At 45.6% G+C, this 230,686-nt stretch carries 172 protein-coding genes, 4 pseudogenes and 1 riboswitch (2 of these 177 running past the window's edge); of the genes and pseudogenes, 76 read left to right on the forward strand and 100 right to left on the reverse strand.

All coding sequences use genetic code 11. From position 1 onward, the window contains the following. Both MWL85_RS02490 and MWL85_RS02495 read left to right on the forward strand, forming a co-directional pair. Nucleotides 1-142, forward strand: partial view of an N-acetyl-gamma-glutamyl-phosphate reductase gene (locus MWL85_RS02490; protein WP_070707054.1) — the end only. It extends 839 nt beyond the left edge of the window; only the last 142 of its 981 coding nucleotides appear in the window; the start codon falls outside the window, past its left edge; it ends in the stop codon at nucleotides 140-142. Between the two features lie 6 nt (nucleotides 143-148). Next, complete coding sequence (locus MWL85_RS02495) at nucleotides 149-1,042, forward strand: MlaD family protein (RefSeq protein ID WP_244401287.1); 894 nt, start codon at nucleotides 149-151, stop codon at nucleotides 1,040-1,042. Between the two features lie 81 nt (nucleotides 1,043-1,123). Here the strand turns inward: MWL85_RS02495 and MWL85_RS02500 are convergent, their stop codons facing one another. Genes MWL85_RS02500 through MWL85_RS02510 form a run of 3 tightly spaced genes read right to left on the reverse strand, consistent with a single transcriptional unit; the run spans nucleotide 1,124 to nucleotide 4,561 of the window. Next, nucleotides 1,124-3,049 carry an NAD(+) synthase gene (locus MWL85_RS02500; protein WP_244401288.1) on the reverse strand — a complete coding sequence of 642 codons (1,926 nt, stop codon included), beginning with the start codon at nucleotides 3,047-3,049 and terminating at the stop codon, nucleotides 1,124-1,126. A 10-nt stretch (nucleotides 3,050-3,059) separates the two neighbouring features. Further along, a complete protein-coding gene (gene serB / locus MWL85_RS02505; RefSeq protein WP_244401289.1) occupies nucleotides 3,060-3,860 on the reverse strand; it encodes a phosphoserine phosphatase SerB in 801 nt (266 codons plus the stop codon). After that, nucleotides 3,857-4,561 (reverse strand): DUF5715 family protein, encoded by a 705-nt coding sequence (locus tag MWL85_RS02510; protein WP_244401290.1) that lies wholly within the window; start codon nucleotides 4,559-4,561, stop codon nucleotides 3,857-3,859. Before MWL85_RS02510 ends, serB begins: the two co-directional genes overlap by 4 nt. A gap of 501 nt (nucleotides 4,562-5,062) precedes the next feature. Here MWL85_RS02510 and MWL85_RS02515 point away from each other — a divergent pair. The 11 genes and pseudogenes from MWL85_RS02515 to MWL85_RS02560 all read left to right on the forward strand — a co-directional run bounded on the left by MWL85_RS02515 (nucleotide 5,063) and on the right by MWL85_RS02560 (nucleotide 19,694). After that, nucleotides 5,063-7,918, forward strand: a complete 2,856-nt coding sequence (locus MWL85_RS02515; RefSeq protein ID WP_244401291.1) for a TonB-dependent receptor — start codon at nucleotides 5,063-5,065, stop codon at nucleotides 7,916-7,918. Between the two features lie 26 nt (nucleotides 7,919-7,944). Beyond that, nucleotides 7,945-8,913: a metallophosphoesterase gene (locus MWL85_RS02520; RefSeq protein WP_244401292.1), complete on the forward strand. Its 969-nt coding sequence runs from the start codon at nucleotides 7,945-7,947 to the stop codon at nucleotides 8,911-8,913. A 189-nt stretch (nucleotides 8,914-9,102) separates the two neighbouring features. Continuing rightward, nucleotides 9,103-9,579, forward strand: coding sequence for an Hsp20/alpha crystallin family protein (locus MWL85_RS02525; RefSeq protein ID WP_244401293.1), 477 nt, complete (start codon nucleotides 9,103-9,105; stop codon nucleotides 9,577-9,579). 365 nt (nucleotides 9,580-9,944) lie between these two features. Continuing rightward, complete coding sequence (locus tag MWL85_RS02530; RefSeq protein WP_244401294.1) at nucleotides 9,945-10,514, forward strand: RNA polymerase sigma factor; 570 nt, start codon at nucleotides 9,945-9,947, stop codon at nucleotides 10,512-10,514. Further along, nucleotides 10,493-11,623, forward strand: a complete 1,131-nt coding sequence (locus MWL85_RS02535) for a porin family protein (protein ID WP_244401295.1) — start codon at nucleotides 10,493-10,495, stop codon at nucleotides 11,621-11,623. The genes MWL85_RS02530 and MWL85_RS02535 overlap by 22 nt, the downstream gene beginning before the upstream one ends. A gap of 39 nt (nucleotides 11,624-11,662) precedes the next feature. Next, a complete protein-coding gene (locus MWL85_RS02540) occupies nucleotides 11,663-12,316 on the forward strand; it encodes a hypothetical protein (protein ID WP_244401296.1) in 654 nt (217 codons plus the stop codon). A 139-nt stretch (nucleotides 12,317-12,455) separates the two neighbouring features. Further along, nucleotides 12,456-12,618, forward strand: a pseudogene (locus tag MWL85_RS11675) (IS30 family transposase); the annotation flags it as partial. A gap of 55 nt (nucleotides 12,619-12,673) precedes the next feature. Beyond that, on the forward strand, nucleotides 12,674-13,120 hold the full coding sequence (locus MWL85_RS02545; RefSeq protein WP_244401297.1) for a hypothetical protein: 447 nt from the start codon (nucleotides 12,674-12,676) through the stop codon (nucleotides 13,118-13,120). Nucleotides 13,121-14,069: 949 nt separating this feature from the next. Continuing rightward, complete coding sequence (gene mutA, locus MWL85_RS02550) at nucleotides 14,070-15,941, forward strand: methylmalonyl-CoA mutase small subunit (RefSeq protein WP_244401298.1); 1,872 nt, start codon at nucleotides 14,070-14,072, stop codon at nucleotides 15,939-15,941. Nucleotides 15,942-15,962: 21 nt separating this feature from the next. Beyond that, nucleotides 15,963-18,110: a methylmalonyl-CoA mutase gene (scpA, locus tag MWL85_RS02555; RefSeq protein WP_021903276.1), complete on the forward strand. Its 2,148-nt coding sequence runs from the start codon at nucleotides 15,963-15,965 to the stop codon at nucleotides 18,108-18,110. A gap of 369 nt (nucleotides 18,111-18,479) precedes the next feature. Then, nucleotides 18,480-19,694 carry an ISL3 family transposase gene (locus tag MWL85_RS02560; protein WP_244400646.1) on the forward strand — a complete coding sequence of 405 codons (1,215 nt, stop codon included), beginning with the start codon at nucleotides 18,480-18,482 and terminating at the stop codon, nucleotides 19,692-19,694. Nucleotides 19,695-19,856: 162 nt separating this feature from the next. On the opposite strand, the gene MWL85_RS02565 is transcribed toward MWL85_RS02560, so the two are convergent. After that, a complete protein-coding gene (locus tag MWL85_RS02565; protein WP_244401299.1) occupies nucleotides 19,857-21,005 on the reverse strand; it encodes an IS256 family transposase in 1,149 nt (382 codons plus the stop codon). 693 nt (nucleotides 21,006-21,698) lie between these two features. On the opposite strand from MWL85_RS02565, the gene MWL85_RS02570 reads away from it, so the two are divergent. From MWL85_RS02570 to MWL85_RS02660, 19 genes are all read left to right on the forward strand, one after another. Beyond that, nucleotides 21,699-22,607 (forward strand): AbiTii domain-containing protein, encoded by a 909-nt coding sequence (locus MWL85_RS02570; RefSeq protein WP_244401300.1) that lies wholly within the window; start codon nucleotides 21,699-21,701, stop codon nucleotides 22,605-22,607. 72 nt (nucleotides 22,608-22,679) lie between these two features. Continuing rightward, nucleotides 22,680-25,127, forward strand: coding sequence for a type I restriction-modification system subunit M (locus MWL85_RS02575; protein WP_018027848.1), 2,448 nt, complete (start codon nucleotides 22,680-22,682; stop codon nucleotides 25,125-25,127). A 3-nt stretch (nucleotides 25,128-25,130) separates the two neighbouring features. Beyond that, nucleotides 25,131-26,438 (forward strand): restriction endonuclease subunit S, encoded by a 1,308-nt coding sequence (locus MWL85_RS02580; protein ID WP_244401301.1) that lies wholly within the window; start codon nucleotides 25,131-25,133, stop codon nucleotides 26,436-26,438. Continuing rightward, nucleotides 26,435-29,662 carry a type I restriction endonuclease subunit R gene (locus MWL85_RS02585; RefSeq protein ID WP_244401302.1) on the forward strand — a complete coding sequence of 1,076 codons (3,228 nt, stop codon included), beginning with the start codon at nucleotides 26,435-26,437 and terminating at the stop codon, nucleotides 29,660-29,662. Before MWL85_RS02580 ends, MWL85_RS02585 begins: the two co-directional genes overlap by 4 nt. Beyond that, entirely contained in the window at nucleotides 29,652-30,350 is a 699-nt protein-coding gene (locus tag MWL85_RS02590) for a M48 family metallopeptidase (protein ID WP_018027845.1), read from the forward strand. The genes MWL85_RS02585 and MWL85_RS02590 overlap by 11 nt, the downstream gene beginning before the upstream one ends. A 49-nt stretch (nucleotides 30,351-30,399) precedes the next feature. Next, on the forward strand, nucleotides 30,400-31,245 hold the full coding sequence (locus MWL85_RS02595; RefSeq protein ID WP_244401303.1) for a heme exporter protein CcmD: 846 nt from the start codon (nucleotides 30,400-30,402) through the stop codon (nucleotides 31,243-31,245). Between the two features lie 33 nt (nucleotides 31,246-31,278). After that, nucleotides 31,279-31,647, forward strand: a complete 369-nt coding sequence (gene rhuM / locus MWL85_RS02600) for a RhuM family protein (protein ID WP_018027843.1) — start codon at nucleotides 31,279-31,281, stop codon at nucleotides 31,645-31,647. A gap of 48 nt (nucleotides 31,648-31,695) precedes the next feature. Next, on the forward strand, nucleotides 31,696-32,520 hold the full coding sequence (locus MWL85_RS02605; protein ID WP_244401304.1) for a metallophosphoesterase: 825 nt from the start codon (nucleotides 31,696-31,698) through the stop codon (nucleotides 32,518-32,520). Between the two features lie 136 nt (nucleotides 32,521-32,656). After that, nucleotides 32,657-34,042, forward strand: coding sequence for an SGNH/GDSL hydrolase family protein (locus tag MWL85_RS02610; protein ID WP_244401305.1), 1,386 nt, complete (start codon nucleotides 32,657-32,659; stop codon nucleotides 34,040-34,042). 6 nt (nucleotides 34,043-34,048) lie between these two features. Next, nucleotides 34,049-35,284, forward strand: a complete 1,236-nt coding sequence (locus MWL85_RS02615) for a GDSL-type esterase/lipase family protein (RefSeq protein WP_244401306.1) — start codon at nucleotides 34,049-34,051, stop codon at nucleotides 35,282-35,284. Nucleotides 35,285-35,334: 50 nt separating this feature from the next. Beyond that, nucleotides 35,335-36,831: an MBOAT family O-acyltransferase gene (locus tag MWL85_RS02620; protein WP_244401307.1), complete on the forward strand. Its 1,497-nt coding sequence runs from the start codon at nucleotides 35,335-35,337 to the stop codon at nucleotides 36,829-36,831. Between the two features lie 97 nt (nucleotides 36,832-36,928). Further along, on the forward strand, nucleotides 36,929-38,275 hold the full coding sequence (ffh, locus tag MWL85_RS02625) for a signal recognition particle protein (protein WP_021903283.1): 1,347 nt from the start codon (nucleotides 36,929-36,931) through the stop codon (nucleotides 38,273-38,275). Nucleotides 38,276-38,343: 68 nt separating this feature from the next. Next, nucleotides 38,344-39,255 carry a bifunctional methylenetetrahydrofolate dehydrogenase/methenyltetrahydrofolate cyclohydrolase FolD gene (folD, locus tag MWL85_RS02630; RefSeq protein WP_244401308.1) on the forward strand — a complete coding sequence of 304 codons (912 nt, stop codon included), beginning with the start codon at nucleotides 38,344-38,346 and terminating at the stop codon, nucleotides 39,253-39,255. A gap of 132 nt (nucleotides 39,256-39,387) precedes the next feature. Continuing rightward, on the forward strand, nucleotides 39,388-41,478 hold the full coding sequence (locus MWL85_RS02635; RefSeq protein ID WP_244401309.1) for an HD family phosphohydrolase: 2,091 nt from the start codon (nucleotides 39,388-39,390) through the stop codon (nucleotides 41,476-41,478). Next, nucleotides 41,475-42,038: an RNA polymerase sigma factor gene (locus MWL85_RS02640; protein WP_244401310.1), complete on the forward strand. Its 564-nt coding sequence runs from the start codon at nucleotides 41,475-41,477 to the stop codon at nucleotides 42,036-42,038. Before MWL85_RS02635 ends, MWL85_RS02640 begins: the two co-directional genes overlap by 4 nt. Nucleotides 42,039-42,136: 98 nt before the next feature. Then, nucleotides 42,137-42,529: a hypothetical protein gene (locus MWL85_RS02645; RefSeq protein ID WP_018027834.1), complete on the forward strand. Its 393-nt coding sequence runs from the start codon at nucleotides 42,137-42,139 to the stop codon at nucleotides 42,527-42,529. An 11-nt stretch (nucleotides 42,530-42,540) separates the two neighbouring features. Then, complete coding sequence (locus tag MWL85_RS02650; RefSeq protein ID WP_244401311.1) at nucleotides 42,541-43,038, forward strand: hypothetical protein; 498 nt, start codon at nucleotides 42,541-42,543, stop codon at nucleotides 43,036-43,038. Nucleotides 43,039-43,193: 155 nt separating this feature from the next. After that, nucleotides 43,194-43,589: a hypothetical protein gene (locus MWL85_RS02655; RefSeq protein WP_018027832.1), complete on the forward strand. Its 396-nt coding sequence runs from the start codon at nucleotides 43,194-43,196 to the stop codon at nucleotides 43,587-43,589. Nucleotides 43,590-43,769: 180 nt separating this feature from the next. Continuing rightward, entirely contained in the window at nucleotides 43,770-44,234 is a 465-nt protein-coding gene (locus MWL85_RS02660) for a PaaI family thioesterase (RefSeq protein ID WP_244401312.1), read from the forward strand. Between the two features lies 1 nt (nucleotide 44,235). Here the strand turns inward: MWL85_RS02660 and MWL85_RS02665 are convergent, their stop codons facing one another. From MWL85_RS02665 to MWL85_RS02745, 17 genes are all read right to left on the reverse strand, one after another. Next, complete coding sequence (locus MWL85_RS02665; protein WP_244401313.1) at nucleotides 44,236-45,534, reverse strand: cobyrinic acid a,c-diamide synthase CobB; 1,299 nt, start codon at nucleotides 45,532-45,534, stop codon at nucleotides 44,236-44,238. Further along, nucleotides 45,531-47,318 carry a cobalt-precorrin-5B (C(1))-methyltransferase CbiD gene (gene cbiD / locus MWL85_RS02670; RefSeq protein ID WP_244401314.1) on the reverse strand — a complete coding sequence of 596 codons (1,788 nt, stop codon included), beginning with the start codon at nucleotides 47,316-47,318 and terminating at the stop codon, nucleotides 45,531-45,533. Before cbiD ends, MWL85_RS02665 begins: the two co-directional genes overlap by 4 nt. Next, nucleotides 47,315-48,301, reverse strand: coding sequence for an ABC transporter ATP-binding protein (locus MWL85_RS02675; protein WP_244401844.1), 987 nt, complete (start codon nucleotides 48,299-48,301; stop codon nucleotides 47,315-47,317). Before MWL85_RS02675 ends, cbiD begins: the two co-directional genes overlap by 4 nt. Continuing rightward, nucleotides 48,301-49,341: an iron chelate uptake ABC transporter family permease subunit gene (locus tag MWL85_RS02680; protein WP_244401315.1), complete on the reverse strand. Its 1,041-nt coding sequence runs from the start codon at nucleotides 49,339-49,341 to the stop codon at nucleotides 48,301-48,303. Before MWL85_RS02680 ends, MWL85_RS02675 begins: the two co-directional genes overlap by 1 nt. 11 nt (nucleotides 49,342-49,352) lie before the next feature. Further along, nucleotides 49,353-50,471 carry an ABC transporter substrate-binding protein gene (locus MWL85_RS02685; RefSeq protein WP_244401316.1) on the reverse strand — a complete coding sequence of 373 codons (1,119 nt, stop codon included), beginning with the start codon at nucleotides 50,469-50,471 and terminating at the stop codon, nucleotides 49,353-49,355. Continuing rightward, complete coding sequence (locus MWL85_RS02690; protein WP_244401317.1) at nucleotides 50,468-51,154, reverse strand: precorrin-2 C(20)-methyltransferase; 687 nt, start codon at nucleotides 51,152-51,154, stop codon at nucleotides 50,468-50,470. The genes MWL85_RS02685 and MWL85_RS02690 overlap by 4 nt, the downstream gene beginning before the upstream one ends. Next, nucleotides 51,151-52,959, reverse strand: coding sequence for a precorrin-4 C(11)-methyltransferase (cobM, locus tag MWL85_RS02695; protein WP_244401845.1), 1,809 nt, complete (start codon nucleotides 52,957-52,959; stop codon nucleotides 51,151-51,153). The genes MWL85_RS02690 and cobM overlap by 4 nt, the downstream gene beginning before the upstream one ends. Further along, a complete protein-coding gene (gene cbiE, locus MWL85_RS02700; protein ID WP_244401318.1) occupies nucleotides 52,959-54,143 on the reverse strand; it encodes a precorrin-6y C5,15-methyltransferase (decarboxylating) subunit CbiE in 1,185 nt (394 codons plus the stop codon). The genes cobM and cbiE overlap by 1 nt, the downstream gene beginning before the upstream one ends. 12 nt (nucleotides 54,144-54,155) lie before the next feature. Continuing rightward, nucleotides 54,156-55,556 (reverse strand): precorrin-3B C(17)-methyltransferase, encoded by a 1,401-nt coding sequence (gene cobJ / locus MWL85_RS02705; protein ID WP_244401846.1) that lies wholly within the window; start codon nucleotides 55,554-55,556, stop codon nucleotides 54,156-54,158. A gap of 214 nt (nucleotides 55,557-55,770) precedes the next feature. Further along, complete coding sequence (locus tag MWL85_RS02710) at nucleotides 55,771-57,135, reverse strand: DUF4374 domain-containing protein (RefSeq protein WP_244401319.1); 1,365 nt, start codon at nucleotides 57,133-57,135, stop codon at nucleotides 55,771-55,773. 13 nt (nucleotides 57,136-57,148) lie between these two features. Further along, nucleotides 57,149-59,503: a TonB-dependent receptor gene (locus MWL85_RS02715; protein ID WP_244401320.1), complete on the reverse strand. Its 2,355-nt coding sequence runs from the start codon at nucleotides 59,501-59,503 to the stop codon at nucleotides 57,149-57,151. Continuing rightward, a complete protein-coding gene (locus MWL85_RS02720; protein WP_070706505.1) occupies nucleotides 59,496-60,443 on the reverse strand; it encodes a sirohydrochlorin cobaltochelatase in 948 nt (315 codons plus the stop codon). The genes MWL85_RS02715 and MWL85_RS02720 overlap by 8 nt, the downstream gene beginning before the upstream one ends. Before the next feature lie 57 nt (nucleotides 60,444-60,500). Beyond that, a riboswitch (cobalamin riboswitch) is annotated at nucleotides 60,501-60,698 on the reverse strand. Between the two features lie 423 nt (nucleotides 60,699-61,121). Continuing rightward, nucleotides 61,122-62,126, reverse strand: coding sequence for a hypothetical protein (locus MWL85_RS02725; protein ID WP_244401321.1), 1,005 nt, complete (start codon nucleotides 62,124-62,126; stop codon nucleotides 61,122-61,124). A gap of 6 nt (nucleotides 62,127-62,132) precedes the next feature. Further along, on the reverse strand, nucleotides 62,133-63,128 hold the full coding sequence (locus MWL85_RS02730) for a FimB/Mfa2 family fimbrial subunit (protein ID WP_244401322.1): 996 nt from the start codon (nucleotides 63,126-63,128) through the stop codon (nucleotides 62,133-62,135). 12 nt (nucleotides 63,129-63,140) lie between these two features. Further along, nucleotides 63,141-65,798 (reverse strand): fimbria major subunit, encoded by a 2,658-nt coding sequence (locus MWL85_RS02735; RefSeq protein ID WP_244401323.1) that lies wholly within the window; start codon nucleotides 65,796-65,798, stop codon nucleotides 63,141-63,143. A gap of 12 nt (nucleotides 65,799-65,810) precedes the next feature. Continuing rightward, on the reverse strand, nucleotides 65,811-68,789 hold the full coding sequence (locus MWL85_RS02740) for a fimbria major subunit (protein WP_244401324.1): 2,979 nt from the start codon (nucleotides 68,787-68,789) through the stop codon (nucleotides 65,811-65,813). 113 nt (nucleotides 68,790-68,902) lie between these two features. Beyond that, nucleotides 68,903-70,492 carry an Mfa1 family fimbria major subunit gene (locus tag MWL85_RS02745; protein WP_244401325.1) on the reverse strand — a complete coding sequence of 530 codons (1,590 nt, stop codon included), beginning with the start codon at nucleotides 70,490-70,492 and terminating at the stop codon, nucleotides 68,903-68,905. 666 nt (nucleotides 70,493-71,158) lie between these two features. Between MWL85_RS02745 and MWL85_RS02750 the strand changes: the two genes are divergently transcribed. Beyond that, a complete protein-coding gene (locus MWL85_RS02750; RefSeq protein ID WP_244400173.1) occupies nucleotides 71,159-72,208 on the forward strand; it encodes an IS110 family RNA-guided transposase in 1,050 nt (349 codons plus the stop codon). A 940-nt stretch (nucleotides 72,209-73,148) separates the two neighbouring features. Here MWL85_RS02750 and MWL85_RS02755 read toward each other — a convergent pair. Further along, complete coding sequence (locus MWL85_RS02755) at nucleotides 73,149-74,081, reverse strand: IS3 family transposase (protein ID WP_244400171.1); 933 nt, start codon at nucleotides 74,079-74,081, stop codon at nucleotides 73,149-73,151. Between the two features lie 5 nt (nucleotides 74,082-74,086). Next, nucleotides 74,087-74,521, reverse strand: coding sequence for a hypothetical protein (locus MWL85_RS02760; protein WP_244400172.1), 435 nt, complete (start codon nucleotides 74,519-74,521; stop codon nucleotides 74,087-74,089). 542 nt (nucleotides 74,522-75,063) lie between these two features. Between MWL85_RS02760 and MWL85_RS02765 the strand changes: the two genes are divergently transcribed. From MWL85_RS02765 to MWL85_RS02780, 4 genes are all read left to right on the forward strand, one after another. Then, complete coding sequence (locus MWL85_RS02765) at nucleotides 75,064-75,381, forward strand: helix-turn-helix domain-containing protein (protein ID WP_018027811.1); 318 nt, start codon at nucleotides 75,064-75,066, stop codon at nucleotides 75,379-75,381. A 5-nt stretch (nucleotides 75,382-75,386) separates the two neighbouring features. After that, on the forward strand, nucleotides 75,387-76,640 hold the full coding sequence (locus MWL85_RS02770) for a type II toxin-antitoxin system HipA family toxin (protein WP_244401326.1): 1,254 nt from the start codon (nucleotides 75,387-75,389) through the stop codon (nucleotides 76,638-76,640). 144 nt (nucleotides 76,641-76,784) lie between these two features. Then, nucleotides 76,785-77,789 carry a helix-turn-helix transcriptional regulator gene (locus tag MWL85_RS02775; RefSeq protein WP_244401327.1) on the forward strand — a complete coding sequence of 335 codons (1,005 nt, stop codon included), beginning with the start codon at nucleotides 76,785-76,787 and terminating at the stop codon, nucleotides 77,787-77,789. A 194-nt stretch (nucleotides 77,790-77,983) separates the two neighbouring features. Further along, the gene (locus MWL85_RS02780; protein ID WP_244401328.1) at nucleotides 77,984-78,571 is read left to right on the forward strand and encodes a hypothetical protein; all 588 of its coding nucleotides are present in this window, start codon (nucleotides 77,984-77,986) and stop codon (nucleotides 78,569-78,571) included. A gap of 379 nt (nucleotides 78,572-78,950) precedes the next feature. Here the strand turns inward: MWL85_RS02780 and MWL85_RS02785 are convergent, their stop codons facing one another. Then, the gene (locus MWL85_RS02785) at nucleotides 78,951-79,406 is read right to left on the reverse strand and encodes a hypothetical protein (protein ID WP_244401329.1); all 456 of its coding nucleotides are present in this window, start codon (nucleotides 79,404-79,406) and stop codon (nucleotides 78,951-78,953) included. Further along, a complete protein-coding gene (locus MWL85_RS02790; RefSeq protein ID WP_244401330.1) occupies nucleotides 79,396-81,603 on the reverse strand; it encodes a peptidase domain-containing ABC transporter in 2,208 nt (735 codons plus the stop codon). The genes MWL85_RS02785 and MWL85_RS02790 overlap by 11 nt, the downstream gene beginning before the upstream one ends. A 251-nt stretch (nucleotides 81,604-81,854) precedes the next feature. Between MWL85_RS02790 and metK the strand changes: the two genes are divergently transcribed. Further along, nucleotides 81,855-83,138, forward strand: a complete 1,284-nt coding sequence (metK, locus tag MWL85_RS02795) for a methionine adenosyltransferase (RefSeq protein ID WP_021903659.1) — start codon at nucleotides 81,855-81,857, stop codon at nucleotides 83,136-83,138. A gap of 390 nt (nucleotides 83,139-83,528) precedes the next feature. On the opposite strand, the gene dnaJ is transcribed toward metK, so the two are convergent. The 23 genes and pseudogenes from dnaJ to MWL85_RS02915 all read right to left on the reverse strand — a co-directional run bounded on the left by dnaJ (nucleotide 83,529) and on the right by MWL85_RS02915 (nucleotide 108,865). After that, nucleotides 83,529-84,689, reverse strand: coding sequence for a molecular chaperone DnaJ (gene dnaJ, locus MWL85_RS02800; protein ID WP_018028180.1), 1,161 nt, complete (start codon nucleotides 84,687-84,689; stop codon nucleotides 83,529-83,531). Between the two features lie 21 nt (nucleotides 84,690-84,710). Beyond that, the gene (locus tag MWL85_RS02805; protein ID WP_244401331.1) at nucleotides 84,711-85,268 is read right to left on the reverse strand and encodes a nucleotide exchange factor GrpE; all 558 of its coding nucleotides are present in this window, start codon (nucleotides 85,266-85,268) and stop codon (nucleotides 84,711-84,713) included. 65 nt (nucleotides 85,269-85,333) lie between these two features. Then, the gene (locus tag MWL85_RS02810) at nucleotides 85,334-86,449 is read right to left on the reverse strand and encodes an ABC transporter permease (protein WP_244401332.1); all 1,116 of its coding nucleotides are present in this window, start codon (nucleotides 86,447-86,449) and stop codon (nucleotides 85,334-85,336) included. Nucleotides 86,450-86,453: 4 nt separating this feature from the next. Continuing rightward, the gene (locus tag MWL85_RS02815) at nucleotides 86,454-87,578 is read right to left on the reverse strand and encodes an ABC transporter permease (RefSeq protein WP_244401333.1); all 1,125 of its coding nucleotides are present in this window, start codon (nucleotides 87,576-87,578) and stop codon (nucleotides 86,454-86,456) included. Then, nucleotides 87,575-89,283: pseudogene (locus tag MWL85_RS11680) on the reverse strand (ATP-binding cassette domain-containing protein). The gene MWL85_RS02815 and the pseudogene MWL85_RS11680 overlap by 4 nt, the downstream one beginning before the upstream one ends. Nucleotides 89,284-89,292: 9 nt before the next feature. Further along, nucleotides 89,293-90,213 carry an HlyD family secretion protein gene (locus tag MWL85_RS02830; RefSeq protein WP_244401335.1) on the reverse strand — a complete coding sequence of 307 codons (921 nt, stop codon included), beginning with the start codon at nucleotides 90,211-90,213 and terminating at the stop codon, nucleotides 89,293-89,295. After that, the gene (locus MWL85_RS02835) at nucleotides 90,210-91,508 is read right to left on the reverse strand and encodes a TolC family protein (RefSeq protein WP_244401336.1); all 1,299 of its coding nucleotides are present in this window, start codon (nucleotides 91,506-91,508) and stop codon (nucleotides 90,210-90,212) included. Before MWL85_RS02835 ends, MWL85_RS02830 begins: the two co-directional genes overlap by 4 nt. A gap of 3 nt (nucleotides 91,509-91,511) precedes the next feature. Continuing rightward, nucleotides 91,512-92,294, reverse strand: coding sequence for a formate/nitrite transporter family protein (locus tag MWL85_RS02840; RefSeq protein ID WP_244401337.1), 783 nt, complete (start codon nucleotides 92,292-92,294; stop codon nucleotides 91,512-91,514). Between the two features lie 416 nt (nucleotides 92,295-92,710). Further along, a complete protein-coding gene (locus tag MWL85_RS02845; protein ID WP_244401338.1) occupies nucleotides 92,711-93,886 on the reverse strand; it encodes an FtsX-like permease family protein in 1,176 nt (391 codons plus the stop codon). Nucleotides 93,887-93,941: 55 nt separating this feature from the next. After that, on the reverse strand, nucleotides 93,942-94,298 hold the full coding sequence (rbfA, locus tag MWL85_RS02850; RefSeq protein ID WP_018028170.1) for a 30S ribosome-binding factor RbfA: 357 nt from the start codon (nucleotides 94,296-94,298) through the stop codon (nucleotides 93,942-93,944). 15 nt (nucleotides 94,299-94,313) lie between these two features. Beyond that, nucleotides 94,314-94,961 (reverse strand): O-methyltransferase, encoded by a 648-nt coding sequence (locus MWL85_RS02855; protein WP_244401339.1) that lies wholly within the window; start codon nucleotides 94,959-94,961, stop codon nucleotides 94,314-94,316. Continuing rightward, nucleotides 94,958-96,412: a pyruvate kinase gene (gene pyk / locus MWL85_RS02860; protein ID WP_244401340.1), complete on the reverse strand. Its 1,455-nt coding sequence runs from the start codon at nucleotides 96,410-96,412 to the stop codon at nucleotides 94,958-94,960. Before pyk ends, MWL85_RS02855 begins: the two co-directional genes overlap by 4 nt. 41 nt (nucleotides 96,413-96,453) lie before the next feature. Further along, the gene (locus MWL85_RS02865; protein WP_070707008.1) at nucleotides 96,454-96,885 is read right to left on the reverse strand and encodes a type II 3-dehydroquinate dehydratase; all 432 of its coding nucleotides are present in this window, start codon (nucleotides 96,883-96,885) and stop codon (nucleotides 96,454-96,456) included. Between the two features lie 87 nt (nucleotides 96,886-96,972). Then, the gene (locus MWL85_RS02870; RefSeq protein ID WP_244401341.1) at nucleotides 96,973-97,851 is read right to left on the reverse strand and encodes a phosphatidate cytidylyltransferase; all 879 of its coding nucleotides are present in this window, start codon (nucleotides 97,849-97,851) and stop codon (nucleotides 96,973-96,975) included. 12 nt (nucleotides 97,852-97,863) lie between these two features. Continuing rightward, nucleotides 97,864-98,970, reverse strand: a complete 1,107-nt coding sequence (locus MWL85_RS02875; protein WP_244401342.1) for an endonuclease/exonuclease/phosphatase family protein — start codon at nucleotides 98,968-98,970, stop codon at nucleotides 97,864-97,866. A gap of 1 nt (nucleotide 98,971) precedes the next feature. Continuing rightward, on the reverse strand, nucleotides 98,972-99,616 hold the full coding sequence (locus MWL85_RS02880; RefSeq protein ID WP_244401343.1) for a rhomboid family intramembrane serine protease: 645 nt from the start codon (nucleotides 99,614-99,616) through the stop codon (nucleotides 98,972-98,974). After that, a complete protein-coding gene (locus MWL85_RS02885) occupies nucleotides 99,591-100,259 on the reverse strand; it encodes a rhomboid family intramembrane serine protease (RefSeq protein WP_244401344.1) in 669 nt (222 codons plus the stop codon). Before MWL85_RS02885 ends, MWL85_RS02880 begins: the two co-directional genes overlap by 26 nt. A gap of 71 nt (nucleotides 100,260-100,330) precedes the next feature. Continuing rightward, nucleotides 100,331-101,845: a glycoside hydrolase family 10-like protein gene (locus MWL85_RS02890; RefSeq protein WP_244401345.1), complete on the reverse strand. Its 1,515-nt coding sequence runs from the start codon at nucleotides 101,843-101,845 to the stop codon at nucleotides 100,331-100,333. Nucleotides 101,846-101,851: 6 nt separating this feature from the next. After that, nucleotides 101,852-102,700, reverse strand: coding sequence for a pantoate--beta-alanine ligase (panC, locus tag MWL85_RS02895; protein WP_244401346.1), 849 nt, complete (start codon nucleotides 102,698-102,700; stop codon nucleotides 101,852-101,854). Nucleotides 102,701-102,836: 136 nt separating this feature from the next. Then, the gene (lipB, locus tag MWL85_RS02900) at nucleotides 102,837-103,520 is read right to left on the reverse strand and encodes a lipoyl(octanoyl) transferase LipB (protein ID WP_244401347.1); all 684 of its coding nucleotides are present in this window, start codon (nucleotides 103,518-103,520) and stop codon (nucleotides 102,837-102,839) included. 12 nt (nucleotides 103,521-103,532) lie between these two features. Continuing rightward, on the reverse strand, nucleotides 103,533-106,469 hold the full coding sequence (locus MWL85_RS02905; RefSeq protein WP_244401348.1) for a PD-(D/E)XK nuclease family protein: 2,937 nt from the start codon (nucleotides 106,467-106,469) through the stop codon (nucleotides 103,533-103,535). 50 nt (nucleotides 106,470-106,519) lie between these two features. Then, nucleotides 106,520-107,938 (reverse strand): DUF4270 domain-containing protein, encoded by a 1,419-nt coding sequence (locus MWL85_RS02910; RefSeq protein ID WP_244401349.1) that lies wholly within the window; start codon nucleotides 107,936-107,938, stop codon nucleotides 106,520-106,522. Nucleotides 107,939-108,019: 81 nt separating this feature from the next. Then, nucleotides 108,020-108,865, reverse strand: a complete 846-nt coding sequence (locus MWL85_RS02915) for a glycogen/starch synthase (protein WP_244401350.1) — start codon at nucleotides 108,863-108,865, stop codon at nucleotides 108,020-108,022. Nucleotides 108,866-109,466: 601 nt separating this feature from the next. Here MWL85_RS02915 and MWL85_RS02920 point away from each other — a divergent pair. The 8 genes from MWL85_RS02920 to MWL85_RS02955 all read left to right on the forward strand — a co-directional run bounded on the left by MWL85_RS02920 (nucleotide 109,467) and on the right by MWL85_RS02955 (nucleotide 122,375). Then, nucleotides 109,467-110,030 carry an RNA polymerase sigma-70 factor gene (locus tag MWL85_RS02920; protein ID WP_244401847.1) on the forward strand — a complete coding sequence of 188 codons (564 nt, stop codon included), beginning with the start codon at nucleotides 109,467-109,469 and terminating at the stop codon, nucleotides 110,028-110,030. Nucleotides 110,031-110,355: 325 nt separating this feature from the next. Further along, nucleotides 110,356-111,384 (forward strand): FecR family protein, encoded by a 1,029-nt coding sequence (locus MWL85_RS02925; RefSeq protein WP_244401351.1) that lies wholly within the window; start codon nucleotides 110,356-110,358, stop codon nucleotides 111,382-111,384. Between the two features lie 52 nt (nucleotides 111,385-111,436). Beyond that, entirely contained in the window at nucleotides 111,437-114,841 is a 3,405-nt protein-coding gene (locus tag MWL85_RS02930) for a SusC/RagA family TonB-linked outer membrane protein (RefSeq protein WP_244401352.1), read from the forward strand. A 15-nt stretch (nucleotides 114,842-114,856) separates the two neighbouring features. Beyond that, complete coding sequence (locus tag MWL85_RS02935; RefSeq protein WP_244401353.1) at nucleotides 114,857-116,377, forward strand: RagB/SusD family nutrient uptake outer membrane protein; 1,521 nt, start codon at nucleotides 114,857-114,859, stop codon at nucleotides 116,375-116,377. Continuing rightward, nucleotides 116,374-119,526 carry a glycoside hydrolase family 2 TIM barrel-domain containing protein gene (locus MWL85_RS02940; protein ID WP_244401354.1) on the forward strand — a complete coding sequence of 1,051 codons (3,153 nt, stop codon included), beginning with the start codon at nucleotides 116,374-116,376 and terminating at the stop codon, nucleotides 119,524-119,526. Before MWL85_RS02935 ends, MWL85_RS02940 begins: the two co-directional genes overlap by 4 nt. After that, a complete protein-coding gene (locus MWL85_RS02945; RefSeq protein WP_244401355.1) occupies nucleotides 119,513-121,432 on the forward strand; it encodes an MGH1-like glycoside hydrolase domain-containing protein in 1,920 nt (639 codons plus the stop codon). The genes MWL85_RS02940 and MWL85_RS02945 overlap by 14 nt, the downstream gene beginning before the upstream one ends. A gap of 90 nt (nucleotides 121,433-121,522) precedes the next feature. Next, nucleotides 121,523-121,783, forward strand: a complete 261-nt coding sequence (locus MWL85_RS02950) for a LysO family transporter (RefSeq protein WP_262914459.1) — start codon at nucleotides 121,523-121,525, stop codon at nucleotides 121,781-121,783. Next, complete coding sequence (locus tag MWL85_RS02955) at nucleotides 121,773-122,375, forward strand: LysO family transporter (protein ID WP_244401356.1); 603 nt, start codon at nucleotides 121,773-121,775, stop codon at nucleotides 122,373-122,375. The genes MWL85_RS02950 and MWL85_RS02955 overlap by 11 nt, the downstream gene beginning before the upstream one ends. 93 nt (nucleotides 122,376-122,468) lie before the next feature. Here the strand turns inward: MWL85_RS02955 and MWL85_RS02960 are convergent, their stop codons facing one another. From MWL85_RS02960 to cmk, 17 genes and pseudogenes are all read right to left on the reverse strand, one after another. Beyond that, nucleotides 122,469-123,902, reverse strand: coding sequence for an aspartate ammonia-lyase (locus tag MWL85_RS02960; RefSeq protein ID WP_070706886.1), 1,434 nt, complete (start codon nucleotides 123,900-123,902; stop codon nucleotides 122,469-122,471). A 127-nt stretch (nucleotides 123,903-124,029) separates the two neighbouring features. Next, the gene (locus tag MWL85_RS02965) at nucleotides 124,030-125,280 is read right to left on the reverse strand and encodes a DUF1015 domain-containing protein (RefSeq protein ID WP_244401357.1); all 1,251 of its coding nucleotides are present in this window, start codon (nucleotides 125,278-125,280) and stop codon (nucleotides 124,030-124,032) included. Nucleotides 125,281-125,372: 92 nt separating this feature from the next. After that, the gene (locus MWL85_RS02970) at nucleotides 125,373-126,296 is read right to left on the reverse strand and encodes an NAD(P)-dependent oxidoreductase (protein ID WP_070706882.1); all 924 of its coding nucleotides are present in this window, start codon (nucleotides 126,294-126,296) and stop codon (nucleotides 125,373-125,375) included. Nucleotides 126,297-126,406: 110 nt separating this feature from the next. After that, nucleotides 126,407-127,471 (reverse strand): 3-phosphoserine/phosphohydroxythreonine transaminase, encoded by a 1,065-nt coding sequence (serC, locus tag MWL85_RS02975; protein WP_244401358.1) that lies wholly within the window; start codon nucleotides 127,469-127,471, stop codon nucleotides 126,407-126,409. Between the two features lie 169 nt (nucleotides 127,472-127,640). Further along, nucleotides 127,641-128,174 (reverse strand): ribosome maturation factor RimM, encoded by a 534-nt coding sequence (locus tag MWL85_RS02980; protein WP_244401359.1) that lies wholly within the window; start codon nucleotides 128,172-128,174, stop codon nucleotides 127,641-127,643. A gap of 15 nt (nucleotides 128,175-128,189) precedes the next feature. After that, the gene (murA, locus tag MWL85_RS02985; RefSeq protein ID WP_244401360.1) at nucleotides 128,190-129,497 is read right to left on the reverse strand and encodes a UDP-N-acetylglucosamine 1-carboxyvinyltransferase; all 1,308 of its coding nucleotides are present in this window, start codon (nucleotides 129,495-129,497) and stop codon (nucleotides 128,190-128,192) included. A gap of 29 nt (nucleotides 129,498-129,526) precedes the next feature. Next, nucleotides 129,527-130,165, reverse strand: coding sequence for a DUF4290 domain-containing protein (locus tag MWL85_RS02990; protein ID WP_244401361.1), 639 nt, complete (start codon nucleotides 130,163-130,165; stop codon nucleotides 129,527-129,529). A 5-nt stretch (nucleotides 130,166-130,170) separates the two neighbouring features. Beyond that, complete coding sequence (locus MWL85_RS02995; protein ID WP_244401362.1) at nucleotides 130,171-131,511, reverse strand: glucose-6-phosphate isomerase; 1,341 nt, start codon at nucleotides 131,509-131,511, stop codon at nucleotides 130,171-130,173. An 11-nt stretch (nucleotides 131,512-131,522) separates the two neighbouring features. Further along, nucleotides 131,523-132,527, reverse strand: a complete 1,005-nt coding sequence (locus tag MWL85_RS03000; protein ID WP_244401849.1) for an NAD(P)H-dependent glycerol-3-phosphate dehydrogenase — start codon at nucleotides 132,525-132,527, stop codon at nucleotides 131,523-131,525. Then, on the reverse strand, nucleotides 132,520-134,064 hold the full coding sequence (lysS, locus tag MWL85_RS03005; RefSeq protein ID WP_018028147.1) for a lysine--tRNA ligase: 1,545 nt from the start codon (nucleotides 134,062-134,064) through the stop codon (nucleotides 132,520-132,522). The genes MWL85_RS03000 and lysS overlap by 8 nt, the downstream gene beginning before the upstream one ends. Before the next feature lie 142 nt (nucleotides 134,065-134,206). Continuing rightward, on the reverse strand, nucleotides 134,207-134,953 hold the full coding sequence (locus tag MWL85_RS03010) for a cell division protein FtsQ/DivIB (protein WP_244401363.1): 747 nt from the start codon (nucleotides 134,951-134,953) through the stop codon (nucleotides 134,207-134,209). Next, nucleotides 134,950-136,323 carry a UDP-N-acetylmuramate--L-alanine ligase gene (gene murC / locus MWL85_RS03015; protein ID WP_244401364.1) on the reverse strand — a complete coding sequence of 458 codons (1,374 nt, stop codon included), beginning with the start codon at nucleotides 136,321-136,323 and terminating at the stop codon, nucleotides 134,950-134,952. Before murC ends, MWL85_RS03010 begins: the two co-directional genes overlap by 4 nt. Before the next feature lie 2 nt (nucleotides 136,324-136,325). Then, the gene (gene murG / locus MWL85_RS03020) at nucleotides 136,326-137,480 is read right to left on the reverse strand and encodes an undecaprenyldiphospho-muramoylpentapeptide beta-N-acetylglucosaminyltransferase (protein WP_244401365.1); all 1,155 of its coding nucleotides are present in this window, start codon (nucleotides 137,478-137,480) and stop codon (nucleotides 136,326-136,328) included. Beyond that, nucleotides 137,477-138,802, reverse strand: a complete 1,326-nt coding sequence (locus tag MWL85_RS03025; RefSeq protein WP_244401366.1) for an FtsW/RodA/SpoVE family cell cycle protein — start codon at nucleotides 138,800-138,802, stop codon at nucleotides 137,477-137,479. Before MWL85_RS03025 ends, murG begins: the two co-directional genes overlap by 4 nt. A 13-nt stretch (nucleotides 138,803-138,815) precedes the next feature. Continuing rightward, nucleotides 138,816-139,154: a hypothetical protein gene (locus MWL85_RS03030; protein ID WP_070706864.1), complete on the reverse strand. Its 339-nt coding sequence runs from the start codon at nucleotides 139,152-139,154 to the stop codon at nucleotides 138,816-138,818. A gap of 434 nt (nucleotides 139,155-139,588) precedes the next feature. After that, the gene (locus MWL85_RS03035; RefSeq protein WP_244401850.1) at nucleotides 139,589-140,509 is read right to left on the reverse strand and encodes a 4-hydroxy-3-methylbut-2-enyl diphosphate reductase; all 921 of its coding nucleotides are present in this window, start codon (nucleotides 140,507-140,509) and stop codon (nucleotides 139,589-139,591) included. A gap of 84 nt (nucleotides 140,510-140,593) precedes the next feature. Beyond that, nucleotides 140,594-141,193: pseudogene (cmk, locus tag MWL85_RS03040) on the reverse strand ((d)CMP kinase); the annotation flags it as partial. Nucleotides 141,194-141,369: 176 nt separating this feature from the next. On the opposite strand from cmk, the gene MWL85_RS03045 reads away from it, so the two are divergent. From MWL85_RS03045 to upp, 5 genes are read left to right on the forward strand one after another with little or no spacing between them, the layout of a single operon-like run. Continuing rightward, nucleotides 141,370-141,942 carry a DUF5063 domain-containing protein gene (locus MWL85_RS03045; protein ID WP_244401367.1) on the forward strand — a complete coding sequence of 191 codons (573 nt, stop codon included), beginning with the start codon at nucleotides 141,370-141,372 and terminating at the stop codon, nucleotides 141,940-141,942. Next, complete coding sequence (locus tag MWL85_RS03050) at nucleotides 141,926-142,690, forward strand: 3'-5' exonuclease (protein WP_021903877.1); 765 nt, start codon at nucleotides 141,926-141,928, stop codon at nucleotides 142,688-142,690. The genes MWL85_RS03045 and MWL85_RS03050 overlap by 17 nt, the downstream gene beginning before the upstream one ends. Nucleotides 142,691-142,698: 8 nt before the next feature. Further along, nucleotides 142,699-143,883, forward strand: a complete 1,185-nt coding sequence (locus MWL85_RS03055) for a class I SAM-dependent rRNA methyltransferase (protein WP_244401368.1) — start codon at nucleotides 142,699-142,701, stop codon at nucleotides 143,881-143,883. Between the two features lie 3 nt (nucleotides 143,884-143,886). Next, nucleotides 143,887-145,302, forward strand: coding sequence for an MltF family protein (locus MWL85_RS03060; protein ID WP_244401369.1), 1,416 nt, complete (start codon nucleotides 143,887-143,889; stop codon nucleotides 145,300-145,302). An 11-nt stretch (nucleotides 145,303-145,313) separates the two neighbouring features. After that, nucleotides 145,314-145,970, forward strand: coding sequence for a uracil phosphoribosyltransferase (gene upp, locus MWL85_RS03065; protein WP_018028136.1), 657 nt, complete (start codon nucleotides 145,314-145,316; stop codon nucleotides 145,968-145,970). A gap of 258 nt (nucleotides 145,971-146,228) precedes the next feature. Here the strand turns inward: upp and MWL85_RS03070 are convergent, their stop codons facing one another. Continuing rightward, nucleotides 146,229-148,373 carry a M3 family metallopeptidase gene (locus MWL85_RS03070; protein WP_244401370.1) on the reverse strand — a complete coding sequence of 715 codons (2,145 nt, stop codon included), beginning with the start codon at nucleotides 148,371-148,373 and terminating at the stop codon, nucleotides 146,229-146,231. Nucleotides 148,374-148,951: 578 nt separating this feature from the next. Between MWL85_RS03070 and dnaN the strand changes: the two genes are divergently transcribed. From dnaN to MWL85_RS03105, 7 genes are read left to right on the forward strand one after another with little or no spacing between them, the layout of a single operon-like run. Further along, complete coding sequence (dnaN, locus tag MWL85_RS03075; protein ID WP_244401371.1) at nucleotides 148,952-150,082, forward strand: DNA polymerase III subunit beta; 1,131 nt, start codon at nucleotides 148,952-148,954, stop codon at nucleotides 150,080-150,082. An 18-nt stretch (nucleotides 150,083-150,100) separates the two neighbouring features. Next, a complete protein-coding gene (locus MWL85_RS03080) occupies nucleotides 150,101-150,871 on the forward strand; it encodes a 3'-5' exonuclease (RefSeq protein ID WP_070707631.1) in 771 nt (256 codons plus the stop codon). Beyond that, entirely contained in the window at nucleotides 150,868-152,079 is a 1,212-nt protein-coding gene (gene coaBC, locus MWL85_RS03085) for a bifunctional phosphopantothenoylcysteine decarboxylase/phosphopantothenate--cysteine ligase CoaBC (RefSeq protein WP_244401372.1), read from the forward strand. Before MWL85_RS03080 ends, coaBC begins: the two co-directional genes overlap by 4 nt. An 11-nt stretch (nucleotides 152,080-152,090) precedes the next feature. Further along, on the forward strand, nucleotides 152,091-152,987 hold the full coding sequence (locus tag MWL85_RS03090; RefSeq protein WP_244401373.1) for a type IX secretion component PorD family protein: 897 nt from the start codon (nucleotides 152,091-152,093) through the stop codon (nucleotides 152,985-152,987). Then, entirely contained in the window at nucleotides 152,984-154,654 is a 1,671-nt protein-coding gene (gene recN / locus MWL85_RS03095; protein WP_244401374.1) for a DNA repair protein RecN, read from the forward strand. The genes MWL85_RS03090 and recN overlap by 4 nt, the downstream gene beginning before the upstream one ends. 9 nt (nucleotides 154,655-154,663) lie before the next feature. Continuing rightward, nucleotides 154,664-155,446 (forward strand): 23S rRNA (guanosine(2251)-2'-O)-methyltransferase RlmB, encoded by a 783-nt coding sequence (gene rlmB / locus MWL85_RS03100; protein ID WP_018029216.1) that lies wholly within the window; start codon nucleotides 154,664-154,666, stop codon nucleotides 155,444-155,446. 29 nt (nucleotides 155,447-155,475) lie between these two features. Then, nucleotides 155,476-155,856 carry a RidA family protein gene (locus MWL85_RS03105; protein WP_018029215.1) on the forward strand — a complete coding sequence of 127 codons (381 nt, stop codon included), beginning with the start codon at nucleotides 155,476-155,478 and terminating at the stop codon, nucleotides 155,854-155,856. A 249-nt stretch (nucleotides 155,857-156,105) separates the two neighbouring features. On the opposite strand, the gene MWL85_RS03110 is transcribed toward MWL85_RS03105, so the two are convergent. The 8 genes from MWL85_RS03110 to MWL85_RS03145 form a co-directional block, all read right to left on the reverse strand. Continuing rightward, entirely contained in the window at nucleotides 156,106-158,049 is a 1,944-nt protein-coding gene (locus MWL85_RS03110; protein WP_244401375.1) for an LTA synthase family protein, read from the reverse strand. Between the two features lie 350 nt (nucleotides 158,050-158,399). Next, the gene (locus MWL85_RS03115) at nucleotides 158,400-159,425 is read right to left on the reverse strand and encodes a glycosyltransferase family 2 protein (RefSeq protein WP_244401376.1); all 1,026 of its coding nucleotides are present in this window, start codon (nucleotides 159,423-159,425) and stop codon (nucleotides 158,400-158,402) included. Between the two features lie 21 nt (nucleotides 159,426-159,446). Beyond that, a complete protein-coding gene (locus MWL85_RS03120; RefSeq protein ID WP_244401377.1) occupies nucleotides 159,447-160,286 on the reverse strand; it encodes a glycosyltransferase family 2 protein in 840 nt (279 codons plus the stop codon). Nucleotides 160,287-160,362: 76 nt separating this feature from the next. Next, nucleotides 160,363-161,115, reverse strand: a complete 753-nt coding sequence (locus MWL85_RS03125; protein WP_244401378.1) for a UDP-2,3-diacylglucosamine diphosphatase — start codon at nucleotides 161,113-161,115, stop codon at nucleotides 160,363-160,365. Nucleotides 161,116-161,124: 9 nt separating this feature from the next. Further along, nucleotides 161,125-161,445 carry a metal-sulfur cluster assembly factor gene (locus MWL85_RS03130; RefSeq protein WP_026161830.1) on the reverse strand — a complete coding sequence of 107 codons (321 nt, stop codon included), beginning with the start codon at nucleotides 161,443-161,445 and terminating at the stop codon, nucleotides 161,125-161,127. Nucleotides 161,446-161,454: 9 nt separating this feature from the next. Continuing rightward, complete coding sequence (locus MWL85_RS03135; protein WP_244401379.1) at nucleotides 161,455-162,495, reverse strand: S41 family peptidase; 1,041 nt, start codon at nucleotides 162,493-162,495, stop codon at nucleotides 161,455-161,457. Further along, entirely contained in the window at nucleotides 162,495-163,433 is a 939-nt protein-coding gene (locus MWL85_RS03140) for a DUF3316 domain-containing protein (protein ID WP_244401380.1), read from the reverse strand. The genes MWL85_RS03135 and MWL85_RS03140 overlap by 1 nt, the downstream gene beginning before the upstream one ends. Beyond that, nucleotides 163,417-166,134, reverse strand: coding sequence for a DNA gyrase/topoisomerase IV subunit A (locus tag MWL85_RS03145; protein WP_244401381.1), 2,718 nt, complete (start codon nucleotides 166,132-166,134; stop codon nucleotides 163,417-163,419). Before MWL85_RS03145 ends, MWL85_RS03140 begins: the two co-directional genes overlap by 17 nt. A gap of 1,249 nt (nucleotides 166,135-167,383) precedes the next feature. Here MWL85_RS03145 and MWL85_RS03150 point away from each other — a divergent pair. From MWL85_RS03150 to MWL85_RS11615, 3 genes are read left to right on the forward strand one after another with little or no spacing between them, the layout of a single operon-like run. Next, complete coding sequence (locus MWL85_RS03150; protein WP_244401382.1) at nucleotides 167,384-168,220, forward strand: GLPGLI family protein; 837 nt, start codon at nucleotides 167,384-167,386, stop codon at nucleotides 168,218-168,220. An 8-nt stretch (nucleotides 168,221-168,228) separates the two neighbouring features. Further along, entirely contained in the window at nucleotides 168,229-170,847 is a 2,619-nt protein-coding gene (locus MWL85_RS03155) for a carboxypeptidase-like regulatory domain-containing protein (RefSeq protein WP_244401383.1), read from the forward strand. Nucleotides 170,848-170,863: 16 nt separating this feature from the next. Beyond that, nucleotides 170,864-170,956, forward strand: a complete 93-nt coding sequence (locus MWL85_RS11615) for a cysteine peptidase family C39 domain-containing protein (protein WP_353888329.1) — start codon at nucleotides 170,864-170,866, stop codon at nucleotides 170,954-170,956. A 10-nt stretch (nucleotides 170,957-170,966) separates the two neighbouring features. Here the strand turns inward: MWL85_RS11615 and MWL85_RS11620 are convergent, their stop codons facing one another. Continuing rightward, nucleotides 170,967-171,581: a transposase gene (locus tag MWL85_RS11620; RefSeq protein ID WP_353888330.1), complete on the reverse strand. Its 615-nt coding sequence runs from the start codon at nucleotides 171,579-171,581 to the stop codon at nucleotides 170,967-170,969. Between MWL85_RS11620 and alaS the strand changes: the two genes are divergently transcribed. From alaS to ychF, 4 genes are all read left to right on the forward strand, one after another. Next, nucleotides 171,522-174,143, forward strand: coding sequence for an alanine--tRNA ligase (alaS, locus tag MWL85_RS03160; RefSeq protein ID WP_244401384.1), 2,622 nt, complete (start codon nucleotides 171,522-171,524; stop codon nucleotides 174,141-174,143). The two genes, MWL85_RS11620 and alaS, sit on opposite strands and share 60 nt — an antisense overlap. Before the next feature lie 4 nt (nucleotides 174,144-174,147). Beyond that, the gene (locus MWL85_RS03165) at nucleotides 174,148-175,173 is read left to right on the forward strand and encodes a 3-dehydroquinate synthase (RefSeq protein WP_244401385.1); all 1,026 of its coding nucleotides are present in this window, start codon (nucleotides 174,148-174,150) and stop codon (nucleotides 175,171-175,173) included. Between the two features lie 64 nt (nucleotides 175,174-175,237). Beyond that, nucleotides 175,238-177,763: an endopeptidase La gene (gene lon, locus MWL85_RS03170; RefSeq protein WP_244401386.1), complete on the forward strand. Its 2,526-nt coding sequence runs from the start codon at nucleotides 175,238-175,240 to the stop codon at nucleotides 177,761-177,763. 2 nt (nucleotides 177,764-177,765) lie between these two features. Then, nucleotides 177,766-178,869: a redox-regulated ATPase YchF gene (ychF, locus tag MWL85_RS03175; RefSeq protein ID WP_244401387.1), complete on the forward strand. Its 1,104-nt coding sequence runs from the start codon at nucleotides 177,766-177,768 to the stop codon at nucleotides 178,867-178,869. A gap of 80 nt (nucleotides 178,870-178,949) precedes the next feature. Here the strand turns inward: ychF and MWL85_RS03180 are convergent, their stop codons facing one another. From MWL85_RS03180 to MWL85_RS03190, 3 genes are all read right to left on the reverse strand, one after another. Further along, nucleotides 178,950-179,894: a helix-turn-helix domain-containing protein gene (locus tag MWL85_RS03180; protein ID WP_244401388.1), complete on the reverse strand. Its 945-nt coding sequence runs from the start codon at nucleotides 179,892-179,894 to the stop codon at nucleotides 178,950-178,952. A 191-nt stretch (nucleotides 179,895-180,085) separates the two neighbouring features. Further along, nucleotides 180,086-180,793, reverse strand: a complete 708-nt coding sequence (locus MWL85_RS03185) for a porin family protein (RefSeq protein ID WP_244401389.1) — start codon at nucleotides 180,791-180,793, stop codon at nucleotides 180,086-180,088. Then, nucleotides 180,793-182,523, reverse strand: coding sequence for a LysM peptidoglycan-binding domain-containing protein (locus MWL85_RS03190; protein WP_244401390.1), 1,731 nt, complete (start codon nucleotides 182,521-182,523; stop codon nucleotides 180,793-180,795). Before MWL85_RS03190 ends, MWL85_RS03185 begins: the two co-directional genes overlap by 1 nt. Before the next feature lie 631 nt (nucleotides 182,524-183,154). On the opposite strand from MWL85_RS03190, the gene gyrA reads away from it, so the two are divergent. From gyrA to MWL85_RS03210, 4 genes are all read left to right on the forward strand, one after another. Then, nucleotides 183,155-185,737 (forward strand): DNA gyrase subunit A, encoded by a 2,583-nt coding sequence (gyrA, locus tag MWL85_RS03195; protein ID WP_244401391.1) that lies wholly within the window; start codon nucleotides 183,155-183,157, stop codon nucleotides 185,735-185,737. An 87-nt stretch (nucleotides 185,738-185,824) separates the two neighbouring features. After that, the gene (locus MWL85_RS03200; protein ID WP_018029008.1) at nucleotides 185,825-187,054 is read left to right on the forward strand and encodes a tetratricopeptide repeat protein; all 1,230 of its coding nucleotides are present in this window, start codon (nucleotides 185,825-185,827) and stop codon (nucleotides 187,052-187,054) included. A gap of 242 nt (nucleotides 187,055-187,296) precedes the next feature. Continuing rightward, nucleotides 187,297-188,655, forward strand: a complete 1,359-nt coding sequence (locus MWL85_RS03205; protein ID WP_021903844.1) for a PhoH family protein — start codon at nucleotides 187,297-187,299, stop codon at nucleotides 188,653-188,655. Nucleotides 188,656-188,703: 48 nt separating this feature from the next. Continuing rightward, nucleotides 188,704-190,521: a biotin/lipoyl-binding protein gene (locus MWL85_RS03210; RefSeq protein ID WP_244401392.1), complete on the forward strand. Its 1,818-nt coding sequence runs from the start codon at nucleotides 188,704-188,706 to the stop codon at nucleotides 190,519-190,521. A gap of 331 nt (nucleotides 190,522-190,852) precedes the next feature. Here MWL85_RS03210 and MWL85_RS03215 read toward each other — a convergent pair whose 3' ends face one another. The 6 genes from MWL85_RS03215 to dapA all read right to left on the reverse strand — a co-directional run bounded on the left by MWL85_RS03215 (nucleotide 190,853) and on the right by dapA (nucleotide 198,060). Next, nucleotides 190,853-192,508 carry an Rne/Rng family ribonuclease gene (locus MWL85_RS03215; RefSeq protein WP_244401393.1) on the reverse strand — a complete coding sequence of 552 codons (1,656 nt, stop codon included), beginning with the start codon at nucleotides 192,506-192,508 and terminating at the stop codon, nucleotides 190,853-190,855. A 367-nt stretch (nucleotides 192,509-192,875) separates the two neighbouring features. Then, the gene (locus MWL85_RS03220; RefSeq protein WP_018028847.1) at nucleotides 192,876-193,160 is read right to left on the reverse strand and encodes an HU family DNA-binding protein; all 285 of its coding nucleotides are present in this window, start codon (nucleotides 193,158-193,160) and stop codon (nucleotides 192,876-192,878) included. Nucleotides 193,161-193,313: 153 nt separating this feature from the next. Continuing rightward, nucleotides 193,314-195,314: a DUF4954 family protein gene (locus MWL85_RS03225; RefSeq protein WP_244401394.1), complete on the reverse strand. Its 2,001-nt coding sequence runs from the start codon at nucleotides 195,312-195,314 to the stop codon at nucleotides 193,314-193,316. A gap of 27 nt (nucleotides 195,315-195,341) precedes the next feature. Beyond that, nucleotides 195,342-195,866: a nitroreductase family protein gene (locus tag MWL85_RS03230; RefSeq protein ID WP_244401395.1), complete on the reverse strand. Its 525-nt coding sequence runs from the start codon at nucleotides 195,864-195,866 to the stop codon at nucleotides 195,342-195,344. After that, on the reverse strand, nucleotides 195,850-197,103 hold the full coding sequence (locus MWL85_RS03235) for a nucleoside permease (RefSeq protein WP_244401396.1): 1,254 nt from the start codon (nucleotides 197,101-197,103) through the stop codon (nucleotides 195,850-195,852). Before MWL85_RS03235 ends, MWL85_RS03230 begins: the two co-directional genes overlap by 17 nt. A gap of 30 nt (nucleotides 197,104-197,133) precedes the next feature. Then, nucleotides 197,134-198,060 (reverse strand): 4-hydroxy-tetrahydrodipicolinate synthase, encoded by a 927-nt coding sequence (gene dapA / locus MWL85_RS03240; protein ID WP_244401397.1) that lies wholly within the window; start codon nucleotides 198,058-198,060, stop codon nucleotides 197,134-197,136. 661 nt (nucleotides 198,061-198,721) lie between these two features. On the opposite strand from dapA, the gene MWL85_RS03245 reads away from it, so the two are divergent. The 6 genes from MWL85_RS03245 (at nucleotide 198,722) to MWL85_RS03270 (ending at nucleotide 206,136) form a co-directional block, all read left to right on the forward strand. After that, nucleotides 198,722-198,889 (forward strand): 4Fe-4S ferredoxin, encoded by a 168-nt coding sequence (locus MWL85_RS03245; protein WP_018028853.1) that lies wholly within the window; start codon nucleotides 198,722-198,724, stop codon nucleotides 198,887-198,889. 543 nt (nucleotides 198,890-199,432) lie between these two features. Beyond that, nucleotides 199,433-201,481, forward strand: a complete 2,049-nt coding sequence (locus MWL85_RS03250) for a TonB-dependent receptor (protein WP_244401398.1) — start codon at nucleotides 199,433-199,435, stop codon at nucleotides 201,479-201,481. A gap of 6 nt (nucleotides 201,482-201,487) precedes the next feature. Further along, entirely contained in the window at nucleotides 201,488-202,717 is a 1,230-nt protein-coding gene (locus tag MWL85_RS03255) for an MFS transporter (RefSeq protein ID WP_244401399.1), read from the forward strand. Next, nucleotides 202,698-204,062, forward strand: a complete 1,365-nt coding sequence (gene hemN / locus MWL85_RS03260) for an oxygen-independent coproporphyrinogen III oxidase (protein WP_244401400.1) — start codon at nucleotides 202,698-202,700, stop codon at nucleotides 204,060-204,062. The genes MWL85_RS03255 and hemN overlap by 20 nt, the downstream gene beginning before the upstream one ends. Nucleotides 204,063-204,182: 120 nt before the next feature. Next, the gene (locus tag MWL85_RS03265; RefSeq protein ID WP_244401401.1) at nucleotides 204,183-204,368 is read left to right on the forward strand and encodes a hypothetical protein; all 186 of its coding nucleotides are present in this window, start codon (nucleotides 204,183-204,185) and stop codon (nucleotides 204,366-204,368) included. Nucleotides 204,369-204,471: 103 nt separating this feature from the next. Then, complete coding sequence (locus MWL85_RS03270; RefSeq protein ID WP_244401402.1) at nucleotides 204,472-206,136, forward strand: M28 family metallopeptidase; 1,665 nt, start codon at nucleotides 204,472-204,474, stop codon at nucleotides 206,134-206,136. Nucleotides 206,137-206,141: 5 nt separating this feature from the next. Here MWL85_RS03270 and MWL85_RS03275 read toward each other — a convergent pair whose 3' ends face one another. The 14 genes and pseudogenes from MWL85_RS03275 to MWL85_RS03350 all read right to left on the reverse strand — a co-directional run bounded on the left by MWL85_RS03275 (nucleotide 206,142) and on the right by MWL85_RS03350 (nucleotide 226,311). Then, on the reverse strand, nucleotides 206,142-207,155 hold the full coding sequence (locus MWL85_RS03275; protein WP_244401403.1) for an NAD-dependent epimerase/dehydratase family protein: 1,014 nt from the start codon (nucleotides 207,153-207,155) through the stop codon (nucleotides 206,142-206,144). A 4-nt stretch (nucleotides 207,156-207,159) separates the two neighbouring features. After that, a complete protein-coding gene (locus MWL85_RS03280) occupies nucleotides 207,160-207,792 on the reverse strand; it encodes a lipid-A-disaccharide synthase N-terminal domain-containing protein (RefSeq protein WP_244401404.1) in 633 nt (210 codons plus the stop codon). A gap of 14 nt (nucleotides 207,793-207,806) precedes the next feature. Then, the gene (locus tag MWL85_RS03285; protein WP_244401405.1) at nucleotides 207,807-208,544 is read right to left on the reverse strand and encodes a glycosyltransferase family 2 protein; all 738 of its coding nucleotides are present in this window, start codon (nucleotides 208,542-208,544) and stop codon (nucleotides 207,807-207,809) included. A 14-nt stretch (nucleotides 208,545-208,558) separates the two neighbouring features. Further along, the gene (locus tag MWL85_RS03290) at nucleotides 208,559-210,145 is read right to left on the reverse strand and encodes a glycosyltransferase family protein (protein WP_244401406.1); all 1,587 of its coding nucleotides are present in this window, start codon (nucleotides 210,143-210,145) and stop codon (nucleotides 208,559-208,561) included. A 1,262-nt stretch (nucleotides 210,146-211,407) separates the two neighbouring features. Then, nucleotides 211,408-212,922: a fimbria major subunit gene (locus tag MWL85_RS03295; RefSeq protein WP_244401407.1), complete on the reverse strand. Its 1,515-nt coding sequence runs from the start codon at nucleotides 212,920-212,922 to the stop codon at nucleotides 211,408-211,410. A gap of 88 nt (nucleotides 212,923-213,010) precedes the next feature. Continuing rightward, nucleotides 213,011-213,403, reverse strand: a complete 393-nt coding sequence (locus MWL85_RS03300; protein ID WP_018028369.1) for a (deoxy)nucleoside triphosphate pyrophosphohydrolase — start codon at nucleotides 213,401-213,403, stop codon at nucleotides 213,011-213,013. Between the two features lie 2 nt (nucleotides 213,404-213,405). Then, nucleotides 213,406-216,505, reverse strand: a pseudogene (locus MWL85_RS03310) (DUF3427 domain-containing protein). 451 nt (nucleotides 216,506-216,956) lie between these two features. Continuing rightward, a complete protein-coding gene (gene mnmE, locus MWL85_RS03315) occupies nucleotides 216,957-218,369 on the reverse strand; it encodes a tRNA uridine-5-carboxymethylaminomethyl(34) synthesis GTPase MnmE (protein ID WP_244401410.1) in 1,413 nt (470 codons plus the stop codon). Between the two features lie 147 nt (nucleotides 218,370-218,516). After that, nucleotides 218,517-218,771: a type B 50S ribosomal protein L31 gene (locus MWL85_RS03320; protein WP_244401411.1), complete on the reverse strand. Its 255-nt coding sequence runs from the start codon at nucleotides 218,769-218,771 to the stop codon at nucleotides 218,517-218,519. 107 nt (nucleotides 218,772-218,878) lie between these two features. Further along, the gene (locus MWL85_RS11585; RefSeq protein ID WP_317221528.1) at nucleotides 218,879-219,919 is read right to left on the reverse strand and encodes a YqiA/YcfP family alpha/beta fold hydrolase; all 1,041 of its coding nucleotides are present in this window, start codon (nucleotides 219,917-219,919) and stop codon (nucleotides 218,879-218,881) included. Nucleotides 219,920-220,069: 150 nt separating this feature from the next. Then, nucleotides 220,070-223,174: an efflux RND transporter permease subunit gene (locus tag MWL85_RS03335; RefSeq protein WP_244401412.1), complete on the reverse strand. Its 3,105-nt coding sequence runs from the start codon at nucleotides 223,172-223,174 to the stop codon at nucleotides 220,070-220,072. Nucleotides 223,175-223,178: 4 nt separating this feature from the next. After that, on the reverse strand, nucleotides 223,179-224,252 hold the full coding sequence (locus MWL85_RS03340) for an efflux RND transporter periplasmic adaptor subunit (RefSeq protein ID WP_244401413.1): 1,074 nt from the start codon (nucleotides 224,250-224,252) through the stop codon (nucleotides 223,179-223,181). A gap of 15 nt (nucleotides 224,253-224,267) precedes the next feature. Then, a complete protein-coding gene (locus tag MWL85_RS03345; RefSeq protein WP_244401414.1) occupies nucleotides 224,268-225,638 on the reverse strand; it encodes a TolC family protein in 1,371 nt (456 codons plus the stop codon). Between the two features lie 103 nt (nucleotides 225,639-225,741). Then, complete coding sequence (locus MWL85_RS03350; protein WP_244401415.1) at nucleotides 225,742-226,311, reverse strand: TetR/AcrR family transcriptional regulator; 570 nt, start codon at nucleotides 226,309-226,311, stop codon at nucleotides 225,742-225,744. Nucleotides 226,312-227,039: 728 nt separating this feature from the next. On the opposite strand from MWL85_RS03350, the gene MWL85_RS03355 reads away from it, so the two are divergent. Continuing rightward, complete coding sequence (locus MWL85_RS03355; protein ID WP_244401416.1) at nucleotides 227,040-228,260, forward strand: ROK family transcriptional regulator; 1,221 nt, start codon at nucleotides 227,040-227,042, stop codon at nucleotides 228,258-228,260. 84 nt (nucleotides 228,261-228,344) lie between these two features. On the opposite strand, the gene MWL85_RS03360 is transcribed toward MWL85_RS03355, so the two are convergent. Together MWL85_RS03360 and MWL85_RS03365 are read right to left on the reverse strand one after the other, a co-directional pair. After that, nucleotides 228,345-228,947 (reverse strand): thymidine kinase, encoded by a 603-nt coding sequence (locus MWL85_RS03360; RefSeq protein ID WP_244401417.1) that lies wholly within the window; start codon nucleotides 228,945-228,947, stop codon nucleotides 228,345-228,347. Nucleotides 228,948-228,958: 11 nt separating this feature from the next. Continuing rightward, nucleotides 228,959-230,686 carry the 3' portion of an ATP-dependent helicase gene (locus MWL85_RS03365; protein ID WP_244401418.1) on the reverse strand. It continues 579 nt past the right edge of the window, so 1,728 of the gene's 2,307 nt are visible here — the last part of the coding sequence; the start codon falls outside the window, past its right edge; its stop codon occupies nucleotides 228,959-228,961.

Below are 230,686 nucleotides of genomic sequence, written 5' to 3' on the forward strand. Positions count from 1 at the left end.
AAAGCACGGTGATCGGCTCCTGATTGTCAGTACCATGGACAACCTGATGAAGGGAGCTGCTGGCACGGCAATTCACATTATGAATCTGATGCTGGGACTGGTGGAGAGTACAGGTCTTAATATCAAGCCTTTAATATTCTAGTGAGTTATGGAGAAGAGTTTTAATCATAAGCAAAAGGCCACTCTGATAGGGGTCACTACTTTGGCAACTATATTGATGTTTTACTTTGGGTTTAACTTTCTCAAAGGCATCAATGTATTCGAACAGAATAATACCTATTATGCCACTTTCTCTAATCTCCAAGGCGTAGACCGCTCTACTTCGGTCTACCTCAATGGGTATAGAGTGGGTAATGTGCGGAGTATCAAATTTGATTATAAGCACTTTAATGGAAATGTGGTGCAACTCTCCCTTAATTCAGAACTGCAAATCCCCCTCAATACGGTGGCTGTTATCCGTGATAACCCATTGGCAGGTGGTTCTATTCATCTGATGACACCAGCGGAGACTACAGGATATGTAGCCCATGGCGATACGTTAGTGGGTCAGTCGACGGTCGACTTCATGTCAAAGATATCAGATGAGTTATTGCCTAACCTTAATGCTGCTATTCTATCTATTGACAGCCTCAGTGGTAGTGTGAATGGATTAATTAATAGTACGGAGGTTCAGGAGATTATGTCTCAACTCAATGCCTCTACCAAGGCGATTAGCTCAACTACTCGTCGGTTGGATGGTTTGATGTCGGGGACGGTGCCCAGGATACTTGATAGTGTAGAGTCATCGGCAGGCTCGGTGCAAAGTGTCACTGGTAAAATAGAGGAGGCCAATATTGAGCAAACCCTTGCTGACTTCTCTCGCGTGGTATCGGAGTTGAAAGCCGTCTCCGTGCAGCTTAATAGTAAAGAAGGCAGCCTCGGACTGCTCCTCAATGATCAGCAACTGTACCAAAAGCTTGATTCCGCAGTATTGTCGGCCGATAGCTTGCTCCAAGATATTAAGACCAATCCAAAGCGGTACGTCCGCTTCTCCCTGTTTTAATATAGAGCTTTACACATAAAATAAATAGAGCCGATGGGTTGTATGACCCATCGGCTCTATTAGTATATAGTGGTTACGGGGTTAGAACTTGTCGATGGCTTCTAGCCACATCTCTGCCGAGGCATCACTAGGCATACGCCACGTGCCACGAGGAGAGAGGGATACTACACCCACCTTTGGTCCATCTGGCAGGAAGTTGCGCTTGTACTGCTGTGCGAAGAAGCGACGAGCAAAGATCTTCATCCACTCCTTGAGCTGCTCTTTGGTATAGATACCATCAAAGGCCTTCCGAGCAAGATAGAATATCTTGTTGGGGGAGTAGGCATTCTGAAGCATATGGTAGATAAAGAAGTCGTGCACCTCATAAGGCCCGATGATGCTTTCCGTCTGTTGCTTCAATGCTCCCTTGGTGAGTTCCGGACTTACTGGGGTATCAACGATATCTCTCAGCAATTGGGCTAGCTCCTCACTATCGAAGAGCATGGTATCGGCAAAGTGCTGTACCATCATCCTTACCCCTGTCTTAGGGATAGAGCCGTTGATGCTGTACATACTTGCGTGGTCGGCATTGAACGTACACCAGCCGAGTGCCAACTCACTGAGGTCGCCAGTACCGAGTACAAAAGCCCCCTCCATATTGGCAATATCCATCAGCACCTGAGTCCGCTCCCGTGCTTGTGCATTCTCGTAAGTGGTATCTTCCGTAGTGCCGTTGTGCCCAATATTCTTCAGGTGTGCGACAGATGCCTCGCTAATAGAGACTTCCTTCGAGGCAACACCAAGAAGAGAGACCAGTTTTTTAGAGTTTTGATAGGTGCGGTCACTGGTGCCAAGGCCTGGCATCAGTACCCCGATCACATCCTTGCGATCACGGCCTAGCATATCCATTGTACGCACAGCTACGATAAGGGCGAGTGTGCTATCCAAGCCACCACTTACACCAATCACCACCTTTGATCCCTTCAGGTAATTGAGTCGCTGAGCGAGTGCTACCATCTGGATTTGGCACATCTCTTCACAACGCTCAGTAAGGTTGGTTGTAGAAGGCATAAAAGGATTCCTCTCCACCGGACGAGTCATCTCAAAGCTCTTATCCGCCTCCTTGAGTTGGAATGGTACCACACTTAGTTTATCCCCACCTGCATAGACTGAGGCCGCTGTACGGAAAGAGCTATTGATTAGGCGCTCTGTGCGGATGCGCTCTACATCGATATCGCTTACAAGCAACTTTTCTGCTAGCTCGAAGCGCTCCATCTCTGCCACAATCTCTCCATTCTCAGCGATAAAGGCCTTCCCGCTATAGACAAGATCTGTGGAGCTTTCGCCAAAACCGCATGAGCAGTAAACGTAGCCAGTGATTGCCTGACTAGAGAGAGAAGAGACAAGCGACTTGAGGTATTTATTCTTCCCCGCATTCTCGTTGCTCGCCGAGAGGTTGAAGATGAGGTGTGCCCCATTGAGTGCCAAGCGGGTGCCTGGTGTCACGGGCGTCCACATATCCTCGCAAATCTCAATGCCAACCCCTACATCGCCACACTTAAAGATAATGTCGTGCCCAATCGGTACCTCGTGAGTCCCGATAGTCACAGTGGAGTAGGAGAGCTCTAGCGAGCTATCAAACCACCGCTTCTCCTGAAACTCCCGATAGTTGGGCAGATAGGTTTTGGGTATGGCTCCTAGTATCTTCCCCTCTTGGATTGCTACTGCGGCATTGTATAGCTTCTCCTCCGCCCTTAGTGGCATGCCCACGATGATGAGCATCTTAAGGTCCTTGGTGCGTTCCGCCAATTGGCAGATGGCCTTCTCAGCCTGTTCGAGCAAGAAGGGTTGTAAAAATAGGTCTCCACAGGTGTATCCTGTGATAGAGAGTTCAGGGAAAGTGAGCATCTCTACATTTTGTTCCTCTGCACGGCGAATCATCGCCTCGTGACGCTTTACATTGTAGAAGCAGTCTGCTACTTTGACGAATGGCACTGCTGCGGCCACTTTTACGTATCCGTACCTCATATGTTTAGTATTAGTTTGTAAATTCTTTGCATAAAATCTGTTGAACACACTCCATTAGTGGTAGGGGGTGATGGGGCGTGGCGTGTAAAAGTATGCACGACCCCACGTGGGTCATCATCTCTAGGTCGTTATAGCCATCGGCCACTACTACGATATCTTTTGGCAGAATTTGATGCTCCTCTGCCAATTGCCTCAGCACCTCCCACTTGGCCTCGGGCGAGAGTATTGGGCCACTGATGCGACCGGTGACTTGCCCATTATCCAATTCCCATCTAGTGGCAAAGCAGTGCTCAATACCCGTTATCCTTGCAATGTACTCGGCATATTCACTCCACGCACCAGAAATGATTGCGGTTTTGATCCCCTTGATTTTCAGAGAGGCAATCAACTCTTTTGCTCCCTCAGCCAGAGGAAGTAACTGATAGATATTCTCCAAACGCTTCACCCTCGTTCCTTGTAAAAGGGCCACCCTTTTCTCGTAATTGTGACTCCAGTCTTTAACCCCATTAAGTGCCTCCTCGGTGAGCTGTCTTAGCTCCTTTTCCATCTCAGGTGTTACTCCTTGCGTGGCAATGGTGTGTATGAATTCGCCTGCTACTAGCGTGCCATCAAGGTCAAATGCCACCAGCTTAGGTTGGGTAAATGAGGGGTTAACGTATTGGATCAGCACCTCTTCCCTGCGTACACGGTCAATAAGTTCCTTGAGCAGCTGCTTACGGCTTATTGGATCGTGTACATTTTTTATCTCCTGATACCTTTCGTAGTCTGGAGAGATGATTCGGACTAAAGGGTTGGTGCTAATAGGTCTCATCGTACAGTGATATGAAAGCAGGCTTGTTGACGCTCATGCTTGATGTAGCAACGCTCTTGATTGTGATACCTCTTGAGTACCATGGCGAGAAGGTGCTTCAGCTCTTCCTCCGATAGGTCACGTGGGTCATTAGGGTCTACTTTGTCAAACCTTTTCCACGATATATCTACCGTAGTTCCATACCTATGGGTGCTATTTTCGGAAGCATTGCCATTCCCTCGTCGTAGCTTTCGCACATCTTCCTCCGTGCGTGTAACACTCGTGATCACTGGGCGATAGAGTGGAAGTCGGTCCTCCGAAAGCACTCCTACAAAGCTCGACCCAATCTCCTCAAGGAGCTGTGCCATTTCAGGAATCACATAGGGAACGGAGTGTGTCAGCTCCATTATTTTGTAATGATCATTGCTCTGTAGCTCCACGAGTCCCTTCTTATGCTCCAGCTCATTGCGAGTTTGGGCTGGGGTAATCCCTTTTTTCTTGGCTGCTTTGAGCTGTATATCATTGAGGTCATTGAAGTCTCTATTGTAGCTCCCCCTAAAGCGATAGGCCACCCTCCCTTCCATCACCTCCATAGGGTAGGGATCGGCCGGCTCTGGACGTTCCCAGGTCCATGCCATCAATATCCCAGTGATGACCACTAATGGGACAATATATCTATAAAGGTAGGGACGCCAATTAATTGGTCGCTTAGTCTCTTCCATTTTAAGCTAATAGTACTATAAGTATATCTCTACGCAAATCTACTAAACATTAATGAGATAATCACTCCCTTTCAGTTTAGGAGCGAGGGTATGCATCAGCCTAATGCGTCACCCCTGAGTCAATCGCCATCTCTAAACCCTTCATAAATCATCTATGCTAGTGGGGTAAAAGTGGAGATGCAACTAAGCAATCGGCGAGTTGCAACTAAGCATTTGCCGAGTTGCATCTCGCCGATTGTTTAGTTGCATCTCGGCAAGCGCTTTGGTATAGTGTTGAAATCCAGTTGGTTGTGAAAGGTGTGTCTGTGACCCTGTTTTAGCCGATATTTTCGTCTTATTTCGCAGTTTGGAATTCTGGGGGATGGGGTAGTTCTTGAGGATAAGTTACGTGATGATCGCAACAGCATTGTCACATAGACAGAAGGGAATTGTAATCTGGTTATTATACTTTTGCGAAACGAATAGTTGTCACGTTAACAATGTTAAACTAGAAACATTATTATGTTTAGAAAAGAAAGGATGCTATGGTTGTCAATAGTTGCCGGGGCTTTATTATTACCCAGCAATCGAGTGGCTTCGGCAACGCAACCCATAGAACGTTCAGAGAAAGCTCAACCCTCCAAGACCACAGGTAATCTATCGGGTGTTGTACTCGATGAGAATGGAGCATATCTGCCTGGAGCCATATTGACCTTGGATAAGGACAATCGGTACACAGTCTCTACTGCCGATGGCTCGTTTGTCTTCCTAGATGTCCCAGCAGGTTCATATACTCTGACGGTCAAGTATCTAGGCTTTGAGGAGTACAATTCTAAAGTTACCGTACAGAAAGGAAAAAATATCAGTATCAATGTGAAGTTGCGTGAGTCAACATTCACAACTGGTGAGGTGGTGATTGTGGGAGAGCTATTGAAAGGTCAAGCCCGTGCACTCAATACGGAGCGAAGTAATAGCAACATCACCAATATGGTCTCTGCAGACCAGATAGGGAGGTTCCCCGACTCCAATGTTGGTGATGTCTTGAAGCGAATATCAGGCATCACAATGCAAAATGACCAAGGGGAGGCTCGCAATATCGTGATGCGTGGTTTAGCACCACATCTCAATTCGGTGACCCTCAATGGCGGACGCATACCAAGTGCCGAAGGGGATAACCGCAATGTGCAGATGGACTTGATCCCTAGTGATATGATCTCTATGATCGAGGTCAATAAGACTCTACTCCCCGATATGGAGGCCGATGCTATCGGTGGTTCGGTCAACTTAGTTACCAAGACCGCCCCACGACGTCAAAAGTTATCGATCAATATGGGTGGAGGTTACAACGTTATTCGAAATAAACCAACCTTCAATGGAGCCCTCACCTATGGCAATCACTATCTAGATGATAAGCTAGGAATGGTGGTTTCTTTTTCATATCAGAATAAAGACTATGGCTCCGACAATATTGAGGGCGAATGGACTTCCAAAGGTGATGATATCTATATGAAAGACTTTCAGATCCGCAAGTACGATGTACAGCGTGTACGCCGTAGCGGATCTATCAACCTGGATTACAAGTTCAATAACTCAAGTTCAATCTACTTGAAGACCCTCTACAATTGGCGTGATGATAGAGAAAATCGCTTTCGCTACCGTATGACCAAGATGAAGCTAGAGAGTGACGGCACTTATAGCGGACGTATTGATCGCCAGACTAAAGGAGGTATTGACAACTCTCGCAATCGTAATCGCCGATTAGAGGATCAGCGTGTCTACAATATCGCTTTGGGTGGTGAGCATCTATTGGGAAGTAAGGTAGAGATGAACTGGGGAGCCTCCTACTCAAGAGCTTCTGAGCATCGCCCTCACGAGCGCTATATCAATATGCGACAAAAGAAGGTCACTTTTGAGCAAGACCTATCTGATACTCGATACCCAAAGATTTCAGCACAAAATGAGTCTGTGGATAAGTTTGGATTGGATACGCTCTCAGAGTCTGAGCAGATGACCTATGAAAATGAGTGGGGTGCCAAACTCAATTTCCGCTTTCCCCTTTCCGTGATTCCCGAGCAGAAAGGTCGTCTCCGTATTGGTGCCAAGCTTCGCCTCAAGGAAAAGGATCGAGACAATATCTACTACGAATATGAACCAAAGGGTGACTTCCCAGATTTCCCTCAGATGGACTTGGTAGAGTGGAACGATGCTAAGTTTCTTAATAGCAAAGGCTATGTGCCAGGACAATTCCCAAGCAAAGCCTATTTGGGCGGGTTGGATCTCGGTAATTCCCAAAAGTTTGATCGCGAGGCCATACTGAGTGAATACTGGACTGCCAACTACAATGCTAAGGAGAATATCTATGCTGCCTATTTGCGGTGGGACCAAAATATCACCAAGAAGCTAGTGATTATTACTGGGTTGAGAATTGAGCACACAGCGATTGACTACCTAGGGCATACATTGATAGAAGATGAGAAGGGTGAAGATGTCAAAGACAAGAATAGCTATACCAACTTCTTCCCTAATCTGACCCTTAAGTACGAACCCAATAAAAAGACAGTACTGAGAGCTGCCTATTCAACTTCTATTGCTCGACCAAACTACTACTGGTTGGTACCTTATATGAATATCTCAAATGCCGATCACAATATATCGCTCGGCAATTCGGATCTTAAGAGTACCTATGCTCACAATGTGGATCTAATTGCTTCGTACTATCCAGGTAATGTGGCATCGCTATCTGCGGGGCTCTTTTACAAGCATCTGAACGACTTTATCTACACCTATGCGACCAGTAGCTTTACGAATAGTGACTTCGCCAAGCTCTATCCCTCCCGTAGCAATCCAATTCCAGTGGGTGAGGAGTGGGACTACAAGACACACCACAATGGCGAGTCGGTAGATATATATGGCTTTGAGGTCTCGTACAATCGCCAGCTCGACTTCCTGCCCTTGGCCTTCCTACGGCGCCTTTCTCTCTACCTCAATTACACCTATACCCACTCCAAGGCTTCGGGTATTACCAATGAAGAGGGCGAAGAGCGTCAGGGCATGATGTTGCCTGGTTCGGCACCTCATACCGTTAATGCCTCTATCGCTTTCGAGGATAAGCACTTCACGGCACGTCTATCATTCAACTATACCAGTTCGTATGTCGATGAATTGGGTAAAAATGATTTCGAAGATCGTTACTACGGAAGTCAGGCTTTCTTGGACTTCAATGCCAATTACAAGATAAAGCAAAACTTGCAAATCTTCTTCGATGCCAAGAACTTACTCAATACGCCCCTCTATTACTACCAAGGCCAGAAGGATCGGCTAATGCAATTGGAGCTTTACAAGCCAACCTTTAACGCTGGTATCCGTTGGAATCTATAAACATTTACATTCATTATAATAGGACTATGACTTACAAAATAAATAGGATCTTACTAGCCCTTTGGCTACTACTACCGCTAAGTGCCTTTGCACAGATGTCGCCTTCAGAGATAGCTGAGGCGAGTGATGGTGGATTTAATTTCCTGATTATTACCGACCAGGGTCGCAATGGCTATTATGATCAGAAAGCTATTGCACAGAGTATGGGCGAACTGGCTGGCAATGGCGATGCCGAGTTTGTACTCACCCTTGGAGATAACTTTCACTACATTGGGCTGGAGAGCACTTCCGACCCGCTGTGGATGACTAACTTTGAATTGGTCTACGATCACCCCGAGCTCCAGATACCTTGGTACCCCATCATTGGCAATCATGAGCAAAAGGGTAATGTGCAGGCGATGATTGATTATTCTAAGGTTAGCCGTAGGTGGGTGATGCCCGCACGCTATTACTCTCTCTGCTTCACGACTGACGAGGGGGAGAAGGTGGAGCTCTTTATGTTGGATACTTGCCCGCTGATTGATAAGTATCGTAATGATCCAGAGTACCGAAGCGTACAGGGTGAGAGCCGAGAAGAGCAATTGGCTTGGCTGGAAAAGGGCTTAGCCAATAGCACGGCGGATTACAAAATAGTTGCCGGTCATCACCCCGTATATGCGGATACAAAAAAGTCTGAATCAGAGCGATTGGATATGCAGAAGTACGTTCAGCCACTGCTGGAGAAGTATTGGGTAGACCTCTATCTATCAGGACACATACACAATCATCAGCATATTCGCCCTCGTGGTAGCTCTGTTGACTATGTGGTGGTCTCATCGGGTGCTCTTTCACGAAAGGTGAAGCCGATAGAGGGAACGCAGTTTTGTAGCCCTGAGACAGGATTTGCCTTTATATCCATAAAAAGCGGTAAGCTCACCATGTATTTATTGGATAAAGAGGGCAATGAACTGTACCATATATCCCGCACGAAATCACATTCGTTATCTAAGAGGTAGGGGCTAGTAACCTTTGTCGCTCTTTTTTGTCAAAAACCGCATGCTGTCGTGACGAAATAGTCAATTGTCAGGACTAAGTGTCAAATATCTATCTTGGCAAACGCTTTGCACTTACTTAAGTAGCTAGGGCAGGTGGCTCTAGGAAGTGTTTGATAATAAGCATACTAAACTTAAAGGAAGGAAATAGATATGGGACGTACAATTTTTGACTTGATGGATGAGATATTTGCCAATGATATGGTGAGACCAGCTGTGGCAAGTAATAGGCGGAGCACCACTCCTATGTGCAATGTGATGGAGAGCGACAAGGAGTATACCATACAGATAGCAGCTCCTGGACTGACTAAGGAGGATGTGCAGGTAAAGCTTGATGAAGATGAGGCGCTGGTGATTTCGATGCAAAAGAAGGAGGAGCAGAAGGAGGCGAACTCTGCTGAGGCTCCAGAGAGTGAGCATAAGGAGGTTTCAAGGGTTGAGGAAAGCCCCGTGAGATACTTGCGTAGGGAGTTTATGCATCAGAGCTTTGTACAAAGGCTATTGCTTCCCGAGGATGTTGATAAGGAGGGCATCTCGGCCAAGATGGAAAATGGAATGCTAGAAGTGGTGATTCCAAAACTCAAGGAAGAGGAGAAGACTCCTATTGAGCGTGTGATTAACATTGGCTGATAGATGATGTAGAGTAGAATTAGCTGTTGAATAGTTTGTTTGTGAAGTGGCGGTCGTTGGACTTAGATAGTTCTGACGACCGCTTTTTTCTGTGCTTTGATGTATCTTGCACTGAAATAGAGAATGATGCACGAAGTGCCATTCTCGTACATTTGCTTCAAATGTGCTGAGACTTTGCACGAAGGATGAGATGCCAGGCGCTGAGGGTGAGGGTGCTGGGAGCGTACTCATGTACGTGACCGACCCCGAATCCCGAAAGCAACGCAGCAGATCGCTTTCGTGCAAAGTCTCAAATAAATTTGGTAATTGATGCAGTATTTTAGTGATCTCCTTGTTATCACTATAGAGAGACCAAGATAGAATGTATGGATCCAGTAAATAGCGAACAAATAATAGCCTCACTACTCGGTAGTGACCCAGAGAAGGCATTTCAGCAGATCTACGAGCTTTATGCACGTAGGCTTTTGGGCGTTGCCTTTCGGTATGTGGGGGATAGAGAGGTGGCTAAGGATCTATTTCAAGAGGCTATCTGCAAGGCCTATAACGCTAGGAATACCTTTAAGTATCAAAGGGAAGGATCGCTAATAGCGTGGCTGAAGCGTATTATGATTAATGAGTGCATCAATCACCTCAAAAGCTTCTATGTACGCATGGTGGATAGATATGACGAGGAGCAGCAGAGAGCCGAGGAGGTGCCTCAAGATGAAGAGGTGGGGTGGCTAGCCCAGCTAGATAATGACCTCTTGATGGAGATGATCGCGGGGTTGCCTGATGGCTACCGAGTGGTCCTTAATATGTATGTGATAGAGGGGTTTAGTCATAAAGAGATAGCAGCACGATTAGGAATTAAGGAGCGAAGCTCATCATCTCAGTATCATCGTGCTAAGTTGGAACTTAAAAGGAGGATTGAGCAATGGATCAAAGAGCAAGAATAGAACCAAAAGATCAGTGGGAAAAGAAGCTGCGTGAGAAGTTGATGGATTATCAAGCTCCTATCGACCAATTACCCCCATTGCAGCTACCAGTAGAGCGACAACGGAGACCTCTCCTTTGGCTAGTATGGGGCGGGGCGGCTGTAGCTGCAGCGGTCATTCTCTTATTACTACTGCTACACCAGGATAATGAACCTATTGATCAGTTGGTACAGTGTACAGATGGCGAGATCGCTAAGATTGTAGAGCCTATCAAACCTATTGACCACGAGGAGGGTATTACTCAAGTAGATCAATTCGTGCGATACCATAGAGCGGAAAAGGTGGAGTCCACCAACGAGACAATAATACAAGAAAGTACAAGTGATGAGGTGATTACTGACCTGCCTGAAAAGGAGGTGCACGAGGAACCCGTGGAGGCGGAGAAGGAGGTGGAGAGAGAGCAAGAACCGCCTCTGGAGGAAGTGAGACCTTATGGAAAGTCGATAACTGTAGCACCTAAGGAGCAGCGACCCATCAGGCTATCTGTGAATCTAAGTGGCGCCTCCATCAGTAGCGGTGGAGTGGGGGATAATGCTACTCGGTACAGCTTAGTGAGTGTCACAGATAGTCGCTACTTCGAGCCCATCAAAGAGCAATTCTTTACTAAAGAACTGGCCCCAATAGAACTGGCGGTAACGGCTATTCTTCCACTCTCAAAAAGGTGGAGCCTAGAGAGTGGTGTGCAGTATGCTTATAGGCACCTTAATGTGACCTCCAACTTAGGTTCTGAATTCATTGCAAAGATTCATGCAGTAGGTGTCCCCCTGAATCTGCAATATTATTTTGCTGATCTAGGTCGATGGAAGTGCTACGGAAGTGCTGGAGCCAGTGGTATGTTCCCAGTCTCGGTAGCATACAAAGGCAACGGAGTTAAGAAGCTCAAGCAGAACTTTTATCTCGATACCCACCTCTCAGTAGGAGCAGAGTATAGCATCACCAATTCGATGTCCCTTTATGGTGCGATAGGCGGTGGATATGATGTGATACCTTTGGATAAAGAGTTTTTTAGCTCTGCCAACTCGCGGTGGCACCTCAAGATGAGTGCTGGACTTCGGTTTGAAATAAAGTAATATACAATTTGGTGTAATCATTTAAATAGTCATTTAATCATGAACAAAAAGAGATTTTATCTTATCGGTGCAGTCCTGCTATTGGGCTTAGGACTGACTAGTTGCTTGAAACCTTCCGACACCCCAGAGCTACACTTCACACGTGAAAACCTAGGGTCGGCCAAGGTCAATGGCAAGGAGTTTGAGCATACGGTCTATCTTGCCAACCTTCCTTATCGCCAGAATAACCCTTACTTCTATTACAGTGAGAAGCATAAGGTGGGGTACTTCCCAATTTACCTCTCACCGAAGGGTGGTGATGTCCGGACACCTACTCAGTATGGCGTTATCCTATATCTCGACCTTAGTAAGGGAGTACCTGAGCTGAATAAGCCTTATGAGTTTAAGCCAACTAGTTTGGTGAATTCATTATCGCCCAATCAGGAGCTGTTTTCGCTCTTTATTAAGGAGCGAGCTAAGCTACTGCCAGAAGGAGCTCAGGGTATAGCTGTGGTGTATCGTAGAGGAATCATCGAAAGGAGTACTGCCGAAGGTAGTATCACCTTTACCAGCTTTGATACAAAGAAGGGTACTTGTACTGCTACCTATCAGCTCAAAACCACTTCTCAAGATAAGTGTGGAGAGCTCAACTTCACACATGGTATGATCAATACAAAGATTTATACTGATAGAAAAGTAGAACCAAAGAAGTAACCTCCTCTTGCAGGAGCTAGTATAATCTCAAGTGTATTCATTTTGTGGGTAGCTCGTCTGTTGCTTAGGCAACGGGCGAGCTTTTTCATGCTTCTATCAACTAAGGAATAGCGGAATATACTAAACTTCTTATTCTGCGTACTCAAATAAACTACTGAGACAATACCTGAAAAAGAATGAGGACTTCAAAGATTTTACCAATAAGCAAGTACTTAATTATGTACAGAAAATCAACTCAAGATCAAGAAAAAAAACACCAGTACAAGACCCCAATGGCTATCTGGTTGGAAAATAATAAGTAAATTGCACTAGTGATTTGAATCTACGATACTGCTGAGCAGTTTAAAGAAGGTTACGATGCAGCAAGAAAGTAAAGTTCACTTGAGTAGGAACATTTTTAGTAAAGTAATAAAGCATTTCAAAGCGTATGCTTCGTATGCGGAGATTGCTCTAATTCTCCTGTTGCTTATAATTCACATTTGTGTTATTAAGCTATACAGACCTTATGTCTATGCCAATTTTGAAATTAAGGAAGGTCTTTCTTTCGTAAATAACTATCCAAGTTTTTCTTCTGTACTGTTGGGGTATCTCGTATTTAAAATCTATTATTCGGGAGACTCAAAGGCTTTGGGAATTTTTGGATTTAGATGGAAGTATTTTTTACTGGTAGGTATTTTGCTTGGAAATTATTTGTTTGAAGGGTTGGATATGATGTTAGGCAAGGGAGATTGGTATGATATGATTGCAATAACACTTGGGGGCATTTTTGTTTTCCCATTTGTGTATTTAAAAAATAGTAGATAATTAGAGACTGTTGCACGAAGGCGATCTGCTGCGTTGCTTTCGGGATTCGGGCTCGGTCACGTACGTGAGTACGCTCCCTTCGGCCTCATCCTCAGCGCCTTGCATTTCATCCTTCGTGCAAAGTCTCAGCGCATTTGAGGCAAATGCGCGTGAATGGCACTTCGTGCAACATTCTCTAATAACAATCCAACATTATCGAGTCGACCTTTTTCAATGTATTTCCAAATGTATCGTGTAAATTATGATGACCTCCCCTCGTGAGAGGTCAGACGGATCCTAGCCCCTCAGTCGGAGGGGCGTTAGCCCCGAACGACTAGGGGAATACGAAGCCATCCCGCCCCTCCCCCTTACGACCCCTTGTGGGTCGGACAAATCCGGCGTATAGGTCAAAAATGTTGGTGAGAATCACATAGTCAAGTCGTTTTTTCAACTACACAACCAAGATTATCTTCTTTGATTACTGATATATCCTGCTCATTATCATTGTGTTATATTGTATCTCCACGGTCACTTGGACGATATCCCCTATGCCTCAAAAACCCAAAAACAGCCGTTCAAATCTTTCAATCTCCTGAGATGCCCTTTGCGAAAGGCTTCTTAAAGGGTCTCACCAACACTTTTGACCTATAAGCCACAAATCCTTGCTATAGCCTATAGGGTAGATCGGGTTCATGCACCTAGTCTCTTATTGGATTAGACTGGAATGCACCCCTGTTCTGCCGTTGAAGTTTTGGGAATACTGGAAGTTTATGGAAGAAAATATTGAATTACTTGCTTTTTCGGTTTATTTTATGTTACTTTGTAATTGAAAAATTAGGGATAATAATACCCATTTGCTCTTGGGAGTGTTATTGCTATCCTTGAGCGTCAACCCAAATGGCGTAAACCCTAGTAGTTATAATATTGGTAGACGACTAAAAGCCTACAAAATGCACATCGTTCGATGATTATGAAAGAAAAGAGAGAGAAGCTATTTAGCGAATTTCCTCCAGTCTCAAATGAAGAGTGGATGGAGGTGGTCACTAGAGACCTTAAGGGAGCTCCCTTCGAGAAGAAGCTAGTTTGGCGTACGAAGGAGGGCTTTAACGTTCAGCCATTTTATAGGGCTGAGGATATTGAGCATCTTCCTACCAAGGATGTATTGCCTGGTCAGTTCCCTTATGTAAGGGGTACTAAGGCCGATAATAATTGGCTCGTAAGGCAGGATATCGCTGTACAAGGAGATATCAAGCAGCTGAATACCAATATCAAGTGTGTGATGGAGCGTGGTGCGAATAGTCTTGGCCTCCACTTTGTTGATGAGTGCGTCAATGCAGCTACCATCCAAGAGATGCTTGCGGGGATCGACCTTGATAAGCTGGAGATTAACCTCTATGCTCGTCGTGACCTGACTGTGCAACTTATTGAAGCAACGAAGGAGGCACTTAAGGCTCTTGGGGCAGATCTTGGTAAGGTAAGAGGTTCATTTGGCTTCAATCCATTTAGGCATACTTTGGGTGCTGGCGTACGTTGGTCGGAGTGGGTAGAGACATCTGTGGAGGTTCTGAAGGCAGCAGAGCCATTGACACAGTTTACATGTCTTTCTTTCCAGAGTGTCGACCTCGTGAATGCTGGGGCCTATATTTACCAAGAGATTGGCTACGCTTTGGCAGCTGGTGCAGATATGCTCGCCAAGGTGAGTGAAAAGAGTGGTAAGAGCATTAGCGAAGTAGCTGAGCGTATCCGCTTTGAGATGGGTATTGGCTCTAACTACTTTATGGAGATAGCTAAGTTTAGAGCTATTCGCTGGCTCTGGGCTTTGATTGTTCGTAGCAATGACGAAAAGGCTACCGAAAGGGCTACTAAGGCGGTAGTTCATGCTGAGACCAGTAGGTGGAATAAGACGATTTACGATGCTTATGTTAACCTCCTTCGTTCAATGACTGAGACGATGAGTGCTACTATTGCGGGTGTTCACTCCGTGACGGTGAATCCTTTTGATAAGCACTACAATCCTAAGGGTAGTGACTTCTCACGTCGTATCGCTCGTAATCAGCAATTGCTGCTTAAGGAGGAGAGCCACTTTGATAAGGTGGTAGACCCTGCTGGAGGTTCCTATTATATTGAGCACCTCACGCAAGCTATTGCTGAGCAAGGCTGGAAGCTATTCTTGGAGGTTGAGGAGCAAGGTGGTTTTGCTAAGCTTGCCAATGAGGGTAAGGTGCAGGAGGCGGTGAATGCTTCTAACGAGGCACGCCACAAGGCTGTGGCAACTCGTAGAGAGAACCTCTTGGGTACCAATATATTCCCTAACTTTACCGAGACTGCTACCGAGGAGACAAGAGTTATTGACAATAGCAAGGTAGAGGGTAAAGAGATTACAGCCCTTGATAAGCGCCGTGGTGCTTCCGACTTTGAGGAGCTAAGACTTGCTACCGAAGCAAGTGGCAAGACTCCAAAGGTATTTATGCTTACCATCGGTAATCTAGCAATGAGGTTGGCTCGCTCTCAATTTAGCTCCAACTTCTTTGGAGTAGCTGGGTACAAGCTGATCGACAATCTAGGGTTCAAGACAGTGCAAGAGGGTGTGGATGCAGCTCGCAAGGCAGGGGCTGACATCGTGGTACTCTGCTCAAGTGATGATGAGTATGCTGAGTATGGACCTCAAGCTCTTGAGGCTTTGAAGGGCGAAATGCCTCTAGTGATTGCTGGAGCTCCTGCCTGCATGGAAGAGCTTCAGGCAAAGGGTATTGAGCATTTTGTACACGTCAAGGCCAATGTGCTGGAGACGATGCAGAAGTTCAACGAACTGATGGGCATCAAACCAAGAAGTAGCAAGTAAGAGGAAAGGGAAATAAAAGATATGAAACCAAATTATAAAGATATAGATATCCTCAAAGGAGGATGGTCACAGCCCAGTGTCGCAGAGTTTAATAAAGCCAATCATATTGATTACGACTGGACTACTCCTGAGCTGATCAATGTAAAGGGAGCCTATACAAAGGAAGACTTGGAAGGGATGGAGCACCTGCACTATGCTGCTGGTGTAGTACCTAATCTTCGTGGCCCTTATAGCACGATGTACGCGATGCGTCCTTGGACAATTCGTCAGTATGCGGGATTCTCTACTGCTGAGGAGTCCAATGCTTTTTATCGTCGTAACCTTGCATCTGGTCAGAAGGGCCTTTCTGTAGCCTTTGACCTTCCAACTCACCGTGGCTATAATGCCGATAACGAGCGTGTAGAGGGTGATGTTGGTAAGGCCGGAGTTTCTATTTGCTCTATTGAGGATATGAAGGTGCTTTTCGATGGTATTCCATTGAATAAGATGTCGGTATCTATGACGATGAATGGAGCCGTGCTTCCTATCCTAGCTTTTTATATCGTTGCTGGTCTAGAGCAAGGCGCTAAGCAGGAGGAGATGGCAGGTACTATTCAGAATGATATCCTGAAGGAGTTCATGGTGCGTAATACCTACATCTATCCACCAGAGTTTAGTATGCGTATCATTGCCGATATCTTTGAGTACACCTCTCAGAATATGCCTAAGTTCAACTCTATCTCTATCTCTGGTTACCACATGCAGGAGGCCGGTGCAACAGCAGATATCGAGATGGCATATACTCTAGCCGATGGACTTGAGTATGTGAGAGCTGGTATCAAGGCGGGTATGGATATTGATAAGTTTGCTCCACGTCTGTCATTCTTCTGGGCGATTGGTATGAATCACTTTATGGAGATTGCCAAGATGAGGGCGGCTCGTATGCTTTGGGCTAAAATCACCAAGAGCCTTGGAGCAAAGAATCCTAAGTCTATGGCTCTTCGTACTCACTGCCAGACCTCTGGTTGGAGCTTGACAGAGCAAGACCCATTCAACAACGTTGGTCGTACTTGTATTGAGGCGATGGGTGCTGCACTTGGGCATACTCAGTCACTCCATACCAACGCTCTTGACGAGGCAATTGCACTTCCAACCGACTTCTCTGCTCGTATCGCACGTAATACTCAGATCTATATCCAAAATGAGACTGAGGTATGTCGTGAAGTAGACCCATGGGCAGGCTCATACTATGTGGAGAGTCTTACCGATGAGTTGGTACACAAGGCTTGGGAGCATATCCAGGAGATTGAGAGCTTGGGTGGTATGGCTAAGGCAATCGAGAGCGGTTTGCCAAAGATGCGTATTGAGGAGGCCGCTGCTCGTACACAGGCACGTATTGACTCTCGCAATCAGGTGATTATCGGTGTGAATAAGTATCGCCTTGAGAAGGAAGATCCTATCGATATCCTCGAGGTGGATAATACCGCCGTTCGTACACAACAGGTAGAGCGTCTGCAGGAGCTTCGTGGTGAGCGCGACGAAGAGGCTGTGAAGAAGGCACTGGCCGATATCACAGAGGCGGTTCGTACTAAGACTGGTAACCTACTTGAACTAGCTGTGAAAGCGGCTCAGGCAAGGGCTTCACTAGGAGAGATTTCCGACGCTTGCGAGGAGGTCGTAGGGCGTTATAAAGCAATTATTCGTACTATTTCAGGCGTGTACTCATCAGAAACAAATAATGATCCAGACTTCCAGGAGGCAACTCGCCTTGTGGAGCAGTTTGCAAAGAAAGAAGGACGTCAGCCACGTATTATGATTGCCAAAATGGGCCAGGATGGTCACGATCGTGGTGCTAAGGTGGTGGCTACTGGATATGCCGATGTGGGCTTCGACGTAGATATGGGTCCTCTATTCCAGACCCCAGCAGAGTCTGCAAGGCAGGCTGTGGAGAACGACGTCAATATCCTAGGTGTCTCTTCACTTGCAGCTGGTCACAAGACACTTGTCCCACAAGTGATCGAGGAGCTCAAAAAGCTAGGCCGTGAGGATATCATCGTCATCGCTGGTGGTGTGATTCCAGCACAGGATTACGACTTCCTCTACAAGGCTGGTGTGGCAGCTATCTTCGGGCCAGGTACTTCTGTGTCCAAGGCAGCTATTGAATTGATGAAGATACTCCTAGCAGAGTAACTTTCTCCACACATACATAATGAAAAGGGTTCCGATTATCCAATCGGAACCCTTTTGTTATGCCCCATTCCCACCACATCACCATCCAGGGGTTACGCATTAGAAAAGCGGTAGTATCCCATAAAGTGTGTAAGGCAGAATGCCTCTTTGAACTGCAAATGTACTTATTTTTGCCTCATCCGATATTCTGCGTGATGGGGTGACTGTATCACCTTGAGACTACTGCGTCAGCCTGTATACACCAATCATCTTGCGGGATGAAATCCGCAAGATATGGGCGACGGAGTCTTTTTTCTCTTTGATAATTTGAAAGAAAACTGGAAATCCATTATAATTGAGCGAATCATCCACTAAACGCTTAATTACACAATGGATACCAGTTTTCTACGACATGTATATGGTCTTGTTGGAGTCAAATGTACTGCTACACACTACAAAACTAACAAAATAGTTTTAGATATAGAGTATTCTAAAACAAAAAAGAGGTGCCCGTGCTGCGGGGAATACACTCTCGTGAAGAATGGCTACCGGTATCGTAATATCCATGCGCTACCAATTGGTTCTACCAAAACCATATTGCACATGAAAGTACAAAGATACAAATGCAAAGAATGCGGAAACGATGATTACGAGAGGGTCAGCTTTGTTAAAGGCAATAGGTCGTACTCTAATCGCTTTGCCAAGTACGTGGTTGATTTGCTAAGGGCAATGACTATTCAGGAGGTTTCAAAAAGGCTAGGTGTTAGTTGGGATGTAGTAAAGGATATTCACACAACCTATCTTAAGAGACACTACAGCAAGCCCTCCTTACAAGGGGTGCAGTGCATAGGTATTGATGAGTTCGCTGTCCGAAAAGGACATGTTTATAAGACAATCGTAGTGGACCTAATCTCAGGAAGAATCCTTCATGTTGGCGATGGAAAGGGGGCGGATGCTCTTACAACGTTTTGGAAAAGGGTAAGGAAGAAGAACGTTCAGATAAAGTATGTGGCGACAGATATGTCATCAGCCTTCTCTAAATCAGTACGTGAGAATACCCCTGATGCCATACACGTATTTGACCACTTTCATGTCATCAAGCTAATGAATGATACCCTTGATAAAGTGCGAAGAGAGTTAGTGGCAAAAGAGGTGGACGAGGGAAAGAAAAAACTAATCAAAGGAACAAGATACCTCCTACTTGCCAACGGGGAAAAGATGATTGATGAGAAAGGGAGAACGAAGCTCCAGAAAGCACTCGCAATGAACGAACCCCTCTCTCAAGCCTATTACCTCAAGGAGGACCTGAGAGAAATATATAATCAACGAACCATTAATGAAGCAGAGGAAAGATTAAACAGCTGGGTCTCAATGGCATTAGATACAGATTCAAAACCTCTAATCTCATTAGCAAATACAATCAATACAGCTAAAAAGGAAATACTCGCATGGTATTATGGACGGCTATCAACGGCCAAAGTGGAGGGTATAAACAATAAAATTAAAGTGATGAAGAGAAATGCTTACGGATATAGAGATGATGACTATTTCAAACTTAGACTTTTTGCACTACATGACTGCCGTATCACACGAAATGTCGGATGAACCTTATTTTTTTCGCTTTGCTTCCCATAAACAACAAAGATAGACCTACAAAGAATTAAGGCAAGGCTGTCGTAGCGCAGCGGAGACACCGCCTTGCCGTATTCTTTTTGGTTGATAGCTTTGTGTTGGGAAGTAAAGCGCATCTCGTTCTCTTTCTGAATGTTATAGCTTCTTCAGACCACCTATCAGATCGCCTATTCGCCTCCCTAAATAGGAGGAATTAAGGGCGATGCTCCCTACCAGATGAAGTGCAGAATCAACACTTGGAAAGGCGCATTTATATGTCGCTCCTTTCTTTATTTGCCGATTAAAGCGCTCTATCCAGTTGGTACTATGAATATATCGTCTCACTACTACGTCATATTTCAGGTAAGTAAAGTAATAGTATATCCTTTCTCCATCAGCTATTTTTGAGAGGAATGGATAGTGCTCTTGCCATTCTTTCGCAAACTTCGAGAAGTCCTCGACTCCGTCTTCAACAGTACGTTTGGGGTCGTTTTTACGAAACACTTCGCTCAGCTTGGAACTGATGGCTCTCTTATCTTTAGGGCGAACTCTATTACAGATCTCCCTCTGAAGGTGAACACTACAGAGCTGCACCTCCACTCCAGAGAAATGACGCTCAGCCACCTCTTCAATATTGTTTAACCCGTCGGAGACAATAAGACCAACCTTCTCTAGTCCACGTGACTTTAGGTCATCAAAGAAAGCATTCCAAATGCCACTTCCTTCCGTGGGGTTGTTGTACACTCCAACGATATCTCTACGACCATCTGCATCCAAGCTCATTACAACAAAGAACGCCTCCTTGCTAACGCTATCTCCTCGCCTTACTGGGAGGTATGTTGCGTCAATCATAAGTGCTTCCAGCTCACTTGGAAGCGCCCTTTTACGCCATTCTAGGACAGCCTTCTGCGTGGAGAGAGCAAGACGATTAACTTGGCTCGTGCTATAACTTTTGCCATACAAACGCTCAAAAACACCTGAGATGTCCTTCATCGTATTACCACAGCTATAGAGATAGCTCGCAACCTCTCCCATCTCTTTCTCTTGCTCTTTTAATACCCCTAAAATAACGGGCATAAAACCACGCTGACGTGTCCGAGGAACTCGTAACTCAAGCATATTACCACTCGCAAAAATACGACGACCTCGGTAGCCATTACTAACATCTCCGGTATCTTCCTTGTAAAGTTCGCGTTCCCCTTCCATCACGATCTCTACAACTAGCTCCATCAATCCCTTAATTCCTTGCCCTTCAATTATAAAGTTTGAAAGAATTTCCTTAACTTGCACTCGTGTAAGTCTCATACTAATGTCTATCAATTTTGTTATTAATTCACAACTTTACAAAGATAGCATTATTGGGGCTTACACACTTTTTAGGGACAGTATCAGAAAAGCCTAGCCGTAGGACATTCATAGGTGTGTCTATAGGGGAGGACTCCGGCTGAGGGGTCCGTGTTAAATAGGCACAGGTCAAGGCACGCAGTGCCGAAGAACTGTGTATAACGATGTACAAAACACTCTTACGACCCCGGCTAAGGGATCGGACAACCCGATCTAGGTCTGACCCCTCTGCCGGGGTCATGGAGCTGGGGGAAATGCTCTTATACACAGGTCGTTCGGGGCTAACGCCCCTCCGACCTGTGCCTATTTAACACGGACCTCTGCCGAGGTCCTTTCTCGTAGACAACTCGCTAAAAACCATACGGGAAAACCTTCTAATGCGTAACCCATGGTCACCATCCCATTAACTGCTGTTTAATGCGTTAAAATGGTTATATTTGTAGAGAGAGAAAGAGCAATTATTATGTGAGATAGGTAGCAATCAACACTATGGAGCAAGCGAAAGATGCAGTTGTCTAAGATGGTTTACAACTGCTTTGGGTCGCAAGCACAAGCAACTTTTTTATTTGTAACTAAGTTTAGAGTATTCTAATAAGATAATGAGATAGCGATCAAGCATTGATAGAGTTCCGATAACAATTAGTATGAAAGTCCATGACGAATTTAATTGATAATATAATAAAGGATTTAGGAGATGATAAACCTATAAAGGGTATATTGCTGAAGTCTCAGATATTAGGATCAAAGTTGCAGAATAAAGAGTTTCAAGATTGGATTCATAATGAGCAGTGCGGTTATAAAAATTCAAAGGATGTGCCAGATTATAGGGTGTTGAATGTGGTTGTAAAAGCAGATATCCATCAGCCATATTGCTGTATAGTATCTAACTATCCATTACCAATGGACTCATTCAAGGATAAAGCAATTAATAAGCTAATCACTCAACAGGCAATTACATGTCCTTTATCAGAAATAGAAACTCTTTGTAGTGATAACAAGAGTGAAAACTTAGTTATGACTTGTCCCATTCAAGTATATTCTGAAGTGAGTAAGTATGTAAATGGAAATGTAACTAGAGTTTTTAAAGAGGTTCCAGCATCTGCCGTATTGGGAATAGTGGATGCGTTTAAGTCTAAGTTATTAGCATTCTTCTTGGAGCTAGATGATAAGATTCATGCAGGCGTTAATTTTTCAAATATTGATAGCCAAAAAGAAATAAGACAAATTTTGACTACGTATAATATTAATGCTGTAGTAGCTAATACAGGTAATGGTTCAGTAGTAACTGGGAATATCATAGACAATGATAGCATACAATATATTAGCGATGGTGGAAGGAAAAGGCAACTTCAAGAATTAGTAACTGAATTAAAAAAAGAAGTAAGTAATATTAATAATCAGGATTTACGAACAACTGTTGATATCATAACGAAAGCGTGTGAGAAACCTACTTGGTGTAAAAGCACTTTAAGAATGGCTTTTAATGCGATTAAAGGGATCGCTGTAGGAATAGCAGCAAACCAACTAACTCCTATTGTAGCAAAGGCATTGGAATTATTATAAATTTTCAAAAGGGTGGAGCTTAATCAATTTGAGTATATTTGCGTAGGTTAGTAATCATTCAATGACGTAGATATGGCGATTAAAAAGTCGGCACTATATGGGGCACTCTGGAAGAGTTGTGATGAGCTTCGGGGAAGTATGGATGCATCTCAATACAAAGATTATGTATTGGTGATGCTTTTTTGGAAGTACATTAGCGACAAGCGGAAAAAGGATGAGAACGCTATCAAAATTCCCCAGGGATGCGCTTTTGATGATATTATTAAGATCAAGAACCAAACTGGTATTGGTGATCAACTCAATAAGAAACTCGAGAAAATTGCCAAGGAGTTTGGTCTCGGAATTGGCTTCTTTAGTAATGCCGACTTTAACAATGAGGATAAACTAGGAAAGGGTAAGGACCTTGTTGACACAGTGAGTAATCTGATTGCTATTTTTGAGGACCCTGGTCTTGATTTTAGTAGCAACCGTGCAGCAGATGACGACTTAATTGGTGACGCATACGAATACCTGATGCGTAATTTTGCCACTCAGAGTGGTAAGTCCAAGGGACAGTTTTATACCCCAGCAGAGGCAAGTAGACTTGCAGCAAAGTTGCTTGATATCGCTTCTGACAAGAGCAATTGTATTACTATTTATGATATGGCAGCAGGGAGTGGCTCTCTCTTGCTACGGGCTGCTGATGAGTCCAAGGCTGCTCTTACGGCTATTTACGGTCAGGAAAAAGACCTAGCTACCCTCAATATGTCACAGATGAATATGATTATTCATGGCGTAATAAATTACGATCTTAGATTAGGAGATACACTGAACGCCCCATATCATTTACAGACGTCTGAAACACTCCGAAGTGGCTTTGATTACTGTGTCGCCAATCCTCCTTTCTCGCTCAAGGGGTGGCAGAAATCTGCTCTTGATGATGACACTTTTGGAAGATGGAGTAAAAGTGATGAGAAGGTAGGGTTGCCACCCAATGGCAATGGCGACTATGCTTTCCTGATGCACCTGATTCGCTCTACTGCCCCCAATGGAAAGGCAGCTTGTTTTCTACCTCATGGGGTTTTATTTAGGGGCGGAGAAGAGGCAAAGATCCGTCAGAACATCATCAATAAGCATTACATCTCTGGTATTGTTGGATTGCCAGCGAATATCTTTTATGGCACAGGGATCTCTGCCTGTATCATTATTATTGATAAGTCCATGGCAAAGGGCTCAAAGGGCATCTTTATGATAGATGCCAAGGAGGGATATCAGAAGGATGGAGCCAAGAACCGTCTGCGTGAACAAGATATACGTAGAGTAGTAGATGTATGGCGTGCTAAGAAGGAGGTGCCCCACTACGCTCGTATGGTAAGCTATCAAGAGATAGAGTCCGAAGGGTACAACCTTAATATCTCTAGGTACATCGCACCACGCAGTAAGGAAGTAGAGCACGACCTCTATGCCCACTTACATGGTGGTATTCCAGTAAGGGATGTAGAGGCTATGGAGCAACTGTGGACGGTCTGCCCAACGCTAAGAGATAAGCTATTCCAGCCAATGAGCGAAAGTGGTTACTTGGAGCGAACCACTATGGCTACAAAGGATATTGAGAAAGCTATCATTGATGATGATTCATATCAGAGACAGGTTGGTTATTATGATATCGACTTCGAAGAGTGGCAGCAGACTGTGGCAGATAGCATGCCTCAGCTTGGTATCGGCTGTGTGCCAAAGGAGTTTATTTCGGCTTGGAGTGAATCAATCCTAGCCCTCTTTAAGTCGCACCAAACTTTGGTAGATGCCTATGATGTCTATGAGGCATTGATGAACTACTGGGCGGAGACAATGCAGGATGATCTCTATATCATCAGTCGTGATGGCTGGAAAGTGGCTACTGAAATACCACTCACCAAAAATAAGACTCCGCGAAAAAGCTATACCTACGAGCATCTCACTTGTGACCTACTACCCATACCTATTGTGGCACAGACCTATTTCCCAGAGCAGTGTCGTGAGATAGAGGAGCTGGAGTCTCGTATGGCTGATACGGAGGAGATGATGGCTGATTTGGTGGCTGAGGATGAAGAGCTCTTCGATAGGGCTTTGAACGCCAAGGACCAAGTCACCGAGACCAATGTGCGCAACCTATATAAGGAGGGTGCAAAGAAAGGTAATGAAAAAGAGCAGACCCCTGAGGAGCTAGCAGCTTGGAAGAGGTATGTGGCATTGGCAGATAAGAAAAAGAAGCTTGCTAGCAATTTGAAAAAGGAAAAAGAAAAGCTAACGAAGGATATTGAAGCAAAGTACCCTAAGCTCACTGAGCTAGAAGTAAGGGAGATGGTCTTTGAAAAGAAGTGGATGAGTGAGATGAAAAGCAGATTGGATGCACTGATGGTATCTAGTATACAAGGTGTGATACAAGAGCTCCATCAGCTATCTGAACGATACGCTACCACCCTTTCAGAACTGGAGCATGCGGCAGAAGAATCCTATAATAAGGTGCTTAATGACCTTAAAACACTTGGTTTATCACTATGATCTATGGCAAGAAAAGACGATAACCCTGTAGCATTGCTTCATGCACGCAAAGAGACCAACTTTCAGAATACGGAGATCGGTCCCATCCCTCGTGACTGGGAGGTAGAAACTATTGCGAACGAATTCAAATTTCTTGGAAACAACACTTTATCTAGAGATCAACTTACTGTCGTGGGAAGTGTTCAGAATGTTCATTATGGAGATATACATGTAAAGTTCCCAGAAGTTCTTGACTTGTCAAAGTTTTCTCTACCATATATTAACGAGAGTATATGTCGGAGAGCAAAAGAATTTCTTCGTGACGGGGATATCGTTATGGCAGATACAGCTGAGGATGAGTCTGTAGGAAAATCTTGTGAGATAATTAATATAGGAGATAGGAAAGTGGAAGGGGGCTTACACACCTTTGTGCTACGTCCATTCAAAAGCTATTACAATGGGTTTCTCGGGTATTTAATTAATTCAACGCTTTTTCATAATCATATTATCCCTTTGCTTCAAGGCACCAAGGTGTATTCTATAACCAAAAGTGACCTCAAGACTTTAAAGGTTATTTATCCTCCGCTGGAGGAGCAGAAGCGAATAGCAGAAGTACTTAGCCATTTTGATCAACACATAGAGAATCTATCTGCTCTCTTGGAGAAGAAAAAGCAGATTAAGAGTGCTGCAATGCATGAGTTGCTTACTTTTCCTTTATCAATTAAAGGACAGAAAGAGAAGAATGTTCAATGGGATTTTATCGCAAATATATTTGAAATGAGAAACGGGTATACCCCCTCAACCTCAAATGCTGATTATTGGGAGAATGGGACGATACCATGGTTTAAAATGGAAGATATTAGAGCGAATGGAGGGATTCTTAAGGATTCTATTCTTCACATAACCCCCGAAGCGGTTAATAGAAAAGGTTTATTCAAATCAGGATCCATTATTATGGCCACAACTGCTACAATAGGAGAGCACGCATTGCTAATTGCTGATTCGCTAGCGAATCAGCGATTCACGAATTTTAAAATTCGTGAATCGCTGACAAACATTATTCTTCCTATGTTTGCATACTATTACTTTTTTGTTATTGATAGCTGGTGCAAACTGAATGTTAATATAGGTACTTTCGCAGCTGTAAATATTGAACTCCTAAAAGTGCAACCTTTCCCTATTCCTCCAATTGATGAGCAGAGGCGAATTGTCCGTATTCTCTCCAATATGGATAAGGAGATTGAAGACTTGGAGCAACTGATAGAGAAGTATCAACAGCTTAAGCAAGGGGCGATGCAGGAGTTATTAACTGGAAAAACACGTCTATTATGAGCCGAATAGTTGAAACGGAGCGCTGTTCGCAAGAGCAGATTAAGCAGATTACAGGCAAGTATCTTCGTGAGATAAAGTATATCGGAGACCTAGGAGGGGTAGAGAATAGCAATATCCGGGAGAAGGTCCTGAGAAAGTGCATAGTGGACCGCGGAAAGAGCGATGAGGTAGCTAAGAGGGCAATTAATACGCTTACGAGTGCGGTTCACAGCTGTAGCAAATGGGAGGAACTCAAGGATGCAGGGGAGAAAGTGTACAATCTGCTCCGGTATGGCACCTCTGTCTATGGAGGAACTGGTCGACCACAAGAGCGAGTGGAATATATTGATTGGGAGCAATGGGAAAATAATGTTTTTGAATTGTCTGAGGAGGTCACTGTCCCTTGTAGTGGCGGGAGTAGCTCCACGAGACGCCCTGATATGGTGCTTTATGTCAATGGCATTGCTTTAGTGGTTATTGAGCTAAAGCGTTCTTCTGTCTCTGTAAAAGAGGGCATTCGGCAGAGCTACCGTAACCAGCAAACTGGTGAGATACCACATTTCTTCACCACGATTCAATTGGTATTGGCAGGAAGTAGTAGCGAGGGGCTCTATTATGGCACTACGGCCACTGAGGAGAAGTATTTCCTAAAGTGGAAGGAGATGACAGGGGATAGCGATGACCTCAATAATATATTTCCGATGTACAGCGAAGTAAAGGATGATCTCCTTCGTGGATGGTTGCAGATGGTGACCCCTTGGAGGCTCCTTGAGATGATTCACGACCTTATCATCTATGATGGCGGTATCAAGAAAATATGCCGACCAAATCAATATTTTGCATTCAAAGCAACACAGCAACGTATCCTAGTTAAGCACGAGGGGGGTATCATTTGGCATTCGCAGGGGTCTGGCAAGAGCCTGCTTATGGTATGGTTGGCTCGCTGGATCAAAGAAAATATTGGCGAAGGGCGAGTAGTGATCATCACCGACCGTGATGAGCTGGATAAGCAGATTACTAAAGGATTGAGGGAAAGTGGTCAGGTCCCTATTAATTATCAGGATCACGACTATCAGGCGACCAGTGGTAATGACTTATTACATAAGCTCAATAGTTCCTCTCCTTGGATTATTACCACATTGATTCATAAGTTTGTCCCTTCGGTGGTGCGTGAGGATACTAATGAAAGGAGTGAACTTGAAAGAATGATCAAACGATCGCCTGAGATGTGGATGGAGGAGGTGAGTAATCATATAGAGCAGATTTTTGGCAAGCAATTTAAGCCGAAGGGGCGTTTGTTTGTCTTTGTAGATGAGTGTCATCGTACCCAAGGTGGTATTCTTCACAAGGCGATGCAGCGCATTATGGGTGATGGAGTGACTCTAATAGGCTATACTGGCACACCTCTGCTCACAAGTAAGGAGAAGAGGAGGATGAGTAGTCAAGAAAGCTTCGGCCCCTATATCCATACCTACCGCTATGATGAGGCGGTGGAAGATGGGGTGGTTTTGGACCTGAGGTATGAGGCTCGCGATGTTCCGCAGAAGCTGGGAGGTGAAGAGCGTCTGGAGGTGGAGTTTGACCTTAAGACTAAAGGACTGAACCCCTCTGCAAAAGAAAAGCTCACCAAGCGGTGGGCCACCCTCAAGAGTATTTATAGTAGTGAGGAGCGAATTGGGCGTATTGTGGGGGATATCCTCTTCGATATGGAGACCAAGCCGGCATTGCAGAAAGGATACGGCAATGCGATGCTAGTCTGCGATAGCATTTATGAGTGCTATAAGTATTGGCAAGTATTCCGGGATAAAGGGTTTGGAGAGCATTGTGCTGTGATTACTAGCTATGAGCCGCTTTCCATTGAATTGAGTCGTGGCTATACGGGTAGTAAAAAGACGGAGGAGGAGTTTAAGTATGAGTCTGCAAAGAAGATGATGGGTGATTTGAAGCCAGATGATTTTGAAGAGCAAATCAAGCAGCAATTTATTGATGAACCAGAAAAGATGAAGCTCTTAATCGTTTGTGATAAACTTCTTACTGGCTTTGATGCTCCAAGTGCTACCTATCTATATATGGATAGAAAGTTGGTAGATCACAATCTATTCCAAGCCATCTGTCGTGTCAATAGGGTCAATGGTACTTGGAAAAGTTATGGCTATATTGTGGACTATAAGAAGCTATTCGAATTTATTGAGCGTGCAATAGAGGATTATACCAATGGTCAAGTCACTGAAGGAGGCTTTGGCAAGCAGGAGATTTCAGAATTGATGAAGGGACGACTGGAGCAAGGGAAAAAGGATCTTGATGAAGCCCTGAATGCAGTGAGAATGCTTCTGCAGAATATTTCAACAGAAAGGAAGCAAGAAGAGTACTTTGCTTATTTCTGCTATGAACCTGATATGGATGAAGAGGAGAAGCAAGCACAAGTGATTGAATTTGCCGCTCGAAGAGAGATTTTTTATGACCTCATCCATCGCTTAGTCCGTAGGTATTCCGACCTAGCTATGGAGATGGAGCAGGCAGGGTATAGTGGAAAGGAGAGCACGGATATACACAATGAAGTACAAGATTACTATAACCTATTAAAGGCTATACAACTTAGGAGTAGCGACTACGTGGATATGGCAAGCTATGATGCAGAGATGCGCTATCTACTTGACCAATATATTGATGCAGCAAGGAGTGAAGTGCTAGAGAAAATGGATGATTTCTCATTCCTTGATATCATCGTTAAGAAGGATGGTAGCTACGAGGTGGAAGCTCAGAATGAGTCGACCCTAGGAGGAAAGAAAGGAGTTGCGGAGGCTTTAGTGGCTAATAGCCGTAGAGTAATTAATCGTAAACGGGAACAAAATCCAGCAGAGTATGAGCGCCTTGCTGATCAACTGAACCGTCTGCTAAAGGAGATGAGGGCGGAAACAATTGAGTACAAGGAGTTTTTGAGGCAGATAGTAGTCCTGAATAACGCTCTTAGGCAAGGAGAAAAGGCAAGTGATCCACGTATTGATACGGAAGTAAAGATGGCGTTTTATGACAATTTGGGTCGGAACGCAGATCTGGCTCTGAAGGTTAATGAGACGGCTATAACCTATGCAGCACCAGGATTTGAGGATAATCATAATTTTAGTAGAACACTGAGAAGAAAGCTAAGTGAAGTGGTCAATGGCGATGAAGAGATGCTGGATACGGCATATAACATCTGTGTCGCTCATAAAGAGGAGATAAGAAAGGAGCAGGATGATCATTGATGGTGTGCCAATAGAAGTGGAGCGTAAAGAGATAAAAAATCTCCATCTATCTGTATATCCTCCTGATGGTCGGGTGCATATCTCTGCTCCCCGCTACCTGAATGAAGTGGATATTTACACTTTTGTGATTTCAAAGTGGGGGTGGGTATGTAAGCAGAGAGAGGAAATTGCTGCTCAAGCAAGGCAAGAGAAGAGGGAATATATCAATGGAGAAAGCCATTATCTACTGGGACAGCGTTATCGTCTGCGTATCGATGAGGTGCCAAATACAACCCACTTTGTGGAGCGGAAAGGAGAATGGTTGGTGATGCGTATTCAGCCATTGACCACTATACAGAATAGGGAGGCGCTTCTTCAAGAGTATGCGAGAGGTGAGCTAAAAGCACTGTTGAGGGAGATGGTGCCTAGGCTCGCGAGAATGTATGGAGAGGAAAACGTTACTTGGGAAGTAAAGCAGATGAAACGAAAATGGGGCAGTTGTATTACAAAGCGAAGGCATTTGATATTTAATCTGGAGTTAGCACGTGTCCCCGTCCCATGTATAGAGTATGTGGTTATTCATGAACTATGCCATTTAATAGTCCCTAGTCACAATAAGCTCTTTATCCAATTACTTACTGATCGCCTATCTACGTGGCAAGAACGTCGAAAAGAACTAAATGATTTTATCGCTTTACCTATGGAGTAGCACACAGGTATTTGAACCGATGAATGACTAAAAAAAACAAAGTTTGTGTATGAATAAAAATGTGTTGATAGGGTTGTTTATTGTTCTCGTTGTATTGATGCCTTTTGGTCTTAATATTTTACTTTCATTAGACGTGTCTGAAAGGTGGGGGTTCCCTATTGTGGGTTCCTCAGTGGATTGGCTTTATTTTTGGGCAAGCTATCTAGGGGCAGCAGCTTCTTTTATTATGATTGTTTATACCTCGATGAGTCTAAGGCAAAATCGAAAGCAGTTGGATGAAATAAAAAGACAATGGAACGAAGAACGAAGAGCACGATTAGTTTTTTCCTTGGCACATAAAAATGATCTCATAGTATTAAAGGTTTCAAATGTGGGGAAAGAGCCAGCCTACAATATTAAGCTGAGATTTTCAGATGAATTTATAGAGTCCCTTTTTGTTAAGTATATTAGAGAGCTTTATACTAGCTTTACGGACAAGTCATTTACTATTGGCGCCAGTGAAAGCAAATACTTCTATTTGTCAGGCACATGGAGTGCAGGGGGAACACATTCTTTTGAACAACCGAAGGAACTAATAGATGGTGCAAAGTTCGTTGAGTGGCTCAATAGTCATCTTGATATGCCGATTGCTATTTCTGGGACTTATAACGATAAGTATTTTGTTGATGAGGTACTAAGATTAAAGGATTATTTCTTTGGTTCCTTAATTATCAAAGATGATTTGGCTAATGGTATTAATGATATTTACAAAGTCCTGGTTGAAAGTAAAAATCAGTATGCCACTATTCAGAAGAGTTTAGATGCGATCGCAACATCAATAGAAAAGTATCAAAATGACACTTCTGGAATTATGGATAAGACTACTGATGAAGAAGATGATTTCCTCTTAATATAAGTACTATATTAAAGTAGAATACAAAATGACACTATGAAGCAAGCGAAAGATAAGCAGATTATCATATACAATACTGATGATGGCAAAGCGAGTGTAATCCTCTATGCAAAGGACGGAAACATCTGGATGAACCAAAATCAGATGGCAGAACTTTTTGCCACCTCTAAACAAACCATTAGTTATCATGTGGCAAACATATTGGAGGAGAGTGAGTTAGATGCAAATTCAGTTGTCAAAGATTATTTGACAACTGCTTCTGATGGCAAGAATTATCAGGTAACTTTCTATGCCCTTGATATGATTTTAGCTATAGGCTTTCGAGTGAGAAGCAAAAGGGGGACGCAGTTTCGGAAGTGTCAGCGACTTCTCAAAGAGAAGGTCACATGTCCAATTATTAGGTGAATTTAGGGCAATGAGGAGAGCAGAGTGTCGCCAAAAGAATAAAGCCAGATGAGTAACAATTTAGAGACAATAGGGCAAAAAGATATCTATCATTTGAGTTTTCCTGAAGCCAAGAGTGTAGTGGTTTGTGGGGATATTCATGGAGACTTTAATGGAATGATAGGAAAGCTATGTTTGCAGTATCAATTGGAGAACACGCTTCTAATTGTTGCTGGAGACTGTGGCTTTGGGTTTAATGAAATAGGCTACTATAAGGAAGTGGCTAAGCGTCATCGTAAGCCACTGAATGATAGCAATAATTGGGTCGTTTTTGTACGAGGTAATCACGACAATCCAGCTTACTTTGATGGAAAGGCCATCAACCACAAGCGATTTATCGCTGTGCCAGACTACTCTATTATTCAGGCGGCTGGACTTACGATCCTATGTGTAGGAGGTGCCATCTCTATAGATAGACAGTACAGAATAAAGGCATGGCAGCAAAATAAGGGGCGTTTCCCCGCACCAAGTGATCAAGACCCTTTAGAGCCTAACTATTATTGGGAAAATGAATCTCCTATCCTAGATACTGAAAAGCTATCGGTAATAGGAGAGAAATTCAAAGTAGATGCCGTCATTACCCATACAGCTCCCTCATTTTGTGAGCTACAAAGCAAGCTAGGTCTTGCGTCGTGGTGCTTAAAGGACGAAAACCTAATGGAAGATGTGAATGTCGAGAGAGCTACAATGGATCAATTATATCAATGCCTTAAAGATGCCAATCACCCCATCTCCTACTGGTGCTATGGTCACTTCCACCAGAGCTGGCACCAAAACATCAACGGCACCTTCTTCAAGCTACTCGATATCCTCGAGTTCCACCAACTTAGATGAGAGTGTTGCTCTATCTAGATGGTTTTTATTCTATTGTCTACTTGTGTATCAGCCTTATGGTAATTGGTGGTGAGGAGGGGCTTCTTTGGTGAAAAAGTGGTACCTTTGGCGATGGTTTTGGTAGCAGTATTTGAGGATGAGTAATTGGTCTAAAGGGGGGTGGCTCTTTCGGAGCTTTTTAGTCTGTTTGCTGGCAATTGGATTGGCCTACTTGATCTCTTTCGCTTTGAATAAGGTGAATGGAGAGGTTAAGGTATTTAATCCATTGGGCGATTTGTTTTCTAAGTCGAAGGGGGCAGAAGAAGCCATCGGCTCAAATGCGGATATCGACTTGTCTATTCCTAGTCCGGATAGTGAAGATCATTTTGATGAGACTTCCTTTATGAGTGATTCTATTCCTTCCCCTAAAGAGAGTGTCGAAGAGACCCCTTTGATAGAGGAATCGGGCGATAGCCTCTCTATTCTAATGGACTATACACCCAATTGTGATGGTATTACTCGCCTTCGCGAGTGGCTTGAGGATTCTGGGACTACTCCTTTACACATTGCTTTCTTTTCCGATTCTTTTACTGAGGGCGATATATTGGTAGCCGACCTTCGGCGTATGCTCCAGCAGAAGTACGGCGGAAAGGGGGTGGGGTACCTTCCTTTGACCTCTCCTACGGCACGTTTCCGGACCTCAATCAAGCATCGCTTTAGTGGACAATGGAAAGCTCATACTCTATTGGAGAAGGGGGTGTATACTGCATCAGGTCAGTATGACCACCTCTCAGGCAGTGGAGAAGTAGCTTTTAAGATGCGTTCTCCAGTAGATCGGGTTGCATTGCTTTACCAAAGCAAATCGGTCTCAGTGTTGACTACCACTATTAATGATACCATTGTCTCTTCACACGATTTGAGTGCTACAGCTGATGGTGCTTTAGCTCTATGGGAAGAACGAGGGCAAAATATCTCTTCTCTCAAGCTCAGTGTGCAGAGCGATGATATAGATATTCACGGCATTTACTTGGATGGAGCTTCGGGAGTCTCTGTAGATAATATGAGTCGAAGAGGTGCTTCTGGAGGTGAGCTGATTCGCCTGAATGATGCTCTCTGCAGTGAGATGAGCGGGGTGAGGGATTACCGATTCATTATTCTTTCGTTTGGGCTAAATGCACTTTCTACCGAGGAAAATGGGGATGATTACTACTGGTATTATAGGAAGATGAAGAAGAGTCTGGAGCATATCAAGTCACTCTATCCTGATGCAGTTGTGTTATTGCTTTCCGTTTCGGATAGAGCAACTATTGAAGAGGGTAATGTCACCACGCTTAAGGGGGTCTATAAAGTGCGCGCGATTCAAAAGAAGTTGGCTAAAGAGGAGGGTTGTTTGTACTGGGATACCTACAAGGTAATACAGGAACTTGGCGGAGTGAAGAATTTAGTAGAGAAAGGGTGGATGGCGAAGGATTATACCCATCTCAGTGGAGCTGGTGGAAGACAACTCGCTAAGCGTCTTTATCTTTCGTTGGTGGAGGAGTAGAAGAAGATGAGAATTAGTAGATTGCATATGGCTTTTCTGCTGTTGTTGCTTCCATTTTGTCCAAATGTTGCAGCCCAAAAGCCCTCTAAGCTTGATCTTTTGAAGGTGGAGCTCTGTACCCTACAAGCTCCCGAAGGCTATTTGGATGAATTCTGGCAACTCTGTGCTTCGCCTATGAATGGTGAGACGACTCCTATTATTCATCTTGGCGATTCGCACGTACAAGGGGGCTACTTTAGTATGCCTATCCGTCAGTTTTTTGATGATTACTTTGGAATTGGTGGCTTAGGGTGGGTAGCTCCCTACCGTTTTCTGCGTAGCAATCAGCCCCAACCAGCTAAGATATCAGGCAATAAGAGTGGGTGGTCAGGGAGTTTTATCACATCACGAAAATATGTTGACTCTCCTAGCCCTACAGGTATTACCCTTACTGCAAATGGTATGAGTGAAGTAGAGATAACGGCGACCGACTACTTTCCGATAAAGAAGGTGGTGGTATTTCGGGACGCCTCAACACCCCCATTGTATCTCAAAGGAGATAGCCCATCGCAACGTTTATTAGCTACAGTCGAACAACCAATTGCCGATACGCTGAGACTGTATCTACCCGCCTCGTCACTGACTCTAGTAGCTCCGAAAGGGGCAAGGTGGTATGGTGCTAGTCTGGAGAATGGCTATCCTGGTCCGCTCCTACATACCATTGGCTATAATGGGGCTTTTTATGCGACATTCAATCAGCACAACTTTATAGAGCAATTGCATCTGCTGAGACCACAATTGCTTATTATATCATTAGGAACAAATGATATGCTGGTCAATCGTTTCTCTTCAGACCTTTTGGCGAGTGAGGTGCGGAGCTTTGTAAGTGCTTTGCAGCGAACATTACCCTCTACTGCCATTATTCTTACCTCTCCTATCTCAGCCTATACAACCAAAAGGGTGCGCCGAAGAGTTTACCGCTGGGAGGTAAGTCGCTATGCTCCCGATGTCGCTAAGATGCTAGAGCAGGTGGCTTCTAGTCTTGGTTGTGGCTATATAGATCTCTATAGTGCTTTCGGTGGAATAACTAAAGCAGATGCCTTGCTCGATGCTGGTTGGCTCTCAAAAGATAGAGTACACCTGACGAGAGAGGGGTATGATGAGGCGGGTAAAGCGATTGCCTATGCACTATTGAGTGATTTTAGGCGTTACTTGGAGCGTCAAAGGCCTCTCTTTTACCAAGATAAAACGAGACAAAAATAGGCTGTGACTGATTGGAGATCAACGCTATTATCCATACCCTTGTACATCATATGCTAGACTTGCTAAAATACCAGCCCGAGGCACCAATGCTCTTCAATAGTGGGCTCTTTTTGATTCTCTTCCTCTGCTTTATCCCCATTTATTATGCTCTGAGGCATCGGCAGATGGCGAGGATTATCTATGTGGTGCTCTTCTCGCTCTACTTTTATTATAAGAGTAGTGGCGCGTATGCTGCTATTATCATCCTCACCGCTACGGTTGATTTTCTAGTTGGTCGCCGTATCTCTTTGGCTTCGGGTCAAGGCAAAAAGTGGTGGTTGCTGGTTTCCATTGTCTTTAATCTTGGAATGCTTGGCTACTTTAAGTACACCGGCTTTCTGTACAATACTTTTGGTCCCCTTTTCTATGGTGTTGGGGAGTGGTTAGGGTGGGTGAGTACTCCCTTTGAGCCACATCAGTTTGATATCTTTCTGCCCGTTGGGATCTCCTTCTTCACCTTCCAATCAATGAGCTATGTGATTGATATCTACCGTGGAGAGATCAAGCCACTTCGCAAGTGGGTGGACTACCTATTTTACGTCTCGTTCTTTCCCCAATTGGTGGCTGGTCCTATCGTGAGGGCGAAAGATTTTATCCCGCAGATATACCGCACTCCAGTGGTAACACGGGAGGAGTTTGGCGAAGGCCTCTATCTGATTCTTTTCGGTTTGCTCAAAAAGGGCGTTATCTCTGATTACATCAGCCTCAACTTTGTGGATAGGGTATTTGATGCTCCATCTCTATATACAGGCTTTGAGAATCTGATGGCGGTTTATGGCTACTCTCTCCAAATCTATTGCGACTTTTCGGGCTACTCAGATATCGCTATTGGGATAGCACTTTGGTTGGGTTTTAGATTTAACATCAACTTCAACTTCCCCTACCAATCGGCTACCATCACTGAATTTTGGCGACGGTGGCATATTTCGCTCTCCTCGTGGCTTAGAGACTACCTCTATATATCGCTCGGAGGTAATCGGAAGGGCAAGCTACGCACCTATATCAATCTACTGATTACCATGCTGCTTGGAGGATTGTGGCACGGGGCTAGCCTTAGGTTTATCATATGGGGTGGCTTGCACGGCTTGGCACTTGCTCTGCATAAGTGGTTGCTCTCATTTGTCGGTTTCTTGCGACCTACTGGGAAGGGGATGAATCCTATCGTGCGCCTTTTTTCGGTGCTACTCACCTTCCACTTTGTTGCCTTTGCCTGGATCTTCTTCCGTATGGAAAATCTGTCGGATGTCTGGGTAATGCTGGATATGATTGCCCATGAGTTCCACCCCGAGGTGGCGGGTCAGTTCATTGTGGGCTATAAAGTGGTCTCCATACTTATGGCAATAGGCTTCTTAGTTCACTTTACACCTGCGGTCGTTCGTCGCAACATTCAAGGGTTTGTGACACGCCTACCTCTCGTGGGTCAGGCTATGCTATTGGCTATTGTCTTTATCATCCTTGTTCAGTTCCGCTCCATAGGCGTGCAACCTTTTATCTACTTCCAATTTTAGAGCATAGTAGGTTTCACTATTGCGACTCCTGAGTGAGGTGCAAAATAATTGGTAAATTTGCGAGGTAAGTAAAATCATATATTTCTAAGAGTAAGAGATGTTTAATAATCTTTCGGATAGATTGGATAGAGTGATGAAAAACCTCAAGGGTGAGGGCTCTATCACAGAACTAAATATTGCCGATACCATTAAGGAGGTACGGATTGCACTTCTTGAGGCGGACGTTAACTTTGATGTCGCACGTGACTTTACCAAGAGAGTAAGGGAGAAAGCCATCGGAGAGAAGGTGCTCACAGCTGTAAAGCCAGGTGAGCTGATGGTGAAGATTGTCCATGATGAGCTGACCGCCTTGATGGGTGGAGAGACTTCGGAGCTAGTACTTGATGGAAAGCCCAACATCATATTGATGAGCGGTCTGCAAGGATCTGGTAAAACTACTTTCTCGGGTAAGTTGGCGAAGTATCTGCATGATAAACGTGGTCAGAAACCTCTGTTAGTGGCTGGCGACGTATACAGACCTGCGGCTATTGAGCAGCTCCGGGTAGTGGGCGAGCAGATTAATGTGCCTGTCTATACTGAAGAGGGTAATAAGAATCCGGTAGAGATTGCTGAGCATGCCGTTGAGAAGGCCAAAAAGGAGGGCTTCACCACAGTGATTATCGATACAGCGGGTCGTTTGGCCGTTGACGAGGTGCTGATGGAGGAGATCTCCAATATCAAAAAGGCGGTGAATCCTACTGAGATTCTATTCGTGGTGGACTCTATGACGGGTCAGGATGCCGTGAATACCGCTAAGGAGTTTAACGACCGTCTTAATTTTGATGGAGTAGTACTTACCAAGCTAGATGGCGATACCCGTGGTGGTGCAGCTCTCTCTATCCGTTCGGTAGTGGAGAAGCCCATTAAGTTTATCGGTACGGGTGAGAAACTTGATGCTCTTGATGTATTCCACCCTAAGCGTATGGCGGATCGTATCCTAGGAATGGGCGACGTGGTATCGCTCGTAGAGAGGATGCAAGACCAGTACGATGAGGAGAAGGCTAAGGAACTTGAGCGAAAGATCAAGAAGAATCAATTTGACTTCAATGACTTCCTAGAGCAGATCAAACAGATTAAAAAGATGGGTAACCTTAAGGACCTATTAGGGATGATCCCTGGAGTAGGTAAGGCGATCCGTGACCTTGATGTGGATGATGATGCTTTTAAGGGAATTGAAGCTATTATCTACTCGATGACCCCCGAGGAGCGGGAGAATCCCAAAATCATTGATGGTAATAGACGTAAGCGTATTGCAGCTGGAAGTGGTGTGGAGGTGGCACAAGTGAATCAGCTACTGAAGCAATTTGAGCAGGCTCGCAAGGTGATGCAACTGATGGGCGGTGCAAAAGGTGGTCGGAGAGGTATGAATATGGGTGCCTTGAAGCGACAAATGGGAGGAAGGTAAGTGCCCTCAACCATTTGTAGACATCGTTTGTTGTATCAATAGAACGTGTTAATGTAAAATATCAAACTATGAATTATCAATTATTGGATGGCAAAAAGATTTCAGCTGACATGAAGGCTGAGATTGCTGCCGAGGTAAAAGAGATTGTTGCTGCTGGGCATAAGCCCCCAAAGATGGTGGCAATACTGGTGGGGCATGATGGTGGTAGCGAGACTTACGTTGCCTCTAAGATGAAAACGGGTCACGAACTAGGCTTTGAAGATGAGCTGATTAGGTTTGAAGACAGCGTGACAGAAAAAGAGCTACTTGATACTATAGATCGCTTGAATAATGATGATAGTGTGGACGGGTTTATCGTTCAACTCCCCCTTCCTAAGCATATAGATGAGCAAAAGATTATTGAGGCAATCAACCCTAATAAAGATGTCGATGGTTTCCATCCTATCAATGTGGGGAAAACGAGTATCGGGTTGCCATCTTTTGTTTCTGCCACACCAGCAGGTATCTTGGAGCTACTGAAGCGCTATAATATTGAGACAAAGGGCAAGCACTGTGTGGTGCTCGGTAGAAGTAATATCGTAGGCAAGCCAATGGCACAGCTGATGATGCTCAAGGCCTATCCAGGAGATTCGACAGTGACGGTCTGCCATAGTAGGACTAAGGATATCGCTGCGATTACTCGTGAGGCGGATATCATCATTGCTGCCCTTGGCACGCCAGAATTCCTTGCCGGTGATATGGTTAAGGAGGGTGTAGTAGTGGTAGACGTAGGGACTACTCGTGTGCCCGATGCTAGTCGCAAGAGTGGATTCAAGCTCACGGGCGATGTTAAGTTCGACGAAGTGGCTCCTAAGGCCTCTTACATTACTCCTGTACCTGGTGGCGTGGGGCCTATGACCATTATCTCTCTGATGCGAAATACGCTAATTAGTGCCCGCCGTCGTAGGGGGATGGAAGCTAAGTATTTGTATTTTTCTTAAGAAAGATGGATAAGACTCCCACAGGTGACCGATTAATGTTCACCTGTGGGAGTGTATCCAAAAAAATCTTCTTCTATTTTGATAAGTGGTATATCTAGTAGCTAGATAGACACGTTTAGATACCTATTCCTTATGGCTCTATATAAATCTAGTAAAATAAAAAGTGGTTTGATCTTTGTGGTGGCAGCCGTCTTGATGACGCTGCTCTATCCTACTAAGCTAAAGTTTAAGTACGACTATAGCATTGGTCAGCCTTGGAGGTATGAAGGGGTGCTCACGGCACCCTATAGCTTCCCTGTGTATAAGAGTGACGCACAGAAAGTATTGGAGCGAGATAGTATCGAACGCACTAAAATCAATTACTTCACACTGAGTAGCTCTGTAAAACTCTCGGCGAAAAATCAAATCACCAAGGACTTTACAGAAGGCCGGCTAGGTGGCGAAGTGACCAGTGACTATATACAGTATATCCATAAGATCCTAGATGAGATATACGATAGAGGGATTCTCTCTAATGATGCGTATGACCTGCTAGCCAGCCAAGAGGGCGGTTATATCTTCGTGGTGGATGAGATGAATGTGGCAATACGTAAAGATGCCAATGATATCTTTAATGCGAGGATGGCGTATGACTATGCGATGCAAAGCGCACCTCACAACCTCAGCCCACAGGTGTTGCAGCAGATTAATATAGAGAAGTACCTCAGCAGTAACCTAGTGCTAGACCAGAATAAGACCAATCAGATGCAAAATGCAAGGTTGGCAACGGTAACGGATATAGTAGGTGAGGTACAGAAAGGAGAGCGAATAGTTGGTACAGGCGATGTGGTAACCCCCGAAATTTATCAGGTTTTGGAGGGGTATCGCACAGCTTTTGAACACGCTTCTACCACCACCGCTGAGAGCATCGTCCTTTTGATTGGTCAATTCTTCTTGATCCTCTTCTTGTTTTTAGTTCTATTCTCTTACCTTGTCGCCTTTAGGGAGGAGTTATTAAAGCAGATAAAGAACACTGTTTTCTTAGTTCTCAATGTCTCCCTGCTGGTGGCTTTGGCTTATATCCTTGTCCCCATTGAGCCTGCAGTCACCTATATGATCCCATTTAGTATCGTGGCGATACAGGTACGTGTGTTTATTGATAGCCGTACCGCTTCTATCACCCACTTAGTTACGGTGCTACTAGCTGCCTTGGTGGTGCCATCTCCTCTACAGTTTGTGGTGATTCAGCTGATTGCGGGACAAATTGTATTGGTTACTCTGAGAAACCTTTCGCAGCGCAGCGACTTGATTCGTACCAGTTTTGCCACCTTGTTTGGTATGGTTGTCTCCTACTACGCCATGCTGATTGCCCGTCAGGGAGTGCCAGAGAGTATGGATTGGAATATTCTATTCTATCTCGTGATCAACTTCATTTTCCTGATGTTTGCTTACTTGATGGTCTATGTTATTGAGCGAGTATTCGGGTATATATCTAGTATTAGCTTAGTAGAGCTGTCCGATATCAATAAACCATTATTGAGGCAATTAAGCGAGGTAGCACCAGGTACCTTCCAGCATTCACTCAATGTCTCCACTTTGGCATCTGAGGCTATTGGAGAAATCGGTGGTGATGTGCGGCTTGTGAGGAGTGGGGCACTCTATCATGATATAGGGAAGATGAAAAACCCTACCTACTTTACCGAAAACCAGGGCGCTAATAACCCTCACGACCGGCTCTCTTACTATCAGAGTGCGCGCATTATTATCAAGCATGTGACCGATGGCATCGAAATGGCAGAGAAAGCCAAGCTTCCAAAGCCCATCATCGACTTTATCCGCACCCACCATGGTCTGAGGATGACTAAGTACTTCTACATCAAGTATAAAAATGAAAACCCCGATGCGGTGATTGATGAGAGTATCTTCCACTATCCAGGACCCAACCCATGGACGAAAGAGCAGGGTGTGATGATGCTTGCCGATGCTGTGGAAGCCTCTTCCCGAAGTCTCAAGGAAATTACCGAGCAGGTACTGATAGATCATGTCAATAAGATCGTTGATGGTATCATGACCGATGGTTATCTCAAAAATACACCGCTCACTTTCCGCGATATAGAGACCACAAAGTTCGTATTTATAGATAAGCTGCGCAATATGTATCACTCTCGCATAGACTATCCCGAATTGCGTAGAAGTCCAAATACATCAGAAGATAAAAAGCAAGCTGAGGAAGCCGATAAATGAATATCCCCCACGATATATCCGATGAGGAACTATTGAAGCTACTCACCCATCCCGATACCCTAGAGGTGGCCTTTAGCTTTTTGGTAGATCGCTACTCCCAGCAGTTGTATGCGGTGATCCGTCGTATTGTCTACCGACATGAGGAGGCCGATGATGTGCTACAGAATACCTTTGTAAAGGTCTGGCGACATATCGGTACGTTTAAGGGGCAATCAAAGTTGAGCACTTGGCTTTATAGTATTGCTACCAATGAGGCACTTTCACATATCCGTAAGGAGAAGAAGATGCGACGGCTACCATTAACCACTGAGGAATATGACCTCACTCAGATGCTTATGAGCGACCCCTACTTTGATGGCGACCTTGCAGAAGCTCAGTTTATGGCAGCGATAGACCAACTACCAGAAAAACAAAAGCTGACCTTTGAGCTTCGCTATTTTCAAGACCTCCCTTACAAGGAGATTTCTGAAATTACCAACACCAGTGAGGGTGCACTCAAAGCCAATTATCACCACGCTGTGAAGAAGATCAAAAAGGCTATGGGGATTGATGAGGAGTGACCCCCCCTAAAAAAGATTAAGTAGGTGATTAAACCAATCAGCGATTGGTGCATCAAACCCACAGATAGAGCAATTAATAGTTAGATAGTTGATGTGTGATGACCCCCAATTTTGAACGTAAAAATATTGAAAATGATCCTTTGCACCCATTCGTAACTCCCGAAAATTATTTTGCCACCTTCAAGGAGCGCTTGAAGCAACGAATTGAAGAGGAGGAGAAGGTACAGAGTGAGGTAAAGTCTCAAACACGTAAGTTATGGAAACCTTATGTCTATTGGTCTATAGGAGCTGCGGCCGTGCTGTTGCTTGCCGTCTCTTTGTGGACTCTATCTCCACTCCAGCAATCCACCCTCCCAGATCCAGTAGAGCTCAATGCTTATGATATGAGTGATGAGGAGTTTCAGCAGTTTTTACTAGATGATACCAACGAAGACTACTGGGGGTTCATTTATATGGAGGAGGATGATCAAAGCGTGATAAGTTCAAGGTAATGTTAGATATTATGAAGGAAAATGGATTGAGGGCATTTGTGCTATTGGTGTTATTGAGTTTTACTACTCCCTCTCTACTCTTTGCAAATAACCATAGAGAAGTGCTCCTTAGTTCCAGCGTGGAGCAAGAGATCAGCGACCAAAGTGCGGTGCACGAGCAGTTCAAAAAGGAGCGGATCGAAGCCATTGCCAAGGCAGCAGGGCTCTCGGCAGAGGAGAAGCAGTTGGTTTCAAAAGAGCTAGAAAAGTACGATGAGGCTCGCGTCTCCTCTTGGGCAGGAATACGCAAAGTGTATGATGAGATATCTAAGTTGGGAGGTAAAATTACTTCCGAACAGTATCTCGACTACTATAAAAAGATACAGGCACTCACTGAAAAGCGTCATCAGGCCTCTCAGTCTTTTATGAGTGCACTGATCAATCAGCTAACTCCTGAAAAGGCTTTTAAGGTGTATGAGGAGTACCGTAATTTCAACGCCAATACTGGTCGTAAATTACGCCACAGGTAGGTGATTGTGGGCAAGAACTGCTTGAAAAGATATGAAATGTATGTGGGGTAATGTGATATTATTCCAATAAAATAGTGTAATTAGGCTTCGCCTTAGGGTGAAAATGATTACCTTGCAAATGATGTTAGTATTAACAATTTAAAGTTGAGAACGTGATGAAAAAGTTGAATATGATTTTTGCAGCAATGGCTGCTATGGTGTTGATGGCTATTGCCTTTACTTCATGTAACCAAGATCCTGCTGATGCGGATCTGTTTGTTGGCAGGTACGAAGGTACTGCGAGCTATGCTTCTACCAAGGATGGTCTTAACCTCGCTGTTGGTGAAAAGGTGACTATTACTGTGGTTAAGGTGGGGGATACTTATACCTTCCGCTTCAGCTCAAAGAATATCCCTACACTCTCTGGCGTAAAGATGGAAAAGGGTGAAAATACGCTTGTGACACTTAGTTCCGATGAGGCTGGAGTAATCAGAATCGATGCAGAGAAGCTCACCATCGCTGCTTATACAACTAAGGAGGGATCCTGGACAGCTAACGCTACTCGAAAGTAAGGCTATCAGACCTTAAATAATAAAGGCTCGTCTCACAATTGTGGAACGAGCCTTTTATGTTGATCCCATGCTCCAAAGTGGAAACTCTTCCACGCTGTCCCTAAAAGATTCTGTCTCGAATAGGTTGGGGAGTCAACTTTAGTTTTGGTAAATTGCAGGCATATCAATACTAGATTAAATATGAAGGCATTTCAAGATTATTATACAGAGGAGTTTAGCCATTGCTATGGTTGTGGAAAGCTTAATGAGCATGGTCTTCACTTGAAGAGTTACTGGCTGGATAACGACCCTGCTAGTGACACTGCTGTAGCCCATTATACGCCACCAGAGTATGCTACTGGTGGCTATCCGCAGAATGTTTATGGTGGATTGATTGCCGCCCTTCTAGATTGCCATGGTAATGGAACTGCTGCTGCCGCTGGTTACCGACACTTTAGCAGAGATATGGCGTCACTTCCTAGTTTGCGGTACGTGACTGCCCACTTGGGGCTTGACTACCTTGCCCCTACACCTATGGGATGTTCTCTTGAGCTTCGTGCTACTATTCAAGAGGTCACCGATCGAAAGGTGGTGATGCATCTTGAGCTCTGGGCAGAGCAACAACTCAGAGTGAGGGGCAGAATGGTCTCCGTTCTGCTCCGCTGATCTATGGCTCTAGGAGACGGGAGAGAAATGCGGCGGTGAAGGTGAGATGAGTATAGGTGGCGATCACTTTTCCGTGCTGGAAAAGTAGCGTATCTACTGGCTCGCCTGTGGCATTCAATTGGGTGGCGACTCCTTCGTCTGTGGCTGTGAGGTGTGAGTAGTGAAACTCGTGTCCTCTGAGCGGTATGCCAAAGAGTTCCAACTGTCGGTAGCCAATGGTGAGCCGGGCTCCTTCCATCGTAGCACTATGATTAAAGAGACCCACCATTGGGTACTCCTTTCCCTCTGCGGTGATGATACTCCTACAGAGATAAATCATCCCCCCACACTCAGCGATGAGAGGGGCTTGGCGTTCGGCATAGGTCTTGATTTGCTGAATCATCGCACTATTCTGGGAGAGCTGCTCTGCATATAGCTCGGGATACCCTCCTGGCAGGTAGAGTAGGTCGCACTCGGGGAGCTGGCTATCGTGGATAGGACTAAAATAAGTGATCGTGCCAAACTGCTCCAGCAACCGAATATTTTCGGTATAGATGAAGTTGAAAGCTTCGTCGCGAGCCACCGCTATTTTCTTGGTGCCTTTAGGTGCATTACTTCCTATAGGTGATATTGTTGAGATAGGCTGATATTGAGAATCAGCAAGCAATTGAGTGAGGTTGATATGTGCTTCTACAAGGTTGGCGGCTTGATTGGCGTGTGCCTCTAGTGCTTCTTGATCATCGGTAATCAATCCTAAGTGACGGCTCGGGAGAGTGAGTGTTTTATCTGTAGGAATAGAGCCGAGCACCTTTACCCCTACATCATTAGCAGCGTCACGCAGATAAGCTAGGTGCTTTGGGGAATTGACCTTATTGAAAATTACGCCTAGTATATTGAGCTCTGGCCGAAAGTGCTTGATGCCGTAGAGTAGGGGAGCGACACTATAGGCCATTGACTTGGGTGTGAGGACGAGGACGATAGGCAGATCAAGTACCTCTGCAAGGTGTGCGGTGGAGCCTCTGTCCCGATCATAGCCATCAAAAAGACCCATTACCCCCTCCACAACAGCCACGTCGCTAGGGGCTTGATAGCTTCTGAATAGAGTTCGGACACTCTCTTCGCTCTGCATAAAGAGGTCGAGATTCACGGAATCAACACCCGATGCATTTTTATGTAGCTTGGGATCGATATAGTCGGGTCCACACTTGAAGGGCTGGACACGGTATCCTTGGCGACTAAGTGCCCTAAGAAGTCCTATAGTGATGGTGCTCTTACCACTATCTGAAGTGGGGGCAGCGATAATAAAGGAAGATGGTTTCATGGTTTTTGTGAAATAAAATGGCCAGTGTCGTCAATCAGAAGTATCTCTAAGGAGGCGTATGGCACAATGGGCTGGCACACCTCATAACAATGCTGGATGATGAGCTGGTAGAATTTGGATGCTTTGTTGGGTATTAATTGCCATATTTCTCGTGCCAAGGTGATCCCGCTGATATCAACTTCCTCTCTAGATTCTGTTAGTACCTGCTTGAGAAACTCCTTATCCATCGTTACTTTATGACTGTGGGTATCTAGTTCGCCTGCAGCTAGCTTGACCGCTTTACCCAGCATGATGCCGAGAGTAACGGTAGGGAAGGTGAGCTGATGAGCGAAAGTAAGGGTCTCTCCAATGAAATTGCCATACTGTATAAAGGCGTTGGGGGGAAGGTGGGGAAATCTGGCTTTGAGGTACTTTTCGGACCTGCCACCAGAGTTGAGCACTAAGTGCTCAACGCCTACAGCTTTGGAGACCTCCATCTCTCGCCGTATGGAGGCGATCCAAGTGTCGTTGGAGTAGGGGCGGACCACTCCTGTAGTGCCGATGATGGAGATGCCATCTACAATCCCAAGGCGTGGGTTGAAGGTGTTCTTCGCAATCGACTCGCCTTCGGGAACGAAGATAGTAATCTCTACTCCTATTTGGGTGAGGTCGAGCAACTCCTCGCAAAGGGAGGTGATCATTCTCCGTGGCGTCTTATTAATAGCGGGGCCACCGATTTCTAGACCTAGCCCAGGAAGGGTCACTCTGCCTACGCCGATACCTTGCTTAAACTCCACCCCCCTTTTCCCTTTGTGGAGAGATACGGTGGCACAGATTTCAGCACCATTGGTGACGTCGGGGTCATCGCCTGAGTACTTTATCCCTACTGCGGTGGCTTCATTACCTTCAACGGTGACAGATTGAATGGGGAAAGGAATGATTTCTCCATCAGGAAGAGTGACCTCTACCGTGGAAAGCTCGATATCATCTATGAGTGCTATAAGGGCTGCTTTCGTGGCAGCGGTGGCGGTGGTGCCTGTGGTGAAGCCAATCTTTTGGGGAAAGAACTCTGGGAGCAACTGCTCTATCCCTCGCCTGAGCCCTATCTTTCCGGTGACGGTGAGATTGGGGGGATAACCAAGGGAAGGGCGAGTAATAGCGATGACAGATATTCCTAAGGAGAGGGCAGCAGAGACCTTTTCAGTAAAGCCACTGGTGGTACCGCTCTCCTTTACAATGATCAAGTCGGGCTGTAACTTGCGGAATAGCTCCTCATCGCTCAGCTCTTTATCGTAGTAAATGATCTGGGAACGAGGAATACCCGTCCGCTCAATGGTTTTCTCCGTTTCGGCAATCGGCATCACCCTGAAATAGGTCTCGTGCTCTTGCCAGTAGCTCTGTAGCTTGGCGATGCTATTCACACCAGTAAGGGCGAGTACTTTGGTAGGCTTTGCTTGGTGAAGTAGGGCGATGGCTTCCTCAAAAGAGGAGACCTGCTGTACTTCCTCTGGAATGGCTGGGAACTCCCTTTCATACCTAATCACAGGCAGGTGGAGGGCACCCACATTACTATGTAGATTGGTGGCAAAAGGGTGGGCAGCATCGATGATGAGCCCTACGTTATTCTCTTGGCAAAAGGCTTGAAGCTCCGCTTTGTCTTTGCCCCCAGTAATATGGGTCCCATTGTGTAGCGTGATCTCTTGGGAACTGCCAAAAGTAGAGTAGTAAAATGGTACTCCTGCCTCTTCGCACACCTCTACACACCTGCGACCTTCGGTGGTTCCGCCTAAGATTAATAGATTCATAGTAATTTTTGGAGGAGCTCTTCGATGGAATCAATAACTATCGGAGGGGTGTTGGGGCGGTGCAGTACTATCTTACTTCCGCTGGTATCAATATAGGTCTCTGTCTCTGCCTCGCGATCTGCTAAGATGCGGTTGCGGAGTAGTGCTTTGCGAACCATGGAGAAGAGGTGCCCATGACCGATCACTTTGATGCGTCGGTCGTAATCATTTTCGATGCGAAAGAGGCCGGTGGTTTGGTCAAAGATGATCTCTTTTTGTTCGAAGAAACGACTGAGCACTCCGGAGAGTGCTAGATCCTCAGGGGTGCCGATATGGAGGTGACGCTCGTCGTCCATCAGCCATATTTTATCTGCAATTTGGAGGGCGAGCTCCAGGTCGTGAGTGGAGAGGAATATGGTTTTATTCAACTCTCGAGAAAGGCGATGTAGCAGTTGCATCATATCTACTTTGGAAGGGAAGTCAAGGAAGGCGGTAGGTTCGTCTAAGATGATGATGGGGGTCTCTTGAGCCAATGCTTTGGCGATCATGGTCTTTTGGCGCTCTCCATCGCTCAGGCTGTGTACCATGCGATCTCGCAGTTTTTCGATACGAACCTGCTGAATGGACAGATCTACAGCTTGGCGGTCTTGAGAGGCAAGGCGACCCCAGAAGCCGGTATAAGGGCTTCTCCCTAGGGATACGAGCTCATGGACGGTCATGTTATTGGCATCTACCTTTTCAGTGAGTACTACGCCGACTACTTTGGATAGTTCGCTCTCTTTGTACTGGTTGATATCTTTATCTTGCACCAATACCTCTCCTGCTAGCTTGGGCTGAAAGCGGGCAATGGTGCGGAGTAGGGTGGATTTTCCCACTCCATTGGAGCCGAGGAGGCAGGTTAGTTCGCCTGCATTCACTGAGGCGGTGAGGTGCTTGGCAACAACCTTCTCCCCATTCTTCTGCTTGTATCCAATGGACAAGTCCCTAAGTGCAATAGTCTTCATCATATTATCTCAGTTCTTCTGCGATCAAATAAGACGGATATCACTATTGGGGCACCGATTAGGGCGGTGACGGAGTTGATGGGGAGTGCCCCTTCGAAGCCTGGCATGCGAGCGATGAGGTTGCAAAGTAGCGAAAGCGAAGCCCCTACTACTGTCACCGCTGGCACCAATATGATATGGTTGGAGGTGGAGAAGAGGGTGCGACAAAGGTGTGGTACTGCCATGCCTAGGAAGACGATCGGACCGCAGTAAGCGGTGACAATGGCGGTAAGGACGCAGGAACAGAAGATGATGACATTGCGTGCCTTGGTGTAATTGAGACCTAAGTTGCGGGCATAGTTTTCGCCAAGGAGGAGTAGGTTGAGTGGCTTGATGAGAAGAAATGAGAGGGGAATTAGGATCAGCATGATGATGACGAAGGTGTAGACTTGATCTCCACTCACCTTGGAGAAGCTCCCAAGCCCCCAGATGACGTAGCTGCGAACATCCTCATCATTGCTGAAGAACTTGAGTACCCCGATGATGGCATTGGCAATATAGCCGATCATGACACCCATAATCAGTAGTATGGCATTGCCTCGCACCTTTTTTGAGATGAGAATGATCAGCACCATCACTGCCATTGCCCCTATGATCGCAGCAATGGATACGGCCATTTCTCCTATAAAACCCATGCGGGTGAGGGCTTTTTGGCTGATACTTCCCGAGAGGAGGATCAAGGTGGCTACGCCTAAGCTCGCACCAGAACTAATACCCAACTCAGAAGGGCCAGCAAGGGGATTGCGGAATACGGTTTGCATCTGCAGTCCACTAATAGAGAGCGCAGCACCAGCAATGAAGGCGGTGATGGTTTGTGGAAAGCGACTTTTCCATATAATATTATTCCATATCTCGCCTCCGCTGGTTTCCTTCCCAATCAGTATGCGGAAGACATCTAGCGTGGGTATTGGAATGGTACCGAGGGCTAGATTGAGTAGGAAAAAGAGGAGTATGGAGAAGATACCCAGTACAAAAAGAATAATATTGCGTTTGGTAGCCATACGAATAGGTATTACTTCAATACTTCATAAAAAACAGGCTGGTGATCTGGAAGTAATTGTGGGTGAAAGGCCTTGATAAGGTCGGCCAATACCACATCTGGCTCTACGGGCGATAGCTCGTAGAAGGGACGCTCGGAGAGATTGCAGTAGACCACTTTCTTATCCTTAAATGCCTTGAAGTCGCGGTAGCGGCTATCAGTTTTATCTAGTACCTCGTAGCTATATTTGTCTGGATAGCTATTGAGAATTCTCCAAAAGTCGGCATTGGCACCTTGTGCGTAAACGGTTTCGAAGTCCACGTAGAAGCCACCCGACTCTTCGTTGTCCATCATAAAGTATTCAGCCCCGGCATCGGTGAATTGGTGGGCAAGATAACTTTCGCCACCCACTACATACCAGTTGCCACCGTGGAGTTCTCCACTCAGTACCTTTGGTCGTTCAATATCCTCTGGAATTAAAGCTTTTAGGGCGTTGTATCGCTCCTCTATGCCATTGAATATCGTCTCCGCACGCTCTTCATCGTCAAGGAGTAGGGCAATAAACTTGATCCATTCGGCCTGCCCAAGAGGGGTCAGCTCCTTATATCCAAGAAAAGTAACTAATGGAGTGCCGAGGGTTTGGAGCACATCATAGCCACCTCGCTTAAAGGGGGAAACTAGGATGATATCAGGCTGGATCGCCATAATTAGTTCGGTATCAAAGTTCCCCTCAATGCCAATGCGTTTGCTACGACCATCTGCCAATTGAGCTTTCATCTGTTCGTTGAAAAGAAAGCGGGTGCTCGGCATTCCCACCACTTTGTCAATTGCATCAAGCTTGATAAAGTTGGAGAGTTGGAGCGTCGTCATAACAATTGCACGCCTCACTGGCGTCTCAATCACTACATAATCATTGGGGATTCCTTTGGGTTGCGTGCCTCTTGGAACTAAGGCATACTTCCAAATCTGTTCGTTTTCATTGGCAGGATCGGTCATATCTACCAAGGTGTAGCCCTCCCCTTTTTGGATGTTCAATCCTTTGGCATATTTGATATAATCTACTGATTCGAGCTGTTCGCTCTGGTTGCTTTGATCCTCTTTACAAGACCAAAGAGCTATCATAGTGAGAAATAAGATGAGAATACGCTTCATACGCTTTGAGGTTTTATGACAATGATAGAAAAATAGGGGCAAGTGCGAGAGAGAAAGCTTTCCAGATCCGAGGTGAGGAATTGCTTCTCATCTCCAAGCCACTCCATATAGGTAAATGGGTAGTTACCTTGGCGGAGCAACTCTTTGATGCTCTCCTGGTAAAGGGATAACTTCATGATGGCAACAACCGAACCATTGGCAAGAGGAGTGAGCACATCGGAGGGAGTGTTGATTTGGGAGAGGAGCGTGAGGTTTTGCCCTTGCTCTACAAGAGGTACCATAGCTTGTGCCATACCAGCGATGAATGATGGGACGCCTGGTAGCACCTCCACTTTTGCACCACGTTTGGTGAGCTCTGCAACGATCTTGAAGGCAGATGAGTAAATGCCGGCATCGCCAATGGTGACCAAGGACACCTGCTGCTTCTCCATATAAAGATCATAAAGCCTTTGAGTGACTTTGTCGTACACCCCTGCAGCCAAACTTGGATCCTTTTTCATCGGGATATCAAACTGCTCTACTTTTAGGAGAAGGTCCTCAAGCGGCTTCAGTCGCTCTAGCACTCTCACGGCTTCCCCACTCGGAGCAAAGATAATATCACTTTCTTTTAACGCAGTAAAAGCTCTTAGTGTGATATTATCAGGGGCTCCACTCCCTAGAGATATGATATTAATCGAACTCATTTTCGGAATAGATGTTTGAATGAATCATTGTAGAGTTTGGATAGTCCCTCGCGATTATCAATCGCCTCACCTACGACTATTAGCGTGGTGAGTGTCAACTTATTATCCCGAATGATTTGTGCCAGGTGTTGTAGCTCTCCTCTAATGATCTTTTGCTCTTTCCACGTGAGTTTGTGGCAAATTGCTACGGGCGTCTCAGGTGGGTAGTGTACCAGCAATTCGCTCTGCACCTTTTCTGCCAAAGTGGCACTGAGGTAGATGCACATAGTGCTTTGAGAGGCAGCCAACTTGTGGAGTTGCTCCTTCTCTGGCATAGGAGTTCGCCCTTCTCCACGGGTGAGGATGATGCTTTGCACCTTCTCCGGAATGGTGAATTGAGACCTCAATTCCGCTGCTGCTGCAAGAAAAGATGAAATGCCAGGGGTGATGTGATAGCTCATGCCTGCTTCGTCGAAGAGTGCCATCTGCTCCTGAATGGCACCGTAGATGCAAGGGTCACCTGTATGCAGACGTACAATCAGGCAGTGGCGGTCATAAAACTCCTTCATAAGAGTAAATTGCTCCTCCAAATTCATGTCGGCAGAGCTCCGAACTGTAGCACCTGGTTTGGCGTAATAGGTGAGTTCAATCGGCACCAGGCTACCTGCATAGAGGATTAAATCGGCTTGCTGTAGGAAGTGCTTTCCTCGCACTGAAATAAGCTCTGGATCACCAGGACCAGCCCCCACAATCTCTATGTGTCCATGGGGTAGGGCATTGGCATCAATCGCTAGGGCAAAGGTGAAGTCATTGCCCTCAGATAGTTTCCCTTTTTGTTTCTCAATAACCAGCACTCCGCCATTTGAAGCAAGAAGAGCTGATGCTTCAGAAACACTGGGCGAGGAGGTCACCTCATTTACTTTATTAGAAGGATTGGGCACCTCTATCTCCTCAAGTTGATCGGCCGAGTAGTATTGTGGCACTACCCCCAGTTTCTCCCCAAGTCCCTCAATAATTGGTTCGCCTCTTTTTAGCTCAATGCTATTGATACTCGCTATGGAGAGCTCCGAGAAACCTGCTGTATGAAGTTGCTGGAGAATGTACTCACTGACCCCCTGAGGATTGGCTTTGTGACGACACCCGATGCCTAAGTGTAGCACTTGAGGGCGGTAAAGAATTTGTGGAATACTAAGGTCAGAAAGCTCTCTTGGAGTCACCGCAATAAGCAGTTGATACTTGGAGATATCCAAGTCTTCCAGATGATAATAGACATCTACAAAGCTGGGCTTCGTACGCTCTAGGTAGTCGCATCGCATATCTAGCAAAAGAGCGGTTGGAACACCATCTACAAACTTGGTAATCGCCTCATTGAGAGTCGCCCCTACCGTTTCCAATTTCCAGCCAAACTGTCTAGGCAGAGTATCCAGCGCCCAAAGCCCCTGTCGGTCACTTTGCGTAGTGATGATGGGTTCTGCTCCCAGTACTGAAGCAATTCGGCTAGCCCATTCATTGGCTCCACCAATGTGCCCCGATGCCACGGATATGACATATTTACCAGTGGTATCAATACATATAATCGCTGGATCGGTATGTTTATCCTTGAGATAAGGGACAATGCTCCGCACGCAAATTCCCATTGCAGAAAAGAAAACGACTAGGTCGTGCTTCTCCATTATTTGCCCCGTCTCTTCCTGAAGGTCCTCAATCTTTTCAAAACCCTCTAGTTCTCTGGTGCTATATAGCTTTCCTCCCAATTCGGAATGAAGTTGGAGTGCTTTCTCCTTCGCTACCTCGGAGAGGATTATAATGCCTATATTTTGATTCATCATTTTATTGCTTTCATCACCCTTATTGGGTTGTTATTATCTATAGAGATTTCCACCTCTTTTATGATGGTGCCAGATACCTTCTCAATGGCCACTCTGAATAGATCTTGACTCTCTTGCGAAACTGAGTTAAAGACCAAGAGTCCCTTTTCTGGCAATAACGACCAAACTTTACGCACGATCTCCACCAGTTTTCCGCCATGACCTCCAATAAAAGCACAATCTGGCTTTGGTAAATCACCCATCTCAACCTCGCAAAAGTCGCCACCTCTAAAGTCGATGCCTGGAGTGCCAAACTTCTTGCTATTGGAGGAAAGTAGCTCCTCCCCTTCAGGTCGGATCTCAAAAGCCACCATTCTAAGGTGTGGAAATTGCAGCTTCGCTTCAATGGAGACCGAACCGGTACAACTCCCGATATCCCAAAAGACGTGGCGATTATGCAGCTCAAGCATAGAAAGAGAGAGTAATCTAATGGGGCTTTTGGTCAACATCTTAGCCCGACCATTGAGGAGATGAAATGCCTCATCTGGTATCCCAAAGTACTTATGCTTCGGCCTTGTCTCCACCAATATCATATTATAGGGATAGCTAAAATCCCTCTCCGCTACCTCTGAGAGCGACAGTTCACTCACCCGTTCCTCCTCCTGATTACCTAGCAGTTCGCCTACGTAAGCCTTGTAATTGTCATACCCATAGTCGAGCATCCGCTGAGCCACCGTAGCAGGAGTATGCTCTTTGCGATCCAATAGTAATCCGATCATCGGTTCCCTTTGGATAAGAGCTCTATCAAACTCATGCCAAGGGCGCCCCGTAAGGGTTACTTCGTGCATACTCTGATAAGGCAAAAGGGCACGGTGCGCCAGCATTTGCAGCGAGTGAAAACTAGGGTACACCTTCACCGTCGCCTCAGGAATATGCCTCATAATGGTCTCTCCAATCCCATTGAAAAGGGGGTCGCATGAGGCAATGACCACCAGATCATCAAGTTGGCGATACTGCTCCATCAACGCTCCCATCGGAGGCACCACCTCTATCCACTCGTGCTTGCTCGGTAGGTAAGGCTTGATAATTTCGTAGTGTCGCTTTCCGCCTGAGAAGTGGTACCCCTCCTGAAGTACCTTGAGCACTTCAGGGCGGAAAAACTGCTCTCGATTGTCGTCTATGCCTATTATCGTAATCTTCATAGGAGAAAGAGGTTATACGTCACGACCAGGCCTTAGTGCTTCTGCATCATCAAAGGTGAGAATCGCATTGCACAGTGTTGCAGCAAGATTACTTCCCCCCTTACGACCATCAATAATCAACTTAGGGATATTACGGAAAGGTTTCACCGCATGCTTTGACTCGCAAACGTGTACGAAACCAACAGGAGCTGCAATGATGCCCATAGGCTTTGCCTCTCCTTTTCGGATTAAGCTCGCCAATTCTAGTAGAGCAGTCGGTGCATTACCAAAGGCAAAAAGGGCATCGGGGTGCTCTGCCACTGCCAGACGAATACCTGCCTGGGTACGGGTGATACCTAGACGATCCGACATCTCCTTTGTGAGAGGGTCAGAGAGGTAGCACTTAGCCTCAATGCCCAATCTTTGAAGAGCTCCTTTGCGAATGCCTGAGGTGACCATCGTCACATCGCTAATAATGGTCTTGATCTTTCCTGAAACACACGCCTCATGCAGTCTCTTGACAGCATCGGGGTCGGAGTAGAATATCTGCTCCATTTCAAAGTCGGCAGTGGTATGAATCGCGTGGAGTAGTGCCCACTTATGATCCAATGGAATCTCTGGTTTTTGGAGCTGGGACTCTATCGTTCGGAAACTCTCAATCATAATTTGCTGACCCAGCTTTGTATCTTTATCCGCTTTTTCACGATAGTAGCCACGAGGAGTAATCATGCGGTTGCGGGTAGTGAACGTCTGGCTATTACCAATAATTACCATGGTAAACATATCAATCTGCTCTGCATCAAAATCTACTAGAGTAGTGTAGGTCACCTCTTGATCCTCACGCCCAGCTTGGCGTACAATGCCGACGGGAGTATTAGCGTCTCGCTCTTTCAAGAATAGTTCACGTAGTCGCTCAATCTGCCAGTACCTCTTGACACTCTTAGGATTATAAATCGCTGTGATAAAGTCCGCCTCGGCAGCAGCGATGATTCTTCGCTCAATCTTTGCCCAAGGCGTCATAAGATCGGAAAGCGAGATGATACAGAAGTCGTGACCAATGGGGGCACCCAATATAGAGGCGGCGGTCTGAAAGGCTGAAATGCCTGGGAGTACCTCAATCTCAATGTTACTCTTCAGCTCCTCCGCCATCTCATAGATAAGGGGAGCCATGCCGTAAATGCCAGCATCTCCAGAACTAATCACAGCCACCTCCTTGCCTTCGTCGGCCAATCTAAACGCCTCTCTAGCTCTTGCCGTCTCCTGACGCATTCCTGTATCTATACACTCTGCATCTGACCGAAGGTAGTGCGCAACAAACTGGAAGTAGTACTTGTAGCCAACCACCACATCCACCTTTCCTAAAATATCCCTTGCCCCAATGGTCAGGTCACGCTCACTACCCGGACCTATCCCGATCACATATATCTTTCCCATCACATTTATATATCAATTAAACAACAATCTTTAATCACATAACTACCCAATAAGTTTCTCGTATCAAACAAAAAAGTTTCTCGTATCAAACAAAATTGTTTTACGTATGAAATCAAAATGCTTCACGTATGAAACTAAAGGTATTCATATATCAACAAAACCCCACCACTACCATAATTGTTCGGTACGTGGTGGGGTAAGTTACTGTTTTTATTTATCTATCAAGTTTGATGATACGATCTGCAAAGAACCCGGGCTTCAGTTTGGCTGCCTCAGTCACCTTTTCTGTCGCAAATTCATACTTATAGAATTTAGTCTGAGTGTCATCACTAATACCAAGAAGGGCGTAGTCCTCTTCCACCACGATAAGTTCTGTGAAGTTGCCACCCTGGCTGGTTGGAATTCCTTCAATGCGGTGCTGATCTCCACCTGGGGTTAAGTCTATTACAGCCCAGAAGAATCTTCTAGGTACTTTCCAGCTAATTTCGACAGCTTTATTTTCTGGGCTCTCTATGTAGGCGAGTACCTTGGTCCCTCTCATGTGATGTAAGGTAATTATCTTGTTATCGTCAAAGATATCAATTTTATAGTTGGGGTCAGGTCTATATTCACCTGCCTTAATACGCATGATATGTCCATATTGCATTGTGGATGTAGTGGCATCATCTCTAACCGTATTACACAGCATATAGTAGTCTCCATTTGGCATGAAGAAGCCGTGTTGTTGTCTTAGAGAACCAAATGATACGAATCCAGGACGATCTGCACGCTTCTCCTCGTAGACATGTTCCACTGCCATATTGTCGGGATTGATCGTAGCGGTAAAGAATGATTTGTGGCTATCTTGGGTCTTTTTATCTTTAGGCTTATTCTTATCTTCGTGTCTAAAGTTGAATAAAAGCTTGTTATCCGCCTTTCGGTATACCAAGAGGCCACAAGATGAAAAGATCTCATTGTTGCCTAGCTTAGGTAAATCCAATGTGCCGTTGGCTAATACTTTCATGGTTCCTGAAGTATCAATCTTATACCAGTTCATCTTGTGCTTTTTAGGTGCTTTTTTGTCTTTACTGTCGGGTGCACCTATAAGCACAAGTGTATTGTCATCTAGCCATTCATGTGCAAATCTTCGGTCAGAAAGCTCAGGTATTGGGAATATTTTAATGGGTTCCACTCCAGAATCAGTGATTTTATATTTACCGAAGTTGTTTTCTCGGCTAATACTGTAGTAATAGCCTTTATGGTAGATAACAAATGGGGTGATACCTGATTTAAGCGTCTCAGCCCCTTTGTGTCTGATATCATACTCTCCTTCAAGGAGGGTAGGTATTTTCTTAACCACATGTGGGTCTTGCTTTTTAGTGGATGAGGTACCTTCTCCAGTTGCCAACCACATATCATATAGGTCTACAGCTGGCTTTTCTGGATTCTCAGGATTCTCAGGATCCTTTGGATGCTCTGGTAGCTCTGGCACATCAGGCTTCTTCGGATCTTTACCTTTAGGGGTATCGTTGCTGCCACAGCTTGTGGTTAAAGCGATCACTAGGATGGCTAATAGTTGGATAATTGACTTGCGTTTCATTTAAGTTATCTGTTTAATTAAAGAATGTGGTAAGTTTACAGAAGAGAGAGCGTCCTGGCTTCTGAAGCATATAGTTATCGTAATTGATCTGATCAAAGAGATTATTGCAGTTAATGGATAATTTCTGCTTGCCCTTATTCCAAGACCAGGTAGCACCAATGTCGGTGGTTGATTGGGTGGGGATAATAGCCTTAGAGCTTTTAGAGCCAAGAGCCGCCCATGAAAGATAGAACCAGTGGACATATCCATACGAGGCATTAATCCTTAGGTCACTTTCCTTCAGACCAAAAGGCTCCTGAAAATTAATCCCTAGCGAGCTATTGGTGTAGAAAAAGGGTTTGTTGGGTATCCGGTTATTATAGGTAATATCTATTCGGCCATCGGGAAGCTTCTCGCTTCTATTCCTTTCATCAACATAGGTTGCATTCACCCCCAAGTCAATCAGATTTTTATATCTATACTTGAGATCAATCTCACCTCCAAACACTCGTGCTGCCCCTACATTTTTATAGGTACCTAATCCTTCACCTATAATATCTCTTCGGATATAATCTTTTACATCACGCATGAAAAAGGTCCCCTCGTAGTTGATAGAGTGGTTACTATTAATTCTCCAAGCCCCATAGAGGGCAAGGTTGAGGTTGTGTGCTCTTTCAGGGTTGAGCTTGAAATTGGGGTAGATACTAGCCCCATTACCGAATAACTCTCGTGCCGTAGGGAGCCGAGTTGCATTTTCGTAGGAGAGTTTTAGCGAAATCTCTTTGGCAAAGGTGACACGTGCCCCCAAACCATACCCTATATTATTGCGAACCACTTTACGCTCCACATCACGAACTCCAGTAATCCAATACATATCCTCTTGCTCAATAGAAGATTGGAGGATATAATCCTTCAAAAAGAGGGTGGAATTGATCCTATCGCCCCACCAGTAACTACTGTACGAAAGTCCTATAATATGGCGTGCTAAGAAGTCACTTGTCGGGATAAAATCCTCATCATAGCTGTCACTCCTATTATTATGGTTGGCGGTTAGGGTATAATTTAGGTTGAGTGTACTCGCATTAGTTAGCCGATAGGCCAGATTACCCCTTACCACAGTGGTAGGTCGTTTAATGTGCCGGAGCATTTTGCCGCGTTGAGTAATCTCACTCCTATTGGACTCCAAGAACGAACCATCCCAAAAGTACTTTCTAAAGGTGGTATCAGCAAAAAGGACATGGTCCAAAGTATGAGAGGCAAATAGTTTTGCCGTCAACCCCTTCACCAATAAATTCCTCTTGCTATAGTTGAGAGAAACTCTAAGGGCATCTCGGTACCTCTCAGCAGCACCAATCACCAGTTTTTGGCTCAAACCAGTTTGAATCTCACTCTTGCTATTGGCATAGTAGACACCGATGAGTGCTTCATCCGCCCATTTAGTTTGAGTGAATCCAGCTTGTATTTCTCCGTTGATAGAGCGGTAGCCATCGTGAAATCTTCGGTAATCCCCCGTTTGGTATTCATTGGCCTCTGGATTCCACACATCCACTCCACGCATCATATAGTTATTACGAGTAGAGGTGAGACTACCATTACCACGGACGGTAAAGCCATTGCTTTTCACCCTGTATTCTCCACTAAGGTTAGCACCATAAGTGTGGAAAGAGCCCCCGTTGATGGAGGCCTCAAGATAGTTCTTATTCTCCTTGCGTGTGATGATATTCACAGCACCGCCAAGGGCATCTAGCCCTAGTTCGGGAGGGACCACTCCTTTGTAGATCTCCACCCTATCCACAATGTTGATGGGTAGATTGGCTATGTTGGTACCACTGCCTAGTGAGGTGAGTGGTACCCCATCAATGAAGTATCTAATAGCATTGCCACTTAATCCTGTCAATGTGAGATCAAAGTTGGAGCCGATGCCTCCTTCCTCTCTAATCCTCACCCCGCTGGTCTGTCCCAATAGGTTATTTAAGCTGTTGTTGGAGGCGGCGTATGGGCGGACATTGAGGCTTTTGGCAGCGTAGACCCCCTCTTGCATCTGCTTGCTGTAGTCGGGACCTACCACCAATACCTCTCCTAGTTGCTTATAATCCTCCTTTAGCTGAATGGTTACAGAGCTATTCTTGGAGAGGTTCACCCTTTTATGAGTGGTTTTATAGCCGAGTAGTGAGGCACGGAGTAGGTAGCTGCCCGACTTCAAGTTGAGCGAGAAGCTACCAGTCTGATCGGCTGCTGCTACATTGCCTTTGCCTTCTATGGCAATAACTGCGTAAGGTAGTGGATGATTTTTTTCATCCACTACCTGACCATTTATCTTGTAAGTCTGAGCTGTCGCAATAGAAGCAGTCAGAACTAGTACAAGCGAAAGAAATAGTCTATTAATCATCAGCGTGCATCTTTTCACCCGTTACCTCATAGACTTTTTTCTTCTCTCCAATGAGCAGTCTTCTATATTGAGAGTAGAAGTCTATTTTGTCGTTGAGGATCTGTTGTAGCTCAGGTAGTTCGCCTAGTCCTTCGAGCCTTAGTTCTACCTCAAATCCCGCCTTGGTTAAGTTTTCCTTCCAATCCTCGGCGATATCCTCCTTGGCATGCTCCCCAGCCACAATCATAAGAGGACGAAGTACCACCTTCTTTAGTCCTGTAGCCTTAAGTCTTTGAAGTGCTTGCTCGTAGTAAGGGTAGCCCTCTACGCAGCCGATGATCACATTAGGGTGCCCACTTAACATCAGCATGTGGTCCAGCATCGCGTATTGTGCAGTAGCCACATCGTAGGTGCCGTGACCTACCCAAATAGTTGCCATATCTGGTTGGCTATCAGCCGTGATAAGCTTGATTAGCTTTTCGTAGTCTGCTTCGTGGAATAGTAGCGGAGTTGCCACTCTTATCTTCTTAAAGTTAAAGGGTAGGTGGGCTACTTCACGGATTACCGAGGTGACCTCTACGCCATTGGTAATAGAAGTGGAGATCACTAGCACATGGGTATAACCTTCATTGTGTAGTTGCTGTAGGGCCTCAGTAGGATTGAGTTTGATGATCCCCTTATTATCCTTTAGACGTTTGATGATGATACGAGAGGTATAGGCTTCACGTACCTCAAGATTGGGGTGACGCTCCTTAACTGCCTTATTAATGGCATCAAGTGTCACAGCTCTGGTATCATCGTGTGTGGTACCGAAGTGTGTGATTAAGATGGCCCCTTTATCGCCCTCCTGTAAATTTTCAAATAGAGGGTCCTCAATAAACACCTTGTTTTGAGCACTCACCTGCTGATGGCATAGCATAGAGATAAGAACTGCCATAGTTCCTAGCAATAATTTCCTCATAAGTCTGAAATGGTTTCCGACATCAATATAACAGCACTCTGCACCCCGGAGCACCACAATACACACTATGATATGGCAGGTTTCCTGACTTGCTTTACCTTGGAATACCTTCCCACCTGATAAGGCAGTGGTAAATATGAATATCCAAAGCTTATTTCAAAGCTCACAGTAGCGGGCACTGCTCCAGACTTTCACTGGATTCCCTTTTATAGGCTATCTAAAGAATAGGATAACCTATCACCATATCTATTTATCTACCTACAAAGATAGTAATATTTAGGGTACTTAACAAATATTGGGAAAGGTTTGGGGTGCCTTTGGCGGAGGGGTGCCTCATCGGACAAGTCGGACAGGTCGGACGAGTCGGAGCACCCGACAGGGTGCCACTCAGATAGCCCCCGGCCGGGGTCGTGGGGGTGGGCGGTCATTGATCCCCCATTCATCGGGCTGACGCCCTCGAATGGGGGGCTAGGATCCGTCGGACCTCTGTGAGGTCCTTCTCCGGCCTGTCCGACTTGTCCGATAAGGCGTTATGCAAGGGTCGTGGGGTGGGGGTGTCCTCGTTTCCCGCCGGTCGTTCGGGGGCGAATGCCCCCTCCGACACGGGGGCTATCTGAATGGCACCCTGTCGGGTGCTCCGACCTGTCCGATCTGTCCGACCTGTCCGATGAGATACCTCTACAGATTACTTAGCTGGTAGCGGTAATGGCCACCTGGGAAGATGGAGAAGCGTTCGATGAGGCCATTGATGCCGATGGGGGCGGGCTCCATCGCGATGCGGAGGTACTCATCGTAACTGTTGGGGAGTCGCTCCTCGGGCAACTGCATCAGTGGCAATAGCTTCGTTTCGCCATTCGTCAACTGGATCCGCAGATGCGTCATATCGCTGAGCTCTGGACCTCGCCACTGCTGCTGCTCCGGGGCATAACAGCGCACCTCAGGCAGACCAACACAGTAGAGCGTCCCCCCCTTCTCCAATGGGGTGAGCGGATAGTAGTGCATCTCATGTCTCCGATCCGACACCTTAGAGTAGGGGTACCCAAAGAGCCCCCCATCCTCCCGATCCTTAGGGAACCCCAGCTCGATACGCTCCATCGACAACCCCTTGGTATCCACCTCTAGGAGTGCCACCGATGGTGCCAACTGAGGATAGAGGATAATGGTACGATCCGTCTCCTCTTGTCGAGGCAACTGTCGCTGTAGGTGCCCCACCAATGGGATCAAAAATGGCCGATGCTCTGGGCGTGACAAAGGGATAAAATAGGTGAGTCGCAGCAACGCCTGCTTGCTACGGATCTGCTGAAATGTCTCCTCCTGAATACCGATCCCCTCCTCATTAGCGATGAAAAAGAATTCATAGGTGCTCTGATCCAGTACCACTGGGTCACTACACGCCAGCTGACGCCAACTGAGGTTTCTATCCGCGCCCTTGTAGCGTAGCCGCCCATTGTACACCACCTCTCCTCTCAGGTTGGTGGCAATCAGACGTAGCGAGGTGATCTTTCCGAAGTGCTCTTCCGTCCCCTCTGGCAAGAGCAGTTCGGGACGACTAAAAACAACCGCCACCTTACCCTGACCAGGGTCAGGATAAGGTGCGTCAAATATTAAGTCAGTACAACTAGTCTGAAAGAGGGATAGCAGTAGTAAACAGCAGATCCCTGCACCATAGGAAAGCGGTCTCATTCCTAATTATAACGGAGCTAGTTCAGTATCGTAGCTGTGTACCTGCCAGTTATTGATCTTCACCCAAGCGACTTGATATCCTTCGGAACAGTTAGGACAGCGGCGTACCTTCAGCTCCACGGTGAAGTCGTGGTCACAGTAGAGATTGATATCGGCACCATCTTTAGCTGCACTCATCAGTAGCCCAATCAGGTTGCTACGGAAAAATGGATGCTCCTGACCTGCCTTACGCATGGTGACCCAACTATTGTGGCCACTTCTCAGAAGTAGGGTGGTCAGTTCTGCTGTTAGCTCGCCATCATACCCAGGTTCACAACCTGGCTCTACTGGGCCTACAAAAGTATTGGCCTTGGTCGTAATCGTGGTAGGGTAGGGATAAGGGGTAGCCTCATTATTGCCCAGCATCTTACCCTCGGCACTGTAGCGGTCATTGGCCGATACCACCTCCACAGAGATCTTATCTGGATCTTCAAGACCGATGATGTGCACCTTGATGCGGTTGGTCAGCTCCAGTAGATTCACCTCTACAGAGGTGACCTCATTCGCCCCCTCTTCATTGAGTGGCTTCAGAGCTACTTCACGGCTAATCCCTTGGCGGATTCGCTGATCCTTCAGGTCCTGACCCGCCTTTAGCTGAACAAATTGCTCGCTTAGCTTGGCATTAGGGGTGAGTGCAAAGTAGTCCTTGTAAAGACCCGACCATGCTGCAACTCGAACCGATTCGCCTGCAGGCACCGTCATCCGCACCTTGGTCTCCGCCGAGATAGGTCCTTCGTGGGTCTGTGTCGCCACTGCCTCGCCCTTTTCATTGTAGGCAATGAGGAGCACACTCTTCACATCGGTAGGGTAGGTGCGTGCCGCATCACAATCGGTCTGAGTATAGAGCGAAACCTCTATCTCCCGTGGGCACTCCTTAAGCTGGTCGTGCAATAACGATTGACACCCTCCAAGAAATAGAATTGGGAGGAGGGCAAGTGCCCTATTTAGTATTCTCTTAGTCATATCTAATAGTGATTAGAATTGTTTTTTATAGCTATGTATCCCCCAGCCGACATTCGTCACCTGTACGTTCATGTAAGGATCCTGAATGGGTAGATACTCATCCTTCGATGGCACCTTCTCATCGGGATCAATGTTATGCAGATAGGTGAAGCGTTTGTCGTTAGGCGTCTTCACAAAGGGAATGCCTGAGAGCCCCATCTTCGTGAAACCAGTGATGTGCATGTGGTAGATATTGTTACGTAATACAGGTGATGAGTACCAGGTGCGGTTGTTGTTGGTACTGGGGTTCACCCACGCGTAGTAGACCATCAGCAGGCGGGTATTCTGCATAAAATCACCAAGTTGACCATCTATATTTACCCCACGATATCTAGTCATAATCTCATAATTGACTACCTTGTCCTTGTGCTCAGGATTGGCGGTGTAGTCCTCCACATAGCCGAGACGAAGGTCAATACGGTCGTACTTGCTAGTACCATTGAATGCAGTCACCAAGTCGGGAGCTACCCTACCATAGAGGTAGAAGTCCATCGCACGCTGCTCATCAGCGGAAAGCGTCTCCGCTTGGATGGTGCCATTCAGCACCCCGCTAAACTTATCCAGCAAATCTTGTGACGCCTTTGGTATTGCATTCCCAGGAATGGCGTTGGTAAGTTTGGTATACCACTCGTCAGTAGTCTTTAGCTGATGGGTGACATTACCACGGTCGGCAACTGGAATGTCGTGGTAATTGAGATAAAAATTCTGCGTGCCCAGCGAGTAGTAGATGCGGTTGATGCCATGGGCGTAGGTGATAGGAGTGACATCGTCTCCAGCATCATATTCCTTTTTTGAATACTTCTCATTGATCCTTTTTATTTCTTTTTCAAGATCAGGAATATCTGGGTACTTATCACTCAACTGCTTCTTCAGGGCTTTCAACTCGGCATTTAATGGTTTTAATAATGCTCTCTTTTCTTTGAGAGAAAGTGTCTTATTGTTTTTCACCGCGGCTATTTCTGCTTCTTTTGCCTTTATTTGGTCGTTAAGGGGATCGGCATCTCTTGCGGCTATCAAGTCAGCTAGGCGCTGCTCCTTATCCCCCATTTCAATTGCCTTTTGCCTAGCTGTTTCGTCAAGAAGATCTTGAATTTGCTTTTTCGTTTGTGGGGACCAAGGTAAGGAGTTGATGGCGAAAGAAGCGATGACGGCAAAGAAAGGGGTATTCCCCTTGCGGTAGCCACTATCCTCTCCGTCACCCCAAGGATGGGTGGTCTCGGTCAGGTAACAGCCCCCCCAGTGCACGGTGGGCGTCTCATAGGGGTAAGAGGGGATATTAGTGAAATTCTCTCCATCTTCCACATTCCACATCCCGATGATCACTTTCCGACGGAAAAGCTGCTGCATCGTCAGATCATTATCATTGCTAGGAGGCATCACCTGGCTTTTATCCACTGGGATAGAATTGCGGAAGAAGCGCTCATAGTCAAGTGTCGCGGGGTCAAATCTATTATTCTTCTCCTTATGGGGCTGATAGGTGGTAAAATCAATCAACCCAGAGGGGGAATCTTGGCCATAAGAGGGGCTCTTGGTATTCTTGATATTGAACCAATCACTATTGGTGCGCTTGGCAATAGGGTAGAAGGTAGGTTCAAAATTGAGCACCTGATAGTAGATGCCCATTAGCTTCATCTTCTCCTTTTCAGGATCGCCCTTAAGTCCTTTTCCGATGATCTTCTTGTCCCACGATACGACGGCCTGAGCCAGTACCCTCCGGACACTGACCACAGCCAGATTCTCGCGACTATTGACCACCTCGCTCTCCGATATATTATCTGCAACGGCAAAGTCCTCCTTTATGCCTGAGCACATGATGTGGTCTGAATATTTATAGAACCCGTTCGTAGGCTTACCCCCACTCGGATTATTCGTAAGGTCAAATAACCGACTGTCAAAACCATCGTCTTTGAGCTCTCCAAAACTTCCTTCACTCATATTTATGTTACCAGGGGTAAGCGCATCACCGCTAACATCTTTATAGAGTACTTTCTTGGCGATGTTGGGGTCGGGGCGGAAGCCTCCAAGCTTTGGGGCGTCGGTGTCGGGGTAGGTCATGCCCGCCTTTCCTTGGTAGGGGATAGGCTCCTTGACCCTTGCTTCAAACTGACCCTTGTTGCCGAGCGTAGGCTCTAGGTACTTGATATACTCAGCTGGTGGATTGAGGAAGGCATAGATGGTCTTCTTCCCAGGTGAGGTCTTCCATGGCTTGAGCGTCAGTACATTATTTTTCCACGTCTGTACATTGGGATCCAATACGTCATCGCGCTTAGCCCTTTCCCAATTGGCATCCCAGTAATATTCTCCAGGAGTAACCACAATCTTATTACTGTAGATGCAATGGATCTCGTCGCGATCCTCGGAGACAACGTAGACAGCGAAGGAGGTGATGTCGTCAGTACCTGCCCAGTCCCCTTGATAGTTGTAGTCTTGGTCCTCCGATTTGTCGCTGCCGCCGCCGGTGCGGAGGCTGAGCGACATATAGGTGGAGCCGTAGGAGGGGGTCACCCCTTTTTGCTCCTCATCTGGGGTGTCTATTACAAACCGCTCCTTCTGGCAGCTACTCGCTCCTACGAGGAGCAGTGCCACCATCAAGAGGCTAAATAGGTTATGTCTGTATATCTTAGTCATCATCTTTATTTCTGATCAGAATGTAAGTGAAAAGCTCGATGAGCGTGGCGTTGATAGGCTGGTAGGTGAGCCCGTACCACTTGTAGCGTTGAGTGGTGCATTAGCTGCTGGTACCTCCTCATCGGGGTCTAGCTTCCAGTGGAGGAATTTGTAGCCATTGCCCTCTGGTACCCTTGGCACAAAGGGGATTGCTGAAAGACCCATCTTGGTAAAACCTGTGATATGCATGTGGTAGATGTTGTTACGCAACACTGGGGAAGCGTAGGTGGTACCTGATTCCTGGGTGTTGGGGTTGAGCCAAGCGTAGTAGACCATCATCAGGCGAACGTTACTGATACTGCTCTTCGTTTCCTTACCATCGTTATCGACCTTCTTATTCCTGACATAGCAAGGGTAGCTCACCACGTTATCCTTCTTATTGGCGGTGTACCATGCTACATAGCCACTCTGGAGGTCTATCCTATCGATACGCTCGGCACCACCGAAGTACTGCACCAATCCCGGTGCTACACGACCATATAGGTAGAAGTCCATTGAGCGACGCTCAGCGGGGTTGAGGTCCGTCTCCGGTATCTCCCCATTCAGTAGTTGGCTTAGCCTACTCATCAGATCGGCAGATGGTGGCAATACTGCTGCAGTAGCAGGAGCCTCGTTGGCTTCGGTTGGGAAGTCCTTGCCGTTGGGCAGCTTGGACTTCAGCTCGTCTAGCCAAGGATCGTTCTCTGTTAGGGTGTGCCGTTGACCACCACGTTTGGCGAATGGTATCTCGTGGTAATTGAGATAGAACTTGTGATCCGCCAGAGAATAGAAAATCCTATTGATCCCCTGCTCATAGATAAATTGAGTGTAAAACTCTTTGTTAGTTGTTGTGTTCTCCAACTTTGGGTATTTATCTCCTGAAGAATTAAACTCGTTTTTAAAGTCTTCAATCTTCTTATTAAGAGCTTTAATTTCATCGTTGAGCTGCTGACGCTTCTCGGCATTTGGGTCGCCCGCTCTCAGCTTCCTATCCGCTTCGAACGTCTTCTTAAATTCTTCTTGCTCAACATCTAGATCCGGAGCGTCTAGTTCTGTTGGGCTACCGACTCTCTTGTTTTCGGGATACTTGCGGTTGCGGTAGCCTTTGTCAGCTAATTTTGTACCGTCCTTAAAATCCTGTCCGCGTAGTGTGCTCCTCTCTCGCTTAATCTTATCCAGATATCCCGCCTCGTCTAGCTCCTTTGTCTTAATAAACTTATCCCTTTGCTTTGAGATCTTGTTTAAATAGCTCTTCGCCCCCCTTGAATTCTTGAGATGGTCTTCCCACCACTGCACATAGGCCTGGAAAATAGCATTGGCGTCCGCCTCACTTATACTACCGCCACCGGCCTTAGGCAAAGCGTCTAGCTCCGCCTGCTTAGCGTCGCGCTTATCTCTCCATTCTTTCAGTTGATTATCGAGGTCTTTTTGCTTGTTGTCAATTTTAGCTTTGGCGGTAGTTATTGTTTTGTCTCCCCATGGGAGCTTCTCTGTATCAAAGTAAGCTACGACGGCAAAGAAGGGGGTGTTGGAGGTGTTGTAGCCACTGGAGGCATCAGTTCCCCACTTTTGAGTGCTTTCCGTCACATAACAGCTTCCCCAGAATGTGGTGCCACGTGTAGGAACGCTCATATCCTGTTTCTCGATGCCATCATACAGCTTTTTAGAATCCTTGTACTCTATCCTCATCTCCCGCAAGAGCTTCTGAGCATAATTCTCATCGGCAGGATCCAGCTCGGCAGGTCCCTCCCCATAAACGAAGTGAGCTGAGCGGAAGAAGCGATCCCGTACCAGTGCATCTGCAGTAAACTCTTCATCTGCAATCGTTGATTGGTAGGTCGTCATATTGATTCGCGAGCTATTGTCCGTCTTATTGTAGAGAGGCGTCTCGGTGTTTTTATTCCCCGGCCACTCGCCCTCCTTTGTAGTTTTGGCTATTGGGTAAAAGGTAGGCTCGAAGTTGAAGACCTGAAAGCTTACCCCCTTGATCACCATGCCCCCCAGTTCGGGGATAGGAGTCTTTACGAGGTCCGCCTCGGCAGTCACTACAGCCTGTGCCAAGACCCGGCGGGTATAGACCTGTACCAGATTGCGTCCATCCTTTACCTCCTCCTCCGTGATGTTGTCCTCCGGCAGGTAATTGTACCGTACCCCAGAAGAGAGGATCCGATCCTTGCGCTTGATACATGGGAGAGGACCAGGCTTAGTTTCGTTCATCCTGGTATCAAAGAATGCAGTGGGGAAATCAAGGTTTCTCCTTGGGTTCCTTCCATCATACCCCGGTCTTCCCTTATCGGTAAAAGATGGCACGTCGGGGATCATGGCGGAGGGACCAGTCGCTATCTCCTTCGTGGCGATATGGCTGTCGGGGCGGAAGGCCTCTAGGAGGGGGGCATCCCCATCGTAGGTAATGCCCTTTTCTCCCATATAGGGGATCGGCTCTGAAATTCGCTTGAGGAACTCTTCTTTATTATTGAGCTTTTCGTCTAGGTACTTCTGGTACTGCGTGGGGATATTGAAGAAGGCAAAGATCCGCTTGCTCACTGGTGCCGACCTAAAGGGATTTAGGAGCAACTCCTGCTTGTCAGGGTCCCATGTTGCTAGGCTACTATCGTTCACGGAGCCAGCGATGGGCTGTACCTTATCTATTCCTTCGGAGACGATGTAGACGGCGAAGTTCTCGATGATGTCATCGCCCTGCCATGTGGTAAAGCTCTCTTCGCCCGTTGCACTTTCCTTTCCATCCTTAGCCCCGGCCTCTTGCTGCGTAGCGGGGTCAGTAGTGGGGGGAGTGGTGCGAATAGCGAGGGACATATAAGTGCTGCCCTCATCAAACTCTGCCGTGTGGCGGTAGCCGAGATCCTCTTCGGGGACGAAACGCTCCTTCTGGCAGCCGGTGAGGCTAAGGAGCAGTGCTAGTAGCACGCCGCTCAGGGTGGCTAGCTTTTGATTGATGGATCTGCTTATATTCGTCATATTTATTCTCTGCGTCTGTTGTTGTTTCTTTTCCCTCTCTCTTAGTGGCAGAAGGTGCGGTCAGGCACCTCCTGCCTGTGGGGTTTAAGTGTCAAGTACCCCTAGGACTTTATTTAGAACTCCTGGTCGTAAGAGTGTACACCCCAGTTAACCACGTTGATCTCTACAGACATCCAAGTCTCATTTGGATAAAGAGTCTCCTTTGGATCTGGAGTCTTGTCATCTGGATCCTTTGGATCGTCCCCATTTGGATTGAATGGGTTGCCAGAGTAACCAAGCTTCTTGATCGCATTGATATTTACGTGGTAGATGTTGTTACGAAGCACAGGAGACTTCACTGGATCAGTAATAACATCTGGGTTGAGCCAAGCTACGTAGTAGCAAATACCCTTAGCGTACTTGATCACGTTGTCTCTGTCCTCACCAAGATCAGAAGTAGACTTATTGGCAGCCTTAGCAGCAGCCTCGTCAGCATAGAACTTCTTGTCTTGTACACCATAGAATAGGTCGTTACCAGCAGTGTAGGTTTGACCCTCAGCCAAAGCCTTTCCTTGTGGAGTGATCTGAGTAGAAACAATCACATAAGCGGTGTTACCCTTGCGGTAGCCAGTCTCGTCACCAGTGTTGGTTGGATCATCAGCCTTGAGCTTGCCACCAAATTGGTGAGTGGTCTCGGTGATGAACTTCATTGGGTTCTTCACGATGTTAGTTACATCCTCTTTATTCTTTTCGTCAACATTAGCATTATTGCTACGAGTGAAAGTCGCTACAGCCTCACCATTAAACGCACGGTAAGCATACTTCTTACCAGCCTCAGTTGCAGTAAAGTTGGTAGCAGTAGTAATGAACTCAAAAGATGGAGACTTGCAGAACTGTGTAAGCATAGGGTTCTGGGCAGGATTAGCAGTAGCGTCAATTGGTTGTGGAGCTAGGAAGGTAGTCTGCTCAAACTGCATTACATCCCACTTAAGATCGCTTAGGGTAACGAGTACGTTGTCGGTTCCCTCCTCTTTGATCTCAAACTTATCTGCAGAAGCAGTTACAGCAGCTTGTCCTACAAGACGACGAACAGTGGCCTTAGCGCAGTTGTCAGTACCTGCCTCAGCAGCATCCTTCTTGATGCCAGCCTCAACCGTGATCTCAACACCCTTGGTAGAATTCATAGCGATGATGTCTTTGCCGCCCTGGAACTTAGCATAAGTCTCCTTTACTGCACCGTTTTCGGTCAGTGTAAAAGCTTGCTTGTTAGCTGCCTCGAAAGCTGCCTTAGAGGTGGCTGCATTGAGTGCTTTCTCGATGTCAGTGCCCTTGATGTTGGCGTAAACATAAACGATCTTGTCACCAGCAGTGGTCTTCCATGCCTCGGTGCGGAAGTCGTTAGTGTCATCCTTCTTGTCAGGATTCTCTGTAACCTGAGCGTTATTAAACTGCATCATATCTACGGTCTCCTCTGGGAGGTTGATCACGTAGACATTGACGTTATCCAGTTTGTCACGACCGATGAACTCACCGATAGAGTTAAAGTTCTTGTCCTCTGCTGCACGGGTGGAGTTAGGGTTGGCTGTAGAGAAGGTGACAGACATGTAGGTGTCACCGGTGCTCTGACCCTCAGGGTTCAGGTCGTTGATGGCCTGCTTGTTACAAGCCACGAGACCGCCCACGAAAAGAGGGGCGAGCAGTGCTAGAAAAAATTTCTTACTCATTTTCAAATTAGTTTTGTTGTATAAAAATTGCATTCTCATTACTATTTCAACATTCTTAATGTATCAATACGATACACTATTTCCGAGCAAAGGTACGTAATATATTTGAGCTTTACTAAAAAAATACTGCTTTTTTGATAATGTACCCCTGATTTCATAGGATAAATCGGATAAGCGAATGGCCCTTTTTCGGGGTTGCCTTATCTGATAGATCGGATGGGAAAGGACCTTCGCGAGGAGGTCCGATTTCGGGAGTGCCCCATTAGGTGTGTCGGACAGGAAAGGACCTCCGCGAGGAGGTCCGATTTGTCGTAGCTGTAAGTTTGCAGGTAGCCCGGGCGAGTTTATCGAGCCCGCCAAAATCAAACAAAAAAAGTTAAATTCAAATACGTAGATAAAGGGTATATCAAAGATGAAATAGCCAGTAAAAATAGTCTAATAGCGAGACTAATGTCGTATCTTTGTTGTAGAAAGATAGCCATTAGTCGATTAGGTGAGAAACCTTAATACCGTAGCGAGGTCATAGAACCTATTGGGGGCAGTAAGGACACCTAATCACGCTGTTGGATACTATATAGATTGTTAGGATTTCACTCCTATTTACAGCTTGAGTACAAACAGCTATCGTTCGACTAATGGCTATCTAATCACTACATGTACAAAGTTATGAATAAAAAATTATTTGTGGGAATTGATTTCTCAAAAGAAACATTTGACGCAGCTATCCTCAAGGTATCTGAAGAGAGCTCTATTGATCCAAAGATCATTGGTAATGAGCAGTTCAAAAACGATGTGCCAGGTTGTAAGCGATTTGTAAAATGGCTGAATAAGACTTGTGCATTGTCTGGCGACTATTCCTCTGTTCTCGTAGGTGGAGAAGATACAGGTAACTATAGCATCACGCTGCCTAAACAGCTTTATGTGCTGGGGATTGATTGCTCCTTACAAAATGCTTATTCGATCAAATGTGGTAGTGGCAAGATTGTTCGCGACAAGACCGATAAGATAGACGCAGAAAAGATCGCTTACTACTTCTATCGCTTTCGCGATCAGATTAGGCTCTATAAGCCCCTATCTAAGGATATGGAGAGCTTAGAGAGACTTTATTCATACCGATATGGACAGGTGAGAGAAAGAGCGCGATTGAAGTGTCAGATAAAAGAGTATAAGCATATTCTTAAGTCAGAACCCAATGATGAGACGCTAAAGTTCATGATCCAACGCTTAGAGAAGCAGGAGAGGTTTCTGAAGAAAGAAATCAAAGCTATTGAGGCTAAAATGGTGGAAATCATCAAAGCCAATGAGGAGCTTAATGAGATCCATAAATGCCTACTGAGCATACCAGGTATCGGGAAGATCACAAGCCTTCTTTTGATCGTTGTTACTCGAGGGTTTACAAGGTTCGATAACCCCAAGCAACTTGCCTGCTTTTTAGGGGTCTCTCCACACCCGAATCAGTCAGGTACATCCGTCCAAAATGGCAATCATAGGAGTTGGTTTGCCGACCCTTATTTTGCAAGTCTTTTACATATGGCGGCACTCTCTGCGAGCAGATTCAACTCGAAGTTCATAGACTACAAGAAAAAGCTGAAGAGCAAAGGCAAGCCACATTTGCTCATTATGAACAACATCAAAAACAAGCTACTTACGGTTGCCTTTACAATCGCCACGAGAAGGACCAAATTCTATTCTGATTATGACGCAAAACGAGCATAGGTCGAAATAACACTTTTTAACCATATAAATTTGGTGGTGATCATAGATTGCCCCCACGTCGGAGGGGCGTCAGCCCCGAACGACTGGGGGTTTATGGCGGGCCGATAATAATCGACCCCTTGCGGGTCGGACAATATGATCTAGAACCTCAAAATTAATCCTAGAAAAGGTTGTCCGACCCGCAAGGGGTCGTGGGGGAGGGGGGTGTCGCGATTTCCCCTAGTCATCGGGCTTCGCCCTCGACTAGGGGCTACGACAAATCGGACCTCTCCGAGGTCCTTTTTCGGGGGTGCCTCATCTGATAGATCGGATGGGTAAGGACCTCCGCGAGGAGGTCCGATTTGTTGTAGCCCCCTGTCGGAGGGGCGTTAGCCCCGAACGACTGGGGGTTCATGGTGGGCCGATAATAATCGACCCCTTGCGGGTCGGACCACCCATCCTTTAATCCTGGAATAGGTTGTCCGACCCGCAAGGGGTCGTGGGGGAGGGGGGTGTCGCGGCTTCCCCTAGTCATCGGCTCTTTGAGCCTTGACTAGGGGCTACGACAAATCGGACCTCTGCGAGGTCCTTTATCGGGGGTGCCTCATCGGACGGGTCGGTGCACCCTGTCTAGTGCTCTTTTTCGGGTGCCTATCGGACGGGGCGAATGTAAAGGACCTCCGTGAGGAGGTCCGATTTGTTGTAGCCCCCTGTCGGAGGGGCGTCAGCCCCGAACGACTGGGGGTTCATGGCGGGCCGATAATATTCGACCCCTTGCGGGTCGGACAACATTATCTGAATATTTGTGGTTTCCTGAAAAAGGTTGACTCGGTTAATGTTACGTTGTTATTAATCCTGCTTTATGTTGACTTTCTAGCCTTTAGTCCTGTGAGGGGTTGACTGGAGGGCGTAGCCCGTAAGGAAACCCCTCACAGGACTAAAGGTACCAAAACTTGGGCACCTATCCTATTTTTTGATTTTCAAGGTACTCCTCTCTATAGCTTTTCCACCTCTTGGGGATTTTCCCTTTGCACTTTGAGGCTTCAACAGGTGTCATATAGTCGAGACTCATGTGAGGCCTTTTTGTGTTGTAAAACTCTATGACTGAGGTTAATTCAGCCTTTGCCTCTTTGATGGTTTTAAAACGTTTGCCTTTTAAGAGCTCATTCTTTATAGTGTTATTGATCCTCTCTGCTTGTGCATTATCTTTGGGATCTGGGGTTTCTGTCATACTTATATCTATGTCATTCTTTTTAAGAATATCCACATACTGGTGGCTGGCATACTGGCAGCCTCTGTCTGAGTGATGAATGAGCTTATCGTTAGCTTTACCATTCGATTTAAGTTTCTTAAGTGCCTGATTTAGAGCTTCAATAGGGTACTTAGTGTCTAGGCTATCGCCTAGGCTCCACCCGACAATTTCTTTTGAGTATGAGTCTAAGATCACGGATAGGTAGCTAAACTTATGATGTACTCCGTCATAATGGATGGGGATATACGTTATGTCGCTCACCCATACCTGATTAGCTCTTTCTGGTATCATATCTTTTACGAGGTTACCATAGAGCTTAAAACCGTGATTGGAGTTGGTGGTTCTCGGCTTTCTTTTACGTTGCCTTAGCTTCAAGCCGTGCTTGTCTAGAGTGTCAAGAAAACGGTCTCTCCCTAGTGGAGTCCCCTCCTTAAACTCTCGCTTATACATATGCCACAGCTTCTTACCGCCCATGCCAGGGGCTTTCTCTCGGGTCTCAAGAACGTACTCAACAGCCATCTCTTCAAGTGCCATATTGGCATGAAGTTTTGACTTTTTTCGCTTGTAATAGGCTTGCTTACTTACACCAAACAGGTCGCAAAGGAGCTGTATTGTATATTTCTTCAGATCCTGTGCGTGCAAGCGATCTACCGTTTGGTGCCAGCTTTTTTTCTTATTTGGATGCGGAAATTCTCTTCTGCCACATTGATTAATTCATTCAATGCATCTGTCAAAACAGTCTGCCTAAAAAGCTGTTTTTCAAGCTCTTGAACCCTTCTTTCTAAATCAACTGAGCTTTTCTCAGGCGCCCCGCCTGACGCCCCGCCTGACGCCACATCCGAATAATAATACCTGCGATATCCGCGGTGCTCTTCTTGTTTCTTCTTTTTCTTCGCCTTCATCTCTATAACTTCGTCTAACCCAGAATCTAGGTACCTATGAACCCACTCCAGGATCGTAGTCCTTCCAATAGGGACAAGGTGTGAAATCTGGGTATAACCTAAGTTTTCCTCAAAATAGAGGTGAATAACTCGGTCAAAATAAATCTTCTGGAGTTGACTCCTTTTTACAAACTTACTCATAAAAATCTATCTATGAGTCAACTTTTTCTAGGACAAGACACATCCTTTAATCCTGGAAAAGGTTGTCCGACCCGCAAGGGGTCGTGGGGGAGGGGGTGTCGCGGATCCCCCTAGTCATCGGCTCTTCGAGCCTCGACTAGGGGCTACGACAAATCGGACCTCTCCGAGGTCCTCTTTTTGGGGTGCCTCTATCGGATAAGGAGAGGGTAAAATCTGATGGTTGTATCATACTATCAATCAGTAGATTATGAAGGCGAAAACTGAGATGCAACTAAGCATTTGCTTTGTTGCATCTCGGCAATCGCTTAGTTGCAACTCGCCGATCGCTTAGTTGCAACTCGGCAAATCGCCTGCTTCAACGTCCTTTTTTATGGTGCCTTCTCGAACAAGTCGGCCGGGGTCGTGAGGAGGGGCGGTTTCCAATACACAGGGCTTCGCCCTCGACCTGTGCCTATTTAAGAGGGACCTCTCCGAGGTCCTGTTATATATCATTAAATATAGATATTGTGTATATTTGCATATTATATGATAGGTTAAGTAGTATGGCAAAGAATACGATGGGGACGAAGTTGCCCCGTAAACTAGAGCAGAAGATGCAGATTGTAGGCGAACAGATTAAGCTGGCACGGCTAAGACGAAATCTTACCATTGCACAGGTGGCAGAGCGAGCAACCTGTTCGCCTCTTACTGTTTCACGGATAGAGAAGGGGACTCCTACCGTGGCGATTGGTATTTACCTTAGGGTGCTGTATGCCCTTCAACTTGAAGATGACATCCTTTGGTTGGCCAAAGAGGATGAACTCGGTCGCCGTCTACAAGACCTGAGTATGGTGGATAGACAACGTGCTTCAAAGAAATAATGCTCATGAAAAGTTTGCTGGTATATGCTGATTTTGATTGGCTTGATGAGGTTAGGCTGGTCGGAGAATTGTCTTACGAATCGATTCGAGGGTCTGATAGCTATGGTTTCTCATTTGATAAAGAGTGGCTTCGGGATTATGGTAGTCTCTATTTGAGTGCTGACCTTAAGCCGTTTATTGGTATGCAGTACACCAAGGAGGGTAAAGAGATTTTTGGTTGCTTTTCAGACGCACTGCCAGATCGCTGGGGAAGGATGCTTTTTATGCGTAGGGAGCAAATCCAAGCGATGGAAGAACAAAGACCTCTCCATCGTATTACCTCGTTTGATTATCTCCTTGGTATTGATGACTTTTCTCGTATGGGTGGCTTTAGATTTAAGGAGGTAGCTGATGGGAAATTTATCAATAACAGTCCGTTCTTGAGGGTGCCTCCTTTGACTGATTTAAGGACTTTGGAAGCGGCGAGCCAGGAAATAGAACAAAGCGAGGAGGCGAGCGAATTGCCAGATAAGAAGTGGTTGACACAACTATTGCAACCTGGCTCCTCGCTTGGTGGAGCTAGGCCAAAGGCTAATGTGGTAGATACTGATGGAACCTTATACATCGCTAAGTTTCCATCTAGGAAGGATGATTATGATGCAGGGTTGTGGGAGCACGTTTGTCACTTATTGGCAAAAGAGGCTGGTATTGATGTGGCTGATACGAAGGTGTTAACTACAGAGACTCCATATCATACTCTATTATCACGTAGATTTGATAGGGTGGAAGGGAATAAGCGTATTCATTTTGCATCGGCAATGACTTTGCTAGGGTTGAGTGATGGAGACAATGCATCTAATGGTTTTGGTTACCTAGATATTGTTGATTTTATTATCCAGCATTGTACCGATGTGCAAGCGAATCTACAAGAACTATATAGAAGGGTGGCCTTTAATATCTGTATTGGTAATAGTGATGACCACTTTCGTAACCATGGTTTTTTATTGACCGCTAAAGGATGGACTTTGTCTCCTGCTTACGATATGAACCCTACGCTTAATCCATATCAAAGTCTTCTCATCAACTCCAATACGTGTGAAGCTAACTTGCACTTTTTGGCAGATGCATCTGAGGAGTATATGCTTGAGAAGGAGGTTGCTCAGCGGATTATTGATGAGGTTACGGAGACTATGAGGAGGTGGAGACAACTCGCCAATAAGCTAGGTATCCCCAGCCGTGAGGTGCTTAGCTTTGCTACCCGCTTTGACAGGGCTTTTTGACGTTGCCTTATAGGGCGGGTCAGACAAGGTTTTTTTGGGGGGGGTAAATGTTAAATATGGGGTGGGTGGTAGGGTACTGCGGAGATGTTGCAGTATCATTGGGTATATTTGCCTATGAATCGTTAATGAGTAGTGACCGATTTTATGGCGAGAAGTAATAGTGGTACAGGTCGTACAAGTATAGCACGACTACTGAAGAGATATCTATGGCTATATGATACGTTGGCTCGCTCACGTGGATTGACACGTGAGGAGATCTCTCTGCAGTGGGAGAAGTCGCCTCTCAATGAGTTGGGCGAACCGCTGTCGGAGCGGACTTTCCATGAGCATAAGAATGCGGTGATGGAGCTCTTTGAAGTGGAGATTAGCTGCAATAAAAAGGCGGGAAATAGATATACGATTGATACCAACTCTATTCGTGGTCAGAAGAAAATCAATCAATGGCTATTGGATAACTTTACCTTTAATACTCTTTTTCATCAATATCAGGACATCCATGATCGGGTGATTTTTGAGGAGGTGCCTAGCTATGATTCGGTTTATCTATTTGAGTTGCTAGACGCGATTCAGCAGAATCGTCAGATAGAGATTGAATATCAGAGTTTTGCACTTGGTGGTTCAGCTACTCTAAGGCTCTATCCCTTTGCCCTTCGGCTATTTAAGCAGCGGTGGTATCTTATTGCGAAGGAGGTGAAGGAGTCTGACCTATCGCCTTTTGGTTGCTACGATGAGGAGGGGATAGATCTCTCTACAGGGCTAAAGATCTATGGGTTGGATCGTTTGCATGGCCTGACGCTCTTGGAGGAGACTTTTGAGTATCCTAAGGAGTTTAATATGGAGTCGCTCTTTGAGGATTGCTATGGGATCATACTTGGCGATGACCCCTTCGAGTATATCACGATCAGGGCGACAAGGAAGCAGGCGAATTATATCCGGACACTTCCGCTGCATCATTCGCAGAAGGAGTACCCCTGTAAGGAGGATGGTAACTACGTTATTTTTAAGTACAAGCTCCGCCCTACCTTTGACCTCTTTCAGACCCTCTTATCGATGGGTGGAACGATTGAGGTGTTGGAGCCGGAGTGGGTGCGTCAGGAGTTTGTGAAATGGGTCGATGACTTGTATCACCTATATAATAAGGACAAGTAGAGACTATTGCACAAAGGCGATCTGCTGCGTTGCTTTCGGAATTCGGGCTAGGTCACGTACGCTAGTACGCTCCCTTCGCCCTCATCCTCAGCGCCTTGCATCTCATCCTTTGTGCAAAGTCTCAGTAAATTTTAGCAAATGCGAGAGAATGGCACTTCGTGCAACATTCTCATGATACTTATTAATTAATAACTATGATGCATAACGTGAAGTTTCTACCGAGAGTAGGGAGAAGCTATGATCGCTCCAGATGGGGCAAGCGTGTGATGGTGTTGGGGGAGAGCCACTATTGTGACAACCCCAGTGACGCAACTCCCGACATCACTAAGAGGGTATTTGAGTGGCAGTTTGACCGCTCTTGTGACTTTGAAAGGTGGATGAATACCTACACAAAGTTTGCAAGTGCGCTGAGTGGGCGTCAGGAGGATCGCTTCTCTTCGGAGGCAGTGTGGGATGAGGTGCTCTACTACAACTTTGTCCAACAACCTCTTACTGGCCCTCGTACTGCACCTACAAAAGAGATGCTGGTGGCTTCGGAGGCTGCTTTCATAGAGGTGCTGGAGGAGTATCAGCCCGATGTGGTACTGGTATGGGGTAGAAGCCGACTTTATGACCATCTGCCCGAAGCGGGTCATCAAGGTGCTGACTGCTGTGGAGTGGAGACGTGGATTTACCCTTTGCGGAATGGCCATGAGGTGCGGGTATTGCCTGTGCAGCACCCTGCCTCGGGTTTCTCTCCCAGTGAGTGGCACCAGGTGATTGCTGCCCTACTAAAGGAGTAGCCACCTTATTGGACGGGTCGGGTGCTCTTTTTTTGGGGGGGCTTATCGGACAAGTCGGACGGGTCAGACAAGTCGGACAGGTCGGACGCTTGGGTCAATGGTAAGGACCCCGGCTGAGGGGTTCCTATTAAATAGGCACAGGTCAAAGGGGCGTTAGCCCCGCATGACCTGTGTACAGATAGGCGGTCTATATCCATGACCCCGGCTGAGGGGTCAGACCTAGAGATAGGGTTTGTCCGACCCCTCGGCCAGGGTCGTGGGGTGTGGTGGTCTCCTATACACTTCGGGCTTCGCCCTCGACCTGTGCCTATTTAGCACGGACCTCTGCCGAGGTCCTTTTTCGGTGGGTGCTCGAACGTCCTGTGTATTGCTTTGGGGATCAATTGGCGATGAATAGAGAGTATAGTTTTTGGGTGAAGCTAGTGGGGGTAACGTGGAGGGTGGCGGTAAGTTCTTGGACGTGGAGAAATGTGGTGTCTGTGGGTGCTATCAGGCAATTAGCTTGGAATGTATTGATGCTGTCTACTTGAGTGATGCTGAGAAGTGTGGCGTTGATAACTCTTTCATCTGCTCGTAGCTGAATGGGAATGCCGGAGGAGTGCATTAGGTGGTTAGGTAGCTCCTCTTGGAGCTCTAGTAGGAGTACTCCCTTGATACTGTCGTTGGAGGGGGTTAGATCGCTGAGCATAGCTGTACCAGTCATCTTCCTCTCGTAGGGTAGTAGGTAGGTGGTGACGATGATGCCGACCAGTGCGATAGCAATGAGTGAAAGCCCTACTATGGTAAGGCTAGAGGGTACTTTGCCTTCAATATCTATCTCTTTATTACTTTTCATAGTTAGACTCCTTAAGTGCTTGTCTGTAGTATTCGCCTTTTTTCTCCATGAGCTGTTGGTGGGTACCACGCTCTATTACCTGCCCCTTGCTGAGGTATATGATTTGATCGGCCTGCTGAATGGTGGCTAGCTGATGTGCGATCACAATGATCGTTTTGCCCCTAGTGTGGCGATAAATCTGCGCTATCAATTGGGTGGCTCTATCTTTATCAAGATGACTTGTAGCTTCGTCTAAAAGTAGTATGTCTGGCTCTTTGTAGAGCATCCTTGCGATGAGTATTCTCTGTTTTTGTCCCTCGCTAACTCCTTGCCCTTCTCCGCCTATGAGGGTATTGATGCCGTGAGGGAGCTGGGCGATCCAGTTGGAGAGGCCAACTAACTGGATCACTTCTTGTAGTCGTTTTTCATCGGGTAGGATATTGGAGGGCGCGATATTCTTTGCCACGGTATCGGAGAATAGGTAGCCATCTTGCATCACTACGCCGCACTGACTACGCCACCACTCTAGGCTGTATTGATCTAGAGGGGTGGAGCCTAGTTTTACCTCCCCTAGTGAGGCTTGGTAATAGCCTAGAAGTAGCTTGAGGAGGGTGGTTTTGCCACTTCCACTTGGTCCCACGATGGCGGTAATCTTGCCGTGAGGTATGGTGAGTGAGATATCATGGAGAGTGTCTCTTGGACTATTGGGTAGATATTTGAAGGAGAGATGGCTGAGGTGGATATCGCTCTTTATTTGACCAGTGGGGAGGAGGGAGGTATCGCTATCCTCATCCTTATGGTGGTGAATCTTTTGGACTCTATCAAGGCTGATGCTGACATCTTGCCATGAGTAGATAAATCCAATGAGTTGCTCTACGGGGCTATTGAGTTGCCCAACGATGGACTGGATGGCTAGCATCATACCGAGTGTTAGATCTCCATTGATGACGGTTGTAGCGGAGATGATGGTGATGATGACGTTGCTGACCTCTCTAATGGCTGTGCAGCCTGCAGCCTGAGTTTGTTGGAGGTTGAGGCTTTTAAGATGGACTTTGAAGAGCCCTGCTTGAGCATGCTCCCACTCCCACCGCTTTGGCTGTTCGCACCCTTGTATTTTTATCTCTTGCATGCCATTGATGAGCTGGTAGGTGACGTTGCTATTTTCGCTCTCTTTTGCGAAGAGCTGATAATCCAGTTGCTTTCGCTTTTTGAGGAAAAGGGCTTTCCATACGACATAAACTACTGTCCCGGCCACGAAGATGAGGAATATACCCCAATGGTATAGGGTGAGGACGATGCTGAAGAGTAGAAATGTGAAAAGGGAGTAGAGAAGGCTGATGGGGCTATAGGTGAGGAAGTTTTGCACCCTCTGATTGTCTTCAATCCTTTGGAGGAGATCGCCTAATTGTCGCTGATCAAAGAAAGCGATGGGCAGTCTCATCAGCTTGATGAAGAAGTCGGAGATGAGTGATATATTGAGTCGGCTAGCGATGTGAAGTAAGATGATATCTCGGTAGAGGTCTATCGCGGTACGGCTGAATATCAGCATCAGTTGTGCGATGAGTATGAGCCATACAAAGCTGATCTGTCGCTGTCCGATACCATAGTCGACTACTGCCTGTGTGAGGAATGGAAATAGTAACTGAAGTAGTGCTACAACCCAAAGGCCTAGCATAATCTGTATGAATAGGGAGCGGTATCGCTGTAGGTAGCTCCAGAGAAAGGTGAGTTTGCTTTGGGTGATCTTGGGTGATTGTAGCAATGGTGATGGCTCTAGTAGCAGTGCAGCACCAAGACCTCCTTTGCCCCAATGGGAGATGAAGTCGCTCTCGTCGTAGCATTGGTAGGCTTCTTTCGGGTTGGAGGGGTCAATGATATGGTATGTACGCTCTTTTCTCCACTTTTTAGTTACCTTCTCAAGTAGCACGAAGTCACCATTGCTCCATGGAATGATGCAGGGGAGCTGGGCTTGGGTGGCTAATTTCTCCTTTGAAATGTGACCCCCGATACTTCTCAGTCCTAGGCTTTCAGCATGCTTGGCGAGGGTGATGAGGGTGCTTTGTGCATTCTGATCAAAAAAGGATGAGGGCAGGGTGATGTGATAGTGGGTTGCCACCATAGCTAGGCAGGCAAAACCACTATCTCCATTGGTTGCGTATGAGGTGATCAATCGGCTCTTTTTCATATTGAACTTGATTGGAAGTTCAAAGTTAATCATTTTTAGAGGTTAATCTTGTGGTGGATGCCAACTATTTTGCTACCTTTGCGGAACGAAAGAAATTATTAATATTATCGCTAGATAGTCGTGGAGAGATTTGTGCTTGCTTGCAACCACGGTAAAAAATGCTAAATGAGTGACCCTACCAGTCACTGTATCTTCTGACAGACTGGTTTTTGACACCCCTTTAGCTATCTGTGGAGAGTTCTTGCCTCGTCTATTTGGCCTTATATAAGACAGATGGTTTTATTATGAGTTATTTATTTACTTCAGAGTCGGTAAGTGAGGGACATCCTGACAAAGTGGCCGACCAAATTTCGGATGCAATCCTAGACCAGTTCCTCGCTTTTGATGAGGAGAGTAAAGTGGCGTGTGAAACCCTTGTGACCACTGGGCAGGTGATGATTTCGGGTGAGTTTTCATCGCAGGCTTATGTGGATATCCCTTCCGTGGTGAGAGGGGTGATCAATGATATTGGTTACAATAAGGCGGAGTATCTCTTTGATGGCAATTCGTGTGGCATCCTCACGGCGATTAAGGAGCAGAGCCCTGATATCCACCGTGGTGTGGTGCGTCAGGACCTTGCTGAGCAGGGTGCTGGGGACCAGGGAATGATGTTTGGGTATGCCACTAAGGAGAGTGATAACTATATGCCACTCCCTATTGAGCTATCTCATACGATCCTTCAGGAGCTCTCCCGTATCCGTAAGGAGGAGCCGGACTTGATGCCTTACCTTCGCCCCGATGCTAAGAGTCAGGTGACGCTAGAGTACAACCTTGACCGCACTCCTGAGCGTGTGCATACGATTGTGGTGAGTACACAGCACGATGACTTTGTGAAGCCTCATGCGGGGCTTTCGCAGGAGGAGGCGGATAGGATCATGCAGGAGCAGATCAGGCGGGATATTCACTCTATTTTGCTCCCTCGTGTGGTGGAAAAGTACTCACCAGAGGTGCAGAAGCTTTTTGATAATAAGGTGATTCTTCACGTTAATCCAACTGGTAAGTTTGTAATCGGTGGTCCCGCTGGTGATACGGGGTTGACGGGTCGTAAGATCATTGTGGATACCTATGGTGGTAAGTCGTCGCACGGTGGTGGAGCCTTTAGTGGAAAGGATAGTTCGAAGGTGGATAGATCGGCTGCCTATGCGGCACGCTTCCTCGCTAAGAACCTTGTGGCTGCTGGAGTGGCTGATGAAGTGAAGATTCAGGTGGCTTATGCGATTGGTATTGCGGAGCCAGTAAGTCTCTTCGTGGATACCTATGGCCGTAGCAATGTGGGGTATAGTGACTCTGAGATTGCACGGAAGCTACTGGAGGTTTATGACCTTCGCCCTTACAGTATCGTGGAGTCGCTGAAGCTGAAGCACCCAATCTACAGGGAGACGTCGGCCTATGGTCACATGGGACGTACCCCTCGCAGTGTGGTGAAGCACTTCGATGACCCATACGGACAGGCTGTGGATAAGGAGGTGGAGCTCTTCACTTGGGAGCAGCTATCATTGGTAGATGAGATAAAGAAGGCTTTCTTCTAAGTCTCTCACAACGGGTTGCAAGGGCCCTATCGGACGAGTCGGACAAGTCGGACGAGTCGGAGCACCCGCGAGGGTGCCACCCAGCTAGCCACCGGTCGAGGTTCGTAGAGCCGATGACCGGCGGGATAGGTGACGGTAAATATTATTCGACCCTTGTGGTCGCACTTGGATAGGTTTGTGCGACTACAAGGGTCGTGTGTTGGGGTGGGTACCTCGTTTCCCGCCGGTCGTTCGGGGGCTTCTGCCCCCTCCGACTGGGGGCTAGCTGAGTGGCACCCTGTCGGGTGCTCTTTTTGGGGTGCCTTATCGGACAAGTCGGATGAGTCGGACGAACCCCTTCGGGGTATAATAATGAGCAAAAAAAAACACCCGCTAGGGTGTTTTTTATCTTTACATTTCGTATCTGGCTCGTTGCTGCTCGATTAGCTTGCGTTTATCGGCCTCGGAAGGCTCGAAGTGCTTGCTTTGACTGAGCTGCTCTATCAGTTTCTTATCCTTCGCATCTAGCTTGTCTGGGATAAAGATGTGTACGACGATCAACTGATCGCCCTTGCCGGCCCCTCTCACACTTGGTAGTCCCTTATTCCTCAGTCGCAATATCTTGCCCGACTGAGTTCCAGGCTCGATGGTTACCTTAACCTTGCCATCAAGTGTGGGTACGACCACTTTATCGCCTAGTAGAGCTGTAGTGACAGGAATGAGTAGGTTGTAAACCACATCATTGCCGTTGCGGATAAACTCTGCATCGCTGATCTCCTCAAACTGCACTAGTAGGTCGCCATTCGGTCCTCCATTCGGTCCTGCATTTCCCTTGCCACGCAGGGTCATTTGCATACCCGAGGCGACACCGGCTGGCACATTGATCTCTATCAACTCTTCGCCTTGCTCTATCCCAGTGCCCGAACAGTGGGTACACTTATTCTTGATCACTTGTCCCGTACCATTACAGGTGGTACAGGTGGACTGGGTTTGCATGCGTCCGAAGATACTATCTTGCGTCCGAATGACACGACCCGAACCGTGACAGGTAGGGCAAGTCTCCTTGCTACTTCCCGCCTCTGCACCTGAGCCGTGGCAGTGGCTACAAGCTACGTTTTTCTTTACCTTGATCTTCTTGGTGGTGCCATTGAGTACCTCCTGTAGCGTCACATGGATACGAACGCGAAGGTCACTGCCATAATTGACGGTGCTTCCTCCGCCTCCTCCAAAGCCACTGAAGCCTCCAAAGCCACCGAAGCCGCCCATACCTCCGAAGAGGTCACCAAACTGGCTGAAGATATCCTCCATGGACATGCCACCAGCACCTCCAAATCCAGCGTTGCCATCTACTCCTGCATGTCCATACTGGTCGTAGCGAGCTCGTTTATCGGGATTGCTAAGGACGTCATACGCCTCTGCTGCCTCCTTAAACTTCTCCTCAGCTTCTTTGTCACCAGGGTTTCGGTCGGGGTGATATTTAAGTGCAGTCTTGCGGTATGCCTTTTTTATCTCATCGTCCGAGGCACCTTTACTGACACCAAGGACCTCGTAGTAGTCTCTCTTTTCTGCCATTATTGTCTTGCTCCTCTGCTATTAATTGCCTACCACCACTTTGGGGTGACGAATTACCTTGTCATTGAGGGTGTAGCCAGTCTGTACACAATCAATCACCTTGCCCTTTTTATCTGCCTCCTCGGTAGGTACCATAGCGACTGCTTCGTGTTGGTCGGCATCGAAGTCCTTGCCGATCACCTCCATGGCATTGACCCCCTGTGCCTTGAGGGCAGAGACAAACTTATTTTGTATGATCTCTACTCCCTCCACTAAGCCTTCTACCGACTCCGCCTGCTTCATATTCTTAATGGCTAGTTCGATATCATCCATAATATCTAGGAAGCCCCCCACTATCTTCTCACCGCCATATTTGATGAGGTCGCTCTTCTCCTTCAGTGTGCGTTTGCGGTAGTTTTCGTACTCCGCACGCAATCTTAGGTAGTCGTCTTGAAGCGTCTCTAGCTCGCTCTTCAGTGCCTCTACCTCATCTACTTCTGTTGGTTGCTCCTCTTGAGTTGTTTCCATGTTCTCGGAGGTCTCAACCTGCTCCTCATTGAGGAGTTGCTCCTCTCTCTCTATATCCTTATCTTTCTTCATATCTTCTTATTTGATTTATGTTTCTATCCTATTACTAGCAATAACCTTGCCAATCGGCCCAATTGTCAGTCGGCTCGTTTCTTGTGCGTCACTACCGCAATAACCCCAAATACCACTAGGAATACGAGAAGAGCCAAAAGGTCGGGGACTATCTCTAGGAAACCAGATCCACGTAGGTAGACCATTCGGGTGAGGCGATTAAAGTAGGTGAGGGGGTTGGCGTAGGCGATCACCTTTGCCCAAGCTGGCATGGCATCAACAGGGGAGAAAAGCCCACTCATTAGGAAAAATATGAGGATAAAGAAGAGGGTGAGGAACATTGATTGCTGCAATGTCTCAGAAAAGTTGGAGAGAATTACCCCCATAAACGAAAGAGCGATAGCAAAGATCAATACGCAAAATAGGTAGAGAAGTATGCTCCCTTGGAATGCTAGCCCATAGACCCAATAGATAACCGGAATGCTGATGAGGACAGAGATGATTGCCAATATCCAAAACGGTATAATCTTGGAGAGGATAAGGGTGGAGCGACGGATAGGGGTCACATTGAGTTGCTGGAGTGTCCCTTTTTCCTTCTCTTGTACAATGCTCATAGCTGGGAATATACTGCAGTACATGGTGAGCATAATGACCAGCAAGGCAGGTAGCATAAAGTACTTGTAATTGAGTGTACTATTGTACCGATAGGTTGGGAGTACGGCTATTGGTTCGATCTCTTCTTGCGAAAGCCCAAGCTCCTCCATCCGTAATTGCTTCGAATAATGTTGTACCAATCGGAGTAAGTAGCTCTGTGCTAGTCCCGCTTGAGTGCCATCCACCGCATTGATGAGCAGCTGAATCGAAGGCTCTTCTTGTAGCTGTAGCTTTTCGCTAAAATCTTTGGAAAAGACCATCACTGCCTTTGCTTTCCCTTGCTCAATATCATTCAAGGCAGATGGATAGTCGGGGTAAATACTTTGCACCTCTATGCTTTTCGTTGCCTTCAGCTTCCCGATCAACCTTTGGGCATAACCGCCTGTATCGCTATTGACTATGGAAATCTTAAGTGACTTCAGCTCCTGAGTTACTGGCCAAGGAAAGAAGAAGAGCACCATAATGGTGTAGAATATCAGCACCCCAACAATGACAGGGTTTCTAGAGAGTTGTTTGAACTCCTTTTCAAGTAAATAACCTAGTACCATCTTTCTACTTCAATCTTGGGCGAATACTTACAATCGCGATGGTGAGCATCAGCACCGCAAAGAGGGTGAGGGCAAGAACCTCTTGCCATATTCCCATAAAGGAGAGCCCCTGTATCATTACCTTTCGTGTGGCACCGATGTAGTAGGTGGCTGGCACGAGATAGGAGATCCATCGGAGGGCGGCCGGGATATTAGCTAAGGGAAAGAGCATACCTGTGAGTAGAATAGTGGGCATCATCATACCAAAGCCTGAGACCACCACTGCATCTCTCTGCTGGCTAACCAGACTGGAGATCGCCAATCCAATGGCAAGGGCAACGAGTACGTAGAGCATTGTAACCAAGATGATGAGCAACAACGAACCTCGGATGGGTACTCCTAGCACAAAGTAGGAGAGTATCAGGATAGAAGCAATGTTGATGAGCGACACCACAAAGTAGGGCACCGCTTTCGCTAGAACCATGGTAGTGGCGTGCACTGGAGAGACTAGTAGCAGTTCCATACTCCCTCGCTCCTTCTCGCGAGCGATGCTCACGCTAGTCATAATGGTGCAGAGCACAATCAGAACCAGTCCCATAATTCCTGGCACAAAGTTGTAGCTCGATTTCATCATTGGATTATAGAGCATTCGGCTATTGACCTCTATAGAATAGGGAAGTTGGCTACCGCCGCCAATATCCTCTAGCACTACACTTTGTAGCAATGCAGAGGCGTAGGATACCCGTATCTCTCCCGCATTAGGGTCGGAGGCATCCACCACCATCTGCACCTGCGTCGGCTGTTTTCGGTAGATACTTGCCTCAAAGGCGGTGGGCATCACAATGAAGAGATCCAACTTATCCTTTTGAAGTAGCTCCTCCGCCTCAGCCACCGAAAGGTGTTCCTCATAGAGGATAAAGTCGGGATGACTTCGGATCTTCGCCTCTAGTCGCTGCGTGTATCTATCTGGCTCCAAGGTGACTAATGCGGTACGGATATTGGTCACCTCCATATTGAGTGCAAAGCCAAAGAGTAGTAACTCCACCACCGGCATAAGTAGCAGAATTAGCAATGTATAAGGGTCTCTAAAGATATGGATAAACTCCTTAGAGACAAAGGCATGGAATTGCTTGATACCTGACACTTTCATTCTACTCGCCTCCCCTCTCTTGCCAATTGCTTAAATACCTCATCCATATTGCGTGCTCCCGTTTTTTCTTTGAGCTCATCAGGAGTCCCCATAGCCTTAATCTCACCATCCACCATAATAGAGACCCTATCGCAGTACTCCGCTTCATCCATATAGTGCGTGGTGACGAATACTGTAATCCCTTGACCGTAGGCCGCCTCGTAGATCAGTTCCCAAAATTGTCTCCTAGTAATAGGATCCACCCCTCCTGTCGGCTCATCGAGAAATACGATCTGAGGTTGGTGAAAGATAGCAATGGAGAAGGCCAACTTCTGCTTCCACCCAAGTGGCAGCTTCTTCACCAAGGTCTTTTGGTATTCCAAAAAGTCAAGACGCTTTAGTAGCTGAGTGGTTTTCTGCTTGATTTCGGAATTGGGAATGCGATAGATGCCAGCAAAGAGACGGATATTTTCCTCTACCGTAAGATCTTCATATAGGGCAAACTTCTGGCTCATATAGCCGATATGCTTCTTGATCTCTTCGTTTTCATGCAGGATATCGCACCCAGCCACCTGTCCCTCGCCACTCGTTGGTTTGCTCAATCCACATAGGATCTTCATCGCCGTGGTCTTGCCTGCTCCATTGGCCCCAAGGAAGCCAAAGATTTCTCCCTTTCTCACCTCAAAGGAGATATGATTGACCGCCAAGAAACTACCAAACGCCTTGGTGAGCTCCTTGACCTCAATCACTATTTCATTTTGATCGCTGACTCTCATAGGCTCCCTTATTCGGTTTTGGAAAGTAGTAAAAAGGCATCCTCCAATCCAGCTGTGATGGGGCGAACCTCCCCACTTCCAATATGTCGGGCAATATCGCTCGCTTCTACTCCTGCCTCGGTAGTAATGTGAAAGACATCGCCAAAGGCAAAGCTATTGATCGCCTTCGGAAAGCTACTGAGCCTTGCGAGAAGCTCCAGTCGATTCTCCCCTTTCACCTCAAAGATGGGGTAGGGGTATTGCTTGGTGAGCTGCTCAGGACTATCAATCGTGAGAAAATTTCCCTCTTGCATAAAGGCCAAGCGGTCACACTGCTTTGCTTCGTCCATATAGGGAGTTGAGACCACGATGGTTACCCCTTGCTTTGAGAGTTTATGAAGCATATTCCAAAGATCTACTCTACTGATCGGGTCAATGCCAGTAGTCGGTTCGTCCAAAAAGAGTATCTCGGGGCTGTGAATGAGGGCTGAGGAGAGTGCCAGCTTTTGCTTCATTCCTCCCGAAAGTGACTTTGCCTTGCGGTGCTTAAAAGGCTCTATCTGACTGTAGATGTCCTTTATCTGATCGTACTTCTCGGCGATAGTCGTATTAAAGATGGTGGCAAAGAAATTGAGATTTTCCTCCACCGATAGATCGGGATAGAGCGAAAAGGTGCCCGGCATATAGCCCACTACCTGTCTCAGTGCTTTGTAGTCCTTCACTACATCATACCCCACTACTCGGGCGGTACCACTCTCGGGTAGCATTAGAGAGCAGAGCAGTCGGAAAAGCGTGGTTTTGCCAGCCCCGTCAGGACCGATCACCCCAAAGATTTCCCCTTGTTCCACTTCAAAGGTCAACCCACCGGGAGCAGTCCCTACACCTACTTTCCCCCCTGTAGGGGATGAAAAAGTAAGTCGTAGTCCCTCTGCCGATATGGCTGCTGCTTTCTCACTCTGTACGACACTCATACCACACTTTTATCGTACTACCTCTCCGTACATTCCTATCCGAAGAGTGCCATCAGAATTAGGCACACGCACCTTAATGGCATAGACTAGATTGGAGCGCTCATCATCGGTCTGTACCGTCTTGGGCGTAAATTCTGCCCGACTAGAGATCCAGGAGATCTTACCTGGGTAGCTACGCTTCTCTCCATTCTCTCCATCCACCTGCACCTTTACTTCATCGCCTAGGTGGAGAGTGCCCAATTGGTCATTCTGTACGTAGGCTCTTAGGAATAGCGTCTCAAGATTGCCCACTCTAAATAGTGGGCGCCCCTGCCCTGCTAGTTCCCCACGGTGAATATAATTGGCTAGTACCGTACCGCTGATCGGTGCCGCAATCTTTGATCGCTCAATCAAATCATCCACCTGTGCCACCTGTATGTCTATGGCAGAGCTTTGGGCAGTAATCTGACTACTTTGATTAGAAAGCGTACTGCGAGCAGCCGAGAGCTGACTTTCTACGGCAGCTATGCCACTATCTAGGTCATCCAGTTGCTTCTGTGTCGCCACCCCAGCTTTTAGCAGACGAGCGGTTCGGTCGCGATTGGATTGTAGCTCCTCCAACTTTACCTCCAGAGCTTTGGTCTGAGTTGCGATATTTGGCTGATTCGCCCTTACCCCTTTGCCCGAGCGAAGGAGTGCCTCACGCTGTAGAAATAGCTGAGTAGTATCTACCAATCCTACTTGCTCCCCTTGCTGAATGGTGCTTCCCTCTTCAATATTCCACTCCAGTACTCTGCCATTCACCTCGCTAGAGACCAGCACCTCGGTTGCTTCAAAGCTCCCCGAGCCAATTACCTCGCTTTTCTGGTTGTGGCAAGCCGATAGGAAAAGTGTAGCAGTAGCCACTGCTAGCCACCCCATCCAATGATCCCATTGATTCCTTTTTATCATAGTCCTAATCTATTTTGTACACGATACTTAGCCCTTAAGAGCTGTAGTTGGTCTACCTCTAGTGTCCTTTTGGCTGCATCTAGTTTGCTCTTCTGCTCCAAATACTCCGAGGTGGCAAGTGTACCCTCCTCTTCACTCTTCTTAGTGCGATCCAGCACCCGCTCTAGGGTTTCCACTAGCAGTCTGTCGCTAGTGATCTGTGTCTCATACCTCTCTACTTCATTGTATGCTTCACTCAGTTCACGTTGGAACTCCTTTTCGAGTGATGCTCGCTCCAGCTCTACCAGACGTTGACTTTGGTGGAGCTTCTTTTTTTGTGTCGAAAGATCGTATAGTTTGCCAAAGTTCCAGCTCAGCTTCGCTCCTGCAATGTAGTAGAATGAAGGGTCGGGGTTCATCATATTCAGACCAGGTCGACCATATCCCCCTCTAGCAAATAGAGCCAAAGTAGGCATTCCTTTAGCTAGATAGGCCTTCCAATCAGCCGATAAGCTCCTCAGCCGGCTATCCAGTAGCAGATGCTCAACCCTATTGGGTGCCACCCGAGTCCCTGTATTGGAGGGGAGGGTGGGTAAACTTGGCAGTTGTGCCATCGTCCCTTGAGAGAGCTTCAGCCCTGTATATATGGAGAGCGTCTCTAGTAGAGCCTTCCGACTTTGCTGGAGTTGGTCACTCGTTTGCTTTGCTTTGATTTGTTCTACAGTAACCAAATCTAGGTCATTTTCGCTAGCCATCCCGGTGGCCAGTAACGAAGTAACCTTATCGGCTTGGCGAGCGAGTTCCTCTATCACCACCTTCTGTAGCTCCATCTGCTTATCCACTAATAGCAGAGCAAAGTAGAGCTCCACTACCGCATCACGTACCTTTTTAGCCCTAACTTCAGTCTTCGCTTGTTGAGCCGCCGTCTCCGACTTTATCGCCTCGGTGCCAGCTTTTACTCTGCCACCATCCCAAATCAGTTGCGTCACCTGAAGGTAGGTATTGTACTGAAAGTGAGGTATCTTGGGCAGATCCGGAGGAGGCACCTTGATCCCCATCACCTCTGGCATCTTGATATCCAATTCTACCACATCGCTGAGATAATTAGCAGAGGCCTCTAGCGATAGCTGTGGGACGTAAGCCAACCAAAGGGCCTTGCGTAGCTCTTCCCCAAGCTTCCCTTGGAGCTGCATCTGTTCGGTAGTAGGGTGGTGAGCAGTAGCCACTTCTAGGCACTCCCCAAGCGTGATGTTCTGAGCCTGCAATGCTAGTGTGTTGAAAACTACTAGTACCAGCCAAATAACTCCTCTTTTCATAGTTTACTTTTTTGATCCGTAAGCATAGCTATAGACCATACCTACCAAGATAGCTCCTCCTACAATATTGCCAAGTGTCGCGGGAATCAAGTTATTCCAAACCATCTCCCATACGGTCACATCGGCACCCGACATAATCCCCATAGGGATATAAAACATATTAGCAATGCTATGCTCGAAACCGAGCGTCACGAAGACCATCACAGGGAGCCAAAGCCCCACCAATCGGCCAAACATTTCATTCGAACTCATTCCCAGCCAAATAGCAAGGCATACCAACCAATTGGCACCAATCCCTTTTAGAAATATTACGTGCCAAGGCTGCGAAACTTTACTGCTAGCTATACTAGCGATGCCACTTTGCCAAGGCTCTACTTGTAGTAACCCTGTTAGATGTGCGAGAAAAAAACAAACCAGTACCGCACCCAAAAAGTTGGTAAGCCATGTCATCAGCCAGTTGGCAAATACGTATCTCCACGAGATAAAACCTTTACGAGCACCAGTGAAGAGGACTGCCGTATTGCCGGTGAATAACTCCCCTCCTACTAATGAAATGAGTACTAGACCAATGGGGAAAGACAATCCTTGTATGAGCCTGAAAAAACCAGGAGACCCCTCCGTAATGCCTAGTGACCCGTAGGCTAAATAAAAGGAAAATAAACCACCTAAAGAGATGAATGCACCACCTAGGATGCCTAGAACTGCTAGCTTAATTTGCGACCCCTGATACTTATTAAGTGCCATTTGCTCTGTATTCTTTAGCACTTCAGCGGGTGAGTTGATCATATTACTTTGTTATATTATTACTAATTAATTACTTACTCCCTCGCACAAAGGTACCAAAAAAAGAGTGGGGCAACCATATATGGCGATTTTAGGCACAAGGGTGACGTATTTGGTTACTCTTACTATATCGCTGTACAGGTAGGTCAAAAGTTGAGATGCAACTAAGCAATCGGCGAGATGCAACTAAGCATTTGCCGAGTTGCATCTCGCCGATTGCTTAGTTGCAACTCGGTTAACGCTTGTATATAGTTTTGAATTTCAGTGGGTTATGAGGGTCGCATTTTGCTCTTTTTTAAGCGGTTTTTTCAAACTCTGAAAAGGTGAGTCCCCCATGGTACAAAAAAAGGTGCCTTCGCGCCTCTAATACATAACCCCGTACTTTGGATAGGAGTTGCAAGTAACGTAATAAGCAGAGCCTACCCTCGTTTATTCCAGCGGAAAAGTCGGAAGGCAATGAGACTACTCAGTATGCCAATCACCAGGATCACTAGTGAGACGAGCAGTAGGTCGAGTGGTCGGTAGTCTACAGGATAGGCCTCGATGAGGAACATTGAGGTATCTCCTCCTCCTCCTAGCTTTGCAAAGCCAAACTGCTGCTGGAGCCATACCAATACTGACCCTACCACCAAACCAATTACCAAGCCCGTTGCTGAGAGTAGCCACCCTTCAATCAAAGGAATCAAATTGATCATCCTATCCCTTGCTCCGAGAAACATCAGCGTGCGAGCATCTTCTCGCTTTTCAATAATCAGCATACCAAGCGTACTGATCACACTAAAGAGGGAGAGCAATAGCACAAATAGGAGTAGTACAAAGGAAAACCACTTCTCTATCTGTAGGATTTTATAGACATCGGGGTGTTGCTGGTAGCGGTCGAGGAGCTCAAAGCCCTCTGGCACCTCAATCGGTGCTGAGAGGGCTAGATATCCTACCTCATCTTCATCGTACTGTAGAAGTCTCCGCACCTCATCTAGCAGTACAAATACCACCTCCGTATCCTCTGCTTGATCGGTACTGAAAATGCCTGTAATATGGTAGCTACCGCTCTGAAAGCTTCTAAGAGGGTTGATGGTAGAGATACGCCCTAGTCGCTTTGGCAGCATCACCTCCAGTGGTGAGACATATCCTGCTCCAGCCCCTAATGGCATCGCCACCCCTAGGCCTAAGATAGCTGTAGGTACCTCAGTAGTCCCAAGGTCAAAGTCTCCAGAAAAAAGATACTCTTGCAATGGCACTATCTCCGAGTAGCCATCACCCAATCCTACCAACTTGATAGCGGTGCTATTATCCTCAAACCGTGCTACTGCCTCCGTTTCGAGCACCCCAGCTCCCTCACTAATCCCAAAGGCAGAGGGCGAAAAAGGTTGCCCATCATTTCGCTGTAACTTATATTCGGGCGATAGGCTAGAGAGCTGTGAGGTGGTGAAGAGCTCAAAGCCATTGAATACAGAGAGTACCACCACCATAGCTGTGGTCACTAGGGAGATTCCTAGCACTGCTATGATAGATAGGATATTGACTGCGTGGGTACTCTTTGGCGAAAAAAAGTAACGCCACGCAATCCTAAATGCATTGGTGAAGTGGTACGACATATAGGCTGAACGGTTGGTAGAAAGCTTCCTAAAAGAGGAAGTAGCTCCAAGCGGATTACTCCTTAGTTGGTTGGTCAGTTAGCCCCAGTAGTTCATCAATTCGCTGAGCGTAGGCCTCACTATTATCTATCTCAAAGATAAGCTCTGGGATATGTCTTAGTTGTGACGCCATCCGATTGCCTAGGTCATAGCGAACCGTCGAAGCATTCTCTTTAATCCACTTCATCATCTCCTCCGCCCTTTCATCGGGGAAGATGCTGAGGTACACTCGAGCACTACTTAGGTCAGGTGAGAGCCGTACCTCCGTTACCGATATCATGATCCCTTTGGTTTTACGGGTCTCCTCCTGAAATAGTATTCCTAGTTGGCGTTGTATCTCTCGTGCTACTTTTTTAGTTCTTAGTTGATCCATAGTTATCTCCTTTTATTAGTTAATCATGATCATTGTGAGCCCATCTCGCATCGGGAGGATCACTTTCGATACCCTCTGATCTTCGGCCACAAGTTGGTTAAATCTACGTATTCCCACAGTTTGTGGATCGTGAAAATTATCGTGCCATACTTTTTCGCCCCAAAGCGTGTTATCGGCCAATATGAGGGCGCCCTTGGGGAGGCGAGAGGCGAGCAATTGGTAGTACTCAGGGTATTGAGCCTTATTGGCATCAAGGTAGACTAGCTGGTACTCCTCTAGCGGTAGCTCGCTGATGATCTCAAGAGCATCACCCATCAGTAGCTCCACTCGATCCTCTACGCCCGCTTGCTGGAGGTGGTCAAGGATACGACTACGCAATTCGTCATTCAGCTCTATCGTGGTGAGCTTTGCTCCCTTCGGCAGAGCCGTGGAGAGGGCAATGGTAGCATAACCGACAAAAGTGCCTATCTCTAGTACCTTTGAGGGCTTCATCAGCTCTACAATCATCTGGAGAAACAAGCCCTGAATATGCCCAGACACCATGCGGGGATGGGTGAGCGTGAGGTGAGCTTCTCTACTGATTTTGGCCAATAGATCTGGCTCTGGTGAGGAGTGGGTGGCGATGTACTCCTCCCTTGCTAGCTCCTCTAATCGCCGATTCATTTCTTTTGCTCTTCCTCGCTATAGAAGTCAAGTAGGTCACTTACTCTATTAAATTCAAGGCTGGTAGTGCCCACCTCATTGCTTAGGGTACCACCAATATAGGCGATGAGGTCATCTGTCTTCAGTAGGCCACGCTCCAAAAGTGTCTTTACCGCCTTGACATAATACTGGCGCCTATTGTATCCCTCATGACTTAGGTAGATAGGATAGACACCGAAAGAGAGATTGAGCTGACGGGTAATGTATTGATCCTTACAAATAGCATAGATCGGAGCCTCTCCTCGGTAGGCACTTAGGTTGCGTGCACATCTTCCCGAAGCCACATCTGTGATGATCGCCTTCACTCCAAGCCGGAGGGTGGACTTCACGGTGTACTTTGCTAGGTAGCTAGTAACCCCTAGGATATCATTTTCGCCCTTGCGAAGCTTAATACCGCCCCGATAGCTAAGATGCTTCTCCGCCTCTACGATGATACGCTTCATCGTCTTAACTGCATCCACAGGGTATTTACCATTGGTAGTTTCCCCACTCAGCATCACCGCATCAGTATTCATCAAGATAGCACTAGAGACATCCGATACCTCTGCACGAGTAGGGCGAGGATTGTGGATCATGCTGTGGAGCATCTGTGTGGCAATGATTACTGGCTTCTTCTTCAGGATACAGCGGTGTACAATATCATTTTGGATGGCTGGAATCTTCTCGAAGTCTATTTCAATGCCAAGGTCGCCTCGAGCGATCAAAATACCATAGCTGGCATCAATGATCTCATCAATATTATCTACTCCCTCTTGATTTTCAATCTTAGAGATAATCTTGATCGCCTCGCCACCATTTTCATCTAGGATACGGCGTACCTCATCCACATCTTTATGGCTACGTACAAAGGAGTGAGCGATAAACGCAAGCCCTCTCTCTATCGCATAGAGGATGAATTGATGGTCTCGGTCACTCACTGCAGGTAGATTGATATGGACATCAGGCACATTGACACTCTTGCGAGAGCCTAAGACGCCATCATTCTCTATCACACAGTAGAGCTTCTCTGCGTCCTTGTCCAATACCTTAAGACCCACTTCACCATCATCAATCAGGATGCGAGCCCCTACAGGTACATCGTGTACAAAGTTCTTGTAATTCACATAAATGCAGGCTTCGGTGGAGGTTCCCTTAGGGTCGGCCGCTATGGTGATCTTATTTCCGGCTACGAGGTTAGCTTGATGCTCAAACTTTGTGGTGCGTACCTCTGCCCCCTTGGTATCAATCATAATTGGTACCTGAGGATCTACGCTACGGACGTTGTCAATTATCCGATCAAACCCCTCCTTATCAATATGTGCCGAGTTGAGTCGAACGACATTAACACCGGCATCAAATAACCTTTTAAGAAACTCTGTGTCACATCTTTGGTCAGAAATTGTGGCAACTATTTTTGTCCTTTTATTGTCCATAATCAATCAATCGTAATATATACTTTCTTTCTTTCTTTCTTTTACCTTCTAGCAATTAAGTGTGCAACAGCCAAGCGGTATCCATCTAGTCCAAACCCCATCAAGGTCCCTACACACACCTCGCTCAGGAGGGTGATGTGTCGGTGAGGCTCCCGTGTAGCAAGGTTGCTAATATGCACCTCTACTACAGGACACTCTATCGCACGCACCGTATCCTGTAGGGCATAGGAGTAGTGTGAGAGGGCACCAGCATTGAGAATCATCCCACTAGAGTAGGGGGCTTGGCTCTGCATATAATCAATTAAGTCTCCTTCGTGATTGCTTTGGAAGTAGACCAATTCCCATGCCGGGAATAGGTCCCTCAAGCGTTCGAGGTATTCATCAAATGGGGTGCTCCCATATATCTCTGGCTCCCTTGTCCCTAGCATATTGAGGTTGGGACCGTTTATGATATGTATCTGTCTGCTTTCCATGCTATCACTTCCTTTGTCTATTGCAAAGATAATCAATTTATTCGTGGCGGAAAATAGCGGATCGTACTATCTGCGCAGATGCTTCCCTTACGCCAAGATGACCAAATTAATGTAGAAAAAGGATGGGATCGCTACAAAGAGAAGACTATCAATCCGATCCAAGATGCCCCCATGCCCAGGGAGGATATTGCCCGAGTCCTTTACTCCATAAGAGCGTTTCAAGAAACTCTCAAAGAGGTCACCGAAATTGCCAAAGAAAACGATCAATACCGCCAATGTAATCCAGTTAGATATAGTTGCTACCTCAGGGAAAAGGGAGTGAAACCCAATAGCCCCAAGAATGGCTACCACGCCACCACCGATGGCACCCTCCCAACTCTTATTAGGGGATACACGGCGGAATAGCTTGTGCCGACCCAGTAGCGAGCCGATGAGATAAGCTCCAGTATCATTGAGCCAAATGGTTACCATAATGGGCAGTAGCCAAAAGGTGTCGGGGAAAGCAAAGTCGCTACCTAATCGCTCAGCCACACCATATCGGCTTCCCATGGTTAGTACCAGTAGACCAAGTGGTAGAGCTGTATAAAGGTGGGCAAAGAAAGCGTGCCCCAACTCAACTGAGGGCTGCCGTTGAAGCCTATAGATCTCTCCAATCAGATAGAATAGTAGGTAGCAAAAGTAAGGGAGTAGCACTAGGAGTGTCCTTTGCCAATCCCCCGAATAGTCAATCAGTGTATAGGCGGCTAAGATAGGGAGCCCAGCCACCATGCCATGAACAATTCTTAGGAAAAGTGCATAGAGATTGGCCCCAGTCATCAATTGATACTCGTATGAACCAAGCATGGCAAATAATGCCAATACCCAGGCCATTAAGTCGATCCGATTGGTCAGTATGCAACCTAAAATGATACCGACATAGACAGCTCCTGTAACCGCTCGTGAGGCTAATGATTTAAGTTTCGACATACAGATATTTTGCTAATTCCACTTGAAGTCAACAATAAGTGGATTGTGATCACTATACAATTTATATTTTGGAATACTACTTCCAATCGCTTTAATTTCCCCCTCATAAAAGAGGTGGTCAATCCGGAAGGGCATCAATCGTTCGTTGAATGAGACAGAAAGTCCTAGCCCAGTTTCGCTATAGGCATCTCTCATCCGGCTCCTTAGCTGACTGTAGGTATAGCTCATGGGCGTATCGTTGAGATCCCCTACAACAATTGTCGCCTGAGGCTGATACTTATTCTGTAGCTTTTCCACATCCTTTCGCACCTTACTTGCCACGCTAGCCCGTTGGTTCAGTCTAGGACCCAATCGACGCTTCACCTTGATAAATTGCTGAGGTAGGTCCCTTATGCTAAAGTCTTTAATATAACCTTTGTATTCCTCTACTTCCGAACTATTAAGGCTATAAGACTCTAGATGGTTATTGACCAATAGTAGAGTGTAGCCCTCCTTTAATTCAATGAGGTACCCGCACGATCCATTGTGTGACGATTCATACTCAATACCCTCTACAGACTTGATTGGGAACTTTGATAGGATGGCTTGTGTCTTGTGGATATGTCGGTAGGGGTAGCTGCTGAAAAGGCTCTTAAGCTTTCCGTCTGTTGGGAATTGGTCTGGGTATAGATTGGCCTCTTGGAGAGCTAGAATGTCGGGGTCGTAGCTTTTAATTAGTTGAGGTGCTAAGAGTGTTCCCGCTTCGTCTCTGCCCAGAAAACTCTGTACGTTGTAGCTCATCACCCTGAGGTCATACTCCTTCTTTAGACCCTTACCAAAATGAATGGGGAAGTAACTAAATATATAGCCTATTGATAGGATGAATAGCAATGTATAGCAGCCGAAGTAGAGCCACTTACGACGGAGTAGATAAAAGAGCCAAAGAAGCAACAGTCCAGCTAACAATAGGGGGTAAGCAAGATTAAGAAAGGCTGGGATCTGCGTCTTCAGCGGCGAGATAAAGGGAGATAGCACCGCCAGAATGTAGAGTGCAATAAAGAGTAGGTTCGGAATCAACTCAATAGCACGAAATGTGGTATTGAGCAGACGAATAGTCCTATCCTTACGCATCCCTTTCATATTACTTGAGCTGCTCCTGCTCCTCCCTCGTGAGTGAATGATAGCCAGAAACCCTCGTCTTTTCCACGAGTAATTCGGCAGATGGTGTCTCCTCTAAATGCTTCTTCCGCTCAGAGAAAATAACCCATAGAGTTCCCACAATATAGCCCATCAGATGTACCCCTTGAGTCACCTGCCCTAGCTTTCTTTGCGTTGCGAAGTCAAAGATGAGCACAAATAACATTGCATAGAGTAGCCACGCCCTTTTTTGGCGAACCGACTTATAGAGCACTAGTGGCACAAGGGCGGCAATGCCAGCAGAAGCACCTACCAATACGCCATCGCCTATGAGCAGAAAGAGCAAGCCCCCTGAGAGAATACCGCAGAGAAATAGCCCTAGTACCGTACGATTACTAATGCCACAACCCACAGAAAAGAGTAGTAGCATTAAGAGCATCCCCACATTGATTACTATATGACGCCAATAGGTATGCACAAAGCCGTAGGTCACTAGGCTCCACGGCTGGCTGAGGAAGGTGCCTCCATCACTAGGAAGTACTAGCCTACTGATAGTCCCATGCCCCCACGATATCACTACCCAATAGAGTAGAAGTATCGGGATAAGCAGTGCAAATCGCCTATTAGTAAAAGTCTTGCCAGCCATCATCGAGTTGTCGTGCTCTAGCTCTCTTCTCCCAAAGTTTGATTAGAATAAATCCGAAGAGCATCCCCCCTAGGTGGGCAAAGTGAGCTACTCCATCTGCCGAGCCTGTCACTCCTAAGAAGAGCTCCATCACACCGTAGCCGATCACCAGCCACTTTGCCTTGATAGGAATAGGGATAAACATAATGAAGAGTGGCACATTTGGAAACATCATGCCGAAGCCGAGCAAAATGCCATAAACCGCACCACTGGCCCCTATCGTAAGCAGCTGCTCAAGGAGGTAGGGTGGGTATCCCGAAAAGCTAAAGCTCCACACCAGCTCCTGCATCAGCCCTGCACCAATACCTGTAATGAGGTAGAAGAGGAGAAATCGCCAACTGCCCCACAACCGCTCCAACGTATTGCCAAACATCCAAAGGGCAAACATATTGAAGAATATGTGACCCAGTCCTGGGGCGTGTAAAAACATATAGGTGACCAGCTGCCAAATCCTAAAGGAGTCAGACCCAATATAGTGCAGACCCATATTCCAGGTGAGGTCATACCCTATCCTTGGTAAAGCAGACTGTGCTAGCCAGCATATCACATTGATGATGATGAGGTTTTTCGTAACATCCGAAACCTTATCTCGTAACTCTATTCTCATCCTATTTATCCTCTATTTGCGTGCTTACTACTTCACAAAGATACTCTTTTTTCTCGTTCTTTCCTATCTCTCTACTGCACGGGGGCCTCCTCTTCCCTATAGTAGTAGACCCCTCCAGTCAGCGGAAGTACTTCTAGTTGAGTTGATAGATCGTACTCACTTACTTTGATACCGATGAGCTGACCCCGCTTCAAGACACTCCATGGGATAGTTGCTTCCTCTTTAGTTGTAACAAGAAAGGGGGCTTCTACCCCATTTGGCACCTCTCCATCGTGTGAAAGATAGAGCGCAAATAATTGTCCCTTACTACTTCCATGCCACGCCACATGTAGCCCATTAGGTCGTCCCTCAATCTGTAGTTCCTGGCCATCGAGCCAGTCCATCCATACTCCTCTATCGAGGGGCAACTGTGCTCTTTTATCCCAAAATTCTCTCAATGGTGTAGACAAACCAATGCCATGCGAGATGGCGTGCTCTGCTCTGAAAAGAGCCACCCCAGCAATATTGGAAAGGCTATCAAGATAATTGATCTGGTTCATCACCTCACTCTTGGGCCAATTACCCTCTCGCTCCAATACCATATAGGGAGCCAAGCCCACTACTAGTGGCACATTGAGTAGCTTTTGCCACTCCTTTACAAAAGGGTAAAAGCGTTCGCCACGAGAGTACATCATTGGTACCACGAAGTCGATAATACTATCACGGCACCAAGCCACTGGGTCTTGCCAAGCCTCATTCAGGGCGGTCCAACCACTATACTTCAGCCCTGGCACATTGTCGTAAGTGCCAATCACCGATGCACTCAGTAGCACGTCAGGGTGTCCCTCCTTCGTTGTTTGGTAAATCGCTCGCACCATCCGATTGATGTTCTCTCTCCGCCACTCGTCCAGACTCATGCTACCGCCCCGCTTACGGTACTCCTCGGCGTCGGGAAATTGCTTGGCTCTATCGGGATAACGGATGTAGTCCAGATGAATGCCAGCCAAAGCATAGTGATCCAATAGCTCCCGCACCACACTACAGATCAGCTCTGTGCTACTCGCCTTGGCTGGGTCTAGATACCAGCCCCGTTTATACCTCGCCATCTCATTGCGGTACTTTTTGGGAAAGCTCCACGACGGCATGCTATTCACCTGCTTGTCATTGCCCATGGGCGTCACTGCCACCCACGCATGCACCACCATTCCTCGTTTGTGGCACTCTTTAATGGCAAAGTCAAGGGGATCGTAGCTCAGTTGGTAGCTACTACTTACAGGCACAAAGTCGCCACTCATCGGCTCAATCTTTGAGGGGTAAATGACTCGCCCTCTACTACGCACCTGCAGAAATACGGTATTGATGCCCAGTTTGTGGAGTTGGTCTAGCATCCGTACCAATTCTGCCTGCTGCTGTCTCTCTCCTGATACGCTAGTGGCGGGGCGGGAAGGCCAGTCAAGACCGTAGTTTGTGGTAAGCCACACCGCTCTCATTTCATACTTTCTGCCTACCTCTGATGCCCACAATGATGATGTGGAGAACCAAAGGAAGCCCACAAGGAGTAGAGCGACTATTTGTCTCTGCCTACTCACAGATTGCAACTTGCTCACCCTCTATTATCCTTCGAATGAGATGTGGTCTATCAAGCGTACTTCACCGCAGTAGACTGTGATACAGCCAGTAGTATTGCCGTTCCACGCTTTAGCCTCCTCCAGAGTGTCGCTCTCGACGATGCTAAAGTACTCCACCCGAAGGAGCGGGTCTGCATTTATCTGTTTCACCACAGCTTCATGCACCTCTGAAACGCTCTTGCCAGACTCTTTTAGTCGCTTTCCCTCTTGCAACGCCTCATAGATCTTAGGGGCTGCTGCTCGCTCCTCCTCAGAAAGTCGACGGTTGCGGGAACTCATCGCTAGACCATCACTCTCACGAATAACCGGGCAAGAGATAATCTCAATATCTGCCATGTCGGGGCAAAGAGTGCACATCCTCTTGATGACCGCAATCTGCTGAAAGTCTTTCAAGCCAAAGTAGGCTCTATTGGGTCGAACCAAGCGGAAGAGTTTGCTCACTACCCATACCACTCCACGGAAATGTCCAGGTCGGTGTGCACCCTCCATCACCTCTCCTACACGTCCGAGGTCTAGGTTAGGTGCCTCCTCTCCTTCCTCATACATATCCTCGGCAGTTGGAGTAAAGACAATATCTACCCCCACCTCGCCCAGTAGCTTCAGATCCTCCGCCATATCGTGCGGATAGGTCTTCAGGTCGTTGGGGTCATTAAATTGTGTGGGGTTCAAGAAAAGACTCACCACCGTTAGTTCGCATTCACGCAAACTACGCTCCACGAGGCTCATATGTCCCTCATGTAGTCCGCCCATAGTAGGTACAAAGCCCACCAGTTTCTCCCCTCTTATCTCATTTAGCTGAGCTACTAGCTCCGCTTTAGTCATTGCTATCTTCATAAGTCAATACAATTACCATTCTCCATATTCCCCTAACTAATACTATTCTACACAAAAGTAAAGATAATTTATGACACTCATCACAAAGAGTGGGCAAAAACGACTTTTCCCACCTTGCTACAGAGACTTTACCAAATTAGAGGGCTATATTTCTCTGGAATAACTCTTGGAAGCTCTCTATAAGGTCCTCCTTAGCTTGCTTCATAGAGATTTCGTGCTGAGCCTCAATAGAAAGATTGGTAACCCCTCTATCCGTAAATCCGCAGGGGTTAATCACATTAAAGGCTTGAGGTGGTGTGCTAACGTTAAAGGCGATGCCGTGCATGGTAACAAACCTGCTAGCTTGGATCCCGATGGCGCATAGTTTGCGTGGCCGTTGAGAAGGATCTACCCAAACACCAGAAGCCCCATGCATCCGCTCCCCTTTTACACCATACTTAGCAGCCACATTAATGGCCACCTCTTCAAGTAACTCAACATAGCGACGCAGTCCTATCCCTAGCTCCTCGAGATCGAATATGGGATAAATTGTCCACTGCCCAGGCCCATGATAAGTGACATCCCCTCCTCGCTCTATCTGGTAGCATTCTATTCCTTGGGCGTGAAGGCGCTCAGGAGAGAGTAGGATATTATGCGGGTCGGCATGCTTACCAAGTGTGAGCACAGGGTGATGTTGATTGAAAATCAGATGGTGCTGCACTGGTAGGTGTTGTCGCTTTGCTTCAAGGGCTTTCTGGAAGAGATCCTTTTGCTGAGCAAGTGAGTCTTGGTAACTAATGAGCTGACCTGTGGGGCTATTGTCAATGAGTTGAATATCCATAGTAATATATAGTTATCTGTTTGGAAAGAGCTTTGCCTTATTGCAGAGCTCTCTACCAGCACAGTAGCTGCAGCTATTCTTTCGGTTGTTGGGAATAAATTCATCATCTGTTTCGGCGATACGACGAAGGGCTTCATTCAATTGCTCTTTGAATCCTGTCTCAATCAGACTAAAGCTATCAATTGTCTCATTTTTAGTCTTGTCAATATTGTGTACAAACCAGCCCTGATCGGCATCGCGTACTTTGATGAGCATAGGAGCGATATCCTTGACCGCTTTCTTTCCATAAGCCTCTAGATACATCACGCAGTAGGTGAGAAGCTGTATGGCGGCCCTATCAATGTTGCTGTTTTCGGGGTCAAAACTTCTTTCGAGGTTAAACTCTAGTTTATCGCTACCAGTCTTGTAATCTACCAGTCTTATTTTGCCCTGCTTGATATCAATACGGTCGATGGTGCCACGTAGATGGATGCATTCTCCATTTTGTCCGTAAGAATACAGTGTGGATATGGTCTGTTCCCCTCCGCAGTAGGTAAAAGGGGCGTTTTTGTTGATGTCCAGTTGAATGGTATTTTGGACGTCTTGAAAGATGAGGTCTTTGTACATCTCAAAATAACCATTGAATTGGGTTTCATCTGTCTGATAGGCTTTGTAGTAAGCTTCTCGGACGGCATTGGTGATAAGATCGGGTTTGTCAAGAATCCCCTTTAGATGTTCTTTGGTCACCACGGTTCCATTAAAGCCATTATACAGTATCTCAAGGGCTTTGTGGGTAATGGTTCCGACATCATTTTTTTCTAGTACATCGGTGAGCTCGTCTGGGTCCCGTAGTCCAAGAATGTTTTGGTAGTAAAACTTTCGGGGGCAGGTGAGGTAGTTGATGAGAGCACTCGGGGAGAGCCCATACTTGGATTGCGGCTCTTTACTAGTCAACTGGGCTCTATATGCTTGGATCTTCTGAAGGTCGGGCTGTAGCTCTTTAGAAGGTATGGGAGAAAGTGGAAAGTAAGCATTGTATCGCTTGGCTGGCACTCCGTAAATATGAGTGAGAAGTGTAAGGTAACGAGAGGGCTCTCCGCTAGCTCTTGCCGTTTTACGAGAATCATAGAGGGCGTACAGTCGCTCACTTCGCCCAATCATGTGGAAAAAGTTGTAAGCACGGATAGCATCTTGCCATTTGTAGGTGGGGAGTCCTTTCTCATACCGAATATTCTGAGGAATGAGTCCATATTTCCGGCTTTTGGCTGGTAAGAGCCCTTCGCCCGCATCCATCACGATGATATTCTCAAAGTCTATGGAGCGTGCCTCCAATATTCCCATCACTTGTACCCCTTCAAGAGGTTCGCCGGAGAATGGAATTCGAGCTTGAGAAATAGTGGTATGAATAAGGTCGTATAGGAGGGGTAGGGTGAGCTGATTTCGTGCCGTTTCGTGGGCCGTAACAAATCTGTCGAGCGAACCTTTGAACTCCAGGAGTAGCTCTTCTACCACGGTAAGAGCCATTTTGATGGTAGTATCATCGGAAAACTTCTCTTGAAGGTGTGTGAGTAGCGTGAGCGTATTATGTAATAGGTCACCTTGCTCGGATCTGTCAAGATTGAAAAGCAGGCGTAGGTCTTGGTGCTGCTCTATTTCAATCGCCTGAGAGAGCTCCTCCTCTGTGAAGTAGAGCTTCTTAGAGGTTTTAGGGTTGAGTAGCTTGGTGGTATCAAAAGTGCCCTGATCTAGCTCCAGCCCGAAGAGATCAATTAATTCCTCCCGCCGCCAAATAGGCATCTCGTTCTTCCGACGTCCATAGGCTAATCTCTGGAGATTCAGGAGGTGTAGTAGTTTGGCGATAATCGGAAGGTACTTGATGGGAAAGCCCATAGTGATATTGAGCTTGAGGGGAGCTTCCCCAACTTCACTATCCTGTAAGTTGGAAAGGAGATTGGTGAGCTGGCTTTCATCTGGAAGGATAATGGCGGTATTGGGGTCGCGTAGGTTGATCAGCTCATCGGTCTGTAGTTGCGGGATAATCTTTTGAGCAATATAATTTGCTTGACCTAGTTTGGAGGGGATAGAGATAATATGTAGCTGTGGCTGGTGTCGTGAGTTTTTATCTCTCGTATAAGCCAGCTTATCATCTGTAGGCTCAGGGAAAAGGCTATCTCTTACTTTTCTGTTTTTATCTGTAAACTTCTGCTGTACGAGGTAGCTATCATAATCCCAATAGAAAAGGGTCGCACTATTTTCCTTGAAGTGCTTGAGTATCCTTTGCTCGCTTTGTGAGAGTGCATTGAGTCCGATAAATACATTGACCTTGGGCTCTTTGAATAGCTTTAACTCCCCATTCTCTAGTCTTTGGGTTATGTCACGCATAAGCATGCCATTATAGACTAGCCCCTCACCGCGAAGGGTTTCCTTGAACTGGGTGTAGATTTCAGGGACGTACTGCCAAAAAGCCGTATATCCCTTGTCTAGGTTTTTCTCGAAGTTAGGTGCATATTTTTTTAGAGCGTCAATCTGATCTTGGTTCAGTAGATCCTTGGCTGGTATCGTGAGCTCATCGAGTAAATCCATATTCTCAAATATCGATAACGCATCGGCAAGATGATTGTCGATATCATTGAAGTCAGCCAAGAGTTGCTTCCCTATTTCGTAAAAGTTCTCAAAGCTATATTCACTCTCTTTGTATACTAGCTTATAACTGGTGTAGAGGTGGTAGATGAGTAGCAACTCATTATTGACATTCTCCTCCGGAAGATGGACTGCACGCCTCAAAAAAGCGCCTAGAGTCGTTACCTCAGGAAGTAGTAGCAACTCGTCTCCTGCCACTTGCCTGAGATAGTGGAGAAAGAAATGACCGGATCTTTTGTTGGGAAAGAAGAAACGGTACTTATAGAGCTGCTTGCCTTCGATCCGAAAGAAATGCTGTGCTAGTCCCCTGAGGTATGAAGTGTGGCTCATAGTGATGCTACAAAACTTTTATGGTGTGGAAATGCCAGCTTTCTAATCAATTAGAAGGGCTTACCCTCTTTACGCTGTATGATAGTAGCTTCGAGCTTAGTATTCTGTGGGGTGATGGCAACCTTAACTGCTGAAGGTGGCACCAAGTGGGTAAGACTAATGGTGGCTCCTCCTGCATCTTGGCTCGCTTTCGTTAGCTCTACAGGGAGAATGTAGACCTCTAGGTCTTTATTTGGTTTCTTTTTGATATGCTTGATAATAGCGGAGCCAATATTGCCGAAGTGATAGGTGCTGGAGCCCCTTACGACCATCTCACCGATAAATGAGGTATAGGCAGCTCCAAGTGAGTTTTCAGTTAACTCCTTTTCAAAAAACGTCTTGGTACTATCTACTGGTAGCATGAGAAGGGTTTCGGGAATGCCATATTTTGTGGCAGTAGCCGCTGAGGCGGTAGTCCCTTGCAGGGTATATGTGACTGCATTGAGTGTGCGGGAGTAGCCTGTTGGCGCCTCTTTTAGCTCCTTGGCAATCGCGCGAGTAGGTAGTGTGACTTTTATCCAAAGGCCTGCTGGTGCCTTGATAGTAGCAAATCCTTGATCCTCAAGTAGCTGATCCACTCTGAAATTGACAAAGCGCGAGAGCTGTGGTACCTCCGAGGTGTGAATCAATCTCTGTGCAAATGGCTTGATCTCTTTCTTCTTGTTCTTGGTTTTGGTATCCTCTACCTCAACCTCCTTGGAGTACCAAAAGGCTAGCTCAGTACTGGTGACTCTTATGACACTTCCTTGCCCCGCCGTAGTGTGAAGGTATAGACCAGGGAACCACTGGTCAAAAGCGGCCTGATTGGCAAAGACGGGGTCTCCAGCTTTGGAGCGTGTGAAGAACTCCTCCCCAAGTTCCTTGGGGAGTGCAATGGAAAGCATATAGTTTCCTTTTCCTGAATTACCTTGTATCCTCTTTGAACCTCTGCCTGCCCAGTAGGATAGGGAGCCGAGCTCTTCTCCCACATACTCCTTTACCTCTGTGATGGAGTATTTATTGTGCTTCAGTGGTCGCTTAACTCGGTTGGCAGTCACGGTCATGCTTGAAATAGTATCACCTGCAAATCCGTCGTAGTAGATGTAGAGCCTTACGGAGTCAATGCCAGTGATGACTGACTCGTCTTTGAATCTAAATCCGCTAGGAACGTAAAACTGGGTTAGATATTCTGTCTCAATGCCACCGAACTCTTCGCTGGACATCCGACCTAGGTAGCCCAATGCACTACCTACATAGATATCATTATTCCCAGCTTCGGTACCTGCTGGTACGGTGCGAAGTGTGAGTGCAAAGTCTTTGCTTATAGGCTCTCCCTTAAGATATTCAGGGAGCAAATCCAATCCAGTGGCGTGTTGATCATTTTCACAACCCACTAGGAGTATTGCTAGCACTACTCCTACACTTAGCCAACCTTTTATAGTTCTATTCATATATTTGCTCTATATATTGATAGCTTTTATACAGCTATCCTACCGAATTTTATTATTGGAAAAACATCTTTTTTGTTGTCCCTATTCTTCACTCTCCTCTTCCTCAGCACCGATGATGCTATTGTAGAAGTCGGCCACCGACTCTATAAGTTGGTCGTCGCTTTGGAAGTCTAGCACACTTTTGCCCGAGTCTTCTATTGCAGCAATGAGTTCCTCAGAACTATTGGTTTTGGAGTAGATGATGCCATCCACATACTGTAGAATAAGCTCTACAAGCGCTTCCCGATTAAGTGCCTGCCCATCCAGTAGTGGGTGCTTGATCTGGTCATACGCCAGTACCTCGGTGAGTTGTTCATCAAACGGATACTCTGGAGCTGTATCGTAAGCAGAGTAGACGATCTTGGCACGTGAGAGGGCTGGGTCATCCTTGAGTAGTGTCCTCAAATAAAGGGGGGCTAATCCGGTGAACCAACCGTGACAGTGGATCACATCGGGTACCCATCTTAGTTTCTTTACGGTCTCAAAGACTCCACGGATAAAGAATACTGCACGCTCTACATTATCCTCGTAGTAGGTGCCTTTTTCATCTGTGAATACCCCTTTTCTTCCAAAGAAATCCTCATTGTCAATAAAATAGACCTGCATACGCTGAGGCATAAGGCTCGCTACTTTCACCACTAGCTGGTGTACTTTGTCATTGACAGTAAGATTGACACCCGATAGACGGATCACCTCATGAAGTTGGTGGCGACGTTCGTTGATCACTCCATAATTGGGCATAAATGTACGGATATCATTGCCTCTACCCATGATGCCCAAAGGGATAAGTTTTGAATCCTTACCTACCTTACTATCCTCTAGGTAGGGATAGATTTCTTGTGCTAAGTATAGCACCTTCTTCCTTGCCTGTCGCCGTTTCCTTATCATTCTTTTTCTCCTTTGTTTTTAATATATATCTGCCAATTCCCTCGCTAAATAACTTGGCAAACAGCCGTCTTAATAGGCTATCCATCCCCCATTAAACTCCCCAAAGTTACTCATTTTTCAGCACATAGGCAAAAGCCGCTATTTCGAAGCTTTTTGTGTTTTCTCTCGCGAGACTCTCTACTAGTGCACTTTAAGTACTCAATTCAGCCCGATCCAAGATGGAAAATGGATCGTAGGGGTTGGGCATTAGAAGTACCTAGTGAAATGCTTCCCTAAAACAGGGGCAAAGCCCCCCTCAAAACCAGTTGATATCCAGAGCTATACAAAAGCGTTTGCTGAGATGCAACAAAGCAAATGCTTAGTTGCATCTCGGCAATTGCTTAGTTGCAACTCGCCGATTGCTTAGTTGCATCTCAACTTTTACCCTACTAGCATAGAGGTTTTATGGAGGTCTCAAATCAAATGTCTTGGTGATGTCCAAGATGATATTTTCCACCCGTATGGGAGCTAATCTAAAGAGGCTATGGCTAAATTTATTATCTTTGTAGAAATAGGTTAATGAAATGGTGATAATGACCTAAAAAACTAATCAACTCTAGTGATGATAAGGAGTCGTGGTGGTTGGACGCTTCAGTTTGAAGCTCTCTATGTAGAGTATTACCCAGTGTTGTGTCGTTTCGCTAATCGTTATATAGCAGATCGAGCAACCTCTGAGAGTTTGGTGCAGAATGTATTTTCTAAGATCTGGGAGAGACCAGAAGTCTTGGAAGATATCCGCTCTGTGATTAACTACCTCCTTACAATTACTAGAAATGAGTGCATAGATCACTTGCGTAAAATGAGGTACACTACTCCAATGTCTACCCTTTCTGAGCAGCAGCTTTGGATGATTGAGGAACGCCTTCATAGTTTGGAGGTGTTAGAAGCTCCGAATCCGATGGAAGAGGATATTATTTTCAAATTGGAGCGTGCGCTCTCTGATCTCCCCCCTAGACAACAGCTAATACTCAGAATGTACAGATTTGAAGGTCAAAGCTACAAGGAGATAGCTGATCAACTGCAAATTTCTCCTAGGACAGTGGAAGCACAGCTAAGAATTGCTATGAAGAAACTCCGGGAAAGTATGCCACTTATGCTATTAATCTGGTGGAAGTTGCTCTCTTAGCCAGTCCGAGTTGTTTTCTATGCAGCGTAAATAGGGGTATGTAGAAGGAAATACTCCGCTTTTTTTGGTTCTATTGCACGGAGGTGACTTGCTGTCTCGCTTTGGGAATTTAGCCTCGGTCACGTAATCAAGTATGCCTTCCAATCTGGTACGGTCATATTCTTATTGTGTCTTGAATATGTCTGAGGGCATTTGTGTCGCAGTCTCATAGTGAATTGAATGTCTTTAGTTGATTAGGGTTATTTAACTCTTTTCTGTTAAGGGTTTTTGGATGTTCGTGCGTCTATGTATTAAGTTGAGGGAAAATACGTGGACTTTTTAATACATGAGAATGGAGAAAACCAAGCGATATATAAGTGAGCATCCTGAGATTATAGTTAAATACTTACGAGGAGAGTGGCGAAGCCTTTCTCCAGAACAAGTGGAAGAGCTTAGAGTTTATATGACGGAAAACCCAGATGAGGCCATGTCTCTAAGACAAGAGTATAATCTAGGCTCCTTACTTTTATTGGAGACCCAACCTGACGACAATGAGGTGGGATTACGAAACTTAAAATCTTTTAGAAGGTGCCAACGGAAGAAGCATTGGGCAGGCATCTTTAGTGCTACGATAAAGGTGGCTGCGGTGTTAGTACTAGCTATTCTTTTGGGACATTTATATGGAGACTTTCGTATCAAGCATACCCTTAAAGATCTTAGAGTGGAGGTACAGGCACCCGAGGGACAACGACTTAGGTATCGTCTAAGTGATGGGACTGTGGCGTATCTTTCCCCTAGATCTAAATTAATTCTTTCTGGGGATTATGGTAGATCCAAACAAAGGAAAGTGGAGCTTGATGGTTCGGCTTACTTTGAAGTGGAGTCGGATATGGATCATCCTTTTTTGATTTCTACTCCAGCGGGATATGATGTGAAGGTCACAGGAACTGAGTTTTTCTTGCAGTCTGATTCCCTTATGCCATTTTCATTGTCACTAGAGAAAGGGGCTGTCTCTGTGTATAAGGAAGGGGCTAGTGGCTTATTAGTAGATGAACTAAAGCCTGGAGAAGAGTTGACTCTCACCCAATCTGGATTTATCAAAGAAGATCGAGATGTTGAGGAGATTTCACTTTTGCAAAGAGGAGTCATTAGCTACAGTAGTGTACCACTTAAAGATGTACTTCAAGAGCTTTCGTATTGGTATAAGGTACCCATTTCCTTTGAGAATAACTGCAAAGACACACTGTATATGACAGGTAAGATCAAGTTGGGTGACCCACTCCCACTGATTATTCAGGCAATTTCATCCAGCTTTTCAATAAGTGTAGAGTGGAACCCTGATGGGTCAGTGCGTATTCGTGACTGTTCAAAATAATAAAGCTAATAATAACCGTAATAAGATAAACTTAAAACTAAATCAAAAGAGTATGGAAATGCGAATTAACCACTTCTGTATCCGATTAATTGGTCAACTGTTTTTTGCCTTTTTGGCAGTAGCATTTGTGCCAGTTATGCTTTGGGCACAGACTGCTTCTGTAGTGCTGCCAACTCAAGAGCTTACGCTAAAGGAGCTCATGAGTACGGTGGAAAAACAGACCGGCCACCTATTTATTACTGAAAATGGACAGGTGGATCTCAATCAGACCATTAAGCTTTCAAAGAAGAATTGGTCGGTAGATGAGCTCGTTCTTTTTATTTCAAAGACCATTGGTGTACAGATAACAAAGGATGGCTCTTATCTCTCAGTGAAAAATCTCTCTAAGTCTACTAAGTCTAGCACTAGCGAGAGGTTTACACTCAAGGGAAAAGTATTTGACCAAGAAGGGCTTCCATTTATAGGTGCTACCGTAAGAGTTGTGGGAAGTGATAGAGGTACGGCCACCAATCTTGATGGCGAGTTTTCACTACCTGTCTCTATTGGTGAGGAGGTGGAGGTAAGCTTTGTAGGCTTTAAATCCATCAAAGTGACTATCCAAGTTCGAAAAGATTTGCAGATTACCCTCATCGAAAATACTGAACTCCTCGATGATCTAGTAGTCGTAGGCTATGGCGTAATGAAAAAAAGTGATGTTACAGGTGCTATATCTACTATTGATGGTAGTACGCTAACTAAGCGCTCAACGACCAACCCAGCTGAAGCACTTCAGGGACAGATGGCAGGCGTTAGTATTATGAAGAGCGGAGGTAATGCCGGCTCTGGAGTGAGTGTTAAGGTTAGAGGAATCAGTACATTTGGAAGTAATGAACCTCTATATGTTATTGATGGCTTCCCTGGTGATATAAATGCAATTAACCCTCAAGATATTGAATCAATTGAGCTCTTGAAGGATGGTGCAGCAGCGGCCATATATGGCTCTGTGGCGGCAAACGGTGTAGTAATCGTAACCACTAAGGGGGGTGGCAAGGGTGAGATAAAGGTAGAGTTCAGTAGCTATCTTAGCTTGCATCAGATTGCTAAGAAATTGGAGTTGCTTAATGCTCGTGAATATAAGCAAGTTCATCGTGCAATGTACGATAATTATAATGCCTTTGCCAGTGAATCAGATAAAATGCCTCTACCTGCATATGTCACTAAAGAAACTGATGTGGACACAGATTGGCAAAAAGCTATGCTTCGTACTGGCTTATCTCAAAACTATATGGTCGGAGTTCGAGGTGGTGGAGAAATGGGGCAATTTTCACTGTCTTATAATAGAAGTGATGACAAAGGAATATTCTTAGGGAACAACTATAGACACGACTTGGTTAGGACGAAGCTAAATTTGCGTAAAGGAATTGTTGCAATAGATGCTAATCTCGGATTTAAATACACTGCTAGTAGGCAGCCTCAATACAGTCTGAAGGAGATGTATATGATAAGCCCATTAGTTCCAATTTATGACAAATCTCAGGAGAGTGGGTATGGCCTAACTAATTTTGATGGACTTCCTAACAATAGAAATGTTATGGCAGACAACGACTTTAGAAATGCTCTAGAGTCTAAATATCAAACAACAGCGAACATTGGATTTACTTTTGATATATATAAAGGGCTTACCTTCCGCACTAGTTACGGTTATCGTGGCGAGCACGAAAAGCAAAGCCAGCATGTCCCCCCATATGTGGCTGATGTAAAGTCCAAACAGCAATATACTGAGCATTCGGAGTACTCCGCTTATTGGGAAGAGCAAGTTTTCGATAATGTAATCAATTATAATAGCACTTTTAGTGATACTCATAGTATTGCTGCCATGTTGGGTACATCGCTAACCGATGAGAAATATAATTGGAATAGAGTCGGTGTAGAGGGTAAGACAACTGTTTATAGTGTTGACGAACATGGAAAGCTAGTGACTACGGAGGTGCCTTCAGGATTCCTGGATCCATCTTTTGATACAATCGATGCTGGAAAGGGAGGAACTTATGATGGTTCTGGTACTAAGTTAGAGTATCGTAGATTTTCATTGTTTGGGCGCTTAAACTATAGCTTTAAAGGCAAATATATGGCTCAAGTAACTTTGCGTAAGGATGGATCCTCTAAGTTCGGGGCTAATAGTCGTTGGGGATACTTCCCCTCTGTAGCTTTGGGTTGGCGTATCAGTCAAGAAGATTTCTTCCCTAACTCAAGTGTAATTACAGATCTTAAACTTAGAGCTAGCTGGGGTCGCTTAGGAAATGAGGTGGCACTTGGTAAGTATGACTTCGTCTCATTAGTTTCTACGAGTAATACAAAGGCACAAGGTTATGTGCGAGGTAAAGGTGCTAACCCATGGCCTGGAAGTATCTCTAGGGAACTAGAGAATAGAGGACTTAAGTGGGAAACCTCAGACAATAAAAATATTGGTCTTGATTTTGGGCTCTTAAAAAATAGGCTTACAGGATCAATTAACGTTTTTGCTAATGAAACGCAAGATTTGCTTATTACAAAAGTATTGCCACCTTCAGCAGGTCTTAATAATCCAACCCTCAATGTCGGTAAGATGCTGAATAGTGGGGTAGAATTTGAGTTACAATGGAAAGATACATTTAAGGACTTGAACTACAACGTAGGATTGAACTTAAGCACTCTACACAATAAGGTTTTAAGCCTTTCTGATGAGAGGCAAGCGATTTATGGGGAGGGACTTAAATATGGTTCGGAACATTTCCCTACTCAAACTAGAATTGGTCTGCCAATAGGATCTTTTTATCTATATAAGACGAACGGAATTTTTCAGAGTTCAGAAGAGGTTGCAGCTCATAAGGGCATTCATGGCCCTTTGCAACCAAACGCTAAACCTGGTGATATTCGATATGTGGATACTAATGGGGATGGCCTAATCAATGAGGATGACAAAGTGTTTTGTGGCACTGGAATGCCAAAACTAGAAGCGAATCTATCTTTTTCAGGTACATATAAAGGGTTTGATCTGTCTATGCTATTGAGTGGTGCATTTGGTCACAAACTTTATAACGGTAATAGATATTTCTATGAGGGAATGAACTCAGGATCTAACTTCCTAAAGAGTACCCTAAATGCTTGGACCCCAGATAATAGAGATACTAATGTTCCGCGTGCAGTGTATTCTGATCCTAATGGGAACTTACTTGAGTCAGATCGATTCTTAGAGAGTGGAGATTTTATAAGGCTCCGCCAGTTACAAATAGGATACTCTATTCCTATGTCAGTGACCAATAAGTTACAAATTGATCAACTCAGAATTTATTTGAGTGGAGAGAATCTTGTGACCCTCACTAAGTATACAGGAATTGATCCTGAATTTTCTAGAGCCAGTGTGTTGAATACTGGTGTTGATAAACTTATATATCCTTTTACCCGTTCTTTTACAGTAGGATTACAATTAACCTTCTAAGATGACTAACTTGTTATGGATAAAAAAATATTTACTTGCATATTATTGATGTGCACTTTGGTAGGACTTAGTAGCTGTGATGATTATCTCAGCTTACGACCTTCAGATAAACTTACATCGGATGCCTTTTGGAGGGATGCAAGAGATGCGGATGCTGGTATCTCTGCTGCATACTCACAGCTTGAATACTCAATCGATACTTGGGGATTTGCAGAAGTTAAGTGGCCAGTTGAGGCTTATAGAGAAGATCTGGTAATACTTGGAGCAGATGCTACAAACTATCCAAACTGGGTGGAACTTTCAACTTTTACTTACAGTAATGGTAATTCTCAATTGTTGGCCTATTGGGACAATAACTATACAGGTATTAGTTTTTGTAATCAAGTGCTAGAGAAGGTACCTACGATACCAGAGGGGAAAATCTCAGAAACGGAACGAAAGCTAAATTTGGCGGAAGCGCATTTTTTAAGAGCGTATTATCACTTGAAACTTCTATTGAACTTTGAGAAAATTATTATTAGAGATAAGTATATAGTGGATCAAAAAGACCTAGAAGAGAATGTCGCAACAAGAGAACAGGCATGGAGCTTTATTGTTAATGATCTGAAAGCTGCTACTTCTTTGCCATTAAGGTACGATGCTGAGAATATAGGAAGAGCTACATCTGGAGCTGCTTATTCTTACTTAGGTTTCAGTTATCTAACAATGGCATATGAACAAGCAGATAAAAAAGAAGAGTATCTATTAAAGGCCTTAGAAGCATTTGAAAATGTAAAAGGGTATGCATTAGAGAAGAGATTTCTGAGTATGTTTACAGGTGAAAATAAAAACTGTGTCGAAAGTGTTTTTGAACTACAGTTCTCTATGTCTACTGCTAGTGGTGCAAACTATAGAACTCAGTTTCATAAGTGGATTGCTGCTTTAGAGTTGGGAGGATGGGATGAGATATTACCGAGTGACCTTTTAGTGGAAACGTTTAAGAAGGAGGGTAAAATTTCTTCTACAGGTAATTATGATACTCGGATGTATGAGACCCTCTTTTTCAAGGATGATTATTACAATGATGGAACTGGAAAAGTATTTGGAAAAGACTATGATGATAGATTTAATATAGATAAACCAGTGTTTAGAAAGTTTTTACCACGTTCTGAAGAGGGGATGAACCAAAATTACTGTGCAATTAATATACCATTGATGAGATATGCTAATGTAATACTTATGAAAGCTGAAGTGCTAAATGAACTTGGACGTACTTCTGAGGCTATTTCACTTATTAATGAAGTGCGTAAGGTTCATGGTGATATGCCTAAGATGCAAGGTTCTACGACCTCTGAAGTTCGTTCTCAAATCGAGCACGAAAGAATGCTAGAGTTTCCACTAGAAAACTGGAGATGGTATGATCTGAGAAGGTGGGGAAAACTTGAAGAGGCAATGAAAGAAAATAATAGAAGAAACTTTTCTTATGAAAAGCATGCTTTTTACCCAATACCTCTTGTGGAGCTAAACTCTAATAAGTCTATAAAGAATAAAAAATGAAGAAAAGATTAAGATACATTTGTCGTACAATATTCTCATTTGCAGTAGTCGTGTCTACTTTGGGTTTATCTCATAAGACTAACGCAGGAGAGTATAATACCACCGCATGGAAAGATCCACAAGTCAATGCGATCAATCGATTACCTATATCGGCATATTTCTCCCCTTTTCAGAATGAGGTTTTTGCTAAAGCTCAATCAGAATTGCCTATAGAGGCTAGGTTCCTTCCTAATTACTCGAATGAACGAAGAGTCTCTCTGAACGGAGTATGGAAGTTTAAGCTGTACAAGAACCCTACAGAATGTGCTGATGATTCGTTTCTCAAGGAGAATATGTCTGGGTGGAGTAACATCCAAGTGCCTGGAAGTTGGGAGTTGCAAGGATTTGATGCTCCTATTTATACGGATGAGCGCTATCCTTTCCCCCCTAATCCACCACACCTTCCAGAGGATTATAATCCAGTAGGTATATATGCAACTTCATTTGATTGGAATGGGGATGCTAGCATGTCACACATACTTACATTTAATTCTGTGGAGTCGGCATTTTATGTTTGGCTAAATGGTGTATTTATAGGCTACAGTGAAGATAGTAGACTGCCTGCTAGTTTTGATGTTTCTAACGCTCTTAAAGATGGTTCGAATAAACTTGTCCTTAAAGTCTTTAGATATTCTGATGGCTCGTACTTGGAAGGGCAGGATTTTTGGAGATATAGTGGCATTGAAGGTGAGGTTTTTGTTACTTCGCGTCCAGCGTTTAGGGTGAATGACTTTAGATTAAATGCACTTTTGTCTGATAACTACAAAAGTGGAATTCTTGATCTTTCAGTAGACCTATCCCGTCAAAGAACTAATGGAGAGTCGATCACTATTACTGTTCTTGACGAATTTGGGCATCCAATTATCCCCAGAACTGAGTTGCAAAGCAATAGTTTTAAAACTAAGATTGAAGAGGTTATACCATGGTCTGCAGAGTCACCTTATTCTTATAGACTGTTTATAACGACTCATAATGAAGCTGGCGAAGAATTAGAGTCTTTCTGCCATTTCTTTGGTTTTAGAACTGTAGAAATGAGACAAGGATTGCTCCTCTTCAATGGGAAGCCTATTACGATTAAGGGTGTTAATAGACATGAGCATGATCCCATTATGGGTCGTACCATTACGGTTGGAAGTATGGTAGAGGACTTAAAGCTTATGAAGGCCTTTAATATCAATGCTGTAAGAAGTAGCCATTATCCTAACCGTGCTGAGTGGTACCAATTGTGTACACTTTTGGGCTTTTACATAGTAGATGAAGCAAATCTTGAAAGCCATGGCATGAAGTTCAATGAGAACGTTAAGACATTAGCTAATTTCCCTGAGTGGGAATTGGCATTTCGAGAAAGGATGCTTCGTATGGTAGCATATAATAGGAATCATACTCCTATTATTATCTGGTCAATGGGAAATGAATCTGGCTATGGACGTCATTTTGAGACCATGTATCATGAAATAAAGACAACGGATCCTACTAGACCAGTTCAGTATGAAGGAGGAGGATTTGATAGCGTTTCTGATATATTTGCTCCAATGTATGCGCGGATTTGGCAATTAAGACGACATGCAAATCAGATCCAAGACCGCCCATTGATACTTTGTGAATATGCTCATGCTATGGGTAATAGTGTCGGTAATTTGCAAGACTATTGGGACCTTATAAATAAGTACGATCAACTGCAAGGTGGATTTATTTGGGACTGGGTTGACCAAGTTTTTAAATCTAAAGATAAAAAAGGTAGGAATATTTGGGCATATGGAGGAGATCTAGGATATGTCGGGGTTCCCAATGATTCAAATTTTTGTGCTAATGGATTAGTCGCAGCCGATAGAAGTCTGAAACCTCATATTTGGGAGGTTAAGAAGGTTTATCAGAGCATACAATTTAATTCTATCCCATTTGAGCCAGAAATGTTTGTAGCATCTAATGGGTATGACTTTATATCACTAGATAAGTTTTACTATTCTTGGGATATCTTACGAGATGGAGAAGCTATTCATCATCAAGTAGGTGAATTTCCTAGTATATTACCAAAGGATAATTTCGTACTGCATATTCCATGGAAAAGTTTCGTGAATGAAGATAATCATGAATACTATCTTAGGTTATCTGCTCATCTAAAAGATTCTACAGCTATCTTACCAAAAGGGCATGTGGTTTCAATTAGTGAATGGATGATTCATTCAGCGTTACCCAATGAATTGGCTTTAGAAGGCAAATCCCAAAATATCAAAATGAATCGCACTAGTCAATCGGTAGTATTTACAAACTTTGACACAAACAAAAGCGTTACTTTTGATCTCAAAACAGGGTTTATCACAAGTTTGAATTTTGCAGGAAAGGAGTTCCTCAAGCAGGGATTTCGTCCGAATTTTTGGAGACCACTAACTGATAATGATGTAGCTAATAATACTTTAAATAGGTGTAAAACCTGGCAAAGAATTGAAGACCAATTATCTTTACAATCATTTACTACAGAAGAAGTGACCTCTGGATTTCTTGTGTCTGCTATATACTCTTTGCCAGAACAACACTCTTCATTTAAGATGTCCTATTTAATTGATAGTCAGATGAAGGTAGAGGTGACGGTGCACTTTGCTCCAGGGAAATTGACTTTGCCAGAAATGCCTCGATTTGGAGTTTATATGCAGCTTCCTAAGGAGTTCACTCAAATGACGTGGTATGGGCGTGGCCCACACGAAAGTTATGCAGATCGTAAGAGTTCAGCACTAGTTGGAAAATACAGCTCAGATGTTCGTACTGACTTCTATCGATACTTGAGACCTCAAGAGACAGGTAATAAGTGTGATGTGAGATGGGCAGAGTTGTCAGATGAGCAGTATACTATTCGTGTCGTAGCAATTGATCATCTATTAAATGTGAGTGCTTGGCCTTTTTCTCAAGACGAAATTGACTATATACCTTATGATATAGAAAGGAAGCACGGTAGAAGTATTGAGCTAGGTGATCTTGTTTGGTTAAATATTGACCATTCTCAAATGGGAGTGGGGGGTGATAATACCTGGGGAGCAAGAGTGCACCCTGAATATTCAATTATACCTCATGAAATGGAATATAAATTTGTAGTCGAATTGTATGAAAATAAATAAGTTGCTTATCTTGTGGGCGTCTATTCTTTATTGTTTTGCTAGCTGTAGCTTGCCAAGCAAAAGCAACCAAGAGGAGCTGTATTCAGGAGGAAGAGATAATAAGCTTTTTCAGTCTATCCTTAATATTCAGCAAACACCAAGATCATCAAAGGATCAGCTGTTGGGTTTCTTTAGTGATCAAGGCAGTTGGATGGGATTTACTCACTCGGAAGATTCATCTGATATATTCGGTTTCTGCGGACCATTTTCACTGCGCACCTATGAATGGGCAGCAGAGTCAATGTTGGAGCTGAGGTCATCTACAGGAGTAAAAGCTTCCAACATTAAAAGAGAGTATTATCCAGGAATTATTGCTATTACTGGCCAATTTGACGGTGGAATAGAGGTGAGTCAGGAACTGATTTTTGCTGATAGCGATATGGCCTTGATCCGCTTTCGAAGCTCAAAACCTTCTGCATTTAGGTTATGCATTACCCCTATGATTGGGTATGAAACGTCTTTGGAAAATGGCTTCCTTAAACTTAGCTCTCAAAGGGAAACATTTTTTTTGGTTTTACCTGAAAATATTGTTGATGTCTCTACACAAAAGGATCATATAGAGTTTGAAGTGCCTATAAAGTCAGAGCTTATAATATCACTCGTTCACGATCGAAATGGAAGAGATATTAATGAGGTGAAAAGTCTATTAAACGATGGCAATCATTTCTTTGACCTTAATAAGAGTAGATGGGATAAGTATTTGCAGTCTGTTCTGAAGAAAGAAATGCCAGAAGGGTTTGATAGAATAGCAGTTAAATCTATTGTCACACTTATATCTAACTGGGTATCACCTGAGGGAGATCTCCCTTATGATGGAATTATTCCAAGTCATGCTAAAGGCTACTTTGTGGGTTTATGGGCTTGGGATACTTGGAAAGCAATAGTGTCTACAGTCAAGTTTGCACCTGAATTATCTAAGGAGTTTTTACGTTCTATGCTTACTTTTCAAGATGATCTAGGGATGGTAGCAGACTGTGTTTATCCTGATTCTTTGGAAAACAATTGGCGTAATACTAAGGCACCCCTAGCTTCTTGGGCCACTGATGCGATTTATGAAGTGACAAAAGATACTGTTTTTCTAGCAGAGGTGTTTCCACAATTAGTTAAGTATCATAATTGGTGGTATAATTACCGTGATGTTAATAAAAATGGCATATGTGAATATGGGTCTACAGATGGCACTCGGGTTGCAGCTGCTTGGGAGAGTGGTATGGACAATGCTGTGCGTTTTGATAATGCAAATATGCTTTCAACGAAAGGTGGACAATCATCTCTTGACCAAGAAAGCGTTGACCTTAATGCGTTTCTCATTCAAGAGAGAGCACTTTTACAAAAGTTCTCATTGATATTAGGAACTAAATTTGAGGAGCAAGGAATGAGTGCACAAGAATTTGCTGACTACTTTTACGACCCTGTTGATGACTTTTTCTATGACAGAAGAATTACTAATGGAGAGTTTATTCGAGTCAAAGGTTGTGAAGCGTATGCACCTCTGTGGACTGAGCTTAACACTTCTCAGCAGTTGGATAGAATGCTGCCAATTCTCATGGATAGTACAAAGTTCGCAACTTTTGTGCCGTTTCCTACGTTAGTAGCTGATCATCCAAACTTTACATATGATGGCTATTGGAGAGGACCAATATGGGTTGATCAAGTTTATTTTGCCATTAGTGGACTGAGAAAAAACGGACAAAAAGAGCTGGCTAATTCTTTTACCAAGCAGCTTTTTTATCATTTAGATGGAGCAGTTGGTGATGGTCCATTATGTGAAAACTATGACCCTCTGACAGGAGAGCAGTTACAAGCTAGACATTTTACTTGGACTGCAGCCCATCTTTTGATGCTTTATGATGAGTATGAACTATAAAACATGATGTTGTGAATTTTCATAGGAGGTGCTTTTAGTCACCTCCTATGATCTATTTGAAAGGACTGTATGGTGAAAATTATCGTATTCATGCTTATGGGACTTTTTTGTGGCTGGCTTTTTAGAAGGCGTCGCTTAAAGTCGGTTGGATACTTGATCTCTTTACTTGTGTATTTGTTGTTGTTTACGTTGGGCCTAGAAATAGGGTCTAATGATGAGATCTTTTATAACCTACATGCATTAGGATTGAACGCAATAGTCATTACTTTGTTATCCGTTTTCTTTAGTGTCCTATTGGCATGGCTTCTTTATAATTGGAGCACAAAAAGTAAGGAAAAAAATGAAAGATAATATTTTTCTAGTTGTTATTTTTTTGTCTGGTGTAGTAGTTGGACGGATTGATATCTTTCAAAATGTTTTTGTAAGTTTCAGCTATGCTACTTGTCTTCTTTATGCTTTGATGTTTGTGGTTGGCATTTCTATTGGTAACGATGTTAAGACATTACGAAGTTTTAGAAAGTTGTCTTCTCGTGTGATACTTTTGCCTTTTCTAACTATTTTTGGTACTCTATTTGGTGGTTTAATTGCGTCACTAATAATCCGAGTAGATGCAATCTCTTCCATGGCGATTTCTGCAGGATTGGGATATTATTCTTTATCAAGTATTATCCTTTCTGAAAACGTAGGTGTAGCTATCGGTACTATAGCACTCTTATCAAATATATTTAGAGAGTTGATAGCCATTCTGTTAAGTCCCATACTAGCACGTTATTTTAGCCCTTTTGCGCCAATTGCAGCGGGAGGTGCAACAACGATGGATGTAACTCTTCCCTTTGTACTTCGAACGTCTGGTACTGAGTATTTGGTTCATTCAGTTTATCATGGATTTGTTTGTGACTTAAGCGTTCCTATTGTAGTGTCATTTCTTGCTTCATTATTATAGAATATTATTTGATTAGGTGGATATTAATGCGAATATGGGGTGGTGCATTAAGCACCACCCCATATTCCTTAATGTATTATGTGGGTGAGGGGATTAGTCCTCGAAGTTTTTGAGAGGCTTGATATCTAGACGTACTGGCTTGATTAGGTTTTCTGGCGCTAGTATTTGGTCTAGTTGCTCCTTGGAGAGGATGCCCTTTTCTAATACAATCTCTACGATGCCTTTGCCGGTGTTGATCGCTTCTTTGGCAATCTTAGTAGAGTTCTTGTAGCCGATGTATGGGTTAAGTGCCGTAACAACACCAATGCTACTATGTACTTGCTCTTCGGTGATGTTTTTATTGGCAGTGATGCCATCGATACAGAGTGTGCGAAGAGTATCGCAAGCCTCTACCAATAGGCGAGCACTCTCAAAGCAGCACTGTGCCATAATTGGCTCCATGGCATTGAGCTCCATCTGTGAAGCCTCGCCAGCCATGGTGACGCACATGTCGTTGCCAATGATCTTCATAGCAACTTGAGTCACTACCTCTGGGATCACTGGATTGACCTTACCAGGCATGATGCTGGATCCTGGCTGACGTGCAGGAAGATTGATCTCGCTAAGTCCTGCTCTTGGACCACTGGATAGGATACGAAGGTCGTTGGATATCTTGCTGAGCTTTACAGCGATTCGCTTGATGGCTCCAGAGAAGCCAATCATGTGTGAGGTATCGGAAGTGGCAGCAACCATATCCTTTGCCATCTTCACCTTCCACCCAGTGATCTCACTCAATGCTTCGGCACACGCCTCGCGATAGCCAGGCACTGAGCAGATACCTGTACCAATAGCAGTGGACCCCATGTTGTTTACCAATAGTTGGTCGCAAGCATGCTTAAGGTTGGGTAGCTCTTCCTCAAGAATGGAAGCAAACGCGTTGAAGGTCTGACCCAAGGTCATAGGCACTGCATCTTGTAGCTGAGTACGCCCCATCTTGATGATCTTCTTAAACTCTTTTCCTTTGGCTTTGAAGCTCTTGATCAGATCTTCAATGTGAGGGATCATCTCTACATAGGTGGTATAAAGACCTAGGTGGATGGCTGTTGGGTAAGCGTCATTCGTAGACTGTGATAGATTGGTGTGGTCGTTAGGGCTGAGGTGTTTGTAGTCGCCTCTCTCGTAGCCCATAATCTCTAGGGCACGGTTGGTGATGACCTCATTGGCATTCATATTGGTGGAAGTACCTGCACCTCCCTGAAACATATCTACCACAAAGTGCTCGTGATGCTTGCCAGCCAAGATTTCGTCACAAGCTTGCTCAATAGCTTTAGCTTGCTTATCGGTGAGTAGGCCCAGCTTATGATTGGCCATCGCTGCCCCTTTCTTGGTAAGAGCTAGTCCCTCAACGAAGTGTGGATAATCGTTGATTTTGAATGGCGAAAACTTAAAGTTGTCAATGGCACGTGCCGTTTGTACACCATATAGGTGGCTATTATCTAGCTCCACCTCGCCTAGTAAATCGCTCTCAACTCTCTTTTTTGATGACATAATAATATTGCGAAATAGTAATAAATATAGAAAGTGAGCACAGTCCCCGCGGTGGGGAGTGTGTCACTTTCTCTTTGTTTGGTATTTAGATATAATAAATTCCTGCTAATCGTAGCATAGCTGCTGCTTACTCCTCCTCTAATGAGTGGATAACTAGTCCGGAGCGCAGTTTTGGCTCGAACCAAGTGGTCTTTGGAGGCATGATATTACCAGTATCGGCAATATTGATAAGCTGATCCATAGTCACTGGATAGAGTGCTAGTGCAGCGATCATCTCTCCACTATCTACACGGCGCTTGAGTTCCTCCAGTCCACGGATACCGCCTACAAAGTCAACTCTGTTGCTGGTACGAAGATCCTGAATATCTAGAAGATCGCGAAGGATGTAATCACTTGAAATGGTTACGTCGAGGACACCAATTGGATCATTATCATCATAAGTGCCTTCCTTAGCGGTTAGTGAATACCAATGACCACCGAGGTAAAGTGAGAAGTTGTGTAGCTTATTAGGATGGTAGATATCAGTCCCCTTGTCCTCAACTACAAACTTATCCTCTAGCTTCTCTAGGAATTGAGCAGGAGTCATCCCATTCAGATCCTTTACCACACGATTGTAGTCTATGATGTGTAGGTGGCTAGCTGGGAAGCAAACAGCCATAAAGTAGTTGTACTCCTCATTGCCGGCGTGGTTGGGGTTTTGCTTGCGCTTTTCATCTCCAACAAGTGCGGCAGCTGCAGATCTGTGGTGTCCATCAGCGATGTACATGTAAGGGATCTCCTTGAAAGCCTTGGTGATGGTCTCAATGTCCTTATCGTCACTAATCACCCAGAAGGTGTGTCCAAATCCATCTATATCGGCAACAAAGTCGTACTCTGGAGTAGTTTTTTTGTACTTGTCAATGATGCCCTGTAGGGTGGTATTATCCTCAAATGCAAAGAATACAGGCTCTACGTTGGCGTTGTTAACACGCACGTGCTTCATACGATCTTCCTCTTTATCCTTACGAGTAAGTTCGTGCTTCTTGATCCTGCCTTGCATATAGTCATCTACGTAGGCACCAAGTACGATACCATACTGTGTCCTACCATCCATGGTCTGTGCATAGATGTAGTAGCATGGCTTTTCGTCTTTTACGAGCCACCCTTTCTCTTGGAATAGTGCAAATTGCTTTGCAGCCATCTCATACACATCCTCATCGTGCTCGTCCTTTTCCACAGGGAAGTTGATCTCAGGGCGGATTATGTGGTAAAGCGACATCTCATTACCCTCTGCCTCCTTGCGAGCTTCGTCGGAATTCAGTACATCATAAGGGCGAGAATTAACCTTTTCTACTAGGTTTTTTGGAGGGCGAATGCCTCTAAATGGTTTAACGATCATATCTTTCTTATTTGTATTGAGGAGTGAGGGGTAGGTAGATGGAGTGCGACTTTTTTAGCCATCACTCCATCTGCTTACCTTACTACTATGATTTACTTATTTACTCTGAACTTTTCGTTGCCAGTAAGAAGATAGCTAGCGATTTGAGAAGCAGCAGCCATACCAGCATTGATATTAGCCTCTGCGGTTTGTGCACCCATCTTCTTGGCAGTTGAGAAGTACTGCTTGCCAAACTTCTCTATGATCTCAGCCTCTGCATCTGGCTTCACGTCGGTGAGGTAGCTAAGGTCTGGACGCTCTGCTAGTACCTTCATGAGGTCAGCCTCATTGATAAGGTCTTTACGAGCAATATTTACTAGAATAGCCCCCTTTGGCATAGCGCTCATTAGCTCATAATTGATCATGCCCTTGGTATTAGCTGCAGATGGCATAGCAAGTACCATGATGTCGCAAACCTCAAACATTGCCTTGCGATTTACGAAGAACTCATAGCCATCCTTAAAGAAATAGTCTGCTGGGGTTGAACGGCTGTATGCATATACGTGCATACCGAAGCCCTTAGCGATACGAGCAGCATTTTCACCGATATTACCATAGCTCATCACACCTAGGCGCTTACCCATAAGCTCGCTACCGGACGCTCCAGTGAAGTTCTTACGCACATGATAGAGTAGCATGCCAAATACGAGCTCTGCTACAGCGTTGGCGTTTTGTCCAGGGGTGTTCATCACTACTACATTGTGCTTTGTAGCTGCATCACAGTCTACGTTGTCGTATCCTGCACCAGCACGCACTACGATCTTAAGGTTCTTAGCAGCCTCAATTACCTCTGCATCTACCTTGTCGCTACGTACGATCATAGCGTCAACGTCCTTTACTGCGTCTAGTAGTTGGCTTTTCTCTGTGTACTTCTCTAGCAGTACAAGCTCAAGACCGTTATTCTCAATGATGCCTCTAATCTTCTCTACAGCTACAGGTGCAAATGGTTTTTCAGTAGCGATTAATACTTTTGCCATAATTTCTATATTCGTTATTTAGTGTATTTGGTATTTTGATATAAACCGCGTCCACGGAGCAGTGGTCATGACCACTGCTCCATAGATGCGGCATTAATGATTGACTGTGATCAGATCTTCTTCTCAAACTCCTTCATCACATCTATCAGAGCCTTTACGCTCTCGATAGGAAGTGCGTTGTATGTAGAGGCACGGAAACCACCAACAGAGCGGTGACCCTTGATACCCATCATACCACGAGAAGTAGCTAGGTCTAAGAAGTCCTTCTCAAGCTCCTTGTACTCATCCTTCATCACAAAGCAGATGTTCATAAGTGAACGATCTTGCTCACGAGCAGTACCACGGAAGATCTTAGAGCTATCAATAGCATCATAAAGAAGAGCAGCCTTCTCCTCATTTCTCTTCTGCATTGCAGGGATACCACCTAGGCTCTTGTACCATTTAAGGGTTTGAAGAGCTACATAGATTGGGAATACTGGAGGAGTGTTGAACATGCTACCCTTGTCAATATGAGTCTGGTAGTTGAGCATAGTAGGAAGGTCGCGATCTACCTTACCAACAGCATCCTTCTTTACTACTGCGAAAGTAACACCTGCAGGGGCAAGGTTCTTCTGTGCACCACCATAGATAAGATCGTACTTAGATACGTCTATTGGACGGCTAAAGATATCAGAAGACATATCGCAGATAAGAGGTACACTAACCTCTGGATCCTTCTTGATCTCTGTACCATATATGGTGTTATTGGAAGTGTAGTGGAAGTAGTCTACATCACCTGGCACGGTGTACTCAGGGATATGAGTGTAGTTGTCGTCCTTAGAGCTTGCTACTACTACTACCTCACCTACGCGCTTAGCCTCCTTGATGGCCTTGCTTGACCATGTGCCTGTATCTAGATAGGCAGCCTTCTTATTAAGGAAGTTGAGTGCACTCATGTAGAATTGTAGGCTAGCACCACCTCCAACGAAAACAACCTCGTGTGTCTCAGGAACGTCTAGAAGCTCCTTGAAGAGGGCTACGGTCTCGTCCATTACGGCTACGAACTCCTTACCTCTGTGAGATACCTCTAGGATTGAAAGGCCAGTACCTGCAAAGTTTTCAACTGCCTTGCCAGCCTCTTTGATTACTCCCTCATTTAGGATTGAGGGACCAGCATAAAAATTGTGCTTTTTCATTGTCACAGTGTTTCTTAAAGTGTGAATAAACGATAATGATTTTATATTCGATGATAAAGGTACCCAATACCTTTCAAATAACCTTGAGAATGTGCCAAACCTTGCAAAATAACATCTTTTTGACCCCCTTCTCACTGTTTTTATTAAGAATGAAGTGGGTAAAGATGGGTTAAAGCTCAAGTAGCTCCATAGGGAAGTTGAGAGTTAGTTTTCTACTTTCCTCATCAAGTTCTATTAGCCACTCAGGGGTAAGTGGTATAGGTACTTGCTTATTGTTTTTTGCAAGCTCTACTAGGAGCAAGAGATTGGTTGTGGTACTATCTATTGCTACTATTTCTCCAATCACCTCTCCATTATCATGTAGTAGGGTGTAGCCAATGAGTTTTGAAATTTCAGGCGCTTCGCCCATTGGTAGTTCTTCCTTAAGGATCATAAGGTCACAGCCTACGAAGGGCTCCGCCTCGCATAGGTTATGAAGCTCTTGGAGCTTGATAATTAGTTGTTCGGCACTTCCTCTTATCTGCTCTACACGATAGGGGATAGGTATCTCATCAATCACAGGAAATAGAAACTCAGGCAGTATCTCCTCGTATGTTGGCGAAGAGAGTGCCACCAAAAGCTCCCCTTGGTATCCGTGCGTCCTACGTACCTTTCCGTAAAGGGTTAGATCATTACCTTCTATTGTAGGGTAGGGGTTGAGCATACTCCTTATATATATTTATACGCGGGTGATGGCTGCTCCTAATTGATTGAGTCGTTTATCAATAAATTGATAGCCCCTATCGATTTGGTCAATATTATTGATTCTACTAGTTCCATCGGCTGACATCGCTGCGATGAGTAGTGCAATCCCAGCACGGATATCTGGCGAAACCATTGTGCCGCCTCTGAGCTTAAACTTTCGGTCTAGCCCTATCACCGTAGCTCTGTGTGGGTCGCAAAGTATGATTTGAGCTCCCATATCAATCAGCTTATCTACAAAGAATAGTCGGCTTTCAAACATCTTTTGGTGGATCAAGACACTACCCCTTGCTTGTGTGGCAGTAACGAGTAACACACTCAAAAGGTCTGGCGTTAGCCCTGGCCAAGGAGCATCGGCAATGGTCATGATGGAGCCATCCATAAAGCTCTCTATCTCATAATGGTCGTGTGCTGGTACATAGAGGTCATTATCTCGCTCTTCAACGGTAATCCCCAATCGCCTGAAGGCATTGGGAATGATACCTAATTCGTGTACATCGGACTCCTTGATGGTAATCTCCGACCCTGTCATAGCTGCCATTCCGATAAAGCTACCCACCTCAATCATATCAGGCAAAAGCCTATGCTGTGTACCTCCTAAGCTCTCCACACCAGTGATGGTAAGTAGGTTGCTCCCGATACCTTCAATTTTTGCTCCCATCCGTACAAGCATCCGGCAAAGTTGCTGAATGTATGGTTCGCATGCAGCGTGATATATCGTGGTAGTACCTTCAGTGAGCACAGCTGCCATGATAATATTTGCTGTACCAGTTACAGAGGCTTCTTCCAGCAGCATATAGGTGCCCCGCATTGGCTTTTCTGCCTCTATTGTAAAGAGTTCTTTTGTGGCATCATACTTCATCTGAGCACCAAGGTCTATAAATCCTTGGAAGTGAGTATCTAGCCTTCGTCTTCCTATCTTATCGCCACCAGGTTTGCCTATCAATGCTTTCTTGAACCTAGCTAAAAGCGGTCCAATGAGAAGCACACTACCTCGAAGCTTTCCACTTGCCTCTAGGAAAGCCTTAGAGTAGGCAAAGTCTAGGTTGATATTATCGGCCTTGAAAGAATATGTGTCCGCTGTCAGTTTCTTTACCTGCACCCCCATATCCATTAGGAGCTGGATCAAGTTATTGACGTCCAAGATATCAGGGATATTGCAGATCTGCACCTCCTCTTTAGTGAGAAGCACTGCCGAAATAACTTGCAGGGCTTCATTCTTTGCTCCTTGTGGATGGATATTACCACGGAGTTGGTGACCACCCTCTACAACAAACGAACTCATAGTACTTTAATATTTAATAGATGATGTAATTACCTCCTCTTCCTACGGTTGTTTTTATTCCTTTTCATCGTGTAAGTTCGGTTCTCCTTTTGTGGAGCTTGAGACGCGAATTCCTTAGCATCGGGTAGCTGACAAGTTAGCTCATCCAAATATATTTTCCCCTCCGATAGCTCATAGAGATCTGAGAAAATCTTAGCATTGGCTACGCTGTCCTTATTCCACTGCATATAGCTACGTTTCATCTGCAAGGCAGTTTCCTTTGCCAATGCGTCACGCTCTTCTCCCTCTGGCAGTGCCAATACTGCTTGTATCATTCGCTCAATAATCCTACCATAGTGCCTATAGAGAGGTTTTTGTTGGTGGTCATTATCTAGCGCACATTTAATCTGCGAGCGATACTCCTCTTTTGAGGTCACCTGATAGGGGAAGTCAATATCCAGTTTGAAGTCCGACATAATGTATAGGTGATCCCACAACACTTGCATATGATCTTCCCGCTCCTTATCACGGGTTGAGACCATATCCATCGTAGCTATAATTGACTCTGCACAGCGCTGCCTCTCCGCTTCATCCTTCAAAGTCAAGCAGTAATCCACCATATTTTGGATATGCCTCCCATATTCAGGTAGGATCAGAGGCTTTGAAAGTGTATTGTAGCTTTTATCCATAGGTGTTACAGTTCATTGACGCGCCCTTGAATAGACTTAGAGGCTTCCTCATATCCAGGCTTATTCAGCAGTGCAAACATATTCTTTTTGTAGGCTTCTACACCTGGTTGATCAAATGGATTGACCCCAGTGAGGTATCCACTAATCGCTACCAGCTTCTCAAAGTAATAAAAGAGTTGCCCAATATTGTATGCATCTAGCCGTGGTAAGGTGATATTAACTAGTGGCACGCTTCCATCTAGGTGAGCCAACATAGTCCCTTTCTCAGCCTGTTTGTTGACAAAGCTAATCCGTTTACCGGCAATAAAATTAAGTCCATCAAGATTCTCCTGATCACTTGGTATCTCAAGGCGGTGCTCGCTCTCATCAATCGTCACAAAGGTCTCAAAGATAATCCGCTCCCCATCTTGGATCCACTGCCCCATAGAGTGTAGGTCGGTGGTGAAGTCCACAGCAGCTGGGAATATTCCTTTGTGGTCTTTTCCTTCACTCTCTCCGAATAATTGTTTCCACCACTCATTAATATAGTGCATCTTGGGGTGAAAGTTGACTAAAAGCTCAATTTTCTTGCCACTCTGATATAGGGCAATTCGTGTGGCAGCGTGTTGCTCTACAATAGTCGCCTCACTGCTATTAATATCTAGCTTTTGAGCCATATCTTTCGCTCCATTAACCAAGGCCTTAATATCAAAGCCTGCGGTAGCTATAGGTAATAGACCTACTGGGGTCAGTACGCTAAAGCGCCCACCCACATTGTCAGGTATAACATAGCTCTTGTATCCTTTCTTATCGGCAAGTGTGCGGAGGGCTCCCTTTGAATGGTCGGTAATGGCTACGATATGTTGGCGAGCAAAGTCTTCTCCCTCCTGCTCCTCTAGCAGTTGCTTAAGAAGACGGAAGGCAATAGCTGGCTCAGTTGTAGTACCACTCTTTGAGATGTTGATCAGCCCAAACTTATGCCCCTTCACTAGGTCCAGAAGCTCTGAAAGATAATCCTCAGAGATGTGGTGACCTGCAAATAGCAAGTGGGCACCCGTGGCTGGTTTTAGATGGGCAAACGAGTCCGAAAGAGCCTCAACCACCGCTTTGATACCTAGGTAGGAACCACCAATGCCGATTGAGATAACGTACTCACAATCTTCCCGTAGCCTATCAGCAGTCTTTTGGATATCTGCTATCATCTCATCAGAGATCTCAAATGGAAGCTCTCTCCAGCCTAGGAAGTCATTTCCCTTGCCCTCTTCGGAGTGTAGGAGTTGGTGACTCTCTTTAGCTTTTGGCAAGAGTGCTTCATAAAGGCTCTTCACCTTATTATCCCCAAGAGCATTATTTATATTTACTTTCATCTTATCTTTATTTACTTAAGTTTTAAGCTCAGTTTTTCAAAGGTTTCCCGTGCATTCTCCTTCTTGTAGAGGAGGTCATAGACAGCTTGTGCTATAGGCAGCTCAATTCGGTGCTTTTTCAGGAGTACATGGATGCACTTAGCCCCATAATATCCCTCTGGTGTCAGCTCCATTTCATCTTGTGCCTGCATCACCGAGTACCCTTTTCCTATCAGAGTGCCGAGAGTGCGGTTGCGGCTGTAGCGAGAGTAGCCTGTTACCAATAGGTCACCAAGGTATACAGAGTCATTTATATTTCGCTCCGCATCAGTCACTTCCGAAAGGAAGTAGTCCATCTCCTTTATCGCGTTGGAGAGCAGTACCGCTTGGAAGTTATCTCCCATGCGAAGGCTTTGGCATACCCCAGCAGCTATAGCGTAGATGTTCTTTAGTACACTCCCCAGCTCTATTCCACGTACGTCCGTACTGACATTACAAAACGTGTAATCAGAATTAAATATCTGACTCATCTGCTCTGCCCTCTTCCCATTACTACAAGCCAATGTGAGGTAGCTCAATCGCTCAAGTGCCACCTCCTCTGCGTGAGTTGGACCACTGATCACTGCTATTTGCTCCTCTGGTATCTGTAGTTGGTCGCTCAAGTAGTCCGAAATCACCACATAGTTGTCAGGTATAATACCCTTAACTGCGTTGAGAATGGTTTTTTTCTGAAGCGAGCCAGGCTTTGCTTTATCAAGTGTTCCCTTGATGTAAGGGGATGGGGTCACTAATATAAGAGTGTCCGACTTAGCTACGATCTTAGGAATATCCGTAAAGAAATCAATCCTATCTGTATCAAAAATCTGACTAGTAAGGTAGGTGGGGTTGTGCTGCGAGTGCTTAAACTGCCGCACCGTCTCTCCGAAGCGGAAGTACCAATTGATACGCTCCTCATGCTCCAAGACAATCTTGGCAAGAGCAGTGCCCCAGCTACCGCTACCGATGATCCCTATTTTACCCGGTTGCCAGCTACTCATCGTCTTTTTCTGTTGTTTCACTCTTCGCCTTTACCTCGGGTTTCATTTGAGGGAATAGAAGCACCTCTTGTATGCTTTCTTGTCCTGTCAATAGCATCACAAAGCGATCCATTCCGATTCCCATACCGCTCGTTGGTGGCATACCATACTCCAGAGCTCTGACAAAGTCTTGGTCAATCAGCATCGCCTCATCATCTCCTTTCTCCGAAAGCTCCATCTGATGTTGGAAACGCTCCAATTGGTCAATAGGGTCGTTCAACTCCGAATAGGCATTGAGAAGCTCCTTACCATTGACCATCAATTCGAAGCGCTCCGTGATTTCGGGCTCAGTGCGATGCATCTTGGTAAGTGGCGACATCTCCACAGGATAGTCGGTAATATAGGTGGGTTGAATGTAATTTCCCTCACACTTCTCACCAAATAGCTCATCAATCAGCTTTCCCTTGCCCATGGTTTTATCCACAGCTATTCCCTGAGCCTTACATGCTTCACGCAGCTCCTCCTCGCTCTTCCCCTTGATGTCAAAGCCAGTGTACTTCAGGATGGCATCACGCATCGTTACACGAGGGTAGGGCGCCTTAAAGTCAATCTCGCGGTCACCCACCTTAGTCTTAGTCGTCCCATTCACCTGAATAGCGATGTACTCTAGCATCTGCTCCGTCATCTCCATCATCCAGTTGTAGTCGGTGTAGGGTACATAGACCTCCATCGCTGTAAATTCTGGATTGTGGGTACGGTCCATTCCCTCATTGCGGAAGTTTTTGCTAAACTCATACACCCCATTGAATCCACCCACAATCAGTCGCTTTAGGTAAAGCTCATTAGCAATACGCAGGTAAAGTGGTATATCCAGAGCATTGTGGTGAGTGACAAAAGGACGAGCTGCAGCACCACCTGGGATACTTTGTAGGATAGGAGTCTCTACCTCCAGATAGCCACGTGCATCTAGGAATTCACGCATCGCCTTGAACGTCTTACTGCGCTTGATAAATACCTCCTTCACTTGAGGGTTCACCACAAGGTCCACATATCTCATGCGGTACCTCTGCTCAGGGTCACCAAACGCATCGTAAGTGACGCCATCCTTCACTTTCACCACAGGAAGAGGGCGTAAGCTCTTGGATAGGAGCTTCAGCTCCTGTACGTGGATAGATACCTCACCCATCTTGGTACGGAATACATATCCCTTAATGCCAATGAAGTCACCGATATCTAGGAGCTTCTTAAATACCGTATTATAGAGCTCTTTATCCTCACCAGGTGCAATATCGTCGCGAGTTACGTAGAGCTGGATACGCCCCGTGGAGTCTTGTAGCTCACAGAATGAAGCTTTACCCATGATACGACGCATCATAATACGTCCTGCCATACTCACCTCTCTCCGAGGGGCTTCATCATCAAATGACGCCAATACCTCATCGGCATATGCAGTCACTTTGAATTCCTCTGCTGGATAGGGGTTAATTCCCATTTCTCTCAACTTCTCCAGACTCTGACGTCTTAATACCTCCTGCTCACTTAGCTCTCTAGTACTCATCTATATATAGAATATTATAATGTCTAATATGTTCCCCTCAATAGGTTGCCCTATCGGGTGATACAACTCTTTGCACAAACTTACCCAAAATTATTGAGTGGTGTTAATGATTAAAGCTTTTTCGTCTCTTTTTGGAGGTCGGTTATGGGCGACGCTTACACACAATCTGCCCAGAATAAGAGAGTTTGACCAGTTGATAGCGATTTGCTCCCACTTGTGGCACAATCTTATTGTAAAAGGTATGTATCTTCTCCAGGTCCTCCTCCAGATTAGTCGTTCCCAACACCTCAAATATATAGTCACCAACTCGTGGATAGAAGTGCAGGCGATTGCCCTCCTTCAGTTCAATCACACTGAAAAAAGAGGCCCAATCCTCGTGTGTCTGCATAAACTGGCTGAGAGGTAAAAGCGTCTGCTTGAGCGTGATAGAGTCGACCTGGTGAGCTCTTACAATGGGAAGGTATACCGAGACGCCAACCTTCGTACGCATTGGGTTCCCCTCATCATCGAGGTAAAAGGAGCCTTGGTCAGAGAAAAAGCGCAAGACTGGTTTGCGACTCTCTACCTGTACCGTCATCTGATGCGCAGTGGGCGAAATATAAGCATTAACCTTCTTGGCATAGGGTATTTCTTGGCGTACTCGGCCTTCTATCCCTGCCAAATCCACAGAGACCGTCGTGGTGTCGGTAATATCGATGGGAAGTATGCGCGACACATCATCCTTATCTAAAAAACCTGCCTCACTCCCATGGATCACTATGCGAGTACGATTGGGCTGCACAATGTAGCGAGACTGCCCTCGGAAGGCAAAGTAAGAGTAGCCCATAACCCCTAATAGGGTGAGTGCTATCAGCCAAATGAATAGGGTTGAGGCTTTCTTTCTCGTCATATCACTACACTCTTGAGATAGTCACGTACCTCGGGGAGCAGATACTCAATATCTCCTGCCCCCATCATTACTAGCACATCAAAGTGGTGCTTGCGTAGCTCAGGGATCAACCCCTCCTTCGTCACAGAGGCCTTTAGTGGAGAGGTAACCAACTTTGCCAATGCATCTGATGTCACCCCCGGGATAGGTTCTTCACGGGCCGGGTAGATTGGAATTAATATCACATTATCCACCACCGAAAGTGCTTCGGCAAACTCCTTCATGAAGTCGGCAGTACGACTAAAGAGGTGGGGCTGAAAAACCACTGCGATCTCTTTGTCTGGGTAAAGCTTCCGAATAGAGGTGAGCGATGCCTTGATTTCATCGGGGTGATGGGCATAATCATCAATCATCACCGGGTGTTGGGGCTCATTGAGCCATCGTTCAAAGCGGCGACGGCTTCCCAAGAAATTCTTCAATCCCTCCCTCAATTCCTCCTCAGTCGCTCCTAGGTGCTGAGCTAGTGCCAGTGCCGCCGTAGCATTCAGTACATTGATCTCCACTGGTGTGCCGATTTGGAGCTGTTGGTAACACCCTCTAGGGTAGTGCCAGTCAAAAAAAAGCTCCGCATCGCGGTAGGTCACATTACTATACCAATAGTCCGATTGTGAGGAGCTCCCATAGCGAAATAGCGTCACCCCCTCAGGGCATCTATCTAAATGTGCCTTCTCATTGAGGAGCAATACTCCTCCTGCAATCATCTTTTCGGCAAAGATCTGAAAAGCCTCTCGGTATGCCTCAGGTGTTCCATAAATATCGAGGTGGTCTGGCTCTGTAGAGGTGATAATCGCGTGCGTTGGGGTTAGTTGATGAAACGAGCGATCATACTCATCCGCTTCGATAACCACATAAGGGCTATTGGGGTTTAAGTAAAGATTGCTTCCACTATTTTGGGAAACTCCACCGAGAAATGCGTTGGCACCAATGTGCGACTGCTCAAGGAGATGAGCCAAAAGTGTACTAGTAGTAGTCTTACCATGCGTGCCCGCCACACAGAGTGCTTTTTGCCTTCGGGTGATCTGCCCCAGCACTACCGCACGCTTCACCTGCTCGTAGCCGTGCTGTGCGTAGTATTGGCGGATATGATTATCCTCGTGTATTGCAGGCGTGTAGACTACCTGCACCTCCTTAGGTGCTTGGTATTTGGTGGGAATCAGCTCCGGACGATCTTCATAGATAATCTCTGCTCCTGCCTCCTCCAAAGCCGTGGAAACCTTTGAGCGAATCCTATCATATCCTCCCACATGGGCCCCTTCGGCAAGGAAATAGCGGGCAATGGCACTCATGCCGATGCCCCCAATACCGATGAAAAAATAACTCTTCCCTTTCATATCTACTTCTTTGTGGCTTTCATCGCTTCCCACTTCTCCACAATTTTCACCACCTCATCCACGATCGTCTCATCCGCCTTTGGACAGGCTAGCTTCAGGGCATTGGTGCCCAGCACCTCCAGCTGTTTCTCAGCCCCAAGTAGCTCCAGAGCTTTCGGCACCAAAGCCTCTCGTGCGTCGGCATCCGCCACCATCACCGCAGCGTTATCCGCTACCAGAGCTTGAGCATTTTTAGTTTGGTGATCCTCCGCCACATTAGGGCTAGGTACCAAGATCGAAGGCTTCCCCAGCATACATAGCTCCGAGATAGAGCTAGCTCCCGCCCTAGAGATCACCAGATCGGCCACCGAGTAGGCATAGTCCATACGGTTGATAAAGTCAGTGAGTACAATGTTTTTATCTTCCAACCCTTGGCTTTTGAGATGCTCTTGCCCCTCTTTTATGTAGCCCTTTCCGCACTGCCATAGGAGTTGCATGGTCTCCCGCTCGCTCGCAAAAAGCTTCACAGCAGCTGCCATACTCTCATTGATTGTCCGTGCTCCAAGGCTTCCCCCAATCACTAAGAGCGTTCTTTTTTTAGGGTCCAGCTTGAAGTGCTGATACGCCTCTATAGCGTGTGGTTGTATATCAGCCAATTGCTTACGGATTGGATTTCCCGTAAGTATGAGGTTTTTTCCCTTCGGAAAAAAGCGAGCCATATCCTTGTATGCCACACAAATTGTCTCCGCCTTTTTGCCGACTAATTTATTTGTTTTGCCTGCAAATGAATTTTGCTCCTGCACCAAAGTCGGTATCTTTAGCCCATTTGCCTCCAAAAGGGTAGGGGCACTGGCATACCCTCCCACACCGATCACGATTTGTGGCCGGATCCTTTTTAGCTCTTTACGGATTTGTTGTCGGCTCTTAAGTAGTTTCCAAAGGGTGATGAATAGCTTAATGGGATTCTTGCCTCGGCTCAATCCCTCTACCGGTAGCAAGATGATATCATACCCTGCTGCAGGTACCTTTTCCTCCTCCATACGTCCCTTGGCGCCCACAAAGGTCACCTCACACTCTGGGTATCGACGTTTTATCTCATTGGCAATAGAGATGGCGGGGAATATATGCCCCCCTGTGCCACCACCGCTGATGATTACATTGGTTAGTTTTGTACTCATGGCTCCACATTTTCTATTGGTTCACTCTCTATTGGAGGCATCTCTGGGATAGCCTCTGTAGCAACAATTTGGTTGAGACCCCCTGCTTTGGCAATCCGCTCCTCCTCCTTCCGTTTATTATCGTGGCTTACCGCCAAAAGGATGCCGAAGTAAATCCCCGTCACTAGATAGCTAGAGCCACCTCGACTGATAAATGGGAGGTTTTGCCCAGTGATCGGGAATAGATTGACACAGATGAGCATATGCAGGAAGGCTTGTAGTGTGATAATCAACCCTATCCCCTGTACCAAGAGGGTTTGGTAGACACTATTGGTACGCCTTCCGATCCCTCCGATAATAAAGAATAGAGCCAAGTAGGTCAGTACCACCAAGATAGCTGCGGCAATTCCCCCTTCCTCCACCAAGATGCTAAATACAAAGTCCGAATATGGCTCGGGAAGGAGGTTACGCATCTCACTTTTACCAAAGCCTACACCCAGCAGGTGGCTATTGGCAATCGCTCTTTGTGATGAAACAATCTGCAGATCCTTTCCATCAATATCGCTGTAGGTATCCGAATTGATAGGTGCTCCCACTTGCGTTATGAATCGCTCAATTCGAGCATAGCCTGTGCCCAAGCGAGTTACTCCGCCCTCTCGAATACTTGGCACCAAAACTAGTAGCATAATCACCAATGCCAAAGCCCCTAAGCCCCCCAAAAGCAATCGCCTCATCATCTTCCGATTGGCACCTCCCATGTAAGAGATACAAAAGACCACCGAGGCGAGGATCAGAGCTGTCGATATATTCTCTAGGAAGATAGGCAGACAAAATAAACCGGTGGTGATGAATATCACCCAGAAGTTACGTGCCGAAGCGTGTCGCCCATCTTTGAACCTCAGTTGCGTTGCCACAAAGTTGATCAAGGCGAGCCTCGCTAGCTCTGAAGGCTGAAAGGAGATACCAGCGAGTGAGATTTGTCGCTTTGCATCATTGAGATCCTGACCCCTAAAAAGCACGTAGAGGAGTAGGATAAAACTGAAAAATAAAAAGAGCCTCGCATACTTCCTAAAGAAACGTAGTGGAATATGTGATACCGCCACACAGAGCCCAATGGCTAATCCCATTGAAAGTATGTGCTTTCCAAACATATTAAAGAAGCCACCTCCACTCGCCCAAGAGCCAAACGCCTTGGTGCTGGTCGAAGAAAAGACAATCCATAGGCTAATCGACATCAGTACCAGCATTATAGCCCATATTGCTTTGCTACCGATGAAGAGCCTATTGGGGTGCCACCACGCCTGCGTCGGGGCTTCCCTCACTATAGAGCTTTCGTCACTCATATCGCTATTCCACCTATTCCGGCCAATTTTTTCCTGTCCATATAAACCTTATCTCTCCTCTTGAGGTCAACTCTTTTACGATGATCTGATATCGCTGTCCCTCCTGATAATGGCGGTCAAAACCTTCAATCTCCTTGATAGCAATGAAAGGTTTTGGCGTCGTCGACCCCTCCTCCTTGATGAGCGTACGGTATCTACCAGCCTCATCCTTTTCTTCCAGTATCACAAGGTAGAGCCTCCTCACACTCATGGGAATCGGCGACTGCTTGGAGCAACTCTCCACTAGCAAGAGCAGTGCTAGGCACCCCACTAGCGCCAAGATCCATCGAACCCATTGATGATTACTCGTCATGCCTTAATTGATTATCTATTCTACTCCCCCAACTAACCCCACACCTTTCCGCAAATCTACCAAAAATTATCGCGGCTACCTCAATATTTCGAGACAGTTATCATAGCTGAAAAATTAGAATTCCCCCTACTGCCTGTATACGTCATAATGCTAGTAATTTTTCTCCAGCTGAGGTGAAAAATAGCTTTATCATCAGTCTCAGACAGAGGCTGTTGATTACTCTTCTTTGGCAAATACCGACAACTAGATTCTCGACTTTTTTGCCCGATAAAATCGCCTTTTGTAATGGATTGATTCTTAGTACTATACACTAGCGTTTTCTTAGTTGCAACTAAGCAATCGGTTAGTTGCAACTCGTCAATTGCTTAGTTGCAACTCAGCAAATGCTTAGTTGCATCTCCACTTTTGCCTAGATGCAGGGGGGTAAAAATCTGTTATTTGTCGTGAGGTTGGGATGTGTAAGCTTGCTCCTCTATTTTTTGTTTTACCGCCTCCATCTGCCACCTTGGGGTAGAGGTAGCTCCGCAGATACCCACCGTGTGTACCCAGGAGGGGAGGCGAGTGGTGATCTCGTCGGGGGAGGTGATGAAGTGGGTATTAAGGTTGGCACGTAGGGCGGTTTGGTAGAGCACCTTGCCATTACTGCTGTGAGCTCCGGCGATGAAGTAGACCCAATCCTTTTCCTTGGCAAACTGGGTGATTTCGGGGACCCGATTGGAGACCTGTCGGCAGATGGTATCGTACCACTCCACCTTCACCCCTTCGTGAACCCATTCACGCAGGGCGGTGTGAAGTGCCTCAAACTGTTTCTGATCCATAGTGGTCTGACTAAATAGTGCTACAGCGCGATTAGGATCAATCAATTCACGTGCCTCTTCTACCGATTGTACCACGATGGCGGTGCCATCGGTTTGGCCCACCAGTCCATTTACCTCGGCATGCCCTCGCTTTCCGAAGATCACGATTTGCTGCCCCTCCCCTAATCCCTCAAGGTACTTGGTTCGGATCCGCTTTTGGAGGGTGAGTACCACAGGGCAGGTAGCATCTATCACCTCGATGCCCTGCTTTCGGGCCTCCTCGTAGATCTTGGGGGCTTCGCCATGAGCTCTGAAGAGTACTCGCTCTCCCTTGAGCGATGGTAGCTGGTCGTAGCCGACTGCATGGAGCCCCTCTCGGGAGAGGCGTGCAACCTCTTCGCTGTTGTGTACGATATCGCCGAGGGAGTAGAGGGGGCGCTGAAGCTTTAGCTCGGCCTCGGCCTTGCTGATGGCGTGGATCACTCCGAAGCAAAAGCCCGACCCCTCATCGATCTCTACTGATAGCTCGCCCGAGGAGTTGCCCCGAATGACGCGCATCGCCACCTCCCATACTAATTGCTGTTGCTCCTCGAGGGATAGTGTACTATTGTCTAGCAGGATGGCATCATCGGCACGGCGAAGGGGGTCGATGGCTCGGGTGCTATCGATCCGATCGCGTGCCTCTACATTCTGTAGCACCTCTTCGTAGCTCACCTCATCGCCACGGCTACGTAGCTCTGCCACACGTCGGGCAGCTCGTACTTCGGGTGTGGCGGTGACGAAAAACTTGAGCTCGGCATGGGGCATGACTACAGTGCCGATATCTCGGCCATCCATCACCACACCACCTGCTGAAACCCATGATTGCTGTATGGCTACCAGGTATTTTCGTACCGCTGCGATGGTGCTGATGGGGCTCACGTGGTTGGAGACCTCCATACCCCGAATCTCTCGCTCTACATCCTCTCCATTGAGGAGGAGGTGCTGGCCATCTGCTTTTGCTTCAAATGCGAGGGTGACCTCCTGTACCACTCGCTGGCTGATGGTCTCCTCGCAAGGTTGGCCATCGGACCAAAGGCCCTCTCGGAGCGACCAGAGGGTCACCCCGCGGTACATCGCCCCAGTATCCACGTAAGTATAGCCGAGTTGGCTAGCTAGTCGCTTGGCAATGGTGCTCTTGCCACAAGAAGAGTGCCCATCTAGGGCTATATTGATTCGTCTCATAGAGTTTTCTCCACACATATATATATTAGTATCCCAATGCTCCTTCTCCCTCAGTCACAAAGTTACCAAAAAAGGGGTAGATAATCTTTGGTGGCTCGCTTCATGACGTGCATTGGAGAATAGGAGTGGTATTTGCTCAAAAATGTCTACCTTTGTATGAAGTACACATTTAATGAGTGATAGAAGCGATAAGCATGAGAGCTAAGAGCAGTGAGGGGGGTACAGGTGTATTGGGGAATAGTGGGGTGCTGGGCTTTGTGGCCGCCACCGCACGCTATTGTGCTTTGGTGGAACCGGTGACGACACCGCTGTGGACCAGGGAGAGCTTGGCGGAGTGTCGGCAGGTACTGGCAGATATCTATGCTGAGGGGTTACGGCTACCCACTTGGACTATGGAGGCTTTTGGGGAGGAAGCTGGTCGGTTGGTGACGGAGGAGGAGTATGACCTGGTTCGGCAGCGGTTGGTTCGCATCTTAGGGAGCTATGACTACTTTCTTGACGCTGAGGAGGAGGCGATGAAGTATTCCGAGACGCCTATCGGTGTGAGCACTGCAGAGCTTTTGGCCGATATTTACCAGGTGCTGGGCGACTTTGTATGGGTAATGCGTGGGGGTAATGAACGAGCAATGTATCAGGCGGTGGCGGAGTGTCGCTACACGATGGAGGAACGTTGGGGTGAGCTATTGCTGACGGTGCTGAGGCAATTGCATCGCTTATACCACGACCCTCTCTTTGAACTTCAAGAGGAAGATGGAGGAGATAACTAGGAGTAAGATCAGCAATGAGGAGCTGAGAGAGCTAGAAGCAGAGGTGCTTGAGGTGCCACTAGTGGTGCTTTCGCATAGAACTTCTGTTCAGGAGTTTGTGGCTCAGTGTTCGGCACTGGGTGATGGGGTAAGTGTGCTGGGGCTGGATACGGAGACGAAACCGGCCTTTAAGCGTGGTTGTAGCCATAAGGTATCACTTCTACAATTGGCGACTGCCGACCGAGCACTATTGATTCGATTGGAGCCGGTACTCTCTCAAGAGCAATTGGCACCAGTGAAGAAACTACTTGAGGATCAAAAAATCACTAAGGTGGGAGTGGGTATTGGTGATGATGCCAAGGGACTTTGGAAGGATCGCCAACTGCGTCTCAATCGGATGGTGGATCTCAGGCTGCTTTCTAAGGCAGCTGGTATTGAGGTGCTTTCGCTCTCAAAACTCTATGCGGTACTATTCGGTAAGCGGATTAGTAAGGGGCAGCGCCTCTCGGATTGGGAGCGTGAGGAGTTGACGGAGGCTCAATTGGATTATGCAGCACTTGATGCGGTGGCTGGTCTACGAATCTACCAAGCTTTGGAGGGGTGGCTAAATGAGGAAATGTATCGGGACTTAGAGGGGCTGCCTAAGGAGAAAAATAAACGCTCTATCCGGAAGTCTTTGAAAAGGGGGCGAACCGCTGGGACATCAAAAACAAAGGAGGCAAAGAATAGGGGCAAGAGTAAGGGGAGTAAAGTAGCAAAAAAGAAATAGTAGTCAATATGAAGCAGATAGAGCTAAAAGCGGGGCGAGAGGCCTCAGTGGAGCGTAAGCATCCTTGGATCTTTTCACGTGCCCTTGTCTCTACTAAAGGGATAGAGGCTGGGGATATGGTGGAGGTGCTGGATAGTGAGGGGCACTTTTGTGGAAGAGGTTATTATGAAGGTGGCTCTATTGCGGTACGGCTTTTGACCTTTGCGGAGGGGGAGCAGATAGATGCTTCTTTGTGGCAAAGGCGGTTTCAAGAGGCGCTGGAGGCTCGTAAGACATTTGGACTTTTGGCTTCTCCTCGTGAGGGTTTCCGCTTGGTCTATGGGGAAGGAGATAGTTTGCCAGGACTGATTGTGGACCTCTACGGAGGGGTGGCTGTGATGCAAGCTCATACGCTTACGATGCACTTGAGACGTAGAGAACTGACGGAGTCACTGGCAACGGTGCTAGGGGAGCGATTGGAGGCGGTTTACTATAAGTCGTCGGACTCTCTACCGATGGTGGAGGGGGTGGTGGATGAATTGCTTTACGGCTCTATTGATGCTGTGGAGCAGGTGGTGGCAGAGGAGCAAGGCATTCGTTACTCCCCAGATATCCTAAGAGGGCAGAAGACTGGTTTCTTCCTTGATCAACGTCAGAATCGAGCTAGAGTAGGGGAGCTGGCGAAGGGAAGAAGGGTGCTGAATATGTTTTGCTATACCGGTGGCTTTTCGCTCTATGCCCTAAGAGGTGGTGCAGAGCGGGTGGTGTCGCTGGATAGTTCGCCTAGGGCGATGGATCTGCTGGAGGGCAATTTGAAGCTCAACTTTGGTGAAGTTCCTACTTGCCATGAGTCTGTGGTAGGGGATGCCTTTAAGTATCTGTATGAGATGGAGGAGGGGGCTTTTGATATGATTATTTTGGACCCTCCAGCTTTTGCAAAAAGGAGGGAGGTATTGCGAAATGGTCTGCAAGGTTATCGCAAACTGAATAGTGCGGCACTTCGTAAGATAGCAAAGGGCGGGCTACTCTTTACTTTTTCTTGCTCACAAGTGGTGGGGGTAGAGGAGTTCCGGCAGGCTATTTTTACCGCTGCGTTGCATGCTGGTCGTGAGGTGCGGGTGCTGGAGCAGTTTGGTCAGTTTGCCGATCACCCAGTAAGTATTTACCACCCCGAGGGGAGTTATCTGAAGGGCTTTTTGCTCTATGTGTCTTAAGAGATGATGAGAACTATTTATCTACTTGGTCTGCTTTTGAGCCTATTGCTCTCTGCCTGTAGTCAGGAGGAGGGGAATGAGTCGGCACAGCATTTCCGTAGCTGGCAGGAGGTGGTAGATAGTGATACGCTGAGGATAGGGACGCTTACCTCGCCCGAAGACTTTTACCTGCTGAGGGGTGAGATGATGGGTTTGGAGTATCAAAAGGCGGTGGACTTTGCACAAGCTCACGAACTTGTACTGGATGTGCAGATTGAGCGGAGCTTGGATAGCTTACTTTGGCGGTTGGAGCAAGGGGAGATAGACCTTTGTATTACCCCTTTGGCTATGTCACGAGGAAATCTCGAGCGGTTTTCTTTTGGCGGAATCATTGATACGGCATCTCTAGTGCTGGTACAGAGAAAGGCAAAGGAGGGGATGATTTCAAACCTTTCAGAACTGGGAGGTAAGAAAGTGTGGATAGATGCTGGGGGTGCTGCAGAGGTTCGGTTGCATCAGATTGAGGAGGAGATAGGGGAAAACATTGAAGTGGTCCCTTCGGACTCACTCAGTATGGAGGAGCTTTTGGTGCAGATGGGCACGGAGGAGGGAATAGACTTCCTACTCGTAGATGAGCATCTGGGGCAGTTGGGGATGAGGTATTTCCCTTCGCTTAATGCCAACCTTCGGGTGAGTGCACCGATTAAGTATGGGTGGGCTCTTTGTAAAGAGAATAATTCACTAAAGAAGCAGTTGGATACCTACTTCCTAACAGGTGAAAAGTTGGGGCATTATAGTCGGCTACGTGACCAGAATAGCCATCTGCAGAGCTATATTCAGGAGTTTGCGATGGTAACGGAGCGGGTGCAATTGACGCAAGGGGTGATCTCTCAGTACGATGCTTTATTTGAAAAAGAGGGGGCTAGGCTGCCTTGGCACTGGACGGTGTTGGCGGCTATTGCTTATCACGAGAGTCGTTTTAGAAGCGATGTGGTAGGCTGGAGTGGAGCTAGGGGGTTGATGGGGATTATGCCACGCACTGGTGCTAGTTATGGGGCAACGAAGGAGGAGTTACTTCGGCCTGAGGTATCAATTCGAGTGGCGGTAGACTGTCTTTTAGAGGTGAGGAAGAGCTTCGGAGATATGACTGATGAGGCGACTCAATTGAGCTTCACACTTGCAGCCTATAATGCCGGACTGGGACATGTGCAGGATGCAATGCGGCTTGCCCGGAAACATCATGCCCCCGACTCTATATGGCAGGGCGGGGTGAGGGAGTATATCTTACTGAAAAGCCATCCAGAGTACTACAATGACCCAGTGGTTCGCTTTGGATACCTGCGAGGTAAGGAGACGGCTAACTATGTGGATGATGTGATGAGTAGAAGTCAGGTGTACCACGCTTTATTGCAAAAGAAAAATTCAAACCATAAGAAATAGTATATAAGATCATGAAAGTAATCAACCTTTCGGAACAGAATTCAATCCTCAACCGCTTTGTGGCGGAGTTGCGAGATGTCAATATCCAAAAGGATCGTATGCGCTTCAAGCGAAACATTGAGCGGATAGGCGAGGTGATGGCGTATGAGATTAGTAAGACGTTTGAGTATCAGCCTAAGGAGGTGCAGACTCCACTAGCGATCTCGCACGACCAATTGGATCAGAATGAGGTGGTGATTGCCACAATTCTACGTGCTGGACTTCCTCTCCACCATGGATTTACTAATTATCTTGATAGAGCGGAGAACTGCTTTGTTTCGGCTTATCGTAGGTATAAGGACCGGCTCAATTTTGAGGTGATGATTGAGTATCTTTCCTCTCCTTCAATAGAGGGTAAAACGCTGATTTTGGTCGATCCAATGCTGGCAACTGGAAGCTCTATGGAGCTGGCATACAAGGCAATCCTCACGAAGGGAACTCCTAAGGTATTGCATGTGGCCTCTGTGATTTCTAGTCAACCAGCACTGGATTATCTGCAGAAGGTAATGCCTGAGGATTGTACGCTTTGGACCGCTGTCAACGATCCTGAGATCAATGAGCACTCTTATATCGTACCAGGTCTCGGTGATGCTGGAGATCTCTCTTTTGGTGAGAAGCTAGACGACTAGAGACTGTTGCACGAAGGCGATCTGCGGCGTTGCTATCGGAATTCGGGTTCGGTCACGTACGTGAGTACGCTCCCTTCACCGTCATCCTCAGCACCTTGCATCTCATCCTTCGTGCAAAGTCTCGGCACATTTGAAGCAAATGTGCGAGAATGGCACTTCGTGCAACATTCTCGACTAAGTCCATTCTCATCTTAGTATAAAATAAAGGAGCCCTCACATTGCGTGAGGGCTCCTTCGTATTTAATATGTCGTGGGTGCTTACTTCACACCGCGTGCAGGGAGCAAGCTAGCTACATTAGGCTCTGCAAGACCGGTGAAGTCGGAGAAGATCTGTGCTAGATCCTCGGTGTTACCCTTGGAAAGAACCTTGTCGCGGAAAGCTCTACCTACCTCAGGATTGAGCGCACCATTCTTGGTGAAATACTCGCCAACATTTACAGCCAGTACCTCAGACCATAGGTAGCTATAGTAACCACAAGCGTAGCCACCACCCCAAACGTGGTTAAAGTAACTAGTGCGGTAGCGTGGAGGAATCTGTGGATTGAGAAGCCCAGCCGCTGCAAGAGCGTTATTCTCAAACTCCTCTACATTCTCTGCATTTACCTCATTACCTGTAGTAAGCATGTGGAAAGCTACGTCGCCAGTAGAAGCAGCAAGGTTTTCCCCTAGAGCATAGGCAGCGTGGAAGTTAACCGACTCCAGCATCTTATTCTTAAGATCCTCTGGCATAGCCTCGCCTGTCTCATAGTGCTTAGCAAAGTTGGCAAATACCTCGGGCACAGTAGCAAAGTACTCATTGAACTGGCTTGGCATCTCTACGAAGTCGCGGAACACGTCGGTGCCACTGAGAGACTTGTACTCTACATTAGATAGCATACCATGAAGAGCGTGACCAAACTCGTGGAATAGAGTAGTTACCTCATCCCAAGTAATTAGATTAGGTTGTCCCTCTGGTGCCTTGGTGTAGTTACATACGTTGTAGATGATTGGAAGCTGGTCATTGCGATGGCTCTGAGATGCAAATTCACTCATCCATGCACCACCACCCTTGGTAGGACGTCTGAATAGATCGGTATAGAATAGAGCTACCTGCTCTCCAGTCTCAGCATTGAGTACATCGTAAACGTGTACATCCTTATGGTAGGTTGGGAGGTCAAAGCGCTCCTTGAAGGTGAGACCATAAACATGCTCTGCAGCGTAGAATACACCATTCTTAAGGACGCTATCTACCTCGAAGTAAGGCTTAACGTCATTAGCATTGAAGTGATACTTCTCTTCCTTCATCTTGGCTGAGAAGTAGAAGCGGTCGTATGGCTTTAGCTCAAAGTCGCTACCCATAGTTTTGCGAGCATACTCCTCAATCTCCTTAGTCTCGCGGTCAGCTACAGGCTGATACTCCTCTGCAAGCTTCTTTAGGAAGCTAGTCACTGCCTCTGGAGTCTTAGCCATCGTATTCTGAAGACTGTACTCAGCAAAATTGTTGAAGCCGAGTAGCTGTCCCTTCTTGTGACGAAGCTGAGCCATCTCTGCAATGATTGGGTAGGTATTTTGGTTGCTAGTGTTATCCGAACGGTGATAAGAGGCGTTGAATACCTTCTCACGGGTTGCACGATTCTCAAGAGATGTCAGGATATCCTGCTGTGTAGTATTGCTGATTACAATAGCATAAGGTGCAGTAACAGCTTCATTTGCCTCGGCATCAGCCTTGCATTGAGCAATCTCACCCTCGCTAAGGCCAGCCAACTCCTCTACATCCTCAATAGGAACGATGGCCTTGTTGCGAGCCTCGATATTCATCTTTACAAACTCTTGCTGGAGTACTGCTAGACGAGCATTGACCTTCTCAAGCTCAGCCTTCTTCTCTTCTGGAAGATTGGCACCTGCTCTTACAAAGCCGTCGTAAATCTCCTTGAGGAGTTTCCTGTCTTCACCTTGAAGGGTTTCGTACTCATTGTCATAAACCACCTTGATACGATCAAAGAGTGGTTGGTTGAAGGTGATCTCATCCTCCCAAGCGGTGAGCATAGGGATCACATCGGCCTCTATTGCCTTGATCTCATCAGTACCATCGGCACTTGAGATGGCAAAGAATACATTGGAAACACGTGAAAGAAGTGCCCCACTATCCTCGTAAGGGAGGATGGTATTCTGGAATGTTGGCTTCTCCTCATTGTCTACAATGGCCTTAAGCTCAGCTCTTTGCTGTTCGATACCAGCCTCAAATGCAGGCTTGTAGTGCTCATTTTTGATCTTGCCAAAGTCTGGAGCGTGAAAAGCCAGTGCGCTAGGCTCGTTGAATGGATTTCCTTCCATAGGATCATTTTTCTCTCCCTTACAGCCCACTGCAAGCAGACTGATAGCGGCTATACCGCTAAGGAGCAATGTTTTGAAATTTTGATACATAACTTTATTATCTTTATTATCTGAAAAAGTATTAGCTACAAGTTACATCTTCCCTTTGTATTGGCAAATATAAGGAATATTTACAACATACCCCCTTCTTAATATCATCTCACAATTCCGCAGGCTGAGTTATTATTGCTTTAGTCGGGTACTTTATTGATCGTTTTTTCTTGTATCCCGACTTTTTAGCAGACCAAAATCTCTATATGGAAGTCTGCTTATGCTCTATTTATTTCTTTATGATGTATTCATTGTGTTCTTTTGTGTAAATCCTACGTTTATTGGATAATTCGCTCAATTATAATGGATTTACAGTTTTCTTTCAAAATTACAAAGAGAAAAAAGATTCCGTCGCCCATTTCTTGCGGATTTCATCCCGCAAGATGATTGGTGTATACAGGCTGACGCAGTAGTCTCAAGATGTCACAATCACTCCATCACGCAGAATATCGGATGAGGCTTCTTTGATGGGTTTTCGTCTGACCCTTGGGGGTATGCCAAAGATTTGGTAAATTTGAAATCAAAAGGGGTGGAGTGAAACTGTGAGAGAAAAGTTAGAATTTCAATATTATATATCTATGAAGTTAACGATACTAAGTGACTTGCTTCGTGACCATTTGCAATTGGTTGCCAAGGTGATAGGAGGTAAGGGGCTAGCCATTATGGAGTTTGCCCTAGTAGAAGTGAAGGGGGAGAAGATGAGTCTGACCGCTACTGATGGTGAGACTAGGATTTGCAGTCATGTGGACTTGAGTAGTAAGGAGGGCGAGGATATGAGCTTCTGCGTCCGTGTGCGTCAGCTCGTGGAACCGCTTCGTGAGATTCCCAATCAGATGATTCAGTTTGAGCTGAACACGGAGGACTACGAGCTCCACGGTAAGTATAATAATGGCTTCTTTTCTTTCCCAGTGATTAAGGGCGAGGACTTCCCTGATGTGCAATCTCTTGGAAATGAAGGCTTGAAGGTGAAGATGCCCATTGCTAATTTCTATGAGGGGCTAGATAATACTGTTTATGCGACTACTGTGGATGATGTACGCCCTATCATGACAGGTGTGCATGTGGATATTCGTCCGGAGCATATCACTTTCGTTGCGACCAATGGCTTTTTGCTCTCCTATTACCGCCATTCAATGTTGGAGTTGAATGTCAGTGAGCAGCATAGATATACATTGCACAAAAAGCCCGTTCAACTACTCCTTCAGGTGCTTTCAAAGAGTGATGATGGTGATATAGAGCTGGAGTTTCACCCCAACTTTGCACTCTTCAAGACGGAGACGTTGGAGTTGCAATGTAGGCTACTAGAGGGTAAGTATCCAAATTATGAGACGGTGATCCCTAAGGATAATGATAAGCTTTTGGAAGCTGATAGACTGCAACTTTTGGCAGCTACAAGGCGTGTGGCAGTCTTTGCCAATAAAGCAATGGGGCTTATCAACTTCGACTTCTCACCATCTGAGCTAGTACTTAAGGCAACCGATCAGGACTTTAGTACGAAGGCAGAGGAGGCGGTGCCTGTCTCCTTCTCAGCTCCTGAAGCGCGTTTTTCATTTAGGGCTGAGCATCTGATACAGCTCCTTACGGTGATGCCTTCGGAAACTATTTCTATGCGGATCGGAGATGCTTCGCGTGCTGCTTTGGTGACACCAATTGGAGGTGAAGCTGGTGTGGAGATTGTAGTGGCGGTGATGCCACTCGTATATGGCTAATCAAAAGCGGAGAGGATTATGAGTAAGCTACATTTGAAACGGCCGATTGTCTTTTTTGATTTGGAGACAACGGGGCTTGACGTGGTAAAGGATCGAATTGTGGAGATCGCTCTCCTAAAAGTACACCCCGATGGCACTGAGGAGACCCTACACACGCTAGTAAATCCAGGAATGCCTATTCCCAAAACCTCTACGGCAGTGCACGGCATCAGTGATGCTGATGTGGCTGATAAACCGACTTTTGAAGAGGTGGGCAAACGAGTAGTCGCTTTCATTGAGAATTGTGACTTGGGTGGTTACAACTGCAATCGCTTTGATGTGCCTCTTTTAGCTGAAGAATTGCAGAGGGTAGGGACCCCTGTGGATTTTAGTCACCGCAAGGTGGTAGATGTACAGGTCATTTACTATAAGCAGGAACCACGAACGCTGACTGCTGCCTACCAGTATTATACCAATAAACCACTGGACGGAGCACACTCGGCAGATGTGGATACCATGGCTACGTATGAGGTGCTTAAAGGGCAGCTGGAGATGTATAGCGACCTTCCCTGTGATGTGGAGAGTCTCAGTGATTATACCAAGCAGATGGATACTGTGGATCTTGGCGGACGTATGGTTTACGATGAAAGTGGTACTCCTTGCTTCAACTTCGGAAAGTATAAAGGGCAGCCAGTGGTTGAGGTACTTCGGAAGGATTCTGGATATTTCGGTTGGATGATGAATGGAGACTTTCCAAGAGATACCAAGATGCATCTGCAAAAACTAATGATAGAAGCCGAAAGAAAGTGAAAGGGAAAAAGATAGTACTGGGCATTACGGGAAGTATTGCGGCGTATAAGAGTGCCGTCTTGGCTCGGCTTCTGGTGAAGGCAGGAGCCGAGGTACAGGTGGTGATGACACCAGCAGCCAAAGAGTTTATTGCCCCTCTCACGCTTTCAACGCTTACTGGGCCAGCGGTACTCTCGGAGTTTTTTGAGGAGCGGAGTGGTTCGTGGAATAGCCATGTGGACCTTGGGGTATGGGCCGATGCTATGGTGATAGCACCGGCTACAGCAAGTACCCTCGGTAAGATGGCCAATGGCATTGCGGATAATCTCTTGGTAACCACTTATCTATCCTGTAGAGCTCCAGTGTTTGTGGCTCCTGCGATGGACTTGGATATGTTTGCTCATCCCTCTACCAAACGTTCTTTGGAGACACTTGCCTCTTGGGGAGTGCATATTATTGAGCCGAGAGAGGGAGAGTTGGCGAGCCACTTAGTGGGAAAAGGGCGAATGGCTGAGCCAGAGGAGATCTTTCAGACGCTTGAAAAGTACTTTGATGGTCCCGCTAAAAAGACATTGGAGGGGCTGAATGTATTGATGACCTCGGGTCCTACATACGAAAAGATTGACCCCGTTCGTTTTATTGGTAACTACTCGTCGGGCAAGATGGGCAAGGCGATTGCTGAAGAGCTGGCTGAGCGTGGGGCAAAAGTAACGTTCGTTTCTGGTCCTGTGGAGTCACTTCCAAAGTCGGATAATATCCATGTGATCTCTGTAGAGAGTGCCGAGGAGATGTATCGGGCTTGCCTAAGCGTACGTGATGAGTATGATGTGGCGGTCTTCTGTGCAGCGGTGGCAGACTATCGAGTAGCTACGCCCAATGACCATAAGATTAAGCGAGAGCAGGTAGGGGCACTCTCTTTGGACTTGATCCCTAATCCCGATATCTCTGCGGAGCTAGGCAAGCTCAAGTCTGCTAAGCAGTGGCACATTGGCTTTGCTTTGGAGACAAATGCGGAGTCTGAAGCGGTGATAGACAAAATGTCTCGGAAGCATCTGGATATGATTGTACTGAATTCTCTGCAAAATGAAGGCGCTGGATTTAAGGTGGATACGAATAAGGTGACTATCTTTGATGCACTTAATGGCGGTACTGTAGACTTGCCATTGATGAGCAAACGTAATGTGGCGAAAGCCATCGTTGATCGAATGGAGGAGTTACGCTTTATATAGTATCTAGATGTATGAAGAGGGCGTGGGGCATCATTATTGGGCTTATGCTCAGCTGGTTATCCGCTACTGGACAAAGCTTTTTTGCACCAGAAGTCTCTCTGAATTTACAGGGGATTCCTGAGCAAAAGCAGGCGGATTTGCAGGGGCTGCAACGTCAATTGGAATATATGCTCATTGGTTATGACCCAGAGATAGAGGTGACATTGCGACCTAAGCAGCCTATTCGTATTCAGCTCTCTCTCTCAGTTACTCAGTCGGTAGGTGACGAGTATAGTGGCCATCTGGATATAGCTCTTTTTCGTCCAGTATATGGAGCTGATGAGGAGGCTCTTTTAGTGCTATTTCATGAGAAAAATCTGCTCTTTACCTTTGACCCACTACTCAGTCCTACCTTTATCGGAGGTGAGATTCCTGAGTCACCGCTCTTTAAGGTGATGTATTACTACGCTACATTGGGTGCCATGTATTACTATGATAGCTTCTCACTCTATGGAGGAGACCCTTTCCTTAATTATCTAGTGTCAAGAAGTGGCTTCTTTGAAGCGGGTTGGCAAGATAGTAGTGGATTGAGCAATGCCTATCTTACCTCCAAGCTTTCGCCCTCAAAGTACTTGCCCGAGTTGCAGTCTAAGTGGGGTAGCTATTTTCGCGAGCTGTGGTATCTATACCATAGGGAGGGACTTGATAGCCCTCTTCCTACTGCTTATAATAGGGTGTTGACTGCGGTTTTACAAGGGCTTCGTCAATTAAGGGAGTATGATAGTAGCACTTCCTTTCTGACTTTGTTTTTTGATTCTAAGGAAAAGGACATGAGTGCACATTTCCAAGCCAATAAGGGTTCTTTAGAGGTGGGGAACACTCGTAGCTTAGTAGAGGAGTTATTTCCAAGTGTTGTGTTTAGTCGATGATTACTAGGTTGTATATAAAGGATTTTATCCTAATTAAAGAGCTGGAACTGGGACTCAAGGAGGGCTTTACCTCTATCACCGGTGAGACTGGGGCGGGAAAGTCTATACTAGTGGGGGCTATTGGCCTGATTTTGGGCAATAGAGCAGATACCACCACCATACGGGAGGGTGCTAAGAAGGCCATTATTGAGGCCGATTGTGACCTCAATGGAGTGTTGGGTATCGAGCAACTTTTTGAGGAGAATGACCTAGACTTTGAGCCAATTTGTCGACTGCGTAGGGAGCTGACGGTGGCTGGTAAAAGCCGTGCTTTTATTAATGATACGCCGGTTAATACAACGGTAATGAAGCTGATTGGTGAGCGGTTGGCCGATATTCATTCACAGCACCACAATATGTTGATTGGTGAGGCTCACTACCAGATGAGTATCCTAGATACTTTAGGTGGCAATGAGCCTTTGCTTGAGGAGTATCTTGGTGCATACAATGCCTACCAAAAAGCTGCTAAAGAGCTGGAAAAGGAGCGGAAAAGGATAGAGGAGCAAGCAAAGGAACAGGAGTTTATTTCCTTCCAACTGGAGCAACTTGATCAAGCTAATCTTAGAAGTGGTGAGCTGGCTCAGCTCGAGGAAAGGCAGTCCATGGCACAGCATACCAGTGAGATTGCCGATGCACTCAATATGCTTATCTCTTTTGCTGATAGTGATATGGAGATCCCTGGAGTGGTACAGCAGATTCATACGACGACCCGTTTGCTCTCCCATGCTGCTGAGCACTATTCGCAAGTGGAGGAATTGCATGAGCGTCTCTCCTCGCTAGAGCTGGAGCTATCGGATATGATCCGTGAGGCGGGGGGGCTTTTGGATACCATTGAGGTAGACCCTAGTGAATTGGCACAGATTGAGGAGCGGATAGACCTTTTGCAAGGATTGCTCTTTAAGTTTAAGCTAAGTGATAGCGATGACCTGATTAAGCTTCGTGATGAGTACCGACAGACGCTGGATAATATCACTAATTCGGATGCCTATCTTAAGGAGTTGGAAAAGGAACTAACGAAGAAGCAGGATGTGGCAAAAGCACTGGCAAAGAGACTTACTGAGAGCCGTACTAAGGTGGCAAAGGAGCTATTGCCTCCACTGCACGCATTGATGAAGGAGCTGGGTATTGCTGGGGCTACATTCAAGGTGGATTTGCAGCCTCTGGATAAGCTCACGGAGAGTGGTGCTGATGCGGTTCAGTTTTTATTCGCCACCAATAAACAGACCAAGCTACAACCGATTAGGGAGATCGCATCTGGTGGAGAGATTGCTCGCTTTATGCTGGCATTGAAGACCATCTTGGCAGAGCATAGTGTATTACCTACTGTAATTTTTGATGAGATTGATACCGGTGTTAGTGGTGAGGTGGCTGAGAAGTTAGGCGGAGTGATGAAGCGCTTGGGGCGAAATATCCAAGTATTATCGATCACGCATCTCCCTCAGATTGCTGCACTTTCGGCCCATCAGTTGGTGGTAAGTAAGGAGGAGGAAGAGAGTGGTTTTTTTACCACCATTAGGGAGGTGAGTGGTGAGGAGAGGGTTAGGGAAATGGCAAATATGCTGACTGGTGCGGAGATGACGGAGGCAGCATTGGCCAATGCTAGAGCACTATTAGCACGAAATAAGTAACGTAATATGATGTATCGGAATAATGCAAGGGGAGGTAGGAGATACCCCAATAGATCTAGAGAACGTGATGAGATGATATTTGGTATCCATGCCATACGTGAGGCGTTGGAGGCTGGAGAGCAGATTGACTTTGTCTATCTCAAGAGGGAGAATAGTAGCGATGGGATTAAGGAGCTAATAGAATTACTCCGCAATCATCTGGTGCCATTAAGGAGGGTGCCGGTGGAGAAGCTGGACCGTTTGGCAGGTCGTAGTCACCAAGGGATTGTGGCGGTTAAGGCAGCTGCCCACTACTTTACACTGGAGCAGGTGGTGCCTACGCTTTTTGAGGCTGGTAGAGACCCATTCTTGGTGATATTGGACGGCATTACTGATGTTCGCAATTTTGGTGCCATCGCCCGTACCTGTGAGTGTACTGGTGTAGATGCTATTGTGATCTTTGAGCAAAACTCGGTCTCTGTGACTGCCGATGCGGTAAAGACATCGGCTGGGGCACTCTCTCGAGTGGCTGTATGCCGTGAGCCTTCTATAGAGCGAGCAATTGACTATCTAAAGCAATCTGGTGTGAAGCTGGTAGGAGCTAGCGAAAAAGCTTCCGAGTTGCTATACGATTGCGATATGAAAGGTCCGCTAGCTCTCGTAATGGGTGCTGAGGATAAGGGGCTTTCGGAGTATGCTATACGTCAGTGTGACCACCTTACCCGTATCCCTCTATATGGCGAAATAGGTTCGCTCAATGTATCGGTGGCAACGGGGGTGTTGCTCTATGAAGCGGTAAGACAGAAGAGATAATTGAATCATTAATATTAACAACTAAGATTATGAGTAAAGAGATTATTAGTACTCCAAATGGACCTGCAGCAGTAGGCCCTTATTCACAGGCCGTAGCTGCCAATGGGCTTGTATTTGTTTCTGGCCAACTTGGATTAGACCCTAAGAGTGGTCAATTTGCTGCTGAGGATGTAGTGGGTCAGGCACATCAGGTATTTAAGAATGTCCAAGCGATCCTTGAGGCAAAGGGTTTGACCCTCCAAAATGTGGTGAAGACTACTTTGTTCCTCACTGATATTGCAGACTTCGCTAAGGTAAATGAGGTCTATGCTGAGTATTTCCAAGCACCTTACCCTGCTCGTAGTGCTTTCCAAATATGTGCACTACCAAAAGGTGGTCTTGTGGAGCTTGAGGTGATCGCAGCTATCTAATTCGCTCAGTTGGAATAAGAAGAAGGTGGAGATGACTTTGGTCACCTCCACCTTCTTGTATATAGAGCCTATTGCACGAAGGCGATCTGCTGCGTTGCTTTCGGGATTCGGGCTCGGTCACGTACGTGAGTACGCTCCCAGCGCCCTCACCCTCAGCGCCTTGCATCTCATCCTTCGTCCAAAGTCTCAGCACATTTGATTCAAATGTGCGAGAATGGCACTTCATGCAACATTCTCATATCGGACCTATTACTCTTCTTTGGAGGGTGGGGGAAGGACGTCTTTAATGGAAAAGGATGTCTTGAAGACTCTATGATTGTAGTCTTGGACGATGGCCTTGAAAAGACGTGTATAGTGCTCTTGTACCTCACTAGGGGGCATAACTGCTTTATCGGGTTCGGTCTGTAGATAGGGTACAGGAGCCGAAGCCTTGATATCTCCAGTAGGAGTCATCGTTAGCGTAATCTCTTTGGTAAAAAAGATATACTGGCCTTGGAAGTAATTAAGTGCTATATGCTCCGCCTTCGTATCAAAGATATTGCTTCCATAGCTGAGCACAGGCTCCTCAATGCCAAGTAGGTACAGCAGAGTGGGGAGGATATCTGTGTGTTGCACCACATAGTCCTTAATCTCTCCCTTGAGCTTCCCTTGCGGATCATAGAATGCAATAGGAGCTGCCGCATGACCCGCCAAGTTGTTGTACGCCGGGTGATCGCTCTGATTAGTATGGTCGGCTGTGATGATAAATAGGGTGTTCTCAAACCAAGGCTTATCTTTGATTTTATCAAAGAACTCCTTAAGTGCCAGGTCGGCATACTGTGCGGTCTGGTGGATAGGCAAGGTTCCCTCCTTAAACTTCCCCTTAAATCCAGGAGGCAGCTTGAATGGGTGATGATTGGAGAGTGAGAAGAAGAGTGCTCCAAATGGCTCTTTCAGATTATCCATATCCTCTGCCATAGCCTGCTCAAACGGTAGATCGTGTATACCCCAAGTACTTGTTTTTATATTATTATCATCTGGATAGTTTGCAAGATAATTGGTGATAGTATATTGCTCTTGTAGCCCAAGCTTATTTAAGAAAGAATAGAATCCCATTACGCCATCAGAGTCACCGTGATAAAACTTAAGGTGATAACCTTTGTCCTTAAGGGATCGAGGCAATCCAGTATCAAAAGTAGAGAAATGTTGATAGTTATTCATTTCCCAATCGTCGTCATTAAATGTGCCACCAAAAGATGGTAGTGAGACAAATACTGATGGAAAAGACTCTACAGATCGCTTTCCTGTGGCAAATCCATATTTGGCATAAAGAGTATTTGGTAGTAAAGAGTCTAAAAAAGGTGTATAAGAGGGAAAACCATTAATATCTCTATTGAGGTATCCAATATATTCCTTACCCATACTTTCTAAGAGAATTATCATCACATTACGCCCCTTCATTGATCCAGATAAGCTATCGTTCTCAGCAATAGGTGCAAATTGGTATATAGGCGTAAAGATTTTAGCCAATTCATTATCACTATAGAAGCTATATTCAATATGACCACTTGGATCTTGAGATAAAGAAAACGGAGAATTATAAATTATTGGAAGTTGATCATAATCAGTCATATAGGGAACTAATATGGTCATACTCTGAGGTTTTCCTTCTAAGTCCCAACGCCCTCGCATACTAAAGAATAAAAATACGATAGCCAGTAGAGAGGCTACAATATTGAGTAGTAGAGGTTGCTTGTGATTAGGGTCTCTTTCGTACTTTATCAACCTAAAACAGACAATACCGATAATCATTATCACAAAGAAAGCAAGGGTAAGAGGCCAAAACTCCCATATGAAGTCTTTGTAGAAACCAAACATACTTTTACCCTCAAACTCGCTGAATACGGTAGAATTGACCCTTCTCAGAACAAAAGGATAATATCCTGTATCGGATACATTCAAGAATGCAAATAAGGTAAAGGGAATAAAGTAAGCCGCATAGCAAATCCGTCTATACCACTTATTCATTTCAATCTTTGCAGGTAGGTAAGCCCCAACTATCATCATCAAATAGTAGAGGATAAAGCCAAATCCAATGGCAACCATATCTATGATATAGCCACCACGCATCAGACTTATTAGTTGTTGAAAATCTACATTTGGGAAATGACTTTGATTGTAGTAGAAGTAAAGTAGGCGGCAAAGTTGCATCATTAATAGTGCAACAAAAGTATGCCAAATTATAGCCACCCACCGATTGTTTGTTGTTATCATTTGCAGTGATGAAAATTAGTTGTATTAAATGCCTGTTGTTACTCCAGTTAAGTCCGAGAAAAGCTTAGTCTATCTCTGATTGTTGATATTTAGTGTATACTCTTTGTAATTAATTGGAGGTTGAAGTGCCTGCAAACCCTCAAATGGTAGCTTTTTTGACCCCCAAAAGTATTGGACAATATAGCATACTTCTATTCCTTTATCATGAAATAGCTTTGCCGTAGTGTTGGTAACTGTCCCTACACCTTCTCGCCCGAAGGCTGTTCTCAAGAAAGCGACCTTCATATTGCTTATTTATTGGGTGCCAATTCATCAAGAAGCTGAAAAAGAGTTCTCTGGGTTTTAACCTCTTTTTCTGTGGGTGGATTATCAAACACTCCCTTTTCTTTGAGCCGTAGTAGCTCTATCGCAAGAGCTTTTCTATCCTCCAGGTTCATTTTTTTGCCCTTAAGCTTAGAAAGAATTTGCCCTTTGATTACTGGCCACTTGCATTCAGCGCTCCATTTGCTTTGCTGATAACTTGATGCCTTACTTTTATAAAGGTCATCGGTATGCTCAAGTCCAATGATCCAATTCCTCACCTTTTTACAGTGGGTCGAGGAGCGGTCAATTGAACCGATATTCGGAAAGTAATAGTAGAAAGGTAGGTTAGTGATTACTGTTCGTGGTTCTTTCAGTACCACTTCACTCCACCAGGGAAAATCCTCAAATATCACACCCTTCAAGAATGGGATATCTTCAATGAGCTCCTTCTTGATTAGGTGACGCCAAACATAGAAGTGCTTGATAGGATTCTCAATATTGGTATGGCTTTTTTCTGTAATATGCTCAAATACATTATCGGTTGTATAGCTCTTGATCTCCTTTAGATCGTATCTTTTCTTGAGCCCTTTAGGTACTGCATTGTCTATATTAAAGCCTAGGAAATGTCGAACAAGTAAGTAGGGGCGAAAGTAGGGATCCTTATACCAGGTTACCACTTCTGCCTTCTCCCTCTTCATTAGAGCAAGAGCTAGCTCAAAGGTTTGTGGGTGAATGAGGTCGTCAGAGTCAAGGTAGTTTATATACTCCCCTTGAGCATTTTGCATACCTACATTCCGAGCATCAGATAGGCCGCCATTTTCTTTGACTACGATTTTGAAGCGACTATCCCTTGAGGCGTATTCCTCCAAAATTGATTGGCTATTATCTGGACTGCCATCATTTACACAAACAGCTTCCCAGTCCGTAAAAGTTTGAGCAAGCACACTATCCAAGCATCTCCTTAGATACTTTTCTACATTGTACACAGGGATAATTACTGAAATCTTTGGCATAATATTGTCAAAGTCAAGGTGTTATACAATATCTCTGAAGCGGGGGGGAATTTCGACGATGAAGCAGAGGCCGAGCATGGCTGGCTTATTCCAGGCGTAGGGCGGACGTATGATTGTCTGCATTGTGCGGGCTATCTTAGTGGTGCGGTCCCAATCGCGTGCTTTATGATTCGTTACCTGTTTGATGGTCTTAGAGCGCTTCGCGATGTGCTTTGTCCAGCCTGCTTCTCTTCGGTCTGGGTCGGCAAACCTTGCTTCAATGCGTCGCATATCGAAGTACCCGAAATGGAATAGGTAAAGGTTCTTATCAATATAGAAGTTCTTTCCCTTGATCCGATGGAATCCAGACCCCCACTGTAGAGGTGCTGCCAATACGCTCGGTTTGGTATATCTAGTGGAGAGGCGTGCGTACTTACGCTGATTGAGGAATGGCGTATCATCCTCCTTGATATCCGCCTCTTTGCCAAGGAACTGTCCTACATCCACTCCAAGACCAGAAACACTATTCTTAATATCCAGACTGCTCAGGTACTCGCGTAGTCCTTTGCCTACATTAGGGTCTACCACTAGGAGTTCATCGGCATCTACACCGATCACAAGGTCATATCCCTTCTCAAAAAGCTCCTTAGCTCTATTGGAGAGAAATAGCAAGCGCTCCTTCTCCGCCGATACCACTTGACCTTTGATCTTATCTACCGCCACCACTTGAGCTTTGGGGCACCAGTCTGGTAGCTTCTGATCTTTTCCATCGAGATAGATGTATAGGTTTTCCTCGCCCAGTTCAGCACCATAGTATCTTGTCCAGTGCTTTAGGTAAAAGTCGTCGTTACGCACCATCGTAATGGCAGCAATCTTTTTCATCTCCACAATCCAAAAAGTTTATAACCAATCCATTGTTAATACATCGTAAAGATACATATAATATATGATATATGATCTACTCCTCAAATAGGTTGAGGGCGAAGGTGATGCCGTCCCATTGGGCATAGCTAAAGTGGGTAATCCAGTCGCCCAGAATCACCACTCTAGATTGGCGAGAGAGCATCAGATCGAGCATTATATGGCGGTGCCCAAAGATGAAAAAGTCGGGGGCGTCATTAGGGTGCTCTGCTAGATACTCCTTAGCAAAGTCCACTAGATACTCCTCCTTTTCACCTCGGTACTCCTGCTTGTATTGATCCTTCAATCCCTTCTCGCGGCTATGCAGTGCCCAGCGGTGTGCGAAGCCCACGGTGAGCCAAGGGTGCAGACTTCCATATAGCTTTTGGCATATCCGATTATGGAAGATCGCTCTGATGATCCTAAAGCCCCTATCATCCTTGATAAACTCGTCTCCGTGTGCGATATAAAACTTCTTACCGAGCAGCTCAAAGGTGGTAGGAACTCTATGCACTTGGCAACCAATCTCCTTAGGAAGGTAATCATACACCCATATATCGTGATTACCAGTAAAGAAGTGAATCTCAACGCCATGATCCGCCATATCGGCCAACTTCCCAAGGATACGGGTATAGCCTCTAGGTACCACATATTTGTACTCAAACCAGTAGTCGAAGATATCTCCTACCAGAAAGAGATGCGTTGCATCTACTTCTATCTCCTTCAGCCAGCGTAGAAACTTTCGTTCTACAGCCAAAGGGTCTTGATGAAAGTAGGCACCGAAGTGGGTGTCCGAGGCAAAGTAGATCATACACCTTCCTTAGAGTAGTCCCAGTTCCAGCTTTGCCTCGTCGGTCATCATATCTCGGTGCCACTCTGGCTCAAAGGTGAGCTTTATCTCAGCACTCTTCACCCCTTTCACACTCTCCACCCTCATCTGGGCGTCGGTGATGAGGAAGTCTACGACAGGGCAATTAGGCGAGGTGAGTGTCATCGTCACCACCACATGCCCCGTTTCGTGATTCACATCTACATCGTAGACCAATCCTAGGTCGTATATATTCACTGGTATTTCGGGATCATAAACTGTTCGTAGTGCTTTTACGATCTCCTCCTCCATCTGCATTAAATTATTTTCCATCTTTATGGTTTACTTAGTGGGGTAGGGTACCCCTTTAATTTCAAATACTTTCTTTATCGCTGTGATGAGAATCCTATCCTCTGCATCAGGCTTCTCATAAAAGCTATCATTATGCACTTCAATATCGGGTGCCACACCTCCCTCTAGTAGCACCATATCCTTGTCGTAGCTCTTCACGGCTGAGTAGCGTACCCGCCAGCCATTAGGCAATTCGGCTGAAGCTGGCATGCCAGCTCCTCCGCCCGACTGCTCTCCTATCCTGATCACATTCTTAGCACTCCTCACCTTGTATAGGAAGTCGTTGGTGGCACTGTAGCTACTCCTATCTTGCAGAATCAGCACCGGCTTCTCCGTAAGTGTCTTGATAGAGCTCGGACTGATATAATGCGCCTTGGGTTTGGAGAACTCGTGATGCCCTGGTCCTGTCTTGTGGACTGTATAGCCGATTAGGCACTTCTCCTTAATGAAATAAGAAAGTAGCTTATCGCAATTATCTAGGGAGCCCCCGCCATTCCCCCTAAGGTCTAGGATAATGGCATCACTCTTCTCAAAAAGCGAAAGGATCACCGGCATATTGCCAATACCACTGGAGAAGCTACCATAGGACATATAACCAAAAGAGAGGGTCCGCTCCTTTGTGGCAAAGAGTCCATACCTCATCCCGCCCGAAATCATCAAACGCCCAGATAGATCTCTGCGTCGTGCATAGATATTGAGCCCTGTAGTAGGGTCGGGGGAAATGGGGTAACCACTGATATCAAAGTCGGAGTAGAGGTTGACATGACCATCCTTCAGCTCATTCAGCATATCCGATAATAAATAGAAGAAGCTCAGAGTACTCTGCTCTGACTCCTTTAGCTTTGCCAAATAACGGTCGTGCACCTCATTCCAATCCACCCCCTTCTCCTCAAAAAAGCAGTAGTGCTCATCCATGATCTTCCAGAGTGCTTTAAAGTTGGTCACTTGATCCGCCTCTCCTGGTGTCTCTGGAATACAACCACCTAGGGCAATCACCACCAGTGAAAGTATGGCTAGTCTTATCTTATTCATTAGTCGCGATATCTATTGGTGATTTGTGGCGAGGCAACCGCTTTCCCTCCCGAGAGCTTAAAGCTATCGAAGGAAAGTCCCACCACTAGATTCCAGCACCCCGATTTGTAGGTGGTATGATTGATTTTCTGTCCGAAATAGCTATGCTCCGCCCCCACCGTGAGGGTGAGATTGTGGATAGGTAGATCAATAAGTAGCCTCTGCTTGATGCCAATTGTATTATGAAAAGAGCCGAAGTGAATGGCTATCTTGGCTCCATTATCACCCGAAACGTAGTCGTAGTAGCTCTGCCCATATTCTGGGTGAAACGCCCCCATCATCAACGGTATTTGAGCAGAGTAGCTGATGCTGAGTGGCATGGTCTTCCATGGGATTTGATACCTCAGGCGTCCCCAACCATCTAGTCCAATATTGGCCTTCACATTGCCTATATTATTGGTGTTGGACTCCTTGATATGCCCTCCCACATTGAGTGCTAGGAGCGGGGCAAGGTCTAGGGATAGCCCTTTGTGCTTCACTACTCGCCAGCTAGAACCCACGGCATAGTCCACCCCGAGACTATACATCACCGTACCATTGGCTTTATTCTTGAGCGAAGCTAGATTGAGTGACACATCTTGATAGATATGCCATGAGCGTTGGCTCGATGCGACAAAGTCGGTGAGGAAAGAGAGCTTTCCCTCCATTCCACGGTGTGCTATGGGGCTAAGGTATTGGTCCTTCACCCCCATCTCCCCAATGTGAAATAGATACTTAGTGTGGGTCATGGGTAAATTACCCTCCCAGCTCCAAGGCTCTCCCTCTACCCACTTACCTAGTTTGTGGTACCACTTCTCCTGAGTAGACTCTTGTGCCAAAGCTACAGAGCAATAGATAGGCAGAAGTGCCACGAGTATCCACCCCCTTCTCCAATGGTTCTGCTTATTCCTCCTCATCATCCTCTTCAAACTGTAGCATCTTCTGTCCGGTTGCCTCCTCTATGAGGTGCAGCGTCTCCTTAAGGTCATCTTTGGACTTCTTACTACTTTCCTTTGACTCCTCAGCTTCTGCCGATTCCTCTTCCGATTCTTCCCCCTCCTCTGGTACTCTTGCAGGAGGTAGCTCCTCTACCTCTGCCACCTCATAGTTACTGATCCGCTTTCCTTTGGCTCGAATGCTCTTTTCACCGATAAATGTTTCGGCGTCTATCTCGATCGGCATACGGTGCTCGTCTCCTCCGCCAAAGGTCACTTTGATCAGTGGATATACCTCCTCACTCAGGAGTAGCACTCTATTTTGCTCCTCTCCTTGGATAAAGGTTCGCCCACCATCCTCCTCTATTGGGAAGCGCTTAATATAGGTGTATTTTGCCTCCTCATCGTAGTAGACCAGGGTCCATATCTTATCAGGGTCGTATGGCTCAATCACTTTGATATCTCGCTCGAAGTGGGTGGCATCGCTATACCCTGTGGTGTAGCACTCTCCATTTTCCCTAATCACCAAAACTTGGTCGTCGCCAGCAAACTCCCCTAGGTAGCTACCCCGCTCATCGTAATTGATGCGGAAGACATCCCAGTCAAACCATACCTTTCGGCCCCCAAGCGTGCTAGCCCCTTGCTCCTTGAGCGTCACCTTGAATACATTTCCTCGGGTCAGGAGGTTCCCTTTGGCGGTGCGCCCTTTGATCAAGATCTCAGCAAAATCTCGTTCAAAGACCAGCTTTCTCCTCCGCTCCCTTTGGGTAGGCCGAAGAACCACCTTTACCGTCTCAGCCTCTCCATTGGGGTTGGCGGAGAAGTAAAGGATTTTGGAACCAGGCTTTTCCTGTGTCACATGGTACTCCCGATCACGAATCAGCGATGGAATATTAAACCTCTTGATGTAGGCAGCCCCATTCTTGCCATCTCGGTAGATCACATTATATATAGTACGCTTGTCATTGCGGATCCAGCGAGCTATGTGTATGATCTCTTTGCCTACAAAGGCCTTATCGGCCACCTTGGTAATGAGGTACCGTCCATCTCTCAAGAAGACAATCACATCATCGAGGTCAGAGACTTCGCAGACAAATTCGTCTTTCTTCAGACCTGTGCCGATGAAACCGCCCTCACGATCTACATAGAGCTTTTCATTTTTCAGCACCACCTTGGCGACTTGAATCTCATCAAAGCTTTGGATCTTGGTGAGGCGGGGATATTTATCGCCATACTCTTTGAGTAGCTTTTGGTACCACTTGATGGTGTAAGAGCGGATGTCATTCAGCGTCTCTTTGATCTCTGCCATCTCCTTTTCAAGCCCTTTAATGAAGAGTTGGTTTTTCTCTTCATTGAAGCGAAGGATGCGTGCCATCCGGAGCTCAAGCAGTAGCTTTAAGTCATCGTCCGTCACAGGGCGTATCATTCCCTCCAAAGCATCGGATAGTCGCTCACGGATATGAGCAATCGCCACTTTTAGATTCTTGGCCTGCTCAAACTCCTTGTCCTTGTAGATACGTCTCTGGATAAATAGCTCCTCCAAAGAGCTCTTAAGGTGCTGCTCCTCTAGCTCTGCTAGTTTGATCTTTAGCTCAGTACGCAGGTAGGTCATGGTGCGCTCCACCCCATCTTTGAGTACCTCTGTGATAGTGAGAAACTCTGGTTTGTCATCACGGATCACGCAACAATTGGGGGCAATGCTTACCTCACAATCAGTAAAGGCGTAGAGGGCATCAATCGTTTTGTCGGACGAAGTGCCAGGAGGTAGCTGTATCTCAATATTGACTGTGGCAGCCGTCTTATCATCAATCTTCCGCACCTTGATATTACCCCGATCATTCGCCCGCATAATCGACTCAATAATCGAACTGGTGGTACGACCAAAGGGGATCTCCGTGATAGCAAGGGTCTTGGCATCTTTTTTCTCTATCAGTGCCCGCACCTTGATTTGCCCGCCACGCTCGCCGTCATTGTAACGGCTAATATCCATCAGCCCGCCTGTTGGAAAATCGGGATAAAGCTCAAATTCTTCTCCTTTGAGATAAGCAATGCAAGCCTCCAGTAGCTCACGGACGTTGTGGGGGAGTATCTTGCAGGAGAGCCCCACAGCAATACCTTCTGCACCCTGAGCAAGGAGTAGGGGAAACTTCACTGGTAGTGCCACCGGCTCCTTGTGAGTGGCATCGTAGGAGAGCTTGTAGTCGGTGATTTTATCGCTGAAAAGCACCTCTTTGGCAAAAGGGGTGAGCCTTGCCTCTATATACCTAGCGGCAGCTGCCCCATCGCCCGTGAGGATATTACCCCAGTTACCTTGGCAGTCAATCAATAAGTCTTTCTGACCTAACTGAACCAGTGCATCGCCAATACTGGCATCTCCGTGGGGGTGAAGCGACATGGTCTGACCCACAATGTTCGCCACCTTAATGAGGCGGTCGTCCATCTGCGACATCGTGTAGAGAATGCGTCGCTGTACCGGCTTCAAACCATCCTCTATATGGGGCACCGCACGCTCCAGAATTACATAAGAGGCATAGGAGAGAAACCAATTGCGATACATTCCGCTCAGTACATAGCTACCACTCCCATCCTTAATGGAGTCTTCGCTGGAGTGATCTGAAGCTGGCAGATGCTCACTATTTTGGTCTAGCTCGTCAATATGTTCGTTTTGATTATTTTCTTTCATCATTTGGCTCAATTTGCCACAAAATTAATCAATTATTCAGATTATGCCAAGTAGAGGGCCAACCTAGTCCATGGGTTACGCATTAGAAATATAAACTTAAGTTACAGTCTTAATATGGATAGCTTGTACTAGACAAGCGAGAAAGGACCTCAGAGAGGTCCGATTTGTTGTAGTCCCTGTGTCGGGGGGTGTAGCCCGAACGACCAGGGGAGGCTATAATTCGCGAATATATTCGACCCCTTGCGGGTCGGACGACCAATTCTAGGATTAATTTTGATAGGTGGTCCGATCCACAAGGGGTCGTGGATTTGGGGGCCACGTTAGACAACCCCCAGTCGTTCGGGGCTAACGCCCCTCCGACAGGGGGCTACAACAAATCGGACCTCCTCACGGAGGTCCTTCACGCCTTATCCTAAACGCCTTATCGGACAGGTCTGACAAGTCGAGAATGTTGCCCGAAGTGCCATTCTCATATGAGCTTGAAAAAGAATTGGCCTGACTCGTCTGACCTGTCCGATAAGGCTCACAAAAAACTGTAAAATAAAGTGAAAAACCTACCCAAAATAGGGCTTCGCAAGCACCCCCTCACAACCCACTGATTTCCAACACCCTACAAGAGCCTCCATTGAGATGCAACTAAGCAATCGCTTAGTTGCAACAAACCGATCGCTTAGTTGCAACTCGCCGATCGCTTAGGTACGGGCTCAGCAATCGCTTAGATACGGGCTCAACAACCACCCTCCCAACTCATTGGTTTATAACACCATACAATAACCCCTTCACTTCACCCCACCTTCCCTTCTCCCCCGACAAACATTAACCTATTTTAAGCACGCAAGCACTTTATCCGCGTCGCTAACGAAATACAAGAGAAAAGAATCTCTCTCCCCCGTTCCAGAAATGTCTAACAACCGATCATAGATTATCGCAGATCTCCCCTTATCGCCTTAACTCCAACCTCTGACAGGAGCAAGGTTCCATCTGGCCAGTTACAAAAGGGGATCATAACCAATGCCGTCATGAGGACTCTGCACAATAAAGGCATCCTTATCTCTTCTCTAGAAAATTACTTCGGACTTTATACTTATATATAATGAGAATGTTGCAATAAGCAAGTACTGAATTATGTACAGAAAATCAACTCAAGACCAAGAAAAAAAACACTGGTACAAGAGCCCACTGGCTGTCTGGTTGGAAAATAATAAGTAAATTGCACTAGTAATTTGAATCTACGCATTATACCTTGACTAGTATGAAAAAGGAAATCATTGTAATTTTTGTTTTATTGTTGCCATTAACTTTATATGCACAAGAGGTCTTAGATACTGCTTATTGTCGTATACAATATGATATGGTCTATCAACTTGACACCGTTTCGCATAGTATGGAAAGAAGCGACCTCATATATCTAGATATTGGTCAAAATTATTCTAAATGCTATAGTTATTATACACATGAAAGTGATTCGTTAATGAATTCGCAAGATGGGAAAAGGGTGTGGAGAGATAGATTCATGAGGGCTTTGGAGGACTCTAAGGGAGATAGTTTTAATAGCTTTCCTCACAAACGTAATACATTTATTATTTTCAAAGACTTTAGATCGGAAGCGATGATAGTGCAAGATGGTTTTTCTACTTATAGATATGAATATGAAGATGAATTGCATTCAATGAAGTGGGAGCTACTAGATAATGTATCTAAGGAAATCGCTGGATATAAAGTGTTTCAAGCGAAAACAAAATGGAGAGGCCGGATTTGGACTGTTTGGTTTACTCCAGAGGTGCCATTAGATAATGGACCTTGGAAACTAGGTGGTTTGCCAGGGTTAATCTTTGAGGCTTATGATGAAGCAAATCACTACCACTTTACTTTAATTGGTATTAACCTAATGGAGAGTTATCCGATAATTAAAGACAAAGAATATGGTGTTTATGGCTTTCGCAAGGAATTTGAGGTTATTGATAGACTTACATTTTTAAGAAAGTGCCACCAATTTAGAACTCTTCCTGATGCTGAGTCCCAATCCTTATTAGGAATTTCAGACACGGGAGTTCAACATAATGATTTTTTAGAAAAGGACTACAGATAACTTAGTGTATGACTGAGAATAGGTTTGTGTTCTTTATTCTTTGTTCCCTTATTACATTACCACTATTTGGGCAAGTAAGTGGAAAGATAGTAGATATAGAAAATGGAGAACCTCTAATTGGAGTTATAGTTACGGCTAAAAGAATTGGGGAGGATAGGATTATAGGCTACAAAAGAGCGAATAATGAAGGGGAATTTAGGCTGAAACTTGAGCCAAAATCTGGAGTGTGGCTACACTTCTCTATGCTTGGATATGCTAAGGATAGTGTGGAACTAAAAGCGGGGCGGAGCTATTATGAGATAAAGCTACGTGAGCAGACGACTCAGCTCAAAGAGGTGAAAGTGACGGCTAGAGCGATTACGGCTCAAGGGGATACAATTCGCTATCTCGTCTCCAACTTTAGTGAGATACAGGACAAAAACCTTGCTGATGTGCTGAAGAAGATGCCAGGGATAGAGGTGTCGGAGAGCGGTCAGATTAAGTATCAAGGTCAGGCAATTAATAAGTTTTATATCGAGGGGCGTGATATGCTAGGTGGTCGCTATGGTATCGCGACCAATACGATTAATCCTGATGATGTTGGCTCTGTAGAGGTGCTGGAAAATCACCAGCCGATTAAGACCCTAGAGGATATCTCTTTCTCTCAAAATCCTGCGATTAATATTCGTCTTAAAGAGGATGCTAAAAGTCGCTGGGTCGGTACAGCGACATTGGGCGGTGGCTATATGGATGCTAAGCCAGCTCTGCTCTGGGATGCTCAGGCGACTCTGATGAGATTTAAGAAGGAGAGTCAAGTACTTATCACGGGGTGCAGTACCAATGCTGGTAAGAGTGCGAATGCATTTAGCTCCAATCTCATCTTTGACAGTGATGGTTCACCACTTGGTGGCGAGTATTCGCTCTCTAATCCTATAAGGGTTTCGCCATCAGTGCCGTATCAACTGGATCGCAACAGAACTCGTAAAGGTCCGTCGCATATGGTGAGTACCAATAACTTGTGGGGACTGGGTGAGAATATAGATTTGACGAGTAAGATCAATTATAGTCATCGAACGGATCTCTCTAGGAGTCGCTCGGAGATGATTTACTTCCTCAATGATGGCAATAGAGTGATTGAGAGCGAGGAGGATTCGGAAGCTCGTGACGAGACTCTATCTGTGGATGTCAATCTGCTGGTCAATCGTCCTAAGCTCTATTTGAGTAATAAGTTGTCGGGAAACTTTGAGTGGAACAATATAGAACTGCTAACAGCTGGAACGTATCCAAATAGTCAAACAGTGAGAGGGGAGCGACAAAGTTTGGAAAATAGACTCAACTTGCTAGTGCGTAAAGGTAAAGGTAGATTCTCACTCAATTCGTTTGTAAAGTGGGAGAGGCGACCAAATGTATTAGTAGTTGGAAGTCCGAAGTCCGATGATGGAAGTCACTTGTCTCTCGTCTCTCGTTTCTCGTCACAATTACTATTTACCAATACTTCAACTAGCCTTAGTTACATATTGGGTCGTGTGGTGCTTTCCACTAAGCTGGGCGTGGCGACAATGCACAGAAGTATGGGGAGTGAATTAAGTGGTTTGCAGTTGTCGCTCTCTCCGCTAGAAAATGATGTAAAAGCCAATTATTATCAGTTCTATGCGACACATCAACTAAGCTATAGCTACAAGAACTTTAAGAGCGAAATAGAGGCACCTATTGCTTGGACGCCATATAGCTTTGAGAGCGGTAAGACGACTAGACTTCATCGCTTTCCTCTCTCTCCGCATATCAGGCTGGAACTGCAGGCAACGACACGATTGAAGCTCTTTGCTACAGCACGCTATCGTAATGAAATCCTAGATGACCAGGAGTGGTACGACGGATATATCCTCAATAACTATCGTACGCTATCACTAGGCTTGGAAGAGTTAGAAAGTCGTGAAAGTGGCTACGCGAGCCTTTCGGCAAACTATCGCAATGCACTAGAGGCATTATTTGCGAGTGCATCGGTCTCTTATAATCGTTTTTGCACCAGTCATCTGAGTAGTCGAGACTTCGTGGATCACTATATGATTTTGCAGCCCATAGCACAGGAGAGTAGAGGTGATAGCTGGACGCTCAATGGTCGTGTGAGTAAGGGATTTATGTGGCTGAGAAGTGTGCTGACATTCAATGCTCTCTACTCGTTGGGTAATCAGGAGTTGCTACTACAAAAAGAGCTGACTCCGTACCGCTATAATATGCTGATGCTGACTGGTCAAATCTCTATGCGTCCTACGACTTGGGCGAGTCTGCTCTATGAGATTTCGTATAATCAGAGCGGTCAGGCAGAGGAGGGTAAGGGATTTGAGCGGAGAAATAATTATGCTCAGAAGCTGGACCTTGCTTTTATTCCAAGTAAACTGTGGCGTGTGGAGCTGACTGGTAATCACTATTACAATGAGATTGCTGCAGATGTACGGAAGCACTATCTGCTGGCGGATGCTTCATTGGTGTACTCTTCGCCAGCAGGATGGGAAGCGAATTTGACGGCTCGCAATCTATTTAATAACCGCACCTATGGCTACACATCGCTCAGTGCACTGACGAGCTACACATCGGAGTATCAGATTCGCCCACTAGAGGTGCTTCTCGGCTTTTACCTCAGATTCTAAAACGCTTCAACTTGTCATGCACCTAATTAAGCAGCGAGATGCGATGGATTGTGGACCTGCGTGCTTGGTTATGGTGGTCAAGCACTTTGGTCGTCAACAGATATTTTAGGTTGGTAGAGCTATGCGAATAATTTCGTAAGTCTGAATATAAAGAACGAAGTATCAGCCACCCCTCTTAGTTGCGTTCTGAATAATTTCACTTGGGCATTAAAAGATTCTGCTGATGCATTTGTTGCTCTATTTCGGAAATAACTGGCTATTGTAAAGAGATTGTTCTTTATCGTACTTACCACTGTAGCAAATTGTTTCTTGGATAATGTTAGGGCTTGCCGACACCATTCTAAAAGTCTCTTTCTTGCTTCGTCTGGTGTCATTATTCTGTTGTAAAGAGTTCTGAAATCATTGATTAATTCGTGAGTTTCCCTAAGCCCATTGTATCTGTCAAAGATTATCTCTGCCCGCAATTTTTGGTCAGACGTCCACTTACTTCTTGGGGCAAGGAATGTGTGTTTGCACCTAGCTAATGCTTGGAGTAGCGTTTCCCCATTATCTAGGTGACTAGGCTTATAGCTAAGTTCTAAAGCGAAGTGTGATTTTTGTGGAGAGTAACTGCTAACTATTTGGTATCTTTGCGAGTTGAAGGTTTGGTCGTTTGATCTTATATTTGAATTAATATGATGACAGTTAATGAAATAAGGGGGAAGTACTTGGCGTTCTTTGAGAGTAAGGGTCATAAGGTGGTGCCTTCGGCACCTATGGTGATCAAGGATGATCCTACACTTATGTTTACTAATGCTGGTATGAATCAGTTTAAGGATATCATACTGGGGAATGTGCCGATCAAATATAGCCGAATGACCGATAGCCAGAAGTGCCTAAGGGTGAGTGGCAAGCACAACGACTTGGAGGAGGTGGGGCATGATACCTACCACCACACGATGTTTGAAATGCTAGGTAATTGGAGCTTTGGTGATTACTTCAAGAAGGAGGCGATTGCTTGGGCGTGGGAGCTACTTACGGAGGTATATGGTATCGATAAAGACCGCCTGTATGTGACGATCTTTGAGGGTGCCGAGAGTGAGGGGCTAGTGCGTGATAATGAGGCACACGACTTCTGGGCTGAGCATATTTCAGAGGAGCGCATCATTGATGGCAATAAGCACGATAATTTTTGGGAGATGGGTGAGACAGGACCATGTGGTCCTTGCTCCGAAATTCATATTGACTTGCGTAGCGATGAGGAGCGTGCCAAGGTGGATGGTAAGAGCTTGGTGAATCGTGACCACCCACAGGTGGTGGAGATTTGGAACCTTGTCTTTATGCAGTACAATCGCAAGGCCGATGGCTCGCTGGTAGGTCTGCCTAATAAGGTGATTGATACTGGTATGGGCTTGGAGCGCCTCTGTATGGCTTTGCAGGGCAAGATGAGTAATTATGATACCGACGTCTTTACCCCACTGATTGATAAGATTGCAGAGCTGTCGCAGAGTAAATATGGTGAGGATGAGAAGAGGGATATCGCTATGAGGGTGATTGCCGACCACGTCCGCACGATTGCTTTTAGTATTACTGATGGGCAATTGCCAAGTAATGCCAAGGCAGGCTATGTGATTAGGCGTATCCTTCGTAGAGCGGTGAGGTATGCCTATACATTCCTCAACCAGCACGAGCCCTTTATGTACCGCCTGATACCGACCCTTATCGAATCGATGGGCGACCATTATACTGAGCTAAAGCAGCAGGAGGAGATCATTACGAAGGTGATCAAGCAGGAGGAGGCCTCTTTCCTCCGCACCCTAGAGACGGGTATGTCTCTATTGGAGCAGCATATCCGTGAGATGGGTGATAGCCGAATGTTAGATGGCAAGGTAGTCTTCGAGCTATATGATACTTATGGATTCCCTACCGACCTCACCGACCTTATCCTACGGGAAAGAGGGTTGAGTGCAGACCTTGAGGGCTTTGAGGTGGAGATGAAAAAGCAGAAGGAGCGCGCTAGGAATGCCGCGCACATTACTGCGGGTGACTGGGTAGAGGTGCACGCTGGCGAACAAGAGTTTGTGGGCTATGATTTCCTTGATGTGGAGACCGAGCTACTGAGGTATCGGGAAATTGAGCAAAATAAGGTGAAAACGATTCAGGCAGTGATTAGTCGCAATCCATTCTATGCCGAGGGGGGTGGCCAGATTGGCGATAGAGGGGTATTGGTCGGTACTGAAGATGGAGAGGAGATAAAGGTGGTGGATACCATCAAGGAAAATAACCTCCCTATCTCGGTGCTGGAGAAGATTCCTAGTAACCCTAGCCAAACTTTTGAGGCGAAGGTGGATCAGAAACTGAGACGACAGACTGAAGCGAATCACAGTGCTACCCACTTATTGCACCATGCCCTAAGGGAGGTACTAGGTGTGCATGTGGAGCAGAAGGGATCGTATGTGAGTGATCGGCTACTCCGATTTGACTTCTCACACTTCTCAAAGATGAGTCTAGAGGAGCTTCGCCTAGTGGAGGTGAAGGTGAATGAGGCGATTCGGCAGAATAGCACGAGGGAAGAGCACCGCTCTATGCCTATTGAAGAGGCAAAAAAAATGGGTGCGATGGCCTTCTTTGGTGAAAAGTATGGCGAGGAGGTTCGTGTGATAAAATATGGCGACTCCATAGAGTTCTGTGGCGGTACCCATGTGCCTAGCACGGGAGTGATTGGTTCCTTTAGAATTGTCTCGGAAAGCTCTATTGCTGCTGGTATCCGTCGTATTGAAGCAGTGACTGGGGTGGGGGCAGATGAATATTACTTTGAGCAACAAGATAAGATATTGAAGGTGCAGGAGATGCTTCAGAATGCCCCCAATCTGGTAAAGGCGGTGAAAAAGCTGATTGAGGAAGATGAAAAGCTGCGCAAGGAGCTGAAGCAAGCTCATGAGCAGCAGAAACATCAATTAGTGGATAAGCTCTTTACTTCGGCAAAGTCTTTGTCGGGTGTGGAGGTGATCACCGCTCAGCTCGATGCTCCAGCAGGTTTAGTGAAGGATGTTGCCTTTGCACTCAAGCCTCGTCTGAAGGACAAGAAGTTTGTTGTTGCCTTGGGCTCGGTGGATAATGACAAGCCATCACTGACCTTGATGCTATCTGATGAATTGGTAGAAAAGGGTCTTAATGCTGGTCAATTGGTGCGTGAGGCTGGAAAACTGATTCAAGGTGGTGGCGGTGGACAGCCCAACTTTGCTACCGCTGGAGGTAGGGATAAGAGTGGTGTGAAGGGTGCTCTGGATAAAATCATTGAAAGTTTAGATCTGTAATTCATTGGGGAAGACTGAAGCATTAGTACTTGATATTGGGAGCATTGCTGAAAGGGTGCACGACTTGGCAAGTAGGCACAAGGTGGCTCTACTGGCCGACGACAATACTATTGAGCAGTGCTATCCATTGATTGATGATGAGCAGGTAGATGTTCTTCTAGTACCTATTGGAGAGGAGGCAAAGTCTCTGGAGGTGGTTCAGTTTTTATGGAACTCTCTAGCCGACCTTGGCTATACTCGTTACGACTATTTGATCACGTTGGGGGGTGGTGCGGTAAGTGATGTGGGTGGATTTGTGGCGAGTACCTACATGAGGGGCATTCAGCTGATACATATCCCTACCACATTGCTAGGGATGATTGATGCCAGTATTGGCGGCAAGACAGCTATTGATTACAGAGGGGTTAAAAACCTTGTGGGATCATTTTATGAGCCTAATGAGGTGTGGGTGTCGCTCGCCTTTTTAGAGACGCTTCCAAAACAGGAACTGCTAAGTGGTCAGGGGGAGCTGATAAAGTATGGTCTCTTAGATGGTGATGAACTCTATCAAGAGACTTTGGACCTTGAGGTCATCGCACCGGACTTGATTGCGAAGGTGATCCAATATAAACTGGATGTGGTGGCTGCTGATCTGCGAGATGAAGGCGGAAGAGTGGTGCTCAACCTTGGGCATTCTACGGCTCATAGCCTTGAGGCACTCAAGATATCTCGTGGTGAGGTATTGCCACATGGTATTGCAGTGATGGCGGGGCTAATTGTGGCACTTTATATTTCATATAAATGGTACGGACTGGAGGAGCAGGTGCTCTCTCAGTTGGTGCGGGTGGCTAAAGATAGATTCCCTAGAGTTGCTTTTTCTTGTGATGATTATGAGGAAATGTGGCAGTTGGCTTTGAAGGATAAGAAAAATTCTGGGGGTGCCGAGCTCACCATGGTATTGCTAAGTGAGGTGGGTTGCCCAATGACAGAGCAGGTAACTCGTAAGCAATGGGAGGAGGCTTTGGACTTTTATCGGGACTTTATGTTTTGATTGGCATACTATTTGCTACTACTAAGTAAATGATTGGGAGGTTTTTTACTTTTAGGAATAAAGGATGAATATTGATTATTATATGAATGACTTTGACGAGGACAACGGAGTGATACCAAATGTATTGCCGATGATCATACCTGATGATGACGCTATGCCAGACTATAGTCTTAATAGCAAAAGGCTGAATAAATCGCTTCCGGTGCTCCCATTGAGGGATATGCTACTTTTCCCCGCAGTGACCATACCTGTGATGGTGGCGCGAGAGAAGAGTAGACTGATAGTAGATAGCTTAGAAAATAAGAGGGATCGCCATATCATTGTGGTGGCTCAGAAAGACCCTGAGGTGGAGGATCCTGAGATGAAGGATCTATTTCCATACGGTACCATAGCTGAGGTGATCAGGGTACTGGAGGTAAATGATGATCTGGTAACGGTGATCCTACAAGGGAAACAGAGGGTGGAGCTTACAGAGTTGACTAAGAGCGACCCTTTCTGGATGGGTAAGTATCGACTCCTTGAGGATGTACACCCAGCTGAGGAGGATATGGAGTTTGAAGCTCTGACCGACCTGATTAAGGAGACGATGGTGAAGCAGCTAATCCTTCAGGGTGAAGCTCCAAAACCATTTGTGGCCTCTTTGATGAAGCTGACTCATAAGGAGAGTATCGTCAACTTTGCTTGTGTCTACTTCCCTGAGTCCATGACGGATAAGGTGACGTTGCTGATGCTGGACAATATCAAGACCAGAGCTTTCCAGGTGCAGCGGATGCTCAATAAATCTTTGGCTCAAGAGGAGCTGAAGCATGAGATTCACCAGAGGACCAAGGTGGATATTGATAAACAGCAAAAGGATTACTATCTGCAGCAGCAGATCAAGGTGATTAAGGAGGAGTTGCAAGGGGGTGAGGACCTTGAGGTGGAGGAGCTTTTGAAAAAAGCTAAGGCTAAGAAGTGGTCTAAGGAGGTCGGTGATATTTTTGAGAAGGAGGTGTCTAAGCTCCAAAGAATGTCGGCACAGAGCCCTGACTACAGTGTCCAGATTCAGTACCTTGAGACCATATTGGATTTGCCTTGGGGTGAGTGTACGGAGGATAACTTCAACCTTAAGAATGCTGAGGCGACTTTGAATAAAGATCATTTTGGCCTAGATAAGGTAAAGGAGCGTATTCTGGAGCACTTGGCTGTACTAAAGCTCAAGGGGGATATGAGGTCGCCAATTATCTGTCTTTATGGCCCTCCTGGAGTGGGAAAGACTTCTCTAGGAAAGAGTGTTGCTGATGCCCTTAATAGGAAGTATGTGAGGATTTCGCTCGGCGGTCTGCACGATGAGGCGGAGATCCGAGGCCATAGGCGTACCTATATCGGTGCAATGCCTGGGCGTATTATTAAGGGGTTTTTGAAGGCTGGTTCGTCAAATCCTGTCTTTGTGCTTGATGAGGTGGATAAGCTAGCGATGGACTACAAGGGGGACCCCTCTTCTGCCCTTTTGGAGGTGCTTGACCCTGAGCAAAATAATACGTTCCACGATAATTATCTTGATATAGACTACGACCTAAGTAAGGCGCTATTTATAGCCACGGCCAATAATGTGGGGGATATCCCAGCACCGCTCCGTGACCGTATGGAGATGATCGAGGTAAGTGGTTATATCCTAGAGGAAAAGGTGGAGATTGCTATGAGGCATCTGGTGCCTAAGGAGATCGCTAGTCATGGTCTTAAGAAGAATCAGGTGAAGATCTCTCGCAAGACGATTGCAGCACTGATCGATGGGTATACGCGTGAAAGTGGTGTGCGCCAATTGGAAAAGACGATTGCTTCATTGCTGCGTAAGGTGGCAAGAAAGGTGGCTGATGAAGATGCTGTAGCTGAAGGGGGTAGTCCTATTACTATTGCCCCAAAAGATCTCAAAGAGTATCTAGGATCACCACGGTTTTTGTCGGAGCAGTATGAGGGCAATGACAATGCTGGTGTGGTGACGGGACTCGCATGGACTAGCGTGGGAGGGGAAACTCTCTTAGTAGAGAGTGCTATAAGTCCAGCTAGGACGGCGGGTAAACTTACCATCACTGGTAACCTTGGCGATGTGATGAAGGAATCGGCCATTTTGGCTATGGAGTATATTAAGAGCCATAGCAGTCTGTACGATATTCCTGCGGATCTATTTGAGTGCTGGAATGTGCATATCCACGTTCCTGAAGGGGCTATTCCTAAGGATGGACCTAGTGCAGGTATCACTTTGGTCACTTCGCTTATCTCTACATTCACTCAGCGTAAGGTGAATCCTCAGATAGCGATGACGGGAGAGATTACTCTTCGGGGTAAGGTGCTCCCCGTAGGAGGCATCAAGGAGAAAATCCTTGCCGCCAAGCGGTATGGAATCAAGACCATTATCTTGTGTGAAGAGAATAGGAAGGATATAGAGGAGATCAAAGATATCTATATCAAGGGACTTAACTTCGTGTATGTTAAGGATATTAAGGAGGTGATCCAAGTGGCACTAAGCGACGAAAAGGTCTCTAATCCTATTGATCTTATGGGACATCTTCAAGAGTATAGAGAGAGTTTAAATCAGAGTAAAAGTAAGTAAATATGGCATTACAGTGTGGAATCGTAGGGCTTCCAAATGTAGGGAAATCAACCCTGTTTAATTGCCTTTCGAATGCAAAGGCTCAGTCGGCCAACTTCCCGTTTTGTACGATTGAGCCCAATGTGGGTGTGATTACCGTACCAGATAATCGGCTAAATAAATTGGCTGAATTGGTTCACCCCAATCGTATAGTCCCAACGACTGTGGAGATCGTAGATATTGCAGGACTAGTAAAGGGAGCGAGTAAGGGCGAAGGATTAGGTAATAAGTTTTTGGCCAATATCCGTGAGACTGATGCCATTATCCATGTATTGAGGTGCTTTGACAATGATAATATTACTCACGTCGATGGCAAGGTGGATCCAGTACGTGATAAGGAGGTGATCGATGTAGAGCTTCAGCTGAAAGATCTGGAGACTGTGGAAAGCCGCATTCAGAGGGTGGAGAAGCAGGCCAAAACTGGTGGCGATGCTCAAGCTAAGGTACTCTTTAATGTCCTCTCGCAAGTTCGTGAGGTGTTACTACAAGGAAAGTCTGCACGATCGCTTAGCTTTGATTTGCCTGAAGAGCAGAAAGCGATGAAAGAGCTCTACCTATTGACGGCTAAGCCAATCCTCTATGTCTGTAATGTGGACGAAGCCTCTGCTGTGGACGGCAACAAGTATGTTGATGCTGTACGCGAGGCAATTAAGGAGGAGGACGCTGAGCTATTGGTAATTGCCGCTCAGACGGAGAGCGAAATTGCTGAATTGGAAACTTATGAAGAGCGCCAGGAGTTCCTTGAAGCAGTAGGACTAGAGGAGAGTGGGGTATCTAGGCTGATTAGAAGTGCCTATGCTTTGCTTAATCTGGAGACCTACTTTACTGCTGGAGTGCAGGAGGTGCGAGCATGGACTTATACTAAGGGGTGGAAGGCTCCACAAGCAGCGGGAGTGATTCATACTGACTTTGAGAAGGGATTCATTCGCGCTGAGGTGATTAAGTATGAAGACTTTATCCACTACGGGAGTGAGCAAGCGGTTAAAGAGGCTGGTAAGCTCTCAGTCGAAGGTAAGGACTACGTAGTGCAAGATGGAGATGTGATGCACTTTAGGTTTAACGTCTAAATACAAGTATTTCGGACAAAAAAAGAGTGAGGTACACTACACAGTGTACCTCACTCTTTTTACTAATTATGGAATGTGAATTACTTATCAGAATAGTTGGTTCTGTAGTAATGCATATTATTGGCTCTTCTCTCAGCAGCTCTTTTCTCTGCCTCTTCTCTGACTAGCTCCTTGCGATGCTGTGAAGGGGTTTTATTGAACTGCCTACGACAGAATACGGTAAAGTGGCTTGGACTAGAGAATCTGAACTCCTCCATAATGTCTTTGAAGGGCACGGTTGGATCTGCCAAACGCTCTTCAATCATCTCGGCCTTGCGGTCTAGCATCCATGTGTATGGGGGCACGTTGAAGGTCTCCTTAAATAGCTTATTGAACTTGCGGATATCAATTCTACGCATATCGGCTAGGTCTTGGACCGACTTAGCTCTATAGTGATTCATGATAACGAACTCTTTGAAGTCTACCTCTTTCCTAAGTAGTGGTGCCAAGAGCTCTCCAAGTACTTCAGGTTTGTAGTATCCTGCAAGTACAAAGAATACCTCCTTTAGTTTTTGCTCCATAATCTCTACGCATTGAAGCCCATCTTGGTAGAATCGATGAATGGTCATCAAGCTCAGCTTTAGTGGCTCATAGATTTCGATGGTGCGGTGAACCATGGTAATAGGAGCGTATTTTCTCAAGTTGTTGAAAGTGTAGCCACTGCAGAGATGAGAGAGCCTATCAAACATAAATATCTGTAAGGTGCCTTCACATCCTAATGTGATTGAGAGTGTGTTGTTACTCTCAACAAGCATCCCAAAAGGGGCATTGCGGGTCTCGTTGATATCAGTGGAGGTGGGGTCGAGATCGTTTGTGATACTATAGCGAGTATCACTGCTATCCACAAAAATAAGGAGTGTCTTATCGCTACTCTTTATCTCTTCTTTTTGCTCAGGCTTCATTGCTACCTCTTTATAAGCACTGGTTTTGTTGTTGCCAGCATAGCAGTCGCAGCCTAAGTGACGTTCTATATTAACTGGTTTCATATGTAATATAAATAATTCCTCTCCGTCTCCGCGTATGCATAAGGAACAGAAAGGAGGTGATTTTGATAAATGAGTTACAAAATTACTGATATTAATCGAAATATACAAGGGTATCAATTAAAAGATTTGGTGCCTCTAATATTTCGACAATAAGGATGCTAGTATTTAGTGGTAGGCAAAGACCTTATGATCTAAAAAGAATAGAGTAGGTAGGTTTTTATCGCTATTATCTGCTCAGAGGATTTGCCAAAGTAATCGCTCCGTGAATTGCCATAGATCTCTCCAAGTCCATAAACGTATGAACCCCTTATACCTGCAACGAAATGTGAAAAATGATACTCCGTGCCTACACCGCCACCGATACCCCATGCAAACTTGTTTTCAACGGGCATCTCATGCTGGCGGGTGACGACACCAGGTATCTTTTGGTCGCCAAAATTGCTCTTAGAGCTTTCGGAAATGAGATAGCCAAAGTGAGCCCCCATATCAATGGTTAGCTTTAGAGCCTTCTTGCCAAAGGTTAATTGGGTCATTATAGGCATATTGACGAAGGTGAGCGTGCGATCATAGAATAGCCCTAACTGGTTGTATGGCTCCTCTAGGTCTTTCGGCTTCTCCATCCACCCTCTCTGAGAATAATCAAATTCGATCCAAATTCCTCCAACGACATTGGAGAGGTTGTACACGTAGCCAATATCGTATCGCATCACCAGCCCTGCATCAAAGCCAATCTTGGGGCCCTGTTGTACCCTAGGTGTGAAGATGAGGTTGCTCAGGTTAACACCAGCGGTAGGTCCTATCATAAACTTGCGCTGAAAAGGTTCTGGCTCACCTTGCGCAGCACCATCAATGGCTACTAGCAGTAGTGCTGTAAGTGTAGTGAAAAATAAACGCTTCATCAAAATCTCCTAGCCTCCCCTCTTTCTTGATATTGCACGAAAAATACTCCTAGGTTACTTTTGAATTCCCCATTCCCTGGTCGGCTAACGAAATCAAATTTGCTCTGCACCCCATTCCAAGACATCTCCGACCTGTTATTTTTTGAGGATAAGCGTCCAAGGAAAAAGCTCGCTGTATCATAGCCGAGCAAGCTGTAGCGTGGGTAAGTGGAGCCTAGACCATGGTTGAACCATTTTGAAAATTGGCTTTCAAAGCTTTTGTAAGTAGTACTCTCGGGATCCACAAAAAAGGTAGTATAGAAAACAGCTTTATTCACTTTCAGATCATTACCAAGAGAGTGCGAGTAGGTTTGCCATTCAGGATATCCGAAGGGTATGATATTGGTGACTGATAGGCTGTCTCTAGCAACATTAAGCGTCTCAAGTATACTCTTGGCGACTGACAACGACCCTACATCTGGCACCACAACAACTTGGGAACTTTGGGATGAAAGGTTGTTGACTGTATTTAGATTGCTGAATAGGGCTAGATCAATCTCACTGTACGACACTTTGTATTTGTCTAATTCACCCTGTAATATCGAAATGAAGTCGTCCTTATTACTTTGATCATAGTTGCTCCTCACAAATTGAATGTGGGAGTTGCGGAATTCTTGAATAAACTTCTGAGCTACCGTTTTGTAGAGTGCTTTATGCGGGGTGTTGACTTGATAAGTCTTAGAGTTCCTACGTGCAACTTGAGGATAATCTCTTGATGTAAATGGGATGACGTAAGAGGCTCCCTTCACCTTTGCAATCTGTGATAGCTTATCAATAGAAGTGTCTGAGACGCCTCCTAAAATCATATCAATCTTCGGAAGCCCGTTGAGGGCGGCTATTGAGCTTTCGAGCTTTTGGTCGCTACAATCAACTGCATGGAGGTGAATGCTCATTCCGCTCTTCTTCGCTTCAAGTAGAGCCATTAAGAATCCCTCATAGTACATACTAAATCGGCGTCCTTTGTCTTCGCTAAAGGGTAGGGCAAGTGCTACAGTAAAACCACTAGCTACGGGAAATGCGGGGCGACTTCCCAGTGCCTCATTATTGGCAAGGGTGTTGTCTGGAATCAGTATTGTAGCATCTGCTTTCAATCCATTCTTGATCTGAGGATTGTAGTGATAGAGCTGCTCTTCGCTCCACCCAGTCACTTGGAGCAAACTATATATTGTGGCTCCAGCCGGTACTTTATATGCAATTAAGCCTGTAATACTTCCATTGGTAGGCACTGGCGAAGGCTTTGACCCTTCAGAACGGTAGACACCACTCTCGGATGTAGATTGAGGTATGACAATGATGATGCCTTGAGAAAGTTTATCGGCATTATTTATGGAAGAGTTGGCAGATAAAATTGAATTGACCGATACTCCATATTTTCGAGCAATAGAGTATAGGGTCTCCCCCATTTCCACCTTGTGGTAAATTGGAGTGTTTTTATTTGGAGTATTGTCACTTGTTTGGTCCATCGGGATGATTAGCTTTTCTCCCACTCTAATGCTTTGAGCAGCATGAGGGTTTAATCGGCAGATATCCTCAATGGTTACTCCATAATTCAGACTAATCCTATATAATGTCTCCCCTTTTGCTACAATATGCTCTTTATGTCCTTGCTGTGCATTTGCACTCAAGGTGACTATGAATAGTATATAGAAAGCCAAGGATCTATATACAGCCTTTCTTATTTGCATTGTCATATCTATTACGTTACGTATACACTAGTAATTAATTATGCAAATATAGCAATTTAGCACTAAGTATCAAGCTGTTTATCCTCCCTTTCTGGTATTTCTGGTGTTTTACCGTGCACTGAGTGTCTATGGGTAAGGACTTACTAGGCGATCCGATTTGTTGTGGCAACCAAGTCAGAGGAGAGCCTGCCCCAAGCCCTCCATAAACCTCTATGCTAGTAGGGCAAAAGTCGAGATGCAACTAAGCAATTGGCGAGTTGCAACTAAGCATTTGCTGAGATGCATCTCGCCAATTGCTTAGTTGCATCTCGGCAAGCACTTTGGTATAGTGTTGAAATCCAGTTGGTTGTGATGAATGTATCTGTGACCCAATATTGTCTGGATTTCCATCTAATTTCATGGTTTGAAAATTATGGATTGCAGAGTGCCTCGTAAGGGAAAATGGATTCGTAGCTAGTCGAGCCCTGATGTTTGGCTTCCTCAATGTGTAATCCCGGATCTCTTGACTTATAATGTAGGCTTAGTTGTAATTTTTTTGTACCTTTGGCTAAAGAATTGTGGCGATGATGAATTGGTTTTTGACCGATTTATACTTGTTACATAGGTTGATAAGAGTCGAAAAAGTTTTTAGATACTGATGCAAGAGGAAAATAAACAGGGGGGAAAGGTAATTGAGGTAAATCTAGAGGAGCAGATGAAGTCGGCGTATATCGACTATGCAATGTCTGTGATAGTGAGCCGTGCATTGCCTGATGTGCGTGATGGCTTTAAGCCTGTACATAGGCGCATCCTCTATGGGATGAATGAGTTGGGAAATACCCCTGATAAGCCCTATAAGAAGTGTGCTCGTACTGTGGGTGATGTGATGGGTAAGTACCACCCCCACGGCGATAGCTCCATATATCTCGCTCTGGTGCGCTTGGCACAGGAGTGGAGTATGCGCTACACGCTAGTAGACCCTCATGGTAACTTTGGCTCAGTAGACGGTGATGGCCCTGCTGCGATGCGATATACGGAGAGTAGATTGGCTCCTTTGGCTATGGAGATGCTCTCTGATATCAATAAGGAGACGGTAGATATGGTGCCCAATTACGATGACTCTACTGTGGAACCATCTGTGCTCCCTAGCCGTATTCCAAATCTTTTGGTGAATGGTGCATCGGGTATTGCTGTGGGTATGGCCACTAATATGGCTCCTCATAACTTGAAAGAAGTGCTTGAGGGGGCATTGGCCTATATTGATAAGCGTGGCGATATCTCTGTGGCAGAACTTATGGAGTACGTAAAGGCTCCAGACTTTCCTACCGGTGGTACGATTTATGGATACCAAGGAGTGAAGGAGGCTTTTGAGACCGGACGGGGTCGAATCGTTATTCGTGGTAGAGCGGAGATAGAGGTAGATGGTCAGCACGAGCAGATCGTAATTACAGAGATCCCCTACAATGTGATAAAGAAGGACTTGGTGAAGAGTATCGCCGACCTTGCCACCACTAAAAAGATTGACGGGATCAGCAATGTGCAGGATGAATCGAGTGGTAAGACAGGTATGCGCATTGTCATTGATATCAAGCGAGATGCCAATGCTGGTGTAGTACTCAACAAGCTCTACAAGATGACTACATTGCAGAGCTCGTTCAGCGTCAATAATATTTCACTTGTCAATGGCAGTCCTCAATTGTTGAACCTTAAGGACTTAATTGGGGAGTTTGTGAAGCACCGCTTTGAGGTGGTAACTAGGCGTACTACCTACGATCTGAGAAAGGCAGAGGAGCGGCTCCATATCCTCGAAGGACGAATCATAGCTGCTGATAATATAGATGAGGTAATAGCGATCATTAAGAGCTCGGAAAAGCAGTCTGATGCTATTGAGCGGCTGATGGCTCGCTTTAACCTTTCACAAATTCAGGCACGCTCTATTGTAGAGATGCGTCTTGGTCAGTTGACAGGTATGGAGCTAGAAAAGCTACATGCTGAATACGATGAGGTGTCGGAGCGAGTGACCTATTTCAAGAGCCTGCTTGCTGATGAAAATCTTCTTTATGGCGTCATCAGTGATGAGCTTCGCGAAATCATTGAAAAGTATGGAGATGATAGACGAAGTGATATCGTTTATGCTACTGCCGATATGAATCCAGAAGATTTCTATGCCGATGAGGATATGGTGATAACCATCTCTCATATGGGATATATCAAGCGTACACCACTTGCCGACTTTCACGCTCAGAGTAGGGGTGGAGTAGGGGCTAAGGGTAGCGATACTCGCGATGAGGACTTCGTGGAGTATATCTACAGTGCCTCTATGCATGCTACTTTGCTATTCTTTACAGAGCAGGGTCGGTGCTATTGGCTTCGCGTATTTGAGATTCCTGAAGGAGCTCGCAACTCTAAGGGAAGAGCAATTCAAAACCTTCTCAATTTGGATGCCGATAATAGAGTTAATGCAGTCCTAAGAGTAAAAGACTTAACTACTGACGAGGAATTTGTAAATACCCATTATCTTACCTTCTTCACGAAGAGTGGATTGGTACGTAAGTCAAGACTTAAGGATTTCTCAAGGCCACGCCAGTCTGGTATTATAGCGATAAAGCTACGTGACGATGATAAGGTAGTGAGCGTGATGCTCTCCAATGGTAAGTGCGACTTTGTATTGGGAAGTCGAAAGGGTAGAGCTGTACGCTTCTCTGAGAGTGTGCTTAGGCCTCTAGGACGTTCGTCTATGGGGGTACGGGGAATGCGTTTGGAAGAGGACGGTGATGAGCTGGTCGGAGCTGTATGCATTAAGAAGCCAGAGGAGGAGACAATCTTGGTGATCTCTGAAAATGGATATGGTAAGCGCTCTAGCCTTGAGGATTATCCTCTGAGAAATAGAGGAGGTAAGGGAGTTATTACTCTTAAGATAACTGAGAAGACTGGAGAACTGGTCTCAATCCATAGCGTTACGGATGCACACGATATTATGATTATTAATAAGAGTGGTGTGGCCATCCGAACGAGTATGAAAGATATCTCCGTGATTGGTAGAAATACTCAAGGTGTGAAGCTGATCAACCTCTCAAAGCGTGGCGATGAGATAGCTAGTACCTGTAGAGTGCTCTCAGAAGAGGAGCAGCAGCCTGAAGTGGAGGAGCGTGACGAAGGTGTTTACGAAGCTGATGGTGCGGATATAGATGATAGCGAGTTCTCAGATGATCATGCAGATCACGATTCTGACCAGGAGTAATTGATTAAACCTTACCGACCGTGTAGGGTCATACTATTGAGAAGTAAAAGAGAATAAATATTATTACTAATAAAAAGATTAGAAGATATGAAGAAGAGATTTTTCTTAGGTACACTGTCTGTTTTGCTAGGTGCTTTTTTAGTAGTGCCAGCTTTTGCACAAGAGAAAGTGGTAAAAGAGGTAGAGCGTACCGTGAAGCGTGATAAGGCTGATATCAATGCAGCTCGACAATTAATCAAGACCACTTTGGAAAACCCAGAGACCGCTAATTCGGCTCACGCATGGTATGTGGCTGGATTTGTAGAGGAGAAGGCTGTAGAGAAAGGCTTTATTAAGCTACAACTAGGTGAGGCTGTGGATGAGGCAGGGTTCTACAAGCCTGTTTATGACATGGTTAATTATTATGAGAAGGCGTATGAGCTGGATCATCAGCCCAATGATAAGGGCCGTGTGAGACCTAAGTTTGAGAAGAAGATTCGTGAGGCTGTGAGCACCTATTATACGCAGTTGATTAATGCAGGTAATGAAGGGCTACAAAGTGGCGACTTTAAGAAGGCCAATATGTATTTCTCAAAATTCGGTGAGATGAAGAATCATCCAATGTTTGAGGGTACTCCAGTCGCTACTGCTGACTCATTAAGCATGGAGGTGGCTTTCTTCTCTGCCTATGCTGCTACTCAGATGGAAGATAATACTACTGCTGCCATTGAGGAATTGAAGCGCATTAAAGACGTCCCATTTAACCAAAATGAGGTATACCAGCTTCTCGCTCTTCAGTACATCAATTCTGGTGATACTGTTAGCTACGAGAATACCCTTAAAGAGGCTATTGACGTAGTCCCACAAGAGCCAATATTCTTGACCAACCTTGCCAATATTTTGATCATTAAGGGTGAGAATGACCAAGCTTTGACTTTCCTAAATCAACTATTGGAGAAGGACCCAACTAATCCACTAGTACTCTCTACTATGGGGCAGATCTATACTGAGGGTAAGAAGGATTATAAGACTGGTGAGAGCTACTACCTCAAGGCAGTGGAGCTAAATCCTGACTCAAAAGAGGCTATCTATGGCCTTGCACAGGTCTACTTCAACCAAGGTGCTGATGCCATCAATGAGGCCAATAACATCACCGATCAAGATAAGTATACTGTTGCTCTTGAGAAGGCAAAGTCTTTCTATACAAAGGCCTTGCCTTACCTAGAGAAGGTACACAACTTAGATCCAGAGAATTCTCAATTCCGTACCGCACTTTATAATGTGTACTATAATCTTGGTATGGAAGACAAAATGGCCGAAATGGATGCGGCGCAATAAGCAAAAGCTTCATTACACATAGTATTAATGAGGAGGTATATCGTTCTTTACGATGTACCTCTTCTCTTTTTTCTCTACCATATATTGGTCGGGTGGAAAAAAGAATTAGGGGGTTATGTCGTTATTGTAAAATAATTAGGTACATTTGTAGTGATAACAAATATCGAAGTAATGTCGGTGTTGCGGAGATGAAAAAACACTTTTCCACCAGAATGACATAACTATGTGAAAGGAGATAAACTATGGCGAAAAAAAACTATGTGTTGGATACCAACGTGATACTTCACGATTATAAGTGTATCAATAACTTCCAGGACAATAATGTATACATACCAATTACTGTCTTGGAGGAGGTGGATAAGTTTAAAAAAGGTTACGAGCAAATCAATTTTAATGCTCGGGCTTTTACTCGCACACTTAATGAAATCATTGGTGGTGCTGAGGCTGACTCTTCTGCTAAGGAAAATGGTGTCAAGATTGAGGAAAATGGGGTGCTTATTAATGCCGACGGAGGTAAAGTATTTATACTAACTAGTGGGCAGCATCACAGTAAGGTATCAGAAGTATTTAAGGAAGATCTAAATGATCATAGGATACTATCTGCAGCACTTACTCTCTCTGAGCACTCTGACCTACCAACAATACTGGTGACTAAAGACTTTAATCTACGGATCAAAGCTCTTTCATTAGGATTGAAAGCCGAGGATTATACTACCGACAAGGTGGATGTGGAGGATATCTCTACTTCCGACTTTAGCGAGGTGGAAGTGGATGACCCAGCAGTGGTTGATTCATTATATAGTGCTGGTAATGAAGGTCTGCCAGTAAGTGAGCTATCATTGCCATCTGCTCCTATTCCCAATCAAACTTTTATTCTCAAAAGCCCACAGAGCTCGGTCTTGGTGAGGACTTTAAGTACTGGAGAGAGCGTTCGCCGCATTGAAAAACGGACCTTTATGGGTATTACCCCTAGAAATGCGGAGCAAACAATGGCATTTGATCTCCTAGCTGATCAGTCAATATCCCTAATTGGAATGACAGGTACAGCAGGAACGGGAAAGACTTTACTCGCTCTCGCAGCAGCACTTGCACAGGAAGAGGATTACCAGCAAATCTTATTGGCTCGTCCGATCGTTTCGCTTGCCAATAAAGACTTGGGATTTCTCCCTGGTGACTACAAGCAGAAGATTATGCCCTATATGCAGCCATTGTTTGATAACCTTAATGTGATTAAGGCTCAGTTTGGTGAGAACTCTAGCCAAGTGAGAAAGTTGGAAGATATGCTTTCGAGCGAGAAGCTAGTGATCGAGGCACTTGCCTATATTAGAGGGCGTAGCCTTTCTAATGTAATTTGTATCATTGATGAGGCTCAAAACCTAACTCCTCAGGAGATAAAGACGGTAATTACGCGTGCTGGTGATAATACGCGTATGATATTCACTGGTGATGTGCATCAAATTGATAGCCCTTATCTTGATAGTAGGAGCAATGGTCTTGCTTATATGATTGAGAGAATGAGGGGAGAGGACTTCTTTGGTCACGTCAATCTTGTGCAGGGTGAGCGTTCACACCTCAGTGATATGGCAGCGAAGAAATTATAAACGTGATAATATAAACTATATAAATACCTAACAGATGCAGCATTGAATATGGCAAAGAAATCTATTAAGTTTAGTCTCGTATACCGAGATATGTTTCAGAGCTCTGGTAAATACCAACCAAGAGCTGACCAATTGGCTAGAGTGGCACCACTCATCGTGGAGATGGGGTGCTGGGCACGTGTAGAGACTAATGGTGGAGCTTTTGAACAAGTTCAACTACTCTATGGTGAAAACCCAAATAAGGCAGTAAGAGCCTTCACAAAAGCCTTTAATGAGGCGGGCATCCAAACACATATGCTTGACCGTGGCTTGAACGCACTTCGTATGTACCCTGTACCAGCTGATGTAAGGCGTTTGATGTACAAGGTGAAAAAGGCACAAGGAGTCGATATTACTCGTATCTTCTGTGGTCTTAATGATGTACGTAACATTATCCCTTCTATCCAATATGCCAAGGAGGCAGGGATGATCCCTCAGGCTGTTCTTTGTATTACTCACTCACCTATCCATACCGCTGAGTACTACACAGGTATCGCTAAGCAACTGATCGATGCTGGTGCTCCTGAGATTTGCTTGAAGGATATGGCTGGTATTGGTAGGCCTACTCTTCTTGGTAAGGTGGTTAAGGCAATTAAGGAGTATAATCCTGATGTGATTGTACAGTATCACGGCCACTCTGGTCCTGGTTTCTCTCCTGCTTCTATGCTAGAGGTGGCTCGTGCTGGTGCTGATATCCTTGACTGTGCAGTAGAGCCACTAGCTTGGGGTAAAATCCACCCTGATGTAATTACCATACAAGCGATGCTCAAGGCTGATGGCTTTGATGTGCCTGAAATCAATATGAATGCATATATGAAAGTAAGGAGTATGACTCAGGAGTTCTTGGATGATTTCTTGGGCTACTTTACAAACTTTGGTAATCTACAGTCTTCTTCTCTACTCGTGGGTTGTGGATTGCCAGGTGGTATGATGGGATCTATGATGGCCGACCTAAAGGGTATCCACTCTGCGATCAATATGTATCATAAGCAAAATAATGAGCCTGAGCTGACCATTGATGACTTGATGGTGAAACTCTTTAAGGAGGTAGAATATGTATGGCCAAAGCTGGGTAACCCACCATTGGTAACTCCATTTAGCCAGTATGTCAAGAACGTTGCCCTAATGAATGTATTTAATATGGAGCGTGGCGAAGGACGTTGGCAGGCTATTGATAAGAATACATGGGGTATGATCACAGGAAAGTCTGGCAAGCTACCAGGCACCCTGGCTCCAGAGATTATAGAGCTAGCTAAGGAGAAGGGCGAGGAGTTTACCGATGCCAACCCACAAGACTACTACCCAGATGAGCTGGATAAGTACCGTAAGATCATGGATGAAGAGGGTTGGGACTATGGTCAGGACGATGAGGAGCTATTCGAATTGGCAATGCACGAACAGCAGTATCGCGACTATAAGAGTGGCGTAGCTAAAGAGCGCTTTGAGGCAGACTTGGCTAAACTACGTGCCGAGGATCAGGCTAAAAAGGGTTATACAGCTGATGATGTTAAAGAGCTCGTGAGGGCGAATTACATCCCTGTGACTGCTCCTGCAAGTGGTCAGGTATTCTGGGAGTTAGACTTTGAGGATCAGTCTGCTGCACCAGCAGTTGGTACTTCTTATAGAGCTGGTAGCAAGATGTGCTTTATCCAGACCAATGTACTCTATACCGTAGATGTCAAGGCTGGTATCTCTGGACGTATCCGTGAGATTGTAGCCGACCAAGGTGCTCATGTACGTAAGGGCGATGTGATTGCTTACATGGATGACTGTGAGGATTTCCTACCCGAGCCTGAGGAGCAAAAGGAGTATGTTAAGCGGTTGTAATACCTTACGGTATCTTACACGAATGTAATTAAGAGGAGGGGAGCTTGTTCCCCTCCTTTTCTTGACTTATAAGAGACTGTTGCACGAAGACGATCTGCGGCGTTGCTTTCGGAATTCGGCCTCGGTCACGTACGTGAGTACGCTCCCTTCAGCCTCATCCTCAGCGCCTTGCATCTCATCCTTCGTGCAAAGTCTCAGCACATTTGCTTCAAATGTGCGAGAATGGCACTTCGTGCAACATTCTCTATAAGTAGAAAAAAGAGAGGTAAGTCTGAACTTACCTCTCTTTTAATTGTTTTCTCCTTAAGAGTAAATTGGAAACTTTTTACTGTTAATCTTCTAGGCTAGGATCCTCATCATCCGTATCCAGCATATAGGAAAGCTCATTCTTATCAGAGTCATAAAACTCATACTCTAGCATTCCTAATGATTCATCGGCGATAATATCTATGCCTTTCCCGTATTTGCTACGCCATGAGGACAGGATAGAACCTCCTAAGAAGCCCTTCTTTTTGGTTAAGTAGGCAGCCACAAAAGGATGTAAATGGATGCTAAACTTCTTAACACCCTCCTCTTTCGTCAACTGGTTAACCATCTTCTCCACTTCATCAGTAAAGAATAGAGTGGGCTGAACTTGTCCCTTACCATGACAAGTTGGGCAGACTTCCTCTGTTTCAATGCGAGTTGCTTGGCGAACCCTCTGACGGGTTATTTGCATGAGACCGAACTTGGTCAATGGTAAAATGGTATGCTTGGCCCGGTCATTTTTCATATACTCATTCATTTGCTCAAAAAGCTTCTGTCTATTTGCTGCTTGAGCCATGTCAATGAAGTCTATGATAATAATACCACCTAAGTCGCGCAATCTCATCTGCCTTGCTATCTCCTCTGCTGCCGACAGATTGACATCAACAGCGGTGTCCTCTTGTTGCTTAGAACCTCTAGATCTATTCCCGCTATTGACATCTACCACATGCATCGCTTCAGTTTGCTCAATCACTAGGTAGGCACCACTCTTGTAGGTAACAGTCTTCCCAAATAAATGCTTAATCTGCTTGCTTACATCAAAATAGTCGTATATGGGCCTTTTCCCTTCGTAGAGCTTGACGATATTGCCATGCCCTGGGTCAATAAGCTCAATATAATCTTGAGTCTCTTGCACAAGAGACTTATCATTGATGTATATGTCTTTAAAGTTGGAGTTGTAAGTATCTCTCAAAAGACTTAGCAAGCGATTACTCTCTTGATGTAGCATGTATACATCAGGGGTGTTATTGCCTCCTTTTTTACCACCTTTAGCTTCTTGCGGCTGGTTGTTTTGTGGCTCACGGCTAAGGTTTTCGACTGTCTGGCTCCACTTCTTTACCAGAGATCTTAGCTCGTGGTGCAACTCAGCTACCTTTACACCTTGTGCAGAGGTGCGAACGATTACGGATACATTCTTTGGCTTGATACTCAATATCAATTGCTTAAGCCGCACGCGCTCTTCAGGCTGACTGATCTTTTGAGAAACCGAGACCTTGTCAGCAAATGGGATTAGCACTAGATACCTACCAGCGTATGATAGCTCGGTAGAGATTCTAGGACCCTTAGTGGAGATAGCTTCTTTGGTTACCTGAACCATCAGCTCCTCGCCTTGCTGAAGCATATCAGCGATAGATCCAGAGCGGTCTATCTCCTTTTCCAATTTTACTCTCTCGGGAGAAAAGTTTTTGCCATACTTCCTCGCAGCTTGGATAAAGCTCTTAGCCGTCTTGAAGTTAGCACCTAGATCTCGGTAATGAAGAAAGGCCTCCTTCTTATGACCAATATCTACAAATGCCGCATTCAGTCCTGGCATAATTTTCTTTACCTTGCCGAGGTATATGTCGCCCACAGAGTAAGCAATATTTTGCTTCTCTCTTTGGAGCTCTACCAATCTGCTGTTTTCTAATACAGCGATGGAGACCTCCTTGGGTCTAACATCAATGATCAATTCACTTTTCACTCGAAATCTGGTAATAAATGATTAATAAATATATCTAGCAAAATGCCTAAAAAAGGAATAAGCTCCTAGAGCTGTCGCTATTCAGATTGAAAAAGCCACATCTCCCAGAGCTTATTATTTCTGGTATCGGAAGGCTACTAGCCACCCACTACTAAGCTTTTAGCATTCGTACTAGAAACCACCCATTAGTGAAGTATATCAAAATGAGTCCTCACTAATACGTTCGATATTACTTCTTCTTATGACGGTTCTTGCGCAGTCTCTTTTTACGCTTGTGCGTCGCCATCTTATGTCTTTTTCTTTTCTTTCCGCTTGGCATAATACAAATGTTTATATTAGTTATTATCTACTTACCTAAACCAGTAGTTTAGGCGTTCTTCTTATCTACTTTTACAGTCAATGACTTAGAGGGCTTGAATGCTGGCACCTTACGTGGAGGCAATTGGATTGTCGTATTTTGAGTAATGTTTCTAGCGGTTTTCGCAGCACGTTGCTTAATAATAAAGCTACCAAACCCACGGAGGTATACGGGTTCACCAGATGCTAGGCTTGTACTCACTACATCCATCAATGCTTCTACAGTGTCCATGACTTGCTTTTTCTCGAGACCTGTCTTTCTCGAGATCTCGGCTACAAGTTCTGCTTTAGTCATATCTTTATATATCTTTCTAGTTCGTTATAAACTTATTGGAATGCTTATAAATGCCTTCCCATTGACTATCAATCATATCAATGGACTGCAAAGGTACCATTTTTAATTGGCATTCTGAAAGATTTGCTGTGCTTTTTCGCTCTGCCCTATATTTTAACAAAGTATTCCATTTAATTGTTCTAGGGTAGTTGCATACAATTCCTTTTTTCGTGAGATATGCTCAAGCACGGATAATACGATAGGATTTTCCGCATATTCTGCCTCTATCTGTTCGGTATAGGTAGTCGTCTGCATATCCGAATTCTTCACTCCGAAATTGACACGACCGATGATGTTGTACTCCTTATGCGCATCATTCAGCAATGCATCATCAATCGCTAATACAGCATCAATCCAGTCCTTAAGTATCGAGCGAATAAGCTCAATGGTTAGTGGATGATCCTCATTAATATCGTACCAACGACAAAGCAGATCGAAGCTCCAATCCCACTCATACTCATAGTACAGCTTGTGCAATCCTCGAATCCTATGATTAATCTCGGGGAGCGACTTCAGTTGCTTCCCTTTAATTTCTCCAACGATTTCTTGAATGCACCCAAGTGGAGCGATCATACCGCTAGCATCAATCCATTCCCCTTTTCCAAAAGAATGGTCCGGTACTAGAGACTCTAGTAGCTTCTCCTCTGAAGCGATCGCCTCATTTCCAAACTTATTTTGAATCCTTTGAATCAAAGAGTTGCCGATAAACTTTTCAATCCCCCATTTATAGATCTGTAGTCCCTTCTCTAGGCTGCTAGGCTTGATGAAGAGATTGTAGTAGACATAGACGTGCTCGTGCCCACCCAGAAACTTCTTCAGCGAAAGTAGCTTATTATATGCACGCTCCATCTTACCTATAGTAAAAGGACTCAGAAGGTTGTAGTTGATACAATCAGGGCGAATCGTCTCAGGACGTTTGTCGCGAGCTGGCCACTTCTTGGCATCTCTCATAGTTCCCACACTTAGCAGATTGCGTCCTGGCACTAAGTAACTCCTATTGTCATCCTCCAATAAGTAACTAAAGGGAAAATCCGTGGTATCTACATTATGCACGTGTCGACCCATAATCAGGGTGAAAGCCCCGATCCTCGATGGCCATAAGATATAAGAGTCCGAGCTAGTTTTAGACCCACGCTCTACAACGCCTTGGTGGATCGGCCCCAGCTTATAAAGGTGGTTACTTTGGTTAGAACCACTTCCGGCATTAAGAAATGAAAAGTGACCTGCAATCAGCAAGCTACTCTTATGGCTAGAAACGGTAAATGGCCCAGCAAAAATAGCGCACGCCTCTCCATTCTCCAAATTGCAATTGGCAAAAATCAGCGAGTCGTGTGCCGAGAATAGATGATCTATGTGGCAAGATTGCCCTATGAAGCAGCGCTCAATAATAGAGCTTCCGCCTATCTTCGCACCCAGAGAGGCCACAAAGTCACGCCCCATCACATTGTACCCAATCTCGATAGGGTGTTCTGCAGAGCTGCAGAGACTACAGTTTTCAAGAAATGTCGCCCCTTCCACCTTAGCGTGTGCCCCTATGTAGGCATTCACTATAGAACCACAATTACGTATCGACACACTCTCTTCGATGATTCCTCTCTCCGACTCCGCCTCCCTTGCCTCTTGGTCAACTAAATCAATTAACGACCCACGAAGAGTACCATCTTGCCGACCAATTAGCGTAAACATATAGGCAGTCTGTGCCGTTAAATCTCTAGATATTGGCACCTCCATACCCCCTGTCTCATTCAGAACAGAAGCACGTACACCTATCCCGAAGGTGCTACTTCCCTTCATCGCCACTACATTTACATTGCTAATTGTTACATTGTCCCCAATGTCGTATCTCGAAATAACATCATGGACGTGATCAATGCAGACACCATTGCCGATCTTGCATTCACTAATACTTGCCGACCTAATGCCATTCTGTACAGCAATGCCGTACTCATTCACCCTACTACCCGATAAGTCGCCGATCTGACAACTCCCTGAAAATTGTACATCTCTACAGCTCTCTGGGTCAAAAGTCTCTGCGACCTTTACCAATTCCCATTGCTCCGAGCGGCAGTTATTTTTTTCTAGTACTGCCACCTCGGAGCGAGTAAGTGTTCTCATAGTATTTATGTTGTTTGTGTGTAAAAATCAGAGCTCGGTCAAAACCTCATCCAGCTCCTTTCTCTTAAAGGGCAGAGTATTCGGATCTACCTCAGGGTAGCCTATCGCTAAAATGCTGATAGGACGGCGTACATTTACATCTAAGCCAAAAAGCTCGCAGCACTTAGGACGGTCAAAATTACAAATCCATAGGGTTCCAACCCCTTCGGACCATGCCTGAAGCATCATGCTAGTAGTAGCAATGGCACAGTCGGTATACAGCGAAGTATCCCCCACACCATCAGGGTAGGTCCAGCACTGATCTACCTCACCGGTGATGAGTACATAGGCATAGGCCCCTTGTACCCATTCCCTATCGTAGCATGCCCAAATCTTCTTTCTCGCCTCTTCACTCCGAATGAGATAAAAATGCCATGGTTGTCGGTTGCATGCCGATGGGGCTATATGACCCGCTTCTATAATCCTTTCCAACGTCTCATGCGGGACCTCCTTCTTAGCGTCAAATTTTCGGATTGAGCGTCGTGTCCGCAATAGATCAAGCATATTGTCCATAGGTGTTATTTGTTTTTGGTTTGTCATGAAATAAGAAATAAAACGCAATGGTAATAATTAGAGCATAGGTGGCAAAGATGAACCACGAATTGGGGTATCCATATCCATCTACCACCCAACCAGCTACATACGATCCAATAAAAGAGCCAAAACCATTGGTCATCATCAGGAATACCCCCTGAGCACTGCTACGAATACTAATGTCGGTATTCTGGTCTACGTAAAGAGAGCCCGAGATATTGAAAAAATCAAAGGCTACTCCATACACAAGCATCGAGAGAATGAGGAATATAACCCCGCTCCCGGGGTCACCTAAACCTAAAAAGCCAAACCGCAGTACCCAAGCGAAGAGACTGATTAGCATCACCACCTTGATCCCAAAACGCTTTAGGAAAAAGGGGATGAGTAAGATGCAAAGTGCCTCAGATATTTGCGATAGTGAGATAAGGGTACTCGAGTACTTCACTCCAAAACTATCGGCATACTCTGCCATACTTCCAAAGTGATTCACCAAGTAATCATTGGCAAAGCCGTTGGTGATCTGTAAGCAGATCCCTAGCAACATACTAAATATAAAGAATACAGCCATCCTTCGTTCCTTAAATAGCCTAAAGGCTTCGAACCCTAGCTTTGCTACAAGTCCTTTACTAGAAGAGCTTGCTACCTTGACGATAGGGGTGGGCTTGAACGTAAGCATATAGAGTGCCAGTGCAAAAGAGAGCCCAGCAGAGATGTATAGCTGTACGTGGGTAAGTTTTGCTCCAGTCCAATCTACAATCAGCATCGCCACAATAAACCCAATGGTGCCGAATACTCGGATGGGGGGAAAGTGCTTCACAGCGTCGAGATTCGCCTCCCCCAACTTACTATATGCCACAGAATTGGTGAGCCCAAGAGTAGGCATATAAAAGCAGACACTCAAGAGGATAAAGCTGTAAAGACCAGCATAATCTACCCTCTGAGCCGCATAAATCATCAGTACACCTGCAAATAAATGACACAAGGCGATTAGTCGCTCCGCTGGAATCCACTTATCCGCCACGATACCCATCAATGTGGGCATAAAAATAGAGGCAATTCCCATAGTAGCAAAGAAACTACCTATCTGTAGCCCCGTAAAGTGTAACGTTCCCCCTAAGTAAGCACCTAGTGAAATCAACCATGCTCCCCAAACTGCAAATTGGAGGAAGTTCATGATGATCAGTCTCAGCTTCAGTGCACCATTATCTCTTCCCATAAAACTAATTATCTATATGCCTGAATGGCATTATTCCATACATTCATTCAAAAAATTATCACTACGCATGTCACTTATCAGCTGAATCATGGCTTCCCTATTAGGGCTTTGCATCTCCACAAGAGGCAACCGTAGGTTTTCATCCAGTAGTCCAAGCTCAGCCATGGCACACTTCACCCCAGCTGGGTTGCCATCGATAAAAAGGAGGGTGAAAAGCTCCTTAAAGAAGTGATGTATCTTAAGAGCTTTATCATACTGCTTCTCCTCAATTAAGTGCACCATCCGTCCAAACTCACGCGGAAAGGCATTGCCAATCACCGAGATCACCCCATCCACACCCATCGTCATAAGAGGGAAAGTAATAGTATCATCGCCTGCTAGCACAAAAAAGCCCTTTGGGCGCTGCTTAGATACAGCATCAATTTGGCCTACTATACCGCTCGCCTCTTTAATCCCAATGATATTTGGGCAATTATTAGCTAGCCGAATAGTGGTGGCAGGCAACATATTCACTGAGGTGCGAGCTGGTACATTATAGAGCACAATGGGCAATGGAGAAGCCTCTGATACCGCCCGGAAGTGTTGGTACAGACCCTCTTGCGACGGCTTATTGTAGTAGGGGCATACCACCAATACTGCGTCCACGCCATCCCGAGGCATACTTCTTAGGCGGTCGATCACCCTTAGTGTGCCATTATGCGACACTCCTACCACCATTGGCACCCTACCATTATTCACCTTGGCGCAAGTGTGGATAATCCTGTCTTGCTCCTCCTCGCTCAAGGTTGGAGTCTCTGCAGTAGTGCCCAAAACTACCAAGAAATCGGCACCACTCACTATCTGTCGCTCTACTAGACGCTCCAGTACGTCATAGTCTACACTTTTATCTTGCTTGAAGGGAGTGACAAGGGCAGTACCAAGACCCCTCAAATATAAACGCTCTTTCGTACGACTCATATAAAAAATGTAATCTATCCTTCTCCCCATAACTGATAAGCAAACTTATAAATAAATTTTGAGATCGGTGCTCTATACAACCTAAAAAATCACGTGGTTATCTATTAGTGGTGGGCACTATGAGGGCTCTTATTTATCGGGCATGTTTGGCGCCAGAGCTGTTCTTATCCCCATGGAACACTCACTTTCTAGAAATAAATGCCGCGAAACGGAGTGAAAATTTAGCAATAATGGGGACCCGAAGCTTCATTTGCAACCGACTGAAAGGCACTTATTGAGATGCAACTAAGCAATCGGCGAGTTGCAACTAAGCATTTGCCGAGTTGCATCTCGCCGATTGCTTAGTCGCATCTCAACTTTTACCCTACTAGTATAGGGGTTTTATGGAGGGCAAGAGATGGCATCTTTGTCCTATAAATAATGTGGTTCAATAGACAATGGGTCGAATGGTAATTGATGATTTTTCTGTCAATACTCATATACACCGTATATATAGATCAGATTTATATGGGTAACTGAGGGCTATAAAATAGGGGCTCTACCCATAAAGTATGAGGGAAAACTGTATTTTCTGCTTGAAAACTATGTGTGAATACCTATTTATTGGTATCTTTGCTGTGGCAAATAATTAACTAATCATTAAGAAACAATCATTTTTATTATGGCACATTTTATTCAAGACTCATGCATCGCTTGTGGAAGTTGTATTGACGAGTGTCCTGTAGGGGCAATTTCTGAGGGTGATATCTACTCTATTGATGCCGATACTTGTATTGATTGTGGTAATTGTGCAGAGGCTTGTCCTACTGACTCAATTATTGCTCAGTAATAAGGACGAATAACTTGCAAAACAGATGTGCGGTGGTAGCAAAAGTCTACCATCGCGCATTTTTTTGTTTTTAGTGGTTAGCTGGTACCAGATTAAGTATCTACTCCTTCACAATATGAGACAGTTGCACGAAGGCGATCTGCTGCGCCTAGGCTTCCGTAAGGATGCCAAGGTACATAATGTTGCTTTCGGAATTCGCCAACGGTCACGTACGTGAGTACGCTCCCTTCGGTCTTATCCTCAGTGCCTATTTAGGTACCTTCGCACCCTAACGGTTGCCTTGCATCTCATCCTTCGTGCAAAGTATCAGCACATTTGCTTCAAATGTGCGAGAATGGCACCTCGTGCAACATTCTCAATATGTATGTTTTGGAGCCTATTTTCGAATAATCTCGTGTAACTTGCGTAAAAAGAGGTATCTTTGCGAAAGTTTAACTATTCTAAGAAGAATTATAAGTCATAAAGTGAATCTATACTTACTATTGAATCAAAATGAAACGTATAAGCTCTAAACTATGGAGAGGGCGATCTTCTCTGTTAGCAGTGACTATAAGCGCACTAGCCTTAACTACTTATGCCAATGAACCAGTTAACCTAGGACCTACTCCTTTGGACTCAGTGTGGATGCATTATTCACTAGAGGATGTAGTGGTAATGGGGATTAAGGAGCAGTCTAAGCTTCGCGTTGAACCGATTAGCTCTACCTCGTTGGGAGTTGAGCAACTACAGGTTCGGAATGTCAATAGTGTGAAGGAGGTGCTTGGAATGGTGCCCAACTTCATTATGATTGATCGTGATACTCCTCATACCTCTTCGGTATTGGTGCGTGGTATTGGCTCGAAGCTACAACCCGCGGTGGTGATGTATGTGGATGGTATTCCTCACTTTGAGAAGTCGACATTTGATCTTTCCTTAAACGACGTAGAGCAGCTAGAGTTTCTTAGAGGACCACAAGGCACTACCTTTGGTAGAAATGCCATTGGCGGAGTGATCTTGATGCAGACTCGTTCACCATTTAAGTACCAAGGGAATAAAGTTAGAGTGGGCTACGGTCGTTTCAATGAAGTGCGTGTAGATGCGTCTCGACTAGCTCGGGTGGGTACGCACTGGGCTTACTCTATTGCAGGTAACTATCAGCATCTAGGGGGGTATCTTGTAAATAGTTTTGATGACTCAAGTGCCGATAAAGCCGATAAGGGCGGAGTGAATGCCAAGCTGGAGTACTCTCCTAATGAGAATACACTCTATAGGCTCACTCAGAGTGTAGACTATGTAAAGCAGGGTGCCTTTACCTATGGTACTGTAGATATGGAGACGATGAAGGTGCCTACGATTAGTTTGGATCACCCTAGTGAGTACACTCGCCTGATCTACGATGGTGGCCTTTCTGCGTCCTACCACAGTGATCAATTTTTGCTCAAAGGGCAGCTCTCTTCGCATATCGTGAATGCAAGCTATGATGTGGATCAAGATGGTTCTCCTAAAGACCTTTACTATGCTTTACAAAAGGAGAAGCAGCGTCTCTTCTCACAGGAGCTCTCTATGATTGGTAAAAATGAGGGTTGGTACAATTGGAGCTTTGGCCTTTTTGCATTTGAACAGCAGATCAATAGGGATGTGGATGTGACGATAAATAAGCCTAAGTCGGTGCTCATCAAGCGTTTGAATGATCAATTTACTTGGGGCGCTGCACTTTATCACCAGAGTAAGTTCTCTCTTTCGGAGGAGTTTAAGATAGAAGCGGGTGTCCGTGTTGATTACGAGAAAAGCCGACTAGCCTATTCGGAGGATAAAAATGGCAAGAAGTCGGAGAGTGATAATTCCCTTCCTTTCGTCCAAGTAAGTCCTAAGGTCTCTTTTCAGTACTTTATAGTGCCAGACTTTCAGGTCTATGCTACAGTAACTAAGGGGTATGTGACGGGAGGCTTCAATACTGTCTATGTGGGTACGGAAAATCGCTCTTACGATGCCGAGCATAGCTGGAATTATGAGGTCGGTGCTAAGGGTGAGATCATTCCTGGTAGATTGACGACAGAGTTGGTGGCCTTTGCGGTGACAACGCGAGATAAACAACTGAGTAAAATAATTCCTGTAACAGGCCAAGTTACCTATAACGCAGGTGCTTCTAGAAGTATCGGTCTGGAGGCTGCACTGGATGCTCAGCTGACTAAGCAATGGGGGCTCTCGGCTTCATACGGTTTTACTAATGCGAAGTTTACTGACTATGTAACGGATAAGGGGATTGACTTTGGGGGTAAATATCTCCCCTTTGTGCCAGAGCATACATTGGCAGTGAATACGCAATATCGGATTCCTTTCAAGGGTCAGTTGCTAGATAGTGCTACTATCCACCTCGGTTATAGAGGTATCGGTGATATGTATTGGCATGAGGATAATAAGGTAAAGCAGGACTTCTACCAGCTCCTAGATGCGTCTCTATCTTTTAAGCGTGCTGGATTTACTTGTACACTTTGGGGTACCAACCTATTGAATAGCTACTACTTAGGCTACTTCTACACCCAAAGTGGAAGGAATATGGGTAAGCCAGGTGCACCTCTTAAAGCTGGGGTGACTGTAGAACTCAACTTCTAAGGCTAAATGGGGCGACAAAAGTCTTACAACCTATTCACCTTCTTTTCGCTCTACATTGCGCAATCGGTGCCGATGAGCTTCTTTGCCGCAGTATTACCAATACTTATGCGACAAGGAGCTTATTCGCTCACCGCTATTGCGCTCATTAAGCTGATTAAGATTCCGTGGATTATTAAATTCCTTTGGTCGCCATTGGTGGACCGGCATACTAAGGAGGTGCTGGACTACAAGCGGTGGATTGTGGTCTCGGAGATACTCTATGCTTTGATTATTTTAGTAGTGGCACTTCTTGAATTGGATACTACTCCAATCTTGGTCATAGGGTTGATTTTTATTGCTTTCCTGATGTCGGCGACTCAAGATATTGCTACCGATGCGCTGGCGGCTCGCTCTTTTCTCCCTAGTGATCGTGGATTGATTAATAGCATGCAGTCGATGGGCTCCTTTGCCGGTAGTATGGTGGGTAGTGGGGTGCTATTGGTGCTCTTTCACAAACTGGGGTGGCACCATATGTTGCCTTGGGTGGCACTCTTTGTGTTGGTTGCCCTGATACCACTTTTGCAGAATAAAGGAATTGAGCTCCAACCAACAGCCGAAAAGGAGCGTCCTATAGCACGACCTAAGGATATGCTCACCTTCTTCACGCAAAAGGGGATATACAAGCATGTCATTTTTCTACTCCTTTTTTACACTGGTATCATCGGTCTGCTTTCCAACCTTCGCCCTATGATGGTGGACTTTGGATATGAGATGAAGGAGATTGGTTTTATCGTGGGTATCTGTGGTACCGCTATGGGTATTCTAGGCTCTTTTTTATCGGGACTCGGGGTGAAGTATCTGGGCCGAAAGTGGATGAGGCGACTTGTGTCGCTACTGATTGTAGGTACCGCTACGCTCTTTTTAATCACTTATAATGGAGGTCTCCTTGGACAGCATACCCCCTTTATATTTGTGGCTATTGGGTCGGTATGGCTTACCTACGGGATGGCTTCCACTTTGGTCTATACTACTAGTATGGACTTGGTGCGATCGGGTAGGGAGGGGACTGATTTTACTCTCCAAATCGTGGTGACTCACTTGAGCTCTATGCTCTTCTCTATCTCCTTTGCCCGTGTAGCCGATGTGACTGGGTACCAAGGTCTATTTACCCTTTCACTAGTAATGGGGCTACTCACAACGCTATATATATGGTTTTACAATCCAAAGAAAGTAATAGATGATTCCGCTATTAGATAAGTACAATCGTCCTGTTCCTAGGTATACTAGTTATCCCCCTGCCAATTTCTTTCATGCTGGTGTCGGGGAGCGAGATTTCTTGGAGGCTGTGGAGCAGTCTAATGATGAGGTGCCGTCGCTTCTCTCTTTTTATATCCACTTTCCTTACTGTGAACAGAAGTGCTTTTACTGCGGCTGTAATTCTTACCTCAAATGTAAGGAGGGGGATGACGATGTCTACTTTGAGGCGGTGCTGAGTGAGATAGATAGGGTGATTGAGCGAATTGATAGCTCTCGTAATATTGCACAGATACACTTTGGCGGAGGAAGCCCGAGCCTTGCCGATCCAAGACTTTTGGGTAAGGTAATTGATAGATTGACCTCTCGCTTTGCGGTGATTGAAAAGCCAGAGATCGCTATTGAGTGCCATCCTGGTCACTTGACGCGTGAGGGGTATGAGGCGTTGCTTTCTCTTGGCTTTACAAGGGTGAGCTTGGGGGTGCAGGACTTTAATCCTGAGGTGCTTAAGGCGGTTCATCGCATGCCACCCCTCCTCCCGATAGAGGAGGTGCAAAGGATTATGTCGGGCTATGGAGTGCCCCTTAATCTGGATTTTATCTATGGCTTGCCACTGCAGACGGTGGAGAGTTTTGAGGAGACTATCAAGCGAGCCATTGCTTTGCACCCTAGTCGGCTAGTCACCTTTTCGTATGCACACGTCCCATCAATGTTCCCTGCCCAAAAGATCTTAGAGCAGAGGGGATTACCCTCTTCGGAGGTCAAGGAAGAGATGTATCAGCGTGCTAGGAAGCTGCTCCTAGATAGTGGCTATCTACAGATAGGATTGGACCACTTTGTCCTTCCTTCGGATGAGCTTCATCAAGCGGCGGTGGAACGAACACTACACCGCAATTTCCAGGGGTACTGCACACGTCGTACTACAGGGCAGGTCTATGCTTTTGGAGTGTCGGCTATCTCACAGCTTACTTCGGCATATGTGCAGAATACCAAGGATATCCCTACTTACCTTAAGACCATCAAGTCGGGTCACCTACCTATTGATCGTGGTCTGCTGCTTACTAGGGAACAAAGAATTATTCGAGAGGTGATCACCACCTTTATGTGCAATGAGCGCATCTCGTGGAGCGACCTTGCCCAAAGACTTCAACTAACTCCGGAAGAGGTGAAGGGGGCAACTGCTTTTAATGAAAAAGAGATGGAGGCGATGGCACTAGATGGCTTGATTTTACTCTCTGATGATGAAGTGCGTATGGCGACTCCAGGCTCCCCGCTTCTTCGTTATGTCGCTTCTCGTCTGGACCCTCTCCAGAGTGAAGGTGGTAAGATCTACTCCAAACCAGTCTAAGGCACCCCCTATTAAAGACGACTCAATCACGTTTTTATGGATTTGAAATAAAAGTAATGTGGAGATGGAAGCAATGAGAAAGAAACAGCAAGGTGGCGCCCACAACGTGGCAAGGACCGTTTGAGTAAGCAGAGCAGAGGCGAAGAAAATGAGAAGACCATAGCTGAATTGATGAAGAGGAAGCGAGAGCTGGAGGAGCAACTCTTTAGGCAGACTGTTTGGACTGAAGCGTTGGAAGAACTGATTAATGTTGCCGAAGAGAACTTCAATATTAAGATAAGAGATGAATCATTCAAAAGAAAGTAGTCGTTTGCAAAAAAAGGGAGTTGGTTTCTCAATTTTATGTACCTTGCTGATAAGTGAGTCAGAGACTTGGGTCACGTGCATAACAATTAAGATAATACACATTATGAACGTAAGTGTGCTAAAGTGGAGTATCCTCCTAGTAATTCCTTTGATAGCAGCGTGTAGCAGCAGAGAACAGCAGGTGTTACTTGCTGAAAAGAGTATTTGTGCCGAGACGCTAGCTGAACATGTAAAGGTGCTAGCATCAGATGAATTTCAAGGGCGTAAACCTTTTACTGAAGGGGAAAGAAAGACCATTGAGTATCTTGCCAAAGAGTTTGAAAAGATTGGTCTCAAAGCCCCCTACAATGGCAGCTATCTGCAGGAAGTGCCAATGGTGGGGATGACCTACCACCCAAGCCCTACCATCACGCTGAACCTGCCTAAAGGGTCTCTGACACTCTACAATGGCAAAGACTATCTTGCCAAAACCCCTCACATCACTGATCGGGTAGAAATCCAAGAGGCAGAAGTGGTATTCGCAGGCTATGGCATTGTGGCACCCGAGTATGGATGGAACGACTTTGCCGATATTGATGTGCGGGATAAGGTGGTGCTTGTTCTGGTCAATGACCCTGGATTTGCCACCCAAAACCCTTCGCTTTTCAATGGAAAGGCAATGACCTATTACGGTCGATGGCCGTATAAATATGAGGAAGCAGCTCGTCATGGAGCTAAGGGCGTGCTGGTCATTCACGAAACCGCTGCAGCTGGATATCCCTGGGCTTCCCTCTCCAATACCTCGGGTACCAACCTTTACCTACTGACGGAGAATAACAATATGGATCAGTGTGCCCTCACTGGATGGATTACCGAAGAGGCGTGCCAAAAGATGTTTGAATACAATGGCTTGGACTTTGCACAGGCTAAAAAGGATGTGCTAGATCCATCGTTCAAAGCCTTTTCCCTAAATACCCATATGAGTCTTACTATTCAGAATGACCTAAAGCAGGATATCACGCACAATGTAGTAGGCATTATTGAGGGCAAAAGTAGGAAGGATGAGTGCATCGTCTACTCCGCTCATTGGGATCACTTTGGTATTGGTGTCCCTGACAACGGCGACTCCATATACAATGGTGCCGCAGATAATGCCCTTGCCGTTGCTTGTATGCTGGAGACGGCGAAAGCTTTTGCCCAAGCACCACAACCAGAGCGGACGGTGGTATTCCTTGCCCCAACCGCCGAAGAAACAGGTATGCAAGGATCGCTCTACTACGCCCTCAACCCCCTCTTTCCACCAAATAAGACAGTTGCCAACCTTAATTATGAGCTCCCCCTCCCAATGGGGCGGATGAGAGATGTCACCATCACTGGCTTCGGCCAATCGGAACTTGATGCTTATGCCGAGCGTTTTGCGAAAGAACAAGACCGGTACATTGCCCCAGAGCCCTTCCCCGAAAATGGGATGTACTACCGCTCAGATCACTTTAGTTTTGCCAAAGTAGGCATCCCTTCCCTCTTTATAAAAGGGTGGCAGGAGAGCCGAGAGCACGGTAAAGAGTGGTCAAAAGCACAGATAGCACACTACTGGGAGACGGCCTACCATAAACCGGCAGATGAATTTGACGAGCAGTTGGCCGACCTCTCTGGCAATGTAGAGGACGCCCAGCTATTCTTCAAGATTGGGTGGCAGCTCTCTAATGAGAGCACTTTCCCCACTTGGAGCGATACGTCTGAATTCAAAGCCATCAGAGATGCCTCTTTCCAAGGAAAATCACCTCATTAAATGGACTAGAATAGGTAGGTGTACTCTTGGAACCACTGGTAAAAGGAGTGGATGCCTTGTTGGATAGAGGTACGGGGTACGAAACCAAAATCGTGCTGCAAGTGGGTTATATCGGCATAAGTGCAAGTCACGTCGCCAGGTTGCATCTCCTCCATCTTCATGATCGCTCGGTGTCCTGTCACCTCTTCAATCACTTTTATGAAGTCCATTAGCTGCACAGGGCTAGAGTGCCCAATATTGTAAACCCGATGAGGCACCGCTGCTGAAGATGGTTTTGCCAAAACCAAGAGTACCGCATTGATAATATCATCAATGTAGGTAAAGTCGCGTTGCATATTACCGTGATTGAAAACACGAATTGGCCTGCCCTCAAGGATTGACTTCATAAATAAGAAAGGAGCCATATCCGGCCGCCCCCACGGACCATACACCGTAAAGAAGCGAAGCCCGGTAGCTGGAATGCCATAGAGTTTACTATAAGAAAAAGCCATCAATTCATTGGCTTTTTTAGTCGCAGCATAGAGACTAACCAGGCTATCCGTCTTATCCTCTTCGGAGTAGGGGATTTGCTCATTCATTCCGTAGATACTGCTTGAGCTGGCATATACCAAGTGCTGCACCGGATAATGCCGACAATTTTCAAGGATATTTAGGAAGCCATAGACATTGCTATCCACATAGGAGAAAGGATTATCGATTGAATAGCGCACCCCCGCCTGTCCTGCAAGATTACATACAGCATCAAAACGGTGAGTAGCAAAGAGCTGTTCCATCGCTACACGATCGGTCAGGTCCATCTTCACAAATTGATATCTAGGTGAGTGGGTACTCATCACAGATTGACCCTCAGCGATGGTAGAGGTGTCAATGCCAGTATCGGTTAAGCGAGCATATTTTATGGATTGTGCATAATAATCATTGATATTATCCATGCCCACTACTTCATGCCCTTCAGTCACGAGAGCTTTCACCAATGCAGCCCCAATAAATCCAGCTGCTCCTGTCACTAATACCTTCATTTCCTTATGAGTTCTTCTTTTCGTGCGTTATGATCCAAAGATTGCGTGCGTAGGCCACTGCACCAAACATCTGCCCTACAATCAACACCGCATCTGCTCGGATGATGCCGTAGGTCAGGATGAGGAGAGAACCGGTCAGGCTAATGATCCAAAAACCTGCTGGTAGCTGCGACTCCTTTCGCCGTTGTGAATAGATCCACTGATAGACAAACCGGAGCGTAAATAGCACTTGCCCCACCGAGCCAAATATTAGCAACCAGAGTGCCACCTCCTCATTATGAAGAAAGCGAGCGACAAAGGCAGAGGCATCCTGTGCTACAAAGGCCACCGCTACAATAGGTGTTGCCAATAGCAGATATCCTATCACCTTTGGGAGTCGTTGCCATACCCCTTTGAGCTTAAGATTGGCAAGGTAGATATAATAAGAGATAAACTGCCCAAGAATGATCGCAAAGTCATTTCGGAGCCATCCGTAGATGCAGAGAAGATAGGCCCCCAATAGGCTCAGCACCCAGAAAATAGTGGGCGAGAGCACCTTCTTCGCTTTTTCCGATAGGATCCACTGCACCAACGTGCGTGCCGAGAAAAAAGCTTGGGCAAGGAAGCCGATCGAAAGTATGGCAATATTACTACTCATTTGTCATAAGCAGGTTACTGAAAATTGCCTTCCGAAACCTTATAATTGATATAGCGCTTCTTCATCCAGCGATATGCGAAACAATCCATAAATGGTCCCCACAGACGGTTCCAAAGGTGATACTTTGACTCCCCATGCAGTCGAGGAAAGTGACGCACAGGCAACTGCTTTATTTTTCCCTCCTGAAGGAGGATAAGGGCAGGGAGGAATCGATGCATCCCAGTGAAAAATGGGACTCGCTTAGCGTAGTCACTCTGCATAATCTTTAGTGGGCACCCCGTATCCTGCATGCCATCGTGCGTCATCATGTTGCGAAAACCATTGGCAAAACGAGACTGAAACCTTTTGAATGCCGTATCCTTACGATTCGCCCGAATACCCGTCACCAGCTGATACTCCTCACGATAGGGGAGGAGGAGATTAAAATCCTCTGGAGCTGTCTGTAGATCCGCATCCATATAGCCCACATACGTTGATTGAGCTGCATCAATACCCGCCTTAAGTGCAGCACTCAAACCACTGTTTTTTGCGAATGCTAGATAATAGAAGTGACTCTGCCGGGCACAAACCTCCTGAATCCGCCCCAAGCTACCATCCTTAGACCCATCATCCACAAATAGCACACAGCTCTTGCAGAGTGCCTCAGGTAAAAAAGCCGAGAGCCTTTCTTCAAGCGGATAGATATTACTCTCCTCATTAAAAACTGGCACAATGATGGTCAGTTCGTATTCCGATGTTTTATTTACACTCATTCTATTTCTCAATCTCATTTATTATTCTGCTGTAGTTCGTCCGATCTAATGATCGCATAGGGTCCCAAGACCTCTGCTTCCACATTCCCCAGTTCTTCCAGATAATTAGCAGGCATCATCACCACAGCATTAGGAAGTGCATAAATGGTCTCTACCTCCTCTTTTTCTACTATTATAATTGGTTGCTCAAGGTACGCATCCATATTTTCGGGTCGATGCATTCCATAAGCAATATATTGCTCCGCTCCCACCTCCTTCGCCATTTCCTTCGCTTCTTGGCACAAGGCTCCGTATCCAATCCACGGATTGATTGAAGGCAGTGCCCATCCCGCCAAAAAGATAGTACAAGTAAGGGAATATACTAGGGTGCACAATCCAGATTCTATGCTTCCTTGTGCTCTAAAGGCATTCCTCAGTGCGACCACTCCACCTTGCGTCATGATGGCAGCGGCAAAGTAAATGAGTGCGTGATCGAGGAAGGCAGTGTCAGCATTATAAAGAGCAAAGTAGCATACCAGAGGAAGTGCCGAAATAAAAATAGTAGCCGTGATGATAAATAATAGCCGCACCCATAGTTGCCCACTAAACCTTGTAAGATTGAGCACCCCTAGGTAGATCACAAAAGGGAAAGCAGGCAATAGGTAGACCTGTAGCTTAGAGCTGACACAAGAAAGCAAGATAAAAGTGGTGAGAAACACTACAAAAAAGAACCGCTCTAGATCCCTTTTTAAGCCACCCTTGAAAGCTCCCACCAACATCAAAGGAATCAGCAGTAGGGACCAAGGTGCGATAGAATACCAAATAGAGAGACCATAGTAGTAAAAAGGCTCTTTGTGGTGAAAGGCGTCTACAGCACGGTCTATCGTCTGGTGGAATACCAAGTTATTGAGATACTCCATGCCTCCCTCGGCATAGACACAGCCAAACCATACCACAAATAGGAACACCAGTACCACCCACGTACGCCACCCCCAGTAGCGACCCATCTCTCTGATACGCCCCGTAATGAGGAGATAAACTACAGTCGAAAGTAGCGGAATGAGTAGCCCAAAGGGCCCTTTGCTGAACACTGCTAGAAAAATATAGAGGGGAAAAAGCCACCCTTCCCGTTTGGGAATCTCTGCAGAGGTCGACATCGTAAAGAATGTGCGGAGCGACAACACGATGAACATACACATTAGCATATCCATTCGTAGTGTCACCACCATTCCAGTAAAGAGCCCACCCGTCAGCAGTAGCATACGAGCTATTTTGCCCGTATCTTCGTCAGTCTCGGGTGCCACCCACCGCTCCATCACCCGAGTGGTGATCAGTGCCGGAACCATTGATGCTAAGGTTAGGAACCACATCTGATGCGTTCCGAAGAGCCATTTTCCCAGCATGATCCACCAGAAGTAAAGCGGAGGTTTATCGGCATAGGGAAGACCGTGATTGTAAAACGTGAAGAAAGTGCCATTCCGCAACGCCTCATCAGCGATACTGAGGTACCTCAGTTCGTTTGAAGGTGTAAAATCACGCAACAGTAATATCGGTAATAATGCAACGCAGAAAGCTATGTAATACGCTTTGCTGCTCAGCTGTTTCTCTGCTATTGTAGCCACTAACTATGTAATCTTTTTTGAATGTATGCGTAAGATTATTGTCTCTAACTCATAATGCAACGCAAATATAGCTAGAATGGGTGAGATACCCATACCTTCAAGAACTCCCTCAATTCCGCAGGCTGAATTTTTATTGCTTTAGTCGGGTACTTATTGATTGTTTTTTCTTGTATTCCGACTATTTGACAGACCAAAGGCTCAATATGGAAATCTGCGTATTTTCTATTTATCTCTTTGCGATGAGTTCATTGCTTTCATTTGTGTAAACACTACGCTTATTGGAACTCCTCACCTTGACACCCTCCTTTATAAGTGCTTCATAGGTTAGTCGAAGTGTCCTAGATTGATCAAAAATCACAGGGACATTTCCGCCACGACCTTTAATGCTTATGGAATGACCATTGAAAAGACAATGCCGGACGCATACCCTTTTACGTCCTTATAGATTCATGCAGAGTCTCGTTTCCTTGTCTAGATAATCTAGATTTTTGTAATCGAAGTCGGAGGCATTGCCACGCTCCAATAGCTCTACTTCAATATTCCTTATATCAAGAATACGTTCTGCTTTGAATTGAGGTTGAATGTATAGTTTATCCCTGACTTTTTCACTTTTACCAGATCGTCATCAACCGAAAGTGTCTTAAGTGTCCTAAGTACACTATTCGCACTCGGAGCCTTTTTGGGGGAATTGAGATAATTTGAGGACTAAGTGGTTAATGTCTTCAATACTTGTGCCTCCACATAAAATTCTGAGAAACAGGACATTGATTACCTCCGAATAAGAGTACCCACCACCTGAACTACATCTTACTCCCAGCTCCTTATCGCACAGCTTATGAGTCTTTTTGTACACCTTAAACTGTAAAACGAAATGTCATCCGCCAAAACGCTGTGCTCTCTCAGAAATTACCTGTATATTTTCTATTCTATAATATGACGTTAGGTATTGTTATTCAATGAGTTGGTATAAAGTAAAGTCAAGATTTCTAACGACAAAGGATGAGAAACTGCAAGAAATCTCACTCTTCATTTTTACCCCTCACTCAGCATGCAGAATCTAGGTAACTGCCGACAACCAAAGCAAAGCTAAACGTGTAGAAAGCGGATTAGTTCCGTGTTTGGACGAGGGCTCGAATTCCTCCATCTCCACTAAAAGAGACCGCTCAGAGCCTAATACATTGGCTTTGAGCGGTCTCTTCTTTTCCTTTTGCTACACCTGGTAGTTGCTAGACCGTTAATGATTCAGGAGATAAAGGAGATTATTACACATCAATCTCGTTGACGATCTCCTTCATATCTCCTATTTCACATGATGAGGAGATGAATTGATCGGTGAGGTAATCTAGGTCATAAGACAAGTTGTATGGTGAAGCATTACCTATTGTGGAAAAGGAATTAATGATATACTCATAATGGTGGTTGCGTACGACACCAAAATACCCGCCATTATCGATAGACCCACCTACGGTATCCAAGTTGGTATGAGTGATAGGGAACGAAAAGTAATTTAAGGAGTGGTAGAAATATTGAATATCATCATCCTGATATCCTTTTTTCGCTAATCCATTGTTTGAGCTATTCATAATACGACTGCCTATCTCTAGAAAGTCTTTTTCCTCATTACTAGGATTACTCTTTTTAATTAGGCTTTGATACAACTGTAAGAAGTCTGTATCAAGATAGGGCTTTCCCTTATAATTGACCCAGCCAAGATCGGGAGATTCTAACTGTGTAGAAGAGAGTTGCGACTTAAGGCTTTTAGGCAACATCCTAACACTGAGAAGGACTCTTGTAATAACTTTGGCACTTGTTTCAGATGAGGCTACCGTATTCTCAGGGATAGGTCGATAGCTACTCGTAAAGTTTGTGTCGTGGCTTGATCTTGCCCATCTTGTATAGGTGCCAAGATAAAGGAACTCATTTGTGAGTTCTTCTATACTTTTTGTGCTAAACCCTCCATAATTGGGGTCGATGGGATAGTATACTTGAAATTTCGACTTGAGATGCTCATCTACTTCAGGAAACAAAATGTACTTCAGATTTTGTACGTCGGGCGAAACCAAAATATAATCACCTAGAATCTCATATTTATCATCTTTGACTGCATTTTTCCACTTAACAGAGAGTAACGCATTGATAGCAGTAAGCTTTGGTGCTGTTAGTTGGTATGTTTTATTAATAGCATTATCGTTGAATAGAGATTTGGAGATCTTAATTGGTTCGGGGCTGTGGTAGATGTTATTAATCAGCCTATTATGGTCAAAGTCTTTTTGGCGATCGTAATTTAATGTGCCAGTAATCTCAGAAAAAGGATTCCCCACGGTCGTGGCACTTTTGAGCTGGTCATTGCACGATGTAAAGTAATATACAAGGTAGTTATCCGCCTTGATTTTTTCACTTCCTTTTATCTGGAAAGCGATGCCTTCGTTACTTGATGCTGGAGAGGGAAGGTAGTCAGCACCTGAGAATACTCCTGCTACAGCCTTTACATCCTTATCAAATACATAAGCCACCTTATCTGGCTGAGAGGGGTCGTCTTTGTCTACCGAGTATAGCACTATGCGAATACCGCTAAAATGGATGCGATGTTTTAGCTTTTCTGCAGTTCCAGTTGGATAGCTTTTTAACCCGCCCTGTGAAAAGCCAGCTAGGAGGCCATTAAAAGATACTTGAATGATTTCATCGTCCGAAGTCTGTGGGGTGTATCCAAGGTCCACCCTTGAATTACATGAGCTTACGATGAGTGCTAATAGGATAATAGATAGTAGTCTTCTCATACTGTAGGATTGTATAGTTAGATATTCGAATGCGAATTTAGATAAAATTATCTTAACTGCCAAAAAGCGCCAACTTTGATTTCAGTTGTTATTTTGTCAATTGTGTTTTTAATATTCCTATAAGCTCCTTATCTGCTGGTAACCATTCCACACTATTAAGGGTTTCAGCGGTTAGCCAGCGTGCTGATTTATGTTCTCGGAGTTCAATTTCACCTGCCTCAATTTGACACAAGTAGCAGTGCATAATCAAGTGGAATGATGGATAGTCGTATTCGATTGTGTGGAGAAATTCGTTAATGGCAATATCTATACCTAATTCCTCTTGGATTTCGCGTTTGAGAGCAACATCACGACTTTCACCCGGTTCGATCTTGCCACCAGGGAACTCCCACATTCCCTCAAACTCGCCATATCCACGTTGTGTGGCGAAGTAAGACCCGTTATGATGTATAACCGCTGCTACGACTTCTATAATCCTCATCGTTAAATAGCATTTAAGTATTGTGACATTGCAGGTTTGTGCAGTTTCCAAGTTATGTTCATTGGGAAATCATCGTGCGATGAAACATAGTCTACCATACCGAAACAATGGAAAGGGGATGTAAAGCCAAATCCATCTTTCTTCTCCTCACGGACAAATAGTATGATTTTGTTTATTGTTTTCGATTGCTCTGTATATCGGCGGCCACCATTGTTATTGTGCGAATCTGTATTCTGCGATTGCCAGTGGAAGAATTCTTCATTAATTAAGTAGTCATTATACTGCGTGGAAGGAGAGAAATCCTTTTCCGACTTGTTAAGTGTTACAAATAATAACGTAGCGTTATGTTCTTGAAGGTTAAAGACTCCAGATGCTGCACCCTGCATTTTAACTTCTGGCGTCTGACGCCCAACAAGTGTAAATATCTCCTCACGAGTGTAACAGCCATACAATTCTACTTTAGGAAGACTCTCGATACCAATTGGAGCAGTTTTGATGCTTAAATTAGCTAACAAGTAGGAAACTATTTCTGATATTTCCTGTTTGAAACAAGCATAATATATTGTGGAATAGTAGCTCCAATGCTTCATTTATGTTTTGAAAGCCAACTTTGCTAATCTTATCCTGGAATAGTGCATAATATAGCATGATTGCATAGGTTTTATATGCTTCTTCAAGGTGTACACCTTCGCCAGCAATAAACCGTGCAACAAAGTGGAGAAATGAAACTGTATTATGGTGAATCAAATTTGCCATTCCTTTCTCTAAGCGCTTTGTTATCGCATCATCATTATATGAGATGCGTCTAGCAGCACGTTTCAATGAAGACCAGCAATTTGCTCCCTGGTATATCACGCGAATATCCTGCCCATTATTCTCTAAGAATTGTGAGATAGTCGGTATTGATGTGTAACTATTTATCTCCTTAATGATGCGCCTTTTGTTGTAGATAGCACTTGATATATTATCGAGAATATATTGTCGTGCCATCTTCTCCATTACAATACTACACCCCATAGGAAGTAGGGTGAAACCTTCTTCTATCTGTTTTTTGATATTTTTTTCAGGGTGTAATGTGAGTGCGCGGAATCGGCTTGCGAAATCATATTTGCAGTTGGCTTGTGCAACGAAATCAAGGACTGTTAGCTCTGTCTTTCCAGCAGAAAGACGCAAACCACGACCTAATTGTTGAAGGAAAATTGTTAAGCTTTCGGTAGGACGAAGGAATAATACAGTATCAACCTCTGGAATATCGATACCCTCGTTGAAGATATCAACAACACAGAGATATTGAAGAGAGCCATTTCTTAAATTCTTTGAGAGCTGCTTACGCTCATCAGGTGGCGTGTCTGATGTGAGGCTTTGTGCCGTAAATCCATATAGTCTCAACTGATCGGCCATAAAGTTTGCATGGCGTTTATTTACGCAGAAACATAATGCTCGGCATTTGTATTCATCAGCCAGATATTTTTGTAATGAATCAGCTATAAGTTTTGCTCTTGCCTCAGAGCATAGTTTATCAGCAAGACGATCATTATTATACTTCAATCCACTCCATAAACTTTCGTCGCTTAGGTCTATGTCGTCAGAGATACACAAGTATTGGAATGGTGTTAGCAATCCTGCCTGCAACGCCTGAGGTAATCGTATTTCAGCACTTATTCTGCCACCAAAATCGGGGCGTAAGTCTTGACCATCCATACGCTCCGGTGTTGCTGTTAAACCAATAAGGAGCTTTGGATTAAAGTGACCAAATAGTTTACGATAGCTATTTGCTTGGCTATGATGTGCTTCGTCAATTACAATGTAGTCGTAATAGTCCGCTTCCAACGATGCAAAGAACTCCTCGAAACGAGAATTGAACATATTAATAGAGACAAACAAATGATCGTAGTCACTTGCGTCATAAGGACGATTTGCTCCCACCCAAAGTGTTCCGAAATTGGCATCTTGCAATACACTTCGAAATGTACTCAACGATTGTCTCAGAATCTCTTCTCTGTGAGCTGTGAAAAGAATGCGAGACCTTGAATGTCTTCGGGCGAACTCTTGGTAATCGAATGCGGAAATGACAGTCTTGCCCGTTCCTGTTGCGGCCACAATAAGATTCTTGAAGTTACCTCTCACCTCACGCTCTACACGTAGCTTGTCGAGAATCTGTTTCTGATGTGGTAACAGCGAATATCGTTGATAAACCATTTCAGAAGTATTTGAGTGGAATAAGTTGCGATGAATTTCTTTATTGAATTTCTCAATGCCCCCTATACGGAAATCCTCAAAGTTGGGACTATTCCAATACATCTCGAAAGTCGCAAGTACAGTCTTAATAATATGTGGGTTCTCAATACTCGTAACACGCATATTCCATTCCAAGCCATCAGTCTGTGCCGACTTGGATAAATTTGATGAACCGATGTAGGCTGTGTTCATGCCAGAATTGCGAACAAATATATACGACTTGGCATGCAATCGTTCTATATTGGTATTGTATAAAATTCTTATCTCTGTATTTGGCAATTCAGCTAACTGCATAATGGCCTTTGCCTGTGTGGCTCCGCAGTAGGTCGTGGTGATGATACGCAAACGAGTCCCCTCACGGCTACAAAATTTAGTGAGCTCATCGAGCAAGAGGCGGACACCAGAAACTTTTAGAAATGATACGATAAAGCATATCTCATCGGCACTTGCGATTTCTCGACGGATCTCCTCGTTCAAAGAAAGTGTGCTACTACCACCAGTAAAAAGGTTGCTAACACGAAAGCCAGATATAGGGCGAACTGTATGTGTATTGCTCTGAGTTTGTAGAATAGCCTTCTGCTGGCTCATCACCTCAGCTAATAAGTCTGAAGGTTTTACGATTTGCTTGTCATCAAGCAATCCTGCATCAATCATAATACGATTGATAAGATTTACCCGATCTTGTTGCTCCTCAATATCTTCAAGCTTCTGACGAATAGCTTTTGCAAGATAATTTGCCAATATTTGTGGCGACTCGGCACTGTCTATAGGCTGCTGAATGCATACTAATCCAGACAGTTCTGCTTGTTGAATATCACGTTCTGTTTCCTTATTAATTATATGTTCGTATATTCCAGACTTCATTACGGTTCTATTGATTGCTTTTATAATCTTTACGGGGCAAAAGGTATGGTCTTTGCTATCTCAAATGGTACTTCAAACATAGGTTGATGACCATAGAAACATATGAGCACAAGATACAAATAAATCTCGCATGGCTTATTGAATTCCAAGTTTCCTTGGTCCCATAGACTTAAAAAACAAGTGCGATTTCGCAGGACTTCTTTATAGGTATCTTACTTCTAGCCATACTTCGTCCTCATTTCGCCATGTTTTTGTTTCATACTGCATATTGGCGTCTCTCTGTGTTACATGAGTCCAGCACCTATGGGGGAAAAAAGTGTATGGGGTAGGTATGCAGTTCAGAAAAGGACGTAATAACGACTGAAAAGTTGACGAACGAGTGTTTTGGATAAAACAAAAGGCACTCAATTTGAGTGCCTTTGTGATGGTTTATTAGGATAGTAAGTAGTCCTTATTTGCCGATGCAGAAGTTGGCGAAGATGGAGGAGAGGAGGGTGTCGGTGGTGACTTCGCCGATGACGGTGCTGAGGGAGGTGGTAGCGGCACGTAGGTCTTGGGCAATCAGTTCGCCTGAGAGGTGGGCTTGGATGCCCTCTTCTACGGAGAGGAGGTGCTGAGCAGCCTCCCTAAGTGCTGTGGATTGTCGTAGGTTGATAGCCATTAATTGGTCGTCAGCCACTGCTAGGTCAGAGAAGTGGTGGTGAAGTAGTCCTTTTACCTGTTCTATGCCTTCGGTCTTCATGGCACAAATGGGTAGGGTGGTGTTGATCTCTTGCTCTGCTAGCCATCCTTTCAAGGCCTCAACCTGCTCCTTTGGGGCAATATCTATCTTATTGATGATGCCTACGATTTGCTGTTTAGAGGTTTTGGGTGCGATCCTATCTAGTACACTTTGCCATTCTACAGCCGTCTCAGTCGGATCAATCACCCAAAGGACTAGCTCCGTATTGGCGACCTTTTCAAGTGTCCTCTCAATCCCAATTTGCTCTATTGTGTCGGTCGTCTCTCGGAGTCCAGCCGTATCAACTAGCCGGAATTGTTGTCCTTTAATATATAGGGTGTCCTCAATAGTATCTCTTGTGGTGCCGTGAATGTTGGAGACAATGGCACGCTCTTCATTGAGAAGCCCATTAAGAAGCGTTGATTTGCCTGCGTTGGTAGCTCCAACGATAGCAATGGGAATACCATTTTTGATCACCTCACTAGTGGCGTAGCTTTCGGCTAGCGACGAGACACTTTTTCGGATCTCCTGGCACTGGGTCAGCAGTTCATCTCTCGGGACAAACTCAACATCTTCCTCCGAAAAGTCCAGCTCCAATTCAATGAGGGAGGCCAAACGAATGAGTGGCTCTCTTAGCTCTTCAATCTTTTTGCGAAAAAGACCTCGCATCTGAGTAATAGAAAGGCGGAGAGCTGCTCTATTGGTGCTAGCAATCACATCTGCTACAGCTTCGGCTTGAGAAAGGTCGAGCTTGCCATTGGAGAGCGCCCGACGGGTAAATTCGCCTGGCTCCGCCATCCTCGCTCCCGCTTGAATCAATAGATCCAAGAGTAATTGGGAGATCAGAGGGTTGCCATGATACGTTATCTCCACTTGATCTTCGCCTGTATACGAATGTGGAGCCCTCATTACTAGGATGATACAGTCATCTATCCTACTTCCATCCTTGGGGTCGTATAGCCAACCATACTGAGCAGAGTAGGGAGCTGCGGTGAGTAGTGAAGTATCTTTTTTCGTAGGCCTAAACAGGCTATTGACTATCTCAATTGCCTTTGTCCCTGATACCTTAATGGTACTCTGTGCTCCCATGCCGTGTGGTGTGGCTACTGCACAGATTGTATCCTCGAAGTTATTGTGCTCCATTGGCTTCTACATATAGCATAAAGAATCCATCCATGGCGTCCACCTTTCCTCTCGCGAGGTACCCCAAAACGCCAGGATGAATTCAAAAATGTTTCTTATCTGTCCGCTATAGCGGTTCCCTCCTCAAAAACTAGAAGGGCGGTAGAATCACTTCTTGTTGCGATTACCGTAACGGCTACGGAACTTATCTACACGTCCAGCAGTATCCACAAGAGTGGCTACACCAGTATAGAATGGGTGTGAGCTACTTGATACCTCGACTTTAATTAGTGGATAAGTCACACCGTCAATCTCAATTTCCTCACGTGCATTGGCACATGAGAGAGTGATGAATGTCTCGTCATTTGACATATCCTTAAATACTACCTTACGATAGTTCTCAGGATGAATACCCTTCTTCATTATTATCTTATGCTTTAATTAGTTTCTGACTAATATTCTCTATTGGATTGCAAAGGTACATATAATACCATACATTTCCAAATATTTTACGCTTGCACTTCTCTTTTTTATCTTTGTATGAGAATCTCTTGGATCAGCGGAATAATATTCTCTCTTATTCTGATCGGGTTATTTCGATGCTCTCCTGGTACTGCGAAGGCGTGCGAGGAATCGAATAACTGGTCAAAGAGGGAACGATAGGAAAATAGCTCATCATTTTCAGCAAAAAGAGCCCACGTGTTTTTTACTTCAAAGGGCGAGGGCGCCAATGACTCTTCCAAGTGAATATACTTATCTATCTCGGTTTGAGTGGCATTGCCGAATTCTGGCAAATATAATAACTCCGAGGGTTTCATGCAGGGGTTGATGACTATTCTAGGGCATCCCTTAATTCGTAGAGCGGTAAATCCTCCCATGCTAGAGCCGATGACTAAGTCAATTCCTTCATTATCCACCAGCATTTGTGCTTGATGGATATTTGCCAGCATATTTTCGAAGGAACTCAACTCATTGCTAAAGGCTGGAGCAAAAAGGGTAGCCCCCTCTCCTAGTTGCCTTTGAAGTTCGGTTGCTGTGGCACCAAAAGCCCCACCACTGTAGCCATGGATAAAGAGTATTCTCGGCTTTCTCATTTTCTTATATTGAGCATTTAAGTAACGGTACTCCTCCTCGTATTGCTGATGCTTCGTGAGATCTTTTTCGGTAGGGTTAGGAATTCGAGAAATATCTAAATTGTGCTCCAAGTCGTGGAGTTTCACAGCCGTTGCCACTGGGTGCTCTCCGATTGCTTTGATGTAGGTTTCTCTGGTGCCATACCGATGGCTGTTGAGCAGTTCGAGCACCGTCTTAAGCGTCTCCCGTGCTTCAGAAGGCAGTTTCTCGCCTGCAATCTCCTCAAGTCTCTGAAGAACCTCAGCAGTAGAGTGAGGCGTATCTTCACTCGCATCATGGAGGTATCCAGCTATCACCTCCAGCCAAGTCTCCCCCTTGCTTGCTACCATCTGAAGGTGCCCTTCAAAATAATCCTTCCCAGCCTTATCGCACTGACCCTTGTGGAGTTGCTCTGCCAAGCGTCTGGCACTCTGGATAAATAATGAGTAGTTAATCATATAAACTCTCTTTGGACCTAATAATACCAATGGCAAATATACCGATAATAACGCTTAACCGTTCTGCTGTTGCCTTGATAAAGTATAAGACAAAGGTGATAGAGAAGCCCTATTCCTCTGCCACCTTTGTCTTTTAATAAAGATGGGCAGTTACTCTCTCATCATCTTATCAATGTCTATCACCTCATGGTGCTTCTTCTGCCGAGCGTGGAACGCTTTGTAAAGGGCAGGTACTACGATGAGGGTGAGAAGGGTCGAAAGGGCCATTCCTCCGATGATTACCCAGGCCATGCCAGTTCGTAGCTCGGCACCTGCTCCAGTAGCTAGTGCTACGGGGAGCATTCCGATAATCGTGGATAGTGCCGTCATAAGAATTGGACGGGTGCGAAGCTTCACAGCACGTATCACTGCCACATCTACTGCTAGCCCTTCTGCCATTGCCTCATTGGCGAAGTCTACTAATAGAATTGCATTTTTGGCTACCAATCCTATCAGCATTACCATTCCGAGCATCGCATAGATACTCATAGCTGTATTGCTGAGTGCTAGAGCAAGTAAAGCACCTACTACAGATAAAGGAATGGAGATCATCACCACGAGTGGGTCGGTCCAGTTATTGTAGAGGAGTACGAGTGATAAATAGATCAGCAAGAGTGAAAGCAGAATGGCGGTTTGGAGCACACTCATAGAGTCCGACATCTTCTTCATATCCCCCGTAGCTTGTACCTCGACCCCTTGAGGCATCTCCGCCCGGTCCAGTGCCTTCATAAATTGCTTTGAGATGGCCCCCGGTGATACCCCGTATGCCTGAGCACGTAGCGTGACAGAGCTATTGCGATTGAAGCGCTCCAGACGGCTGGGTCCAATGCCGAGGTGTATATCGGCAAACTGTGCTAAACGGATCTGGTCGCCACGACCATTGGTCAGCATCAGATTGGAGACATCGTCAATAGATTGACGGGATGCTTTATCGGAGCGAATGTTGATAGCATACTCCTGCTCCCCTTGGGTGTATCTCAATTGGTCATTGCCTTGGAAATACATTTGCATCATCATACCTACGTTGTCGAGGGTGAGTCCGAGGTCGGCCATCTTGTCCCTTTGTACCTTTACCACCACTTCGGGTGTGGCGTTTTCTACCGAGAGGGTGGGCTGTACTACACCTGGGATGCTCCTCATTATATCAAGGGCTTTATCGGCATAGGTAGCTACCAAATCCTTGTCGGATCCTGAGATAATGTACTCCACCGCTGCCTTGGAGACGGTGCCAGTCATGCTCACGCTATAGATATTGACTCGGGCGTCCACTAAGTGGTCAGATAGCGGTTTTCGGATCCGCTGGATATAGGCTTCGGTTCCCTCTTTCTGCTTTTTGAGTTTTACATTGAGCTCAGCCAAATAAGGAGTTCCTTTATTGCTCTGTGAATTGTCGCTGGTTTGCCCTACCATAGTCACCACTTTCTCCACTTCAGGGCGTTTCATAAACCAGATTTCCGCCTTCCGAACCAATCGGTTGGACTCCTCCATGGAGATATCTTTGGGCATCTCTAGTTGCACAATGCACTCACCTCGGTCCATATAGGGCTGGAACTCAAAGTTCACAAAGCCCAATGGAAAGAGTAGTAGCACGGAGCCCATTACACAGAGTACAATTACTAAGAGGAGCCACCTATGCGAGAGTCCCCACTGGGCGATAGAGGAAATGTGAGTAGCAAACTTGTCGATGCCATTTTCAAAACCATTGAGTATCCGTCCGAATGGTTGCTCTTTATCCAGTTGCTTAATATTGCCAAAGCGAGAAGTAAGCAAAGGAACTAATGAAAGTGCGGCTAGTAGACTGAGGAGGATCGCAATAACGATGACCCCACAGAACTGTCGTAGAATATCGGAAACCAGTGTGTTTGTGAAGATGATAGGGAGAAAGACTGCCACCAGTACTAGGGTGACTGAAATAACGGTTAGCCCAATCTCGTTCATCGCATCAAAGGTGGCCTTGAAGCGATTTTTGCCCATCTCCATGTGTCGGTAGACGTTTTCAATCACCACAATAGCATCATCCACCAATACGCCGATCACGAGGGAGAGGGCTAGGAGCGACATCATATTGAGGGTAAAGCCAAATAGCTTCATTCCGATGAAGGAAGAGATGAGGGATACCGGCACTACCACCATCACGATGAGTGCATTCCGTACGTTGTGTAGGAAGAATAGAATCACAAGGGAAACCAGAAGCACTGCCAAAAGGAGGTCGGTGAGTACCGACTTGATGGCATTGCTGGTGAAGGTGGTGGTATCCTGTGCGACCTCTATTTGGAGTCCTTCGGTAGCATACTGGCTTTGAAGCCACTCTATCTGCTTATTGACCGCTTTACTTACTTCAATGGCATTGGCGTCGGACTGCTTTAGGATATTAATCAGAATAGCTTCTTGTCCGTTGACACGACCAATTTTTACAGGGTCTTTAGTGCCATCTGATACCTCTGCCACATCCTCCAAGCGAATCATGGCTCCATTGGCGGAGCGAATCACTATCTTACGTAGTTCATCAACCGAAGTGATCTTGCCCGATAACCGAACTGCCATCTGCGTGGAGGGGCTCTGTAGATATCCAGTAGGGAAGTCTAGGTTGGCACCTCGTATGGCACCTTGGACCATCATTGGGCTGATGCCGAGGTCGTGCATACGGTCTTGATTGAGATTGACCTGAATCTCGCGCTGTACACCACCCACAAGATCTACATTGGCCACTCCTCGGATATGAGAAAGGTCGGGGCGTACTCGTTTGTCCACCAAGTCAAATAGCTCTGTAGAGCCTATGTTGGCTTGTGCGGAGAGGATGAGGATTGGTTTTTCATCTACGGAGACTTTGGAGATTCGTGGGGAGAGGATATCACGTGGAAGCTCTGCCCGCTTGGCATTGAGACGATTTTGGGCTTCGGTCATTGCTTTATCAATGTCGGTGCCAAACTCAAAGGAGACCATAATCATCGACATTCCTTCAAAGGAGTAAGACTGTATATGGTCAATGCCCTCCATACTGGAGAGTGCCTCCTCGGATTTTTGAGTGAGGGAAAGCTCAACCTCGCTCGGAGAAGCCCCAGGGTATACGATCTGAACCGTGAGGATAGGTGGGGTGAACTTAGGCATCAGCTCCGCACTCAGGCTCTTGAAGCTCAGATATCCCAAAACGGCCAATAATATAAAAAGAACCGTAACGTATATGGGGCGTTTGATGGAAGTTTCAACTATTTTCATCGCCTTATTCGTTTAATGATTCTTTGATGCTTTTGACTGGGGCACCATCGGAGATGTTGATCAGTCCAGCTACTACTAGGCTATCGCCTTTTTGAAGCCCATCGAGGACCTCGATGTGATCTCCTACCGTGTTGCCGGCGGTGATGGCCTTTTGTAATGCCATACCGTTGCGTACAATGTAGACTTTTGCATCATTGATACTTCCGATGATGGCTTTACGAGGGATGAGTATGCCAGTTTGCTCCGACGCGCCACCGAAGGAGATGGAGAGGTACATTCCTGGGTGTAACCCTTCGGAGGTCTCTTTATCAAGTATCACATCTACGGGAAACGAAAGGGCTTGGTTGGCTTTGTCGCCGATCATGGAGATGTGTCCGGTGATCTCTCGGGTGGGGAAGAGCTCGCTCGTGAGGTGTATGCTCTGGCCTTTGGTGAGCTGAAGACGCTGTCGCTCGGTGACGTAACAAGAGACTTTGAGCTGGGAGTCGTCAACGATCTCAAAGAGCTTGGCCCCGGGATTGAGGAAGCTCCCTACCTCTACGTAGCTCTTGTAGACTTGGCCTGAGGTGGGGGCCACGACCGAAGCATCGGAAAGGCGGCGACGAGCAGCAGTGTAGCGCCCTTCGGCAGCGACCATCTGGGTATGCATAGCGGCTAATTGCTGGTCGGAAACCCCTCCTTGTGCGTGTGCATTTTCGAAGCGTTGGTAGTCTCGCTGAGCTGCCTCAAAGGCTACCTTAGCCGACTCTGCATCGGCGCCGAGGGTTTCGGCATCGATCTGCAGGAGCAATTGCCCCCTTGAAACTCTATCGCCTTCTTTCGCTCGAAGAGTAATAACACGTCCGCCTATGGCCGAGGTGAGGGTTTGGTCGTAAATACCACGCACTAGTCCGTTGGCGGTGAAGTCTAGGGAGTAGGGGCGTTCGTTGACGATTTCTGTGCGAACTGCCACGGCTGTTTGGTCGAGTAGGATACCCTCTGTCTTGGCTGCAGTACTTCTTTTATTGCCAATCAAGGTGAGCACGATGATCCCGATAACTACTATGATGACTATCGGGAGGAGAACTTTCTTTTTCATAAGAATATATATCGTTTAATGGTTGTTGGTGATCATTTCCATGACTTCGCCATTGACTTTCTTGAGGTCTATATAGGCTTGCATGTAGTCTCCTAAGGCGCTAGCATAGGAGAGCTGTGCCTGTATGAGCGATTGGGTAGCATTGAGCACATCGGAGAGGGAGGCAACGCCGGAGTCGAAGTTTTTCTGTGCCAGGTGGAATACCTCTTCGGCTAGGGCTTGGTTATCCTTTTGTAGGGCGATGGTACTCTTGGTGTCTTGTAGCTTGAGGAGGGCATTTTGGCGTGCCATCTGTAGCGATTGCCCTAGCATCCGTAGATCCTCCTGTGCTTTGAGGAGGTCTATGTGGCTCTCCTTTACCTTGGCACTTCTCGAGAGTCCGCTGAAGATGGGGATTTTGAGATTGAGCCCCACCATGGCGGTAGGGTAGCTATAGCTATTGGTGTTCTTGAAGAGTTGGTCGCTCATCCTATTATATTGTAGGTTGAATATCAGGGTGAGAGTAGGAAGATACTCGTACTTCTTGGCTCTATTTTGTAGTTGAGCCATCTTTTCGCGTGCTAGTAATTGTCGGTAGGCGACTTGCTGCATGAGGTTGAAGGGCCTGAAGGTATCGGCTTGGCTCTGACTGTCTACTAGTGAGAAGTCCATTGGCGGTAGCGAAATGGGTTGGTCGATATTCCATCCCATTTGTAACTTGAGTAGGTTTTTCTGTACCTCAAGGCCGCTTTCAATTGCCGCTTTTTGCGTCTTTAGGTTGGTGAGATTGACTCGTACTCGGTCTACGTCGATACGCTTGACGAGGCCGTTGGCGTAGTTGACCTCCATCATTTTCAGCATCTTCTCTACAAGGTCTACACTTCTCCCCATCTGCTGTGCTGCGTAGTCTGTTACCTGAATGCCGTAGAATAGAGTGGCGGTTTTGGCCACTACCTCTTCCTCTGTAGCTTCGGCACCAAGTGCAGCCATCTCTTGGGATACCTTGGCGATGTCGAGGGTGTTGAAGAGTGGCATATTGAGTATCTGCTGGCTAAGGGCTACCCCTGCATTAGCCGTGTACTTTGTGCCCATCTCCACGGTCATGTACTGCGATGCATTGGGGTCGCGCATCTTCTCTGGGAGCATATTATTCATGAAGTTGGGCATCACAAACTTTGCCTTTTTTAGGTTGTCATTGACGCCAGCAGAACCATTGATTTGCGGAAGAAGTGCTCCGAGCACCTCCTGACGAGCCAGCTTTGCCTTTTGCTGCTCGTAAGCAGACTTCTGGATGTCGCTATTGTGCTGGAGCGCATATTCCAGGCAGTCGGATAGCGTGTAGACCTCTTGGGCAGTGGCTTGTGTGGTCATCAGAAGTAGGGCGGTGTACACAATCCACTTTCTCATCTTGCCAATTGAGGCGAAGGTGTCTGTGAATCGACCACCATCAGCATAAATGTTTTTGGATAGATACATGGTTGTGTGTTATTATTGTGTTGGTTGTTAGTTTTTATTCTTTGAGGAGCGCCCTCAGATAATACTTTATAATGTTGGCAAAGTATTCTTCCGAATAGGGGAGGCGACTACTGGTGACGGAGTGGATGTAAAATCCAAATATGGAGTAGGCCATATACTCACAGACGAAAGAAATGTCGATATCTGGGCGATAAACCCCTTCCTGGATCCCTTGCTGGAGGTTATTGGCCATTTTCTCCCGGAATAAATTGGAGCCCATAATGTGTCCGAGCATCGCTTGGTTGGGGTTGCTTTGCATCAAGTCGGAGAAAAATACCGGATTGAGTTCGGTAAACAGGTTGTCTAGCTGATTAAAACAGCGTATGACGCTCTCTTTGGCACTTATATCGGGATTATCTAGATCTTTTAATGCGGTCTTGAAGTCTTCAGAGATCGCCTGGACGCACTCTTTAAGTAGTTCATCTTTAGAGCTGAAGTTATTGTACAGGGTTTTCTTGGTGATGCCCATCTTCGTCGCCATCTCATCTAGGGATAGTCTGAAGCCTTCTTGCTTGAGGATCTCTATTGCTTTTCCGATATATTGTTTTTTGCGGTCGGTACTCATATGGATAGTAGTTTTTAGTTTGACTCACTGTATCTTGGGACAAATATACACTTTTTCCACCACAATAGTGTAATTAGTGCATATTTATTTCTTTCTTGGCTCTAATATTTTTGTAATAGGCATATAATCAATTGGTTATAGGAGTGTTAAAATTAGGCTTTTGTTGGGTTTTGCGAAGAAAAAAGACGGGTATTATTGTTTTTCGCCATATTATTGCCGAAAAATGGTGCGGATAGGGATTATTTGGAGAATGTTGCACGAAGTGCCATTCTCGCACATTTGAATCAAATGCGCTGAGACTTTGAACGAAGGATGAGATGCAAGGCGCTGAGGGTGAGGGCGCTGGGAGCGTACTCACGTACGTGACCGAGCCCGAATCCCGAAAGCAACGCCGCAGATCGCCTTCGTGCAATAGTCTCATTTGGGGCGTTTGTAACCTATTGATAATGAGTGCTGTATTTTGGCGTTAGTTGAGTTGCAACTAAGCAATTGCTTTGTTGCATCTCGTCGTTTGCTTAGTTGCAACTCGCCGATTGCTTAGTTGCAACTCAACTTTTGGCCTGCTCAGCTCTTAGATTTTTGGGGAAGTTATCGGGGGATAGCTTCTATCTAATTTAAGTAAATAGGTGCTTTCTTATTTAGAAATTGGTAAGATTGAGGTGATAATTAGATTAGTTATGAAAATATTATATATATTTGTAGGTAGTAATAGTTGCATTATTAATATTATGACGGAGAACGAATTTAGATTATTATTTGATACCAATCCTAAGAATCTGCAGTATAAGCGACAGATTGTGGAGTATCTAGTGGATAATGGTCCTGAGACCTTGCCGGTATTGGCTCGCTTCTTGGGGGTGAGTGTGCCGACGATCAGTAAGATGGTGGGGGAGCTGGTGGATCATGGGCTCTTGCGTAATTTTGGTAAGCTGGAGGCCTCTACCGGTCGGCACCCCTTTCTATTTGGGCTGACCGATAAGGACTTTTACTTCCTAGGGGTGGACTTTTCTTCCGAGCATATTAGCTTTGTACTGATGGACTTCTCGGGTAATCAGGTGCACTCCCAGATGGATATCCCCTTTAGGTTTGCCAATACAAAGGAGTGCCTCAATACTATTTGCAATGAAGTCAATAATTATATGGATCACGAAATAGATGTGCCACGTCACTCTATTGTGAGCATCGGTATCAATATTTTGGGCCGTCTCAATCCACATACTGGCTATAGCTATACCTACTTCAATTTTGAAGGGACTCCTCTCGCCACCTATTTTACTAATACCTTCGGTATCCCTACATTTATCGATAACGACTCGCGTGCTGCTGCATACGGGGAGTACATGCTGCATTATCGGCAGAAGGGGGAGAATCTGCTCTTCGTGCATGCTACGTGGGGGCTTGGTCTAGGCATCATTATCAATGGTGAGCCCTATGCGGGAAAGTCGGGCTTTAGTGGAGAGTTTGGGCATACCCATTGCTATGAGAATGAAGTGATTTGCCATTGCGGGAAGAAGGGTTGCTTGGAGACTGAAGCCTCTGGACGTGCTATGCACCGTAAGTTTATTGAGCGTGTGAAGCAGGGTGACCGCTCTATCATCACAGATAGTGGAAAGAAGATTGAGGATATCACGCTGGATGACCTGATTGAGGCGACGCTGAAGGAGGATATGCTCTGTATTGAGATTCTGGAGGAGGTGGGTGAGCAGCTAGGCTTGCATTTGGCCAACCTCATCAATATCTTCAACCCTCATGTGGTGGTGATTGGTGGTCCGCTGGCACAGGTGGGTGACTACCTTATCCACCCCATCCAAAGTGCTATACGTAAGTATTCGCTCAACATGGTCAACCAAGATACCGAACTAAAGCAGTCTATCCTCCTCCGCTATGCTGGTGTGATGGGGGCTTGTATGCTAGCAAGGAAAAAGGCAATCGCCTCCCTCACTGATTGACATAGTCTTTTCCGTAAAATAAAGGTCGTTCAAAGCGTTGGCTCTGAACGACCTTTATTCTGTATGCTTAGATCTCTTGTTTATCTATTCGGCTATTTTCTTGATGCGGGCAAGATAGCAGGAGCGACAGAGGCAGGCGTATTCTTTCATAGCTCCAAGCACTACTACGCGGTCATCGTCGCCAAGGCGATAGGAGAAATTGGCTGGGGCGCCACAGTCCATACAGACCGCATGCACCTTCGTGACTCTATCAGCGATACTCATCAGAGCCGGCATAGGCCCGAAGGGACGACGCATAAAGTCCATATCCAGTCCTGACACGATCACCCGAATGCCATTATCCGACAATTTCTGACAAACGTCTATGATGCCGTTATCAATAAACTGAGCTTCATCTATGCCCACCACATCTGCGTCCTTAATCAGGTCTAGCATTTGTGCTGAGTTGGAAATAGGGATGCTTGGAATGGAGTTTTTGTCATGACTTACCACATTCGTGGCGTGGTAGCGAGTATCGGTAACTGGTTTGAACACCACCACCTTGAGTCGTGCGATCAGAGCCCTCTTGATACGTCGCATCAGCTCCTCCGTTTTGCCCGAAAACATTGAGCCGCAGATTACCTCAAGCACTCCTGTCCGCACCCCTTGTTGGTGATATCCTTCTGTGATTTGATCGTCTAGTGTCATATCTTATCAAGTTATTCTTTACGTAGTTTGGCAAATTTAAGAATCAATTGGCGAACTGAGTTATCCTCCAATCGCACACTCACTTTACTTCCCATAATTGAAGTCTCCACGAAACCTAGGATTTCACACCTTCCTAGATGATTGTGATAGACGATGTCCCCTTTCTTTAGGTCGGTATCGGCCGCCGTATCTGTCAGCACCTCATTATCTCTACCACTTGGACCATCACTACCTACCTGCCGACTATGCTTGATGCGCGTCATCCGCTTTGGAGCAGAGGGAGTGGGGGGAAGGTCACGATGCAATTGCTGTAGCTTTTCAATGGCTTTCTCCATAATACCACCCGAAACGATTCCAGAGTTATCCTTCACATACTTCGGGTCTAGCTCTCTCAGAAACCGACTTGGCATGGCCATATTAGTTTGCCCATTTACCATCCTCTCCCTTGCATAGCTCAGGGTACAGTGTTCTTTCGCACGTGTAATTGCCACGTAGAGTAGGCGACGCTCCTCCTCAATATCAGCTATACCAGTGCTTCTATTACTTGGAATTATACCCTCCTCTAGTCCCACACAAAATATATGGTCAAATTCAAGGCCTTTGGAGGCGTGCATGGTCATCAGAGTCACCTTTGGGGTGTCGTCGTCTTCAGTATCTTGGTCGGTATAAAGCGTCATCTCCCTTACAAAGTCCTCAAGAGAGGGCTCTTCTTCGCCTTGCTCCAGTTTTCTTCGGGTGATAAAATCATCTAGGGCACTCACCAGCTCCGCAATGTTGTCCATTCTCGACTGCCCCTCAACGCTCCCATCATTGTACATCCCCTTTAGCCCTGTTAGTTCAATTACCTTCTGGAGATAGGGGATCGGGGCTAGATCATCAGCTAGACTTGTAATCACCTCTATCAGCTCCACGAAAGCACTTAGCTTGCTGATCCCTGCACCTCGCACCACACCTGAGAGTTGCTCTGGACTTTTGGCGGTGCTCATTAGAGACAACCCCTTTTCATTGGCCACTTTAGCTATGCCTTCAAAGGTCACCGCCCCGATTCCTCTTGCTGGCACATTGTAGACCCTTCGGAAGGCTTCGTCGTCGTCCGGGTTGATTACTAACCTTAGATAAGCGAGTAAATCCTTCACCTCCTTTCTATCAAAAAAGGAGAGCCCACCATAGATGCGGGTGGGGATACTAAACATCTTGAGGTACTGCTCTAGTAATCGACTCTGTGCATTGGTGCGATACAGAATGGCAATATCCTCAGGGTTAGTATCTGAATGGATGAGTTGATTGACTTGTGCTGCCACCTGCTGAGCCTCCATAGGTGCACTAAACGACTCAAAAAGCAGTGATTTCTCACCTTTACCAGCTACCGCCTCCACCACTTTGGGGATCCGCTTCTCATTTTTAGCGATCAAGCCATTAGCTAGCTCCACGATATTACCAGTAGAGCGGTAATTCTTGGTGAGCTTAAATAGCTTAGCCCCTGGGAAGGTAGTTTGGAAGTTGATGATATTATCAATCACTGCCCCTCTGAATGAGTAAATACTCTGAGCATCATCACCCACTACCATCAGCTCCGTAGAAGGTCCTTTGAGTTGCTGTACAATCTTGTGCTGGACCCTATTCGTATCTTGGTACTCATCGATGAGAATATACTTAAACCGCTCATGAAATGACACTTTCACATCTTCATGTTGTTGCAACAATCGAAGCATATTCAGCAGAAGGTCATCAAAGTCCAT

The sequence above is a fragment of the Porphyromonas somerae genome (assembly GCF_022845615.1).
Taxonomy (GTDB): domain Bacteria; phylum Bacteroidota; class Bacteroidia; order Bacteroidales; family Porphyromonadaceae; genus Porphyromonas_A; species Porphyromonas_A somerae.

Coding starts and splice junctions, on each gene's coding strand:
- MWL85_RS02810 (WP_244401332.1), bottom strand. CDS start 86,449: ATGGTACTAGGTTATTTACTTGAAAAGGAGTTCAAACAACTCTCTAGA.
- MWL85_RS11615 (WP_353888329.1), top strand. CDS start 170,864: ATGCACCTAATTAAGCAGCGAGATGCGATGGATTGTGGACCTGCGTGC.
- alaS (WP_244401384.1), top strand. CDS start 171,522: ATGATGACAGTTAATGAAATAAGGGGGAAGTACTTGGCGTTCTTTGAG.
- MWL85_RS02575 (WP_018027848.1), top strand. CDS start 22,680: ATGGCGATTAAAAAGTCGGCACTATATGGGGCACTCTGGAAGAGTTGT.
- MWL85_RS03205 (WP_021903844.1), top strand. CDS start 187,297: ATGGCGAAAAAAAACTATGTGTTGGATACCAACGTGATACTTCACGAT.
- gyrA (WP_244401391.1), top strand. CDS start 183,155: ATGCAAGAGGAAAATAAACAGGGGGGAAAGGTAATTGAGGTAAATCTA.
- MWL85_RS02685 (WP_244401316.1), bottom strand. CDS start 50,471: ATGAAGCGTATTCTCATCTTATTTCTCACTATGATAGCTCTTTGGTCT.
- MWL85_RS02645 (WP_018027834.1), top strand. CDS start 42,137: ATGACCCCCAATTTTGAACGTAAAAATATTGAAAATGATCCTTTGCAC.
- MWL85_RS03125 (WP_244401378.1), bottom strand. CDS start 161,115: ATGATCTACTTTGCCTCGGACACCCACTTCGGTGCCTACTTTCATCAA.
- MWL85_RS02995 (WP_244401362.1), bottom strand. CDS start 131,511: ATGAAAGTAAATATAAATAATGCTCTTGGGGATAATAAGGTGAAGAGC.
- MWL85_RS02750 (WP_244400173.1), top strand. CDS start 71,159: ATGAATAAAAAATTATTTGTGGGAATTGATTTCTCAAAAGAAACATTT.
- MWL85_RS02770 (WP_244401326.1), top strand. CDS start 75,387: ATGAAAAGTTTGCTGGTATATGCTGATTTTGATTGGCTTGATGAGGTT.
- MWL85_RS03130 (WP_026161830.1), bottom strand. CDS start 161,445: ATGGAAAATAATTTAATGCAGATGGAGGAGGAGATCGTAAAAGCACTA.
- MWL85_RS03270 (WP_244401402.1), top strand. CDS start 204,472: ATGAACGTAAGTGTGCTAAAGTGGAGTATCCTCCTAGTAATTCCTTTG.
- MWL85_RS03155 (WP_244401383.1), top strand. CDS start 168,229: ATGACTGAGAATAGGTTTGTGTTCTTTATTCTTTGTTCCCTTATTACA.
- rlmB (WP_018029216.1), top strand. CDS start 154,664: ATGTATCGGAATAATGCAAGGGGAGGTAGGAGATACCCCAATAGATCT.
- cbiE (WP_244401318.1), bottom strand. CDS start 54,143: ATGAAGATTACGATAATAGGCATAGACGACAATCGAGAGCAGTTTTTC.
- murA (WP_244401360.1), bottom strand. CDS start 129,497: ATGAGTTCGTTTGTTGTAGAGGGTGGTCACCAACTCCGTGGTAATATC.
- MWL85_RS02545 (WP_244401297.1), top strand. CDS start 12,674: ATGCAGCAAGAAAGTAAAGTTCACTTGAGTAGGAACATTTTTAGTAAA.
- dnaJ (WP_018028180.1), bottom strand. CDS start 84,689: ATGGCAGAAAAGAGAGACTACTACGAGGTCCTTGGTGTCAGTAAAGGT.
- MWL85_RS02790 (WP_244401330.1), bottom strand. CDS start 81,603: ATGATTAACTTTGAACTTCCAATCAAGTTCAATATGAAAAAGAGCCGA.
- MWL85_RS11585 (WP_317221528.1), bottom strand. CDS start 219,919: ATGATTAACTACTCATTATTTATCCAGAGTGCCAGACGCTTGGCAGAG.
- MWL85_RS03185 (WP_244401389.1), bottom strand. CDS start 180,793: ATGAAGCGTTTATTTTTCACTACACTTACAGCACTACTGCTAGTAGCC.
- MWL85_RS02940 (WP_244401354.1), top strand. CDS start 116,374: ATGAAGAAAAGATTAAGATACATTTGTCGTACAATATTCTCATTTGCA.
- MWL85_RS03280 (WP_244401404.1), bottom strand. CDS start 207,792: ATGAGTAGTAATATTGCCATACTTTCGATCGGCTTCCTTGCCCAAGCT.
- MWL85_RS03120 (WP_244401377.1), bottom strand. CDS start 160,286: ATGAAAAAGATTGCTGCCATTACGATGGTGCGTAACGACGACTTTTAC.
- MWL85_RS03225 (WP_244401394.1), bottom strand. CDS start 195,314: ATGAGAACACTTACTCGCTCCGAGGTGGCAGTACTAGAAAAAAATAAC.
- MWL85_RS02500 (WP_244401288.1), bottom strand. CDS start 3,049: ATGAGGTACGGATACGTAAAAGTGGCCGCAGCAGTGCCATTCGTCAAA.
- MWL85_RS03180 (WP_244401388.1), bottom strand. CDS start 179,894: ATGAAACCAGTTAATATAGAACGTCACTTAGGCTGCGACTGCTATGCT.
- MWL85_RS02650 (WP_244401311.1), top strand. CDS start 42,541: ATGAAGGAAAATGGATTGAGGGCATTTGTGCTATTGGTGTTATTGAGT.
- murC (WP_244401364.1), bottom strand. CDS start 136,323: ATGAAAGGGAAGAGTTATTTTTTCATCGGTATTGGGGGCATCGGCATG.
- MWL85_RS03345 (WP_244401414.1), bottom strand. CDS start 225,638: ATGAGAAAGTGGATTGTGTACACCGCCCTACTTCTGATGACCACACAA.
- MWL85_RS03300 (WP_018028369.1), bottom strand. CDS start 213,403: ATGAGGATTATAGAAGTCGTAGCAGCGGTTATACATCATAACGGGTCT.
- recN (WP_244401374.1), top strand. CDS start 152,984: ATGATTACTAGGTTGTATATAAAGGATTTTATCCTAATTAAAGAGCTG.
- MWL85_RS03070 (WP_244401370.1), bottom strand. CDS start 148,373: ATGTATCAAAATTTCAAAACATTGCTCCTTAGCGGTATAGCCGCTATC.
- MWL85_RS03030 (WP_070706864.1), bottom strand. CDS start 139,154: ATGACGAGTAATCATCAATGGGTTCGATGGATCTTGGCGCTAGTGGGG.
- MWL85_RS02960 (WP_070706886.1), bottom strand. CDS start 123,902: ATGTCATCAAAAAAGAGAGTTGAGAGCGATTTACTAGGCGAGGTGGAG.
- MWL85_RS03110 (WP_244401375.1), bottom strand. CDS start 158,049: ATGATGCAACTTTGCCGCCTACTTTACTTCTACTACAATCAAAGTCAT.
- MWL85_RS02775 (WP_244401327.1), top strand. CDS start 76,785: ATGGCGAGAAGTAATAGTGGTACAGGTCGTACAAGTATAGCACGACTA.
- MWL85_RS02710 (WP_244401319.1), bottom strand. CDS start 57,135: ATGAAACGCAAGTCAATTATCCAACTATTAGCCATCCTAGTGATCGCT.
- MWL85_RS02605 (WP_244401304.1), top strand. CDS start 31,696: ATGAGTAACAATTTAGAGACAATAGGGCAAAAAGATATCTATCATTTG.
- MWL85_RS02740 (WP_244401324.1), bottom strand. CDS start 68,789: ATGACGAATATAAGCAGATCCATCAATCAAAAGCTAGCCACCCTGAGC.
- MWL85_RS03335 (WP_244401412.1), bottom strand. CDS start 223,174: ATGAAAATAGTTGAAACTTCCATCAAACGCCCCATATACGTTACGGTT.
- MWL85_RS03360 (WP_244401417.1), bottom strand. CDS start 228,947: ATGACACTAGACGATCAAATCACAGAAGGATATCACCAACAAGGGGTG.
- MWL85_RS03275 (WP_244401403.1), bottom strand. CDS start 207,155: ATGAAGGTATTAGTGACAGGAGCAGCTGGATTTATTGGGGCTGCATTG.
- MWL85_RS03055 (WP_244401368.1), top strand. CDS start 142,699: ATGAAGCAGATAGAGCTAAAAGCGGGGCGAGAGGCCTCAGTGGAGCGT.
- panC (WP_244401346.1), bottom strand. CDS start 102,700: ATGAAGATAGCAATGACTAAAGCGGAGCTAGTAGCTCAGCTAAATGAG.
- MWL85_RS02835 (WP_244401336.1), bottom strand. CDS start 91,508: ATGAAAAGAGGAGTTATTTGGCTGGTACTAGTAGTTTTCAACACACTA.
- MWL85_RS03245 (WP_018028853.1), top strand. CDS start 198,722: ATGGCACATTTTATTCAAGACTCATGCATCGCTTGTGGAAGTTGTATT.
- MWL85_RS02785 (WP_244401329.1), bottom strand. CDS start 79,406: ATGAAAAGTAATAAAGAGATAGATATTGAAGGCAAAGTACCCTCTAGC.
- pyk (WP_244401340.1), bottom strand. CDS start 96,412: ATGGACAATAAAAGGACAAAAATAGTTGCCACAATTTCTGACCAAAGA.
- MWL85_RS03200 (WP_018029008.1), top strand. CDS start 185,825: ATGAAGAAGAGATTTTTCTTAGGTACACTGTCTGTTTTGCTAGGTGCT.
- dnaN (WP_244401371.1), top strand. CDS start 148,952: ATGAAGTTAACGATACTAAGTGACTTGCTTCGTGACCATTTGCAATTG.
- MWL85_RS02875 (WP_244401342.1), bottom strand. CDS start 98,970: ATGAAAGGGATGCGTAAGGATAGGACTATTCGTCTGCTCAATACCACA.
- MWL85_RS03340 (WP_244401413.1), bottom strand. CDS start 224,252: ATGAAAAAGAAAGTTCTCCTCCCGATAGTCATCATAGTAGTTATCGGG.
- cbiD (WP_244401314.1), bottom strand. CDS start 47,318: ATGAATCTATTAATCTTAGGCGGAACCACCGAAGGTCGCAGGTGTGTA.
- MWL85_RS02560 (WP_244400646.1), top strand. CDS start 18,480: ATGGATACCAGTTTTCTACGACATGTATATGGTCTTGTTGGAGTCAAA.
- MWL85_RS02725 (WP_244401321.1), bottom strand. CDS start 62,126: ATGAGACCGCTTTCCTATGGTGCAGGGATCTGCTGTTTACTACTGCTA.
- lysS (WP_018028147.1), bottom strand. CDS start 134,064: ATGAGTACTAGAGAGCTAAGTGAGCAGGAGGTATTAAGACGTCAGAGT.
- MWL85_RS02590 (WP_018027845.1), top strand. CDS start 29,652: ATGATCATTGATGGTGTGCCAATAGAAGTGGAGCGTAAAGAGATAAAA.
- MWL85_RS02920 (WP_244401847.1), top strand. CDS start 109,467: ATGATAAGGAGTCGTGGTGGTTGGACGCTTCAGTTTGAAGCTCTCTAT.
- MWL85_RS02530 (WP_244401294.1), top strand. CDS start 9,945: ATGGATCCAGTAAATAGCGAACAAATAATAGCCTCACTACTCGGTAGT.
- MWL85_RS02815 (WP_244401333.1), bottom strand. CDS start 87,578: ATGAAAGTGTCAGGTATCAAGCAATTCCATGCCTTTGTCTCTAAGGAG.
- MWL85_RS02730 (WP_244401322.1), bottom strand. CDS start 63,128: ATGACTAAGAGAATACTAAATAGGGCACTTGCCCTCCTCCCAATTCTA.
- MWL85_RS02665 (WP_244401313.1), bottom strand. CDS start 45,534: ATGAAACCATCTTCCTTTATTATCGCTGCCCCCACTTCAGATAGTGGT.
- MWL85_RS02565 (WP_244401299.1), bottom strand. CDS start 21,005: ATGAGACTTACACGAGTGCAAGTTAAGGAAATTCTTTCAAACTTTATA.
- rhuM (WP_018027843.1), top strand. CDS start 31,279: ATGAAGCAAGCGAAAGATAAGCAGATTATCATATACAATACTGATGAT.
- MWL85_RS03050 (WP_021903877.1), top strand. CDS start 141,926: ATGGAGGAGATAACTAGGAGTAAGATCAGCAATGAGGAGCTGAGAGAG.
- MWL85_RS03105 (WP_018029215.1), top strand. CDS start 155,476: ATGAGTAAAGAGATTATTAGTACTCCAAATGGACCTGCAGCAGTAGGC.
- MWL85_RS02585 (WP_244401302.1), top strand. CDS start 26,435: ATGAGCCGAATAGTTGAAACGGAGCGCTGTTCGCAAGAGCAGATTAAG.
- MWL85_RS02935 (WP_244401353.1), top strand. CDS start 114,857: ATGGATAAAAAAATATTTACTTGCATATTATTGATGTGCACTTTGGTA.
- MWL85_RS03090 (WP_244401373.1), top strand. CDS start 152,091: ATGAAGAGGGCGTGGGGCATCATTATTGGGCTTATGCTCAGCTGGTTA.
- MWL85_RS02640 (WP_244401310.1), top strand. CDS start 41,475: ATGAATATCCCCCACGATATATCCGATGAGGAACTATTGAAGCTACTC.
- MWL85_RS03145 (WP_244401381.1), bottom strand. CDS start 166,134: ATGATGAAAGAAAATAATCAAAACGAACATATTGACGAGCTAGACCAA.
- MWL85_RS02655 (WP_018027832.1), top strand. CDS start 43,194: ATGAAAAAGTTGAATATGATTTTTGCAGCAATGGCTGCTATGGTGTTG.
- MWL85_RS02675 (WP_244401844.1), bottom strand. CDS start 48,301: ATGAAGACTATTGCACTTAGGGACTTGTCCATTGGATACAAGCAGAAG.
- MWL85_RS02635 (WP_244401309.1), top strand. CDS start 39,388: ATGGCTCTATATAAATCTAGTAAAATAAAAAGTGGTTTGATCTTTGTG.
- MWL85_RS02965 (WP_244401357.1), bottom strand. CDS start 125,280: ATGATCGTTAAACCATTTAGAGGCATTCGCCCTCCAAAAAACCTAGTA.
- MWL85_RS03190 (WP_244401390.1), bottom strand. CDS start 182,523: ATGACAATGCAAATAAGAAAGGCTGTATATAGATCCTTGGCTTTCTAT.
- MWL85_RS02595 (WP_244401303.1), top strand. CDS start 30,400: ATGAATAAAAATGTGTTGATAGGGTTGTTTATTGTTCTCGTTGTATTG.
- MWL85_RS03255 (WP_244401399.1), top strand. CDS start 201,488: ATGGGGCGACAAAAGTCTTACAACCTATTCACCTTCTTTTCGCTCTAC.
- MWL85_RS02570 (WP_244401300.1), top strand. CDS start 21,699: ATGACGAATTTAATTGATAATATAATAAAGGATTTAGGAGATGATAAA.
- mnmE (WP_244401410.1), bottom strand. CDS start 218,369: ATGGAGCACAATAACTTCGAGGATACAATCTGTGCAGTAGCCACACCA.
- MWL85_RS02660 (WP_244401312.1), top strand. CDS start 43,770: ATGAAGGCATTTCAAGATTATTATACAGAGGAGTTTAGCCATTGCTAT.
- MWL85_RS02925 (WP_244401351.1), top strand. CDS start 110,356: ATGAGAATGGAGAAAACCAAGCGATATATAAGTGAGCATCCTGAGATT.
- MWL85_RS02610 (WP_244401305.1), top strand. CDS start 32,657: ATGAGTAATTGGTCTAAAGGGGGGTGGCTCTTTCGGAGCTTTTTAGTC.
- MWL85_RS02905 (WP_244401348.1), bottom strand. CDS start 106,469: ATGAGCCACACTTCATACCTCAGGGGACTAGCACAGCATTTCTTTCGG.
- MWL85_RS02765 (WP_018027811.1), top strand. CDS start 75,064: ATGGCAAAGAATACGATGGGGACGAAGTTGCCCCGTAAACTAGAGCAG.
- MWL85_RS02880 (WP_244401343.1), bottom strand. CDS start 99,616: ATGATGGCTGGCAAGACTTTTACTAATAGGCGATTTGCACTGCTTATC.
- MWL85_RS02870 (WP_244401341.1), bottom strand. CDS start 97,851: ATGTCGAAACTTAAATCATTAGCCTCACGAGCGGTTACAGGAGCTGTC.
- MWL85_RS02535 (WP_244401295.1), top strand. CDS start 10,493: ATGGATCAAAGAGCAAGAATAGAACCAAAAGATCAGTGGGAAAAGAAG.
- cobM (WP_244401845.1), bottom strand. CDS start 52,959: ATGAATCAAAATATAGGCATTATAATCCTCTCCGAGGTAGCGAAGGAG.
- MWL85_RS03115 (WP_244401376.1), bottom strand. CDS start 159,425: ATGCCAAAGATTTCAGTAATTATCCCTGTGTACAATGTAGAAAAGTAT.
- MWL85_RS11620 (WP_353888330.1), bottom strand. CDS start 171,581: ATGACCCTTACTCTCAAAGAACGCCAAGTACTTCCCCCTTATTTCATT.
- MWL85_RS02945 (WP_244401355.1), top strand. CDS start 119,513: ATGAAAATAAATAAGTTGCTTATCTTGTGGGCGTCTATTCTTTATTGT.
- MWL85_RS02805 (WP_244401331.1), bottom strand. CDS start 85,268: ATGAAGAAAGATAAGGATATAGAGAGAGAGGAGCAACTCCTCAATGAG.
- hemN (WP_244401400.1), top strand. CDS start 202,698: ATGATTCCGCTATTAGATAAGTACAATCGTCCTGTTCCTAGGTATACT.
- upp (WP_018028136.1), top strand. CDS start 145,314: ATGAAAGTAATCAACCTTTCGGAACAGAATTCAATCCTCAACCGCTTT.
- MWL85_RS02620 (WP_244401307.1), top strand. CDS start 35,335: ATGCTAGACTTGCTAAAATACCAGCCCGAGGCACCAATGCTCTTCAAT.
- MWL85_RS02855 (WP_244401339.1), bottom strand. CDS start 94,961: ATGAATCGGCGATTAGAGGAGCTAGCAAGGGAGGAGTACATCGCCACC.
- MWL85_RS02735 (WP_244401323.1), bottom strand. CDS start 65,798: ATGATGACTAAGATATACAGACATAACCTATTTAGCCTCTTGATGGTG.
- MWL85_RS02865 (WP_070707008.1), bottom strand. CDS start 96,885: ATGGAAAGCAGACAGATACATATCATAAACGGTCCCAACCTCAATATG.
- murG (WP_244401365.1), bottom strand. CDS start 137,480: ATGAGTACAAAACTAACCAATGTAATCATCAGCGGTGGTGGCACAGGG.
- MWL85_RS03235 (WP_244401396.1), bottom strand. CDS start 197,103: ATGGGAAGAGATAATGGTGCACTGAAGCTGAGACTGATCATCATGAAC.
- MWL85_RS02950 (WP_262914459.1), top strand. CDS start 121,523: ATGCTTATGGGACTTTTTTGTGGCTGGCTTTTTAGAAGGCGTCGCTTA.
- scpA (WP_021903276.1), top strand. CDS start 15,963: ATGAAACCAAATTATAAAGATATAGATATCCTCAAAGGAGGATGGTCA.
- MWL85_RS03285 (WP_244401405.1), bottom strand. CDS start 208,544: ATGAGTGTAAATAAAACATCGGAATACGAACTGACCATCATTGTGCCA.
- MWL85_RS02540 (WP_244401296.1), top strand. CDS start 11,663: ATGAACAAAAAGAGATTTTATCTTATCGGTGCAGTCCTGCTATTGGGC.
- dapA (WP_244401397.1), bottom strand. CDS start 198,060: ATGAGTCGTACGAAAGAGCGTTTATATTTGAGGGGTCTTGGTACTGCC.
- MWL85_RS03135 (WP_244401379.1), bottom strand. CDS start 162,495: ATGAATAAGATAAGACTAGCCATACTTTCACTGGTGGTGATTGCCCTA.
- MWL85_RS02580 (WP_244401301.1), top strand. CDS start 25,131: ATGGCAAGAAAAGACGATAACCCTGTAGCATTGCTTCATGCACGCAAA.
- MWL85_RS03035 (WP_244401850.1), bottom strand. CDS start 140,509: ATGCGCGTCATTCGGGGCAACTCCTCGGGCGAGCTATCAGTAGAGATC.
- MWL85_RS03025 (WP_244401366.1), bottom strand. CDS start 138,802: ATGAGTGACGAAAGCTCTATAGTGAGGGAAGCCCCGACGCAGGCGTGG.
- rbfA (WP_018028170.1), bottom strand. CDS start 94,298: ATGGATCAACTAAGAACTAAAAAAGTAGCACGAGAGATACAACGCCAA.
- MWL85_RS02915 (WP_244401350.1), bottom strand. CDS start 108,865: ATGATAAGGAAACGGCGACAGGCAAGGAAGAAGGTGCTATACTTAGCA.
- MWL85_RS02840 (WP_244401337.1), bottom strand. CDS start 92,294: ATGATCAACTCACCCGCTGAAGTGCTAAAGAATACAGAGCAAATGGCA.
- MWL85_RS02525 (WP_244401293.1), top strand. CDS start 9,103: ATGGGACGTACAATTTTTGACTTGATGGATGAGATATTTGCCAATGAT.
- MWL85_RS03355 (WP_244401416.1), top strand. CDS start 227,040: ATGACGGAGAACGAATTTAGATTATTATTTGATACCAATCCTAAGAAT.
- MWL85_RS02780 (WP_244401328.1), top strand. CDS start 77,984: ATGATGCATAACGTGAAGTTTCTACCGAGAGTAGGGAGAAGCTATGAT.
- MWL85_RS02885 (WP_244401344.1), bottom strand. CDS start 100,259: ATGAGAATAGAGTTACGAGATAAGGTTTCGGATGTTACGAAAAACCTC.
- MWL85_RS02990 (WP_244401361.1), bottom strand. CDS start 130,165: ATGGATAAAAGCTACAATACACTTTCAAAGCCTCTGATCCTACCTGAA.
- MWL85_RS02495 (WP_244401287.1), top strand. CDS start 149: ATGGAGAAGAGTTTTAATCATAAGCAAAAGGCCACTCTGATAGGGGTC.
- MWL85_RS02680 (WP_244401315.1), bottom strand. CDS start 49,341: ATGGCTACCAAACGCAATATTATTCTTTTTGTACTGGGTATCTTCTCC.
- lon (WP_244401386.1), top strand. CDS start 175,238: ATGAATATTGATTATTATATGAATGACTTTGACGAGGACAACGGAGTG.
- MWL85_RS02760 (WP_244400172.1), bottom strand. CDS start 74,521: ATGAGTAAGTTTGTAAAAAGGAGTCAACTCCAGAAGATTTATTTTGAC.
- MWL85_RS02690 (WP_244401317.1), bottom strand. CDS start 51,154: ATGAGTTCGATTAATATCATATCTCTAGGGAGTGGAGCCCCTGATAAT.
- MWL85_RS02715 (WP_244401320.1), bottom strand. CDS start 59,503: ATGATTAATAGACTATTTCTTTCGCTTGTACTAGTTCTGACTGCTTCT.
- MWL85_RS03080 (WP_070707631.1), top strand. CDS start 150,101: ATGAGTAAGCTACATTTGAAACGGCCGATTGTCTTTTTTGATTTGGAG.
- MWL85_RS02745 (WP_244401325.1), bottom strand. CDS start 70,492: ATGAGTAAGAAATTTTTTCTAGCACTGCTCGCCCCTCTTTTCGTGGGC.
- MWL85_RS03045 (WP_244401367.1), top strand. CDS start 141,370: ATGAGAGCTAAGAGCAGTGAGGGGGGTACAGGTGTATTGGGGAATAGT.
- MWL85_RS02845 (WP_244401338.1), bottom strand. CDS start 93,886: ATGTCGTACCACTTCACCAATGCATTTAGGATTGCGTGGCGTTACTTT.
- MWL85_RS03320 (WP_244401411.1), bottom strand. CDS start 218,771: ATGAAGAAGGGTATTCATCCTGAGAACTATCGTAAGGTAGTATTTAAG.
- lipB (WP_244401347.1), bottom strand. CDS start 103,520: ATGGATATTCAACTCATTGACAATAGCCCCACAGGTCAGCTCATTAGT.
- serC (WP_244401358.1), bottom strand. CDS start 127,471: ATGAAAAAGCACAATTTTTATGCTGGTCCCTCAATCCTAAATGAGGGA.
- MWL85_RS03150 (WP_244401382.1), top strand. CDS start 167,384: ATGAAAAAGGAAATCATTGTAATTTTTGTTTTATTGTTGCCATTAACT.
- MWL85_RS02980 (WP_244401359.1), bottom strand. CDS start 128,174: ATGCTCAACCCCTACCCTACAATAGAAGGTAATGATCTAACCCTTTAC.
- MWL85_RS02830 (WP_244401335.1), bottom strand. CDS start 90,213: ATGATAAAAAGGAATCAATGGGATCATTGGATGGGGTGGCTAGCAGTG.
- MWL85_RS02520 (WP_244401292.1), top strand. CDS start 7,945: ATGACTTACAAAATAAATAGGATCTTACTAGCCCTTTGGCTACTACTA.
- MWL85_RS02970 (WP_070706882.1), bottom strand. CDS start 126,296: ATGGCAAAAGTATTAATCGCTACTGAAAAACCATTTGCACCTGTAGCT.
- MWL85_RS03140 (WP_244401380.1), bottom strand. CDS start 163,433: ATGATGAGGAGGAATAAGCAGAACCATTGGAGAAGGGGGTGGATACTC.
- MWL85_RS02720 (WP_070706505.1), bottom strand. CDS start 60,443: ATGAGGAAATTATTGCTAGGAACTATGGCAGTTCTTATCTCTATGCTA.
- MWL85_RS02515 (WP_244401291.1), top strand. CDS start 5,063: ATGTTTAGAAAAGAAAGGATGCTATGGTTGTCAATAGTTGCCGGGGCT.
- metK (WP_021903659.1), top strand. CDS start 81,855: ATGAGTTATTTATTTACTTCAGAGTCGGTAAGTGAGGGACATCCTGAC.
- MWL85_RS03350 (WP_244401415.1), bottom strand. CDS start 226,311: ATGAGTACCGACCGCAAAAAACAATATATCGGAAAAGCAATAGAGATC.
- MWL85_RS03220 (WP_018028847.1), bottom strand. CDS start 193,160: ATGACTAAAGCAGAACTTGTAGCCGAGATCTCGAGAAAGACAGGTCTC.
- serB (WP_244401289.1), bottom strand. CDS start 3,860: ATGAGACCTATTAGCACCAACCCTTTAGTCCGAATCATCTCTCCAGAC.
- ychF (WP_244401387.1), top strand. CDS start 177,766: ATGGCATTACAGTGTGGAATCGTAGGGCTTCCAAATGTAGGGAAATCA.
- MWL85_RS03010 (WP_244401363.1), bottom strand. CDS start 134,953: ATGACGAGAAAGAAAGCCTCAACCCTATTCATTTGGCTGATAGCACTC.
- MWL85_RS03230 (WP_244401395.1), bottom strand. CDS start 195,866: ATGGACAATATGCTTGATCTATTGCGGACACGACGCTCAATCCGAAAA.
- MWL85_RS02930 (WP_244401352.1), top strand. CDS start 111,437: ATGGAAATGCGAATTAACCACTTCTGTATCCGATTAATTGGTCAACTG.
- MWL85_RS02910 (WP_244401349.1), bottom strand. CDS start 107,938: ATGAATAGAACTATAAAAGGTTGGCTAAGTGTAGGAGTAGTGCTAGCA.
- MWL85_RS03000 (WP_244401849.1), bottom strand. CDS start 132,527: ATGAGTAGCTGGCAACCGGGTAAAATAGGGATCATCGGTAGCGGTAGC.
- cobJ (WP_244401846.1), bottom strand. CDS start 55,556: ATGGGAAAGATATATGTGATCGGGATAGGTCCGGGTAGTGAGCGTGAC.
- MWL85_RS03295 (WP_244401407.1), bottom strand. CDS start 212,922: ATGAGAAGACTACTATCTATTATCCTATTAGCACTCATCGTAAGCTCA.
- ffh (WP_021903283.1), top strand. CDS start 36,929: ATGTTTAATAATCTTTCGGATAGATTGGATAGAGTGATGAAAAACCTC.
- MWL85_RS03210 (WP_244401392.1), top strand. CDS start 188,704: ATGGCAAAGAAATCTATTAAGTTTAGTCTCGTATACCGAGATATGTTT.
- MWL85_RS02955 (WP_244401356.1), top strand. CDS start 121,773: ATGAAAGATAATATTTTTCTAGTTGTTATTTTTTTGTCTGGTGTAGTA.
- MWL85_RS02615 (WP_244401306.1), top strand. CDS start 34,049: ATGAGAATTAGTAGATTGCATATGGCTTTTCTGCTGTTGTTGCTTCCA.
- MWL85_RS02510 (WP_244401290.1), bottom strand. CDS start 4,561: ATGGAAGAGACTAAGCGACCAATTAATTGGCGTCCCTACCTTTATAGA.
- MWL85_RS03060 (WP_244401369.1), top strand. CDS start 143,887: ATGATGAGAACTATTTATCTACTTGGTCTGCTTTTGAGCCTATTGCTC.
- mutA (WP_244401298.1), top strand. CDS start 14,070: ATGAAAGAAAAGAGAGAGAAGCTATTTAGCGAATTTCCTCCAGTCTCA.
- folD (WP_244401308.1), top strand. CDS start 38,344: ATGAATTATCAATTATTGGATGGCAAAAAGATTTCAGCTGACATGAAG.